The following is a 223,598-nucleotide window of genomic DNA, read 5'->3' as shown; positions in this document are numbered from 1 at the left end:
AGGACGCCGAGCAGAAATCCGGTCACAGTACGTTCTCCTCGCTGTGTCGTTCTGCCGAAATACTGCTGCCAGGCTGGGGGCTCCACGGCTTCAGCACAGATAGGGAAGCAGCTCCCGCACTACGAACGCCGCGTTGTGAGCGGCGAGTTCGTGATGCTCATGCCCCTTTTCCTGGTCGGCATTGTCAGAGACTCCCCGGACAACGAGCCAGCCGAATTCGGAGGCGTCATTCGCGGAGCTCTCCTGCCAGAATTGACTCAGCCCACCCGACTCCATGTCAACAGCCAGGACCTTGTCATTGTAATGACTCAAATAGCGGCGGATTCCGCTGTCGCGGTCAGCGATCACTGCCTCACCCGATCCGATGAGCCCGGGAAATACCTGGTAGGCGTGGGATTCCCGGCCCGCGAGTTGGCCCTTGATTCGAGCTGGATCTCCGTGCTCGGTGAAATATGTGTTCACCGCGTGCACTACGCGGGCCGGCGCTTCCCGCTCCTCGCCCCGGCGCTGCACGTTGCCCAATGGGTTGATCTTGCGCTGTTCGTAGTAGACGACCCGGGTGGAGACGATGACATTGCCGATCCTGGCATACTCATCGTGGATACCGCCTCCCACACCCACCAGCACCCACAGACGCGGGCTGAAGTGGCGTCGCAGATGGCCCAGCGAAGCCATTACCGAGCGTTGCCCCTGACTGTGCGTACGCGTGGCGACCACTCGGACCCTGCGGCCGGGGATCGCCACCTCACCGGTGTAGAAGTGCAAGCCATCGATCTTTTCACCCCGGTGGAGCCCAAGTTTCTCGATCACTGCCCGCATCTCCTCGGAGAGGATGGTCACCAAGCCGACCTGCCAGGCGTCTTCGGCGAGGCCGGCTGCTCGGTGTTCCTCGACCTCGCGCTCAAGAGAGGAAAAGGTGACACTCGCGCCGTCACCGACTGCGCTGTTGCGGAACTGATTGTTGCTGCCGATGCTGAAACCGCCGGTTGTCATGACTGTTCTCCACTTCCCGAGACTGGCTGACTATCCTGGTGCGCGCCAATGTTATTGGCGTTGGCACCGTTGCCCACAGCACTGTTGCTGAAATTGTTGTTGTTCCCGAGATTGAAACTGTTATTGATGATCTTGCTGGCGTACTTCTCGAACTCCGCAGTGGAGACATTGTGAGCCCGAAGGAATTCGCTGCACGACACAAGGAGTCGCTGCTCGACGCTTTTGACCTGGCGCAGGATGTCGGTCTTGTCAAGCTGGACCTTGCCCCACTCCTGCGCCTGTTTCTCTCGGATACTGACGCGCGTTCCGATGTGGACATTTCTTCGGGGGCGCAGGGTGCGGTCATGCCCGGCCAGAAGGGCCTTGCCTAAGGTCTGTCCCGTAACTGCTGGGCGCGGGTGAGATGATCTTGCCGTGTCTGGTGTGATCACGGCGTCGGAGCCCTCCTGGATAGCCCCGTTCACCGGGCTGAGCCCGCGCCAGTTCGGCAGGCTGATCACCGCGCTCCGGCGGGAAGGTGCGGATCCGGTGCGCAAGGGCCGGCCTTGGAGCCTGCCCCTGGAGGACCGCGTGCTCCTGGTCGCCGCCTACTGGCGGACCAACCTCACCCTGCGCCAACTGGCCCCGCTGTTCGGGGTGTCCAAGTCGGCGGCCGACCGCATCATTGACCACCTCGGACCCGCGCTCGCCCTCCAGCAGCGCAAGCGGTTCCGCAAGGACACCGTGCTGATCGTGGACGGCACTCTCGTTCCCACCCGCGACCACACCGTCGCCGAGCAATCGAAGAACTACCGGTACTCCACCAGCCACCAGGTCGTCATCGACGCCGACACCCGGCTCGTCGTCGCCGTCGGCCGACCGGTCGCAGGCAACCGCAACGACTGCAAGGCGTGGGAGCTGTCCGGCGCGAAGGACGCCGTCGGCAAAGCCACGGTCATCGCGGACGGCGGCTACCGGGGTACCGGCCTGGTCATCCCGCACCGCCGCGAAGCAGGCCAGACCGAGCTCCCGGACTGGAAGGAGGAACACAACGCCTCCCACCGGAAGGTCCGTGCTCGTGTAGAGCACGTCTTCGCGCGGATGAAGGGCTGGAAGATCCTTCGCGACTGCCGACTGAAAGGTGACGGCGTCCACCACGCCATGCTCGGCATCGCCCGCCTGTACAACCTCGTCCTCGCTGGGTGACGCAGAAACCAGCAGACCACCAACACGTCGAAGATCATTTACGGGACAGACCTTAGAGCATATACGTATGGCGCGACCTTCCAGAACGTGGCGATTTGCTTCGGCAGGCCGACCAACTCCTCCAACGCCGACCATACGACAGCACCGCTGCCATGCCACCCGAACTCGTTGACCCGCTGAAAGCTTCGAGGTGTTCGTGTCAAAGCGCAAGCGGCAAAGGAAAGGCTGAGCGTACGCCCTTGCACGCGGACTTGGAGGAGAACAGTGGCTACAAGTTCCCCGCCAATCGTCGGCACACTCACCTCAAGAAAATGGTGCTTCTTAGGGTCCTGTCCGTTGATGATCCCCTGCATGTGCGTCGGCGCAATACACTTCTCGCCGAGGAGGTCGCGCTCGACCGAGACATCATTCTCGGCAATGTAGACTCGATCACGGACATGCGCAGGCAGGCGAATCGCGACTTCATCGTCCCTCAGTTGCTCAACGGCCCGGCGCAGATGGTCAACGAGTTCGTGCGTCTGGAAAGGCGGGACCGCGTACTCCCGCTCATGCAGAGGCTCGTCCTCGATCTCATCCCTGAGCAGCTGGATATTCATGGGCGGGTTCCACTGGTGAATGAGTTCCCCGGCCCCGACGAAAGGGGATTCATTGCCGAAAAGCGTGAGATTGATGGTCTCGTCGTCCTCTTCATCATCCGCAGAGTGATCACGGCGCGGGAAAACCACGCAATCGTGCTCCTGCTGTCGCGCCACCGCCGCTTCCCGCTTGGAGAGGCGCCTCGGACGTAACTCTTCCGACACGAGGATGCGGTTGAGGCGGATTTGCCGCACGGCCCCCACCACGAGGGAAATAAGCGCGATCACCGTACCCGCACAGAGGGCGAACAGCCCCTGAGAAGGCGAGCTGACTGCGAGAAGTGTTGATAAGCCAAAAATCAAGGCCACATACCTACCGCGGCGCTTGAGCACTGATACCGCCTCACGCCGTTCGGCGTCGTACAACGAGGCGGATCGCAACAACAGCGAGAAGCGCCGGCGTGCCGTATCGATCTTTCTCGGCGCCGCCTTGTCCTCCTCGCGTCGGATGATCAACTTCAGCAGCTCAAAAAGCCCTGGGATCATCCAGACGAAAGTCAGGCCCAACACAATCAGCATCGCAGCCATCACGTACCCCAACCCGAACGGGATCAGCACAGCCGCTACAACCACCGCCCGGAGGAGCGCACCCAGGTGAGCCGCGCACCAAGCGTGGCGCATGACCGGGACAAGGTCGAACCCGTAGGAGGGTGCGACACGTCGAGAGGGCGAGGTGCACACCTCTCTCAGGACGAGGTCGCGGAACCTCTCGTTGACATAGACGCCAGTACACAGATGGCGGGTGGCTCCGTTGAGAGAGTCGGCAACTTCGTGGACACGTGGGGCCCGGAGTGCGTGCATGCGAGCTCCTGAGGTGAGGCCAGCCCATGTTAAGGTCACTCAGACCATAAGTGCGCAGCACCTTTAAGTCAAGTCGACCTTTACCGGGGGTGTGTGATGGATGACTGGTTGAAGACCTCCACAGAGGTGCGGCCGTCGTGGGTGACAGTGGACCTGGCGATCTTCACCATCAGGGGCGGCAATCTCAGAGTCCTGCTGGTCAGACGCGGTGTGGAGCCGTTCCTCCACCGCCCTGCCCTTCCCGGCGGATACGTACAGGACAGCGAGACCCTCGACGACGGCGCCCGGCGGGAACTCCTGGAGGAGACCGGTATCGACGGCCGCCGACTCCACCTGGAGCAGTTGGGGGCCTACGGCGATCCCGGCCGAGACCCGCGAGGGCGAGTCGTGACGGTGGCGTACATCGCCCTGGGATCGGACTTGCCTGTGCCCGCTGGTGGAACCGACGCCGAGTCCGCCTACTGGGAGTCAGTCCCGCAACTTCTCGGTCGGCCTCAGGAACTGGCGTTTGATCACTTCAAGATCCTTACGGACGCCCTGGAGCGCATTCGCAGACAGCTCGAGTACACCACCGTCGCTACCGCGTTCTGCCCCGACACGTTCACGCTCGGAGAGTTGCGCAACGTGTACGAGTTGGTGTGGTGCCGTCCTCTCGATCCGAGCAACTTCCGCCGCAAGGTCACCAAGATGCAAGGATTTCTGGAACCCACTGGCGACCACCGCGCTCAGGGGATGGGGCGCCCCGCTGCCCTCTATCGCAGAGGGTCGGCGACCCTCCTCAGCGCTCCGCTGTTGCGTACCGCGACCATGACCTGATCGGCCCATCGGTCCTTGGGCGGTCGCACGCGATCGCCCTGCTCCGGTACCGAGCCGCTCCCGCGCCGTTCTGGGCGAGATCAACTGCCGCTGCTCCTACCGGTATCGGGCGTCCGCCGCATGAGCCCGCCCAGCAGTTCCCGCATGCTCTCCCCGTGTCCGGAATCCTGCGACCGGGCGTGGGCCCGCGGCCGGCTCCAACCACCTCGCAGCCTCCTGCGCCCCTCCGTTCTGCATGTGAGCCTTTCGACGGGTGCGCTCACTTCCGCCTGCCGAGCGGTCACCGGTCTGCCGCCTGGAACCGAGGCCAGGGTTGTCAAGCCGGCCAGCAGCACACGCCCGGAGCCCGACGGATCATTTCCGAACGGGGACCGCCCAGCGCGGGACGGCGGACGCCCCACAGCAGTCCGAGCCCCCCGGGCCCACCGCTGCTGTGACGTGCTCCGCCCGGTCTACTGACCGCCCCAGGCCATGTTGATGACGGCCACGGACAGCACGAAGATCACTCCCACGGCCTGCACGGCTTTGCTCCAGCCAGGCGTAGGCTCTCCCCGTCCACAGCTCGGTGACGTCCGGCCCATCTTCCGCGCGTGCTCCGGGACCCCTCCCGACAGCGCATGCGGCACGAGGGGCGACGCCCTGCCGCCATGCAGAGACGAGCACGCGCCCCGATGCCCGGTCGGCCGACTGTGCGGCTCGGGTGCCGAGGTGGGCGCCGGGGTCAGGTATCGCTCGTTGGAGGCGCGCTGTACTGGTGGACATGCATGTCACCATCGGTGACCGCGTAGACGGTTCCACGGTCGCGAGCGGTGTTGGTCTGGGACGCGGGCGCCCGTGTGCCGCCGTCCGCCGAGGACTGTGGCGCCGGAACATGATGGGACTCCACGTGATTCCCGTGCCCCACCACCACGGAGCCGGTGAGGTCGCCGCCGATATGGACGCTGTAATGGTCGCCCTGTGTGGTTGTCATGGGCTGGCTCTCCCTCTTCATCGCTGTTGGCGGGTCAGGGTGTAGTCACAGTTGATCTCGCACGGCGGCTGCCCTTCCGGGGCCACTTGGTGAACGTCGACACTCTGCCCATCCGCCGCCAGTTCGAAGGTCACCTCGCCCATGCCGAGGTGTTCACAGGTGGAGAGGTCGTTCCACGGCTGCTCACCCCGGAAGCTGCCGTCCTCACCGGTGACGTCCACGCTCACTTGGCCGCAGCCGAAGTCCGGACCCGTCAGCCGATAGGCGTCGCCACCGCTCTCCGCCACCGTGAAAGTGTTCCCCCACTCGTCGTTCCACGTGCCGGCGAAACCGGTGGGGACCGGCTCCGACCCACCGCCGTCGCTGTCGCTGTCGCTGAGCGTGATGGCGACGATCGCTCCGCCGAGCGCAAGGGCCAGTGCGCCGCCGACGATCAAGGAGGTCAGTGAGCCGCCCACCCCCAGAGAACCTGGGGTGGCCGCCGCCGCACCGGCGTGAGCACCAACTGTTCCCGCTGCCGTCGTACCGGCATGGGCGCCGGCCGTTCCCGCTCCCTGCCCTGCGGCGCCCGCGGCTGCCTGGCCGATGCCGCCGTCGCCGAACCCGGCGGCCCAGCCGCCCCCTCCGTCGGCTCCCCCGGCCAAGTGGCCGGAGCCAGCGCCGGACACAGGGTCGTGAAGGGGCACTTGCTGCGGCACTGCGGGCGGGGAGGGCAGGTTCTGCGCCATGTGCCCCGCTGTGTCGAAGTCGCCGGGCGGTGGCCCCAAAGTCGCTCCCCCACCGTAGTCGGGTCCGGTCGCGGCACCGCCCTCTCCCGACGGCTGCGGAAAGAGCTGCGTGTCCCGCGTCGCCTCCGCGGAGTACGTGCCTCCGGGCCCGTCGGCCGGCCCCGTCGCGGCACCGGCCGAGGGGTCCTGCCCGGCCCCTTCGGGAGCGACCGGACTCACCCCGTCGGCGGGGTGGTCGCCGCCGGGAACGGGGCCCGTCGCGGCGTCAGGAGCGGCCGTTCCCGCATCCTGCATGTAAGGATGCGGCACGCCGCCCTCCGGGGCCTGGCCGATCGCGCCGTCTCCCTGCCCGCCCGCCTCGGGGACCGGGCCGGCGGCGGCCCCGTCCTCCTTTGTCAGCTCTCGTGCCAGCCAGGCTGCTTCGGCCAGCAACGCGGCCGAGACCACGTGCTTGCCGATGAGCAGCGCCCGCACGCCCTCCTCGTGGGTGAAGAACGCCTCGGCCCGCCGGTCCCCCGCGGCGCGAGCGGCCAGCCAACCGCGTCCGAGCAGTCGGCCCCACGCACCGAAGCGCAGCGAGCGGGCCATCGCCGATGAGGCGGCTCTGGTCAGTCGCACCGCCAGGTCCGGGCGGCCGGCCTGTTCGGCCAGCGCGGCGACCACGTCCAACGCCGCGCCGTGCGCGGCCACTTCCTCCGGCGTGGTGGCCGGACGACCGGCCCACTCGGTGAGGTACGCGCACAGCCGCTCCAACGGGAAGGCGGTGGGGAAGCGCGGTCGCAGCGGGAGGCGGACGTCCGCCGCGCAGCGGTAGCCGTGTTCCCCGGCGATCAGCACCCCGAGCGCCACCAGGTGTTCGCATACCGCTTCCGGCTCGCCGAGGCCGGTCAGCGCCCCGATGTGCGCCGGTGCGAGCTCCGCCTCGTCGAGCGTGACCAGCAGATGCAGCACACCCATAGCCGCCCGGTCGCCCGCCAGCCTGTCGAGCAGGAGCGGAAGCAGCTCCGACACTTCGCCCGGCCGGGGTAACGTTCCGTCGCCGTCCGGGGTGAGACCGGCGAGCGCCGCCGCACGCAGCAGCGGCAGGGGCAGCCCCGAGGCCGCCGCCCACAACGTGGAGGCAGCCGCCCGCTGCGCGGCCGGCACGGGGCGACCCAGTTCTCGCTCCAGAAGCGCACGTGCCGCGTCCTCCTGAAGTCCCGCCAGGCGGAAGGTGGTTCCGTCGCTCCACAGTGAACGCCCGGAGCTGGCGAAGACGAAGGTCGCGTCGGGCGCCGCGTCCATCACCTCAAGCAACTGCTCGGTGGTCAGGTCGGCGTTGTCGACATAGACGGTGACGCGGACGCCCGCCATGAGCCGACGCAGTTCCGTACGGGCCGGGATGTAACCCGCCGCGTCGAAACACGCCTGGAACAGCTCCTGTGCGATGTCGCCGGGCTCGTGCCCCCGCGCGCTGACGAACACCACCCCGTCGGGTCCGGGCCGTAGCTGCCTGGCCGCGTGCCGGAGCAGCGTGGTCTTGCCGACGCCGGAGTCGCCCCACAGCTGCACCGGCCCACCGGCGTCGACCGCTTGGGCGAGCAGGGCCAGTTCGGATTCCCGCCCGATCGGGACCGGCTGCCGCCGCGGCAGCAGTTCGACGGTAGGGCGCCGCACCGGGCGGGGGCGCTGTCCCGCCATCAGCACGGTGACCTGCGATCCGTGCTGCGCATCGACCACCACGTTGTGGTTGCCGGCCACCACGGGCCCTCGCGCGTCGCCGCCGACATCCACCCGATAGGTCCCTGCCGTCTGTCGTTCGGCGTCGTGGGTCGACGCCCCAGCACCTGGCGGTCGCTGGTCCCAGTCGTTCATGACTCCCCCTCCTCCGAACTGTCCCGCCCCGTGCGGACCGATCCGGTCACGTTAGCGACGCGGCGTCGGGGGAAAACCGTCTTTTCACTGATTCCGCCACATCGGCTCCCGGTCGTGGTGGCGCGCGGCCCCTGGTCACGCGAAGGCGATCTCGCTCAGCCGTGCGGGGCTCTCCACCCGGATCGATCGGTAGCCCGTGGACACTACGCCGGACCTGCGCAGTTCGCGCAGGGCCTTGTGGACGGTCGGCTCGGCGGCACCCGTGAGGGACGCCAACTCCGGTTGGGTCAGCGGCCAACGGATCACCACACCCTCCCCGGCCCGCTCGCCGTAGGTCATCGCTATGTGGTGGAGAACGCGTGCGAGCCGGGTGGGGACGTCGCAGCCGGCGAAGTCGACACGGTGCGCGTTGGCGACGCGCAGCTTGGCGACGATGGACTCGTTGACGGCCTGTCCGATGACGGCGTCACGCCGCAGGCAGTCCAGGAAGTCGGCGCGCCGCACCACCCGGGCGAGAAGCGGGCCGCACGTGGTCACGGTCGCGGAGCGGGGACGGCCGTCCACGGCGGCGAGTTCGCCGACCAAGTCGCCGCCCATCCGGACGGCCAGCAGCACGTCCCTTTCGTCGTGGGTGCGCCCGGTGGCCTTCACCACCCCATCGAGCAGGACGAGGACGAAGGTGGTCTCCTCCCCCTCCCGCATCAGTCTGCGGCCGGCGGGGTAGCGGACCGCCGTGCCCAGTGCGAGCAGGCGCTCGCGCGGGCCCGGGCCGAGTCCGCCGACAAGGCTGGACTGCGGCCAGTCCCACACCTCGCGGGGCCGGCGCTCGCGTCCGCCGCCGTCCGGCTCGGTCTGTGCCATCGAAACCCACTTCCCGGCCCCGGCTCAGTCGTTCGGGCGCCCGGGGCGCGCCGGCCGGCGGACCGGCCTTTCGCCGACGCGACCAGTGTGCGCCTCACCGCGGCCGGTGGCACGGCCTTCGCCGCACACCGCCGGCCCGGCCGGTCGGCGCCCTCACCCGCTGCCCCACGGCGCAAAGTTGCGGAGATCCCGTATTGCCACGGGATCTCCGATGCTCCGGCCTGGCAGTCTGGCTTCTTGAAGCGCCACGCGAGTGGCGGAGGCAGGCGGGTGAGGGAACCGGATGAGCGGGGTGGACAGCGTGACGGCCGAGTTGGCGTATCGAGCGGTGCTCGCGGTGGACATCGAACGGTCGGCGGGACGGGGCAACACCGCTTTCTTCGCCGCTCGCGGGGCGCTCGTCGCCGCGCTGCGCGGGGCGTTCGAGGAAACCGGCATCGCGTGGGAGGCATGCCTGCATGACGATCTGGGTGACGGATTCCGGGTGACGACACCGGCCGGTACGCCGAAGGCGAGGCTGCTCCATCCGCTGGTTCCCGAGTTGTCCGCGCGGCTGCGTGCCCACAATCGCGGAGCCGCCCCGGGGGCCCGTGTCCGGGTCCGGGTCGCGCTGCACGCGGGGGACGTGCGGCTCGGTAGAGGCGGGACAGCAACCGGACGGCCGATGGAGGTGCTGGCCAGGCTGCTGGACGCGGAGCCCGCACGGGCCGCGCTGGCGCAGGCGCCGCCCTCGGTGGTCGCCGCGGTGCTGGTCTCGGGGCACTTCCACGACGAGACGGTGTGCCACGGCTACCCGGGCATCGAGCCCGAGTTGTTCCAGCGGATTGTCTTCACGGCCAAGGAATTCGCGGCGGAGTCCTGGCTTCACCTCGCGGGCCATCCGGCGCCGCCCCCCTGGCCCGGCACGGGGGCGCACACACAACCGCAGCCGCCCGACGAGCGCGGTGCTTCGAGCGGCCCCACTCGGCCGACGGACTCCGGACCGGACGCCGGCCGGGCGGGGGGCGCCGTCTCCCGCATGAGCAATACGGCGAAGGGGCATGGCGTCGTGTTCGCGACACAGAACGGCTCCCAGCACATCCACCAGCACAACGGCGGTTCCTGAAGGGGGGACGTGTGGACGAAGAACTGGCCGCACTCGCGGCTGCGGGTGCCGCGACGCTCGTGGCCGCGATGGCCACCGACCTGTGGCAGAGCACAAGGGAGGCGGTGGTGGGTCTTTTCCGTCGCGCGGGGCGTGGCCGACGAGCGACCGTGGCAGCACAACTGGACAACAACGCCGCGCTCGTCGGGTCCTGCGGCACACCGGACGAGGTGCGGCAGGCGCTGCTGGACTTCTGGACCGTAGAACTGCGTGAGCTGTTGCGGTCCGAACCGTCGTGCCGCTCCTCGCTGGCGCGGCTGGTCGAGGAGGCCGGTACGCCCGGGCCCGGCGGTGGCGGCGCAATCCGTTCCACGACTCGGCCACGCCTTGAGCAACGGAACTCCGCCAGTGACGGGGGCACGGTGTTCGCCGTGCAGGGTGGCGACCAGCCGCACTACTCGCCCCCGCCCGGCAGCTGATGCCCAGCCGGGGTCGCCCTCCTGCTGGGAGGACAGCACCGCCCGAGGGTGCCGGCCCGTGAGGCGAGGACGGGCAGCCGGTGCGCGAGCGAGCACGACGGCCGCGACGGGGGTCGTTCCCCCGGCGGTCGCGGGCAGCGCGGAGGCCGGGCGCCCGGTGGGGGCCCGGCCTCCGCGCCGGTGCGGTCAGGGGGTGGTCAGGAGGGAGGCGAGGGCGGTCGCCGTGGCCGGGTGGGCGGCCAGGAGGGCCGCGCCCGCCGGGGCGGGGGCGTCCCACGTGCCGTCGCAGCCGAGCGCGGCGGCCACCGCGTCGCACGTCGCCGGGTGGGCGGCGAGCAGCGGCAGGCCGCGGGCGGCGCGTGGGCGCCGGGCCGGGCGGGCGGCCTCCGGCCGGCCCCGCCAGGGCGGGACCCAGGTGTCCAGCGCGTCGAGCCGGGCGGGGAAGATGCGGCCGGCCTCGCGGATCAGCAGCGGGGCGAGGCCCGCGCCGCCGGCGCGCAGGGTGCTGATCAGGGTGGGCAGCCACGGCAGCAGCACCGGGTCCGGCAGCCGGCCGAACGCGCCGGAGACCGCCGCCACGACGAAGTCGGCCAGCTGCGGCACCGGTTCGAGCGCGTGCACGAACCCGCTGAGGTAGCGCGGATAGGCGGAGACCGTCAGGGGGTTGCCGAGGATGGCGTCGCAGCGTTCACGCAGGTGGTCGCGCGTCAGCCGGCCCAGGTGGAGTTCCGCGGCCCACAGCAGCGCCGTTTTCGCCGGCTCCCGCGGATGCGACTGGGCCACCGCCAGCTCCAGTTGGGTCCTGTCGCAGCCGAGTGAGAGTGCCAGGCCCTCCATGCCGAAGAGGAAGCCCAGCATCGCGGCGACCTGCTCGACGTGGGCGTCCTCGTCGGTGAACGCCGTCGGCAGCAGGGTGCAGTAGTGCGCGTACCCGGTGGTGACGAAGGACTCGATCCACGGCGGAAGCACGGGCTCGCTGGTGCGGTAGTGGGCGAGCAGCCGGCGCACGCGGCGCAGCACCTCGGGCGCGCCGTCGACGGTGCGTTCCGTGGACAGGACGGCCAGGGCGTGTGCGCCGAGTTCCCCCGCGAGGCGGGGACTGTCCAGGTAGAGGGTGGCGTCCTCGACGGCCGCGAGCACGGTCGCCGCCGTGGCCGTGGGTGCGTACGCGGCGCGGCGCAGGCGCTGTTCCATGACCTGCTCGACGCTCACGCCCTCGTAGCCGAGCTCGATCAGCGCGCGCTGGTGGGTGCCGAGCGACAGGTCCCAGGACTCCTGGATCGGGCGTTCACCCAGCCGCCGTTCGCCCATGATCGGCCGGGCGGCGCCCTGCGGCAGCAGCCGGCGCAGGATCCACAGGAGGTCGGAGCAGGCTTCGAGCTCCGGCCGGGCGGCGATGTCGAGCAGGGCGCGGTGCACGCCGCGCCGTTGAAGGGGCAGGCCCAGCGGCGCGAGGCGGTCGTGCACGTCGCGGGCCAGGGGTGGCAGGGCGTCGTAGCCGACCTGCCCGATCCGGTCGCCGCCCATCAGGATCTCCACCAGGCGGCGCACGTCGCGCCGTCCTGGCACGGAGTCCTTCTCGATGCAGGTGACGGCCGCGTCCTGGAAGTCGTACGGCGTGGGCCTGGCGCGGTCGCGCAGTCCCGCCAGGAGGATCGACGTCTCGAACACCGCGATGGCGTCGGCGGTCGAGGCCAGGTAGCCGTTGCGGCGCGCCGCCCGCACGATGTCCACGGACCAGCCGAGCAGTTCCTCCTCGTCCAGGCGGTCGAGGACCGGCGGCTGCCGCAGGAAGCCGCTGAGCCGGTCGGGGGACGGTGCGGCCGGGGCGGGAACGGGGGCCGGCGCCGCCTTTCGGGTCTTCTTCGTGCCTGCCTGGCCGGCCAGGCGGTAGGGCTTCACGCGGGTGCGCCGCACGTTCTTCGCCCAGACCGTGGCGGCGATGGAGACCGAGCCGGGGGCGAGGCCGAACTGCGCCTCGATCGCCGCGTGGCTCGACGGGATCAGTCCGTGCTGCCAGACGGTGGCCGTGCGCGGGGTGATCCGGTAGGTGCCGGCGCCCTGGATGCCGAACTCCGCGACGCGGCTGGCCGCGTGGAAGGCGCCGCAGACGTAGAGGCAGTCCGCGGGGTCGGTGCCGGTCGCGGCCAGGTGCTCGCGGATCCGCGTCCACATGTGCCGTTCGCGCTCCTCGTCCACGCGCAGCCGGCTGTCGTCGGCCGGCGCGAGGCGGCGGAAGAGGCTGCCGATGAGCAGCATGACCTGCCGGTAGGTGTCGTGGTCGCTGTCGCCGAGCGGCAGTTCGACGTACTGGTGCCACCATTCCGACCAGTGCCGAACGCGGCCGTGGCGCAGCAGGTGGGTCTCCAGTTCGGCGAAGCGCGGCCGCAGGTCGCCGATCTCCACGCCGACCGCGTCGCCGTGCAGCGCGGCCTCCTCCTCGGCGGGCCGCGGGTCGGCGCCGGCCGGGGCGCGGCCCTCGGTCTGCCACTGGAAGACGTGGTCGGACGAGCGGTCGACCAGGACCAGTTCGACGCCGGGGGTGTCGAGCGCGTAGGCGATGGCCTGGTATTCGGCGGACGCCTCGGTGATGGGGGCGACGACCGAGAGCGGGGACCACTCGGCCGGGATGCCGTCGACCTCGGTCGCGAACGCCTGGAGCGCGACCGGGAGCTTGCAGTTGCGCAGCTCGGTCAGCAGCGGTGCCATGTCCTCGCACAGCTCCAGGTAGACGACCTTCGGCTGCTTCTCGCGCAGGCGCCGTGCCATCGCGATGGCCGAGGCGGGCGAGTGGTGGCAGACCGGGAAGATCTCCAGCGGCTCGCGCACGGCGCGGTCGATGTCGTCGACGAGGCCGAGCAGCAGGTGTTCGAGGGTGCCGGGGCCTTCGGCGAACGCCGCCGCGGCCTCGCGCAGTTGCGCGCGCAGCGCGTCGAAGGTCCCCTCGACCGCGGTCGTCATGACAGGGTGGCGATCGCGTCGCGCCCGCCTTCGAGGAACTCGGGCCATGCCCCGCCCTGTTCCTTGCTGCGCGGCTCGACGACGCCGTGCAGGTACTTGTTGAGGATGGCCAGGTCCTCGGGCTCGCGCCGGGCCAGCGATCCGACGAGCGAGGCGGCCAGGGTGCGGGCGGTGAGGGCGCGCGCGCCGAAGAAGTTGCTGTGGAGGATGGCGTCTTCGAGCACGCCGATCTGCTCGGCGGTGGACAGCGCGGATTCCAGCTTCTCGTCGTCGCTGCCGGCCGAGGCGGCCGAGGCCCGCAGGTCCGCGAAGCTCTGGAGGAGCACGTCGAGCAGGTTCGGCGGCACGTCGAGGTCGATGTGGTGGCGGCGCAGGAGCTCACCGGTGCGGAAGCGGACGATCTCCGCCTCGCTGCTCTTGTTCGTCACGACGGGTATGCGGACGAAGTTGAAGCGGCGCTTGAGGGCCGAGGACAGGTCGTTGACGCCCCGGTCGCGGCTGTTGGCGGTCGCGATGACGGAGAAGCCGGGCTTGGCGAAGACGATGTTGTCGCTGTCGAGTTCGGGTACCGAGATGTACTTCTCCGACAGGATGGAGATCAGGGCGTCCTGCACGTCGCTCGTGGAGCGGGTCAGCTCCTCGAAGCGGCCGATCGCGCCGGCCTCCATGGCGGTCATGATCGGTGAGGGGATCATCGACGCGCGGGACTGGCCCTTGGCGATCACCATGGACACGTTCCAGCTGTACTTGATGTGGTCCTCCGTGGTCCCCGCGGTGCCCTGCACGACCAGGGTGGAGTTCCGGCTGATGGCCGCGGCGAGCAGCTCGGCCAGCCAGCTCTTTCCCGTGCCGGGGTCGCCGATGAGCAGCAGGCCGCGGTCGGAGGCCAGCGTGACGATCGACCGTTCGACGAGGGAGCGGTCGCCGAACCACTTCTGGGAGACCTCACGGTCGAGGCCGTCGGCGGGCGTGGCGCCCAGGATGAACAGGCGGACCATCTTCGGGGACAGGCGCCAGGCGAACGGCTTGGGCCCGTCGTCGACGGATTCGAGCCAGTCCAGCTCCTCGGCGTACTTGATCTCGGCGGGGGCGCGCAGAAGGTCTGACATGTCGGTGCTTCCTAGGTGAGGAACGTCTTGAGTTCGTGGACGAGCTTGCGGATGTGGCCGGAGATCACCGGCGTGCCGAGGTCTTTGAAGCGCTCCCGGAACCATGGGTTGACGCTGCCGCGGCCGGAGCTGGTCACCGAGCCGACGGGGATGAACTTGGCTCCAGAGCGGTGCACCGCGACCATGCTCGCGAACAGCTGCTCGGTGCGCCATTCGTAGAAGTCGGAGATCCATACGACGACCGTGTCGCGCGGTTCCGCGATCTTCGGCCGGGCCAGCGCCATCGCGACCGTGCCGTCGGTGCCGCCGCCGAGCCTGGTGCGCAGCAGGGTCTCGAACGGGTCGTGCGCCCACGGGGTGAGGTCGAGGGCCTGCGTGTCGTAGGCGATCAGGTGGACGTCGACCTTGGGCAGCCCGGCGAAGATCGAGGCCAGGATCGTGCAGTTGACCATGGAGTCGACCATCGAGCCCGACTGGTCCACGACGACGATGAGCCGCTGGGGGGTCGTCTTGCGCGCGGTGTGCCGGTAGTAGAGGCGGTCGACGTACAGCCGCTCCTCCTCCGGGCTCCAGTTGGTCAGGTTCTTCCAGATGGTGCGGTCGAGGTCGAGGTTGCGGAACACGCGTTTGGGCGGGACCGAACGGTCGAGGTCGCCCACCGTGGTCTTCTCCACCTGGGTGCGCAGCACCGCGGCGACCTCGTCGACGAACCGGCGGATGAGGTCCTTGGCGTTGGCCAGGGCCACACCGGAGAGGTTGTCCTTGTCCCGGAGCAGCTGGTCGATCAGCGACATGCTCGGCGTCAGCCGGGCGGCCAGGTGCGGGTCGGCCAGCACTTCCCGCAGCCGCATCCGTTTGACGAGGTCGGCCTCGATGGCGCCGAGCTGCGGCCCGATCTCCGGTATCAGCCGGCTCAGGTCGGGCATCGCGCCGGGTCCGCCGGTGCCGGTCGGGCCGACGCCGGCGCCGGCGGGCGGACGGCCGCCGCGCAGTTCGCCCGGCCGGCAGCCGAGTGCGCGTTCCAGCCAGCCGGCGTCGGACTGCCAGCGGGACAGCGCCTCCGCGGTGACGGTGCCGGAGCCGGTCGCGAAGACGTTGAGCAGCACCTTGGAGACCAGTGCGGCCCGGCGGACCTCGGCGGCCCGGTCGCGCTCGCCGTCCTCGGGCCCCGGCACCATGAGGGCGTCGAACTCCGCGGCCAGCTCGGGGTGGCGCTGCACGACGGAGTCCACGGACGCGTGGGGGTCGAGGAGCGCGGGGGGCAGGCCGATGTCCTCGACGACGGCGAGGCTCGCGGACTCCAGCGTGGCCTGCTCCTCGGAGTCGAACAGGTGGGCGAGGAGTCGCCAGTACAGGGCCTGGCGGCGGTTGTCGTGGCGGTCGGCGCCGCCGGGCGGGGCGGCGGGTCCTGTCGTGTGGTCCGTCATGACCGCAGCAGCCTTCCGGCGCGTTCCCGCAGGGCGGTCACCGCGTCGGTCGCGGCCTTCTCCGCCCGCAGCCCCGCCTTGTCGGTCGTGCCGCCGGCCCAGCCGCCGGCGTGGACGGCGGCCTGCTTCCTGCGGACGGTGCTCTCGACCGCGAGGGGCTGCACGGAGAACGCCCCGTCGTCCCAGCGGAGCAGGCCGATGCAGGCCGCCGACCTCTCGACGGCCTGGGGCGTGAGCGGTCCGGCGGCCGGTATCCGGTCGGTGTCGACGGCCAGCGGGTGCCCGGCGACGGTGAACGTGAGGCGGTCGTCGCGCTCGGGGTCCCGGTGCGCGGCGTAGCCCTCGATGAAGACCGGTACGGCGATGCCCGCCGGATGGCGGTCCAGCGGAGCGGTCGCCGCGTCGGTGGCGGTGGGCAGGACCACGCGGGCGGTGGCGAACGGGTCGGCCGGATCCCCGGGACGGGCGTGCTCCTCGTTCCAGAGCAGGTCGCCCTCGGGGGTGAGCGGCATGCCGGTCAGCTCCATCGAACGCCCCTCGCCGGCGGCGGCGAGCAGCGACAGGTGCGGCCTGAGCAGCTGCCAGACGCCGGCGCCCACGACGGAGTCCGGCTTCGGTACCGACACACTGGCGCGCACCAGGCGGGGCCCGCTCCCGTCGGCGGGCTCGAACACCGCGTGCACCTGGGCCTGGGCGGCGGTCGCGTGCTCCTGGAGGTCGACGCCGAGCGGCAGCAGGCGCCCAGTGGCGGGAACGGCCTGGGGTGCGTCGGCCACCGCTCCTGGCAGCGTCAGCAGCATCGCGCGGGCCCACAGGTCGCCCCAGCGGCGCGCGGGGAACTCGGCCATGGCCGCCCCGGGGCAGGACGCGGCCAGTTCGGCCGAGAGGCCGTCGAGGAGCAGCGCCAGGCGCCGCAGGGACGGCTCCGTGAGCAGCGCGGAGACGATCCGCGCCGCCCCCGAGACCAGGTCGTGGTCCAGGCCCTGCCAGCCGGCGCGCGCCACGTCGGCCAGCCAGGTCCTGGCGGCGGCAGGCAGGTTCGCCGCGGGCGCGCCGCCGGGCTCCCGGACCGGCGCCCGCGCCCGGTCGCGGCCGGTGGCGTCGTCGACGCGGGCCAGCAGGGCGTCGTGCACGGCGCCCAGGAGCGCGGTCCTGGCGGCGGCCAGGGCCGTGAAGTCCTCCTCGCCACCGGCGCCCGCGGCCACCTTCTCGGCCGCCTCGGCCACCCGGTCGGCCAGCGGTGTCCCGGCGACGGCATCGGCCGTCTCCCGCAGTGCGTCCGCCTGTTCGGCGCGTGGCCGGACCAGGCCCGTGACGAGCGCACCGTCGAGGGCGTCGACGGCGGCGAGCGCCTCGTCGAGTCCCGCGACGCCCTCGGCCAGCGCGGCGGCGCGCATCACGCCACCGTCCTGGTCGGCGGGAACCACTGCATCTCGGGCACCGGTACGGTGACGGGCGCGGGCTCCAGGTAGGCGAGGTGGCGCAGGAACCGGCTGAAGACGGGCGCGGCGGCCTCCGGCGCGGCGTGCGGCGGTCTTGAGTGCATGGCGGCCACGAGGGACCGGGCGTCCACCTCCTCCCCGTCCCCCGGCTCGACCCGCAGGTAGCGGGCGACGCGCGGGGCGCCGTACTGGAGGACCGCCTCGCCGAGCATCGCGAGGATGTGCTTGCAGAACCCGCCCCTGGCCATCGTGCAGGGCCGGTTGTTGTTGGTGCTGCACGCGAACGCGTGGGTACCTGCCTCGATCAGCGAGACGTACACCCGCGCGATGTCGGAACCGCTGGACACCACGCCCTGCACACGTCCGTCGGCCAGCTCGACGAACGGGACCTTGGCGAGCTTGCGGGGCCGCGCGGGTGGCAGCACCCGCACCGTGCTCGACCTTACGAAAAACGACAACGCACCATCCTCCGGGGCAGCATGAGGGAACGTCCGCGCCATCTCGGCGGAACGTGACTCAACCTACGCGCGACCTCTGACAACGGCGCAGGCGAGACGGCGTGCCGCGGCCAAGCGGACGCCGCCCGGGACCGCGGGAGCGGTCCTGGGCGGCGGAGGTGAGGGAGGGGCGGCGGGTGCGCGGGCGGGGTGCGGTCAGTGCGCGGCGATACGGAAGACGCCGATGTCGTCCCCGAGGCGCCCCTCGGCGGGAACGGTCTGGTTCAGCGACGCCTCGACGCCGACCCAGCCGTGGAAGGCCCCGTCGTCGTCGATGATCTGGATCATGGGCTTGACGTGCGAGTTGCCCGTGTAGCAGTGCTCGCCGCGGCCGTCGGCGAGCGCCGTGCGCCAGTGCCACAGCGTGTCCCTGCGGTGCCCGGTGGCGGTGTTGGCCGGTGTCACGTAGTAGTCGGTGCTGCTGGCCGTGCGGCCCGCCAGGCACCGGCCGCCGCCGCACGCGGTCCAGTCGCGCATCCAGAAGGGGTTGCCGGCACCGCTGTCGATGTGCGGCCGGTCGTTCTCCGCGCTCACCTTCCACAGGAAGTAGTCGTGGTCGAAGGCGTCGTGGTCGGCCGCCGCGACGGTGGCGGTGGAGGCACGGGCGCTCCAGGCCGCGTTGCTCCCGTACCCGAAGCCGTGGGTGGCGCCGAAGCCGGAGCGGCGGAACGCCAGGGTGGCGAGCGCGCCGTCGGCGGCGGTCGCGACGTTCCACTCCTCCCAGCCCTGCCCGTTGTCCCAGGTGATCCGCAGGATGCCCGCGTCGACGGTCCAGTCGCCCGTCAGGGACTGCGGGGCCGCGCTCGACTGGTAGCCGTGAGCGGTGCGGACGGTGCAGGAGCGGGTGGGGCAGCCGGTGGCCTGGACGCCGGTGGACGAGCGGGCCTCACGGCGCCGCTGCGTCCAGTGCCAGTGCTGCTCGGTGACGGTGCCGTCGGTGGCGAACGTGTACTGGCCGAGCCTGACCCAGTTGGTGGTGGAGCCGGCCGCGAGTCCGCCGACGGCGACGGCGAACCGGGTCTTCCCGGCCGGGAGTTCGGCGGCCGATGCGGTCGGGGGCGCGCCGAGGAGGCAGGCCAGGACGAGCGAGAGGAGCACGAGGGCCGGGCGCGCCGGCCGAGGACGTGGGGTGTCACGGGGCATGGCGGCCTCCGGAATCGTCGTCGCGGCGGCGCGGCCCTCCGGGCGGCCGGGGCGCCAAGAGCGCGTTGCCGGCGGGGAGTTCACGGGACGCGCCGCCTTCCTTCCGGCGACATCTTCCGCCGCGTGCGGCGTGCATGTCAAAGCTTTCCGCCGGTGCGGGACGAGGGCGGGAGCGCCGGGTCAGCGGGCGGGGTCGGCCTTCGGCGCGGCGGCGATGACCTCGTCGAGCACGGCGCGCGAGGCGCTCAACTCCGCGATGACGCCGGACAGGCGCTCGCGCGCCTCGTTCAGGTCGTCCAGCATCTCGGCGCAGGTCGGCACCAGCCGTTCCCCGTCGTCCCGCATGCACGGCAGCACCTCGCCGATCAGGGCCGTGGGCAGCCCCGCGGACAGGAGGGTCCGGATGCGGCGCACCGTCTCCACGTCCCCCTCCCGGTACTCGCGGTAGCCGCTGGGGCGCCGCTCCGGGTGCAGAAGCCCCTGCTGCTCGTAGTACCGCAGCAGGCGTTCGCTGACTCCCGTGCGGCGGGACAGCTCCCCGATACGCACCGCGACCCCCTTACGCGTCGGGCACTTGACTCTGACATCGATGTCAGACCCTAGCCTGCCGGGCAGCGCGGTGACAGACGACGGCCGTGTCGCCGTTCCGCCCCCCGCATGCCGCCGACCGCCCCGAGGAGACACTTGTGACCGCCGGAGACAGCGCCGCCCCGCCACGCGCCGGGCGGCGGGAGTGGGTCGGGCTCGGCGTCCTGGCCCTGCCCACCGTGGTTCTGGCCATGGACATGACGGTCCTGCATCTGGCCGCGCCCACGATCAGCTCGGAACTCTCGCCGAGCGGCGGCCAGTTGCTGTGGATACTCGACATCTACGGCTTCCTCATCGCCGGGTTCCTGATGACGATGGGAACGCTCGGCGACCGCATCGGGCGCCGCAGACTGCTGCTCATCGGCGCCGCCGCGTTCGCCCTGGCCTCCGTCCTCGCGGCGTACGCGAGCAGCGCCGAGATGCTGATCATGGCCCGTGCGCTGCTCGGCGTGGCGGGGGCGACGCTGATGCCCTCGACGCTCGCCCTCGTCTCGACGATGTTCGCCGTGCCCGCGCAACGCACCTTCGCCGTCGCCGTGTGGATGACGTGCTTCATCAGCGGCGAGGCGATCGGCCCGCTGGTGGGCGGGCTGTTGCTCGAACACTACTGGTGGGGCTCGGTGTTCCTGATCGCCGTCCCCGTGATGACGCTGCTGCTCGTCGCCGGCCCCCGGCTGCTGCCCGAGCACCGCGAGGGGGCCGCCGGCCGCTTCGACCTGACCAGCGCGGCCCTCTCGCTGGTGGCCGTGCTCTCGCTGGTCTACGCGGTGAAGCAGCTCTCGGAGTCGGGTCCCGGCCTCACCCCGCCGGCCTGGGGCGTGCTCGGCCTCGTCGTCGGCGCCGTCTTCCTGCGCAGGCAGCGCAGGCTCGCCGAACCCCTCGTGGACCTCGGGCTGTTCCGTATCCCCGCGTTCAGCGCGGCGCTCAGCACGCAGACGCTCGCGGTGTGCGCCATGGCCGGCTCCCAGCTGCTGCTCATGCAGTACCTCCAGTCCGTCCTCGGGCTCTCGCCGCTTCAGGCCGGCCTGTGGACCCTGCCCGCGGTCTCCATCGGCATCGCCGGCACGCTCCTCGCGCCCCGGCTGGTGACCCGGGTGCGGCCGGCCACGGTCGTCGCGACCTGTCTCGGCATCGCCGCCGTCGGGGCCCTGATGATCGTGCCGGCCGGCCCCGAGGACGGTCTGGCCTGGGCGATCACCGGGTTCACCGTGCTCTACAGCGGCATCACCCCCATCCTGGCCCTGACCACCGACCTCGTCGTCGGCTCCGCGCCCTCGGAACGCGCCGGGTCGGCCTCCGCGATCTCCGAGAGCGGCGCGGAACTCGGCCTGTCCCTGGGCATGGCCCTGCTCGGCAGCCTCGGTCTCGCCGTCTACCGGCGGCAGTTGGGCGAGCAGGCCCCGCAGGGCCTGGACGACGAGACGCTGCACGAGGCGCAGGACACCATCGGCGGCGCCGTCACCACGGCGGAGGACCTGCCGGAGCCACTCTCCGGCGCCCTGCTCGACGCGGCCCGCGACGCCTTCACGACCGGGCTGCACAGCACCGCGCTCCTCACCTCGGTGGCCCTGCTCGCGACCGCGGTCCTGGCCGCCGTCACGTTGCGCCGCGCGCCCACGACCGGCGGACAGGACGCCGCCGCGGACCAGGAGCCGGCGGCCCCGGTGGCCGGGGACGGCCGCGACCGTTCGCTTTGAACGGCGGACGCGGACGGCGGCCGGTCAGGGCAGGCCGAACCCGGCGTCCGCCAGCGCGGCGCGGGCCGTATCCGAGCCCAGCCAGGCGACGAAGTCGCGTGCCTCGTCGGGGTGCTGACTTCCGGTCAGCGCCGCCGCCGGGTACGTGGCGACGATGTTGTGCTCCTCGGGGAGCGGCACGGTCCGCACGTCGTCGCCCGCCGCGACGGCGTCGGTGGCGTACACCAGGCCGGCGTCCGCCTCGCCCAGCCTGACCTTGCTCAGCACGGCGCGCACGCTGGGCTCCTGGGAGTCGGCGGCAGCCTCGATACCCGCCGCGTCGAGCACCCGCTGCCCGTACCGGCCCGCCGGCACCTCGGGGGCGGCGAGCACCAGGCGCAGCCCGGGATCGGCCAGGTCGGCGAGCCCGCGCACCCCGCCCGGGTCGTCGGGCGGGGTGACCAGGGCCAGCTCGTTGCGGGCGATCACGACGGGCTCCTCCGTGCGGCCGGCCAGCCCGTCCATGGTCTCGGTGTCGGCCGTGACCAGGACGTCGGCGGGAACGCCCTGGGTCACCTGCGCGGCCAGTTCCTGCGAGCCCGCGAAGGAGAAGGTGAGGTCCGCGCCCGGTCGTTCCCGCTCGTACCGCTCCCCGAGCACTTCGAACGCGTCGGTCAGCGAGGCCGCGGCGAGCACGGTCAGCGAGGCGCCCTCGCCGCCCGCCGCGTCGTCCCCGCCGCCGGTGCCGCAGGCGGTGAGGGCGAGGAGGAGTGCCGCGCACGCCGCGGCGGCGCGGCCGGGCAGCCGGCGGCCGGAACCCCACACGAACGTCCCCTGTCGCAGATGCGAGTGATCTGCCACGAGCATATGGCATCTGCGAGCGCCAGGGGGCGCGCGGGTTGGTATCCGCGCCCGACCGGCCGGTCAGCCGCCGGGCCGGACGCTGCCCATGACGCGGGTGACGGTGATCTCGATGGCGACCCGCCGCGGGTTGACCCGGGGGCGCCGGTACCGCTCGGTGTAGCGGCGTTCTGCCTCGGCGACCGCCTCGGGCGCCGAGGTGACGGTGGCCGTGCCTTCGAGCGTGGACCAGCGGGCGCCGTCCACCTGGCACACCGAGACCCGCGCCCGTTCGCCGGCCGCGGCGAGGTGCCGCACCTTGTGGCTGGCCCCCGAGGTGATGACGCGGGCCAGCCGGCGTTCGTGGTCGTAGGTGACGCCCACGGGCGCCAGGTGGATGCCGCCCGCGGCCCGCGGGATCGCCAGCACACCGAGGTGGCGTTCACGCCAGAACGCGAGAAAGTCCTGGTCGGGGTCGGGCTGCGGTGCGGTCATGGGCGGGCTCCTCGGCGTGTGTGCCGCGAAGCCTACCCGCGCCCGAGGGGGCGCGTTCCCGTGCCTCCGCGCCCCCCGCGGGGGGCGCGGAGGCGGCTGGGCGTCAGAAACGCAGCGCCCAGGCGTCGATGAATCCGCTGTCCTCAAGGGCCGGGTCCCGCACGGCGAGCTGCCAGGTGCCGTTGGGGTCGAAGCCGGGCCGCTCCCAGGTCCAGGTGCGGGCGATCTCGTACCACGCGCAGCTCAGTTGCGAGCTGCACAGGAGGCGGGCGGTGCCGTCGGGCGCGATCACCTGGACGTTGAGGTTGATCGCGCGCTCGTGCTTGATGTCGATGTCCATGTACACCGGCCCGCTGAGCGGGGCCATGCCGGATACCTCGATCTCGGAGACCACGGTCTCCCGGTCGATGGTGGGGACATCCGTGTCGTTGGCGAACGTGGGCTGCTGCGGCACGTCCACGTGGCCGCCCTCGTCGCCGGTGTGGAGCAGGACGTTCGGCGTGCCGTACGGCAGGGCCCTGAGGGCCCCGGTGACCGCGGTGGCCCGCAGGGCCTCGCTCACCTGCTGCGGCGTGGCCGCCGGGTGCTCGGCCAGGTACAGGGCTGCGGCCCCGGTGACGTGCGGGGCGGCCATGGAGGTGCCGTTGAGCGTACGGGTGGCGGTGTCGTTCGTGGCGTCGGCCGAGGTGATCTGGACGCCGGGGGCGAAGAAGTCCACGGCGGGCCCGCGGTTGGAGCTGGCGGCCATCGTGTCCGTGCTGTCCGCGGAGCCGACGGTGATGGCCTCGGGCACCCCGGCCGGTGATTTGGTGGTGGCCGCGGTGCCGTCGTTGCCCGCGGAGACCACGTAGGTGATCCCGGAGGCGATGGAGGCGGAGACCGCGGCGTCGAGCACCGGGTCGTCCGGGATGCCCAGGCTCATGTTGACCACCGAGGGGCCCGAGGCGTTGCCCGTCACCCAGTCGACTCCGGCCACGATCGTCTCCGAGGTCGCGTAGCCGCTGGAGTCGATGACGCGCACGGAGACGATGTCGGTGTTCTTGGCCATGCCGTGGAGGGCGCCGGCGACCGTGGCCGCGACGTGCGTGCCGTGGTTGCGGCCGTCGACGCCGCCCTCGTCGAAGAAGTCGAAGCCGCTGGTCGCCCGGCCCTCGAACTCCTCGTGCGTGATGCGGACCCCGGTGTCAACGATGTAGGCGGTGACGCCCTCGCCGCCGTGCGAGGGGTAGGTGTAGGACGCGTCGAGCGGGAGTTCCACCTGATCGACGCGGTCGAGGCCCCAGGAGGGCGGGTCGGTCTGGACCTCGTCGGCGGCACGGTGGCGCTGGTTCTGGGCGACCTGGAGCACGTCGGGGTCGGCGGCCACGGCCAGGGCCTGGGCCTCCGTCATGTCGACGGCGAAGCCGTTCACGGTGTGCCGGAAAACGCTGGTGATCTCCCCGCCGCGGTCCTCGACCAGCGCGCGGCCGGCGGCGGAGGCCGCGGGCACCTCCTCGGCCAGGGTGACGAGGTAGCTGCCCGATATGGTGCCGGGCTCACCGGCGTTGGCTATGCGGCCGGGGGCGGTGGTGGGACCCGTGTCCTCGCCGCCCGGGGCCGCGGCGGCGAGTCCCGGGGTGGCGGCGAGCGCGAGCACGGCGAGGGTGACGAGGGCGCGGCGGGCTGGAGGATGTCCGTTCATGAAGCGGTCGTTGTCCTCTCATCGGCGTTTCGTCACGAACAAGCCGCCCGCACGGTCTGCACCGCGTGGGCGACTTCTTCGTGATCAACCCTTCGAACGTACGTAACTCCCTTACGCCCCACAAGAGTCACGTGCCCCTGGCAAAATCGCCGAACATCTGCTCAGGGACCGCCGGGCGCCCGGTGTACCGCGCCGGGTCACGCACCGACCCGGCCGCGTTGACCGCATGTTCATGTCCATGCCGGACAACGGGGTACGACGTCGTGCCATCCGCTCCGTCGCCGCACCCGAAGGAGTCGACATGTCTCTCCGTACACCCCGCCCGGCCGCCGGGACCGCGCGTTCCCGCCCCCGGGCCGGCGCCGCACGCCGCGCCGCCCTGCCCGTCGCCACCGCCGCGCTGCTCGCCGGTCTCGCGGCGGCTCCCGTCCAGGCCGCGGGCGACGGCGCCGCTCCGGCCGCGGAGGGCGCGTTCGAACGCGTCGTGCTGTCCCCCACCGCGACGCCGGGCACCTCGCAGACCATCACCTGGCGTACGCCCGAACCCGCCGACGCCGTCGCCGAGTTCGGCCCGGCCTCGGGCGGCGCGACGACCGCGGTCGCGGGCACGGGCACCGGCGAGGCCGGCGGCGGCATCCACCACCGGGTGACGCTCGACGGGCTGACGCCCGGCACCGAGTACCGCTACCGCGTCGGGGACGGCGCGCGGTGGGGCGCCTGGACGACGTTCCGCACGGCGGGTGCGGCCGGCGAGCCGTTCTCGTTCGTCTACCTCGGGGACATCCAGAACGACATCACCTCGGGTGCCGCGCCGCTGGTCCGCGCCGCCTACGCGGACGGTGCCGACGCGGCGCTCTCCGTGCACGCGGGCGACCTGGTCAACAACCCGAACGCGGACGACGAGTGGGCCGAGTGGTTCTCGGCCGTCGGTGCCGGCACCACCTCGACCACCAACCAGATCACCACGCCCGGCAACCACGAGTACGACGGCTGGGAGCTGTCGGGCCACTGGACGCGGCAGTTCCCCGGGGCCGGCAACGGCCCGGACGACGAGGACCTGGACGGCACCGCCTACTACACGGACTACCAGGGCGTGCGTTTCATCTCGTTGAACAGCAACTACACCAACGCGCCCTGGTTCGACGTGCGGGACTGGCTTGAGGACCAGGAGGTCTGGCTGGACCGGGTGCTGCGCGACAACCCCAACCGGTGGACCGTGGTCACGTTCCACCAGCCGGTCATGTCCAACAGCGAGGGCCGCACCGGGGCGCTGGTCCGCGCGGCGTGGCTCGACGTCCTTGAGGAGCACGACGTCGACCTCGTCCTCCAGGGGCACGACCACTCCTACGGTCGCGGGAACCTCGTGGCGAACCGCACCGCCGACCCGTCGGTCACGACCGGTCCCGTGTACGTCGTGTCCGTGGCCGGGCCCAAGATGTACGAACCGTCCACGCTCGACTGGCGCCTGGCGGGCGCCGAGGTGCGCACCCAGCTCGGCGACACGCAGACGTACCAGATCGTGGACGTGACCGAGAACTCCCTGACCTACCGGGCCAAGACGCAGGACGGCACCGTGGTGGACGCGTTCACCATCGTCGAGGACGGCGCGGGCAAGCGCGTCGTGGAGAACTGAGCCGCGGGAAACGGCGACGGCGCCGCTCCCGGGGACCGGGGGCGGCGCCGTGGCGTTCTCACGCGGGCGCGCGGCGGCCGTGGCCGGCCGCCGGGTCACAGGTCAGGAGTCGACCCAGCCGTGCGAGTGGGCGACCTGGATGAGCCGCTGCCTGATCTGGAGGATCTGTTCCGAGGTCGCGCCGGGCGCGGCCTGGAGCAGGGCCTCGGTGATCTCCTCGACGAACTCGCGGACGGACAGCACGTCGCACAGCTCCTCGCCCGCCGAGACGCCCGAGGAGCCGCGCGGCGCCGCCGGGCGGTCGCCGCCTTCCTGGAGCTGGACGTTGCTGGCCTTGAGGCCGCGGTCCCCCTCCTCCACATCGAACCGGACCACCATGCCAGGCCCCAGCAGACGCTTGTCGAATTCCAGGTCGTTGACGTGGATGAACACATCCTCGCCCCCGGTGTCCGGCGCCACGAACCCATAGCCCTTGAGCTCGTCGAACCGCACGACCTTTCCCGTAACCATCAACACCCCACAAATCACATGTAGCGGCCCGCCGGGACCCGTTCCCGGCGGGCGGGCGGACGGACGCCCGCTCCGTGCACCGGTGCGGCAGGCCGTGGCACCGCCACACCGGTCCCTGCAACATACCCGGCGGGGCCGCCCCGCGGAAAGGACAGGGTCCGCGGCGGGCGCTCGCGGCTCGCCGCGAGGGGACCGGGCCGCGCGGGCTTTCGCTGGTGGGGCCGCACGTGCGCAGCGCGCGCCGGGCGCGCGTTCGGACTCCTGTCCGGATACGCCGCCGCACGTGCGTCCGCTTCCGGGGCGGTCGCGCGCCGGGGACGCCCGGCGCGGCTCAGGAGGCGGCGGGCGGCGCGGCCACGACGCGGCCCCTGACCTCTCCGAGACCGACGCGGGTGCCCGCGGGGCCGGGCGCGCTCGCGCCGATGACCACCTCGTCGCCGTCCTTCAGGAACGCCCTCGTGCTGCCGTCGGGCAGGGTCAGCGGTCGGCTGCCGTCCGCGGTCAGCTCGATCAGGGAGCCGCGCTCGTCGGCGCCCGGGCCGCTGACCGTGCCCGAGGCCAGCAGGTCGCCGGTGCGCAGGGACGCGCCGTTGACCGTGAGGTGGGCGAGCTGCTGGGCCGCGGTCCAGTACATGGCCGCGAACGGGGGGCGCGCGAGGCGGTGGCCGTTGAGCCGCACGTCGAGCGTGAGGTCGAAGCCCCACGGTTCGGCGGCCGGCACGGAGTCGTCGAGGTAGGGCAGGGGCCGTGGGTCGCGGGGCGGCGGCGCGGTGCGGGCGTGTTCGAGTGCGGCGAGCGGGACGATCCAGTGCGAGACCGAGGTGGCGAAGGACTTGCCGAGGAACGGCCCGAGCGGCACGTACTCCCACGCCTGGATGTCGCGCGCCGACCAGTCGTTGACCAGGCAGACGCCGAACAGGTGCCGCCCGGCTTCCGCGAGCGGCACGGGGCGGCCCGGCTCGGAGGGGACGCCGACGACGAAGCCGACCTCGGCCTCGAAGTCCAGCCGGGTGGCGGGGCCGAACCGGATCTCGCCGCCCGGGTCGCGGCGCTGGCCGGCCGGGCGCGGCACCGGCGTGCCCGAGGGCACGACCGTGCCGGCGCGGCCGTGGTAGCCGATGGGCAGATGCTTCCAGTTGGGCGTGAGCGGGTCGCCGTCGGGGCGGAACATGCGGCCCAGTGCGGTGGCGTGGTGCTCGCTGGCGTAGAAGTCGACGTAGTCGGCCACGGTGAACGGCAGGTGCGAGGTCACGGACGCGGCGGGCACGAGCAGCGGCTCGATCGCGGCGCGGTGCCGCGGGTCGGTGAGCCACCCGGTGACGGCGGCGCGCACGCGGTCCCAGACGGGCCGCCCGGCGCCGAGGAACGGGTCGAGGTGCCCCGCCGCGAACAGCGGGGCGTCCGTCGGCAGCAGGGCCGCGGAGGCGGCGGTGAGGTCGAGCACGAGGTCGCCGATGGCCACGCCGGCGCGGCGGGCGCCGGAGTCCGGAGCGGTGTAGCTGCCGTAGGGCAGGGTGTGGACGCCGAAGGGGTGGTCCGGGTCGAGGCCGAGCCAGGTGGCGCGGTGGTCGGCGACGGTCATGAACGGCCTTCCGGTCGGGGGCGGGGTCGGGGCGGCGCCGGGGCCGCGCCGCGCCCGCCCGTTCCGGTGGCGGTCGGGCGGGCGGGCGCGGCGGGGGCGCGGGTCAGAAGTTGCCGCGCCTGGCCTGCTCGCGCTCGATGGCCTCGAACAGCGCCTTGAAGTTGCCCTTGCCGAAGCCGAGTGAACCGTGGCGCTCGATGAACTCGAAGAAGACCGTGGGCCGGTCGCCGATGGGCTTGGTGAAGATCTGGAGCAGGTAGCCGTCCTCGTCGCGGTCGACGAGGATGCCGCGCGAGCGCAGCTCCTCGATCGGCACGCGGACTTCGCCGATGCGGGCGCGCAGCGCGGGGTCGGAGTAGTAGGAGTCGGGGGTGTCGAGGAACTCCACGCCCTTGGCGCGCAGCGCGTCGACGGTGGCGAGGATGTCCCCGGTGGCCAGCGCGAGGTGCTGGGGGCCCGGGCCGCCGTAGAACTCAAGGAACTCGTCGATCTGTGACCGCTTCTTGCCGGGGGCCGGCTCGTTCAGCGGGAACTTGACCCGGTGGTTGCCGTTGGCGACCACCTTGCTCATCAGCGCGGAGTACTCGGTGGCGATGTCCTCCCCCACGAACTCCGCCATGTTGGTGAAGCCCATGACCCGGTTGTAGAACGCGACCCACTCGTCCATGCGGCCGAGTTCGACGTTGCCGACGACGTGGTCCAGCGCCTGGAAGAGCCGGCGCGGCTCACCGGCCGGCTTGACGTAGCCCGACCGGCGTTCGACGTATCCGGGCAGGTAGGGCCCGTCGTAGCGGGAGCGGTCGACCAGGCTGTGCCGGGTGTCGCCGTAGGCCGCGATGGCCGCGACGCGGACGGTCCCGTGCTCGTCGGTGAGGTCGTGCGGCTCCTGGAGCACCGTGGCGCCCTGGGCGCGCGCGTGGTCGACGCAGCGGTCGACGTCCGGCACTTCGAGGGCGATGTCGACGACGCCGTCGCCGTGGCGCCTGTGGTGGTCGAGCAGCGGGCCGGCGGGGTCGGTGCCGCCCTTGAGGACGAACCGCACCGCGCCCGAGCGCAGCACGTAGGCGTGGTGGTCGCGGTTGCCGGTCTCGGGTCCGGAGTAGGCGACCAGCTCCATGCCGAAGACCACCTGGTAGAACAGCGCGGCCTGGGTGGCGTTGCCGACCGACCACACGACGGCGTCCCAGCCGGAGACGGGGAACGGGTCGGCGGCCGGGTCGTGGGCCACGAGGCCGACGAGCCGGTGGAGCTGCTCCGGGTCGAGGTCGGCCAGCCGCTCCTGGCCGGTGAGGGTCACTTCAGAGTCCACGATCGGCTTCCTCGCTTCCGTGACGGCGACGCTGACGCACAACGGTGCTGTGCAACCAGGACACCGGAGAAGGGATGACCTGCGCAAGTGGACCAGTCAACGCTGACCTTACTGCCCATCATCGCGCGACTTCCGCGCGCTCGACTGGACACAGTGACCACCCTGGCACGGGAGCGGCGGCCCGCCCGGTGACCGGAAAGCGCGCTTGGCAGGACCGCGGACGCCCGGAAGACTCCCCGGCATCGGATCTGTCAGGCGCATGCCATAAATGAGGCGGAGCACACCGTGATCAGACACCTCTTCTCCCTTCTCCGAACCGGCGCGGGCCGCGGCGGCCGGGCCGGCGCCCTCGTGGCCGGCCTGCTCGCGTCGGTCGGCCTGCTGGCGCCCGCGGCCACCGGGGCGGAGCCGCGTGCCGCGTTCTCCGCCGCCGAGCTGGCCGCGGCCCACGACGCGGTGCGCGCGGCCGGCGTGCCGGGGACCGCCTGGGGCCTGGACCCGGCCGCCGGCACCGTACGGGTCACGGCCGACGCGACGGTCACCGGCAGCGAACTCGACCACGTGCTGCGGACCGCGGGCCCGCTCGCCGGAGCGCTGGACATCGAACGCGTGCCCGGCCGCTTCCGGCCGCACCTCCAGGGCGGTGACCCCGTGTACGCCCCCGGCGGGCAGCGCTGCGCCGCCGGGTTCAACGTCACCTCGGGCTCGGCCGACTTCTTCGTCACCGCGGGGCACTGCACCGAGGGCAACCCGACCTGGTACACGGACCCGGGGCTGACGGTGCCCGTCGGCACGACCGCGGGCACCAGCTTCCCCGGCAACGACTACGGCGTCGTCCGGTACACCAACCCGGCCGTGCCCAGGCCTGGCACCGTGAACTGCGACGGCACGAGCGTCGACATCACGGGGCCGGCCGACGGGACCATCGGCAGCCGGGTCCAGGTCGCCGCCCCGAGCGGCTGCCGCTCGGGGGCGGTCCTCGCGCTCAACCAGAGCGTCAACTACGGCGGCAACATCGTCAGCGGTCTCGGACGCGTCAACGTCTGCACCCAGCCCGGTGACAGCGGAGCGCCGGTCTTCGTCGGCTCCAGGGCCCTCGGGACCGTCTCGGGCGGCATCGGCGACTGCGCGGCCGGCGGCATCACGTTCTACCAGCCCATCGGCGAGGTCCTCGGAGCCTACGGACTCACCCTGCTGTGAGTCTCCCGCGCGGCCTCCCGGACGCCTGTGCGGCCCCGCGTGCGGCCCGCGCCCGGCGCCCGGGAGGACAGCACGGAGCGTAGGCGGACGGCACGGAGCGCCACCCCCGGCCCGCGCCCCCTGCGCTTCCCAGGGGCGCGGGCCGGAGTTGATTTGCCTCGGCGCGCGCCGAGCGCGACGCTGGCACCACACGCACCATCGGCACCACTGCACCGCCTGCACCACCTGCACCCGCCTGCACCACTGCACGACCGAGCGAGGAGCGCGCGTTGTCCGACCGTCCCACCCGCAAGCCCCCCACACAGCACCGCGCGCTGGTCCTGCGCACCGAACGCCTCACGCCGCACACCATCCGGGTCGTGTTCGGCGGCGAGACGCTGCGTTCCTTCGCCACCGGCCCGTACACCGACAGCTACGTGAAGCTGCTGTTCCCCGCGCCGGGGGTCGCCTACCCCGAGCCGTTCGACGTGGCGGCCATCCGCCGCGACCTGCCGCGCGAGCAGTGGCCGAGGACCAGGACGTACACGGTGCGCGACTGGGACCCGCGCACGCCCGAGCTGACGATCGACTTCGTGCACCACGGGGACACCGGCCTCGCCGGGCCCTGGGCGGCGTCCGCGCGGCCGGGGGACGAGATCTTCTTCCTCGGCCCCGGCGGCGCCTACGCGCCCGACCCGTCCGCCGACTGGCACCTGCTGGCGGGCGACGAGAGCGCGCTGCCCGCGATCTCCACCGCCCTCGCCGCGATGCCCGCCGGGGCGCGGGCCCGGGTGTTCGTCGAGGTGGCCGGGCCCGAGGAGGAGCAGAAGCTCGACACCCCGGGCGACGCCGAGGTCGTGTGGCTGCACCGGGGCGAGGGCCCGGTGGGCCGGGCGCTGGTGGCGGCGGTGACCGCGGCCGAGTTCCCGCCGGGCGCCGTTCAGGCGTTCGTGCACGGCGAGGCGCACTTCGTGAAGGAGCTGCGCCGGTACCTGCGGGTGGACCACGGGGTGCCGCGCGAGCGGTTGTCGATCTCCGGCTACTGGCGGCGCGGCCACGACGAGGACGGCTGGCAGGCGGGCAAGGCCGAGTGGAACCGGCAGGTCGAGCAGGAGCAGGAGAGCGCCGGCGCCCCGGAGTGAGCCGGCGCGCCCGGCCGGGTCGGCGCGCGCCGGTGGCCGCGCCGGGGCGCAGCGGGCAGCATGGTGCGGCATGAGGAGCAGCGGGGCAGCGGCCCGCGACAGCCTGCACGGACTCGCCCTCGGGGACGCGTTCGGCGAGCGGTGGTTCCCCCTGGCCCGCGTGCCGGGAGCGGCCCGAGCGGCCATCCGGGCCCGCCGCACGCCGCCGGACCTGACCTGGCCGTGGACCGACGACACCGCGATGGCGCTCGGCGTGTTCCGTGCGCTGCGGGTGGACGGTGAGATCCGGCAGGACCGGCTGGCCCGGGTCTTCGCGGAGGGGTACGCGGCCGATCCGGGACGCGGCTACGGGCTCGGCATGCGGGAACTGCTGCCCCGGCTCGCGCGCGAGCCCGCGGCGTGGCGCACCGAGGCGCGCGGTCTCTTCGGCGGCGAGGGCAGCCTGGGCAACGGCGCCGCGATGCGCGTGGCGCCGCTCGGCGCGTGGTTCCGCCACGATCTCGAACGCGTGGTCACGCAGGCGGCGTTGACGGCCGGGATCACGCACTGCCACCCCGAGGGAGTGGCCGGCGCCGTGGCGGTCGCGGTCGCGGCGGCGCGGGCCGCGGCGACCGCGGCGGCGCCGGGGCCCGCACCGGCCTTCCTGCACGCGGTGGCCGGGCACACGCCGCCGGGCGCGGTGCGCGACGGCCTCACGCACGCCGCCGAGCTGCCCGCGGGCACCGCGCCGCGGGCGGCGGCCGAGGCACTCGGCAGCGGCCGGCGCGCGCGGGCGGCGGACACGGTGCCGTTCGCCCTGTGGTCGGCGGCCCGGCACCAGGACAGCCTGGTGGACGCGCTGTGGTGCACCGCGGAAGGGCTCGGGGACGTGGACACGACGTGCGCGATCACCGGCGGTGTCGTCGGGGCGCGGACGGGGCTCGCGGGCGTTCCGGCGACGTGGCTGGCGCGCCGCGAGCCGCTGCCCGCGTGGGTGGACGGCGTCAGCCCTGACCGAGGCCGCTCGGCACCGGGGTGACCGAGGTGACGGGCGAGACGCCGGCGAGCCGGCAGACCGCGATGTAGAGCAGGATCGGGTGGGTGTAGGGGCCCGCGTCCTCGGGCCAGTGGATCAGCTGCGGCGCGGTGCGGGCGCGGCTCGCGGCGTGCTCCCTGCCCGCGGGCGCGGGCAGGCAGGCGCCCGCCCAGTAGCGCGCGGTGTCGGGCCAGTTGAGGCCGATCTGCGACTCGGACGGCACGACCCACCACCAGCGGTGGCCCGTGGCGAAGACGGCGCCCGCGCGCGGCAGGCTGGCCATGATCCGGCGCCCGTGCTCCTCGGAGACGCCGACGGCGTCACTGGCGAGGCCGTCGGGCGTGGTGACCGGCAGGTAGAGGTGGGCGGGGCGGGCGGCGGACTGGATCGCGCCCGGAGCGCTGCGGCAGGCGTTGCCGCGTGGCCGGTTCACGGGCCGGGTCCCGGCTAGCCGCGCCGGGGCCGCTCGGCCCCGCGTCCGCCGTGGCCGGCTCCCCGGGGCTCGGCCGAGTCCCAGAGCGTGCTGAGCGCGCGGCCCCGCGCGCGCACGCCGTCCGGATCGCAGGGAATCGTCGGCGCCGCTCCCCTCCTGCCCTCGGCGGGAGCGTGACGTGCCGTCACCTCCCGCCGGGCGCACACGTGCGCGGCGCCGACGATTCCCGCGTTCGCGGGCAGCCGGACGGTCTTACCTGGCTGCCCGCTCGGAGGCCGCCGCGCCGCGGCGTGCTGCCCGGGGACCGCGGGCGCCGCGGCGCCCCCCGGACGTCGCGGCTGGACGGTCCCCCGGTAAGGCGCGGTGGCGGAAAGAGCCATGCTGTCGCCTTTCGTCTGCCGATGTCCTGCGCGTCCCTGTTCATCCAGGTGCGGCGCGTCCACTTCACTATGGCACTGCCAAGTTCAGGTCGCAATAGGTAACTTGAAAATTGCAGATCGCCAGATGCGGAGTGGTCGTGTGCGCTGGCGCACGCAGTGTGGACGCGCTCCCACATCACTCGAACCGACTACCGTACGTGTGCATATTCCGGACGCGCCGTGTACTGGTCGCATGCACGAGATTCCTGAGGCGGTGCCCCCGATGCTGGCCGTCGAGGGCGAACTGCCCACCGGCCCCTGGGCGTACGAGTACAAGTGGGACGGCTACCGCTGCTGCCTGCGGGCCGCGCCGGACGGAACCACCCGCCTCACCAGCCGGAACGGCAACGAGCTCACGGCCGCCTACCCGGAGCTGACCGGTCTGCCGCCGGCCGCGTTCGGCGGCCTGGCCACCGTGCTCGACGGCGAGGTCGTGGCGCTCGACCCCGCGGGCCGCCCCGACTTCGGGCTGCTCCAGCGCCGCGGGCGGCAGCGCCCCGCCGGCGGGCGGGCGGCTCCCGGCGTCACCTACTTCGCGTTCGACCTGCTCCGCTCGGGCGGCACCGACTACCTGCGCGCCCCCTACACCGAACGCCGGTCGGCGCTCCTGCGCCTGGCCGCCGCGGCGGAACCGGCCGCCGAGGGCCGGATCGCGGTGCCGCCGCACTACACCGCGGACGCCATCGCCCCCCTCGACCTCCTCGGCATCGCGCGGCGGCACGGCCTGGAAGGACTGATGGCCAAGCGCCTCGACTCGCCCTACCTGCCGGGCCGCAGGTCGAGGTCGTGGGTCAAACGGCCGCTCGTGCGGACCCAGGAGGTCGTGATCGGCGGCTGGCAGCCCGGCGCCGGACGGCGTTCCGGCACGATCGGCTCGCTGCTGCTCGGCGCCCACGACGCGGCCGGGGACCTGCGCTACATCGGGCACGTCGGCAGCGGCTTCACCGAAGCCGCGCTCGCCGACCTGCTGCGGCGGCTCACCCCGCTGGCCCGCGGCACCAGCCCGTTCGCCGGTCCTGTGCCGCCCGTCCACGCCAGGACCGCCCGCTGGTGCCGGCCGCGCCTGGTCGGCGAGGTCGCCTTCCGGGCCTGGACGCGGGACGGCAGGCTGCGGCAGCCCTCGTGGCGCGGCCTGCGCCAGGACACGTCGCCGGCGCAGGCCGTCCTGCCGCCGCCTCCCGGCTGACACGGGGCTGCCGTAGGGTGGCGCCCCATGGATCTCGACGCGCTGACCGCGGACGCCCGCGGCCTGCGGCGGGCCGGACGGCGTTCCGTGCTCGGCCTCGCGGGGCCGCCGGGCGCGGGCAAGTCCACGCTCGCCCGCGCCCTGGCCGGCGCCCTGGGCGATGAGGCGGCCTACGTACCGCTCGACGGCTTCCACCTCTCCAACGCGCAGCTCGACCGGCTCGGGCTGCGGTCCCGCAAGGGCTCGGAACCGAGCTTCGACGTCCGGGGATACGTCGCCCTGCTGCGGCGGCTCACCTCGGCGGGCGATGGCGCCGCCGCGACCGGGGTCTACGTGCCCGACTTCGACCGCGACCTCGACGAGCCGGTCGCCGCGCGGCACCTGGTGCCGCCCGGGGCCTGGCTGATCGTCACCGAGGGGAACTACCTCGCCTGCGATCTGCCCGGCTGGCGCGAGGCGCACGCCCTGATGGACGAGGTGTGGTACGTGGACGCGGGCGAGGAGGTGCGCGACGCCCGGCTGATGCTCCGCCACACCGGCCACGGCCGCACCCGGGAGGCCGCGCGCGCCTGGATCGACGGCAACGACGTGCCGAACGCCGGGCTGGTCGCCGCCTCACGGGCGCGCTGCTCGCGCGTCGTGCGGTCCGGCGGCTGAGCACGGACCGACGGGGCGGGAACACGGCGGCAGGCAGCGGGAGGCAGGGGGCGGACGGCGGGACCGCGCACAGGTGAGGGGTGGGTAGGGGGTGGGGCGCGCGGGTGGGCGCGCGCGGGGCGCGGGAGCGGCTGCGCGGCCCGTCCGACCTGCGTCTCGGCGCGGCGGCGGGACGTCGAGCGGTACCGGGAGAACCGCGCGCCCGCGCCCGTGGAGTTGACAGAGAGACCGACGACTCCTGCGGGTGTCCTTCCCTTCTGCCACCATGACGGGCATGAGTGATGAGGAACTCCTCCTGGCCGCAGAGTTCCCCGCGGTGACGCGCGAACAGTGGCAGGACCTGGTGGCGGGCGTGCTCCGCAAGGCCGGGCGGGGCGACCTCGCCGGGCCGGACGCCGAGCGGAAGCTGGCGACCCGGCTCGGCGACGGGCTCGTCACGCGCCCGCTGTACACGGCGGAGGACGGCGGGGCCGAGGCCGCATACCCGGGATATCCGGGCTTCGCGCCGTTCGTGCGCGGCGGCCGGGCGCGGGGGACCGCGGTCACCGGCTGGGACGTGCGCCCGTGGCACAACGACCCGGATCCCGCCCGCGCCAACGAGGCCGCCCTCACCGACCTGGAGAACGGCGCCACGTCGCTGTGGCTGGCCGTCGGCGCGGCCGGGCTGCCGGTGAGCGGCATGGAGAAGGCGCTGGCCGGCGTCCACCTCGACCTCGCGCCCGTGGTGCTCGACGCGGGTCCCGAGACCGGCCCCGCCGCGCGCGAGCTGCTGCGGCTCCTCGCGGACCGCGGCGTGGCGCCGGGCGACGCGCTCGGCCACCTCGGCGCCGACCCGCTGGCCGTCGTGGCCCGCACGGGGGACGCCACCGGGCTGGCCGCGGCCTCGGCCGAGGCCGCGGAGCTCGCGGAGCTGTGCCACCGCGCGTACCCGAAGCTGACGGCCGTCGGCGTGGACGCGCTGCCCTACCACGAGGCGGGCGGCTCCGCCGCCCAGGAGCTGGGCTGCTCGCTGGCCACGGCGGTGGCGTACCTGCACGACCTCACCGAGGCCGGCCTGCCGCTCGACGCGGCGGCCCGCCAGCTGGAGTTCCGGTACGCGGCCACCGCCGACCAGTTCCTCACCATCGCCAAGTTCAGGGCCGCCAGGCGCCTGTGGGCGCGGGTCGCCGAGGTGTGCGGCGTCGCGCCGCACGCGCGCGCGCAGCGCCAGCACGCGGTGACCTCGCCGGTGATGATGACGCGGCGCGACCCGTGGGTGAACATGCTGCGCACCACCGTGGCCTGCCTGGCCGCGGGCACGGGCGGCGCGGACGCGGTGACGGTGCTGCCGTTCGACCACGAACTCGGGCTGCCCGACGCGTTCTCCCGGCGCATCGCGCGCAACACCTCGACCGTGCTCATGGCCGAGTCGCACCTGGCGCGGGTCATCGACCCCGCGGGCGGCTCGTGGTACGTGGAGGAGCTGACGGCCGACCTCGCGGAAGCCGGGTGGGCCTTCTTCCAGGAGCTGATGGGCGCCGGCGGGCAGGCCGAGGCGCTCGCCTCCGGCCTGGTCGGGGAACGGCTCGCCGCCACGTGGCGGGAGAGGTCGGCGCGGCTCGCCACGCGCCGGGAGCCGGTGACGGGCGTGAGCGAGTTCCCCTCGCTCGTGGAGCGCGAGGTGCGGCGGGCCGCGGCCCCCGAGCCGCTGAGCGGCGGCCTGCCCCGGGTGCGGCGGGACGAGGCGTTCGAGGTGCTGCGGGCGCGCAGCGACGCGCACCTGGCCGCGACGGGCGCCAAGCCCCGGGTGCTGCTCGCGGCGCTCGGCACGCCCGCCGCGCACACGGCGCGGGCGACGTTCGCGGCCAACCTGTTCCAGGCGGCCGGCATCGAGCCGGTGCACGAACCGGAGTCGGTTGACAAGGACTCGGCCGGCGCGGCCCTGCGGGCCGCGGGCACCGAGGTGGCGTGCCTGTGCTCGAGTGACGCGATGTACGCCGAGCGGGCGGCCGGCGTGGCCGCGGCGCTCAAGGGGGCGGGGGCGCGCCGGGTGTTCCTCGCCGGGCGGCCCGGCGAGCACGGGGACTCCTGGGAGCGGGCGGGCGTGGACGACTACGTGTTCGTGGGCTGTGACGCGGTCGCCGTCCTGTCCTCGGTTCTCGACCTCATGGGAGTGGCGTGATGGAGATCCCCGACTTCACCCGGATCGGCCTCGGCCCGGGCACGGGCGGCGGCACCGCGGCGGCGTGGCGGCAGCGGGTCGAGGAGGAGGCCGGGCAGGGCGCCGACGACCTGGTGTGGGAGACGCCCGAGGGCATCGCGGTCAAGCCGCTGTACACGGCCGAGGACCTGGAGGGCGTCGACTTCCTCGGCACCTACCCGGGCGTGGCGCCCTACCTGCGCGGCCCCTACCCGACGATGTACGTGAACCAGCCGTGGACGGTGCGGCAGTACGCGGGGTTCTCGACGGCCGAGGAGTCGAACGCCTTCTACCGGCGGAACCTGGCGGCCGGTCAGAAGGGCCTGTCGGTCGCGTTCGACCTGCCGACGCACCGCGGCTACGACAGCGACCACCCGCGGGTGACGGGCGACGTCGGCATGGCGGGCGTGGCGATCGACTCGATCTACGACATGCGCCAGCTGTTCGACGGCATCCCGCTCGACCGGATGAGCGTGTCGATGACGATGAACGGCGCGGTGCTGCCCGTGCTCGCGCTGTACATCGTGGCGGCCGAGGAGCAGGGGGTGGCGCCGGACAAGCTCGCGGGGACGATCCAGAACGACATCCTCAAGGAGTTCATGGTCCGCAACACCTACATCTACCCGCCGCAGCCGTCGATGCGGATCATCTCCGACATCTTCGCGTTCACCTCGCGGCGGATGCCGCGGTACAACTCCATCTCGATCTCCGGCTACCACATCCAGGAGGCCGGTGCGACGGCCGACCTCGAACTGGCCTACACGCTGGCCGACGGCGTGGAGTACCTGCGGGCCGGGCTGGCCGCGGGGCTCGACGTGGACGCGTTCGCGCCCCGGCTGTCGTTCTTCTGGGCGATCGGCATGAACTACTTCATGGAGATCGCCAAGCTGCGCGCGGCGCGGCTGCTGTGGGCGAAGCTGGTGCGGCGGTTCGAGCCGAAGAACCCCAAGTCGATGTCGCTGCGGACGCATTCGCAGACCTCGGGCTGGTCGCTGACGGCGCAGGACGTGTTCAACAACGTCACCAGGACCTGCGTGGAGGCGATGGCGGCGGCGCAGGGGCAGACCCAGTCGCTGCACACGAACGCGCTGGACGAGGCGCTGGCCCTGCCGACCGACTTCTCGGCGCGCATCGCCCGCAACACGCAGATCCTGCTCCAGCAGGAGTCGGGGACGTGCCGGGTGATCGACCCGTGGGGCGGCAGCGCGTACGTGGAACGGCTCACGCACGACCTGGCGCGGCGGGCCTGGCAGCACATCGAGGAGGTGGAGGCGGCCGGCGGGATGGCCAAGGCGATCGACGCGGGGCTGCCGAAGCTGCGGGTGGAGGAGGCGGCGGCCAGGACGCAGGCGCGCATCGACTCGGGCCGCCAGCCGGTCATCGGCGTGAACATGTACCGGGTCGACACCGACGAGCGGATCGACGTGCGGGCCGTGGACAACTCGGCGGTGCGCGCACGGCAGGTGGACAAGCTGCGGCGGCTGCGCGAGGAGCGGGACGAGGAGCGCTGCCTGGCCGCGCTCGACGCCCTGACGGCCGCGGCGGGCGCGTCCGGCTCCAAGACCGGTCTCGAAGGCAACCTGCTGACGCTCGCGGTGGACGCGGCCCGGGCGAAGGCGACGGTCGGGGAGATCTCGGACGCGTTGGAGAAGGTGTTCGGGCGGCACTCGGCGCAGATCCGTACCATCTCCGGTGTGTACCGGCAGGAAGCGCAGGGCTCGCCCGGGGTCGGCCGCACCCGGGAGCTGGTGGCGCGGTTCGAGGAGGCCGAGGGCCGGCGCCCGCGCATCCTGGTGGCCAAGATGGGCCAGGACGGGCACGACCGCGGCCAGAAGGTGATCGCCTCGGCGTTCGCCGACCTCGGCTTCGACGTGGACGTGGGCCCGCTGTTCCAGACGCCGGCCGAGGTGGCGCGGCAGGCCGTGGAGGCGGACGTGCACATCGTGGGCGTCTCCTCGCTCGCCGCCGGGCACCTGACGCTGGTGCCCGCGCTGCGCGCGGAGCTGGCGCGGGAGGGCCGGGAGGACATCACCATCGTGGTGGGCGGCGTGATCCCGCCGCAGGACGTGGCGGCGCTGCACGAGGCGGGCGCGGCGGCGGTGTTCCCGCCCGGCACGGTGATCCCGGACGCGGCCTTCGACCTGCTGACGACCGTTGCCGCCGGGCTCGGCCACGACGACCTGTAGAGACCGGGGACATGCCACGCACCATCGACATCGAGGCGTACGCCAAGGGCGTGCTGGCCGGCTCAAGGTCCCATGTGGCGCGCGCCATCACGCTGGTGGAGTCGACGCGTCCCGACCACCAGGAGCTGGCGCAGCGGCTGCTGCTCGACCTGCTGCCGCACGCGGGGCGCTCGCGCCGGGTGGGCGTCAGCGGGGTGCCCGGAGTCGGCAAGTCGACGTTCATCGACGCGTTCGGCAGCATGCTGACGGCGCGCGGGCACCGGGTCGCGGTCCTCGCGGTCGACCCGTCCTCGACGCGGACCGGCGGGTCGATCCTGGGCGACAAGACGCGGATGGAACGGCTGTCCGTCGACCCGGCGGCGTTCGTGCGGCCCTCGCCGAGCGCGGGGACGCTCGGCGGGGTCGCGAAGGCCACCAGGGAGAGCATCGTCGTCATGGAGGCGGCCGGCTACGACGTGGTGCTGGTGGAGACCGTCGGGGTGGGCCAGTCGGAGACGACGGTGGCCGGGATGGTCGACTCGTTCCTGCTGCTGAGCCTGGCCCGCACCGGCGACCAGCTCCAGGGCATCAAGAAGGGCGTGCTCGAACTGGCCGACGTCATCGCGGTGAACAAGGCCGACGGGCCGCACGAGCGCGAGGCGCGGGCCGCGGCCAGGGAGCTGGCGGGGGCGCTGCGGATGCTGCACCCCGCGGAGGAGGGCTGGACGCCTCCGGTGCTCACGTGCAGCGCGCTGGAGCGGGCCGGTCTGGAAACCGTGTGGGAGCGGCTTGAGCGGCACCGGGAGACGCTGGAGGCGACCGGCAGGCTGGCGGCGAAGCGGCGCGACCAGCAGGTGGACTGGGTCTGGTCGATGGTCCGCGACCACCTGCTCAACGGGCTGCGCCGGCATCCCACGGTGCAAGACCTGGCGCCGCGCGTGGAGGAGCAGGTCAGGCGCGGCACCCTGACGGCGACGCTGGCGGCCGAGCGGCTGGTGGCGGCGTTCCGGGAGTCGGAGGGGCCCGCCGGCGGGCAGGGCGAGGCCGGCCGCTGAGCCGGCCGCGGGCCGGCTGAACGGCCGGCCGCGCGGGCCGGCCCGGGCCGCCGCGGCCGGCCGTTCAGCCGCCGAGCCCCACCGCCCCGCCGCTTCCGGCCCGCACCCACGCGGGGAACTGGTCGGGGGCGCACCGCACCTCGCGCCAGCCCGGGCCGGTGAGCGGCGGGGCGCCGAGCAGCGGCTCCCACTCCCCCGGCGGCGCCCACAGCGCGCGCCGCCCGCCGGGTTCGAGCACGGGCGCGACCAGCACGTCGGGCCCCAGCAGGTACTGGAGGCCGGCGTCGCGGGCCGCGCGGTCCCCGGGGAACGCCAGCGGCATCGGCCGCATCAGCGGCAGGTCGCTGTCCGCGGACCGCGCGAGGTAGGGGCGCATCCGCCGGCGCAGCCGGCAGGCCGCGATGACGGCCGAGCGCACCGGCTCGGGGTAGGCGGTCGGCTCGCGGCGGCCCACGCCGTGGAAGCGGGTGAGCGGCGAGAACACGGCCCATTGCGCCCACCGGCCGTACAGTTCCGGATCGACGTCGACGGGCGCGGCGCCCGGTGTCATCGTGGCGCGCTGCTCCTGCGCGGCGCGGTAGGAGGCGGGGGTCCAGTAGCCGCCCGCGTCGTGGGTGACCAGGGACACGCCGCTGAGCGACAGGGACAGCAGGGCGCGCAGCGTGGAGACCAGTCCGCTCCAGGTGGACGGCAGGTCGCCGGCCCAGTGCGCGGGGTCGCGCTGCGAGCCCGCGGTGCCCGAGCGCGCGATGGCCGCGAAGTCGCCCGCCCTGGCCGCGAGGCCGGTCTCGCGGACCGCGTCCTGGTAGATGAGCCCGTAGCTGTTGCGGCGCTCCTCGCCCGTGGTGCCGTCGGCGAAGACGGCCGTCACGGGGACCTCCTCGCCGAAGTCGGCCAGCACGGCCGCGTTGCCCTCCTCCTCGATGGTGTGGCTCAGGCGCGCCGACCACCAGGCCCTGGCCTCGGCGTGCGTGAAGTCGACGACGAGGCAGTCGGGGTTGTTCTCGACGGGCACCGGGCGGCCGGCGGCGTCCCCGACCAGGTAGCCGAGGTCCTCAAGACGTGCGGCGAGCGGGCTGCCGCGCCTGATGTACGGGTTGATCCACAGGCTGGCCCGCACGCCGCGTTCGCGCAGCGCGGAGGTCCAGCCGGCGGGGAAGCGGGCCCGGTCGGGCCCTGAGCTCCAGGCGGCGTCGTACAGCACGGCCTCCTCAAGCCACTCGTCGACGTGGATGACGTCGACGGGGCAGTCGGCGGCCCGGAGTTCGTCGACCGTGTCGACCACTTCCCCGGCCGTGAAGTAGGAGGAACGGCTCATCCACACGCCGAAGGCCCATTCGGGCAGGGTGCGGGAGCGGCCGGTGAGCGCCTGGTAGCGGCGCAGGATGGTGGGGGCGTCGCCGGAGATGAGGAACAGGTCAGGGCTTTCGCCTGCGATCCGCACGGCGGCGGCCTCGGAGTGGGTGGCGCCCAGGTCGGCCTCGACGGTGCCGCCGGTGTGCGCGTACAGCCCCCAGCCGGCGTCCGACCACAGGAACGGGACGTTGAGATAGGCGGTGTCGCGGCCCGCGGCCCGGTTCTCCTCGGTGTTGCGCAGCCTGCGGTGCCGGCCGCGCAGGTCGATGCCCTGGTAGCTCTCGCCGCCGCCGTAGACGGCCGCGTCCGGGGCCAGGTGGACGGTCTCCACCCAGCGGCCGGCGGGGTGCTCCCGGGTGGGCTCCTCGCGTCCTGCCAGGAACGGCACGGTGTCGGCCTCGGGGTCGGCGAACCGCCGGTAGGCGCCGAACGCCAGGCCCTGCCCGCCGCGCCACACCGCGTCGACGCCCGGCCCGGTGATGCGGGCGCCGCCGGGTTCGCCCGTCACGCGGGCCGGTGGGTCCGGCAGGTCGCGCAGCAGCGGGGTCCCGTACTCCGGCGCGCCGCTGCGGCCGGCCTCGCGCAGCCGCAGCACGCCCTCGACGGGCACGGTGCAGGCGAGGGTGAGCGTGCGGCCGGAGCCCAGGGTGACGCGCAGGTGCCGGCCGTCGGGCGTCGGCTCGGCCGCCGCGTACGGGTCGGTCTCCGCCATGGCCACCTCCGTCGCGTCGTGAACGCCGCGCGCCGTGCGCGGGGCGCGTGCCGGGTACCCGGCACCGCGTCCGGGATAACGCGCCCCTGGGGGACGGAGCGCCCCGCGTCCGGTATGCGCACGGCGCTTCGCCGCGGGCCCCAGCGCGTGACGGGCGGGTCACGCGGGGGCGCGCCACCGCATACGCGGCTCGCGCCGCGCGCGCCCGGGCGCTCGGGGTGGCGTGTGACCTGCGGAAACGGAGCACGCCCCGGCCGGGTGGCGCGGGCGGCCCTGGCGCCCGCGAGCCGGGCGGCTCGGCCGCGCATGCCTCGGGACACCGTCGGGTACACGGTCGGCGTCATCCGTTATGCGGACACGCCGAGAGAACGGGAGGACACGATGGCGAAGGCCAATCCCATCGAGGTGCAGAAGGCCCTGAAGAACACCAGCTACCCGGCGGACAAGCCGGACCTGGTCGAGACGGCGAAGCGCAACGGCGCCGACAAGCGGCTGGTCAAGAAGATCGCCGCGATGCCGGGCGACCGCTTCGACGGCCCGAACGACGTCGAGAAGGCGATGTTCGAGTGACAGCGTCGCGCGCCCAGCACCCCGCCCCCGTCGCCCTGGTGACGGGGGCGGAGTCCGGTATCGGCCGGGCGAGCGCCGTCCGGCTGGCGGGGGACGGCATGGACATCGGAGTCGTCTGGTACCGCGACGAGGCCGCGGCGGAGCGGACGGCGCGCGAGGTGCGGGCCGCGGGCCGCCGGGCGGAGACCGCGTGGGCGGACCTGGCTGACCTGCCGGGTGCGGCGGACGTGGTGGACACGCTCGCCGAACGCCTCGGCCGGCTCGACGTGCTGGTCAACAACGCGGGCACGGGCAGTCCGCCCGTTCCGTTCACCGACGTGGACCTGCCGGCGGTGCGGCACGTGCTCGACGTGAACCTGACCGCGCCGCTGCTGCTGTCCCAGCGGGCGGCCCGCCGGATGATCGCCCAGGGCGGCGGGGGCCGCATCGTCAACGTGACCAGCGTCCACGAGCACCAGCCCCGGGTGGGCGCGGCCCCGTACTGCGCGGCGAAGGGCGGGCTCGGCCTGCTGACGCAGGTGATGGCGCTCGAACTGGCCGAGCACGGCATCCGCGTGAACGCGGTCGCGCCGGGGGAGATCGCGACCCCCATGACGGGCCAGGAGGACGCGGACGTCACGACGCTGGAGCGGCCCGGCGTGCCGCTTGGGCGGCCGGGCGACGCGCGGGAGGTCGCCGAGGTGATCGCGTTCCTGGCCGGCGAACGGTCCGGGTACGTCACGGGCGCCTCGTGGGCCGTGGACGGCGGGATGCTGCGGATGGGCCCGATGGGCGGGTCCCACCTGCGGGAACACGACTGGCGCAGCCCCGGCTGACCCCGCGGGCGCGGGGGCGCGCGGGCGGGGGCGCGCGAATCGGATCGCGCGGGCGGGGCGCGCGTTCAGGCCGTCGGCACCAGCTCCGCCTCCGCGGCCGGCCGCGTGGCCGCGGGAACGGGCACGGGGGCCGGCCGCGGGTCCCGCGCCGGGGAGGCGCGCCGCAGCAGCAGGGGCCGCAGGGCGAGGCCCGCGGTCGCGGCTCCGGCGATCACCACGCCGCCGATCACGAGGGCCGCCCTGGGCCCGGCCAGTTCCATGAGGAGCCCGATGAGCGGCGGGCCGGCCAGGCCCCAGCCGGTGCTCAGGCTGCGCCACACGCCCAGGACGCGCCCGCGCAGGTGCGGCGGCGGCTCCGTCTGGAGCACGGTCGCGCCCGCGGTGTCGGACACGGATTCGACCATGGCCATGGGCACGACCAGCAGGACGAGCAGCGCGAGGCCGGGCGTGACCCCGGCCGCGACCTGGAGCAGCGCGCCGGCGCCTGCCATGGCCGCGACGAGCCGGACCGAGGGCCGCTGGAGCAGGCCGGCGAGCACGGCGCCCACCATGCCGCCGACGGCCAGGGCCGTGGAGACGGTGCCGAAGGCACCGGCGCCGGCCGCGAGCGGCCCGGTGACCAGGACGGCCAGGGTCAGGCCGTAGTTGCGGCCGAAGACGGCGGCGAGCCCGGTGATGGCGGCGAGCGCGACCAGCCTCGGCCGGCCGAAGAAGAAGCGCAGCCCCTGGCGCGCCTCGGCGGCGGCCGTTCCGCGCGGCTGCTGGGCGCCCAGGTCGTCGGCGTCCGGGTCCGTCGACCGGTCGATCAGTCTCAGGAACGGGATGACCGCGGCGACGCACAGGAACGACAGGCCGTTGGCCACGAAGGCCGTCGCGGTGCCGAACAGCGCCACGGCGCCGCCCGCGAGCGCGGCGCCCGCGAGGCGGCCGACGCTGTGCACGGCCGAGCCGAGGGCGATGGCCGAGGGCACGTCGCGCGTGCGCACCAGGTCGTTGCCGAGCAGCGCGCAGGCCGGCCCGTCGACGGTGGCGATGATGCCGGTGACGGCGGCGAGGGTGAGCAGCAGCGGCACGTTGAGCAGGTCGAACGCGACGAGCGCCGCCGTGCAGAAGGCGATGGCGCCGAGCAGCGCCTGGCTGACGGCGGCCGTCAGCTTGCGCGGCCACGCGTCGACGGCCGCGCCGCCGAGCAGTCCGAGCAGCAGCCCGGGGCCCGCCTGGACGGCGAGGGACACGCCCGCCATGGCGGCGGACCCGGTGACGTCGAGGACGAGGAGGCTCTGGACGGTCAGCTGCATCCAGGTGCCGGCGTTGGAGACCAGGTTGGCGGCCGACCACCAGCGCATGCTGGGGTAGCGCAGGCAGCGCCACGGGCCGCGCCGGGCGGCCCGCGGACCGCCGGTGGTCCGCGCGGCGGGCGCGGAGGGGGAAGAGGGCATGAGGCGGCGAGGGTCGGGGGAGGTGGGGAGGAGGGCCGGGTCGGCGCCCGGTCCGCCGACCACCATGGCAAACGCGCCCCCCGCCGGGAAGACCAAGATCGGCCCGGCGCGGTGCCCGCGGGCCGCCGCCCCTTGCGGCGCACGGCCCGCGCCCCCCGGGTGCCGTTGCTCACACCGTCAGGACGATCTTGCCGGTCTCCTTGCGCTGGAACATGGCGTAGGCGTCGGGCGCCTGGTCGAGGGGCAGGTGGTGGGTGGCGAAGTCCTCGACGCCGAGTTGGTCGTCGCCGGCCAGCAGCGGCAGGACGTCGGGCAGCCAGCGCCTGACGTTGGCCTGCCCCATGCGCAGCTGGATCTGCTTGTCGAACAGCGTGAGCATGGGCATGGGGTCCGCCATGCCGCCGTAGACACCGCTGAGGGAGATCGTGCCGCCGCGCCTGACCAGGTCGATCGCCAGGTAGAGCGCGGACAGCCGGTCGACGCCCGCCTTGCCCGCGACCTTCTCGGCGGCCTTGCCAGGCAGCAGGCCGCCGAGGTCCTGGAGCAGCTTGCCCGCGGTGCTGCCGTGCGCCTCCATCCCGACGGCGTCGACGACCGAGTCGGCCCCTCTGCCGTCCGTGAGGTCGCGCACGGTCTCCACGATGTCGTCCTCGCCGGTCAGGTCGAGGGTGGTGACGCCGCGGGCGCGGGCCCTGGCCAGCCGTTCCGGCACCAAATCCACGCCGATGACCTGCCGGGCGCCCTGGAGCAGCGCGAGGCGGCAGCACATGTCGCCGATCGGGCCGAGGCCGAGGACGAGCAGGGTGCCGTCCTTGGGCACGTCCGCGTAGGCCACGGCCTGGTAGGCCGTGGGCAGCACGTCGGACAGGTACAGGTACCGGTCGTCGCTGACGTCGGGCGGGACGACGACAGGACCGTAGTGCGCCTGCGGCACCCGCAGGTACTCGGCCTGACCGCCCGGCACGGAGCCGTACAGCTTGGTGTAGCCGAAGAGGGCCGCGCCCGAGCCCTGCTCGCGCACCTGCGTGGTCTCGCACTGGGTCTGGAGTCCGCGCTCGCACATGAAGCAGGAGCCGCAGGCGATCTGGAACGGGACGACGACGCGGTCCCCCGGCCTGAGGCCGGTCACGGCGGAGCCGACCTCGGTCACGACGCCCATCGGCTCGTGCCCGAGGATGTCCCCCGGGGTCATGAACGGCGAAAGCACCTCGTACAGGTGCAGGTCGGAGCCGCACAGGCCGGTGGAGGTGATCCGGATCACCGCGTCCGTCGGCTGCTCGATCCCGGGGTCCGGCACCTCCTCCACCCGAACGTCCCGCTTGCCGTGCCACACGACTGCCTTCATCGTTCGCTTCCTCCTTCGTGACGCGTCCGGCGCTCCGGCCCGGCCGCCGCGGGCCGAAATGCCGGGCGAGTACCCGTCCGGGGCCTGGCCAGTCCCCGCGGGCCCGCACGCGCCGGGGGGTTTCAGGCCGCGAGGGCCGTCAGCGTCAGGCCCGCGGCGAGGGCCGTCACGAGCAGCACGGCGCACACGGCGGCGCACAGCACGCGCTGCCGCAGGTGCCGGTAGCGGGCGCTGTACTCCGCGCGCAGGCCGTGGCAGCGGTCGGCGACGGCGGTGAGCACGCGCCGCGACAGCGCGATGCGTTCCTCCGCGTACCGGTGCGCGACATCGGCGCGCTGCTCGTCGGTGAGTCCTGGGACGCTCGCCGCGAACAGGTCCGCCTCGGCGCGGGCTCCCGCGAGTTCGGACTGCCACAGCAGGTAGCCCTCAAGCTGCGCGATCCCCGAGGCCGCCTCGCGCTCGGGTCCCGTGGCGCGCACTCAGGACTCCTCGGGGTCGGGCCCGGGCGCGTGGCCGCCGGCCTCCGCGACGTCGCGGCGCCCGCTGTGGCGGGCCTGGTCGATGGCGACCACGTGCGGGTGGTGCAGGTCGAAGGCGGGCGACTCGGAGCGGATGCGGGGCAGGGTCGTGAAGTTGTGCCGCGGCGGCGGGCAGGACGTGGCCCATTCGAGGGAGCGGCCGTAGCCCCACGGGTCGTCCTCGGTGACCTTCGGCGCGTACTTGGCGGTGCGCCAGACGTTGTAGAGGAACGGCAGCGTCGACATGCCGAGCAGGAACGCGCCGATGCTGGAGATCATGTTGAGCCCCGTGAAGCCGTCGGCCGCCAGGTAGTCGGCGTAGCGGCGGGGCATGCCCTCGGCGCCGAGCCAGTGGTGGACGAGGAAGGTGCCGTGGAATCCGATGAACAGCGTCCAGAAGTGGATCTTGCCGAGCCGTTCGTCGAGGCGGGTGCCGAAGAACTTGGGCCACCAGAAGTGGAACCCGGCGAACATCGCGAACACGACCGTGCCGAACACCACGTAGTGGAAGTGGGCGACGACGAAGTAGCTGTCGGTCACGTGGAAGTCGAGCGGCGGCGAGGCCAGCAGGACCCCCGTGAGCCCGCCGAACAGGAACGTGACGAGGAAGCCGATGGACCACAGCATCGGCGTCTCGAAGGACAGGGAGCCGCGCCACATCGTGCCGATCCAGTTGAAGAACTTCACCCCGGTGGGCACGGCGATCAGGAACGACAGCAGCGAGAAGAACGGCAGCAGCACCGCGCCGGTGGCGAACATGTGGTGGGCCCACACCGTCACGGAGAGGCCGGTGATGGCGATGGTGGCCCCGACCAGGCCGATGTAGCCGAAGATCGGCTTGCGGCTGAAGACGGGGATGATCTCGGTGACGATGCCGAAGAACGGCAGCGCGATGATGTACACCTCGGGATGGCCGAAGAACCAGAACAGGTGCTGCCACAGCAGCGCACCGCCGTTGCGCGCGTCGAAGACGTGCGACCCGAACACCCGGTCGCTGGCCAGACCGAACAGGGCGGCGGCCAGCACGGGGAACGCCAGGAGCACCAGCACGCTGGTGAGGAGGATGTTCCAGGTGAAGATCGGCATCCGGAACATCGTCATGCCGGGGGCGCGCATGCACAGGATGGTCGTCACGAAGTTGACGGCGCCGAAGATGGTGCCGAAGCCCGAGAGGGCCAGGCCCATGACCCACATGTGGGGCCCGAGTCCCGGTGAGTAGATCTCGTCGTTGAGCGGGCTGTAGGCGAACCAGCCGAAGCTGGCCGCGCCCCGCGGGGTGAGGAACGAGGCGAGGACGAGGAGTCCGCCGAAGAGGTACAGCCAGTACGCGAGGCCGTTGAGGCGTGGGAACGCCACGTCGGGGGCGCCGATCTGGAGCGGCACGATCCAGTTGGCGAAGCCGGCGAAGAGCGGGGTGGCGAACAGCAGCATCATGATCGTGCCGTGCACGGTGAACGCCTGGTTGTACTGCTCGTTGGTCAGCAGCTGGGTACCGGGGCGGGCGAGTTCGGCCCGCATCACCAGGGCGAGCGCGCCGCCGACCATGAAGAAGAGGAAGGAGGTGACGAGGTAGAGGGTGCCGATCTTCTTGTGGTCGGTCGTGGTCAGCCACGACACCACGGCCTGCCCGGGGCTCCTGGGCTTCTTCTTCGGCCCCGGGCCGGGAGCTTCGGGCCGCGCCTGGGTGACGGTCGCCATGTAAGGGGTCCTTTCGGGGGAGGTCGCGGCCCGTTCTATCGCCGCGAGCCGCGACCGCCCCGGTTTGACCCTTTCGTGGGCCCGGGCACGCGCGGGACGACGCGCCTCGCCGGTGACCGGCGCGCCCGCGCGCGCCCCTGTCAGCCGTCCTTGCCCATGGCCTTCCGCACGGCGTCCCTGGTGCGGTCCATGAGCGCGGCGACCGGGCCGGCCGCCAGGTTGGCCGCGGCGCCCTGGACCGCGGGGTGGGGCCGGGTCGGCGCGGTGGCCTCGGCCGCGCGCACGGCCTTGGCCAGGGTCACGAGCCGTTCGGGGTCCGCGCGGCGGCGCAACTGGAGGAACTCGTAGCGCTCCTCGGCGCGGGCGTGCTCCATCACGTCCATGCGCAGGGCCCGGAGCCCGGCGAGGAACTCGGGCGACTCCGGGTCCATGCCGTCCAGCCGGGCCAGGGTCTCCTTGGCCTCCTTCTCCTCCGCCAGCCGGTCGGCGACGACGCCGTCGCCGCCGTCGAACAGGCCCCGCGCGTACGGGTGCACGACCTCCTGCTCGGCCGTCTCGTGCACGGCCAGCATCCGCACCAGGCGGCGGAACGCGTCACGGCGGTCGTCGCCCCGCGCGCGTTCGACCTCGTCGAACAGGTTGCGGATCTCGCCGTGCTGGTGCGTCAGCAGTGCCACGACGTCCTCGTCACGCGTCTCGTCGGCGTGTGCCACGGTGTGTTCCCTCCTCAGCGGCGGTGCGAGGCAACGGGGTGCTCGCCCTCGGTCTCGACCCGGTAGTCGCCGCCGAACATCTCGCGGTGACGGCTCAGCACCTCGTCGCTCGGCGCCGGCCCGTCGCCGTTGAGCTGCTGCTGCATGCGTTCGAAGCGCTCGTGCGCGTCGCGGACGTAGCCGGTGCCCAGGGTGGTCAGGTCCAGCTGGTCGGCGATCAGCTCCCGCAGGTACTGCTTGTTCGGCTCGAAGGTCAGCACGTTCGGCAGCTGCGGGGCCAGCACCTCGGCCGGGTCCCGGCCGTCGTGGCGGCGCATCAGGTCGCAGGCGATGCGCAGGTGCTCAAGCTCCATGTTGAGGTGCAGCTCCCAGATGGCCTTCACCCGCCGGTCGCTCTCCTGCTCCATGAACGAGTGGTACAGGTAGCACTCGTTGTACTCGTGGTGCACCAGCTGCTCCCACCACGTCTCCCCCGGGTCGACCAGCGACTCGTAGTGGGTGACGTGCTCCTCCTCGATCAGCCCGATCTCCTGGTACAGCTTGCGGGCGATCGGCTCCATGTACGTCGGGCCGACGTTCATGTAGAAGTTCATGGTCTGCTGCTCGGCCGACATGACCGTCAGCGCGTGCAGCTTGGAGAGCGGGTCGGCGCGCTGCCGGTCGTAGGGCTCGCGCACGTTGTCCACCGGGTGCCGGTGGTGCATCGGCGTGGGGCGGCCCGGCATGACCTCGGTGAGCTGGTCGACGATCTCCTCCGCCTTGCGGTGCTCGATCATCTCGTACAGGTTCGCGTAGCGGTACAGGTGGTCGAAGTCCTCAAGCACGCCGAACTGGTACGCCTGCTTCAGGTACGGGTCGGGCTCGGCCCGCGCCACCCACGCGGTGAGGTCGACCGCCACCTGCTCGTAGGAGATCGTCGTCTCCAGCACCGAGGACACCCCCGGGAGCAGCCAGTTGACGGCCTTCTGCTGCTGCGCCTCGATGTAGCGCACCTCGGCCAGCTGCCGCTTGACCTCCAGGTCAGGGCAGTGCCGGGCGAACTGGTGGCTGAAGAGGATCGCCTCCACCTCGATCCCGTTCATCGTGATGATCCGGCACCGCGTGTACGGGTCGCTGCGGTCGGGGTCGACCGGCTCGACGGCCAGCTCCCGCCAGTTGCGCACCTGCCGGTCGAGCGGGATGCCCCGCTGCTCCAACGGATCGAACGTCATGCGTCGTCCTCCAGGGTGGGTGGGAAGGCCAGTGCTATCCGGCCCGCCGCCCGGCCCCGGAACGCCGCGCCGGGGTCAGCCGTCGGATGGAGCAGCTTCCGCGTCCGATTCGACGACGTGCGCGAGTCGCTGCACCATGCGGCGGTTGCGCAGGTGCAGCAGGGTGTCGGCGAGGGTGTTGTGCAGCCGGCCGCCCGGGCCGGTGAGCGGGTGCTCGTCGATGGTCACCAGGGTGTGCTCCTCGCCCCAGGGCCGCAGCTCGATGCCGATGCGGGCGGTGCCCACCAGGCGGCTCTGCGCTTCGAGTTCGAGCAGGCGGACCGGTTCGCAGGCGCGCACGACCGTGCGCCCGTGCAGCACCTTGGGCCCGATCCGCACGGCGTACTGGAGGGCCGAGCCGACCTCGGGCCAGGCGCCGCTGAGCGGGCGGGAGCCGGCCGTGCCGACGACCCACTCCGCGTATCGGTCGCCGTCGGCGAGTACCGCCCACACGGCGGGCGGGGGGCGTTTGATCAGGACCGGCCGGACGGCCATGGGCTGTTCCTTCCTCCTCGGTCGCGCCCGGCCCTCCACCGGGCGGCGTGCAGTGCGGCGCGGGCGGCGTTGGCCCCGCAGGCCCCGTGCACCCCGCCGCCCGGGTGGGCCGAGGACGAGGCCAGGTAGAGGCCGGCGACCGGTGTGCCGGGGCGTCCGGTACCGGGCACGGGGCGGAAGACGAGCTGCTGGTGGGGGGCCGCGGTGCCGCCGCCGAGCGTGCCGTGCTCCAGGCTGGGGTTGCGCGCCTGGAGGTCCGCGGGGGTCAGGACGCGGCGCGCCGCGACCGTGTCGCGGAAGCCGGGCGCGAACCGTTCCACGGCGGCTTCGAGCCGGTCGGCCAGCTCCTCCGGGGTCGCGCGGTGGGCGGCGCGCGGCAGGTGCGTGTAGGCCCAGGCGGACTCCGTTCCCGCGGGCGAGCGGCCGGGGTCCGCGGTGGTCATCTGGCCGAGGATGACGAACGGGTCGGCCGGGACGCGTCCTTGGGCCAGGTCGGCGGCGTAGCGGGTCAGGTGGTCGCGGTCGGGGGCGAGGTGGACGGTGCCGCCCGCGGCGGCCTCGGGCGCGGCCCACGGGATGGGCCTGGTCAGCGCCCAGTCGACCTTGAACGTCGGGTCGTCCCACTCGAACCTGCGCACGTCCTCGCGCAGCCGGGCGGGCAGGTGGGCCCAGTCGACCAGGCCGCCGTACAGGGCCGGGGCCGGCGCGTCGGCCAGGACCGCGCGGCGCGCGGGGACGCGTTCGCCGCCGGCCAGGCGGACGCCGGTGCACCGGCCGTCGCGGACGTCGATCCGGGTGACGGGCGCGCCGCAGCGCACTTCGCCACCCAGCGCGGTGAACCGGCGCGTCAGCGCGTCCGTGAGCCGGCCGGCGCCGCCGGCGGGCACGGGCCAGCCGTGGCGCTGCCCGAGCATGGTCAGCAGCCAGCCGAACGCGCCGCTGCCCGCGGACTCCGGGGTCAGGTCGGCGTGCAGGGCGCTGCCGGCGAGCAGCAGCGGGCCGCCAGGGCCCGTGAACTCCTCGTCCCCGAGCCGCCGGGCCGGGAGCGCCAGGCTGCGCAGCAGCCGCAGGCCCTCGGCGGGCGGCAGCAGGCGGCGCAGCAGCGCGGCGCCGCGGCGCACGGGCGGGAACGGGCCGAGCAGGGCGCCGACGAGGTCGGGGGCGAGCCGGTCCCACCGGGCGACGAGACGCAGCCACGCCTCGCCGTCGCCGGGGGCGAGCGCGTCCAGCGAGGCGGCGGTGCGTTCGGCGTCGCGGTGCAGGACGGCGCAGCGGCCGTCGGGCAGCGGGTGGGCGAGCACGGCGGGCGCGTGGCTCCACGTGAGGCCCCAGCGGTCCAGGCGCAGGCGGCGCAGCACAGGGGAGGCGACGGCCAGCGGGTAGAAGGAGCTGAACAAGTCGTTGACGTAGTCGGGGTGCACGCCGCGGTCGCTGCGCACGGCGCCGCCGGGTTCCGGCGCGGCCTCGACGACGAGGACGCGCCAGCCGGCGTCGGCGAGCAGGTTGGCGGCGACGAGCCCGTTGGGGCCCGCGCCGACGACGACGGCGTCGTGGGCCGCCCGGCCCGCCGCGGCCGTCACGCCCGCTCCCCCGCTCCGGTGGCGGCCTCCCTGAGCCGGCCGCCGCCCGGCAGGCGCCGGCGCAGGGGCGGCGTCCGGCCGCCGCCGTGCCGCAGCCCGTGCAGGAAGCGGGCGGCGGCGTCGGCCGCCGAGTGGCGTGGCCGCCAGCCGAGTTCGCGCCGGGCGCGTGCGGTGTCCATCAGCGGGAACGCGAGGACCGCGTCGAGCATGGGCGCCGAGGTGGGCACCAGGCGCAGGTGCCAGGCCGCGTCGACGGCCGCGCGCACCGGGCGGTGCGGCAGCGGGACGCACCGGGCGCCGCACAGGTCGGCGAGCAGCCGGGCGTCGATGACGGGTTCCGCGGCGATGTTGAACGCGCCGCGGGCGTCGCCGAGCGCGGCGCGGCAGAACGCGTCGGCCGCGTCGTCGGCGTGCAGGGCCTGGAAGCGCAGGCGGGGCAGGTCGGGAACGATCCGCAGCGGGCGCGGGGGGCGCCGGGTGGGGAAGAAGGGCCCGGCGAACAGCCGGCGTTGCTGGGGCGCGGTGTCGGCACCGAGCACGATGCCGGGGCGCAGGCGCACCACGCGCGGTCCCGGGTGGCGGTGCTCGAAGGCGTCGAGGAGGCGTTCCGCGTAGGCCTTTTCGCGCGGGTAGGGCGCGGTGGGCCAGCCGTGGGTGGGCCAGGACTCGGGCACGCGGCGCTCCCTCGGGCCGGGGGCGTAGGCGACGACGGAGGAGGCGTGGACGAGGGCGGGCACGCCGGCGCGCGCGACGGCGGCGAAGACCCGTTCTGTGCCGAGGACGTTGGTGCGCCAGGTGACCTCGGGGCGGTGCGCCGGCTGGAAGAGGCACGCCAGGTGGATGACGGCGTCCGCCCCCGAGAACAGCCGGTCGAGCCGCGCCGTCGCGGTGATGTCGGCAGCCGCCCAGGCGGCCCCGGGCGGCAGCGGCCCGGGCGGGCGCCGGGACAGGCCGAGGACGGACCCCACGCGGGGGTCCCCGGCCAGCCGGCGCACCACGCCCGTGCCGATGGTGCCGGTGGCGCCCACGACGACGACGCGGGCGCCGCCGTCCGCGGTGCTCAGGACAGCTCCGCGTAGCCGAAGAGGTCGGCGTAGCCCGAGGGCAGCTGGCTGAGCACCTTGTTCATCTCCCCGCCCGCGACGCGTTCCGAGATGACGGAGAACACCACGCGCGTATCCGTCTCCGCGGTCTCCTCGTCCTCGTCGGCACGTTCCGCGACCTGGGCGATGAATTCCTGAACTCCCCAGCTCCTTCCGGCCCCTCCCGAGCTCTCCAGGATATCGGCGAGCGGCATGGGAAGTTGATCGGCGAGATGCACGGCCGATGCCGCGGGCAGCCGGTCGCTCAGCGTCCCGACCACCGTCGAGACAATTTTCTCCGCCTCGTCGAGCGGATATTCGCCGCGGTCGCGGACGGTGGAAAGGAATTCGTCGTAGGACATGGTGTCGCCTTCCGGTGGTTCTTTACTCGCTCGGCCGGGCCGCGGAGACGTCCGCGAGGCCGGACTCGGGATCGAGCTCGATGGCGAGGTCGCCGAGGCTGAGGACGCCGAGCAGCTTGCCGTCGTCGACGACGGGGAGCCGCCGCACGGCCTTGCCGCGCATGGCCTCCGCCGCTTCCGCGAGGGTGGCGGACGGGGCGACCGTCGCCAGCTCCTCCCGGCTCGACACCTCCTGGACCGGCGTGTCGGCGGCGCGCCCCTCGGCGAGCACGCGGACCGCGAGGTCCCGGTCGGTGACGATGCCGACCACCCGGCCGCCGTCCTCGACGACCGCGACGTTGCCGCTGTCGTGCTCCTTCATGAGCCGTGCCGCGTCGGCGACGGTGTCGCCGCCGCGGACCGTGGCGGGCTCGCGGGTCATCAGTTCGGCCACCGTGCGTGCCATGATCGTTTCCCCTTTCGTGGGCGGTCTCCGGGCTTGCCCCGGCGGGTGACGGCTTTCGGTTTGCGCGAGGCCGTGGTAGGTGCGGGTAACCGGGTGCGCACCCGGAAAACCTCTCTCCCGGCGTCGTTCCACGGCTCAAGATGTGCGGGTCCGCAATTGCGGGCAGACTTGTCGGGAACGGCCTCTTCCCGTGGCGAGCAGCGCGGAATCGCACGCCCACCCTCACCAGGGAGAGCAGAATGAATACACCCGCACATCCCCGTAAGAAGCGACATCCGCACGACGACGCACCGGACACCAGCCGGCAATTCGAGCGCATCGCCGAGTTGCCGCCGTGTCCCGAGCGCGAGGCTTTGTGCCGCGACGTGATATGCGCCTGGATTCCGATGGCGGACCGCTTGGCGCGCACGTTCCGCGACCGGGGCGAGGCGCTTGAGGACCTGGAGCAGGTCGCCGCGCTCGGCCTGGTCAAGGCCGTCCACCGGTTCGACCCGAGCCGCGGCCGGCCGTTCGAGAGCTACGCGGTGCCGACGATCGTCGGCGAGGTCAAGCGCCACTTCCGGGACCACATGTGGGGACTGCACGTGCCGCGCCGGACGCAGGAGCTGCGCAACCGGGTGCGCGCCTCGGCCCGGCAGCTGAGCTTCCGGCTGGACGAGCGGGGGCCGAGCGTCGCGCAGATCGCGGAGCACAGCGGCCTGAGCGAGGACGAGGTGCGGACGGGCATGGAGGCGCTGGAGAGCTTCAGCACCCTGTCCCTGAACGCGGAACTCCCGGGCGCCGACGGCGACTACTCGCTGCTCGACACCCTCGGCACGCTCGAACCGGGTTTCGACCGCGTCGTGGACCGCGAGTCCGTGAAGAGCCCGCTCCAGGCCCTGCCGGAACGCGAACGGCACATCCTGTACCTGCGGTTCTTCCACGGCATGACGCAGAGCCGCATCGCCTCGCAGCTCGGCATCTCGCAGATGCACGTGTCGCGCCTGCTCAGCCGGGCCTGCGCGCGCATCAGGGCGGAGGTCGAGGGCGCCGGGAGCGCCGAGGACGTCGAGGCCGCGTGCGAGGGCGGGGACACGGCGGGCGGCAGGGGCGCGGGCTCCGCCGGACGGGTGAACGGCACCGCGCCGCAGCCGGCCGCCCGCGGCGGGAAGGCGGCCTGAGATGCGACTCGGCCCGTTGCGCCGCCCCTTGACCGCCCTGTGGGCGCTGCGCACGGTGTGGCGCTTCGTCCAGCGCCACCGCGCCCGCCGCGCGGCCCGCCGCCCTCCCCCGGGCGGCGGTCCTGCGGCCTGACCGGCCCCGGCGCGTCGCGCGCGCCCTGACCCCGGCCCCGCGTCGCGGCCCGGCCCCGCGTCGCGGCCGGGGTCAGGGCAGCGGCGCGCCACCGGTCGCGTTCATGATCTCGGCGGTGATGAAGCCCGCGTCCTCCGAGGCGAGGAACACGTACGCCGGCGCCATCTCACCGGGCTGGGCCGGGCGGCCGAGCCCGGACTGCGCGCCGAACTCGCTGGTGTCCGGCAGCGTCGAGGGGATCAGCGGCGTCCACACCGGCCCGGGGGCGACCGCGTTGACGCGGATGCCCCGGGGCGCGAGCTGCGCCGCGAGCCCCTGCGTGAAGGTGACGATGCCGCCCTTGGTCATGGCGTAGTCGAGCAGCGACGGGCTGGGGTTGTACGCCTGCACCGAGGTGGTGTTGATGATGCTGCCGCCGGCCGGGATGTGCGGGAGCACCATGCGGCACAGCCAGAACATGCCGTACAGGTTCGTGTGCACGACCCGGTCGAACTGCTCCGTGGTGATCTTCTCGATGCCGTCGGGCTGCCCCATCTGGTAGGCGGCGTTGTTGACCAGGATGTCGACGCGGCCGAACTCGGCCACCGCGCGGTCGGTCAGCCGCCGGCACTCGTCCTCGGAGCGGATGTCGCACGGCACGGCGACGGCGCGCCGGCCGGCCTCGGTGACCAGGCGGCAGGTCTCCTCCGCCTCGTCCGCCTCCTCCGGCAGATGCGTGAACAGCACGTCGGCGCCCTCCCTGGCGAAGGCGAGCGCCACGGCGCGGCCGATGCCCGAGTCGCCGCCGGTGATCACCGCGCGGCGGTCGCGCAGCCGGTCGCAGCCGCGGTAGGTCCGCTCACCGTGGTCGGGCCGCGGGCTCATCTCACCGGTGTCGCCCGGCGGTTGCTGCGACTGCTGGGGGAACTCGGGGCTCGGGTGGCGTTCCGTGGGGTCCGGGTGCTCCGGCTTGCCTGCTGTCATGTTCCGCGCCTTTCTCCGGTCGGTATCGGCTCTCCCGCCGCCGCCGGCCCCGGGCCTTCCGGCCGGGCCGTGCGCGCGGCGGGCGGGAGTTCAGTCCTTGCTCTGGTCACCGCCCGTCAGGTACTGCTGGAGCTTCGACTTCAGCCCCTTCCTGACCACGTCGCCCCGCTCGGGGTCGCCCTTGAGCAGGGCCTTGGCCGTGGACTCGATCTGCTCCCACGTCGCGGACGGCGGGATCGGCGGCACCGAGGGGTCCGTGAGGAACTCGACGACCGCGGGTCCCGGCGCGGCCAGCGCCTCCCGCCAGCCGGCCTCGACGTCCTCCGGCTTCTCCACGCGCACCCCGGTCAGCCCGAGGGAGCGCGCGAACGCCGCGGAGGACACGTCGGGCAGCTCCTGCGAGGGCCGGAACTGCGGCGCGCCGGCCATGGCCCGCATCTCCCACGTCACCTGGTTGAGGTCCTGGTTGTTCCACACGCCGATCACCAGGTGCGGGTTGTCCCACGCGTGCTGGTACTTGGCCGCGGTGATCAGCTCGCTCATGCCGTTCATCTGCATGGCGCCGTCGCCGACGAGCGCCACGGCGGGCCGGTCCGGGTGGGCGAACTTGGCGCCGATCGCGTACGGGACGGCGCAGCCCATGGTGGCCAGCGTGCCGGACAGGGAGCCGCGCATGGTGCCGCGCATCGTGATGTGCCGGGCGTACCAGTTCGTCACCGAGGCGGAGTCGACGGCCAGGATCGCGTCGTCGGGCAGCAGCGGGTCGAGGCGGTGCGCAACGAGCTGCGGGTTGATGGGGTCGGCGGCCACCAGTTCCGCCTGCCGCGCGAGCGCCTGGCGCCACCGCTCGCCGCGCGCCGCGAGGTCGCGGTGCCGCCGCTGCGCGCCGTCCTTGCGGCGCAGCAGCGGGAGCAGCTTGCGCAGCGTGGCGCGCGCGTCGCCCACCAGGTTGACCTCGTAGGGGTAGCGCATGCCGATGAAGGAGGGGTCGGTGTCGATCTGCACGCCCCTGGCCTGCCCGTACTCGGGGAGGAACTGGCTGTAGGGGAAGCTGCTGCCGATGGTCAGCAGCGTGTCGCACTCCTTGATCAGCTCGTGCGAGGGCCGGGTGCCGAGCAGGCCGATGGCGCCCGTGACGTACGGCAGCGTGTCCGGCAGCACGTCCTTGCCGAGCAGGGCCTTGGCGACGCCGGCGCCGAGCAGTTCCGCCAGCTCCTCGACCTCGGCCCGCGCCTTCCGCGCGCCCTGGCCCACCAGGACGGCGACCTTCTCGCCCGCGTTGAGCACCTCGGCCGCGCGGGCCACGGCGTCGTCGGCGGGTTCCGTCGTCCACGCGGCGAGGTCGCGGCTGGAGGGCACCATCTTGAACGCGTGCTCCGGCGCGCTGTAGTCGAGCGTCTGCACGTCGGCGGGCAGGACGACCACCGCGGGGGCGCGGCGGCCGTAGGCGGTGCGGAACGCGCGGTCGAGCACGTTCGGCAGCTGCTCGGGGACGTTGACCGTCTCCAGGTAGGCCGCGACGTCCTTGAACAGCGCGTGCAGGTCGACCTCCTGCTGGTACGAGCCGCCCATCGCGGTGCGGCTGGTCTGCCCGACGACGGCGACCACCGGCACGTGGTCGAGCGCCGCGTCGTACAGGCCGTTCAGCAGGTGGATCGCGCCGGGACCCGAGGTGGCGACGCACACGCCGGCCCGGCCGCCGAACTTGGCGTACCCGACGGCCTGGAACGCCGCCATCTCCTCGTGTCGCGCCTGCACGAAGCGGGGCGCGTCCTCCGCGCGGCCCCAGGCCGCGAGCAGGCCGTTGATGCCGTCGCCCGGGTAGCCGAACACGACGTCGACGTCCCACTGCCGGAGCCGGGACAGGACGTGGTCGGCGACTTTCTGGCTCATCACTCACCTTTCGGTGCCGGGAGCGCGCGGCTCTCAGCGGGGAAGCCGGGGCAGGACCTCGGTGCGGTAGAAGTCGAAGAAGCCCTCCATGTCGGGGCCGATCTGGCTCAGGTACACGTGGTCGAACCCGGCCTCCGCGCACGCGGTCAGCGCGCGGACGTGCTCCTCCGGGTCGTCGCCGAGCGGGACCTGGCCGCTGTCGCGGACGTGGTCCTCGGTGACCAGGCGCACGGCCTGCTCGAAGTGGCGCGGCTCGGGCAGCTGGGCGGCGAGTTCGCCGGGCAGGAAGAGGTTGGGCCAGCGTTCGAGCACGGTGCGGGCGGCGCGGTCGCGGTCGGTGTCGTAGCACACCTTGATGCCGCACGCGGTCGGCCTGGCGCCGCCGCCCCCCTCGCGGTACCGGCGCAGCAGGTCGCCCTCGGGGCCCATGGTGACGAAGCCGTCGCCGATGCGGGCGGCCAGGTCGGTGGCGGCGGGCCCGTAGCCGGAGATGTCGATCGGCACGGGCTCGTCCGGCAGCGTGTACAGGCGGGCGTTCTCCACCGTGTAGTGCGTTCCGCGGTGGCTGACGCGTTCGCCGGTGAGGAGCCGGCGGATGATGCCGACGGCCTCCTCCAGCATCTCAAGGCGGACTTCGGCGCGCGGCCACGGCGTGCCGAGGATGTGCTCGTTGAGCGCCTCGCCGCTGCCGAGCCCGAGCCGGAACCTGCCCTCGTGCAGGGCGGCGCTGGTGGCCGCGGCCTGGGCGATCACCGCCGGGTGGGTGCGGACCGTCGGGCAGGTGACGGCCGTTTCCACGGGCAGCGTCGTGGCCCGGGCGAGGGCGCCGATGACCGACCACACGAACGGACTGTGGCCCTGCGCGTCGATCCACGGGTGGTAGTGGTCGGAGATCCACAGTCCGTCGAACCCGGATTGTTCCGCCCGTACGGCCTGCTCGACCAGTGCGCGCGGACCGTGGTCCTCGCTGGCCAGAAAGTAGCCGAACGACGTCATGAAGGGGCCCCTCTCGCTGTGCGGCTTCGGCGTCCCGGCCACGGGTAACCAGGCCGCGGCGGCGGAAACCCGGCGCGCCGGGAACCGGGCGGACTCCCGGTCCCCCGCGTCCGGTCGGCCTCCGGCGGGTCAGGGGCGTTCGCCGACCCCCGTGGCCAGCTCGTCCAGCCGGCCGCGCGGCAGCCGCGACCGCAGCGGCGGCGTCGGCAGGCCGGCGCCCTCGCGCATGCCCTCGACGAGGTCGAGCAGCGCGTCCCGCGCGGTGTGCCGCGGCTGCCAGCCCAGCTCGTCCGCGGCCCGCGAGCAGTCCATGAGCGGCAGCCGCAGGAACGCGTCGAACAGCGGCGGCGGGGCCGGCACGAGCCTGGCCCGCCAGGCCGTGGCGAGCGCGGCGCGCAGCAGGGGCCTGGGCACGCGCACCGGGCGGGCCCCGAACAGGTCGCCCAGCAGGGCGGGGTCGGCGACGGGCCCGGTGGCGATGTTGAACGCGCCGTGCACCGGCCGGTGCACGGCCAGCCGGTACGCCTCGGCGACGTCGGTGGCGTGCACGACCTGGAAACGCAGCCCCGGGACGTCGGGCACCGCCGGCAGCAGGTCAGGCCTGACCAGTCGGCGCGGCAGGAACGGTCCCACGAACAGGCGGCGCTGCTCGGTGGCCGCCGCGCGTCCGAAGACGAAGCCGGGCCGCAGCCGGACGACGCGCGTGCCCGGCCGCTCGTGCTCGAAGGCGTCGAGCAAGCGCTCGACGTACGCCTTCTCGCGCGTGTAGGAGGCGGCCGGCCAGCCGTGCGTCGGCCAGGACTCGTCGACCGGCCGGTCCTGCGGGCCCGGCGCGTAGGCGCCGACCGAGGAGGCGTACACGAGCACGGGGACGCGGGCCGCCGCGACGGCGCGCAGGACGTGCGCGGTGCCGAGCACGTTGGTGCGCCAGGTCATCAGCGGGTCCCTGGCCGGCTGGATCAGCCACGCCAGGTGGATGACGGCGTCGGCGTCGCGCAGGTGCCGGGCGAGCGCGGCCGGGGCGGAGCGCGGATCGCGCAGGTCGACCGCGGCCCACGCGGTGCGGGGCACCTCCCAGTCGGGGACGCGGCGGGCGATGCCGAGGACGGAGGCGACGCCGGGGTCGGCGGCGAGGGCGCGCACCACGGCGGTCCCGACGTTCCCCGTCGCTCCCAGGACCACGACGCGCTTGCCGTCGGCGGTAGTCATCGGTGGCCGTTCCTCTCCCGGGTGCGGACCGCCCGCGCCCCGCGCTGTGTGTGCCGGGCGGGCCGGGTACCCGTGCCACCGCCCGGCACACACCCGTTTTGTCCCATTTCGCCGGGGTACTTGGGTGCGGTCGCGGAGAAGTAGCGGTCGCGGAAGAGTGAGGAGTCGACATGCGCTTCCGACACGCGGTCGTCACGGGCGGTGCCGGTTTCCTCGGCTCGCACCTGTGCGCCGCCCTGCTGGCCGAGGGAACGGCCGTCACCTGCATCGACGACATGTGCACGGCGGACCCGGCCAACGTCGCCGGGCTGCTCGACCAGCCGGGGTTCACACTCAGGCACGCCGACGTGTGCGAGCCGTTCGACGTCTCGCGCCCGGCCGACCTGGTGCTGCACTTCGCGTCCCCGGCGTCCCCGGCCGACTACCTCAGGCTGCCCCTGCACACCCTGGAGACCGGCAGCCTCGGCACCCGCAACGCGCTGGCGCTGGCCCGCGCGCACGGCGCGCGCATGGTGCTCGCCTCCACGTCCGAGGTGTACGGGGACCCGCAGCAGCACCCGCAGAGCGAGACGTACTGGGGGCACGTCAACCCCGTGGGGCCGCGCAGCGTCTACGACGAGGCGAAGCGCTTCGCCGAGGCGCTGACCACGGCGGAGGCCGGCGTGCACGGCACCGACACCGGCATCGTCCGGCTGTTCAACACCTACGGGCCGCGCATGCGCGACCACGACGGCCGGGCGGTGCCGACGTTCATCAGGCAGGCGCTGGCCGGCGAGCCGCTGACCGTGACAGGCGACGGGCGGCAGACCCGTTCCCTCACCTACGTCGACGACACGGTCCGCGGCGTGCTCGCCCTGGCCGCGTCCGATCTGCGGGGCCCGGTGAACATCGGCAACCCGCGCGAGATGACGATGCTCGAACTGGCCGACCTGGTGATCCGGTTGACCGGCTCGGAATCCGGCATCCGGCTGGTGGAACGCCCCACGGACGACCCGACCGTGCGCTGCCCCGACATCACCCTGGCCCGCGGCAAGCTCCAGTGGGAGCCGCGGACCCCGGCCGAGGAGGGCCTGGCGAGCACCATCGCCTGGTACCGCGAGCCGGTGGCCGCCTGAGCGGCCCCACGTCACGCCCACGAGGCCGGAGGACTTCATGCGTGTGCTCGGAATCAACGCCCTCTTCCACGATCCGGCGGCGGCCCTGGTGATCGACGGCCGCACCGTGGCCGCCGCGGAGGAGGAACGTTTCTCACGCCGCAAGCACGGCAAGCGCCCGGTGCCGTTCGCCGCGTGGGAGCTGCCGGAGCGCGCGGCGGCCTGGTGCCTGGGGCAGGCGGGCCTGCGCCCCGAGGACCTGGACGCCGTCACCTACTCGTTCGACCCGGTGCTGGCCCGCCCGGCCGAGACGATGGGCCTGCACGACCCGTGGGACCACCTGCGGCTGACGTACGCGCGCGAGGCGCCCGCGTTCCTCGCCGAGGCGCTGCCGGGACTCGACCCCGAGCGCGTGCGGTTCGTCCCGCACCACATGGCGCACGCCGCGTCCTCGGCGTTCGCCGCGCCGGACGCGGAGAACTGCTCGGTGCTCGTGCTCGACGGCCGCGGCGAGTCCGCCTCGCACCTCGCGGCGCGGCGCACGGGGAACGCCCTCGAACCGCTGACCGCGCAGGAGCTGCCGCACTCGCTCGGCCTGGTCTACGAGGAACTGACCGAGCACCTGGGCTTCCTGCGGTCGAGCGACGAGTACAAGGTGATGGCCCTCGCCTCCTACGGAACGCCGCGCTTCCTGCCCGAGCTGCGGCGCCACGTGCACCCCACGGGCGACGGCGGCTTCCGCGCGGCGGGCGTGCCGTGGGAGGAGTTCGCGCCGCGCCGCCGCCCCGACCGGGCCTGGACCAGGGAGCACGCCGACCTGGCGGCCAGCGCGCAGGCGTGCCTTGAGGAGACGCTGCTCGACCTGGTGCGCTGGCTGCACGGGCAGACCAACGACGACGTGCTGACGATGGCGGGCGGCGTCGCGCTGAACTGCGTGGCCAACGCGCGCATCGCGCGCGAGGGCCCGTTCTCCCGCGTGTGGGTCCAGCCCGCCGCCGGGGACGCGGGGACCGCGCTGGGCGGCGCGCTGATGCACACGGCCGTCGCCGACGCGGCGCCGGTCCAGCCGCCGCCGGGCGCCGCGCTGGGGCGCGGCTGGTCGGAGGCCGAGATCGAGGCGTGGCTGAAGACCGCGGCCGTGCCGTTCGAACGGCCGCCCGACGTGGCGGACGCGGTCGCACAGGCGCTGGCGGAGAACGCCGTGGTGGCCTGGTTCCAGGGCCGCTCGGAGTTCGGGCCGCGGGCGCTCGGCCACCGCTCGCTGCTCGCGCACCCCGGCAGGTCGGGCAACCTGGAGCGGCTGAACGACATCAAGGGCCGCGAGCAGTTCAGGCCGGTGGCGCCGATGGTGCTCGCGGAACGCGCGGCCGAGGTGTTCGACGGGCCGCTGCCCAGCCCGTACATGCTGTTCGTGCACGACGTGCGCCCCGGCTGGCGCGAGCGCATCCCGGCCGTGGTGCACGTGGACGGCACGGCGCGCATCCAGACCGTGGACGCGGCCGACGAGCCGCTGGTCGCCCGGATGCTGGCGCGTTTCGAGGAACGCACCGGGCTGCCCGTCGTCGTCAACACCAGCCTGAACACCGCGGGCCGGCCCATGGTCGACGACCCGAGGGACGCGCTGGAGTGCTTCGGTTCCTCGCCCGTCGACCTGCTGGCGATCGGTCCCTTCGTGGTGCGGCGGCGCGCGCTGTTCGACGGCGGGGACCGGTGAGCGGCGGCGGGCCGGGCGCGCCGCCCTACGCCGTGGTGATCCCGACGCTCGGGCGGCCGAGCCTGGGCCGGGTGCTGGCCGCGCTCGCGGCCGGCGAGGGCCCGCGCCCGGCCCGGATCGTGCTGGTGGACGACCGGCCGCCGCACGACCCCGACCCGCTGCCGGTCGCGGTGCCGACCGCGCTGCGCGACCTGGTGGAGATCGTGCCGGGGTGCGGGGCGGGGCCGGCCGCCGCGCGCAACCGGGGCTGGCACGGGGCGCCCGAGCCGTGGATCGCGTTCCTCGACGACGACGTCGTGCCCGGCGAGACGTGGGCGGCCGACCTCGCCGCCGACCTCGCGGCGGCCGACCCCGACGTCGCCGGAGTGCAGGGCAGGATCGCGGTGCCGATGCCCACCGGGCGGCGTCCGACCGACTGGGAGCGCGGCACGGCGGGTCTTGCCACGGCCCGCTGGATCACCGCCGACATGGCCTACCGGCGGATCGCGCTCGCGGCGGTCGGCGGCTTCGACGAACGCTTCCCGCGCGCGTTCCGCGAGGACGCGGACCTGGCCCTGCGGATGCTCGGCGCCGGCTGGGCGCTCGCCGTGGGCGAGCGCCGCACGCTGCACCCGGTGCGCCCGGCCGACCGGTGGGTGTCGGTGCGCGCCCAGGCGGGGAACGCCGACGACGTGCTCATGGGGCGCCTGCACGGCCCCGGCTGGTGGGCGCGCGCCCAGGCGCCGCGCGGGCGGCTGCGCCGCCACGCGGCGGTGACGGCGGCGGGGGCGGCGGCGCTCGGCGCGCTCGCCGCGCGCCGGTGGCGCGGGGCCGCCGCGTTCTCCGCGCTGTGGCTGGCGGGGACGGCCGAGTTCGCGGCGGCCCGGGTGCGGCCGGGACCCAGGACCGCGTCCGAGACCGGGCGCATGGTGGTGACCAGCGCGGTCATCCCCGCCGCCGCGGTCGCGCACTGGCTGGCCGGGCAGGTGCGGCACCGCGCCGCCGGGCCGTGGCCGTGCCCGGCGGGGGCCGCGGGGCCTCCGCCGGGGCCGGCGAATCCGGGCGGCGCGCCGGACCCCTCGTTTGATTCGGACATAACGGGCAACTCAGTCGTTCATGACTGAGGCCACGACTCCGACGCTCAGCGGCCCGCGCACGGACGGCCCCTGGCTGTTCCCGCCCGCCGCGCCCGACGGGCCGGCGGCGGCCCGGCGGGCCGGTCCAGGACCGGCCGCGGTGCTCTTCGACCGGGACGGCACCCTGATCGAGGACGTGCCCTACAACGCCGACCCGGCGCTGGTCACGCCCAGGCCCCACGCCCGCGCGGCCCTCGGCCTGCTGCGCGCGCACGGCGTGCCCGTCGGCGTGGTCAGCAACCAGTCGGGCGTGGCGCGCGGCCGGTTCGGGCGGACGGGGGTCGAGGCGGTGCGGCGGCGCGTGGAGGAACTGCTCGGCCCCTTCTCCGTGTGGGCCGTCTGCCCGCACGCCGCCGAGCACGGCTGCGGCTGCCGCAAGCCCGCGCCCGGCCTCGTGCGGGCCGCGTGCGCCCGGCTCGGCGTCCCGCCCGGCCTGGTCGCCGTCGTCGGGGACATCGGCACCGACATGGCGGCGGCCCGCGCGGCCGGCGCGCGCGGCGTCCTGGTACCGACCCCGGTCACCCGGCGGGCCGAGACCGCCGCGGCGCCCGAGTCGGCGCCCGACCTGCTGGCCGCGGCACGGCTGCTGCTGCGCGCCCCCGGCGGCGGGGGGACGGCATGAGCGGCGCGCCCCGCACCCTCGTGGTCAGGCTCGACAGCGCGGGCGACGTGCTGCTCGCGGGTCCCGCCATCCGCGCCGTCGCCGCCGGCTCCTCCCGCACCACGCTGCTGTGCGGCCCCGGCGGCGAGGCCGCGGGCCGGCTGCTGCCGGGAGTCGACGACGTCGTGGTGTTCGACGCGCCCTGGGTCAGCCTCGCCCCCGGTCCACTGGAGCGGGAGCGCGTGGACGCCCTGGTGGACCGGCTCGCGGCGGGCCGCTTCGACCGCGCCCTGGTCCTCGCGTCCCACCACCAGAGCCCGCTGCCCGCCGCGCTGCTGCTCAAGCTCGCCGGGGTGCCGTGGATCGGCGCGGACAGCGAGCACTACCCGGGCGCCCTGCTCCAGCTGCGGCACCGCAGGGCCCCCTACCGGCACGAGGCCGCCGCGGCGCTCGAACTGGCCGAGGCCGCCGGCTTCGTCCTGCCGCCCGAGGACGACGGCGCGCTGCGCGTCACCGCACCCCCCGACACCGCGTGGCTGACCGGGCGGGAGCCGTACGTCGTGGTCCACCCGGGCGCCGCGGTCCCCGCGCGCGCCTGGTCGCCCGCGCGGGCGGAACGCGCCGTCGCGGCGCTGGCCGCCGCGGGCCACCGGGTGGTGGTGACCGGAAGCCGCGGCGAGGAGGCGCTGACCCGGCGGGTCGCCGGGCGGGCAGGACAGGACCTCGGCGGCCGTACCTCGTTGCCGGAACTGGCCGGGGTGCTCGCCGGCGCGCGCGTCGTCGTCGCGGGCAACACCGGGCCCGCGCACCTGGCCGCGGCCGTGCGCACGCCCGTGGTCAGCCTGTTCTCGCCGGTCGTCAGCGCCGACCGGTGGCTGCCCTACCGGGTGCCGCACCTGCTGCTGGGGCGGCAGGACAGCCCCTGCGCGAACACCAGGGCGCGGGTGTGCCCGGTGGCCGGCCACCCGTGCCTGGACTCCGTCAGCGACGAGGAAGTGATCGGCGCGGTGGCGGCCCTCACGGTGAGCGGCCCGCGGCCCGAGGGCGCCGCGGGGAAGGCGGCGGCATGAACATCCTCATCTGGCACGTGCACGGCTCGTGGACGACCTCGTTCGTGCAGGGCTCCCACACCTACCTGGTGCCCGTCCTGCCCGACCGCGGACCCGACGGCCTCGGCCGCGCGCGCACCTACCACTGGCCCGAGTCCGTCGTCGAGGTGCCGCCGGAGGAACTGGCCGACGCACACGTCGACCTGGTGGTGCTCCAGCGCCCGCACGAGGCCGCGCTCGCCGAGCGCTGGCTCGGCGGGCGCCGCCCCGGCCGCGACGTGCCCGCCGTCTACGTGGAGCACAACGCGCCGGACGGCGACGTGCCCCGCACCCGCCACCCGTTCGCCGACCGCGACGACCTGCTGCTGGTCCACGTGACGCACTTCAACCGGCTGTTCTGGGACAGCGGCACGACCAGGACCGCCGTCGTCGAGCACGGTGTGGTCGACCCGGGCCACCGGTGGACCGGGGACCTGGCGCGGGCGGCCGTCGTCGTCAACGAACCGCTGCGGCGCGACCGCGTCACCGGCACCGACCTGCTGCCCGGCCTGGCCGAAGCGGTGCCGCTGGACGTGTTCGGCATGGGCACGGCCGACCTGGCCGGGCGGCTCGGCCTCTCCTGGGACCGGTGCCGCGGCTACGAACTCCCGCAGGCGCGCCTGCACGACGAGATGGCCAGGCGCCGCCTCTACCTGCACCCGGTGCGCTGGACCTCCCTCGGCCTCTCCCTGATCGAGGCCATGCACCTGGGGATGCCGGTCGTGGCGCTCGCCACCACGGAGGTCGTGGAGGCGGTGCCCGAGGAGGCCGGGGTGCTCAGCACGCGGCCCGAGGTGCTGGCCAGGGCCGCCGCCCGCTACCTGGCCGACCACGACGCCGCCAGGGCCGCCGGGCAGGCGGCGCGGCACGCGGCACTCGAACGGTACGGGCTCAAACGCTTCCTCGACGACTGGGACCTGCTGATGGAGGAGGTGATGCGCTGATGAGGCGAGCCAAACCGCCCTCCGGGCTGACCATCGCCCTCGTCTCCGAGCACGCCAGCCCGCTCGCCGCGCTGGGCGGCGAGGACGCGGGCGGGCAGAACGTGCACGTCGCGCAGCTGGCCGGCGAACTCGCCGACCGCGGCCACACGGTCACGGTCTACACGCGCCGCGACTGCGCGTCGCTGCCCGGCACCGTGCGGCTGCGCCCCGGCGTCTCGGTGCGGCACGTGCCCGCGGGGCCGGCGACGGCCGTTCCCAAGGACCGGCTGCTGCCGTTCATGCCGCAGTTCGGGGCCTTCCTCGAACGGGAGTGGGCGAGCGCGCCGCCCGACGTGGCGCACTCCCACTTCTGGATGTCGGGCATCGCCGCCCTCCAGGCGGCCAAGCCGCTGGGCATCCCCCTCGCGCACACCTTCCACGCGCTCGGCACCGTCAAGCGGCGCCACCAGGGCCCCGCCGACACCAGCCCCGCCGACCGGATCGGCTGGGAGCGCCACGTCGGCCTCGGCTGCGACCACACCGTGGCCACCTGCCGCGACGAGGTCGAGGAGCTGACGGCGCTCGGCGTGCCGCCCGAGCGGGTCAGCGTCGTGCCCTGCGGCGTCGACCCCGACCTGTTCACGCCCGAGGGGCCGGCGGCGCCGCGCGGCGCCCTGCCGCACCGGCTGCTCCAGCTGGGCCGCCTCGTGCCGCGCAAGGGCGCCGAGGTGTCCCTGGCCGCCCTGGCCCGGCTGCCCGACGCGGAACTCGTCATCGCCGGAGGGCCCAGGGGCGGCCGGGTGGACGCCGACCCGGACGTGCGGCGGCTGCGGGAGGCGGCGCGTTCCCTCGGCGTGGCCGACCGGGTCCGCTTCACCGGCGGCCTGGCGCGCACCGAGGTGCCGCCGCTGCTGCGCAGCGCGGACGTGGTGCTCTGCCCGGCCGACTACGAACCGTTCGGCATCGTCCCGCTCGAAGCCATGGCCTGCGGCGTCCCCGTCGTCGCGAGCGCCGTCGGCGGCCAGCGGGACACCGTGGCCGACCCGGCCACGGGACGCCTGGTGCCGCCGGGCGACCCGGCGGCCCTGGCCGCGGCGGCCGGGCACCTGCTGGCCTGCCCGGCGGAACGCGCCGCGTGCGGCGCCGCGGGCCGGCGGCGGGTCCTCACCCGCTTCCGCTGGGCCGCGGTGGCCGCCGCGACAGAAGAGGTCTACCGAGACATCGGCAGCCGCCGGCCCGCGCCCGTCAGCGGCGCCTGACCCGGCGCACCACACCACGGAGGGCTTCGACCATGGACGCTCCCACACCCGCATCGCGCACCGCGCACGAGCACTGCCTGCTGCTCCAGGACGCGCTGCGCCGGTTCCGCACCGACGGCCTCGCGCGGGCCGTCGCGTGGGGCAGGACCCTGGCCGGCGTGCTGCCCGCCGGCGGACGGCTGCTGTGCGCGGGCAACGGCGGCAGCGCCGCCCAGGCCCAGCACCTGACGGCCGAACTGGTCGGGCGCTACGACGGCGACCGCGCGCCGTTCTCCGCGCTCTCCCTGCACGCCGAGACATCGAGCGTGACGGCCATCGGCAACGACTACGGATTCGACGAGATCTACGCGCGCCAGGTCGCGGCGCACGGCAGGCCGGGCGACGTCCTGCTGCTGATGTCCACCTCGGGCCGCAGCGACAACCTGCTCGGCGCGGCCACCGCGGGCCGCGCGGCCGGGCTGCGGGTGTGGGCGATGACGGGCCCCGCCCCCAACCCGCTCGCCGCGCAGGCCGACGAGGTGCTCGCCATCGACGCGCCGGGCACCGCGACCGTTCAGGAGGCGCACCTGGTGGCGCTGCACGTGGTGTGCGAGGCGTTCGACGAGGAGCTGCCAGGACCCGGGCCCGTCCCGGCCAGACAGCCCGCCGTTCTCGCGCGACGGGAGGCATGACGATGAGCACGAACAAGAACCGGTCGGCCGGCCAGCCGCTCGTCGTGGTCGGCGACGTGCTGCTCGACGAGGACGTGGCCGGGGAGGCCACGCGGCTGGCGCCCGACGCACCGGTGCCGGTGGTCGAGGTCGCGGGCGAACGCAGCCGCCCCGGCGGCGCAGGACTGGCCGCCGCGCTCGCCGCGCGGGACGGCCGCGAGGTCGTCCTGGTCACCGCGCTTGGCACCGACCCGGCGAGCGAGACGGTGCGCGCGATGCTGCCGCCGGAGGTGCGGCTGGTGGAACTGCCGCTCGACGGCAGCCTGCCGGTGAAGTCCCGGGTGCTCGCCGACGGCAGGCCCCTGGTGCGCGTCGACCGCGGCGGCGGCGTTCCCGGACCGCCCGGCCCCGCCGTGCTGCGGGTGCTCGACGAGGCCCGCGCGGTGCTCGTGGCCGACTACGGGCAGGGCACGGCCGCCGCGATGCGGCAGCCGCTGGCCGAGGCGGCCCGGCGCGTTCCCGTCGTGTGGGACCCGCACCCGCGCGGGCGCCCGCCGGTGGGCGGGGCGCGCCTGGTGACGCCGAACGAGCGGGAGGCCCGGTGGTTCTGCGGCGAGCGGGACCGCGAGGGCGACGACACGCTGCGCGCGCACAGCAGGCGCGGCGCGCTGCTCGCGGAACGCTGGGAGGCGCTGTCCGTGGCCGTCACCCTCGGCTGCCGGGGCGCGGTCCTGGCCCGCGCGCACTGCGACGACCCGCTGTACGTGCCCGTCGCCCAATCGCTCGACGGCGACCCGTGCGGCGCGGGCGACTGCTTCGCCGCGACCGCGGCGGTCGTGCTGGCCGACGGCGGCCTGCCGACCGAGGCGGTCGGCCTGGCCACCGAGGCGGCCTCGGGGTTCATCGCGGCGGGCGGCCTGGCCGCGCTCGCCGCGGGCACCGCGGCCGGCGCCCCGGCGCGCCCCGCGCCCGCCGCGTCCCCGGCCGGGGACGCGGCGGCGCTCATCGCGTCGGTGCGCGGCTCGGGCGGGACGGTCGTGGCCGCGGGCGGCTGCTTCGACCTGCTGCACGCCGGGCACGTGCAGTTCCTCCAGAACGCGCGACGCACCGGCGACTGCCTGATCGTGTGCGTCAACTCCGACGCCTCCGTGCGCCGCCTGAAGGGACCCGGTCGGCCGTTCAACCCGGCGGCCGACCGCATCCGGGTGCTCGCGGGCCTTGGCTGCGTGGACGCGGTCGTCGCGTTCGACGAGGACACGCCCGAGGCGCTGCTGCGGCGGCTGCGCCCCGACGTGTGGGTCAAGGGCGGCGACTACAGCGTCCGGGACCTGCCCGAGGCCGCGGCGCTGCGCGAGTGGGGCGGCCAGACCCTGGTACTCCCCTACCTGGACGGGCACTCGACGACGGAACTGGCGCGCCGCGCCGCGTGCGCGGCGCCGTGACCGGCGCGGTGCCGGGCGCCGTGCCGCGGCTTGTGGTGCTGCGGGCCCTGGGGCTCGGCGACCTGCTGACGGCCGTTCCCGCGCTGCGCGGGCTGCGCCGCGCCTTCCCCGGGCACCGGCTGGTGCTCGCGGCGCCCGCGTGGCTGGCCGAGGCCGCCGCCGCGACCGGCGCGGTCGACCGCCTCGTGCCCGCGACCGCGCCGGGCCGGGCGGTGCCCGGCCACATCCCGTGGGCCGGGCCGCGCCCGGAACACGCCGTCGACCTGCACGGCAACGGCCCCGAGAGCCTGCGCGCCCTGCGCGCGCTGCGCCCGGGACGGCTGTACGGGTACGCGCTGCCCAGGGGCCCGGCGTGGCGGGCGGGTGAGCACGAACGCGACCGCTGGTGCCGCCTGTTGGCCTGGCACGGCGTCCCGGCCGACCCCGCCGACCTGCGGCTTCCCGCCCCCGACCAGCCGTCGCCCGCGCCCGGCGCGGTGCTGCTGCACCCGGGGGCCGACGCCGCGGCGCGGCGCTGGCCGGCGGAGCGGTTCGCCGCGCTGGGCCGGGCGCTGCGCGCGGACGGGCACCGGGTCGTGGTGACCGCGGGGCCGGGCGAGGGCGCGCTGGCCCGCGAGGTGGCGGAGCCCGGCGGCCTGGAGCGCGCCGAGGGGCTGCCGTTCTCCCGGCTGGCCGCGCTCGTCGCCGGCGCGCGCGCCGTCGTGGTGGGGGACACGGGCCTCGCCCACCTCGCGACGGCGCTCGGCACGCCGTCCGTCGTCCTCTTCGGGCCCGTCTCTCCCCAGCTGTGGGGCCCGCCGCGCTCCCCCAGGCACCGCGTGCTGTGGCACCCGGACGACCCGCGCGACCAGCGGCCCGGCGACCCGCACGGACCGGTCACCGACCCCAGGCTGCTGCGCATCGGCGTCGCGGAGGTCAGGGCGGCCCTGGACTCCCTCCCCACCCCGGCCCCGGCCGCACCAGCCGCAACCGGGGACGTGAGGCGGGGCAACGGCCGCCAGGGTCGCGCCCATGGATGATCACGCTCCGCCGCACGGTCCGGTGCGGCTCGGCCCCTGGGACGCCATCCCGTTCTCCGCCGCCGAGGCCCAACTGGCCGCCCTCGCCCGCCGCGTGGCCGACTCCCGCTACGGACGTAGCGTTCCGTGCGTGACACCAAGGCCCGTTCCATCCCCGCCGCTCGTGTCTCACCTGCGGCGTGGTCCGCGTTCATCGGCGCAGCGAAGTCAGGAGCATTCGAATAGTCGGCAGGCGGCTGATTGGACGCATCAGACCGAGGAGGGCCCGCAGTCTGGGCCCTCCTCGTTTTCTCACCTTCTGCCCACCGGCGTTTCCGCTCGGGAAGGCTAGGATTCCCCGCCGACCTGGTTGATCGAGAACAGGGTCTGCTCGGCTCGGGCAACATACCGGTCTACGAGTCGGCCGGAGCATGACTTGCGGAGAGGACACCACCTGATCGACGAGCAGCACGCCCTGGGTTCGGTCACGTACCTCATGGAGATGGGGACTCTGAAGCGCAGCAAGCGCAGCGGGTGGTGGATCGCGGGGGTGAAAGATCCGGAGACGATCGCCGAGCACAGCTTTCGCACGGCGGTCATCGGGTCCGTGCTGGCGATGCTCGAAGGCGCCGATCCCGCGCGGGTCGCTCTGCTGTGCACCTTCCACGACACCCAGGAGACGCGCGTCGGTGACATTCCGTGGATCGGGCGCCGCTACGCGACGCCGACAAGCTGGAATGCATGCTCCAAGGATTGGAGTATCTGGAGCAGGGCTACCGCAATGCCCAGGAGTGGGTGGACAGTACGCGCGCCAAGCTCAGGACTCAGTCGGCCATCTCCCTGGCCGACGCTGCCCAGAACATGTCCTCCGCCGAATGGCAGCGCACCTACCTGCGATAACCTTTAGGCCACGTAGCAGCGGGCGGTTGAGGTGCGTTGGACGCTTTCTCTCGTCGCGACGACTTCGCTAGGGTCACGCACATGAACGATCATGCACCGCTGCACGGTCTGGTGCGGCTCGGCCCCTGGGACGCCATTCCGTTCTCGGCGGCCGGTGAGCAGTTGGCCGTCCTCGCCCAGCGCGTGGCCGACTCCCGTGAGGAGATCGCGCTGACCGACGAAGACGGCAACATCGTCGCCATCGTCATCAGCCTTCGAAATTGGAGGACTTGGAGGACGACCTTGCCATCGCGCGCAACGAGATCGCCCGGCGAGACGGCAAGCAGCCGACTTCGCATAAGGACTTCATGAACGAGCTGAAGGCCAACGAATGAGTGTGCGGTGGGAAGACACCGCCAAACGTTCGTTCGCCCGTCTCCGGAAAGAGGACAGGAAAGCAGCCGACGCGTTGCTCGACAGCATCAACCTCCTGCTCAAGAATCCGCGCCCTTCCGGGGCGCACCCGTATGGGCCTGACCAGTTCCGCTTGCGTGTCGGCTTCTACCGAGTGCTCTACCGTGTCGTCAGCCAGCAGCCGGTGATCGTCTCGATCGAGCACGTGGGCTGAAGCCGAACTCCCTGAGAACGGGGGTGCCGTACCTCGTCGACCGGTTGACACATCTTCCAGGGCGGGGGCAGCGATTGGCGGGTGCCGCTGCGCCCGCAGCACTCGACATGTGCATCGAAATCGCGACCGCGCCGTCTCTCCTGGCGACCGCCGCATTCGCTCCCGCTCCCGACCCGCGCGCCTGCCTCGCCGAACGGGCCTCGTGTGGGCGGGTGTTGAGCCGTCAGCCCACGTAGCGGCGGGCGGTTGAGGTGCGTTGGGCGGTTTCCAGTGTGCGCAGGCGGCGGTCGACCTCGGGGGGCACCGGGCGGCGTTCCCTGGCCACCCAGGGGGCACCGGCCGCCGCGCGCAGGAGCGCGGCGGCCGTGGTGCGGTCGCGCGGCACGGTGCGCAGCAGGTGGGCCGTGCGGCGCAGGGCCGGGCGCACCGGGCGGCGCAGCCAGGTGTACCAGAGCGTGTTGCGGATGCCGTCCGCGCGACGGCGCGAGGGGTCGCGCGCCTCGGAGGGCGCGTGGTGGATGGTCAGGCTCTCGTCGAACATCAGCCACCAGCCGTCGGCCATCAGGTCGGCGGCCAGCAGTTCCTCCTCTCCCCCGAGCCACAGCCGGGGGTGGAAGCCGCCGGCCGCGCGGAACGCGCTGGTGCGCAGCACGGTCGCGGCGGCGAGGAACGAGCCGAGCGCGGGCCCCGGCAGCCAGCCGGGGCGCGGCAGCGGGGAGGAGCGCAGCTCCTCGACGATCGGGTCCTCGGTGCCGCCGGGCTCGACCAGGATGCGGGCGGTGACGGCGGCCACGGCGGGGTGGGTGTCGAGCAGGTCGGCCGCCCCGGCCAGGGAGCCCGGCTCCCACCACGTGTCGTCGTCGCAGAACGCGAGGTAGGGCGTGGTGACGTGGCGCGCGGCGAGGTTGCGGCCGATCGCGCCCAGGTTCTCGCCCGGGGTGAGCACCCGGACCGCCGGGTGGTGCCTGGCCACGGCGTCGGCCGTGCCGTCGGTGCTGCCGTTGTCGGTGATCAGCACGGGCGGACGTTCGGGCAGTTCGGCCAGGCGGTCGAGGGTGTGCAGCAGCTCGGCGCGGCGGTCGCGCGTGATGATCACCACGGAGGTGCGGTCGTCAGGGGGCATCGGCCGGCTCCAGACGGCGGACGTGCGCCTCCACGCCGGCGGGCAGCGGGCGCCGGCCGCGCACGGCGGCCGGCAGCCTCGGCAGCAGTTGGCCGAGCGCCTGCCGGGCGGCGGGCTCGCGCCTGGCGGCGCCGGCCAGGCGCCAGGTGCTGCGCAGCGCCACGGGGAGCGGGCGGCGCAGCCAGGCGGTCAGTACCTCGTTGCGCCGCATGAGCGCGTCGCGCCCCGGGCGCGGCCCTGCGGCCGGGCGGTGCACGGCCGTGACCTGCGGCGCGTAGCGGACGTGCCAGCCGGCGGCCGTCAGGTCGTAGGCGAGCAGGGTCTCCTCGCCGCCGATGAACAGCAGCGGGTGGTATCCGCCGACGGAGAGGAACGCGCTGCGGCGCACGACGGCGGCGCAGCCGAGGAACCCGAGCACCGGGGGGCCGGGCTGCCCGTCGCCGGCCGCGGGGGCCGACGGGTCGTCGCCTGCGGCGGGCGGGGAGGCCGCGAGCACGTCGTTGAGTGGGTCGGGCGCGCGTTCCTCGCCCACGAGGGTTCTGGCCGCGACGAGCCCGAGCCGCGGGTCGCGCTCCATGAGTCCGACCGCCTCGGCCAGCGCGCCCGGCTCCCACCAGGAGTCGTCGTCACTGAACGCGATGTAGCGCGCGGGGAGGGCCAGCACGCCCTTGTTGCGGGCCGACGCCCCGAGGTTGGCGGGCAGCGCGAGCACCCGGACGGCCGGGAAGCGGCTCGCGAGCAGCGCCCTGGTGCCGTCGTCGGAGGCGTTGTCGACGACGGTGATCGGCGGGCGTTCCGGCAGGGCCGTGAGCCGGTCGAGCGTCGCGAGCAGGCCGGTGGCGCGGTTCCGGGTGGCGATGACCACTCCGATGGTGGCGGCTGACACCCGGCCCGGGTGCCCGCCCGCGACCCGGTCAAACCCTGACCAATCGCCTCAAAACGCGCCAACGTCGCGGGGGCCTGCCCCGCGCGCACCGGCCGGTCGCGGTGGCCCACCGTTTCGGCTCCGTCGCGCAGGGCACTCGGCGCGCGTGAGATGCGGGGTGACGGATGGCGAGTGACGAGGGACGCACGTTGCTCACCGGCTGGTTCAGCTTCGTCAACGGCGAGGCGACGGCCGGTGACGTGCTGGCGCTCGACCGGGTCAGGCAGGTGCTCGACGCGGCGGGCGTGCCCTACGACGTGGCGTGGAGTCCGGGCTTCCGGCCGGACGGGCTGTCCCTGGAGCGGGCGAGGCCGGAGGACTACACGCGGCTGGTGTTCATCTGCGGTCCTGTGCACGGGCCGCAGCCGGCCGGGCTGCACGAACGCTTCGCCCACTGCCGCCGGATCGCGGTGGGCACGTCCGTGGTGGACCCGGAGGATCCGGCCGTGACCGGCTTCCACGTGGTCCTGGCGCGGGACGGCGCGGGACGGGAGCCGATGGCCGACCTGTCGCTGCGCGCGCCGCGCCGCACGCCGGTGCCGGTGGTGGGGGTGCTGCTGACGCGGGGGCAGCACGAGTACGGGGAACGCCGGCTGCACGGCGCGGTCGCGGAGACCGTGACGCGGTGGCTGGCCGGCTCGCGCTGCGCGCCGGTGGTGCTGGAGAGCCGCCTGGACCGGTCGGACGGGTTGCTGTGCGGAACACCCGACCAGTTCCTCGCCGTGCTGGGGCGGCTCGACGCCCTGGTCACCGACCGGCTGCACGGGCTGGTGCTCGGCCTGCGCGCGGGCGTGCCGCCCATCGCGGTGGACCCGGTGGCGGGCGGCGCGAAGGTGGCGGCGCAGGCCCGGGCGTGCCGGTGGCCTGCCGTCGTCCCGGCCGAGCGGCTGGACGAACGGCGCCTTGAGGTGTGGCTGACCTGGTGCCTCGAACGCGGCCGGCAGGTCGCGCGGCGGCGCGCGGTGGAACTGGCGGCGGCGCCCGACCCGGCGGACGCGCTGCTCGGCGCGTTGCGCGCCGGAGGCCCCGGCGATGTTTGCGACGCGGTGAACCGGTAACCGGTGATGCACTTCAGGCCCCGATCCCCCGCAGCGAAGGAGCGCTCATGCCGACCGACGAGGCGCGCGGCAAACAGGAACAACTCGATCCGTCGCGGGCCAGGCCCGACGACGGACCGCTGACGACGAATTTCGGTACGCGCGTCGACGACACCGACAATTCCCTGAAGGTGGGTGAGCGCGGACCCACTCTGCTGGAGGACTTCCACTTCCGGGAGAAGGTCACCCATTTCGACCACGAGCGGATTCCGGAGCGCGTGGTGCATGCCAGGGGCGCGGGCGCCTACGGTGTCTTCCGGCCCTACGAGTCGCTGGCCGAGTACACGAAGGCGGACTTCCTCCAGGGCCCTGACCGGGAGACTCCGGTCTTCGTGCGGTTCTCCACGGTGGCCGGGTCGCGGGGCTCGGCCGACACGGTGCGCGACGTGCGGGGGTTCGCGACCAAGTTCTACACGCGCGAGGGGAACTACGACCTGGTCGGGAACAATTTCCCGGTCTTCTTCATCCAGGACGCCATCAAGTTCCCCGACTTCGTGCACGCCGTGAAACCGGAGCCGGACAACGAGATACCGCAGGCCCAGTCGGCGCACGACACGTTCTGGGATTTCGTCTCGCTCCAGCCGGAATCGATGCACATGGTGCTGTGGCTGATGTCCGACCGGTCGATTCCGCGCAGCTACCGGATGATGCAGGGGTTCGGCGTCCACACGTTCCGTTTCGTGAACGCCGAGGGCCGGGGCACGTTCGTCAAGTTCCACTGGCGGCCGGTGCTCGGGACCCACTCGCTGGTCTGGGAGGAGGCGCAGGTCGTGGCGGGCAAGGACCCGGACTACAACCGGCGCGACCTGTGGGAGGCGATCGAGCGCGGGGACTACCCGGAGTTCGAGCTGGCCGTGCAGCTGGTGCCCGAGGAGGACGAGTTCCGGTTCGACTTCGACCTGCTGGACCCGACGAAGATCATCCCCGAGGAGACGGTGCCGCTGCGGCCCATCGGCAAGATGGTCCTCGACAAGAACCCGGACAACTTCTTCGCCGAGACCGAGCAGGTCGCGTTCCACACCGCGCACGTGGTGCCCGGCATCGACTTCACCAACGACCCGCTGCTCCAGGGCCGCAACCACTCCTACCTGGACACGCAGCTGATCCGGCTGGGCGGCCCGAACTTCGAGCAGCTGCCCGTCAACCGGCCCGTCGCGCAGGTCACCAACAACCAGCGGGACGGCTACGGCCAGCAGCGCGTGCACACCGGCCGCACCTCCTACACGCCGAACTCGATCTCCGGCGGCTGCCCGGTGCTCGCCTCGCCGGACGCCGGCGCGTACGTGCACCACCAGGAGCGCGTGGACGGCGTGAAGATCCGCAAGCGCAGTGAGAGCTTCTCCGACCACTACAGCCAGGCGACGCTGTTCTGGAACAGCATGGCGGACTGGGAGAAGGAGCACATCGTCGCCGCCTACCGGTTCGAGCTCGGCAAGGTGACGCACACCGAGATCAGGGAACGCACCGTCGAACGGCTCAACCACATCGACCACGCCCTGGCGACCGCGGTGGCCGAGGGCCTCGGGGTCGCTCCCCCGGCCGAGCCGGCCGGACGCAACCACGGGCGCACCTCGCCCGCGCTCAGCCAGGCGAACAGCCCGATGGACACGATCGCCACCCGGCGCGTCGCGATCCTGGCCGCCGACGGCGTCTCCGCCGCCCAGGTGGCGGTGCTGCGCGAGAAGCTGTCCGGCGGCGGGGCCATGCCCGAGGTGCTGGCGCCGCACGCCGGCGAGGTGCGGAGCGCCGAGGGCGGCACGGTTCCCGTGGACCGCGCGCTGAGCACCATGGCCTCGGTGCTGTACGACGCGGTGTGCGTGCCGGGCGGCGCCCAGAGCGCCGCGGCGCTCGGCGCGGACGGCCTGGCCAGGCACTACGTGGCGGAGGCGTTCAAGCACGGCAAGGCGCTCGCGGCGCTCGGCGAGGGCGTCGAGGTGCTGCGCGGCCTGGCGCTGCCCGGCCTCAGGCTGGCGGGCGGGGGCGACGCGGTGGTCGAGGACCAGGGCGTGGTGAGCAGCACCGGCGGCGGGGCGGCCGAGGCCGAGGATGTGGTGGGCGCGTTCGCCGACCTCATCGCCCGGCACCGGCACTGGGGCCGGGACAGCGACAGCACGGTCGCGTAGCCCGGGCCCCGCGCCGCCCCGGCGGGGAGCCGGGGCGGCGCGGACGGGCGGGGTTGTCAGGGGAGCGGCGCCGAACGGCGGCGGGAGCCCCGCCGGGCGCGCGGCGGGAACGCGGGAAAACCGCGGGAGAAAACGCGGGAACGACGCGGGAACATTGCGGGAACGACGCGAGAAAGGGGGCGGTCGGTCATGGCCCGGTCGGGCGCGGCCCGGTTGGTCCGGGACGTCATGACGCCGGTGACGGCCACGCTGCGGCCGGACGCCTCCCTGGTGGAGGCCGCGCAGCTGATGCGCGCCCAGGACACCGGTGACGTCCTGGTGGTGCGGGACGGCGTGCTGCACGGCGTGCTGACCGACCGGGACATCACGCTGCGGGCCGTCGCCGAGGGCATGGACCCGGTGGCGGTCAGCTGCCAGGCGGTGTGCACGGCCGACCCCGTGTACGTCGGTCCCGACACCGGCGTGGACACGGCGGCGCGGCTGATGAACGAGCACGCGGTGCGGCGGCTGCCCGTCGTGGACCGCTCGGGGGTGGTCGGGTGGGTGCGGGCCGGGGACATCGGCCCCGGCGCCGGTGCGGCGGACTGCTGACGGGCGGTCCCGCCCGGGGACATCGCGGTGCCGCGAGAACACGCGGACGCCCTGTCGCCCGGACGTGGCCGACCGTGCACCTGAGCTTGCCGAAGCACCCGCCTGGGCGGCACCGACCTCCGCCGTCTTCGGGTCGGACCGTATCGGGCCACATACGAGATCGACGGCCGCACGATCGGCATCAAGGTGTTGACGGTCGGCAGCACGCCGCTCACCTGACCGCCAGGCCCGGCTGCTCCAGGGCCGGGTCAGTCGGGCGGGGTGCGGGCCAGTTCGGGGGAGGCCGTGTCGAGCGGCACGGAGCCGGACCTGACCATGCCGAGCTGAACGGCCTGCCGGGGCAGCGCCGCTTCGAGCAGCCAGTCGGCCGCGACCCGGATGCGGTTGCCCGGCATCGAGAACAGGTGGTAGCCGCGCGTGACCGCGCCGGCGAGCGGACCGGAGAGCGGCACGTGGAACGGGTTGGCCGCGGCCTGCACGCCGCCGAGGTCCACGGCGAACCCGCGGTCGTGGTGCTCGTAGGCGCGGCGTTCGCCGCAGCCGTAGTAGGCGCCGACGTTGTGCCCGGCGACCTTGCCCTGCCGCCACGCGTGCTGCGCGGTCATCGGCGTGAACTCGCCCGGCCTGGTCAGGTCGGGCACGGCCGCGGCGTCGCCGCACGCGAAGACCTCGGGGTGGTCCGGCACGTTCAGGTACTGGTCCACCACCAGCCGCCCGCGTTCCGTGGGCAGCCCCATGTCGGCCACGAGCGGGTCGGGCCGGACGCCGACGCACCAGATGAGGCTGCGCGTGTCGACCGACTCGCCGTTGTCGAGGAGCACGCCGCCGCGCCTCGCCTCCTTCACCGAGGTGCCCGGCCTGACGTCGACGCCGCGGGCGCGCAGCACGCGGTCGGCCGTGCGCGACAGGCGTTCGTCCAGCTCGGGCAGCACCCGGGGCGCGATGTCGAGCAGCATCCAGCGCGGCGTGACGCGGCGGCCCCGGGTGCGGCGCGTGACCGCGTCCGCGAACATCACGCCCTGCGCCGCCACCTCCGTGCCGGTGTAGCCGGCGCCGACCACGACGAACGTGGCGCGGGCGCGCCGCTCGTCCTCGTCGTCGGTGTGCGCGGCGAGTTCGAGCTGCCGCACGATGTGGTCGCGCAGGTAGAGCGCCTCGGGCAGGCCGCGGAAGCCGCGCGCGTGCTCGGCGATGCCCGGGATGGGCAGCAGGCGGCTGACGCTGCCGACGGAGAGGACCAGGGTGTCGTAGCCGAGCTCGCCCGCGTTCCCCTCCGGGTCGGTGTAGTGCACGCGCCCCGCGTCGAGATCGACGGAACCCGCCTCGCCGAGGACGAGCCGGGCGTGCGGCAGCGTCCCGGTGAGCGAGACGGTGACCCGGCGGGGCTCCAGGATCCCGGCGGCGACCTGGGGAAGCAGCGGCAGGTACAGGAAGTAGTCGGTGGGGTTGAGCAGGACGACCTCGCTGTTCCTGCGCACCGTTCTCGGCAGGGACCTGGCCGCCTGGTACCCGGCGAACCCCGCCCCCACGATCACGATCCGGGACCGGCTCATGCGCTCCTCCTTCGCAACGGGCGTCTCGACGCGCTGAGTGCCGCGAGTACCCGCGTGCCGCCGACTGATGCGCCGGCGGCGCGGGCGCGTCAGCGGCCGGGCAGGAGCCGGGCGAGCGCCGCCTCCATGCCGCGGCCCTTGGTGCGCACGACCTCGCGGGCGAGGTCGGCGAGCCGGCTGTTGGTGCGCTGCGACTGGCGGCGCAGCAACTGGAACGCGGTGTCCGCGTCGCAGCCGAGCACGTGCATGAGGATGCCGCACGCCTGGTCGATGACGGGCCGCGAGCGCAGCGCCGTGTCGAGCTGGTCGACCTCCGTCAGCACGCGCTCGTAGGCGCGGTCGCGGGCGAGGGTGCGGGTGGCGAGGCCGCCGATGAGCGTGGCCAGGGTGTGGGTCCGCGCGTCCATGAGGCCGGGCCTGAAGCCGCAGACGGTGACGGTCACGGTCAGCTCGTCGTGGCGGAACGGCAGGGTCGTGCTCGACCTGAGGCCGGCGTCGAGCGCGGCGGCCCTGAACGCGGGCCAGCGGCGTTCCGCAAGCAGGTCGTCCGCCGCGACCGGCTCGCCGGTGCGCACGGCGGCCGGGATCGGCCCGTCGCCCGCCTCGAACTGCACCGCGACCAGCGGGGACAGGTCGGGGTGCGTGACGGCGGCGGGCCCTTCAGGTCCGCCGTCCACGCCCGCGGTCGCCGCGGCGCCGCAGGCGCCGGGAGCGCACAGGACCGCTTCTTCCGCGAGCCGGGTCAGCGCGCGGGCGGAGACGTCCGCTGACTGTTCCGGCCGGTCCCGCGCGGCGGGCTCGGGTGACGCCGGGGGAGCTTGGGGCGCCGGTGGCGCGGGGGACGCCGATGACAGGGACATAGCCGTCGCCTGCCCCGGGGCCTACCCAGGAAACGAGAATGATTCGATTATCAGACCGAAACCCGGTTAGTGTGCCGCCATGGCCGAAGCCGAGGATTACGGCGTGGAGCTCACCGACTTCCGCAAGCGGGTCGCCGAGCTGCGCGCGACCCGCGCCCATCCCGACGGCGCGCCACCGGCCACCACCCTGGACGCCGCCCTCTTCGAGCTGCAATACGCGTCCGACGTTTTGTGGCCGCGCCTTGAGCAACTGGCGGCCGACCAGCGGAAGAACAGCAGGTCGGCCGACCCGAAGGAGCAGCAATTGCTGCGCGCGGTCTTCCAGCGGCTGCCGCTCCCCGTTCTGCTGCTCGACGGGGAGAGTGTCGTGAACAGGCTGAACTTTGCCGCGAGTCAACTGTTCGGTTTGCGGGCCGGATATGCCGCCGGCCGTTCGATCACCGCGTCCTTCGCGCACGCGAGTCGCGCGGTGTTCCGCGGGCAGGTCGCCGCCGTGGCGCGCAACGAGGGCAGCCGCAGCCTGTCCGTCGAACTGATGCGCGGACTCGCCGACGAGTCCGCGCGCCCCGGCCGCCTGTGGGTGACGCTGACGGCCGTCCGCCCGCCGGGGCACCGGCGGACGGCGGTGCTCGCCGTGTTCCAGCACACGGCCCGGCTGCCGGGACCGCGTCCCGCGGGGGGCGCGCCCGCCGGGCGGCCCGACCCGGCGGGGATCAGCGGCCACGTCGTGCTCATGGACCTGCTCGACGACATGACCGCCGCCCTGCTCGACGCGCCCGGCCGCCGCGGCGAGTCCCCGCTCGAACGCGCCGCCCGGGTGCTGCACGGCCGGTTCGCGGACTGGGTGATCGCCGACCGCGCCGGCCCGGGCGGCGGGCCGCTGCGCCGGGTCGCGGTGCTCGCGCCCGCCGACCGGGCCGGGAGCGACCGCGCCGCGGCCGTGGCCGCCCAGGACCCGGCGGGCGCGCCGTTGATCCGTGAGGCCGCGGGGGCCGGCGCCTCGGCGCTCCAGATCAGGCCGGAGGACCCGTTCGTGCTCGGTGAGAGCGCCGAGGGGGTGCCGGTGCTGGCGTTGACGGAGGCGGCCTCGCTGCTGTGCGTGCCGCTGCGGCTCCCCTCGGGCGCCGTCGTCGGGGTGCTCACCCTGCTGCGGGAGGGTGGTCGCCAGGCGTTCGAGCTCGCCGAGGCGAGTGCGATGGAGCGGATGTCGCGTCATGTCGCGCTGGCGTGCCGTTCCTCCTGATCCGGTGGGGCAGTACGCCCCACAGGGACACGCACAGCAGCAGCGCCCCGCCCGCGACCGCGCAGCCGGCCACCCGGTTCACCACCACGTCCACGACCAGGAGCAGCGCCCCGGCGAGCGTGACCGCGAGCACGCCGAGGCCCGCGGTGACCAGGCGTGAGGACGTCTCGACGACCTGGCGCTTGGCGCCGCGCCGGAACAGCCTGCGGTGCAGCGCGGCGGGAGAGGTGAACAGGACCGTGGAGGTCATCGCCAGGAGCAGCGTCGTGACGTAGGTGCCGCGCTGGAAGTCGTCGAGGTCCTCGAACCGTTCGGTGAAGGCCAGGGTCAGCAGGAACGCGAAGAGGATCTGCACGCCCGTCTGGGTGACGCGCAGTTCCTGGAGCAGTTCCTGGAAGTTGCGGTCGTCGCGCTCGGCGTGCGTCTCGTTCCGCTTCCTGGCTGTGGGCATGGAGTCATCCTGCAACGCCCGACTCCACCTCCTCGCGCAGGCGCGTGCACGTCCTGCTGAGCAGGCGGGAGACGTGCATCTGCGAGATGCCGACCTGCTCCGCGATGCAGCTCTGGGTCATGCCGCGGAAGAACCGCAGGTAGAGGATCTGCCGCTCGCGCTCCGGCAGGGCGCGCAGCCGGCCGCGCAGCGACTCGCGCTCGACGACGCGGTCGTAGGCGGGCTCGGGGCGGCCCAGGGTGTCCATCAGCGAGTAGCCGCCCTCGGGCGCGCCGGACAGTTCGGCGTCCAGGGACAGGACGGTGAAGCTGTGCAGCGCTTCGAGGCCCGCCTTGGCCTCCTCCGTGGTCATGTTGGCGTGCTCGGCGATCTCCGCGGTGTCGGGGTGGCGGCCGTCGAGGGTGTGGCTCAGCTCGTTGCTCGCGGTCCGCACCCGGTTGCGCAGCTCCTGGACGCGGCGCGGCACGTGCATGCCCCACAGGTGGTCGCGGAAGTGCCGCTTGATCTCGCCGACGATGGTGGGCACCGCGTAGCTCTCGAACGCGGTGCCGAGCGAGGGGTCGTACCGCCGGACGGCCTTGACCAGGCCGAGCCTGGCGACCTGCTCCAGGTCCTCCAGGTGCTCGCCGCGGTTGCGGTACTGGCGGGCGAGGCGGGCGGCCATCGGCAGCCAGGCGCGGACGATCTCGTCGCGCAGGGCCTCGCGTTCCGGTCCTTCGTCCAGTTCGGCGAGCCGGCGGAACGCCGCCGCGGTGTCGGGTGCGTCGTGGTGCGGATGCCGGCGGCGGGTCCGGGTCGGAACGTGCGTGGTGGGCATCGGTCTCGCTCCCTCCTCGGTGGTTTCCGGGTCACCGCGGGAGCGGGCGGACAGAAGGGCCGCACACGCGAAGCGGCGGTGAAGCCGCTCCCGCGGACGTGCCTGCTGTCCGAAGCACAAAGGTCGCATGCCCGGGCGCCGGGCGCGCAAACGGGGCGTTCCGCACCGGGGTCGCGCCGTGCGCGCCCGGGCGCGGCGGACGGCACACGCGTCCCACACACAACTTCTCGCGCACGACCCCTGTACGGGAGGGGCGTCGGGGGCACAGGTTGTGCACGAGGCGCCGCGACGAGGCGGACGCCCTCCGACCTCGGGAGGTGGATCGGTGGCCAGAACCGATGTGGAGAAGGCACTGCTGGGGCACGCGACGTACCGCAGCCTCGGGGAGCAGCGCCTGACCCCCGCTGAGGAGAGATTCGAACGGGCCAGGAGAACCTCGGGGTTGTGGCTCGCCCCGCTCGTCGCCGCGGTGTTCCTCGCGCTGCCGCTCGACATGGCCCCCAGCCAGCAGACGCTCGCCGGCATCCTGCTCGGCGTCGTCGTGCTGTGGGTGACCGAGCCGGTGCCGATCCCGGTGGGCGGCCTGATCGGCGTGGGCACCATCGTGCTGTTCGGCGTGGTGCCCGCCGACGACGCGCTGTCCCCGTTCGGGTCGACGACCATCTTCACGTTCATCGGCGCGTTCATCCTCGCGCAGGCGATGCTCAAGCACGGCCTCGCGCGGCGGTTCGCGTTCCGCATCCTCGCGCTGCCCGGCGTGGGCAAGTCGACGTTCGGCGTGGTGATCGCGTTCGGCGCCATCACGTGCCTGCTGTCCGCGTTCGTGTCGAACACCGCGACGGTGGCCATGCTGCTGCCCACCGCGCTCGGCATCCTGACCGTCATCGCGAAGCTGCTCCAGGACCGCGGCCTGGTCGCCGAGGACTTCGACCCCACCCGGCTGCGGGTCGGCGCGGCGCTGGTGCTGATGCTGGCGTACGGGGCGTCAGTCGGCGGGCTGCTCACGCCCGTCGGCTCGCCGCCGAACCTGATCGGCCGGGGCCTGATCGAGGAGGCGACCGGCGAACGGATCTCGTTCGCGCAGTGGATGGGCGCGGCGCTGCCGATCTGCGCGCTGATGTTCGTGGTGCTCGCGGTGGTCCTGCTGCTGCTGAACCGGCCGGAGATCCGGCGCATCGACGGCGTCGCCGAGTACGTGGCGGAGCAGCGCCGCGAACTCGGGCCGCTGTCGCGCGCGGAGTGGAACACGCTGATCGCGTTCGGCATCACCGTCGTGCTGTGGATCACGCCGGGCGTGGTGGCGCTGGTCGCCGGCACCGACTCCTCGGTGTACGAGACGGTGGGCGACCGCCTCGACGAGGGCATCGTCGCGGTGCTCGGCGCGGCCCTGCTGTTCCTGCTGCCGACGAACTGGGCGCGCCGCGAGACGACGCTGAACTGGAGCGACGCGGCCAAGATCGACTGGGGCACGATCCTGCTGTTCGGCACCGGCATCATCTTCGGCTCCCTGCTGGCCTCCACGGGGCTCGCCGAGACGATCGGCACCGAGGCGAACGACTGGCTCGGGCTGTCCAGCGCGTTCGCCATCACGGCGTTCGCGGTGGTGCTCGCCATCGTGGTCTCGGAGACCACGAGCAACACGGCCGCCGCCGCGGTCGTGGTGCCGATCGTGCTGCCCATCGCGGTGGCGGCCGAGGTCGACCCGTTCGTGCCGGCGCTCGCGGCGACGTTCGCGGCCTCCTTCGGCTTCATGCTGCCGGTGTCGACGCCGCAGAACGCCATCGCGTACGGCTCCGGCGTGGTCCCGATCACCACGATGATCAGGTCGGGCTTCGGGTTCGACATCCTGGGCGGCCTGCTCATCATCGTGACGGTGCCGCTGATGGTCGAGCTGATCGGCATCGGGTAGCGGGCCGGGCGCGCGGGCCGGGCGGCCCGCGCGCTCAGCCCTCGGCGCCCGGGGGCTGGCCGCCGCAGGACTCGCGGACCGCGAGGGCCGGCCACAGCTGCACGCGGTGCACGGCGCGCTCCCCGGTGTCCGCGCAACGGGCCAGGGCCAGTTCGGCGGCCAGCGCGCCCAGCCGGTGCTTCTGGGGGCGCACCGCGGTCAGGGGCGGGTCGGACGCGGCGGCGACCTCGTCGTCGTAGGAGACGACGGCGAGTTCGTCCGGCACGGCGAGGCCGAGGTCGCGGGCGCGTTCGACCATGCCGATGGCCTCGCGGTCGGAGTGCACCAGCAGCGCCCGCACCCCGCGGCGCCGGCAGTCGAGCAGCACGTCGTCGTAGGCCGCGCCCCAGCCGGGGGTGCCGTAGCTGGGCACGTCGATCTCCAGATCGCGGTGGGGCGCGAGGCCGAGCGAGTCGACGGTCTCGCGCCAGCCGACGCGCAGCGCCCGGCTCGTCGGGCTCGTCCGCGAGGTGACCAGGGCGATCAGCCGGTGGCCGAGGGTCACCAGGTGGCGCACGGCGAGTCCGGCGCCCAGCGCGTGCGCGGTGGTGGCGGCGTCGAGGGCCAGTGTCGGCAGTTCCGGCGGCGGCAGGCGTTCGACGAGCACCACGGGCACCGGCAGCCCGCCGAGCCAGCGCAGCAGGTCCAGGCCGGCGGGCCCGTCCGTCGTGGGGGCGACGAGGAGGGTCTGCACGCCGCGTTCGAGCAGCGTGGCGATCTGCCGGCGGTCCTCGGCCGGGTGGTAGCTGGAGGCGCGCATCACCAGGCGTCCGCCGGCCGCGGTGACGGCGGCCTGCGCGCCCTGCACGACGTGCGGCCAGTAGTAGTCGACGGAGGGCACGACCATGCCCACCAGCGTGCGGGTGGCCGTGGGCCCGAACGCCGAGCGGTGCGGCGCGGCCTCGGGCTCGCCGCCGAGGCCGCGGTAGGGCAGCGTGATGCCGCCGTGCACGCGCCGCACCAGCCCGCGGTCGGCGAGCGCGGTGACGTCGCGGCGTACGGTCACCGCGGACACCCCGAGCCGTCGCACGAGGTCGGCGAGCCGAACGGTGCCGTGCCGCCGCACCGCGGCGAGGATCTGCTCCTGCCGTTCCCAGGCCAAGGTCATCGGTTTCACTCCTGATCGACTTTGATCGAATTGTTTCCGAATGATTGACCTCGAACTCTTGCACAGGCTGGAGTGGCCCGCACCACCGTCCAGGGCCGGACCTCGGACACGGACGACAACCACGGACAGAGGGGAATCGACGCAATGGCGCTTCACCCCGGCTGGTCCCGCCGCGCCTTCCTGCGCGCCTCGGCCGGCACCGCCGCGCTGGCCGGCGCCGCCGGCGCGCTGACCGGCTGCTCATCGGGCACCACCGCATCCGGCGCGACCCGGGTCCAGGTCTGGTCCTGGATGACCGGCATGGACCAGTACGTCGCCGCGTTCAACGCGGCCCAGCGCGAGGTCCACGTCGACCTGAGCGTCATCGCGGCCGGCCTGTCCGGCGGCTACGCCCAGCAGACCAACGCCATCAAGGCGCACAACGCGCCCGACATCCTGCACGTCGAGTACCAGGGCCTCATCCAGGTCCTGGCCACCGGCGGCCTGCGGGACCTGACCGACGACGTGGCCGACCTGGGCGACGGCTACTCCCCCGCCGCCTGGCAGGGCGTCCGCCCCGGCGGGCGGACCTGGGCCGTGCCGATGGACCTGGCCCCGATGGCGTTCTACTACCGCAAGGACCTCTTCGACGAGCACGGCATCGACGTCCCCACCACGTGGGAGGAGTTCCGCGACGCAGCCGCCGCCGTGCGCGAGGCCGACCCGGGGGCCCGCATCACCACGTTCCCGCTCAACGACGGCTCGTTCTTCGCCGGCATGTCCTGGCAGGCGGGCGACCCGTGGTGGCGCATCGAGGGCGACACGTGGGTCGTCGGCGTGGACGGGCCGGGCACCATGCGCACCGCCGAGTACTGGCAGGACCTCATCGCCGCCGACCTCGTGCGCGGCGGCCCCACCGGCAACCAGGAGTGGATCGCCTCGGTGCACAGCGGCCGGCTGTGGGGCCTGCTCGGCGCCGCCTGGAGCGTCGGCACCCTGAAGAAGTCCATCCCCGACGACACCGGCCGGTGGGCCGTCGCCACGATGCCCACCTGGGACGGCGAACCGGCCAACGGCATCCAGGGCGGCACCGCGTTCGGCGTCTCCCGCGAGAGCAGGTCGCCGGAAGCGGCGCTCACCTTCCTGCGCTGGCTGAGCACCGACCCGGAAGTCCCGCGCATCGGAGCCTCGTTCACCTCGCCGTTCCCCGCCTACCTGCCGAACCGCGACGTGGCGCGCACCGCCGTCGCGGACGACTACTTCGTCGGCCCGCCGGTCTACGACGTGCTCGACGAGGCCGCCGCCCGCGTCCCCGACTGGACCTGGGGGCCCAACGCGCTCGGCCTGTTCTCCACCATCACCGACACCTTCGGCGGCGTCTCCACCGGCAGGACCACCCTGCCCGACGCCGTCCGCCGGGTGCAGTCCGCCGCCGTGAGCGACATGCGCGACCGCGGCCTGTCCGTCCGCGAAGGGAGCCGGGCATGACCGTCGTCCCACCGCGCGAGGCGCCGCGGGCCACCGGGCGCCGCCGCCCCTCGGCGCTGGCCTCCTGGGCCCTGGCCGCGCCGTTCGCGCTGCTGCTCCTGGGCACCGTCCTGGTGCCCATCGGATACGCGCTCTACCTGAGCCTGTTCACCGAACGCCTCTCGGGACTCGGCTTCGACGGGCCGCGCGACGTGTTCGTGTGGCTGGAGAACTACGCCACCGTCCTCACCGACGCCGCCTTCCACGAAGGCGTCGGCAACGTCGCCCGCTACGCCCTGATCCACGTGCCGCTCATGCTCGGCGGCGCCCTGCTGCTGGCCCTGCTGCTCGACGCCGCCATGGTGCGGCTGCGGCAGGTGTGGCTGCTGTCCGTCTTCCTGCCCTACGCCGTGCCCGGCGTGATCGGCGGCCTGATCTGGGCCTACCTGTACAGCCCCAACATCGGCCCGCTCAACGACCTCCTGCCCTGGGACCCCCTGGGCAGCGGCGGCATCATGCCCTCCATCGTCACCATCGCCACCTGGCAGTGGCTCGGCTACAACGTGATCATCTTCTGGACCGCGCTGCGGACCGTCCCGCGCGACGTGCTCGAAGCGGCCCGCGTCGACGGCGCGGGACCGATCCGCACCGCCCTGTCCATCAAGGTGCCCGCGATCCGCCCGACCGTGTTCGTCGCCCTGGTGTTCACCGTCATCGGCTCGCTCCAGCTGTTCACCGAGCCGCTGGTGCTGCGCACGTTCACCGGCTCCGTCACCAGCACCTGGACCCCGAGCCTGTACGTGTACGAGTCGGCGTTCATCAGCAACGACTACGGCCGCGCCGCCGCCGCCTCGATCCTGCTCGCCCTCGCCTGCGCCCTGCTCTCCGCGCTCGTCATGCGCCTGTCCGCCCGGAGGTCGCGATGACCCGGCCCACCGCCGCACCCGGCCGCACCTCCCGCTGGACCTCGCGCGGCGCGGTGTACGCGGTGCTCGTCATCGCGGCCCTCTACAGCGTGCTGCCGCTGGTCTGGCTGCTGACCTCGGCCACCAAGTCCCTCGGCGACTTCTCCACCACCAGCGCCTTCGAGTTCGCCGACTGGAACCTGTGGTCCAACATCGGGGACCTGTTCGCCGCGGAGGACGGCGTCTTCCTCTCCTGGGTGCGCAACTCGCTGCTCTACGCGGGCCTCGGCGCCGTGCTCGGCGCGCTGATCTGCGCCGCGTGCGGCTACGCCATCGCCAAGCTGGACTTCCCCGGCCGCCGCGTCCTGTTCGCCGTCACCCTCACCGGTGTCCTGGTGCCCACCACCGCGCTGGCCCTGCCGCTGTACCTGCTGGCCTCGGAACTGCGCGTCGTCGACACGTTCTGGGCGGTCTTCATCCCGCTGCTGACCAACCCGTTCGGCGTCTACCTCGCCCGCGCCTACGCCGAGGCGGCCGTTCCCGACGAGGTGATCGAGGCCGCGCGCGTGGACGGCGCGGGCGAGCTGCGCATCTTCTTCCGCGTCGCCCTGCCGATGATGCTGCCCGGCGTGGTGACCGTGCTGCTGTTCCAGTTCGTCGGCATCTGGAACAACTTCTTCCTGCCGCTCGTCATGCTCACCGACCCCGAGCTGTTCCCGATGACGCTCGGCCTGTACCAGTGGAGTACGCGCGTGTCCCAGTTCCCGGACTACAACCCGTTGGTGATCACGGGTTCCCTGCTGGCGGTCGTCCCGCTCGTGATCGCCTTCATCGTGCTCCAGCGCCAGTGGCGCTCGGGCCTGGCCTCCGGGAGCGTCAAGTGACGGCGGTGCGGCGGCCCGAGACGCTGCTGGTGATGTCGGGGGACTGGGCCGGCGAGCAGTTCGGCCCGGCCGAACTCGCCAGACTCCGCACCCTCGCCACGCTCGGCGACCCCGTCGTCACGCAGGAGCTCGACTCCCCCGCCGTCCGCCGCAGGCTCGCCGAGACCGAGGTGCTGATCACCTCGTGGGGCTGCCCCGTGCTCGACGAGGACGTGCTGGCGGCGGCGCCGCGGCTGCGCGCCGTGCTGCACGCCGCGGGCACCGTGCGGGCGCACGTGCCCGACGCCGTCTTCGAACGCGGCATCCTCGTCACCACGGCGGCGGACGCCAACGCGGAACCCGTCGCGCAGTACGCCCTGGCCGCCGTGCTGTGGGCGCTCAAGAAGGTGCCCTTCCTCGCCGCGGACGCCAGGCGGCACCGCGCCGACTGGGACTACCGGCACCGGCACGGCGAACTCTCCGCACACGACCGCACCGTCGTCCTCGTCGGCCACTCCAGGATCGGCCGCCGCGTGGCGCGCCTGCTCGGCGCCCTGGGCACCGGCCGCGTCCTGGTGGTCGACCCGGTCGCGGACCCCGCCGAGATCACCGCGACGGGCGCTGAGCACGTCACCCTCGCCGAGGCGCTGCCGCAGGCCGACGTGCTCAGCCTGCACGCGCCCGACCTGCCCGAGACCCGCCACCTGATGGGCGCCGCCGAACTGGCCGCCCTCCCGGACGGGGCCGTCCTCGTCAACACCGCGCGCGGCGCCCTCGTCGACACCGCGGCGCTTGAGGCCGCGTGCGCCTCCGGCCGCCTGTACGCGATCCTCGACGTCACGGAACCCGAGCCGCTGCCCGCCGGCTCCCCGCTGTACGACCTGCCGAACGTGCTGATCACCCCGCACGTCGCCGGCTCGCTCGGCTCGGAGACCAGGCGCCTTGCCGCCACGGCGCTCGACGAGCTGGAACGCTACGCCGCCGGCCTGCCGCCGCTCGACGCCGTCACCCGCGACACCCTGGGAGTCCAGGCATGACGCACCCGGAGGACCGCGCGCTCTCCCCGCACACCGGCTGGACCCGCGCGCACTGGACGGCGCTCGCCGACCACATGCTCGACGCGCTGGCGCCCTTCCGCAGCCCGCGCGGCGCGCGGTACGCGCTGCCAGGCCCCGACAGCCGCAACGGCCGCGCCAGCGACGAACTGGAGGGCTTCGCCCGCTCGTTCCTCCTGGCCGGGTTCCGCATCGCGGGCGAACGCGGCACGGGGCCCGTGGCGTCCGCGCTGCTCGAACGCTACGCCGAGGGCATCGCCGCCGGTACCGACCCGGCCTCGCCCGAGTTCTGGCCGCGCCCCGACGAGACCGGGCAGGCGAAGGTCGAGGCGGCGTCCATCGCCCTGATCCTCCAGCTGACCAAGCCCTGGCTGTGGGACCGCCTGGACGACGCGGTCCGCGACCGCACCGTCGCCTGGCTCGCCACCGTCATCGGGCAGCCCTACCCGCCGATCAACTGGGTGTGGTTCCGCGTCACCGTCGAATCGTTCCTCCGCGAGGCGGGCGGCCCCTGGTCGCGCGAGGACATCGAGGCGGACCTCGCGGTCCACGCCGGGCTGCGGCGGCCCGACGGCTGGCTCACCGACCACGCGGACCTCCGCGCCTACGACCACTACACCGGCTGGGCCCTGCACCTCTACCCGCTGCTGTGGACGCACGCGTTCGACGTGACGGGCAGCCTGTGCCCGCCCGTGCTGCGCGACACCTGGGCCGCGGACCTGGCCCGCTACCTCGACGACGCGGTGCGCCTCATCGGCGCGGACGGCTCCCCGCTGATGCAGGGCCGCAGCCTCGTCTACCGCTTCGCCGCCGCCGCGCCGCTGTGGACGGGCGCCCTGACCGGCGCGGGCGGGCTGCCCCCCGGCCTCACCCGGCGCGCGGCCAGCGGCATCGTGCGGCACTTCGCCGACCGCGGCGCGCCGGACGGCAACGGGCTGCTGACCCTCGGCTGGCACCACGCGTGGCCCGGCATGCGGCAGAGCTACTCGGGCCCTGCCTCCCCCTACTGGGCCGCCAAGGGCATGCTCGGCCTGGCCATCCCGGCGGAGCACCCCGTGTGGACGGCGACGGAGGAGCCCCTGCCCGTGGAGAGCGGCGACGTCGCCCGCGTCGTGCGCGCCCCCGGCTGGCTGGTCACCGCGCGCCGCGACGACGGCTTCGTCAAGGTCGTCAACCACGGCACCGACCACGACCGGGCCGGCTCGGAGCACAGCGACTCCCCGCTCTACGCGCGCCTCGGCTACTCGACGGCCACCCTGCCGCCGCTCACCGGGCCCACCGTGGCCGACCCGTTCGACAACACCGTCGCCGTGCTCGACGACCAGGGCCGCGCCACCCACCGCGCCGGTTTCACCCCGCTGCGGACCGGGACCGCGCCGGGCGGCGTGCTGCTCGCGGTGTCCGCGGGGCGTGCGCACTGGGTCGACAGCTCGGACGACGACACCGCCGACCACGGCTCGGGGCGCTTCGGCGCCGTCACGCCGGGCCCGTGGCTGACGATCGCGTCCGTGGTGCGGGACGGCACCGAGATCCGGCTGGTCCGGGTCGACGCGCCGCGCGCGGAGCCCGGGTGGCGGGCCCTGCGGGTGGGCGGCTGGCCGCTGGCCGCCGAGGACGCGCCCGCCCTCGGTCCCGGCGCCACGGCGGCCGGGAACGGCCTGCGTTCCGCGCTGCGCGACCTGCGCGGGCTGCCCGTGCACGGCGTGCACACCGAACGCGGCACCTCGCCGCTCGCCGCCCTCACCGCCGTGCCCTGGCTGGCCACCGATGGACCGCCGCCGCTGGGCGAACTCCTGGCCGCCGCCGTCGACCTCGACCGCCTCCCGCGCCCCGCGGGGCCGGACCCGTCCGTGGTTCCCGAGGCGTCGGGCGCCGTCGTGCACTGGCCCGACGGCCTCACCACCCGGGTCCCGCTGCCGCCCCCGCCCACCACCTGAGCCACCGCTCCTGCCCGCGAACGCCCGCGCCCGGCCCGGGCGTTCGCGGGCGGTGGGTGCGGGCGGGCGCGGGCGACGGGCGCGGGCGGGCGCGGGCGCGGGCGCGGGCGGGCGCGGGCGCGGGCACATGAGCGTGGCCCTAACGGCGTCCTCCCGGCGAGTCCTGCCGCGACCGACGCCCGTGGGGCAGTTCCACCGGGGTGCAGCGGGTGAGTTCGACCACCAGCTGGGAGGCCAGGAACCAGGGGGTTGCCGGGTGGCCATAGGGGAGATGGTCGTCGGTCGGGCACGCGGCGAGTCCTCCGTTCATGGCAGGGAAGAAGAGACCGCCGAAAACTCCCCAGACGCGCGGCTTGCGGACCCGTACGGCGAAGGGCTCCGTCAGGCGCGGGCAGTGGCGCATGGCCAGCGCAGCACAGGGCTCGCAGAGCGGTGGCTTCGTGCTCAGCGCGCCCTCGGGCCAGTTCACCTCGTCCGCTTTCCTGGGGGACGGCAGGAGGAACAGCCAGCCCCGGGCCGTACGGTCGGCCGGGCTTCCGCAGACCTGGCACAACATGCCGAACATCGCCAGCCGCTGGCGACGGGAATGCAGCGAACCGAAGTCGGGCGTCCCGACCCCGGGGGCCTCGGTGAGCCGAGCCCACAGCACACCGTGCCGGTCACGATCGCCGGGAGTCTCGTCCCGGTAGGCGAGGCCCCCGCCGTCCGCGCGGACGGTCAACGCAGCCGCACCGGTGAAAGTCTCCGTGCTCCACGCGGCAGCGTACGGGACGGGCAGGCCGCTCCGCCCCCACCGGATGTGCCTCGGTGACGCGACGGGAAAAGCAGGCATCCTCGCAATCCTTTGCGTGTCGGGGGCCGAGAGCGGTCGCCGCTTTTCTCCGCTCCGGTGAATACCACAGACTCGCGGTGGTCGCGGGCCTCGTCGCCCTCCACCGCCCGGACCGGATGACCGGGCCGGGAGTCGTTCAGGACCGGCATCTTCTGAGCGCGGGCAGCCCGTTGTTGGTATATCTGAGGTGCTTCGTGAAGTGAGTGAGGCGATCATGGTCGTCTCCCGCATCCGTAGGGGCCGGAGTGCGCCCGACGACGCGTCCTGAGGCGGCGGACGCGACCGCAGCGCGCTTACGGATCAGTCAACGACGGGCGAAGGGGCGCGCGCAGGGGCTGACCCCGGCGGACCCGTTTCTCGTGTTTATGCCGACCGGGCCACGAGTTGGCCAGGGCGGAAAGCCGGTACAGGAGCCTGGATGAAAGACCCGAGTGGTCGTCACCGTTCACCCAACACCCTGCTCAGGGCACTGATCAGGGACGCCGACGTGACCTATGAGGCACTCGCCCACTCGGTACGCGCGGTCGCGGCCGAAGCAGGGGAGAGACTGCGCACGAACCGTTCGGCCATCGCGCACTGGGTGGCAGGCGCAGAGCCCCAGGCCATGACGGCCGTATACCTCACGGAGGCGCTGTCCCGGCATCTGCGCCGCCCGGTCGGTCCGGAAGAGATCGGTCTGCTCCCGCCATTCCAAGGACACGGCGTGGACTGGCATACGGATACGCTGAGAGCGTTGCACGAGCTGGGGAGACTCGACTTGGACATGGGGCGCAGGCGTGCTCTGACGGCCGCCGCATATTCCGTCACCGCGCTCGCGGTTCCCGACTCCGACTGGTGGTCGCACCGCGCCGCACAAGCGGCCGATCGCCCGGCCGCGAGTCGCCTAAAGGTCGGCAGGCGCGACCTGCACGCGGTGCGCGACATGGTCAAACCGTTCTCCCGCGCCGACCAGCGCCACGGCGGCGGTCACGCGCGCACCGCCGTGGTCCAGTACCTCACATCGGACGTCGCCCCTCGCCTCGGCGGCACGTTCACCGATGACCACGTGCGGCAGGACATGTTCTCGGCGGCGAGCGAGCTGGCCTACCTGTCCGGCTGGATGGCCTTCGACAACGCCGAACATGCCGCCGCCCAGCGTTACTTCACGCTCTCCCTGAGCCTCGCGGCGGAAGCTGACGATGCGCCCATGGCGGGACATGTCCTGCGCGCCATGGCCCATCAGGCCGTGGAACTCGGCCACCCGGGGCATGCCGTGCGCCTGGCTCGGGCTTCCGTGGACGGGCAGCGATACACCCGGGCAGCACCCCGGGAACGTGCTCTGCTCGGCGTCGTGCATGCCCGAGCGCTCGCCTCGGCGGGGCAACCCCGGGCTGCCGCTGGCGCGTTGCTCCGCGCGGAGGACGACTTGGCCATGGCGAAGCCGGGCGACGACGAGCCCGGACGCGTGTTCTTCTTCGGCGAGGCCAGTCTCGCCCACGAGACGGCCTGCGTCCTGCGGGACACCGGTGACCTCGCCGGTGCCCAGCGCGAGTTCCGGCGCAGCGTCCGCACCCGCAAGGCGAGCAGCTTCACCCGTACCCACGCGGTGACCCTCGGGTACCTCGGCTCCGTGCAGGCCCGGCAGGGCGCGATCGAGGAAGCCTGCGCCACCTGGGCTCGTGCCCTGGACGCCATGGACGGGATCCGCTCAGCCCGTGCCCGGCAGACCGTCACGGAGATGCGCCGGGCTCTGTCGCCGGTTCGGGGGCGCGGGATCCCCATCGTGACCGAGCTGGATGCCCGTGCCGCCGTTCACTTGACCGAGTCGGCCTGACCACAGAAGCACCTGTTCAAGGAGATCAACTCATGGCAGAGGCATTCACGGTCGTTCCCGTGGCCCACGTGGTCGGCGGGCGGGTCGAGCCGACCGATGACCACTGGGGCGGCAGCCGTTGCGTCATCCGCGTCGACGCGGGGATGTTCGGGGAGGACGCGTTGCTCGGCCTCGCGGATTTCTCCCACATCGAGGTGGTTTTCCGCTTCCACCTCACCGATCCGGCCGACCTGCATCCCGAGCCGCGCCACCCGAGGAACAACCCGGCCTGGCCGGCGGGCGGCATCTTCGCCCACCGCAACATGCGGCGGCTGAACTGGCTGGGTGTCTCCCGCTGCCGCCTGCTCGACGTGGACGGCCACGACCTGCACGTGGAGGAGCTGGACGCCGTGGACGGCACGCCCGTCCTCGACATCAAGCCCTGGTTCACCGAGATGGGGCCGCGCGGCGACGTCCGCCAGCCGTCGTGGCCCACGGAAATGCTCACCGACTACTGGGCCGCCCCGGTCGACCGGGCTCCCTGACCGCGGTTTTCCGGCCCGCGGTCAGGTCGCGAAGAACAGGCGCCCCGGGTCCGCCGCGTGCCCGCCCCCGCCGTCCCCGTAGCGCACCTGCTTGACCCGGGTGAACGTCACGGGCGCCACAGGACCTGCGTCGTACGGGTGCACGTTGACGCCGACGCGGTCGGCGCGCAGCTCCCCGGCCGCGCGCCGGGCGCGGCCGAGGTCCCGCGTCCACACGGAGGCTGCCGTCGCCTCCGGCACGGCGTTGGCCAGCCGCACCGCCTCCTCGTCGGTGTCGAACGGCAGCACGGCCAGCACCGGGCCGGGCACCGCCGCGCGGACGATCTCGCTGTCCGCGTCGGCGCCGGTCACCAGGGTGGGCCGGTAGTAGGCGCCCGCCGCGAGCGAACGGCCGGGCGCGCAGCCGCCGGTGACGACGCCCGCGTAGCGGCGGGCCCGCTCCACCAGCGCTGCCACCCGGTGCCTGCGGCTGAAGGACGCCAACGGCCCCAGCTGCGTGCCCTCGTCCTGCGGCGGCCCGACCCGGACGGCGGCGAAACGCTCGGCCGCGCCGTCGACGAAGTCCGCGAGCAGGGAACGGTGCACCACGGCGCGCGCGCCGGCAGCCGCGTCCTGCCCGCCGTGCAGCAGCGCGGCGGCGACGACGCCCGGCACCGCCACCGCCAGGTCGGCGTCCCGGTGCACGACGAACGGCCCCCGGCGCCCGCTGTCGAGCGTGAGCCGTTTCCGCCCGCCCGCGCTCGCCGCGACCTCGCGCGCGCCGGCGGGCGAGCCGGTGAACGACACCTGCGCCACCTCCGGGTGCCGCACGAGGTGCGCCCCGGCGACCGGTCCCGTGCCGGTGAGCACGTTGAGCGCGCCGGCGGGCAGCCCGGCCTCGGTCAGCAGCCGGGCCAGCATCACCGCGGTCAGCGGCGCCGCCACGGCCGGCTTGAGCACGACCGCGCACCCCGCGGCGAGGGCCGCGAACACCGAGTCGGCCGCCGCGCGCAGCGGCCGGGTACGGGGGACGAGGACGGCGACGACGCCGGCCGGCTCATGGCGTTCCTCCTCCCCGCGGCCCGGCGGCCCGGCCGCGGCGGCGCCGAGGGCCGCGGCGACGGCCGCCGGCACGTCGCCGGCGCGGGCGAGCCGGACCGGCATGCCCGTCTGGCGGGCCTCCGCCCGCGCGAACGCTTCGGCGCGTTCGTCGAGCAGCGCGCCGGCGCGCGCGAGCACACGGGCCCGTTCCGCGCGCCCGGCGCGCGACCAGTCGCCGAGGGCCGCGGTCGCCGCCGCCACGGCGGCGTCCGTCTCCTCGGGGCCCGCGGGCGCCACGGTGTGCACGTTCTCTCCGGTCGACGGGTCGACGACGGCCGCGGTCCGCGCCGCGGTGCCCGTGGCGAGTGCGCCGCCGATGTACTGATGCATGGGAGGCCGATCGTTGGTGGTGGGGGGCATGACTTGGTCGTGGGGGGCATGACTTGGTCGTGGGGGGCATGACACCGTTGGGGGGCTGTGGGAGCCGTGGGGGCGGTGGGGGTCGTGGGGCGGGCGGCGGCCCGGCCCCAGGGGGCTGTCGCGGGGTACGGACGGAACGGTAAGGGCTGCGGGCCCCGTCCCGGAAGCCGGGGGAGGCCGAGCGCCCGCACCCGCCGGGCGGTACACCTGGTGCAGGGGCACGGCATCGGCCGACGCGCGGCGACTGCGGGCGCGCGGGACGTTCCGGCCCGTCACCGAGTGGAGGAAGTCCCATGGACGCCCGGCAACTTGAGTATTTCCTCGCGGTCGTCGAGCACGGCGGGTTCGGCCGCGCGGCGGCGGCCCTGCACATCGCGCAGCCCTCGCTGTCCCAGGCCATCGCCCACCTGGAGGCGGACCTCGGCGTGCCGCTGTTCCACCGCGTCGGCCGCGGCGTGGTGCTCAGCGAGGCAGGCGCGGAACTGCTCGGCCCCAGCCGCCAGGTGCTGCGCGACCTCGCGGCCGTGCGCGACACCGCTGCCGCCCTGACCGGTCTTGCCCGGGGCGCGGTCGAGGTCGCCTGCATGCCGTCGCCCGGGGTCGAGCCGCTGGCGACGCTCATCCGGCGGTGCGCGCGGCGGTACCCCGAGCTGACGGTGGTCGCCCGCGCCGCGTTCACGCCGGACGAGGTGGTGCGGATGGTGCGCACCGGCGCGAGCGAACTGGGCCTCCTCGGCTCGGACGCGCCGGTCGACGCCCCCGGGCTCGACGTACTGCCCCTGGAGGAGCAGCCGTTCGTGGTGGTGGCCGCGCCGGGGGGCGCGTTCCGGGACGGCGTGCCGGTGGCGCCGGGCGACCTGGCGGGGCAGCGGCTCGTCGTCTCGCGCCCCGGCAGTCTGATGCGGCGCATCGTCGACGACATCGTGGACGGCCGGGGCGCGCGGATCGCCGCGGTCGTCGATCACCGGACCTCGCTGCTGCCGCTGGTGCTCTCCGGCACCGGGATCGCCGTGCTGCCCTCGGCGTGGGCACCGCTCGCGCGGCGGTGCGGCGCCGTCGCCGCGCCCGTCACCCCCACCGCGCTGCTGCGGGTCGCGCTGGTCGGCCGCCGGGCGCACCTCACTCCGGCGGCGCGCGCGTTCCGGCGCATCGCCGAGGAGCACGCGGCCGGGTCCGGTGCCGAAACGGACTGAACGCCCGGTGGCGGCAGCGGTGCGGCGCGGAGGCGACCCGCGCCGCTCCGGGGAGAACACGGCGCGGGCCCCGGGCGTGCCCCGCAGGCCGCCCACTTCCACGGTTACCCGCACGGCGCCGACCAAGTCCGCCGCGCGGGCGCGCACTTCGCGCGACGGGACGCTTCCGCGCCTCAGTCGGGCGGTACCAGGCGGAAGGCGAGGCACACCAGCGGGGTGTCGTCGTCGACCGGGGTGCCGATGCCCTCCCAGAAGCGCCGGTGACCGGCCCGCCACTCCTCCAGGGAGGTGTCGCCCTCGCCCTCGGCGGCGGCGTGCTCCCACGGCACCTCGGCGAAGGTCCGCACCGTGACTGCGGTGATCTCGACGGTGGCGACGGCCTGGCCGTCGTCGTCGAGCAGGGCCAGCCGCTCGCCCACGAACTCAAGTCCCTCGGTCTCCTCGGCGTACTCCGCGAGCAGCCCCGTCGTGGCGGTCTTCCGGCCCGCCAGGACAAGGGCGTTCAGCCGCGCCCGCACACCGTTCGGGGTCCCGAGTTCCAGCGCGCGCATGCCGCCGACACGTGGCCACACCATCTTCTTCACCTCGCTCGACGACCGGCCGGGGCACGGAAACGCGCAGGCCGGTCGCCATTATGTGCGACAACGCGACATGTGCGGCAACGCGGTCGGCGCTCCCGGCCGCCCCGCCGGTCCCGCGCCCGGTGGCACCGCGTGCGGGACCGCGGCGCCCGCCCGCCTCAGCCCGAGCCGAGCGAGGACGCGTAGGGGTCCCAGCCGGAGGGCAGCGGCTCGGGCGCGGCCACGGCCGTTCCGTCGGGCGCCCGCGCGTCCAGCCGCCGGACGTCCGCGTGCTCGGCGGCGTCCGTGATCGCGGCCATGACGTCGAGCACGTGGAACGCGAGCGCGCCCGACGCGCGGTGGGCCCCGCCCGTGCGCAGCGCCCGCGCCATCTCCAGCACGCCGAGGCCGCGTCCCGCGGTCGCGCCGTCCACGGGGAGTTCGCGCCACTCGTCCGCGCCGTTGGCCAGCAGCCGCAGCGGGCCCTGGAAGGTGTTCGGGTCGGGGACGGCGAGGGTGCCCTCGCTGCCGGTGATCTCGAACCGGATGCGGTGGTGGGAGGAGTCGAAGCTGAACACGGAGGCCGCCGCGGGCCCGGACGCGAAGTCGAGGAGCGCGTTGACGTGCGTCGGCACGTCGACGGGGAACGTCTCACCGGCCTTGGGGCCCGAGCCCGTGCTGCGGCGCAGCCGGCCCCTGCCCGCGGTCGCGGCCACTCGGGTCACCGGGCCGAACAGCGCCACAAGCGCCGTGAGGTAGTAGGGCCCGATGTCGAACAGCGGTCCCCCGCCGGGCTGGTAGAAGAACGCCGGGTCGGGGTGCCACGCCTCGGGCCCCAGGCTCTGGGTCGCGGTCGCGGCGGCGACCGGCGTGCCGATGGCGCCCGCGCGCACGGCCCGCACCGCGCTCTGGAGCCCGGCGCCGAGGAACGTGTCGGGCGCGTTGCCGACGAGCAGCCCGCGTTCCGCCGCCTCGGTGAGGATCGCCCTGGCCGCGGCCGGGGAGGTCGCGAGCGGCTTCTCGCCGTAGACGTGCTTGCCGGCCCGCAGCGCGGCGGTGGCGACCTCGGCGTGGGCGGCGGGCACGGTGAGGTTGACGACGATCTCGGCCTCGGGCAGGGCCAGGACCGTGCCGAGGTCGCCGGCGACGGGCACGCCGTGCTCGCGCGCCACCGCGGCGGCGCGGCCGGTGTCCAGGTCGGCCACGCCCAGGACGCGCACGTCGGGGAACGCGCCGAGGGTCCTGAGGTATTCACCGCTGATGACGCCCGCGCCGACGACGGCGATGCCGACCGGTCCCGCGTTCACACCGCCTCCAGGGCGGCCAGGTGACGGCGGCTGTCCGCGAGCGCGTCGAAGAAGTCCCCCGCGCAGGTGTCGAGTTCGACGATGCGGAGCGCGCCGGGCGCCGCGTCGAGGATCTCCCGCACCGGCATGGCGCCGGCGCCGACGGCCACGTGCGGCCGGTCGCGGTCGATGGGGCCGTCCTTGACGTGCAGGGCGGCCACGCGGTCGCCGAGCCTGCGCAGCAGCGCCGGCGCGTCCGCGCCGCCGACCGCGGCCCAGTAGGTGTCCACTTCGAGTACGACGCCGGGCGCGAGCCGGTCCGCGAGCAGTTCGATCGCGTGCCGGCCGTCGAACACCGGCTCCAGTTCCCACCAGTGGTTGTGGTAGCCGAGCCGGATGCCGTGCCCGGCCGCGCGCTCGGCGAGGCCGTTGAGCAGGTCGGCCGTGCGGGCCAGTCCGTCGCGGGTGGTGAACTCCTCGGCGGGGATCCCGGCGGGCACGATCGCGAAGTCGGTGCCGAGCGTCGCGAGGGCGTCGAACACCGGCTCCGGGTCGCCCGTGACCAGCTGCACGGCGTGGCTGGCGACGACGCGCAGGCCGAGGTCGTCGGCCACGCGCCGGAAGCCCTCGGGGTCGGCGGTCGGGTCGTAGGTCTCCACGGCGGTGAACCCGATGTCCGCGATGCGGGCCAGGGCGGCGTCCCTGTCGGCGGCCAGCGCGTCCCGGACGGTGTAGAGCTGGACGCCCAATGGTGGTGCCATGCTTGTGCTGCCTTCCGGAGAAGTCCTGTCGTGCGGCCACAGCGAAGATAGATCGCTCCATCAGGGCTGACAACAACCCCGTCAGGGCCTTCCCTCACGCCCTGAACTTCAAGCCCTGGGCAGGCCGCGTCCCGGTGCGATCCGTTGGCCCGCCCCACCGCCCCGATAATTATCGGAACGCCGCACGCGCCCATTCGGCTCGCGCTTCAGCCGATTTCCCAGGTCAGCGTCTGCCGTCCGCGTGTGCGCACGCGCCGAAAGCACTTCCGCCCTCCTCAAACCTCAGTCTCCTACCGGTAAAAGATCCACATCTTCCGCCGTCGAACCATGCACCCCGGGCGCCTCCCCACGGATTTCCCACGTAACGACGCAGGTCACTTGACCGTACTCGCCCACCACAACGTCCGTAACCCCTCCGGAAATTACCGGAAGAAATCGTTGACGGCGCGTCAGTCGCGGCGCATACTCCCAGCGATCGTTGCCGACTGCCGGGTCCGTCACGGGCCCTGGAGCCGCGGCAGGTCATCACCCACCGGACGGCGCAGCCGCCCGTCCGGTCCCTGTGAGAAGGGAACGCAATGATCGACGCTTCCATCCGCGGGCGCGCACGCCCGCGCTGGCGCGGGCGCGTGCGGCGGGCAGCCGCCGCGTGCGCCGTCGGGATCATGGCAGCCGCCGGCCTGGTGGCATTACCGGGCACCGCCCACGCCGCGAGCACCCTGGGGGACGCAGCCGCCGAGCGGGGCCGCTACTTCGGAACGGCCGTGGCCGCGAACCGGCTCGGCGAATCGGACTACACCGCCACGCTCAACCGCGAGTTCAACAGCGTCACCGCGGAGAACGAGATGAAGTGGGACGCCCTGGAGCCGTCCAGGGGTTCGTTCACCTACGGCAACGCGGACCGCATCGTGAACCACGCGCGCGCCCAGGGCATGGACGTCCGCGGCCACACCCTCGTCTGGCACTCCCAGCTGCCCGGCTGGGTGAGCGGTCTCGGCGCCAACGACCTGCGCTCGGCCATGAACCACCACATCACCCAGGTCATGCAGCACTGGCGGGGGCAGATCCACTCCTGGGACGTCGTCAACGAGGCGTTCCAGGACGGCAACAGCGGCGCCAGGCGGCCCTCCCCGTTCCAGGACCGGCTGGGCAACGGCTTCATCGAGGAGGCGTTCCGCACCGCCCGGGCGGCCGACCCGAACGCCAAACTCTGCTACAACGACTACAACACCGACGCCATCAACGCCAAGAGCAACGCCGTTTACGCCATGGTGCGCGACTTCAAGCAGCGCGGCGTGCCGATCGACTGCGTCGGCTTCCAGTCGCATTTCAACAGCGGCAATCCGGTGCCGGGTGACTTCCGGCAGAATCTCCAGCGTTTCGCCGACCTCGGCGTCGACGTCCAGATCACCGAGTTGGACATCGAGGGATCGGGCACCACGCAGGCCAATCACTACCGCACGGTGGTCGAAGCCTGCCTCGCCGTCTCCCGCTGCACCGGCATCACCGTGTGGGGCGTGACGGACAAGTACTCCTGGCGCTCGGGCGGGACTCCGCTGCTGTTCGACGGCAATTACAACAAGAAGCCGGCGTACGACGCGGTGCTCACGGCCCTCGGCGGCACGGGCGGCGGGGACCCGGGTCCTGGCCCGGGGCCCGGCCCGGGCGCCTGCTCGGTGACCTACGAGCAGACCGATCGCTGGGGCGACCGCTTCAACGGCAGGGTGACGGTGCGGGCGGGCAGTACGGCCATCAGCGGCTGGCGGGTGGACGTCACCGTGCGCCCCCCGCAGAAGATCTCCGCCACCTGGAACGGCAGCCCGACCTGGGACAGCAGCGGGAACGTCATGACCATGCGGCCCAACGGCAACGGCAGCCTGCAACCGGGCGCGAGCACCAGCTTCGGGTTCACCGTCATGGCGAACGGCGAGTGGTCGGCCCCGGCACTGGGGACCTGCACCACCTCGTGAGCCACGACCGCAAGGCGGTGCCCCGGCGTGCCGGGGCACCGCCGCGCCGGGGCACGGCGGAAACAACACGACGCCGGGGCGCGAAAAGGAGGATTGGCCGCGGGGGCGCGCGGAAAGAGATTCAGCGCCGGGGCTGCCGGGGCATTGCCGGGCGCCGTTCCGTTCCCTGTCACTCTTCATCGACAGCCGACGCGCCCACCCTTCTCCGCTCTTTTCCGCACATATCGCCACAGCATTCATTAGTCGTACGACCGCATAATTAACTCTTCTGGGGTATTTTCGATGCGCCTCACCTAAGCGGAAATCCTGTGGGTATAACCGAGTCGCGTATCCAGTAAGGCGTGGCCGTTTTCGCGACGCAACCTGGGAAGAAACGCGACGGACGGCTCCGCCATCGCCCCTCCGAGTGCCCAATTCGGAAGGCATCATGGCCACACCGACGGACTCACCCACCTCACTCCTCGCCTTTTTCGGAGAGCCGCTCAGCCCCGGAGTCAGGACCAGGATTTTCGTTTACTGGCCCGCCGGCAACCGCGAGCAGACCTCGGAATTCCGCTGCGCCGCCTGCCCCGGCGGGGAGGAACAGAGCTATCCCCTGACCCCGGTGGACGACCGCTTCTGGTCAGGAGAGCTCGAAATCCGGCCGGACGCGCCGGTCGGCGACACCGCGTTCACCGTGACCGCGCAGCTCGGCTCGCGGGAGACAAGCGAGTCGCTGACCATCGGTATCAAACCGCCGCACTGCTGCCCGCCCGCGCCTCCCGGCCTCCCGGGGCCGCCGGGACCGTGCGGACCGCCGGGACCACCGGGACCCTGCGGGCCGTGCGGACCGCCGGGACCCTGCGGCCCGCCGGGGCCGCCGGGACCGTGCGGACCGCAGGGAGCACCCGGCGCCCGCGGGCCGTGCGGGCCGCCGGGACCGCCGGGACCGTGCGGCCCCCAGGGACCCGAAGGCCCCCAGGGGCCGAAAGGGCCGTGCGGGCCACCGGGACCCGAGGGCCAGCGCGGCCCCCAGGGCCCCCGCGGCGTCCAGGGCGAGACGGGTCCTACCGGACCGCGCGGCCCCGAAGGGCCGGAGGGCGCGGAAGGACCCGAGGGACCCGAAGGCCCGGCGGGACGCGACGGCCAGGACGGCAGGGACGGCACCGACGGCCAGGACGGCAGGGACGGGATCGACGGCCGCGACGGCCAGGACGGCCAGCCGGGTCAGGACGGCCGGCCCGGCCCCGCCGGGCCCACGGGTCCGCGCGGCCCCCAGGGGGTCAAGGGCGACCTGGGTCCGCAGGGCCCGCGCGGCCCCCGGGGCCCGCAGGGCGACCCGGGCGACCCGCCCGACCGGGACTGCCTGCGCGCTCTCATCCTCCAGATCCTGCGGGAGTTCGGCTTCTGCGCCATCCCGGACTGACGCCCGCTCGCGTTCTCCGGGGACCCCCGCACCGTCCGCCGGCCGGCCCACCCCCCGGCCGGCGGACGCTCCGTACGGACAACGCCGCGCCCCCGCTCACGCCCCTCGCGCCCCGCTTCGCGCTGCCGCCCGGTCGCACCGGAAGGTGACGCCGCGTGAACCGGTATGTCCGCAGGACGAACGCGACTCCGGGCGGGCCGCGCGCCCTTGACCCCTCGCGCGGGCGTTCGCTACGTTCACGCCATGCCCAGCCCCCCGCGGCTCACCCGGCGACGCGCCGTCGACCTCATGCGCGTGACCACGGCGATCTGTCGCTGACGGCCCCCGCCCCCTGACGGGCGCGCCCTTCTTCACGCGTGCCGAACGGCGCATTCTCCGCGCGTTCCCGGCCACCGCGCAAAGCCCGCGTCCGGACGCGCACCGCCCGCGCTCAGCCCCGCGGCGAGCCGCGCCAGGTCCGGCGCCGACCGCGCCCGGCCGTTCCCCGATGCCCGCCCGCGCGCCGCGCCCCCGACTTCGACGAGAGGTGAGCCGATGTCCCGGGAGGACGTCCCCCTGTCCGTTCTCGACCTGGTACCGGTCAGCTCCGGCGGCAGCGCCGCGGGGGCGCTGCGCAACACGCTCGATCTGGCCCGCCGCGCCGAGGAGTTCGGTTACCGGCGCTACTGGGTCGCCGAGCACCACGCGGCGCCCGGCGTCGCCGGATCGGCGCCCGCGCTCGTCCTGTCCATGATCGCCGGTGTCACCGGCCGCATCAGGATCGGCTCCGGCGCGGTCCAACTCGGCCATCACACGCCGTTGTCCGTGGTCGAGCAGTTCGGCATGATCGACGCGCTGCACCCCGGGCGCGTCGATCTCGGTCTCGGCCGCTCGGGGGGCGGAAGCGGCCCGCCCGGCGGCGGCCCGGCGGCGCGGCCCGCGCCGCGCTCCGACCGGTACGTGGACGGGCTGCTCGTGCCGGCGCCCTATCCGCTGGAACGTTACGCCGCCTCGCCGCGCTTCGCCGCCCAGTCGCGCCTGCTGAACCCGTCGGGCGCCGCACCGCAGGACTACGGCCGGGCCGTGGACGACATCGCCGCGCTCATCGCCGGTACCTACGTGTCACCCGAGGGCGTCGACGTGCACGCGGTGCCGGGCGAGGGCGCGGCGCTCCAGGTGTGGGTGTTCGGCAGCAGCGCCGGCGAGAGCGCCCGGGTGGCGGGCGCGCGCGGCCTGCGTTTCGCCGCCAACTACCACGCGAGCCCCGGCACCGTGCTGGACGCGGTGGGCGCCTACCTGGCCGCGTTCCGGCCCTCGGCCGAACTGGCGAGGCCGCACGTCCTGGTGTCGGCCGACGTCCTGGTCGCGCAGGACGACGCCACGGCGCGGCGGCTGGCCGACGGCTTCGAGCCGTGGGTCCGCAGCATCCGCGCGGACGGCGCCGCGATGCGCTACCCGGCGCCGGGGCAGGCCGCGGGGCAGCCGTGGACGGACGAGGACCGCGCGCTGGTCGCGGACCGTGTGCGGACCCGGTTCACGGGGTCGCCGAAGCGGGTCGTGGACGGGCTGCGCGCGTTGCGGCGGGCCACGGGGGCCGACGAACTGCTGATCACCACCCTCGCCCACGACCACGCCGACCGGGTCCGCTCCTACGAACTGCTCGCGCGGGCCTGGGAGTCGGAACGCGCCTGACGGCGGGACGCCGCGGCGGCGCGGGCGCCTCCCCGAGGGCGCGCCCGCGCGCCGACGCCACCGGCGCGGCCCGGTCAGCCCGGCGTCGGCAACAACTCGGCGCGGCCGAGGGCCGCGGAGAACTGGTCGAGGACCACGCGCAGGGGCCCCGCCGCCGCCGGGTCGACGGTCACGGAACCGTCCGCTGCGACCGTGATGTGGCGGTCGAGCACGAACCACCCCTGGGTGATGTGCGAGGCCCCCATCGAGGACAGCACGGGGCGCAGGGCGTAATCGATCGCGAGAACGTGTGCCGGGGTGCCTCCGGTCGCGAGCGGCAGCACCGTTTTCCCGGCGAGCGCGAACTGCGGCAGCAGGTCGAGCAGCGACTTCAGCAAACCGGAATAGGCCGCCTTGTACACGGGCGTGCCGATGACGAGGCCGTCGACCCGAGCGAACTGCTCGGCCACCTCGACAATCGCCGGATGAGAGGTATCGGCTCCGGTGAGCGCCTCGGGCGGCAGCGACCGGACGTCGAGCGGAACCACTTCGTGCCCGTGGAGGGCGAGCGCGGCGTCCAGGTGCCGCAGCAGGCGGGCGGTGCGCGAACCGGGCGACGGGCTTCCGGATACGGAGAGGACAAGGGCCATGGGACACCTCGGGAATCGTGGCGCAGGGCGCTGGGCGGGCCGACGGCCCGGTGCGGAAGAACCCGGCCGCGACGACGGGCACGGAGCAGTGGCCGCCGGAATTCACTTCCCGGCGCGACAGCTGGCACTGGAGACACGCGCGAGATCGACATGAAGCCGCCGCGTAAGCTCCCGCCACTCAATCATGTGGTCGATTACATCAGCCGCGAAAATGCCGGTCAAGGGTGCGTGGAATTGCCCGACAGCACGGTCGGGAAGGCGGTCGGCCACCGGCCGGTGACGTCCCGTCGGCAGAACCGACGGGACCGGCGGAAGGGCAAACGGGCCTCTGTCACCCCGCCCCTCCTGCCGCCGCCCGCGCCGACGGCCGTCAGCTGTCGGAGCGGAACGCGCCGTGGACCCTCATGTTGCCCTGGATCGCCACCTGGTCGTCGTTCACGTGCATGAGCCAGTCGGTGCCGTTCCTGACCGACAAGCGCCCGTTGGCGTTCACTTTCCCGATGAACAGCGAGTCCCCCTGCACGCGCAGGCCGCCGTTGACCGATATCAGGTCGTCGTTGGTGTGCAGGATCCAGGCACCTCCGTTGCGGACGGACAGGTGCCCGTTGGCGTTGACCTTTCCTGCGAACGCCGACTCGCCGCTGACGTCGAGGTCACCACCGACGACGGCCTTGCCCGCGGCGCGCAGTTCGCCTCCGGCGTCCACCGCGCCGTTGACCGTGAGGTCGTCACCGACAACGGTCTTCCCCGCGGACAGCAGCCCTCCCAGGATGTCCGCCCTGCCGTTGACGGAGAGGTCACCGCCGACGGCGGCCTTCCGGAAGACGAGCAGCTCGTCGAGTTCCAGCTTGCCCTTGACCGTGAGGTTGCCCCCGATCGCGGCGTCCCGGGCGACACTCAGCTCACCCCGCGCTTCGACCTTGCCGCCGACGGCGAACGCACCATCAACCGCGGCGTCCCCCGCCACGTGCACCTCACTCCGCGCTTCGACCTTGCCGCCGACAGTCAGAGCACCATCAACCGCAGCCCCCCGCACCACGTGCAACTCATCCTGCGCGTCCACCCTGCCCTTCACCACCAACGCACCATCAACCGCAGCCCCCCGCGCCACGTACAACTCATCCAGCTCCGCCTTGTGGGTTTCGACGGTGCCCGGGGCGCCGGCGCCGACGCTGAACTTCGCACCGCGCGCGGTGAAGGAGATCCGCCCCTTCTGCGTCGTGCCCTGCACCCACGGGGTTTCCACTCCTTCGGTCGCGGTGACCTGCTTGTACTCGGGGCTGCTCAGCTGGACCGCGGTGGTGAGGTAGTACAGCGGCTGCTGCGTGCCGGGCAGGCGCGCGATCAGGGTGTAGGTCGCGGCATGCTTCGGCGCCTTGCTCGCCGGAGGCGACCAGGTCCAGGTCGACCCCCTTCTCCCGGGGACGCGCACCTCGTTGCCGTCCGGGTGCTGGATGCTGTACTCCAGCGTGTCGGGACCGTCCCACAGCAGGGTGACCTTCCCGCCCGTGTCGATGAGCGACTTCTCCGGGCGGAAGTTGCGCGGCCCGATGGGAGCACGCTTCAGCAGACTCAACGTGGTGTTCGAGTCCGTAGCACCCGAGAGGTCCTCCGTCACCTTGATCAGGACCGCACCCGGCGTGCTGGAGACCGGAAAGCGGTCCAGGACCAGGACCATGGAACCGCCCGGCTTGAAGACCGCCAGCTGCCCGCACGTCACCGTGACGACGCCCGACCTGTTGTCCCAGGTGGCTGCGGGCACCAGTCCCGGATCCGTCGCGTCGTGTTCCTCGACCTGCGCGACACCCGCCCCAGCGGAGGTCGTCAGGGCGGTACTCCCGCGCCCGAAGGGCACCGCGAAGGTGATGGAGTACCAGTGCACCCGGTTCGGCGTCGGATTGGAGATGACGATGTGCACCGACCCCATGATCGCCCCGCCACTCGGCGAAACCTCAAGCGGAGCCGGGTCGGTGAGGACGTTGTAGGTAAGGGAAGACAACGCGGAACCCCCTGCTTTCGTCTTGCGGGCGCTCGCCCCCGCGGGCGCAGTCCCCGACGCCACACCGCTGTCCCACCGGACACCTCAGAAATCATGCCGCGCCACAAGCGGCCTGAACCGGACCCGCGCTGGCTGATACGCACGGTCAGTGACGATTCAGGCATACGCTTCCCAAGGCGACACCGGCCGCGGGCATCAGCGACCGGGTCAGCGGCCGGGCACGGCCCCGTCGAGGTGGCCGGAGCCCACCGGCCGGCCGAACTGCGCGGCCTGGATGCCGTACAGCTCGCGGAAGCGTCCGCCGCGCCGGGCCAGCAGCTCCTGCGGGGAGCCCGACTCGGTCAGGCGGCCCTGGTGCAGCACATGCACGAGGTCGGCGTGCCGGACCGAGGCCATGCGGTGGGTGATGAGGACGACGGTCTGCCCCGCGTCCGCCAGATCACGGATCTGGTCGAACACCCGCTGCTCCTCCTTGGCGTCCAGGGCCGCTGTCGGCTCGTCGACGATCAACACGGGGGCGTCGCGGTAGTGGGCGCGTGCGATGCCCAGGCGCTGCCACTGCCCGCCGCTGAGCTGGCAGCCGTTCTGGTAGCCACGGGCCAGCAGCGTGTCCCAGCCGCGCGGCAGGCTCTCGATCACGGAGTCCGCGCCCGCGTCGCGTGCCGCGGCGCGCAACCGCTCGTCGTCGACGGGGATCCCGGGCGCGCCGATCGCGATGTTGACCCGGGCGGTGAACCGCCACCGGTTGAAGTCCTGGGCGACCATGGCGATACGGTCGAAGATCTGGCGCCGGTCGGCGCACGAGGTCGGCACGCCGTCCCAGCAGACCCGGCCGGACTCGGGCAGGTAGAGCCCCGCGAGCAGCTTGACCAGCGTGCTCTTGCCCGAGCCGTTCTCCCCGACCAGGGCCGTGACCCGGCCGACCGGAATGGTCAAGGAGACTCCGGACAGCGCGGGTTCCGCCTCGGTGCCCGGGTAGCGGAACGTCACGTCCTCGAAGGTGATGCGTCCGGGTCGCGCGGGCACCGGTGCGCCGCCCTCCGGGATCGCCCACTGCGCGGCCCGGACGCACAGCTGGTCGAGGTCGGCGACGAACAGGCTCTCGTCGTACAGGTTGTTGACGGACTGGACCATGCCGCCGAGGCTGGCGGAGCCGGTCCTGATGGCGAGAACCGCGGTGCCCGCGACGGACATCGCCATCACACCGGTCCAGGCGAGCGCGCCGAGCGTCAGGTAGGTCGCCGCGCCGGCCAGGCCGGTCCACGCGGACGCCCACAGTCCGGTGCGCGCGTCGAGCCGGGCGAGCCGCGTCTGCTCCGCCTCCGCGCTCGCCGACATGGCCCTGAAGTGTTTGAGCAGGAAAGGGCCGACCTGGTGGACCCGAATCTCTGCCGCCGTCTCCGTGGCGGTCAGTTCGCTGCTGAGGACGCGCCCGGCCCGCGCGTGCTGCACCCAGGTGCGGAACGAGCAGTAGCGGCGGCGCGTGGTGATCAGCGTGCTCCACATGCTCGGCACCGTCATCAGCGCGAGCAGCGGCAGGAGCACGGGGTGCAGCACGGTCAGCACGCCGGCCGCCGCGATCAGCGAAAGCAGCGCGTTGACCACGCGGATGCAGTAGTCGATCATGCGCCGTGCCGAGGCCGCGCCGTACTGCGCCGTGTCGAGCAGCCGGTGGAACTGGTCGTCCTCGATGGCCGCCAGCTCCACGCGCGAGGCGCGCGCGAGATAGCGTTCCGTGGCGACGCGCTCGACCTTGGGCTCAAGGCGCCCGGACCCGTACGTCGAGGCGGCGGTGAGCAGCGCGGCGACCAGGGCGGTCACCGCGACCACGGCCAGGGCGGGCAGCGCCTCCCGCAGCCGACCGGCCGGCTCGCCCCCGGCCAGCAGGGCGGCCAGCACGGTGTTGACGGCGACCAGACCCACGGCCTGCGCGGCGCCGCGCCCGATCTCGGCGGCGGCCACCAGGCGCAACGCCCCTCGGTCCGCCTCCGCCGCCAGCCGTACGGTGGTGCGGATCAGCCGGGGCAGCGTCGCCACCATCGACCACAGCCCGAGCCGCGTGAACGCGCCGTCGTGGCTGCTCCACCCGGTGTCGTAGAGCAGCGGACCGCCGAACAGCAGCTGTTCCGACGCGGACATGCTCTGTGCCGGCTGCCCGGCCCGCGCTCCGGTGTCCTCCACGGTGTGCCTCGCCTCCCTGGTCCCCCGCACCCGCGCCCATCACACCGCGCCCATCCGGCTACGTACAGTCACCATCGCCGGTTTTCGGACGTTCCTCCCCGCGGAGGTTTGGCGGCGCTTCCGCGCGGTGGCGCAGGCGTTCGAGGCCACGCAGCCGGAGGGCCGCGCCGGCGAACCCGGACCGGTCGGCCCGCGCGGGGCCGGGAAACGTCCGGGAACCTGTCCGGAACGCGCCTCGAAGAAACGATGTTTCGCGCCGCCCGCCCGCTCGTTCGAGTGAGGGCCGGGAACCTGCGGTTGACTCGGACCCCGAGCCGCCCCGCCGCCGACCCGAGCCGCCGGGCCCGCGCCTCCCGGACTCCGCGACCACGGGCCTGAGGCCACGCCACGGGCCGCGCGCCCCGCGTCACGCCGACCCGGCGGGCGTTCGCGTTCGCCATGTCGAACGGCGCCGCCCGCCCCGGCGCCTGCCCGCTCTCCGGACCGCGCTGTTCTCCGGCGGTGCTTTCGTATTACCGTCGGCGCATGCTGACAACGGGCGAGCCCGCACAGAACTGGGCAGGGAACATCATTTTCGGCGCGGCCCGGGTGCACCGCCCGACGTCGCTCGACGCGCTGCGCCGGATCGTTTCCGCAGCGGCGCACGTGCGGGTTCTGGGATCGGGCCACTCGTTCAACCGCATCGCGGACACCCCGGGCGACCTGATCCGGACCGACGGCATGCCGCGGCGCGTGGAGGTCGACCCCGCGGGCCGGACCGTGACCGTCAGTGGCGGGCTCACGTATGGAGAACTCGCGGCCGAGCTGCACACCCATGGCTTTGCCCTGGCGAACCTCGCGTCCCTGCCGCACATCTCCGTCGCCGGCTCGGTCGCGACCGGCACGCACGGCTCGGGCGACGGGCAGCGGGGCCTGGCCTCGGCGGTCTCCCGCGTCGAGCTGGTGGGGCCAGGCGGCGAACCGGCGGTCCTCGACCGGGCGGCCGACCCCGACCGGTTCCCCGGCGCCGCGGTGTCGCTCGGCGCGCTCGGGGTGGTCACGGCCCTGACCCTCGCCATCGAGCCGGCCTTCGAGGTGGCGCAGTGGCTCCACGTGGACGTGCCGCTCGACGCGGTGGCGGACCGGTTCGACGAGATCACCGGCGCCGCCTACAGCGTCAGCACCTTCACCGACTGGCACAGCGGCAGGGCCACGGTGTGGCGCAAGCAGCGCGCCGACCGCGAGGGCCCGGCCGACCGGCCCGCCGACTGGCTCGGCGGCCGGCCCGCCGACGCGCCCTGGCACCCGATCCCCGGCATGCCGGCCGAGTTCTGCACGCCGCAGCTCGGCGTGCCGGGCCCCTGGCACGAGCGACTGCCGCACTTCCGCGCCGAGTTCACCCCGAGCCGCGGTGAGGAGCTCCAGTCCGAGCTGTTCCTGCCGCGGTCGGCGGCCACCGCCGCGTTCGCCGTGCTCCGCGAGCTTGCCGCCGAACTGGCGCCGGTCCTCCAGGTCTCGGAGATCCGCACCGTGGCGGGCGACGACCTGTGGCTGAGCCCGGCGCAGGGACGCGACAGCGTGGCCCTGCACTTCACCTGGGTCAAGGACACCGCCCGGGTGCTCCCCGCGCTCGGGGCCATGGAGGAGCGGCTGCTGCCGCTCGGGGCCCGTCCGCACTGGGGCAAGCTGACCACGGCGTCGCCCGCGGACATCGCCGCGTGCTTCCCGCACCTGCCCGACTTCCGCCGCGTGGTCCTCGACCACGACCCGGCCGGGCAGTTCCGCAACGACTGGGTGACCGGCCTGCTGTCGGCGGCCGAGCCGCCGGCGGCAGGCCGGTGACACGCGGTCCCGGCCGTCGGCCTCACATCGCCGGGACCACGCGCCGCGCACCGGCCCCGGCCGCTGGGCCGGCCGGTGTGCGGCCGGTCAGGCCAGGGCGCAGACCCCGCCGCCGAGCCTGAACTCGGCGGGCGCCGTGTTCGACGCGCCCTTGCTCGCGATGAACCCGAGCGTCACCGAGCCGCCCGCCGGGATCGACGCGGTGTAGGAGGCCGGCGAGACGCTGACCGCTCCGCCGCTCTGCGTCGCCGTGCCGCCCCACATGTTGCTGATCCGCTGCCCGTCAGCGAACGAGAAGGCGAGCGTCCAGTCCGTGATGGCCGTGGTGCCGGTGTTGCCGATGGTGATCTCGCCCTGGAAGCCGCCCGACCACTCCCCCACGACGCGGTAGCCGACCGAGCAGCCGACGGGCGTCGACCCGCCGGCCTCCGTGGTCACCGAGACCGTGGCGGAACGGGCCGAGCGGTTGCCCGCCGCGTCCGCCGCGTACACGGCGAACGTGTACGCCGTCTCCGCGGTCAGCCCGGTCACCGTCGCCGCGTTGGTCCCGGTGCTCACCACGGCGGTCTCCCCCGAACCGGCCACGCGGACCACGTCGTAGCGGGTGACGCCGACGTTGTCGGTGGCCGCCGGCCAGGACAGCCGGACCGACCGGTCGGTGACGTCCGAGGCCACCGGGCGGCCGGGCGCGGTCGGCGCCTCCTCGTCGTCCCCGCCCGATCCGCCGTAGACCGCGGCCTCGCGCGAGGTCGCCGCGATGCCGTTGGCGCCGTTGAAGATCCGCTGGCCCCAGGAGGTCAGCTGCGCCGGGTCGAAGCCGGTCACCATGTCCAGGTACTCCACGCCCCCGCCGTTGCCGCTCCACGACCAGCCCAGGTACCCGAGCCCGAGCTGCTGCGTGGTGGCGAGAATGGTGTCCTCGTCCGGGTTGCCGTCCGAGTGGTTGTGGCCGAACTCCCCGACCAGAATGGGCAGTCCGGCGGAGACGAACGCGTTCAGGTAGTCCCGGATCTCGGCCGCGGTGTCGTACACGCCGTACATGTGGACCGAGAAGATGACGTTGCGGTCGGGGTCGGAGTCGAAGACCGAACGCGCGTTGGCGCGCATCGTCCCTGACCAGTCCTGGCCCCAGTTGGGGGCGTCCACCATGATCGTGTGGTCGAACCCGGCGGCGCGCAGCTTCTGGATCGCGGCCCTGGTGTCGGCCGTCCAGCCCGAGGTGTTGCTGTTGCCGTAGGGCTCGTTGCCGATGTTGAGGATGACGTACTGCTCCTGGCCCGCGAGGGCGCCCTGCACGTCGATCCAGTAGTCCGCGGCCTGGTCCAGGCTGGCGGCGCCGCTCTGCTCGCCGTAGCCGGTGGTGTCGTGGACTTCGAGCACGCAGATGAGCCGGTTGCGCTTGCAGTTGTCGATCACGGCCGACACGTCGGCCTCGTCGTTGCGCTCCCAGCGCTGGCCGCTGCTGAGCACGACGCGCACGGTGTTGGCGCCGAGCGCCTTGATGTGGCCGAGCGCGTCGGTCTCGTTGCGGAACCAGGTGTGCGCGTGGTTGACGCCGCGCATGACGAAGTCGTTGCCGTTGGCCTCGATCAGCCGGCCGTCCTCGATCCGGAACCCGGTCGCGGCCGGTGCGACCGGATCGGCCTGCGCCGGCTGCCCGAGGCCGAGCAGGACCGCGAGCGCACTCAGCAGCGCGCCGACCGCGAGGCCGGCCCGGCGCCCGAGTCCGCCCGGGGTGCGGGTTTCTCTCATAGCGGCTCCATGTGTGGAGAGAAGGGGTGAGTTCAGGACAGATATGGGAGCGCTCCCATGAACGGGTCCATGAACGCACCTTGATGGGGACTCGTCAAGACATGCGACACGCGGGGTCGCGGGGGTACCGGCCCTCAGGAGGCGTCGACGACGCGGACGCCCTCGGGCGCGAAGGCCGCCACGGCGGCCAGCAGGCGGGCGCGGTCGAGCCGCCAGCCCTGGATGGCGCGGCCGAGGACGGCGCCGTCGCGCGGCGGGCCGGCGGGCAGGTCCGCCCGCGCTGGCGGCGCGGCGGCGACGCGGGACGGCACGCGCGCGGCGGGGGCCGCGGCCCGCGGGGGCCAGGCCGGCGCCTCCGCGGCGGCGCGCACCCGCACGCCGACGTACCGGGGCCCCGCGCCGGCGGGCGCCGCGGGCCCCCACAGCAGGACGGCCTCCACCTCGGGCCACGGCACGTGGGTGGGGTGGACCCGCCCGAACGGCAGCGGGCCGCCGCCGAGAGTGACGCCCTCGGGGCCCACGCGCAGGGCCACGCCCCTGCCGCGGGCCGCGCCCGCGAACACGACGAAGACCACCGCGCCCACCGCGCCGATCAGCAGGGCGAGCCACAGCACGAGCCCGCCCAGGCACGCGAAGACGACGACCGCCAGGCCGCAGGCGGCGAGAGACGAGGACGCCACATGCCAGCCGAAACGGGCCAAGTAGACGTCGGATTCGGATAAGGATGCCACGGGGCACATCATGACACCGGGGGCAGCGCGCCTCGTAGACGGTGGCCCGTCGGCAGCCGCGACCGGCCCAGGACCCTCACGCGGCCATCGAAAACCCACCGAATGGCCGCGTACCGCGACCGGGACTAATCTGACTCAATGGGCGAAAAGGACATCCTGGCTCGCGTCGGCGAGCTGGTGGCCGAGGAGCGGGCCCTGCGGGAGCGGGCCGTCGGCCACGGGCTCCAGGAGGCCGAGGAGGCACGGCTCGGCGATGTCGAGGTCCGCCTCGACCAGTGCTGGGACCTGCTGCGCCAGCGGCGCGCGCGCACCGAGTTCGGCCGGGACCCCGACGGGGCGGTGCTGCGGCCGGGCCCCGAGGTCGAGGGCTACGAGAGCTGAACGCCCGGGCGGGGCGTCCGCCCGGCAGGGGCCCGGGGCCGGCGGACGCCCCGGGGGCGTGAGGTAGCCTGCTGCTCGCCGCGCGGGTGGTCCCGGCGGTGTGGTGTGCGCCCCGTGGGCACGGGGCCTGGCGGGTTGTCGAGTCGGGAGAGAGTCCGGGTGGCGCTTCAGCGGATTTCGGCGCGCAATGCCCGGTTCCAGCAGTGGCAGGCGCACCTGACGAACCGCACCAAGCGCCAGCGCGCGGGCGAGTTCCTCGTGCAGGGGGTCCGGCCGATCTCCCAGGCGGTCGAACGCGGCTGGCCGATCCGCACGCTGATCTTCGACGACGGCCGGCAACCGACCCGTTGGGCCGCGCACATCCTGCGCGAGGTGCGGGCCGAGAAGGTCGCCATGACGCCGGAGCTGATGGCGGAGCTCGGCGGCAAGGACGACGGCGTGCCGGAGCTGATCGTGGTGGCGGAGCTGCCGCCGGACGATCTGGCGCGGATTCCGGTCGGCCCGCGCTTCCTCGGCGTGGCCTTCGACCGGCCGACCAGCCCGGGCAACATCGGCACCATCGTGCGTTCCGCCGACTCCTTCGGCGCGGACGGCCTGGTGGTGACGGGGCACGCGGCCGACGCGTACGACCCCAAGTCGGTGCGGGCCAGCACCGGTTCGCTGTTCGCGGTGCCGGTGGTGCGCGCGCCGGGGCACCGCGAGGTGGCCGCCTGGCTGGCGGGGGCGCGGGAGGCGGGGCACCCGGTGACGGTGGTGGGCACGGACGAGGCCGGCACGGCGGACGTCGCGGACTTCGACCTGACCGGCCCGGTGCTCCTCGCGATCGGCAACGAGACGTCGGGGCTCAGCGCGGGCTGGCGCGAGACGTGCGACGCGCTGGTGCGGATTCCGATGGGCGGCACGGCGAGTTCGCTGAACGCGGCCAGCGCCGCCAGCATCGTGCTGTACGAGGCGGCCAGGCAACGGGCCGCCGCCGGTTCCCCCGGGGCCGCGTCCGAAGCCTGACGCGCGGCGCCCCGGCGGCGTGCGCCCGGTCGGCGCAGGTCAGCCGCGCCTGCCGGATCAGCCGTGTCAGCCGGGCCAGGAGGCCAGGGCCCGGTCGACCACCCGGTGCAGTTCCTCCGCGCCGCAGCCGTCGGAGGCGTGCACGGACAGGCCGTAGGACACCGAGGCGATGTAGCGGGCCAGGTCGGCCGCGTCCTCCTCCGGGTCGAGGTCCCCGTCGGCCTGCGCCTGTTCGAAGCGGCGGCGCAGGGCCGCCGCGGCGGCCCTGCGGCCGTCGGCGAGCCGGGAGCGCGCGGCGGCGCCCTGGTCGCCGGTGGACAGCGCGCCCTGGACGAGCAGGCAGCCGCCCTGCGGATTGCGCGCCGAGGTGACGACCTCGACGGAACCGCGCAGCAGGTGCTCGGCCACCGCGCGCGCCGTGGGCTCGCGGAGCGCGGCGCGCAGGTGGCGGGCCGGGCCCTCCAGATAGCGGTCGACGACCTTGCCGAACAGCGCCTCCTTGTTGCCGTAGGCGGCGTACAGGCTCGGCCGGTTGATCCCCATGGCCTCGGTCAGGTCGGACAGCGCGGTGCCCTCGTACCCCTGCCGCCAGAAGACGTCGAGGGCCAGGTCGAGCCGTTCCTCCAGATCGAAGGCCCGTGGGCGTCCCGTCGCCATGGCAGCACCTCCTCACTTCCGTATCGATAGGTATAGTACGCTGCTGACTTGAGTACCGAGCGATACAAAACTAGGAGCGGACACATGGGAACGACACTGGCGGGGCGCACCGCGCTGGTCACCGGCGGCTCGCGCGGCATAGGCGCGGCCATCGCCCGCGGGCTGGCCGATGAGGGCGCGAACGTGGTGGTCGGCTACGGCAGCGCGCGGGAACGGGCGGAGGAGGTCGTCCGCGACCTCACGGCCCTGGGGGTCCGCGCGGCGGCGCACCGGGCGGACCAGGGGGACGCGGCGGCCGTCGAAGGGCTGGTCGAGCGGGTGGCCGCGGACTTCGGCGGCCTCGACATCCTGGTGAACAACGCGGGCGTCTCCGTCCAGGGCCCGGTCGACCCGGGCGAGCGCGCGGCGTTCGACCACCAGATCGCGGTGAACCTCGGCGGGGTGCTCGCGGCCGTGCGCGCCGCCAGCCGGGTCATGGGCGAGGGCGGCAGGATCATCACCGTCGGCTCGACCCTCGGCTCCCGCGCGGGCTTCACCTCCGTGGCGGAGTACGCGGCGACCAAGGCCGCGGTCGCCGGCTACAGCCGGGGCGCGGCGCGGGACCTGGCGCCGCGCGGCATCACCGTGAACGTCGTGGAGCCGGGCGCGGTCGACACCGACATGAACCCGCACGACGGCGAGACCGCCGACGCGCAGCGCGCGGCGAACGCGATGGGCCGCTACGGCAGGCCGGAGGAGGTCGCCGCCGGGGTCGTGTTCCTGGCGAGCCCGGCGGCCTCGTTCGTCACCGGCACCACGCTCACGATCGACGGCGGCTACCTGGCCTGAGCCCCGAAGCGCGCCGGGGCCGGCGGGGCGGGAGGTTCCCGCCCTGCCGGCCCCCGCCCGCCGTCAGACCGCGGCGGTGTCCTCGCCCGGCCGCTGCCTGACCTCGTCCACCACGCCCAGTCCGAGCAGCGCGTACTCGTCCCAGACCGTTCCCGCCTCGACGCCGTCCCGCTCCTCGACCTGGACCTCCTGGTACCCGAGGTACTCGTAGGTGTCGGGGGCGAAGAGGTAGGCGGACCGCACCCCCGTCTCGGCGCCGGTGCGGGCCACGCCGAGCGCGGGCCGGCCGGCGGCGTCCTCGGCGTCCTCAAGCAGTTCGATGCCGGGCACCCGGCCCAGGGCCTCGTAGACGCCGTCCTCAAGGCCGGGCGGCAGGAGGTCGGCGAACGCCAGGTCCCCCAGGCCCTCGAACACCCGCTGCTCCAGCGCCTCCCCGGTCAGCCCGTCGGACTCGCCGAACTCCCCGTACACCCGGTCGAGCAGCCCGTCCGCGTCGGTGGGCAGGGTGGCGAGGAAGTCGTAGGTCGGCGCCTCCAGATAGGGCTCCCACGGCTCGGTGTCGAGTGACCGCCCCTCCCCCGGAACGCCGTCCTCAAGGTCGTGCGTCCACCCCCGGGTGCCGTCCGGGGAGATCCAGCGCTCCGACTCGCGTTCTGCGGGCACGGGTACCAGCTGGTCCGACTCGATGACTTCGACATAGGCCTGTCCGCCCGACGCCGACGGGCCGACCTCCCCCTCTCCCGGCACGGCGTCCTCGCCGCCGACCGCGGTCGGGTCGATGTAGGCGCCGGGCTCGGGCCACTCGACGGTGCGCAGGACCCGCGAGTAGATGAACTGGTCGGCGTCGGGCACCGGAACGTCCTCCCGGCCCGCCACGGACGCCACGCGGTCGAGCAGCTGCCCCGCCGTGGCCGGCGCGGCCACCGGCCCGGCCGGGTCCGACGCGCCGCCGTCCCTGGCGGCCACCGCGTACGCCACCGCGCCGGCCGTCAGCGCCAGTGCCGCCGGGACGGCCACCCACGCGGGCCGCCGCCACCGGGGGCGGGCCGCGGCCGGCACGGCGGCGTCCCCGCCGGACGTCCGGGCCGCCGCGTTCATATTGTGCAGTTCCTTCATCACGAGCTCCTCGATCTCCCGAGCGCCGTCCTCGGTGAGGGCCAGCACCTCGGGGGCCGGAAGGAGCCGCGCCAGATCCTCGCGGCGAGGCGTTCCTTCTTCACGCTTCACGGGCTTTTCCTTCCTCGGACCGGACCGCCGTCAGCCGGTGGTCGCCCCTTTCATGTCCGCCGGGTGCCGGGCGTTCGAGGGCACTTCGGTGGGGCCGCTCCCGGGCCAGCTCCTCCTCGGTGAACGCGCGCAGCCGCTCCCTGGCCCGGAACAGCCGCGTGCGGACCGTCCCTTCCCGCACGTCCAGCGCGGCGGCGGCCTCGGCGTGGGACAGTCCCGACCACACGCAGAGCATGAAGACCTCGCGGTCCCGGGGGCGCAGCCGGTCCAGGCCGCGCCGGGCCGCCGCGACGCGGGCCGCGTCCGTGAGGCGCCCGACGACCTCGTCGGCGATGTCGGGCACGGTCTCCGCGGTGGGCAACCGGGCCAGCGCGTGCTGGTAGCGGCGGCGGGCCCGCGTGCTGTTGCGCAGGGTGTTGACGGCGATCCTCATCAGCCAGGGCCGCACGCCCGACCCGTCGTCCCGCAGCCGGTCGCGGAGTCGCCACGCCTCAAGGAAGGTGAGGGAGACCACGTCGTCGGCCAGCGTCCTGTCCCCTGTCGCCCGCAGTACGTAGCCGTGGATCAGCCGGGCATGGGCCCGGAACAGCTCCCGGAACGCCTCCGGATCACCGGACCGCACGCGGGCGTGCATCGTTGGTTCCACGCCGCGTAATGTCCGCGCGCACCCGGGCGTTACGCACGCGTGCGTCCCGGTGCGGTACCGGTGGGGGCTCGTGTGGTCTTCCGAGGCGCACCGGCTCATTGTCCCGCCGACCCGCCACCCGGCCCCGGCGGGCGGTCCGCCGGGACCACCCCTAATATCGAACAGGTGAACGACATGCCGTCCGACCTGCCCCGCCTGCGCGCGCTCGCCACCTGGCTCGAAGCGCAGCTGCGCGCGGTGCGGACGGCCATCGAGGAGGCGGAGGAACGGGCCGGGCCCCGGTGGTGGGTGCAGTGGATGCGGACAGCGGCCGGGGAACCGCGCCGGGGCGTGCTGCACCGGGCGGGCTGCTGGTGCCCGGGCGCGCCCGACCTCCACCTGGCGGACGCGCGGCGGCTGGTCGCACGGCACGGCAGCCGGATCGAGACCTGCCTGGTGTGCCGGGCGGACGTCCGGGACGAGGGCCGCGAGGGCCGGGGTCCGGCCTCGGCGTGACCCCGGCGCCCCCCGGGGCGCCGGGACACCGGCCCGGGAGCGCTCGCGCGGCTCCCGGGCTGGTCCGCCTGAAGGCCGTCAGGAGGCGATCTGCTCGCTCACGTCGGCGGCGTAGGTGGCCAGTTCGGTGTAGACGCCGTAGTAGCCGGGGCGGGCGCAGCCATTGCCCCAGGCGACGACGCCGATCAGCACGCCGTCGACGACCAGGGGGCCGCCGCTGTCGCGCTGGCAGGCGTCCACGCCGCCCTCGGGGTAGCCGGCGCACACCATGGTCTCGCCGTCGACCTGCGTGGTGTAGGAGGAGTACGCCTCCTCGCAGTCCGCGTCCGAGACGACCGGGACCTCGGCCATCAGCAGCTGGTCGGGAACGTTCCCCGTCTCCCCGGTCCGGCCCCAGCCGAGGACCTCGGCCATGACGCCGGGGGCGTACAGGTGGGTGTCCTCCGGACCGGCGAACGGGATGTGCTCGTAGGGCATCGGCTCGGAGAGGGTGAGCACGGCGATGTCGGCGACCTTGGTCGTCGAGTCCCACTCCGGGTGCATCCAGATGTCGCTCACCCCGATCATGACGCCGCTGTCGCCCTGCCGCTCGGTGCGGCCCCCCACGGCGTTCAGGTCCTCGGCGGCCCTGTTGTTGACGCAGTGGGCGGCGGTGACGACCTTCGTCGGGGCGACGAGGGTGCCGCCGCAGAACGGCACGATGCCGGTGAAGGTGACGTGCATGACGTACGGGTAGTCCTCGGTGGTGACGGGCGTGCCACCGACGATGCGGGTGGACGGCTCCGAGGAGGCGGCGGCGGGGCTCGTGGGGGCGGAGGCGGCGGAGGCGGGCGCGGTGGCGGCCAGGGCGGCGACGGCCGCGGCGGCCAGGGCGATACCCGCCTTGACCCGGTGGCGGAAGCGGAAAGTCATGCTCTCCCTTTACGTTGTTCTGTGCAACGCCACGGCCATCAATTCCCCACAGACACACATGACAACCCGTCAATCACCAAGCGCGCCATGTGATCTGCGGCATCTCGCAACAGAACGCGCCCCATCCGCACACCCCGCCGCGTCCGCCCCGGGGGCCGCCGGGAGGGGGCGCGCGCCCCGGGCGGCGGGTGGCGGGGGCCGAAATCCCCTACCGCCGCGGCGGGAAAGGGCGGAGACTCCTCGCATGGTCGGCATGGAGGCGTTCCGGGACGCGGTCACCGCATGGGCGGCCGGCGGCCCGGGCGAGCCCGCGCGCGAGCTGGCCGCGCGGCTGCCCGTGCGGACGGTGGTCCTGCTCGAAGGGCCGAGCGACGCCGCGGCACTCGACGCGCTGGCCGCCGGGCGCGGCCGGGACCTGGCCGCCGAGGGCGTGTGCGTCCTGCCGATGGGCGGCGCGATGAGCATCGGGCGCTTCGCCGGCCTCCTCGGGCCGCACGGCCTCGGCCTGGGCCTGACGGGGCTGTGCGACGAGGCAGAACGCCACCACTACGCCCGCGGCCTTGAGCGGGCGGGCGCGGCGCGGCAGGAGTTCTTCGTCTGCGCGGCGGATCTGGAGGACGAGTTGATCCGCGCGCTCGGCGTGGCCCGCGTGACGGAACTGGTCGGGGCCGAGGGCGACCTGCGCGCCTGGCGCGCCTTCCTGCGCCAGCCCGCGCAGCGGGACCGCGCCGCGCCGCAGCAGCTGCGGCGTTTCCTCGGCACGAAGAAGGGACGCAAGATCCACTACGGACGCGTCCTCGTCGAGGCCCTCGCCCCCGACCGGGTACCCGCCCCGCTCGACGGCCTGCTCAGCAGCCTGTGACCGCGCCCGCCACCGGCCCCCGGCGGCGGGCCCGCGCGCTCAGCGGATCTGGCGGCCCGAGATGGCGCGCGCGATCACCAGCCGCTGGATCTCGCTCGTCCCCTCGAAGATCGTATAAATCTTCGCGTCGCGGTACATGCGCTCCACCGGGTGCTCCCTGCTGTACCCGGCGCCGCCGAGGATCTGGACGGCCTTCTCGGTCGCCGCGACGGCGAGTTCGCCGGCCCTGAGTTTCGCCATGGACCCCTCGCCCGCCGTGAACGCGCGCTCGTTGCGCGCCATCCACGCCGCGCGCCAGATCAGCAGGCGGACGGCGTCGATCTCCGTGCGCAGGTCGGCGAGGGCGAACGCGATCGACTGGTTCTCCACGACGGGACGCCCGAAGGCCACGCGTTCCCCCGCGTAGTCGAGGGCGTACTCGTAGGCGGCGCGGGCGATGCCGAGGGCCTGCGCGCCGACGGTGGGCCGCGAGACCTCGAACGTGGCCATGGCCGCCTGGCTCCTCGCCCCGTCAGTCCGCCCGCCCGCGCCGCCGCCACTGCCCTGCGCGGCGGCCTCGCGGGCCCTGGCCAGCCTGCGGTCGAGGCGTTCTTTGCCGCCGAGGAGGCAGTGCCCAGGGACGCGCACGTCGTCGAGGAAGACGTCCGCCGTGTGCGAGGCGCGCAGCCCGAGCTTCTTGATCTTGCGGTTGCCCGCCAGGCCCGGCGTGCCCGGCGGCACGACGAACGCGGCCTGGCCGCGCGCGCCCAGCTCCGGCTCGACGGAGGCGACGACGACGTGGACGGCGGCGATCCCGCCGTTGGTGATCCACGCCTTCTGCCCGCCCAGCACCCACTCGTCCCTGGCCTCGTCGTAACGGGCGCGGGTCCGCATCGCCGAGACGTCCGAGCCCGCCTCGGGCTCGGAGACGCAGAACGCGGCCACCCGCGGGTCGTCGGCGTCGCCGAAGCACTGCGGCACCCATTCCGCGAGCTGTTCCGGCGTGCCGGCGGCGAAGATGCCCGCGACGGCGAGCGAGGTGCCGAACAGGGCCATGCCGATGCCCGCGTCGCCCCAGAACAGCTCCTCGTTGGCGATCTGGAGCGTGAGTCCCGAGGGGTCCCCGAACATCTCGGCCAGCGACTCGAAGCCGTACAGGCCGATCCTCGCCGCCTCCTTGATGACGGGCCAGGGCGTTTCCTCGCGTTCGTCCCACTCGGCGGCGGCCGGCCTGACCACGTCGGCGGCGAAGCCGTGCACCCAGTCCCTGACGTCGCGCTGGTCCTCGGTGAGGTCGAGGGAGAAGCCGCTCATCGCGGGGATCACTCAGCCTTTCGGAAGGTCGAACAGCCGGGTCAGGCCGGAGGCGAGCCCGATGTCGCCCGCGACCTTCAGCTTGCGGGTCATGAACATCGCCACCGGGCTTCCGTTGCCCGAGACCAGTCTCAGGAACTCGGCGTCCCCCATGGTCAGCGTCACCCGCGGATCAAGGGCCGAACGGCCCTGGCGCACGGTGCACGTTCCGTCGACGATGGCCGTCTCGTAGACCACGTCGGGGTCGCCGGTGACCTCCCAGCGGATGACGGCGTCCAGCGAGCCGGCGTGGTCGGGGCGGAACTGGCGTTCCATGCGGCCGAACACCTCGGCGAGCACGCGCTCGCGCAGCTCACCGCGCATCAGGTCCGCGATCTCCCGCGCGGAGAGCTGGCGGACCAGCGCGGCGAATTCCTCAGGTGTGACGGTACCGAAGTCGAGCGCCGCCGGATCGAAGGCCGGTTCTGCCATCGAAAGTGTCCTTACCCCGAAGTAGACTTACTAGAGAGTAAGATTAGGCACGGCGTAGGTAGGCTGACAAGAGTGACCGAAAGACGAAGACGGCGACTGCCCAGGGACGTACGTGAGCAGGAGATCATCGACGCGGCCGTCGGAGTCTTCTCCAAACGCGGCTACCGCGCCGCCGTCGTCGACGAGATCGCGGACCTCGCCGGCATCTCCAAGCCGATGGTGTACCTGTACCTCGGCTCCAAGGAGGGCCTGTTCATCGCGTGCGTGCGCCGCGAGTCGCAGCGGCTGGCCGCCGCGTTCCGCGAGGCAGCGCAGGCCGGCGACTCGCCGGAGCAGCGGCTGTGGGCGGGGCTCGGCGCGTTCTTCGCCTTCGTGGCCGAACACCGCGACAGCTGGACGGTGCTGCACCGGCAGGCACCGGAGCAGAGCGAGACCATCGCCGGTGAACTGGCCACGGCCCGCCGTTCCGTGATGGCCGAGGTGAACTCCCTGGTCAGGGACGGCATCTCGGCGGGCGGCGAGGCCGACCGCCTCGGCGAGCAGGAGGCCGACTTCGTCGCGCACGCGCTGGTGGGCGCGGCCGACGCGCTGACCGACTGGATGGACCGGCACCCGGGGGAGCCGCCCGAGCGGGTGACGGTCCGGTTGATGAACGTGATGTGGGTGGGCATGCGGAACGTGCTCGCCGGAGAGGTCTGGGTCCCGCCGGAGCATGGCCCCTGACGCCGCGCGAGGTGCGGCCGGCTCACAGCGCCTCGATCCGGCCGCGCAGGTGGCGGCGCGGCTCGTGGCCGCCGGCGCCGGCGGCGCGCAGTCCGAAGGCGAGTTCCGTGCCGCGGCGGACGGCCGTGAACTCCACGTCGGACGGCAGCGCGACGGGGCCGCGGAACGCCGTCCGCACGGTGAACGCGCCGGGCAGCCCGCCGGGCAGCGCCCTCTCGGCCGCGGCCAGGCAGCGCGCCTTGGTCCACATGCCGTGGGCGATGGCGCCGCGGAACCCGAACAGCCGCGCGGCCAGCGGGTGCAGGTGGATCGGGTTCCGGTCGCCCGACACGGCCGCGTAGCGGCGGCCGGTCCCGGCCGGCACGTGCCACCGCTCACGGTGCTCCGGCTCCTCCCCCGGGTCCGCCGCGCCGCCGGCCGCGGGCCCGGCCGCCCCGCGCGGCGCGGCCCCTCCTCCGGGTCCCCCCGGCCCGCGGCGCAGGTAGGTGGCGGCGGAACGCCACACGACGGCCCCCGAGCCGTCCCGCGCCTCGGTCAGCAGGTCGAACGCGGTGCCCCTCGGATGCGCGGCGGGCCCGGTGGCCTCCACGGCGAAGTCGAGGCGTTCCGCCGGGTCGAGGGGCCGCAACTGCTCGACGCGGTTGGCCACGTGCACCAGCCCCGGCAGCCGGAACGGGAAGTCGCGGCGCGTCATCAGGTCGAGTGCCAGCGGGAACGCCAGCACCTGCGGGTAGGTGGCGGGCAGCGGCCCGGTGCGGCGGAAGCCGCAGACCTCCGCGTAGCGGGCCAGCCGGTCCGGCTCCGGCGCGGCGGCGCGTTCGAGCCGCCGCCGCGGCATGCCGCCGCCGCGCCCTGGCAGCAGCAGGGCGCGGGCGTAACGGGCGAGCACGGCCGGTCACGCTCCCATCAGGGCCTGGCCGCACACCCGCAGCACCTGACCGGTGACGGCCCCGGTGCCGGGCGAGGCGAACCAGGCGACGGCCTCGGCGACGTCCACGGGACGGCCGCCCTGGCCGAGGCTGTTCAGCCGGCGCCCCGCCTGCCGGACGAGCGGCGGCACGGCCGCGGTCATGCGGGTCTCGATGAAACCGGGCGCGACCGCGTTGACGGTGATCCCGCGGTCCGCGACGGCCGGGGCGAGCGCTTCGACCAGGCCGATCAGACCGGCCTTGCTCGTCGCGTAGTTGGTCTGCCCGGCGTTGCCCGCCAGGCCGCTGATGGAGGAGGTGGCGACGATCCGGCCGCCGTCGCGCAGCACGGGCAGCAGGCCCTCGGTCAGCCGCTCGACCGCCGTGAGGTTGACGGCGAGCACCGCATCCCAGCGGTCGGCGTCCATGCGGCCGAGCGTCCGGTCGCGGGTGATGCCGGCGTTGTGCACGAGGATGTCGAGGCCGCCGCCCGCCTCGGCGCCGAGGTGGGCGGCGACGCGCGGCGCCGCGTCCTCGGCGGTGATGTCGAGGGCGAGCGGGCTGCCGCCGACGCGCGCGGCCAGCTCCTCAAGCTCCGCCGACCGCGCGGGCACATCCAGGCACACGACGCGGGCCCCGTCGCGGCCCAGCACCCGGGCCACCTCGGCGCCGATGCCCCGGGCCGCGCCGGTGACCAGCGCGGTGCGCCCGGCCAGCGGGCGGTCCCAGTCGGCCGGGACCTCGACCGGCCCGGTCGCGGCCAGCCGCAGCGACTGGCCGGAGACGTAGGCGGAACGCGCGGACAGCACGAACCTGACCGTCGATTCCAGCGCCTCCTCGGCCCCCGGCTCGACCTGGAGCAGGTGCGCGGTCGAGCCGCCGCGCAGCTCCTTGCCGACGGACCGGACGAACCCGTCGAGCGCCCGCTGCGCCGCCGCGCCGCCGGGCGTACCGGCCGCACCGGGCGGGGTGCCGAGGACGAGCACCCGGCCGCACGGCTGGAGCGAGCGGACGCGGGGCTGGAAGAACGCGCGCAGCTCGGCCAGTTGGTCCGTCGCGGTCACCCCGGTGGCGTCGAGGACGAGCGCGGCCGGGCGTTCGGCGTGCTCCTCGACCGGGGCGCCGCACGCCTCAAGAACGGTCCGCACCGCCTTCGTCGCGCGCGGCCGGCCGGCGTGGCCGAGCACGACGGGACCGCGCGCGGCGGCCTGGCCGGCCGCGTGCCGCCGGAGCGGGACCGGCGCGGGCAGGCCGAGCCGCCGGACGAGGCGGGCCCCGATCCGGCCGGTCGCGAACGCGAGGTACCTGTCGGCCATTGATTTCCCCCTTACTCGAAGGTAAGTCTACTGAGAAGTTAAGTGAGTCGGCCGGCCCGCTACAAGCCGGCACCGGAAGAGAGCGAGTGAGCCCATGGCAGCGGACGGGCGCCGGGTGGCGATCCTCGGCGGCAACCGCATCCCCTTCGCCCGCGCGGACGGGCCGTACGCCACCGCGTCGAACCAGGACATGCTGGCCGCCGCGCTGGCCGGCCTCGTCCGGCGGTTCGGCCTCGAAGGCCGGGCGATGGGCGAGTTCGTGGCCGGCGCGGTGCTCAAGCACAGCAGGGACTTCAACCTCGCCAGGGAGACCGTCCTCGGCAGCGCCCTCGACCGCCGCACCCCCGCCTACGACATCCAGCAGGCGTGCGGCACCGGCCTGACCGCCGTCCTCCTCGTCGCCAACAAGATCGCCCTCGGGCAGATCGACTGCGGCATCGCCGGCGGCGTCGACACCGCGAGCGACGCGCCCCTCGCCCTGAACGACGACCTGCGCCGCGTCCTGCTGCGCGCCCGCAGGGCGCGGTCCCTGCCGAGCCGCCTGCGGGCGCTCGCGGCGCTGCGCCCCCGGCACGCCGTGCCGGACATCCCCCGCAACGCCGAGCCGCGCACGGGCCTTTCCATGGGGGAGCACGCGGCGCGCACCGCCGCCGCGTGGGGTGTCTCGCGCGCGGACCAGGACCTGCTGGCCGCCACCAGCCACCGGCGGCTGGCAGCGGCCTGGGACCGCGGCTTCTTCGACGACCTGGTGACGCCGTTCCGCGGCCTGGACCGCGACCACAACCTCAGGCCGGACAGCAGCCCGGAGCGGCTGGCGCGCCTGCGCCCGGTGTTCGGCACCGCGGGCCACGCGCCGACCATGACCGCGGGCAACTCCACGGCGCTCACCGACGGCGCCGCCACCGTCCTGCTGGCGAGCGAGGAGTGGGCGGCCGACCACGGGTGGCCGGTCCTCGCGTACCTGACCCACTCGCGCACCGCGGCCGTCGACTTCACCGGGGGGCCCGACGGGCTGCTGACGGCCCCCGTGCACGCCGTCCCCCGGCTGCTCGCCGACGCCGGGCTCACCGCGGGCGACATCGACCTGTTCGAGATCCACGAGGCGTTCGCCTCCCAGGTCCTCGCCACCCTCGCCGCGTGGGAGGACCCCGCGTTCTGCGCCCGCCGCCTCGGCCTCGACGCGCCGCTCGGCCCCCTGGACACCGCGCGCGTCAACGCGGCCGGCTCCTCCCTCGCCACCGGCCACCCCTTCGCGGCCACCGGCGGCCGGATCGTCGCCACCCTCGCGAAGCTGCTGCACGAACGCGCCACCGCGCGCGGCGACGGCCGTCCCGTGCGCGGGCTGGTGTCCGTGTGCGCCGCAGGCGGCCTCGGCGTGACCGCCCTTCTCGAAAGCCGGCAAAGGAGCTGACCCATGGGAGCACAACGGGACCTCAGGCGCGCCCGGCGGCGCGGCGACCTGGCGCGCCGCGCCGCGCCGGAACTGACCCGCGAGGCGGGCGTGGTCCGCGAGGCGCGCGTGCCGGCGCTGGTCGCGCCGCCCGGCGCGGGCAGCACCGCCGACATACCGTTCACGAACGCCGCGCAGGCCCCCGGCGACGTCGTGATCCTGCGCAAGCGGGGCGACCGCTGGACGCCGGTCACCGCCGCCGCGTTCGCCGCGGCCGTGGAGTCGACCGCGAAGGGCCTGATCGCCGCCGGTCTCGCGCCGGGCGACCGCATCGCGCTCATGGCCCGCACCTCCTACGAGTGGGCGGTGCTCGACTTCGCCGTCTGGGCCGCCGGCGGCGTGAGCGTTCCCGTCTACGCCACGTCGTCGGCCGCGCAGATCGAGTGGATCCTGCGCGACTCGGGCGCCGCCTGGTGCGTCGTGGAGACCGCGGAGCACGCCGCCGCCGCCCGCGCGGCGATCGGGGCGCTCGGCGACGGCGCCGCGCCACCGCTGTGGGTGCTCGACGAGGGCGCGCTCGACGACCTGGCCGCCTCGGGCCGCGACGTTCCTGACGGCGAGACGGGCGCACGGCGCGCCGCGCTCGGCCAGGACAGCGTCGCCACCATCGTCTACACCTCGGGCACCACGGGCCGCCCGCGCGGCTGCGTCCTCACGCACGGCAACCTGCACGCGGAGTCGGCCAACCTGGTGGAACTGCTCAAGCCCGTCTTCGAGGAGGTCACCGGGCAGACCCCGGCGACCCTGGTGTTCCTGCCGCTGGCCCACATCCTGGGCCGCACCATCCAGATCGCCTGCCTGTCGGCCCGCATCAGGATCGGGCACTGCCCCAGCGTCAAGCCGGACGAGCTGCGGCCCGAACTCGCCTCGTTCCGGCCGACGTTCCTCGTCGGCGTCCCCTATCTCTTCGAGAAGATCCACGACACCGGGCGGGCCACGGCGGAACGCGTGGGCCGCGGCGCCTCGTTCGAACGGGCCGACCGCGTCGCCGTGGCCTGGGCGGAGGCGGCCCTGGCCGCCTACCACGGCACGGGCCCGGGGCCGCGGCCCTGGCTGCGGCTGGCCAGGGGCTTGTACGACCTGCTGGTGTACCGCCGCGTCCGCAAGGCCCTGGGCGGCCGGGTCCGCTACGCCATCAGCGGCGGCTCGCCCCTGGACCGGCGGCTCAACCTCTTCTTCTTCGGCTGCGGCATCGTGGTGTACGAGGGCTACGGGCTCACCGAGACGACCTCGGCCGCGACCATCGTGCCGCCGCTCGATCCCAGGCCCGGCACCGTGGGCCGCCCCCTGCCCGGCACGTCGGTGCGCATCGCCGACGACGGCGAGGTGCTGGTCCGCGGCGGCGTCGTGGCCCGCGCGTACTGGAAGGACCCGACCGCCACGCGGGCGGCGCGGCGCGGCGAGTGGTTCGCCACGGGCGACCTCGGCGGCCTGGACGAGGACGGCTACCTGACCATCACCGGCCGCAAGAAGGACATCATCGTCACCAGCGGCGGCAAGAACGTCTCCCCCAGCGTGCTGGAGGACCGGCTCCGCAGCCGCCCGCCGGTCGGGCAGTGCATGGTCGTCGGCGAGGGGCGCCCGTTCGTCGCCGCCCTCGTCACCCTCGAACCGGCGGCGCTCGCGCACTGGCTGACCGTCCGCAAGCGCCCCCTGGACACCCCGGTCGAGGAACTGCGCGAGGACCCCGCCCTGCGGGCCGACGTGCAGCGCGCCGTCGACTACGCCAACGAGGCCGTCTCGCGGGCCGAGGCCATCCGCGCGTTCACCATCGTGCCCGGCGAGTTCACCGAGGAGAACGGACTGCTGACGCCGTCCCTCAAGGTCAAGCGCCCGGCCGTGGCGGACGCCTACGCCGAGGAGGTGGCGCGGCTGTACGGCGACTGAGCCCGCCGCGTACTCCCGTGGATTCCTCTCATTCGAACGCCGCGGCGGCGCGGGCGAGGGTGCGGGCCAGCTCCGCCGGGTCGTAGGGGGCACGCGGGCCCGGGGTGTAGGTGACGGAGGCGAGCGTGCCGGAGTAGCGGAACGTCCCGTGCCGTTCGAACACGGGCCAGGACACGGGCGACTTGCGGTCGATGCCGACGCTGATGCCCTGGAAGGGGGCCATGCCGATCAGCTGGCGGACGGAATCCAGGCCGCCGGCGGGGGCGCCGTCGACCGTGATCGCGAACGACCACCGGATGCCGGGCAGCGCGGTGGCGGCGACCTCGATCACCGGCGAGCCCGCGGGCAGCGGCCCGGCGTCCGCGTCGAGCAGCCGGCCGTACTCGTTGTAGGCGAACCGCAGCCTGCCGTCCGCCGCGTAGAGGCTGTAGCCGCCGCCCTGGTCGCCGTGGGAGACCAGCACGCCCGCGTCGTCCGCGCGGTGCGCCGCGATCCGGACCGTGACGGTGAAGGACCGGAAGGCCACGAGGCGCGAGGAGCGGTAGCGTTCCAGCTCTGGCGTGCCGGGCAGCAGGGTCAGCGGGCGGCTCCAGCGCTCCTCGTCGGGGTTGCGCAGGGCGAGCGCGCCGCTGGCGTCGGGCAGGGGGAACACGCCGTTGCGCCAGGCCGCGGCCTCCCAGGCGGCGGACAGCTCCTTGACCACCTCGGGGTGGTCGGCGGCGACGTCGGTGGTCTCGGTGGGGTCGGCGCGGACGTCGAACAGCGCCCATTCCTCGTCGTCGTAGTCCGCGCCCGGCCGGTGCAGCGTCACCAGCTTCCAGCCGTCGCGGTAGTAGCTGCGGTTGCCGCTCATCTCGCAGTGCTGCTCGACGTGCGGCGACTCGGCGTCCGGGTCGGCGAGCACGGGCACGAGGCTGACGCCGTCGAGGTCCTGCACGGGGGCGCCGTGCCGCTCGGCCGGCCTGGGTATGCCGGCGAGTTCGAGCAGCGTGGGGGTGATGTCGGTGACGTAGCCGTACTGGGCGCGGGTGCCGGCGCCGAGGCCGGCCGGCCAGGACAGGAGGAGCGGCACGCGCACGCCGCCCGCGTGGGTGTGGCCCTTGTAGAGCCGGAAGGGGGTGTTGGAGGCCATGCCCCAGCCGCGCGGGTAGTGCACCAGGCCGCGGGGGCCGCCGATGAGGTCGGGGTCGCGGTCCACGTCGGGGTCCCAGTCGTCGGGCAGGCCCGGGTGGCGGACGAAGCGGCTGAAGTAGCTGCGGGTGCCCTCCTGGCCGCCCTCGCCGGTGCCGCCGTTGTCCGAGGTGAACAGGACGATGGTGTTGTCGAGGTCGCCCAGCGCGTCGAGGGTGCCGAGCAGGCGGCCGAGGTTCTGGTCGATGTTGTCGACCATGGCCGCGTACACCTCCATGTAGCGGGCGTAGCGCCGCCGTTCCGCCTCGGTCAGCTCCGCCCAGGGGCGCACCTCGTGGCCGGCCTCGTGGTTGCGCGGCGGCAGCCGGGTGCCCTCGGGGAAGATCCCCTCGGCGACCTGGCGCGCGAAGCGGTCCTCGCGCAGCCGGTCCCAGCCCGCGTCGTAGCGGCCCCGGTGGCGGGCGATGTCCTCGGGCTTCGCCTGGAGGGGCCCGTGCACGGCGTTGTGCGCCAGGTACAGCAGGAACGGTTTGTCGGCGTCGTGGGCGCGCAGCGACGTCACCATGGCGATGGCCTGGTCGGTGATGTCGTCGGTGTAGTAGTAGCCGGCCGGGTAGGAGTCGATGTCCAGCGGGCTGTTGTCGCGCACCAGTTGGTGCGGGTGGAAGAGGCTGGTGAGCCCTTCGAGCACGCCGTAGTAGCGGTCGAAGCCCTTCTGGAGCGGCCAGGAGCGGCGGTCGTCGGCGGCGCCCGAGGCGGAGTCGCGGGTGAGGTGCCACTTGCCGACGGCGTAGGTGGCGTATCCGGCGTCGTGCAGGGTCTGGGCCAGCGTCGGGATGTCGTCGGCGATCTCCATGGCGTAGCCGGGGAAACCGGGGTCGGCGTTGGCGACGAACGAGTACCCGACGCGGTGCGGGTTCAGGCCGGTGAGCAGCGCGGCGCGGGCGGGCGAGCACAGCGGCATCGTGTGGTAGTTGGTGAGCCTGAGGCCGCGCTCGGCGAGCCGGTCGAGGGTGGGCGTGGGGATCTCGGAGCCGAACGGGCCGATGTCGCTGTAGCCCATGTCGTCGACGAGGACGACGACGATGTTGGGCGCGGCGTGCGCGGGCCTGCGCGGCTCCGGCCAGGCCGCCTCGGACTCGGCGAAGGTGCGGCCGACGAAACCCGCGAAGTCGTCGTAGGGGGTGCGGCGTTCGATGCTGTGCGGCGTCATCGTCGTCCTGTCCTCTCGGCGGCGGGAACGCCGCGCGTGGCGGCGGATGCGGGGAAGAGGCGGGCGAGTTCGTGCGCGAGGTCCCGCAGCCGCGCGCGGTCGGGTTCGCCCGTGACGGCGGCCAGTTGCAGCAGGGAGCCGCCGCCGCGCACGGTGAGCAGTTCGGAGTCGAGCAGTCCTGGCAGGTGGCGGCGCACGGCGTCGGCGGCTGCCGGGTGCGCGAGGAGTTCGGGCAGCGGGGTGCGCAGGTTCACGGCGCCCTCGGGGAAGTCGTCGACGCGGGCGGCCCGTTCGCGCGCCGCGGCGGCCGTCTGGCGCTGGGCCGCGATCAGCAGGTGCTTCTCCGCCACCTCGTCCGGGTGCCGGGGGACGCCGAGCCGTTCGTACTGGCTGTCGGGCGCGTCGTTCTCCCGCAGCGCCTCGACCAGGAGCCGGATCATGCGCAGTTCCGTGGCGTCGTCGGTCAGGGGGTGCTCCTGCTCCGGGTCGGTGGCCAGGTCGAACAGGAGCGTTCCGAACCGGGCCGGGCCGAGGAACGGCGCGGTGCGGGCCGGTACGCGCAGGGTCTTGACGCCCTTGGTGAAGGAGAACGGCGGGGCGAGTTCGGCCTCGGCCAACTCCTCGGGAGTGAAGCGCCCCCGGATGCGGGTGGGCATGAGGGTGTGCTCGTACAGCGGCTGGTTGCCGTCGTCGGCGCACGCGCGCATGTAGACCCAGCGCCCGTCGGTGACGTTGACGTGGCCGCCGAAGATGCCGAAGATCGCCGCCTCGCGGGGCCGTGCCTGGGCCGCCGGGCGCCCGGGGTCCTCGGCTTCGTCCGGGGCGGCCACCGCCTCGGCGAGCGGGCGGCCCCGCATGTCGGGGGTGCGGGGGGCGCCGAAGTGGTCGAGCAGGGTGGGCGCGATGTCGATCGTCTGCACCAGGCCCTCGTGGCGGCTGCCCGCGAGCCAGGGCCGGCGCGGGTCGTGCACGAACAGCGGGGTGTGCACGAGTTCGTTGAACCAGGGCTGGACGACCTTGGCCCACCAGCCCTTCTCGCCGAGCAGGAAGCCGTGGTCGGTGCACACGATCAGCAGCGTGTCGTCCCACAGCCCGTAGGCGTCGAGCGCGTCGAGCACGCGCCCGAGCGAGTGGTCGCACATCGACAGCAGCGCGGCGTACTCGTAGCGGACGTGGGCGACCTGGTCCTCGCTCTCGGTGACGCGGGTGTAGTCGGGCCAGTCGAAGTGCGGGCCCTGGTAGTCGTGCGGGTAGAGGTCCTTCCAGCGCTGGTGCGTGAAGAACGGCTCGTGCGGGTCGAACGTCTCGATCTGCACGAACCAGTTGTCCTCGGCGCGGTTGTCGCGCAGGAACTCCAGGCCGGCGTCAAACGTCAGCGTCTGCGGCTGCTTCTCCTCGGTGTCCAGGTAGGAGCGGTTGACCCAGTCCTGCCGCCACACCTCGCCGCGCGTGGCGCGCAGGTCGGCGGGCGGTCGCGGGTCGGCGACCCGGCCCTTCCACGGGTCGCCCTCCTGCCCGCGGAAGAACTCCCAGCTGTCGTAGCGGGTGTGGTACGTCGCGCCGCCGTCCTCCCAGTAGTGCTGGTGGTCGCTCACGAGGTGCGTGTACACGCCGTGCCGGCTGAGGAGTTCCGGCATGGAGTCGTCGAACGGCTCAAGCGGCCCCCAGCCCCGGTGCAGGAAGTTGTGCCGGCCGGTGTGGAGTTCCCTGCGGGCCGGCATACAGGGCATCGACCCGGCGTAGCAGTTGTCGAACGTCACCGTGCGCGCGGCCAGGCGCGTGAAGTTCGGGGCGTGCGTCCAGTCGGCGCCGTAGGGCGGCAGCAGGTGCCGGTTGAGACTGTCGAACATGACCATGACGGCCTTCACGGGCGGGGTCCTTTCTCGGGGCGGTTCGGTCCTGGGTCGGCCGGCGGCCCTGCGGGCACGTCCCTGACGCAGCGGAAGCCGCCGTGTCCTGTCGAGGAGTCGGGGGTGTTGGAGGAGCGCGCGGCGACGCGGTAGCGGTTGCAGTAGGAGGCGTGGCACAGGTAGGAGCCGCCGCGGATGGCCCGTTGGCCCGGCGCGAACCAGTCGGCGCACCATTCCCAGACGTTGCCTGAGGTGTTGTACAGGCCGAACCCGTTCGGCTCGTAGGCGTCGGCCGGTACGGTGCCGGGGCGCCCCGTTCCGCGCCAGCGGTGGGGGAAGTCGCCCCGCCAGATGTTGCACATCTCCCGCCCGCCGGGGCGCAGTTCGTCGCCCCAGGGGTAGCGCCGCCCCTCGGCGCCGCCGCGCGCGGCGTACTCCCACTCGGCCTCGGTGGGCAGCCGGGCGCCGGCCCACGCGCAGTAGGCCAGGGCGTCGGCGTGGGAGATGTGCACGACGGGGTGCCCTGCCCGGTCGTCGATGCCGGAGCCCGGGCCCTCGGGGGCGCGCCAGTGGGCGCCCGCGACGCCGAGCCACCAGGGGGCCTGCGGCACCCGGCCGAGCACGTGCGGCCGGGCGGCGGGCGCGAGCAGCAGGTGGAACACGTAGGAGTCGCCGTGGCGTTCGGCGTCCGTGACGTACCCGGTGGCGTCGGTGAAGGCGGCGAACGCCTCGTTCGTGACGGCCGTGGCGTCGATCGCGAACGGCGCCACCTCGACCTCGCGCACGGGGCCTTCCGCGTCGGCGTGGTAGCCCTCGGCGAAGTGGTCGCCCATGCGGAACGTGCCGCCGGGCAGCGTCACCCGCGCGGGACCGGGCCGCTCGGCACCGGACGGCCCGAGGTCGGTCGCGGGCCGGGGGGCGGCGAGGGGCCGGGCGCCGCTCCTGGCCGGGCCGCAGCAGGCGCTCACGGGGCGACCGCCTCGGCCGTGGCGGGGGCGAGCACGGGCGCGGCGGCCAGCAGGGCCCGCGTGTAGGGCTCGCGCGGCCGGTCGCAGATGTCGTCCGCGGTCCCGGTCTCGACGATCCGGCCGCGGTGCATGACCGCGATGCGGTGGCTGACCTGGCGGACGACGGCGAGGTCGTGGGCGATGAACAGCATGGCGAGGCCGAGGCGTCGCTGGAGGTCGGTGAGCAGGTTGACGACCTGGGCCTGCACCGAGACGTCGAGGGCGGAGACCGGCTCGTCGCAGATCAGCACGGACGGCTCCGGGGCCAGCGCGCGGGCGATGCCGATGCGCTGGCGCTGCCCGCCGGAGAAGTCGCGGGGGTGGCGGTCGGCGGCCGAGGGGTCGAGGCCCACCTGGGCCAGGAGGGCGGCGACGCGCGCCTCCCGGTCGCCGAGTCCGTGCGCGACCAGCGGCTCCGCGATGATCCGGCCCACGGTCATGCGGGGGTTGAGCGAGGCGTAGGGGTCCTGGAAGACCATCTGCACCTCGCGGCGGAACGCCTTGAGCGCGGCGCCCGAGGCGGTGGTGACGTCCCGGCCGCGGAACGTGACGCTGCCCGAGGTCGCCGGGTGCACCCGGACGATGGTGCGGGCCAGCGTGGACTTGCCCGAGCCCGACTCGCCCACGATGCCGAGGGTCTCCCCCGGCGCGAGCGCCAGGTCGACGCCGTCGAGGGCGAGCAGCCCGCGCCGCCCCGGGCCGCGCCCGCGCCGCGGGAACGTCTTGCGCAGCCCGGTCACCCGCAGCAGCGCGGTGTCTCCCGCCTCTTCCCCCGCCGCGGGCGGCGCGCCGGGCGCGGACCCCGGCGCGGCCGGCGCGCCCCCGGGTCCGGCGGGCCGGGCGGCGGGCGTCTGCGCGCCCGCGCGGACGAGGTCGAGGTCGAGCACGGGCCGCCGGGCGGCCCCCGCGGTGACCCAGCAGGCGGTGGCGACGCCGGTGTCCTCGTCGAGGGTCAGGGGCGGCGCCGCGTCGAGGCACCGGGGTTCGGCCAGCGGGCAGCGCGCCGCGAACGAGCACCCCGCGGGCGGGCGGGAGAGGTCGGGCGGGCTGCCCGGGATGCTGTGCAGGCGGCTGCCCGCGGGGGCGTCGAGCCGGGGCACGGCGGCGAGCAGCCCGGCCGTGTAGGGGTGCCGCGGGGCGGCGAGCACCCGTTCCGTCGGCCCCGATTCCACGACCTGGCCGCCGTACATGACGAGCAGGCGGCGGCAGGCGCGGGCCACGACGCCCATGTTGTGGGTGATGAGCACCAGGGCGGTGCCCGTTTCGCGGCCGACCCGGTCCAGGAGGGTGAGGATCTGGTCCTGGACGGTGGCGTCGAGTGCGGTGGTCGGCTCGTCGGCGAGCAGCACGCCGGGTTCGTTGGCCAGGGCCAGGGCGATCATGACGCGCTGGCGCATGCCGCCGGAGAACTGGTGCGGGTGGTCGCCGATGCGGCGGGCGGGTTCCGGTATGCCGACGAGGTCGAGGAGTTCGAGGGCGCGCCCGGCCCGGTCGGTGCGGCCGTGGGCGCGCATCGCCTCGTCGAGGTGCCGGCCGATGGTCAGCACGGGGTTCAGGGCCGTCATGGGGTCCTGGAAGATCATGGCCAGGCGCGCGCCGCGGATGCGCCGCAGCGCGTCCTCGTCGGCGGTGACCAGGTCCTGCCCGTCCAGGCGTATCGACCCGCCGGTGATGCGGCCGGCCGGGGGCAGCATCCGCATGAGGGCGAGCGCGGTGGTGGACTTGCCCGAGCCGGACTCGCCGACGACGCCGAGCGTTTCGCCCGGCGCGAGCGTGAGGTCGACGCCGCGCACGGCGCGCACACGCCGGGTTCCGTCGGTGAAGTCGACCCGCAGGTCGCGGACATCGAGCACGGGGGGCGCGTTCAACGGCGTACTCCCTTGTTCAGGGCTTCGGCGATGAGCGTGAAGCCGAGGACGAGGCCGGTGACCGTGAGCAACGGCGCGGCGGCGTAGTACGGGTGGTCGGCGAGGTAGGGCATCGACTGGCTGAGGATGCTGCCGAGGGTCGGTTCCGGGGGCCGCACGCCGACGCCGAGGAAGCTCATGGCGCCTTCGATGAAGACGGCCACGGGCAGCGAGACGGCCAGTTGCACGACGAGCGGGTCGACGGCGTTGGGCAGCACGTGCCGCACCAGCACGCGGGTCCGGCTCGCCCCGCCGACGCGGGCGGCGACGGCGTACTCGCGGGCCTGCTGGGCGAGGATGCCGGTGCGCAGCACGCGGCCGAACCCGGGGGCCTCGGCGAGCGCGATGACGAGGACCACGGGCAGCGCGCCCGGCCCCATGACGGCGGTGATGGCGAGGGCGAGCACGAGGCCGGGGAACGCCAGGACCAGGTCGAACGCGCGCTGGACGGCGGCGTCGGCCGCCCGGGAGGCGGTGGCGAGGAGCGCGAGCAGGCTGCCGGCGAGTGCGGCGGCCGGCACGGCGACGAGGATGATGGCCAGGTCCGTGCGGATGCCGTACAGGACGCGGCTGAACAGGTCGCGGCCGACCTCGTCGGTGCCGAACGGGTGCCCGCCGCCCGGCCCGTGCAGCGCCAGGTCGCTCTGCGCGGTGGGCGCGAGGTCGGTGAGCAGCGGGGCGAGCAGGCCGGCGAGCGCGATGGCGCCGACCAGGGCGAGGCCGACGAGGCCGCGCGGGGACAGCAGCCCGTCGAGGTAGGCGCTGCGGGCCCGCAGGCGCCGCACGGCTCCGGGGCGCGCGGCAGCCTGCTCCCCCGGGTGCGCGGCGGGGTGTCGGGTGGTCTGGGACATGGGGTCACCCGATCCTGACGCGGGGGTCGAGCCAGGCGTGCACGAGGTCGGTGAGGACCTGCGTGAGCACGAACAGCGCGACCAGGAGCAGCAGCAGGGCCTGCACGACGGGGTAGTCGCGCAGCAGCACGCCCTGCTGGGCCAGCTGGCCGAGTCCCGGCCAGGCGAAGACGGCCTCGACGAGGATCGCGCCGCCGAGCAGGTGCCCGGTCTGCATGCCGAGCACGGTCACGGCGGGCGGCAGGGCGTTGGGCAGCGCGTGCCGCCACACGATGCGGCGGCGCGAGACGCCGAGCGCGGTCGCGGTGCGCACGTAGTCCTCCGCGAGGGCCCGTTCGAGGCCGTCCTTGAGGTAGCGGCCGAGCACGGCGGCGCTCGGCAGGGCGAGGCACAGCGAGGGCAGCAGCAGGTACTGGACGCCGAGGTCGGGGGCTTCGAGCACGGAGAGGTGCCCGCCCGAGGGCAGCCAGCGGAGGGCGACGGCGAAGACCAGCACGAGGAGGACGCCGGTGACGAACGGCGGCACGGACAGCGCGCCCGTGGTCAGGACGCGGACGGCGGCGCGGACGGGGCGGCGGCGCGCGGTCGCGCCGAGGATGCCCAGGGTGAGCCCGAGCGCGACGACGAGCAGCAGGGCGCCGAGGGCGAGTTCGACGGTGGCGCCGAACCCGTTGCCGATGAGTTCGGCGACGTCGCCGCCGATGGTGTAGGAGGGTCCGAGGTCTCCGCGCAGGACGTCGCCGAGCCAGTTCAGGTACTGGCTGAACACCGGTTCCGAGAGGCCGAGTTCGGCGCGGATGGCCTCGACGGTCCCGGGGGGTGCGTCGGGCCCGGCCAGGGTGGTGGCGGGGTCGCCGGGGATGAGCCTGAGGATGAGGAAGACGGCGAAGGACGCGAGGAGGAGGACGAGCAGGGCGGACGGGGCGCGGCGCAGCAGGTGAGCGGTCATGGTTCAGGCCAGGTAGGCGTCGTCGAGGTTGAGGTAGCCGAACTTGTTGAGCGTCACCCCGTGCACGCCGGTGCGAGCGACCTGGAGGGACGCGAGCACGGCGATGTCGATGATGAACGCCTCGTCGAGCAGCAGGTCCGAGATCTCCCGGTAGCGCTCCATGGCCTCGTCGTCGAGCGGGTCGGCGCGGCGCCAGGCGTCCTGCACCAGTTCGGTGTAGGCGTCGGAGCGGAAGCGGGAGGTGTTGCGCGCCTCGTTGAACGGGTAGGCGCTCACGGCGAGCGTGGAGGGCGTGACCTGGGCGAATCCGTGGTTCATCGTCCACAGGGCCGGCATCTCCTGGGAGATGAGGCGGCGCTGGGCGTTCGCCGGGTCGTAGGGCTGGAGTTCGACGCGGATGCCGACCTGCTCCAGGTCGTACTGGACCATTTCTGCGATGACGGTGCTGCCGGGCGTGGTGGAGTAGCCGAGCGGGAGGCTGATGTGCTCCGCGCCCGCCTCGCGCAGCAGGGCCCTGGCCCGGTCCGGGTCGTGCCGGTAGTGGGTGCGGCCCTCCTCGCTGTACGCGGGTGACGAGCGCGGCCAGGGCGCGGCGCTCGGCAGGCCGTAGCCCCCGTACACCTGCTCGACGACGCGTTCGCGGTCGAGCGCCCAGGCGATGGCCTGCCGCACGGTCTTGTCGTCAGTGGGGCGCACGGCGGTGTTGGCCCCGACGTAGGAGGCGCCCGAGCCGGTGTCGTAGGTGCTGATGGCGAACTGGGCGTCGCGCTCAAGCGTGGCGGCGTCGCGGCCGACGACGCTGAACGACAGCTGGGACTGGCCGGTGCGCAGGGAGGACAGGAGCGCGTCGGACTGCGTGATGACGCGGACGTCGACGGCGTCGAGCCAGGGGCGTTCGGGCTGCCAGTAGGCGTCGTTGCGGGAGAACCGCAGCCGGGAGCCGGGGCGCCACTCGTCGAACCTGAACGGGCCCGTGCCGTTGAGCACGTCGCCGGTGACGGCCCGCTCGACGCTGTGCCGGTCGGTGATGATCATGAACTCGAAGAGGTCGAAGAGGTTGCCGACGGGGTGCGCGAGGGTGAGGCGCACCTCGTGGTCGCCGCGCTTTTCGAGGCCGGTGACGGCCTCGGCCGTCGATCTGAGCTGGGCGGCGCGTTCCGGTGCGCGCAGGTTCTCCAGGGCGAAGGCGACGTCGTCGGCCGTGAACGGGCGGCCGTCGTGGTAGGTGACGCCGCGCCGCAGGCGGAGGGTGACGGAGGTGCCGTCCGGTGAGATGTCCCAGGATTCGGCCAGTTCCGGCCGCGGTCTGAGGTCGTCGTCGTACCGGGTGAGGGTGTTGAACACCAGTCGGTGCGGCAGGTTCATGGAGCTCTGCGAGAACAGCAGGCCGGGTATGAAGTCGACGCCGTGGGCGATGGTCAGGGTGCCGCCGCGGCGCGGGGCCGTGGCGGCGCCGCCCGCGCGCGCGTTCTCGGCGTGGCTCACGGCCGACCGGCAGGCGGCCAGCGTCAGCAGCGCGGAGCCCGCGCCCGCGGCGCGCAGCAGGCCGCGCCGGGAGGGGCCGGGGAGGTTCTGGGAGGTCAGCTGTGTCATGGATGCCTACCGATGGCGATGGGGCGGAGGGGTCCGGGGGCGCGGACCAAGCGCCATTGATTGTTTGCCGAGTGAAATCAATTGCGGTCCCGGGCGTCCCGCCCGCGGTCGCGGAACGGGGCCCGGCGGGTCGGCGCCGCGGCTCCCGCGCCGGGCGCGGCGGCGAGGCCGCCGGGAGCGGGCGGGCGCGGAGCCGCGACGCGCCGGGCGACCGGGGCGCGAGGCCGGACGTCGAGGAGGAACACGGGGGCCGTCACCGCGACCGCGCGTCACGCGGGAGCGAGCCGTGCGGGCGGGTCGGGCGGGCGGGGCGCCGTCAGGCGGCGGTGCCGCGGCTCAGCAGCCGGGCACGCAGGGCCGCGCGGCACAGATCGCGCTGGCCTGTCGACGGAGGTCGACGTGCCGGCGCGACACCAGGCGCAGGTTCCTGTTCACGACAGCAGGGTGGCAGCAAGAGTCAGGCCCGGTCAACACACGTCCGGATCTGACGGCCCGTCATCACCGGTCATACGGCGGCCCCCGCGGGCGCGGCGCCCGTGCTCCGCAACGGGCTCCGGTACAGCGCCGCGAGGGCCGGCGCGCCCCCGGCCACCGGCAGGACGGCGGGTCCCGCGTGCGGGCCCACCAGGCGCGCCGGGTCGTCGCACACGTGGGAGCGCTCCGCCAGTTCCGCGCCCATGACCTCCAGGTATTCGGGGTTCAGGAGGCTGGAGGTCTCGGTGACGAGCACCACGTCCGGGTTGAGCACGTCGGTCAGCAGCGCCGCGGCCCTGCCGACGTGCTGGGCGCGCTGCCGCAGGAGCCGGTCGGCGCGCGGGTCCCCGGCCGCCGCCGCGTCCACGAGCAGTGACACGTCCGGGTCCGGGACGACGCCCTCGGCCACGGCGCGTTCCGCGAGCGCGAGGTCGGACGCGGTCGCCTGGAGGCAGCCGGTGCGCCCGCAGGGGCAGCGGGCGCCGCGCGCGCCGACCGGCAGGTGCGCGATGTCGCCCGCGGCGGACCTGGGCCCCTGGTGGACCACGCCCGCCACGCCGACGGCCGCGTCCACGACGTTGCCGATGAACAGGTGGACGACGCCGCGCCGCGCCTCGGGGCGGCCGAACAGGATCTCCGCCCGCGCGATGGCCCGGGCGTGGTTGTCCACGTGCACGGGCACGCCGAGGGCGCGTTCGAGCGGCGCGCGCAGCGGCAGTTCCCGCAGGCCGAGGGCCGCGTGCCGGACGACGGCGCCGGCCTCGGGGTCCACCCAGCCGCCGGTCACCGCGCCGAAGCCGAGCACCGGCCGCCCGCCGGCCCGTTCGGCGAGGAACGCGGGCAGCCGGTCGAGCACGGGATCGAGCACGGCGCCCCCGGTGCGGCCGGCGTGCGTCGCCCCGCCGCGCGCGACCACGTTGGCGCGCAGGTCGAGCAGGCAGTACATGGAGTGGGACAGGCCGATGTGCAGCCCGCCGACGAGGGGCCCCGCGGTGTCGATGTCCACCGGCACCTGCGGGCGGCCCACATGGCCGCCCACGGCCAGCTCGGGACGCTCCCTGACCAGGCCGAGCCGCGCGAGGCCGAGGAACTGCCGGGAGACGGCGGCCGGACTCAGCCCCGACATCCGGGCGATGGCGCTCCTGGCCGTAGGACCGTGGTCGAGAACGGCGCGGAAGACGGCGGCGGCGTTGGCCTCGCGCCGCCCGTCTCCCGCGGGATCGGCCCGGACATCGGCCGGGGACAGGCTCATGGTGACGTGGTTCCTTCCGGGGAACGTCGGCGGACGCGGCGCGGGCGGAGCACCGCGCCGCCGCCCTTCTTTGCGTCGCGTGTGCGCCGCGTGTGCGCCGCATTGAGGTCGTATGAACTTTTCCGGCCCGCCCCCGCCGTGCCGCTGCTCCGGGTCCCTGCCCCGCGCCGCGCGGGAAAGCCGCAGCTCAGCGCACACGGACCGGCGGCGACGGCCGGATCCCGCAGGCGCCGATTCAACCACCTCGGGGCACCGGAGTGCGGCGCGGCGGCGGTTGACGCCCGGCGACGGGCTCGTTTTATTTCTCTGCGAGATCAACGAACCAACCCCCTCCCCGGTTCCACGACGCAGAAAGAAAGGCCGCGGCCATGACGACCACGCCCACCGCACCCACCACGCGCACCCCCGCCGCCTCCGAAGGACCCGCGCTCCGCGTCACCCGGATCGGCGGCCGTGTCGGTGCCGTCGTCGAGGGGGTCCGCCTCGGCGGGGACCTGCCCCAGGAGACGGTCGACGCCGTACGCGCCGCCGTCCTCGCCCACAAGGTGGTCTTCTTCCGCGGCCAGGACCACCTCGACGAGGCGGGCCACGAGGCGTTCGGCCGGCTGCTCGGCACGCCCGTGGCCCACCCCACGGTGCCGTCGGCCGACGGCAGGTACGCGTTCCCCGTGGACAACGAGCACGGCGGACGCGCCAACCAGTGGCACAGCGACGTCACGTTCGTGCCCGCCTACCCGGCGTTCTCGATCCTGCGCGCGATCACGGTCCCGCCCTACGGCGGGAACACGCTGTGGTCCAACACCGCCGCCGCCTACGCCTCGCTGCCCGAGCCGCTGCGCGCGCTCGCGGACTCCCTGCGGGCCGTCCACTCCAACGCGTACGACTACGCCGCGGCCCACCCGGACGCGAACCATGAGCAGCTCATCCGCTACCGCGAGGTGTTCACCTCGACGAAGTTCCGCACCGAGCACCCGGTGGTCCGGGTGCACCCGGAGACCGGTGAACGCGTGCTGCTGCTCGGCAACTTCGTGCAGCGCATCGCCGGAGTGCCCGCGAAGGACTCGCGCCTGCTGCTCGAACTGTTCCAGAGCCACGTCGAACGCCCCGAGAACACCGTCCGCTGGCAGTGGCGCGCCGGGGACGTGGCGCTGTGGGACAACCGCGCCACCCAGCACTACGGGGTCGACGACTCCGACGACCACCGCCGCACGCTGCGCCGCGTCACCATCGACGGCGACGTGCCCGTCGGCACCGACGGCCGGACCAGCACGCTGATCGAGCCCGAGAGCGTGCCGGCCCCGGCCTTCGGCCCCGCCTCGGGCGCCTCGACGGCCGCCGCCTGACGCCCGCGCCGCCCGGGGAACGCGCCACCGCCCGGTGGGGCGGGCCGATGGGCGGCGCCGCCCGCGGTCAGCCGTGCTGCCGCGCCGGGGCGGCCAGGGGGGCGGTCCAGTCGATGATCGGCGCCGCCGCCCCCGCGGCCTCAAGGCCCCGGCAGTGCGCGTGGTGGCGGCGTTCGATGTCGGCGACGCGCAGCAGTCCGCCGAACTCCCGCTCGCCGAGCAGCCGCCGGACGTAGGCCCACACGCCGGGGTGCTCGGCGATCCGGTGCACGGCCTCCGCGTCCAGATGCCAGCGGTGCACGGTGTCCAGCTCGACCAGCGTCACCCACAGGTGGACGTCCGCGGCCGTGAGCGTGTCCCCCAGGACGAAAGGACCGCCGCGCGCCAGCCGTTCCTCGATCGCGGCCAGGGCCGCGAGCAGCGTGCCGAGCGCCCGGGCCCGCCCGGGCGCGGGACCGGCCTCGCCCGCCCGCTGCGCGGCCTCGGTGATGTCCTGGTCGCACAGCCGCGCCAGGGCGGCGATGTCCGCCTCGGCGCCGTGGGGGCGCAGCCCGGCCCGCCCGCCGGCGAAGCGGACGGCGAGGTCGTGCGCGATGTCGGGGGCGTGGTTGCTGACGATCCGCCCGGTCCAGCGGTCGGCGAGCACGGGCGCCACCGCGGGCCCCGGGTGGTGGTGCGCGGTGCGCGCGTAGAGGTCGCGCAGGGCGGCGTAGCCGCCGTCGGCGTCGGGGACGGCGGGCAGCAGGGTGACGGGCATGTCCTCGTCCAGCCGCAGCAGGCGGTGGGTGATGGCGACGCGCAGCGAGCCGGGACAGGAGAGGGACAGGTAGAGCCGGTAGCGGAGCGGGGCGGGATGGAACCCGTGGTCGGCGTCGGGACCGACGCGGCCGCGGAAGGCGGCGGGGTGGCCGGCGGGCGGCTGCGCGGAGTGCGGCGTGTGCATGACTCTCCCTCTCGGGCGGGGGTGGGCGCGGATGGCAGGAGAGGAGAGGCGGCCGGCGCGCACACCGGCGCGGGAGTGCCCCGGCCGCCTCGAAGGAGGCGGCCGGGTGGATGACCCGTGGCCGCCTCAGGGGAGGCGACTCGCGGCGCTTGAGACGCGCAGCAGGTCGATGTGTCGGCGTGAGGTCAGCAGGCGCGGGCGCGGCCGGGCCGTGCGGTGCGCGGCTGCCCGGAGGAACGGGAGCGGGCGGAGCGGTCCGGCAGGGCAGGACGGCGCCGGACAGCCGGCCTCACGTCCCGCGTCAGCCATGGGGTGTCCCCGTCCGTTCGCCCGGGGCCCGTCGTGCGGGCTCCCGGGCGATTGTCGGCGGGCGCGGGGGCCAGGTCAAGAGGCGCGGACCTGTTTGGCCGCCAACTCCGCGTCGCGCTTGGCGACTTCCTCGCGCACGATGGGGATCACGTGGCGGCCGAAGTCGATGGCGTCGTTCAGAAGGTCGTAGCCCCGGGCCGAGAGGATGTCCACGCCGAGGTCGTAGTAGTCGAGCAGGGCCTGCGCGACGGTCTCCGGCGTGCCGACGAGAGCGGTGGAGTTGCCCGCTCCCCCGGTGGCCGCGGCGGTGGGGGTCCACAGGGCGCGGTCGAAGCGTTCGCCGCGTTCCGCGAGGGCGAGCAGGCGCTGGGAGCCGGCGTTCTCCGGTGCCGCGTCCGCGCCGCGCGGCCGGCGCGCGCGGAGCGCGCCGAGTGTGCGGTGCGCCTTCTCCCAGGAGTTCCTCGGTCGGCGCGATGATGGGCCGGAACGCGACCTGGATGCGCGGGACCTCGCGGCGGCCGGCCGCCGCGGCGGCGGCGCGGACGGCCTCGATCTGCTCCGCGGTCTGGGCCAGCGGCTCGCCCCACAGGCAGTAGATGTCGGCCTCGGCCCCGCCGGCCGCGTAGGCGGCCGGCGACGAGCCGCCGAAGGACACGCCCGGCCTGGGCCGCTGGACCGGGAAGACATCGCTGACGAAGTCGCGGAGGGAGTAGAACTCGCCTTCGTGGTCGAAGGGTTCGCGGGTGGTCCAGATCTTCTTGACGAGGCCGATGTACTCGCGGGTGCGGGCGTAGCGCCGGTCCTTGGGCAGGGTGTCGCCCTCGCGCCGCTGCTCGTGGTCGTTCCCTCCGGTGATGAAGTGGACGGTGAGGCGGCCGTCGCTGATGTGGTCGAGGGTCGCGAACGCGCGGGCGGCGAAGGTGGGGACCGAGACGTTGGGCCGGTGCGCCAGGAGGATCTGGATCCGCGGCACGCGCGCGGCGAGGTACGCGGCGGCCGTCGCCGGGTCGGGCGACTGCGAGGAGTAGGCGAACAGCACCCGGTCCCAGCCGTGGTCCTCGTGGGCGCGGGCGAGCCGGACGGTGTAGTCGAGGTCGAGGGCGGCTCCGGAGCGCGGGGTGGTCTCCGAGCCGTTGCTGGTCGCGGCGATACCGAGGAACTCGACAGGCATGGCGGGGCCTTTCGGCGTGCTTGGCTGCGGCGGGGGGCGGGCGCGGCGGGGGCCCGCGCACGGAACGCGGGCCCCCGCCGGGCCGGGAGAGGGGAGGCGCCGGGCGGGGCGGGCGCGGTCGGCGGAAACGCGGGCGGCCGGGAGGAGCGCGGGCGGCCCGGGCGACAGCACGAGAAACGCGGGGAACGCGAGTCGGCGCGGCGAAGCGCGCGGGAGCGCGGGCGCCGTCAGGCGCGGCTACACGCGGCCGACCACACGCGGCCGAAGTCGATGTGGCCGCGGATGACCAGGCGGCGCTCGAACCTCATGCCGTCCAGTGGACCAGTGGCCGGGCCGGGCGTCAACAGGTGCCCGCGGGCCGCGACCGGGGCCGGAAAACTTTCATGAGCCGCCCCCGGGCGGACTGCCCAGGTCACCGAACACCCGCGTGGTGAAGGGGACATCGGCCGTTGCCCAGGGTATTGACCCGGGACCGGTCCGTCATTACTTTCTTCCGGAATCTTCCGAAAATTATCGGCCACCTCTTCTTCCGGGCGGAGAATGACCATGACGAGCCGCCGTGCCTTCCTCAGCATGCTCCCCCTCACCGTCGCCGCCACCACCGTGCCCACCACCACCGCCACCGCCGCCGCCCCCGCGCGGACCGGCGCCCCGGCCGGCCGCGGCACGTTCGTCTCCGGCTCCTGGCAGCCCGGCAGCCTCGCGCTCGTCGCGCGCGGCGCCGCCGCCCCCGTCCTGGTCGACCCGGACGACCACCCCGGCGTGCTCCGGGTCGCCGACGACCTGGCGGCCGACATCGAACGGGTCACCGGGGTCGCGCCCGACGTCGTGCGCGACGCGTTCCGCGGCCGGCGCGAACCCCCGCGCGAGGTCGTGATCGTCGGCACCCTCGGCCGCAGCCCGCTCGTGGACCGGCTGGCCAGGACGGGCAAACTCGACGTCGACGGCATCGCGGGCCGCTGGGAGACCGCGAGGCAGCAGATCGTCCACAACCCGCTGCCCGGCGTCCGCCGCGCCTTCGTCATCGCGGGCAGCGACCAGCGCGGCACCATCTACGGCGTCTACGAGGCCTCCCGCCAGATGGGCGTCTCCCCCTGGTACTGGTGGGACGACGTGCCCGCCCGCACCCAGCCGGAGCTGTACGCCCTGCCGGGCCGGCACACCCAGGGCACCCCGGCCGTGAAGTACCGGGGCTTCTTCATCAACGACGAGAACCCGGCGCTCGGCACCTGGGCCCCCGCGTTCTTCGGCCGCGGGCACGCGCCCGGCTTCCCCAACGGCTTCAACAGCGAGTTCTTCGCCAAGGTCTTCGAGGTCATGCTGCGCCTGAAGGCCAACTACCTGTGGCCCGCGGTGTGGGGGCGCGCGTTCGCCGAGGACGACCCGCGCAACCACGCCACCGCCAAGGCCTACGGGATCGTCATGGGCACCTCGCACGAGGCGCCCATGATGCGCGGCATCGAGGAGTGGAACCGGCACGCGGTGCCCGCCGTGCGCGACGGGAACGGCGCGATCGTCACCCCCGGGTCCGACCCGTACGGCGGCACCGGCGAGTGGAGCTTCCGGCGCAACGGCGAGGCCATCAAGCGCTATTGGGCCGACGGCATCCGCCGCATGACGGAGGAGGACTTCGAGGGCGTCGTCACCCTCGGCATGCGCGGCAACGGCGACGTCAGCCTGCCCGACGGCGACGGCATCGACCTCATGCGGTCCATCCTGGACAGCCAGCGCGAGATCCTGGCCGAGGTCACCGGGGCCGAGGACCTGTCGGCGATCCCGCAGGTGCAGACCCTCTACAAGGAGGTGCAGCGCTACTGGGACCAGGGCCTGCGCCCGCCGGACGACGTCACCGTCATCTTCTGCGACGACAACTGGGGCAACATGCGCAAGGTGCCCGACGCGCGCCTGCCCGAACGTTCCGGCGGCTACGGCATCTACTACCACTTCGACTACGTGGGCGGCGGGCGCAACTACAAGTGGGTCGACACCATCAACCTGGCCAGCACGTGGGAGCAGCTGCACCTGTCCTACCGCTCCGGCATCGACCGCCTCTGGGTCGTCAACGCCGGTGACATGAAGGCCGAGGAGATGCCGCTCCAGTTCTTCCTCGACTACGCCTGGGACCCCGAGCGCTGGGACATCGACCGGCTTCCCGAATGGGAACGGCACTACGCCGAGCAGAACTTCGGGCCGCGGTACGCCGAGGCGATCGCCGAGGTGCTGCACACCTACGGCGTCCTCCAGGCCCGCCGCAAACCCGAACTGCTCAACCGCCGCATCACCCTCGACCCGGCCAAGGACCCCGCCACCGACTCCTCGGCCGTGGTGTACGACGACCGGGCGACGCCGTTCAGCATCGAGAACTACCGCGAACTCGACCGCGTCACCCAGGAGTGGGAGCGGCTCGACGCCGAGGCCCAGCGCATCGGCGACGCGCTCGACCCCGCCCGGCACGACGCCTACTACCAGCTGGTGCAGTACCAGGTGGAGGCCACCGCGAACCTGTACGCGCTGCGGCACGCGCAGTTCACGAACCTGCACCACGCCGCGCAGGGGCGGGCCTCGGCCAACGAGCTGGCGGACGCCACCGACGCCAGGTTCGCCGACGACCAGGCCATGTCGGACTACTTCAACACCGAGCTGGCCGACGGGAAGTGGGCCGGGTTCCAGACCCAGCCCAAGATCGGCTACGGCGACGTCGAGCGCTACGGCCCCGACGCGCCCTGGCAGCAGCCGCAGACCCCCGACCACGTGGCGCTGCCCGACGCGGTGTTCCCGCCCGTGCGCCGCGTCGACCTGCCCGAGGGCCCGGACATGGGCGTCGCGATCGACGGCTCGACGCTGTGGTGGCCGCACGCGAACACCCCGGCGGAGCTGCCCGCGTTCAGCCCCTACCAGAGCGCGCCGCGCCAGTGGATCGAGGTGTTCAACCGCGGGTCCGCGCCGTTCGCCTACCGCATCGAGCCCGGCGTGCCGTGGATCACCGTCACCGAAGGCTCGGGCACCGTGGACACCGAGATCCGCTCGGAGGTCTCCGTCGACTTCTCCGCCGCGCCGCGCGGCACCACCCGGGTGCCGATCACCGTGACGGGCCCCGACGGGGCGAGCGTCGAGGTGACGGCCGTGGTCGAGAACCCGGCCGTGCCGCGGCGGCGGCTCGCCGGCTTCATCGAGGCGGGCGGCTACGTGTCGATCGAGGCGGCCCACCACACGCGCGCGGTCAACACCACGGGCGTGCACTGGCGGCGCATCCCCGACATCGGCCGGACGGGCGACGGCATGACGCCGTTCCCCGTGACCGCCGGCCGCCGCACCCCCGGCGGCCGGAGCCCGCGCCTTGAGTACGAGCTGACGCTGTTCACCGCGGGAGAGGTCCGGGTGCACGCCTACCTGTCGCCGCGCAACAACGTCCTGCCGACCGACGGCCTGTGCTACGCCGTGTCGTTCGACGACCAGGAGCCGCGGGTCGTGAACGTCACCGCCGTCACCGGCGCGAACGACACGTCGATGAACAAGCAGTGGGAGCGCAACACCTCCGACAACGTCAACCTCACCGTGACCACCCACAGCATCGCGGAGCCCGGCCGCCACGTGCTGAAGTTCTGGATGGTCGACCCGACGGTCGTGCTCCAGAAGCTCGTCGTCGACACCGGGGGGCTGCGGCCCAGCTACCTGGGACCGCCGGAGAGCACCAGGGCCCGCGACTGAGCGGCGCGGCGCCCCGGGCCCGCCGCGCCGGGGTGGCGCGGCGGGCCCGGCACTGCCCGCCGCCCGCGCGGGGCATGATGGCGGTATGGGACGGATCACCGAGCGCCGCCGCGTACTGCGGATCAAGGACGGGCGCGCCACCGAGCGTGCGGACACGCTGGTCGGCGAGGAGCCGTTGGAGATCCGCGTCGCCGGCCGGGCCGTCGCGGTCACCATGCGGACGCCGGGTGACGACTTCGCGCTCGCCGCCGGGTTCCTCGTCAGCGAGGGCGTCCTCACCCGGGCGGACGAGGTGGCCCGCATCGCGTACTGCACGGGCACGGCGCCCGACGGCAGCAACAACTACAACGTGGTCGACGTGCGGCCGGCCGCCGGCGTCCCGCTGCCCGACATCACGCTGGAGCGGCTGGAGCGCAACGTGTACACCACGTCCTCCTGCGGGCTGTGCGGCAAGGCCAGCCTGGACGCGGTGCGGACCACGGCCCCCTGGCCGCTGCCGCTGACCGGCGGGCCGCGCCTGACGCCCGCCCTGCTGGCCGCGCTGCCGGAACGGCTGCGGGCCGCGCAGCGCGTGTTCCGCAGCACCGGCGGGCTGCACGCGGCGGCGCTGTTCACCGGGGCGGGCGACCTCGTCGACGTCAGGGAGGACGTGGGTCGGCACAACGCGGTCGACAAGGTCGTGGGCCGGGCCCTGACCCGGGGCGAGCTGCCGCTGTCCGACACAGTGCTGATGGTGTCCGGGCGCGCCTCGTTCGAGCTGGTGCAGAAGGCCGTAATGGCGGGCATCCCCGTGCTCGCCGCCGTCTCCGCGCCCTCCTCGCTGGCCGTGGACCTCGCGGCCGAGTCGGGCCTGACGCTCGTGGGCTTCCTGCGCGGGACGTCGATGAACGTCTACGCGGGCACCGAACGCCTTCAGCTGCCCGCCGATCCGCCGGGCGGCGAGGGCGGGGCCCCCGGGCCCGCGGCGGCCACCGGGGCGTCCGGGTCGGCGGGCCAGCGCCTGGCGAGGTAGGCGCACACGATCAGCTGCGTCTGGTGGAACATCATCAGGGGCAGCACCGCCAGCGCGGCCTGCCCCCCGAATATCACGCTCGCCATGGGCAGCCCGGCGGCCAGCGACTTCTGCGACCCCGCGAGCACCAGCACCACGCGGTCCGCCCGGGAGAACCGCAACCGGCGCGCCGTCCACCAGGTCAGCAGCAGCATCGCCGCGAGCATCAGCGCCTCGACGCAGAACAGGGCGAGCAGCCGCCGCCAGCTCGCCTCCTGCCACACCCCCGCGGTCATGCCCGCGCTGAAAGCGGCGTAGACCACGACGAGGATCGACCCGCGGTCCACCAGCGACAGCACGCGCCGGTGCCGCCGGACGAAGTCCCCGATCCAGCGGCGCAGCACCTGGCCGAGGAGGAACGGCGCCAGCAGCTGGCCCCCGATGCCGAGCAGCGAGTCGGCCGAGAAGCCGCCGCTGCCGCCGATGAGGGCCGCGGCGAGCAGCGGCGTCAGCAGCACGCCGAGCACGCTGGAGAACGACCCGGCGGCGATGGCCGCGGGCACGTTGCCCCGCGCCAGGGAGGTGAGGGCGATCGAGGACTGCACGGTCGAGGGCACCAGGCACAGGAACAGCAGCCCGTCGTAGAGCTCGTCGGTGACCAGCCACGGCACCAGGCCGCGCGCGGCGAGCCCGAGCAGCGGGAACGCCGCGAACGTGGCCGCGAGCACCGCCAGGTGCAGCCGCCACTGGCGCAGGCCCTCAAGCGCCTCGCGCGTGGAGAGCCGGGCGCCGTAGAGGAAGAACAGCAGCCCGATGAGGCCGGTGGCCGCGCCGTCCACCGCCGTGGCCGCGCCGCCGGTCGCGGGCAGCAGGGCGGCGAGCCCGACCGTGCCGAGGAGCAGCACGATGTAGGGGTCGAGGAAACGGGTCAGTGCGCGCACGACGGACATCATCCCCCAGCGCCCCGCGCCGCCCGCCGCGAGCGGCCCGGGGGCGGATCATGGACGATGGGCCGAGCGGACCCCTTCGGCCCCGCACGTCGCCCGACGTGCGACCATCCGTTCGACCGTCCGTCCGATCAGCAATCGACAAGGACTGATGCACTCGTGAGCAGCGTCCCCCATGTGACCCTCAACAACGGTGTGAAGATGCCGCAGCTCGGCTTCGGGGTGTGGCAGGTACCGGACGCGGAGGCCGAGGTCGCGGTCACCCAGGCGCTCGACGCCGGGTACCGCAGCATCGACACCGCCGCGATCTACGGGAACGAGGAGGGCACCGGCCGGGCACTCGTCGCCTCCGGGCTGCCCCGCGAGGAGTTGTTCGTCACCACGAAACTGTGGAACAGCGCCACCGAGACCTGGACCAGGGACGGGGTGCTCCGGGAGTTCGACGCCTCGCTCGGCAGGCTGGGCCTGGACTACGTGGACCTGTACCTGATCCACTGGCCGCGGCCCATGCGCGACGACTACCTGACGATCCTGCGGGCCTTCGACGAGATCCACCGCTCCGGCCGGGCGCGCGCCGTCGGCGTCTCCAACTTCAAGCCCGCGCACCTGCGGCGGGCCGTGGCGGAGACGGGCCTGGTGCCCTCGGTGAACCAGATCGAGCTGCACCCCTACCTCCAGCAGGCCGAGACCGCCGCCCTCGACGCCGAACTCGGCACCGTCACCGAGGCCTGGTCCCCGCTCGGCTCCGGCAAGGGGCTGCTCCAGGACGAGGCGCTGGCGCCGATCGCCGCGAAGCACGGGAAGACCCCCGCGCAGGTGGTGCTGCGCTGGCACCTCCAGAGCGGGTTCGTGGCGATCCCCAAGTCGGTGACGCCCTCCCGGATCGCGGAGAACTTCGACGTCTTCGACTTCGCCCTCGACGACGAGGACATGGCCGCCATCGCGGCCATGGACTCGGGGACCAGGACGGGCTCGGACCCGGACACGTTCGACTGGAACTGACCGGCGGCCGGTCCCGACCGGCCCGGCGCGCGGCGCGAGCGGTCAGCTCGCGCCGTGCGCCGGGGCCATCTCCTCGACGCGGCGGGCGAGCCGCACGTCGAGCTCGGTGACCTTGCCGCCCACGCTGTGCGTGTTCACGGCGACGCCCAGCCGGTTGTAGGTCAGGGTCAGGTCGGCGTGGTGGTCCATTTCCTCCTGCACGGTCGCGATGTGCACGAGCAGCGCGACGGCCGCCAGGTGCCCCGGCAGCGCGTACTCCCGCACCAGCCGGCCGTCCTCGTGCGCCCAGCCGGGCAGCCCGGCCAGCGCCTCCTCGATCTCCTGCCCGGTCAACGGCTTCGGCGCCATGGCTGCTTCCCCTCTTTCTCGCGGGCCCGGGTCCGGGCCCGCCCGGTGAGTCGTGTCCTCGGCACCCGACTGTACGGGCACGGCACGGGCCCGGAGCAGACCCGCGTCCATGGCAGCGATCAGCTCCCTCGGTTCCCTGTTCCGGCCAGTTCGAGCAGGCGGGTGAGCAGCGGGTTGCTCCTCTTGTGCCTGGAGTCCACGACTCGCAGGACTTCCTGCGCCATCGGGTGAATGCGCACCAGTTGGGGGGCGATGTCCCAGGCGCGCGCCAGGCTCTCCAGCGCCCCGTCGTTGTCGTTGAGGGACACCCGGGCGCGGGCCTGGTTGATGAAGCTCGGCGCCCGGCGGGTGGCGGGCAGTCCGCTCAGCGGGACGGCGATATCGTCCGCGAGCGCGAGAGCCGAGCGGGACTCCCCGAGATCGATGAGGGTCGCGAAGCGGTGCGTGAAGGTGTTCTTGCGCCCGAACGACAGCCCGTGCACCTTGAATTCCCGCGAAAAGCGCGAAGCCGCGCGCTCGGCATACTGCATGTGCCGATGTGCCTCCCGGCGCGCCTCCCTGTGGTCCGGCAGGCGCCCGGCGAGCGTCATTCCCCGGAGATTGAGCAGGCCGACCGCGATGTCACGACGGTCACCGGAAAGCCGACTCTCGGCATCGGAGATCGCGCGCTCGACGACGACCAGGCCGTTTTCACAGTCCCCGAAGTTCAGATAGGTTCCCGCCCGGTCGCGCGCCGCTACCGCGCTGAACAACGGATTGTCCATCTGCTCCGCCGCCCACGTCTCGCGGGCGACGGCCACCTCCGCCATATCGAGCCAACGATGCCGCGCCGCCAACCAGTACACGACGCTGTACACCTCACCGAGCAGCGCCCACGACTCCGATGTGTTCGAGCGGTGGGCGTGGCTGGTCGCATCGCGCAGAAGGCCGGGCAACAGGGGCATCAGGCGCGCCAGGTCGACGGCGTTCCTCAGTTCTTCCGTCTGCCGCAGCCGCTGACGCACCTCCTGACCGGACACCTCCCGCTTGCGCGGGAGATCGTAGTCGCGCATGGCCGCCCGGAGATCGTCCACCACTGATTCCTGCGCCGGTGTCGGCGGGGTGAGTCCCTGCACATCGGCCATGGAGAGCCCCATGGCCTTTCCCAGGGCGGCGGCGGTGGCCGGGGTCAGGGGGCGGTCACCGACTTCGATTTTGCTCAGCAGGGATTTCGAGATCGCCGCAGCGGCGGCCAGCTGATCCTGAGTCAGGTGACGTTCTTTCCGCAACTGGGCGAGCCGGGCTCCGGGGGCCGGACGTGCGGCGCTCGACATCGGTTCGTCTCCCCATGGGTGTTTCGGTCGCCTTCCAGGGTCGCACGCACAGGGGGCGAGGCCGCCCATCTGTGCAACTTATGTGCAACTCAAAGATCGACGAGGCCAGTTAACTAAGCGTAGGCGCGAGGCTACGGCAGGATCGGGCCTCGGTCGGACAGTTGCAGTCGAGCGCCCCCGGTGGCCGGGCAGGGCCCCGGGGGCGACCAGCCCGGCAGAAAGGGAGTGACAGGCCAGCATGCGCAACACTAAAGGACAATCGACCCATTCTGGTGATCACAGGGAGGTCGGTAGCCCTGACGAGATCAACTGGCCGCCGGACGCCTTGGCGGCGTGGAAGAAGCCCGTGCCCGAGGTGCGGCGTTGCGACGCCTGCGGAGCGGGCGTTCTGACTCCCGGGCATCTGTGCGCCAAGGCCGACGACTGACATGAACGTTCGCGCGAACCGCGTGCGGCGATGGGCACGTGGAATGTTCAAGGACGAAGACGCCGATCCTCGATTCGTGGCGGAACAGCTCACCGAGGCGTTGGCTGTGGCGCTGAGCGTCGCCGCTTTGCGGGGCGAGCGGCTTGGGTGATCCGGCAACGGTGCGGCGCGCCATCGCGAACCACGTGGTCGGCTGCTCGACCTGCCGCCACGGGCGGGATTGCCGGGTCGCCAATCACCTGCTCAGCGCCTTCAAAGAAGCCGCACGGCGCCAGGAGCCGCTGCGAAGCGCGACCGACGCCGACCCCCCGAAGGAGAACTGATGTCCCCCGCCCAGCGCGGCAGCCACAGTGCGGGCACGGTCGAGACAGCGGTGGAGATCACCGTCTCGACCGTGCGTATCAACGACCGGGTCATGATCGGCGGCATGCTGTACTCCGTGCGCGACATGAGAACGCTCGCCGGTGGCCGCAAGCAACTGCTCTTCCACTCGGGCGAGACGTTCACCATGGTCCGCGACACCGTCATGTGGGCCGCTCGCCGCATCGACCCGCGCATCAGAAGCCCCCACGTGGTCCGGCCCGCCCGCCGCGCCGTGCCGTAACCGGGCCCGGCCCCGGGCGGCGGACGCGACCGCCCGGGGCCGTCACCGTGCGGCTCGGGACGCGGGGACCGCGTCGGCGCCCGGGCCCGGGCGGGTCTCGTGCTGCCACCGGCGCAGCACGCGGTGCACGGCCTCCGCCCCGGACAGGTCGCCCTCGGGCGCGGACAGGACGCGCGGCGACATCAGGAACGCGCGGCTCTGCTCGCCCCCGAGGCCGCCGTGGCAGCCGATCTGGTCCTCGAACGCGTGCACCTCGCCGGTGTCGGGATCGACCGAGGAGTTGACCATGATGTCGGCGGCGTGCGGGAAGCCGGCCGCGCGCCGCACGACGGCCGGGGCGCGCGGCCCGAACGGGGCCAGCGGGTCCTCGCCCACGATCTCGCCGGTGGCCAGCCGGTGTTCGGAGCCGCCCGCGCCGAGGACGACGGGCCCGTGGCGCGCGTCGTGCACCAGCAGGAAGCCGATGCCGGGGTGCTCCGCGAGCGTGCGCAGGAGCGCGGGGCAGTGGCGTTCGATGGTCTGCCGGTCCGCCCGGCCGGGGAGTTCCGGCAGCGAGATGAGGCCGAGGTTGCCCGAGGCCAGGACGACCGGGGGGCGGTCGCGGCCGGTGCGCTCGGGCGCGACGGCCGGGGGCTGCGCGGGGCGTTCCGGCCGGTGGAGCGCGGCGCGGGCGGCGCCGCGGGCCTCGGCGCCCGTCTCATGGCGCCGGTGCGCGCGGGGCACGGGCCGCCCGCAGCCGATGCGGACCAGCTCCTCCAGCGTGTGCCCGTACGCCGACTCGAACGTCTCGCCGTGGCTCTGCCCGTGGTCGGAGAGCAGCACGAGGTGGTAGGGGCGCGGGGCGTGCGCGATGGCCTGCGCGATCAGCGCGACGCAGCGGTCGAGGCGCGCCAGGACCTGCCGCGTGTCGCGGCTGTCGGGGCCCGAGTGGTGGGCGACCTCGTCGTAGGCGACGAGGTCGGCGTAGACGGAGGTGCGGCCGTTGAGCACGTCGCCGATGACGGCGGCGGTGACGACGTCGCGCTGGACGACGGTGGCGAACGCCCGGATCAGCGGGTAGAGCCCGCCGCGGCTGACGCGCGGCCCGGCCTTGGCCAGCCGCGCGCGCACGGCCTGCCCGACCTCGCGGACCAGTTCGGCGAGGAAGGAGGCGGCCGTGCGCGCGGCGTGGGCGGGGTCGGAGAAGTAGGCGAAGTACCCGGCCCGGGAACGCTGGCCGCGACCGCGCCTGGCGGCGATGGACAGCACGAGCGCGGCCTGCCCCGCGCCGCCGGTGAACAGGTTGCCGCGGCTCGCGCCGTCCTGGGCGAGCAGGCCGGGGCTGCCGCTGCGGCCGACGGCGCGGCGCTGGAGCTCGGCCGCGCTCGACGGGCGGTTGCTGACGATGACCTCGTCCGTCTCCTTCTCGTACCAGCGGAACGCGGGCACGTCCTCGTTGCTGCCGTGCAGGATGGCCAGCTGGGCGGCGCCCGTCTGGCTCGACCAGTCGGTGTACCAGGGCGTGAGCCGGTGCGTGGTCGCGCACAGGGCGGCCACGGTGGGCATCTCGGGGCGTTCGCCCTCGATCGCGTCGACGAGCCGCCGGTAGCCGATGCCGTCGAGTTGGAGGAACACGAGGCCGGGCACCCCGGACTGCCTGGCGGGCCCGGAACGCGCGGCACGCCGGCCCGCCATCCGGCGCAGGCGGCGGCCCTGCGCGCCGGGGTCGCGCACGGCGAGGAAGGTGCTGGTCGCGGAGGAGGCGACGGACATGAACGCCGCGACCACGACGGCCGTCGTCGGGCCCGCCGAGCCGCGTCCGTCGGGGATGGCGCTGAGCGCGAGCCACAGCAGGGAGCCGTTGAGCAGGAAGACCAGGGAGCCGAGGGCGAGCGCGGGGACCAGCAGCAGGGCGCGGACGAGCCACGGCCAGACCAGGGCGTTGAGCAGCCCGAACGCGCCCGCGCCGAGGGCGGCGGTGGCCCCGATGCGGGTGAGGCTGTCGCCGTCGGCCGACTGGAGGCGGAAGTCGGGCAGCACGAGCGAGAGCAGCACCATCGTGGCGGTGCCGGCCGCCCACACGATGAGCACCCGCAGGAGTGCCGCGCCGCCGCTGCGCCATCTGGTCACCGGTACCGACCTGCCCTTCCTTCCGGTCTGCCATTGTCCCCAATCGGCGCCTGGCATCCTGGACGTGCCGGGGGCGACGGGCGCAGGGGCCGGAGCGGAAGGAGTTCCACGTGCCGGTGGACATCACGTGGTGGGGACACGCCACCGCGACCGTACTCGACTCGGGGACCTCCGTACTGACGGATCCGCTCTTCACCCGCAGATGCGCGCATCTGCGGCGGCGCCGCGGTACCCTGCCGCCGGCCGCGGCGCGGCGCGCCGACGTGGTGCTCGTCTCGCACCTGCACGCCGATCACCTGCACCTGAGGTCGCTGGCGCGGCTGGCGGCGGGCACGCCGCTGCTGCTGCCGCGCGGCGCGCTGCGGGCGGTGCCGGGGCTGCGGCGGCTCGCGGCGCGCCTTGAGGTGTGCGAGGTGACGCCGGGCGACCGGGTGCCGGTGGGCGGTCTGACGGTGCGGGCGGTGCCGGCGGCGCACGACGGGCGGCGCCTGCCGATCGGGCCCCGGCGGGTGTCGGCGCTGGGATACGTGGTGGAGGGCGAGGCGCGCACGTACTACGCGGGCGACACGGATCTGTTCGACGCGATGGCCAGGGAGGCGGGCCCGGTGGACCTGGCCCTGCTGCCGGTCGGCGGCTGGGGTCCGCGCCTGGGGCACGGGCACCTGAACGCGGAGCGCGCGGCGCAGGCCCTCGTCCGGCTGCGCCCGCGGGGCGCGATCCCGGTGCACTACGGGACGTACTGGCCGTTCGGCATGGCGGGGGTGCGCCCGCACGAGTTCCACTCGCCGGGTGACGAGTTCGTGCGGCACGCGGCGCGTCTGGCGCCGACGGTGGCCGTGCACCGGCTGCGGCACGGCGAGAGCGTGCGGCTGGTGGCGGCGGAGTGACGGCGGCGGGGGCGGAGTGCGCGCTCGCCGCGACGCGGGCCGTGCCGCCGGACGCGACGCAGCAGGCGGTCGGCTACCCGTCGCTGTTCCTGCTGGTGCTGCTGGGGGCGCTGGTCCCGCTGGTGCCGACGGGCGCGGTGGTGAGTTCGGCGGCGGCCGTGGCGTTCCACCACAGCAACGCGGCGGCGTTCTCGTTCGGGGTGTTCGTGGTCGCGGCGGCGGCGGCGTTCCTCGGCGACGGGGTCCTGTACTGGCTGGGCGGGCGCGGGGTGCGTTCGCGGAACGGCTCGCGCTGGCTGGACCGGATCCGGGAGCAGGCCGCGGCCGAGCCGCTGGCACGGGCGCGGGAACGGCTGGACAGACGCGGCAGCGCGGTCCTGCTGGTGTCGCGGCTGGTGCCGGCCGGGCGGATACCCGTGATGCTGGCGTGCCTGCTGGCGCGGATGCCGCTGCACGTGTACCTGCGCGGCAACCTGCCCGCGGTGCTCGGCTGGGCGGCGACCTACCAGTTGATCGGGATGCTGGGGGGCGCGCTGTTCCCGCGCCCGTGGCAGGGGGTGGTGGCGGCCGTGGCGCTCACGCTGCTGATCGCGGCGGTCCCGGCCGGGTGGCGCCGGCTGCGGCCCGGCGCCCGGGGGCCGTCCCCGGGGCGGGGGCCGGGGAAGCGGCGCCGGTGGCGTTCGCGTGGGCTTCGCGGGCCAGGAGGATCTCGGGCAGCCGGGCCTCGATGACGTCGATCGTGCCGCGCAACGTCTCGGCCAGTTCGCGGCCGACCGGGGTGAGCCCGTAGCTGACGCGCACCGGGACCAGCGGCTGGACCTCGCGGGCGACGAGGCCGTCGGCCGTGAGCAGCCGCAGGTTCTGCGACAGCATCTTCTCGCTGATGCCGCCGACGCGGTCGCGCACCTCGCAGAACCGCAGGGGCCGCTCGCGCAGCGCCACGAGGATCAGGACGCCCCACCGGTTCGTGACGTGGTCGAGCACGGTGCGCGCCGGGCAGTCGCCGGCGAAGACGCCACCCGCCCGGGTACCACCGGGTTCCCGCATGTCCGCGCTCATGCCCCGAACGTACCAAAGGGACGGCACTTACCAGCAGTAAGCCGCATGCTCTATGGTGAGCGCATGAGTGAGATGACCGTCGAGATCTGGTCCGACCTCGTCTGCCCCTGGTGCCAGATCGGCAAGGGCCGCTTCGAGGCGGCGCTCGCCCGGTTCGACGCGCGCGAGGACGTCACCGTGGTGTGGCGCAGCTACCAGCTGGACCCGCAGGCGCCCACCGACGCCGCCATGACGCTCCCCGAGGACCTGACCAGCAGGCACGGCCTGTCCGCCGAGCAGGTCGCGGGAATGATCGGCCAGGTCGGCAAGGCCGCCGCCGGGGACGGGATCACGTTCCGCCTTGAGGAGGCCAGGCCGACCAACACCTTCGACGCCCACCGCCTGGCGCACCACGCGGCGACGCTCGGCCTCTCCTCGCCCGTGCAGGAACGGCTCATGTCCGCCTACACCCAGCAGAGCGAGTCCCTCGCCGACCACGACACGCTGGTGCGGCTGGCCGAGGAGGCGGGCTGCGACCCCGAGGGGGCGCGCCGCGCGCTCGCGGACGGCGCGCACGCGGACGCCGTGCGCGAGGACATCGCGACCGCCAGGCAGCTCGGCCTCAGCGGGGTGCCCGCGTTCGTCTTCGACCGCGCGTTCCTCGTCTCGGGCGCCCAGCCGGTCGAGACGTTCACACGCGCTCTGACCGAGCTGCGCGCGCGCAGCCGCGCGTAGGCCGGGCCGCCCCTTTCACCCTGTTCAACCTCGTTCGACCCCGTTCACCCGGTTCCTGTCACGGCGGGCCGCTCGGGCGGGGCCGTTCGGGCAGCACCCCGGAGCCGCCCACCGGCAGGTCCCACAGGTCGGCGTCCCGGCGGCCGGCCGCCCGCCACGCGGCGCGCACCCGGACCAGCGGCTCGGCGGGCGGCTCGGGCGTGAGCAGGAACGTCGCCCAGTGCATCGGCGCCATCCTGGCCGCCCCCACGTCGCCGCAGGCCCGCACCGCCTCCTCGGGGTCGGTGTGCACCGGGCGCTGGAGCCGGGGCGGCGCGTAGGCACCGATGGGCAGCAGCGCCAGCTCGATGCCGGGGCAGCGGGCGCCGATCTCGGTGAACCAGTGCCCGTACCCGGTGTCCCCCGCGAAGTACAGCCGCCGCCCGGCCGCGTCGGTGAGCACCCAGCCGCCCCACAGGGAGCGGCAGGTGTCGGTGAGGGTGCGCTTGGACCAGTGGTGCGCCGGCACGAAGTCGAAGCGCACCGGGCCCGCGGGCGCGGGCAGTTCCGCCGCCTCCCACCAGTCGAGTTCCGTGACGCGGGAGAACCCTCGGCGGCGGCACCAGCGGCCGAGTCCGGCCGGCACGAACAGGGGCGTGCGGCGCGGCAGCCGCCTGAGGGTGGGCGCGTCGAGGTGGTCGTAGTGGTTGTGCGAGATGACGACGGCGTCCACCGGCGGCAGGTCCGCCCACGGCACGCCGACCGGCGTGACGCGGGCCGGGGTGCCCAGGATGCGCCGCGACCACACCGGGTCGGTGAGCACGGTCAGGCCGCCGATGGCGACCACCCAGCTCGCGTGCCCCACCCAGGTGACGGCCGGCCGGCGCGGGTCGGCGGGCGGCAGCGGACCCGGCGCGAACGGCAGCCCCGCGCCGCCCTCGGCCGCGCGCGGCCGTCGGCGCGGCGGTCTCGCGCGGGCCAGGGTGAGCAGCCCGGGCAGCGGTGTGGTGAGGCGGTCGGCGAAGCTGCGGGGCCACGCCCTGCGCTCGCCCGGCGGGCGCGGCGCGGCGGGCGGCGGGGGCCAGGCGGGGCCTGGCCCGCGCGGGGGCCCGCCTGGCCGCGCGTGCTCCGCCGGCTCCGCCATCGCGGCCTCCTTCCGGCCCGCCCCGCCGGCCGCGCCCGCTCCCGCGGCCGGGCCGGGACCGGCCCTCCCCCAGCTCAGCACGGGCGGCCCCGGGGGCCGCGCCGACCGGGGGCCGCGTTGCGCCGATGCGGTGACCGCGCCCGCATAGTGAACGCTTATTGCTCACCATGCGAGACGCGAGCAGGATGTCCCGCATGGGAAAGACGGGTTACGTCCATGGCCATCACGAAGCGGTGCTGCGCTCCCACCGGTGGCGCACCGCCACCAACTCCGCGGCCTACCTGCTGCCCGAGCTGCGGCCGGGGCAGGCGCTGCTCGACATCGGCTGCGGTCCCGGAACGCTGACCGCCGACCTGGCGGCGCGCGTGGCCCCCGGCCGGGTGACGGCCGTCGACCGGGCCCCCGGGGTCCTGGCCGAGGCGCGCGCCGAGGCGGCCCGCCGCGGGCAGGAGGCGATCACATTCGCCACGGCCGACGCGCACGCCCTGGAGTTCGACGACGACTCCTTCGACGTGGTGCACGCCCACCAGGTGCTCCAGCACCTGCCCGACCCGGTGCGGGCGTTGCGCGAGATGCGCCGCGTATGCCGCCCGGGCGGCGTGGTCGCGGTCAGGGACGCCGACTACGCGGCGATGACCTGGTACCCGCGGGTGCCTGGCCTGTCGGAGTGGCTGTCGCTGTACCGGCGGCTGGCCCGGGCGAACGGCGGCGAGCCGGACGCGGGCCGCCGGCTGGCCGCGTGGGGGCGGGCGGCCGGGTTCGCTGAGGTGACCGCCACGGCGTCGACGTGGTGCTTCGCGGCCCCGGCGGAACGCGCCTGGTGGTCGGCCTCCTGGGCGGACCGCGTCACCGAATCCGAGCTGGCGCGGCAGGCGCTGGACCGGGGTCTCGCGACCGCGGACGACCTGGGACGGCTCGCGGACGCCTGGCACGCCTGGGGCGCGCGGGAGGACGCGTGGTTCGCCGTGCTGCACGGCGAGGCCGTGTGCCGGGTGCCCCGCGCGGACTGAGGCGCGGGGCACCCGGCGCGGCCCCGGCCGGGTCCTGCCGCCCCGGTGTCACACGAGGAAGGGAGTCGAGACCGGTGGACTCGCATGGCGATGTGCCGCGTATGCGTGGACGCCATCGGCTGACCGTGACGGTGTGTCAGTGCTCCGCGGCATGATGATCGCCGTGAACACCGAGATACTCATCGACGTCTGGCAGCGCCTTCTCACCGACCCTCGCAAGTCCTGGGTGCTGTTCGAACGCGGCACCTGTGTCGTACTGACCACCCCCGATGGTGACCTCGCGGAGCAGGCGACCGAAATGCTCAGGGAGTTCGGCCCGGTCCAAGCGGGTTCTCCGGCGGGGGACTTCGGGGTGATCGACGTCAAGGACGCCGACGGCTGGGTGGTCACCGGTCACCACCAGGACGTCCTCACCTACGTCGCGCCACAAGAGCCCGACGGCGAGGACAACTTCGCCATCGGGCTGTGCGGACGTGCCAAGCGTCATCAGGACGGCACCGAACTGCGTGTCGTCCATGTCGAGGACAAACGCGGCTCCGCGGGCCCCTCGTAAGGAGGCGGATGGGCCAACCTCAATGATCCCCCGGGGGTGATGGCTGCCGAGGGCCGGGCCGCGTCCTGCTACCGGCCGATCTTGTCCAACTCCGCGAGTGCCTCGTCGGGGAGCGGGAGTCCCGCGCCGGCGACGTTCTCACGCAGGTGTGCCACCGACGAAGTACCGGGAATGAGCAGGATGTTGGGCGACCGCCGCAGCAGCCAGGCCAGGGCGACCGACATCGGCGTCGCGTCCAGCCGGGCGGCCACGGCGGAAAGCGCCGTGGACTGCAAGGGGGTGAAGCCGCCGAGCGGGAAGAAGGGCACGTAGGCGATGCCCTCGCCGGCGAGTTCGTCGATCAGCTCGTCGTCCTGGCGGTGGGCGAGGTTGTACATGTTCTGCACGCACACGATCGGCGCGATCGCCTGCGCCTCGGCGACCTGTTCTGCCGTCGCGTTGCTCACTCCCAGGTGCCGGATCAGCCCCTGCCGCTGGAGTTCGACGAGGGTTTCGAAGGGCTCGGCGAGCGAGCCGGGCCGGGGGCCCTGGGCGTCGCCGAGCCGGAGGTTGACCACGTCGAGCGCGTCGAGGCCGAGGTCCTCAAGGTTCTCGCGGACGGCGCGGCGCAGCTCCTCGGGCCGCCGGGCCGGAGGCCAGCCGCCCTGCTGATCGCGGACCGCGCCGACCTTGGTCACGATGTGCAACGACGCGGGATAGGGGTGCAGCGCCTCACGGATGAGCTGGTTGGTGACGCGCGGTCCGTAGACGCCCGCGGTGTCGATGTGGGTGATCCCGAGGGCGGCGGCCTCGCGCAGGACAGCGAGCGCGCCGTCGCGGTCGGCGGGCGGGCCCATGACCCCGGGGCCGGCGAGCTGCATGGCGCCGTAGCCCACGCGGGTGACGGGCAGATCGCCCAGGGTCCAGGTGCCACCGGCCGGCGGAGCGGAGAGGGTGTTCGTGGTTTCGCTCATGCCGTCGATGCTCGCCCGCGGACCAGCGGCGCGGCCAATACCGATACAGCGCCCCGTCATACCCGGCGGGTATCACAGCGGTACGCTGCGGCCATGGACACCTTGGAGACCCGCGAGCTGAGGTACTTCATGGCCGTCGCGGAGGAACTGCACTTCGGTCGTGCCGCCGAGCGCCTCGGCATGGCCCAGCCACCGTTGTCCCGGGCGATCCAGCAGCTCGAACGGCGCCTCGGTGTCCGTCTGCTGAAGCGCAACCGCCGCGGTGTCTCCCTGACCGACGCCGGCGAGGTGCTGCTGCACGAGGGCCGCGCGGCCCTCGACGCGACCACCGCCGCCGCTCGCCGCACCCGTCGCGCCGGTGGCGCCGACACTCCGGGCGGCCCCTGTAGCCGCCTGGTGCTGGCGGTGAAGGCCGGCGCGTCCCACGAGCTGCTGCACAAGCTCCTCGACGCCTACGCGGCCGAGCCCGACGCCGCCGAGGTCGAGGTGCTGCCGAGCGGGACCTGTGAGCAGGAGGAGATGCTGCGCGACGGCCGCGCCGATGTGGCCCTCATGCACAAGCCGTTCAACTCCCTCGCCGGGTTCGACAGCGAGGAACTGATGACCGAGGGGCAGATCGCCGTCCTGCCCGCCGGCCACCCCCTCGCCGCGCGGAAGAGCCTGACCCTGGCCGAGGTCGGCGACATCCCCGATCTTCCGCTCGCCCGCTGGTCCCGCCACGGCGTCTACCCGCCCGGCCCTGGCCCCGAGATCCACGACCAGACGCAGCTGGCCCAGCTGATCGCCCTCGGACGTACCGTGGCCGTCTTCCCCGACTCGGCCCGCGCCTGGCTGTGGGCCGAGCACGCCGCCGTCCCCCTGGCCGACGCACCTCCTGTCGTGACCCACATCGCCTGGCCCGCGCACAGCCGCTCCCTCGCCCTCGCCGGGCTGATCCGCACGGCCACCCGGCTATGACCGGCCCTCGCCTTCCGGCGGCCCAGGTTGTTCGTTCGGATCACCATGCGGACCGGACGAGGATGCGTGCGGGGTGGAGGGTGCGGGCGCCCGTAGGAAACCGGATGCCATCCGGCGTTGTCGGATGAGAGATTTCCGTGCATGCCTGGACTCGACAGTGTCCGCATGCGCCTGTGCGCGCAGTTGCTGACCGCCGACCCGCCGGCTGCCGCGGAACGTGAGCGCCTGGCCGACACGCTGGGGGACGACAGCACCTGGCCCGACATCGACTACGACGCCCCCGACGGCGTGGAGTGGGAGGCGATCGGCCACCTGGACCGCGCCCGCTGCCTGGCCCGCTCGACGGCTCACCACGGCCAAGCGCTGCGCGCGCTGGAGGGCTGGCGGCGCCTCGGAATCCACGCCGCGAACTGGTGGTACAACGAGATCGGCGTCCCGCAGAACGTCGGTGATTCCCTCCTTCTGCTGCACGACCGGCTCGGCGCGGAAGAACGCGAGCAGTGGGGCGACTGGCTCGGCGACTCCGCCGGCCCGGTGGAGATGACGGGGCAGAACATCATCTGGCGCCAGGGGGTCGAGCTGAGACGCGCCGTCCTCGTCGGAGACGCCGACCTGCTGGCCGCGGCGGTCGGCCGCATGGCGACCGTGCTGCGCCCGTCCGACAGCGAGGGCATCCAGGACGACCTGAGCTTCCATCACCACGGGCCGCTGCCCTACGCCGGCGGCTACGGTGCCTCCCTCGTCACCACCATCGTCCCGTGGGTCCACGCCGTACACGACACGCCGTGGGCGTTCGACGAGGAGCAGGTACAGCTGCTGGTCGACTACCTCCTCGACGGCCAGCAGTGGGCCCTCCACGGCGACGGCTACGACTTCACGCTCATGGGCCGTGAGGTCACCCGCGAAACCGCGCACCGGGCCGGCGCCGCCCTCCGGGAGTCCCTGCGGCGGCTCCTGGCGACCGGGCCGCCCAGAGCCCGAGAACTGACGGCCTTCGCGCGGCGCCTGGAACAGCTCGGAGCCGGCGACGCGGACGGTGCGGGGCCGGGCGGTCCGGTCGGCTGCCGGTACTACCCCCGCTCCGACTATCTGGCACACCGCCGGCCCGGCTGGTCGCTCTCCGTACGGATGTCCTCGACCCGGACCATCCCGACGGAGAGCCTCGCCGGCGAGAATCTGCGGGGCCGCCACCTGGCCGACGGAGTCGCGGCGATCCGCGTGGGCGACACCCCCGAGGACGGCTACCGCGCCGTCCTCCCGGTATGGGACTGGGCACGCCTCCCCGGCATCACCGCCGAACAGCCCTCCGATCCCGCGGCGCTTCTTCCCCGCCCCAACGAGCGGCGCGGAGCCGGCGACGACGTCGCTGGATGGACCGACGGCCGCCTCGGCATCGCCCTCATGCGGCTCGCCGGTACCGACCGCATCGCGGACGGCTGGAAGGCCTGGTTCTGCTTCGGCGACATGGTGATCGCCCTGGGCACGCACATCAGCGCCCCCTCGGCCGAGCACCCGGTGATCACCACCATCGACCAGCGGCTGGCGACCGGGCCCGTGACGATCGGGCCGGGCCCGACCGGCCAGGACTGGGTACATCAGGGTCGCATCGGGTACATCCCCCTGGTCGAGCACTCCGAGGTACTCGCCGGTACCCATCCCCGATCCGGCAGCTGGTCCGACATCACGGAGAACGGAAGAGCAACACCGCAGACGGCGAACGTCTTCCACGTCGGCGTCGACCACGGCCACAGACCTGAAGGCGCCTTCTATGCCTGGCTCATCCTGCCCGACGCCGACGCGGAGACAACCCGAGAGCGCGCCGCGCGGCCCGGCGTCGCCGTGCTCGCCAACACCGCCGCCCTGCAAGCCGTCCACTGCCGCGGCACCGGCGTCACGCTCACCGCACGGCACGACACCACCGGCATCGCCCTCGGCTCCGGCATCGCCGACTGACGCCTCGCGGTCGAAGGCGCGGCGCACCCGCCCTGACGATCGGACGATCCGGACCGAACGCCCTAGCGACGGTTCTCGTTCCGGTGTTCCTCCATGCCCGGGAAACGCACGCCCACCAGCCGCTCCGACAGCTCCCAGATCCGCCGGCCGTCCTCCGCGCTTCGCAGCGGGGCGTACATCTTCTGCTCGGCCGGTGCGCCGCCGAGGTGGAAGGGTCCGCTCGGGCCGTACAGGTGGCCGCCCTCGGCCTCCGGGCTTGTCGCCGCGTACACAGCGGTCAGCGCGGCCGACTCGGGGGTGCCGGCCAGGATGCCGCGGCGGGAGAGCCCGCGGATCACCCGCACCGCCGTGGTGTCCCGCGGGCGCCCCATCCCCGGCTGCGCGGCCAGCAGGTTGGTGGGCGAGATGCCGGGGTGCGACAGGTTGCTCCTGATCCCCCAGTCCTCCGCGGTGGCGCGGCGGTGCAGCTCAAGCCCGAACAGGCCGGTCGCGATCTTCGAGGAGGCGTACGACTTCTGCGCGTGGTAGCGCTGCTCCCAGGCGAGGTCGTCCCAGTGGACGGCGTTCCTGGCCGCCGCGACGCTCACCTGCGTCGTCACGCGCGCCGCGCCGGCCCGCAGCAGCGGCAGCAGCCGGGCGGTGAGGGCGAAGTGCCCGAGGTGGTTGGTGGCGAACTGGAGCTCGAACCCGTCCTCGGTGACCTGGCGGGTGGGCGGCGTCATGACGCCGGCGTTGTTGATGTGGATGTGCAGCGGGCGCCCCTCGCGCAGCAGCTCGTCGGCGAAGGCGGCGACCGACGCGAGCGAGGCCAGGTCGAGCGTGCGGACGTCGAGCCGGGCGTCGGGCACGCGCTCGCGGATGCGCCGCGCGGCGGCCTCCCCCTTGGCCGGGTCGCGCACCGGCATGAGGACCTCGGCGCCGGCCCGCGCGAGCCGCGCGGCGATGTTCAGCCCGATCCCGTCGCTCGCGCCCGTGACGAGGGCGAGCCGGCCGGCGAGGTCGGGTACGGGGATGTCGATGGCCTTCGGCATGAGAGGTCTCCTGGGATCAGCGGGCGCCGCCCGCGCGATCGGCGTGATCACCCTCATACTCGCCGGATCGGGCCCGGATGTTCAGGACCCCTTGAGCCGCGGATCGCCAGTCCCTGGCTGAGCCGGCCGCGGCCCCCGCCGGGCCGCGCGAGCGCCGCGCGGACGGCCGCGCCCCCGCACGTGAACGGCGCCGGTGGCCGCCCGTCCGGCCGCCGGCGCCCACGACCGCGCGAGCCTACGGCGTGACCACGATCTTCCTGCCGATGCCGGCCGCGAACCGGTCGAGCGCCTCGGGGTACTCGTCGAGCGGCAGCCGGTCGCTGATGAACACCGACGGGTCCAGCAGCCCCGCCGCGAACAGGTCGGCGGCGCGTTCGTAGCTGTGCAGCACGGCCATCGAGCCGGTGATGGTGATCTCCTGGTTGTAGATCTTGTAGGGCTCGATGGTGGCGCGGGCCGCGTAGTCGGACACCCCGAACTGGAGGAACGTGCCGGCCTTCGCGACCCGGCCGAGGCCGTCCTGGATGGCGGCGGCGTTGCCCGTGGCGTCGATGACGAACTCCCAGCCCTCGGGCCGGTCGAACTCGTCGGCGCCGGCCGCCGTCCTTGAGCAGCCGAGCCGCTCGGCGGTGGCCAGCCGCTCCGGGTTCACGTCCACGACGTCGACGCCGCTCGCGCCGGTCCGCTTGGCCAGTTCGAGCATCATCAGGCCCATCGTGCCCGAGCCGTAGATCAGCACCCGGGCGCCCAGCGTGGAGCGGATGACGTCGTAGCCGCGGATCGCGCAGGACAGCGGCTCGATCAGCGCCGCGTCCTGCGTGGAGACGTGCTCGGGCAGTTTCACGCAGTTCGCCGCGGGCGCCACCGCGAACTCGGCGGCGCCGCCCGCCACCGTCACGCCGATCGCCGCCCAGCGCTCGCACAGGTTGGCGTGCCCCGTGCGGCAGTAGCGGCACTCGTGGCAGTACAGGGAGGGGTCGACCGCGACCCGGTCGCCCTCGGCGAGCGTGGTGACCTCCCGCCCGGTGGCCACCACCTCGCCCGCGAACTCGTGGCCGGGCACCACCGGCAGCCGGGGCGCGAACTCGCCCTCCCTGATGTGCAGGTCGGTGCCGCACAGGCCGCACGCGGCGACCTTGACCACGACCTCGCGCGGCCCCGGGGTCGGATCGGGGACCGTGGTGACCTTGACCTTTCCGACGGATTCGATGAGGGCGGCTTTCACTTGACAGCTCCTAGCGACAGACCCTGGACCAGCTTGTCCTGGGCGGCGAACCCCGCGGCGAGCACCGGCAGGGAGATGGCGATCGAGGCGGCGGCCAGCTGGGCGAGGAACAGGCCCTGGCTCGTGATGAAGCTGGTCAGGAACACCGGGGCCGTCTCGGCCCTGACGCCGGTGAGGACCCGCGCGAAGAGCAGTTCGTTCCAGCTGAAGATGAAGCAGATCAGCGCCGTGGCGGCGATGCCGGGCAGCACGATGGGCGCCACCACGCGCCCCAGCACCACCGGCAGTCTCGCGCCGTCCAGCTGGGCCGCCTCGATGACGGATGAGGGAACCTCGGCGAGGAAGGACTGGAGCATCCACACAGCGATGGGCAGGTTCATCGAGGTGTAGAGGATGACCAGGAGCCAGACGTGGTCGAGGAAGCCGATGTTCCGCGCGAACAGGTAGACCGGCAGCAGCCCGGCCACGACCGGCAGCATCTTGGTGGACAGGAAGAAGAACAGCGTGTCGCGCCACGCCTTCACCGGCCTGATGGTCAGCGCGTAGGCGGCCGGCAGCGCGAGGAGCAGCACCAGGGCGGTCGAGGCCAGGGACGCGGTGGCCGAGTTGATCAGCGGCGGCCAGGGCCCCTCCCAGATCGAGGTGCCGAAGAACTCGCGATAGTTGTCGAGCGTCAGCGGGGCCATGACCGCGGGCGGGTTGCTCGCCGCGTCGGACTCCGAGTGCAGTGACGTCAGCACCAGCCACGCAACGGGCAGGAAGAACAGCAGTCCGGCCACCCACGCGCCGAGCGTGAGCGCCGCCGAGCGCCACCGGCCGCCGCCGGGCGGGCGGGGGGCGGCGCGGCCGGCGGCCTGCCGCGCGGGGCGGGCGGTCGTGGTCTTCAGGTCGGCGGTCGTCATGACCGGCTCCCCTCCTCCCGGAACAGCGAGGACACCACGCGCAGCGCGAACGTGGCGATGAGCAGCGAGCCGAGGACGACGAGCACCCCGGCCGCGGAGGCCACGCCGTAGTCCTGCGCCTGGTAGAACTCCTGGTAGACGACGTAGGGCAGGTTGGCGGTGTCGAGACCGCCGGCGGTGATGGTGAACACCGCGTCGAAGTGCTGGACGATGTAGATCGAGCCGAGCAGGCCGCCGAGTTCGATGTAGCGGCGCAGGTGCGGCAGCGTCAGGTGGGCGAAGATCTGCCAGTTGTTCGCGCCGTCGATGCGGGCCGCCTCGGTGAGTTCGAGCGGGCGGCTCTGGAGGCCGGCCAGCAGGATCAGCATCATGAACGGCGTCCACTGCCAGATCAGCGCCGCCTCCACCGCGAGCAGCGGCATCTCGGAGATCCAGTCCGGCTGCGGCGCGGTGAACCCGAACAGGTCGCCGAACGCGGCGAGCAGGCCGTTGAGCAGCCCGTACTCGGGGTTGAACAGCAGGTGCTTCCACATCAGCGCGGCGGCCACCGGCACGAGCAGGAACGGCGTGATGGCCATGGTGCGCACCACGCCGCGCCCGCGGAAGCGGCGGTCGAGGAGCAGCGCGAGCGCGAGCCCGAGCACGAGACTGACCAGCACGACCGTGGCGGTCAGCAGCGCCGTGGTGAGGACGGCGCCGCGCAGGTCGGAATCGCCCAGCACCGTGCCGTAGTTGCCGAATCCGGTGAACGCGCGGTCGTCCGGGTAGAGGGCGTTCCAGTCCCACAGCGAGATCACCAGGGTGGCGGCGAACGGCAGCTGCGTGACGACGACGAGGAAGATCAGGGCCGGGAGGAGCGGTGCCCTGCGGGCCCAGGACGAGACCCGGCTCGGCCGCGGCGGCCGGGCGGCTCCCGCCGCGGGGCGGGCGGGGGGCGCGGGGGTGCGGGTGGTCGTGGTGTTCATCGGTTCCGGTGCTCCTCCGCGATCTCCTCGGCCATGTCCTGGGAGGTCTCCAGCGCGTCCCGGACGCTCTGCCGCCCGGCGATGGCCGCGCTGATCTCCTGCGACACGCGGGTCCCGAGGTCGGCGAACTCGGGGATGGTGACGAACTGCACTCCCGGGACCGGCCGTTCCTGCACGCCCGGGTCGAACGGGTCGGCCTCGGCGATGGCGTCCCGCGTCACCTCCCAGAACGCGCCGGCCGCCTGCTGGTAGCGCGGGTCGTCGTAGGTGGACGCCCGTTTGCCGGCCGGGACGTTCTCCCAGCCGAGGGTCTCGCCGACGAGTTCCTCGTACTCCGTGCCGGAGGCCCAGGAGATGAACTCCCAGGCGGCGTCCGGGTTGGCCGAGGCCCGCTGCACGCCCCAGGCCCACGTGTAGAGCCAGCCCGAGCTCTCGGTCTCCACGACCGGCGCGGGCACGTAGCCGATGGTGCCGCGCACCGGGGAGTCGGCCGCCTCAAGCGAGCCGGCGCCCGCGGTGGCGTCGTACCACATGGCGGTGTTGCCCTGGACCATGTTGTTCAGGCACTCGGCGTAGCCGGACTGGGCGGCACCCGCCTCGCCGTGCTCGCGCACGAGGTCCACGTAGAACTCGGTGGCCTCGACGAACTCGGGCTCGGTGAGCGCGGCTTCCCAGTCGGCGGTGAACCACGTGCCGCCGAACGTGTTGACCAGCGTGGTCAGCGGCGCGATGACCTCGCCCCAGCCGGGCAGGCCGCGCAGGCAGATGCCCTTCATGTCCTCCTCGGCCGCGTCGACCTCGGCGGCGAGGTCGGCCACCTCCTGCCAGGTGGGCCTCTCCGGCATGGTGAGGCCGTGCTCTTCGAACACGTCGGTGCGGTACATCAGGAACGAGGACTCGCCGTAGAACGGCTGCGCGTAGATGTGGCCGTCCTCGCCGGTCAGCGAGCGCTGGATGGGCGGGAGGATGTCGGCGGCGTCGTAGTCGCTGTCGGAGGAGAGGTATTCGTCGAGCGGCTGGAGCCAGCCGTTGCCCGAGTAGATCGGCGTCTCGTAGTTGCTGATCGTGGCCACGTCGTACTGGCCGGACTGGTTGGCGAAGTCCTGACTGATCTTGTCCCTGACCTCGTTCTCCGGGAGCACCGTGAAGTGGACCTCGATCCCGGTCTCCTCGGTGAAGTGCTCCTGGGTGAGCTCCCTGAGCTGGACCATCTGCGGGTTGTTGACCATGAGGACGTTGATGCTGTCGCCGCCGGAGCCGTGGCCTCCGGCTCCGGCGCAGGCGGCGAGCAGCGTACAGGCCGCCGCGCTGGCGACCAGGGCACGCGTGGTGCTTCGGCTCTTGCTGCGCATGGTCGAGACTCCTGGTTTCCGGGCGTGCGAGGCCGCACCGCCCGCGGGGGGGTGTCGTGGATGTGTGGGATCGGGCGAGCCGGTCAGACGCGGATGACCTGCGGCCCCTGGAGGGAGTAGCGGTGTGCCTCCGCGGTGCTGAGACTCGTGCTCGTCACGATCACGTCGAGGTCGGGCACGTCCGCGAAGCGGCAGAAGCTCGCCGCGCCGAACTTGGTGTGGATGCCGGTGAACACCCGGCGCCTTGAGGCCAGCACGGCCTGCCGCTTGACCTCGCTCACCGCGGGGTCGGGCGTGGTGAGGCCGTGCTCGCGGGAGATGCCGTTGGCGCCGATGAAGGCGAGGTCGATGACGAAGCCGGCGAGCATCTTCGCCGTCCAGTGGTCGACCGTTGCCATCGTGGAGCCGCGGACCCGGCCGCCGAGCAGCAGCACCGTCCAGTCGTCGACCGGGGCCAGGGCCGACGCCACGGTCAGCGACGCGGTGACCACGGTCAACGCCCGGTCCCTCGGCAGCGACTCGGCGATGAGCTGGGGGGTGAAGCCCTCGTCGATGAACACCGTCTCGGCGTCGCCCACCAGTTCGGCGGCGGCCGCGGCGATGCGCCGCTTCTCCGGCACGTGCCGCGTGGCGCGCAGCGCGAGCGTCGTCTCGAACCCGGCGCTCTCCACGGGGTACGCGCCGCCGTGGGTGCGGCGGAGCAGGCCGTGCGCCTCCAGCACGCGCAGATCCCTGCGCACGGTCTCCTTGGCCACGCCGAGATCCCGCGCCAGTTGGGTGACCTGCACCGCGCCGGAGCGCCTGGCGACTCCGACGATGGCGCGCTGCCGCTCCTCCGCGGTCATGCGGTGCCTCCTCGCAGCGGTTCCGATTCCGTGCTTTCCCTGCCTGATTGGGCCCGTGTGCAGAGTTCTACCGCTCAACGCCCGCCCCTGCCCAGGCATTCAGTGCGGAAGATCACGCCCGATAATGCCCGTCCGGTGGGGCGACGACCGGGCGGCGGCCCACGCCCGCCGCCCGGACGGGCAATGCGGGCGCCCGTTTCGCGCCCGTTCGGTCGCCGCGTGTCCGAGCGGTCGGCCGCATCCGGTCACCGGGCGGGCACCGGGCCCTGCCCGGCGCCCGGTCCACCACCGGCCGCGGGGGCCGCCCGGGTCAGGACGGGCGCATCCGGAACTCGTACCGCTCGGGCAGCGGATCCTCGGTCAGCTCCGCCCAGGTGTCGCTCAGGATCTCGTCGCCCTCGCGCAGGTCCGCCACCTCGAACCCGGCGTCGAAGACGGTCCGCGCGGCGCGCCGGTCGCCCTGGGCGATGAGCACGCGCGCGTGCAGCAGCCGGAACCTGCCCGTCCCGCGCACGCGGTCCGGCAGCCGCTCCAGGAGCCGCCCGGCCTCGGCGGCCCGGCCCGCGGCCAGCAGCAGCGGCACCGCCTCGCGGCCGAGCGCCGCCAGGGCGGGCAGCGGCACGCCCGGCGTGTCGAGGGCGAGGCCGGCCGCCGCGGCGGCGTACTCGGCCGCCTCCTGCCGGTGCCCGGCGGCGGCCCGGGCCACGGCGAGGCAGCGCAGCACCCAGGGGGTCGGTCCGGCGGCGAGCGCGCGTTCCCAGCTGCGCCCGGCCTGCGACCGGTCGCCCGCGTGCCACTGGGCCACCCCGAGGTGGTAGTCGGTGACCGGCCCGCCCGGCGCGCACTCAAGGCGCTCGCGCCAGGGGGCGGAGACCGGTCCTGGCCCTGGCGGCCTGGCCGGGTCCGCGGCCTCGTCCGGGAGCCGTCCTGTGTCGAGCAGCCGCAGCCACGGGCGCTGCTCCGCGCCGATCGTGCCGGAGTCGAACGGCGTGCCAGGCAACGCGTAGCCGCCGCGCGCGACGTCGAGCGCGCCCCAGCCGCTCCCCGTGTGCAGCGCCTCCTCGGGGGCGAGGTCCGCGCAGGGCAGCCAGGCCGCGTACGCCGCCGCCACGCGTTCCGCCGGCAGCGTGTCCGCCAGCCGCAGCGCGAGGTGTTCGCGGGCCGCGCGCCAGTCGGAGCCGTGCACGGCGGCCGGGTCGCAGTCGACCGGCCCGTAGGTCTCCAGCCAGCTGACCTCGGCCCCGGCCGCGAGCGGCACGTGCTCCAGCTGGGTGCGGGCCAGCCCGGCCTGGATCTCGGCGTACCCGGGCGTGCCCTCCTCGGTCAGCCAGCGCTGCCAGCGGCGCCCGCCCGGGCCCGCGCCCCACACGAACAGCTTCCGGCCGCTCAGCCGGGCCGTGGAGGTCTGCACCAGGCCGGACCCGTGCCGGTCCACCGCGGCGATCCACTTCCTGGCGGACGCGGGCACCTCGTAGAAGTAGTCGGCCGGGTGGTCGCCGTGCAGCGGGTAGCTGCGGTCCGCGCCGTCCCACTCGGGCACGGGGATGCGCCGCAGGGTCCTGGCGTAGCCGAAGTGCCACGCCTCGTCGGCGGGCGCGAGGACGCGGGTGCCGGGGCCCTCGGGCACGGCGGTGTTCGACCACCAGTAGAGGGGCACGGCCGTCTCGTGCGGGTTGCGGACGCGCACCCCGACGAACAGGTGGTCCGAGCCCTCGGGCAGCCACAGGTCGACCTGGAACGGCGTGTCCCGCAGCCGTTCCCACTCCCACAGCCGCAGCATCCGGCCGCCGTCGGGAGCCGTCACGACGGCCGCGTGCACGGGCGCGCAGGAGAGCGTCGTGTGTCCGGTCGCGCCGATGTTCCATTCGATGCCGCCGGAGAACCACGCGCCGTTCAGCGCGAAGTCGGCGGGCTGGAGCACGGGGTTGGTGTACAGCAGGTCACGCCCCGACGGCTTGTGGTACAGCGAGTGGACGCGGCCGCCGAAACCGGGCAGCACGGTGGCGCGCAGCCGGTCGTTCTCGATGACCAGGGTCTCCAGCTCGGTACGGCGGCGGGTCCTGCCGTACCCGTCGAGGAGCCGGGTGGGCAGCACCGTGCGCAGCGGCGCGTACCCGATCTGGCGGGCCATGTCGGGCGGCAGCGCGGCCCGCTCCCGTTCGCCGACGTGGTGCGCCTCGTCGCGGGGCAGCAGCGGCGGCAGCGGGTTCTCGGGGCCCAGGGGCGCCACGGGCAGGATGAGCGTGCTGCGGCGGACGGTCGTCGTGGTGCGGGCCATGTTCCCCTCCGGTGGCCGGTGCGTGACGACCATCGAACACGGCGGGGACAGGCCGGACAACAGGGCCGGGACCGCCGGGACACCGCACGCGACGCCGCGGGCGCGCCCCGTCGCCGCGCGGGCTGGCAGGGCGCGGCGGCCGGGCGGCGGGGCCGCTTGTGGCACCAACTGGACCGTTGTCTTCCGCACCGTTCAGCACGGGTTAACCCCTGTGCGCCCGCGTCCACACCTGTCCTCCCGACGCTGACAGCCCCACCCCCCTGTGTCGAAGGACGTTCCACCATGCCCAGCACGACCCGCGTCCCCCGGCTGGCGGCGCGCGCCGCCCTGGTCCCGCTCGCGCTCACCGCCTGCGGTTCCAGCGCCGCGTCCGGCGGCGGCGACTCCGGTGAGGGCCGCGACCCGGACACCCTGGTCCTCGCGGCGATCCCGTCCGAGGAGTCCACCTCGCCCGCCCAGCGCTACGAGCCGATCATCGAGCTGCTTGAGGACGAGACCGGCAAGGAGGTGACCTTCCAGAAGGCCACCAGCTACACCGCCGTGATCGAGGCCCAGCGAGCGGGCAGGCCGACGTCGCCCGGGGACGCGTGAGGCCGCCGGCCGGGGCGTCCCCCGGCCGGCGCGCCGGCCGCCGGCCTCACCTGCGGCGCGCGAGGTAGAGCCCGCACAGGGCGCCGATGACGCCGGGCGCGAGCAGCGCCAGCCACAGCGGCATCGTCACCTCGGGGATCAGCAGCCTGATCCGGGTCTGCCGGGTGTTCTCGAAGATGAAGATCAGCGTGAGGACGGCGACGGCCGCGAGGGTGATCCGGCCCGGGGTCCAGAATTCGGCGGAGCGCCCGCTCCTCGGGCGCCTGGCACTTGAGGTCATGGCACCAGGATGCGAGCGGGCGGCGCCCGCCGCCCGGCGAACCGCGCCGGGGTCCGCGCCGCGAACGGCACGGACCCCGGTGGGCGGTCGGCCGTTCAGGCGTAGACCTGGGAGACGAAGTCGGCGATCTGGTCGTCGGTGAGCACCTGGGCGAGGTCGGACTCGCTGATCATGCCGACCAGGCGCTTGTCCTCGTCGATCACCGGCAGCCGGCGGATCTGGTGGGTGCCCATGGTGGACAGCACCTCGGAGACGTCCGCGTCGTCGTTGATCCAGCGGGGTGTGCCCTGGCACAGCTCGCTCGCCGTCACCTGGGCCGGGTCGTGGCCCGCGGCGACGCACTTCACGACGATGTCACGGTCGGTGATGATGCCGCACAGCCGCTCCTCGGGGTCGCTGACCGGCAGGGCGCCCACGCCCAGCTCGCGCATCAGCTGCGCGGCCCGGTCGAGCGTTTCCGTCTCCGGGATCCACTGGGCGCCCGGGTTCATGATCTCCGCGGCGGTGGTCATGGCGTCCCTCCTCGGGGGCTTCGGTGTCTTCCTCCTCACTCCATCGTCACCCCGCTCCCCGGTCTGCGCCATTCGGGTGAGCCGCCGGGCCGGCGGCTCAGTGCCCCCGGTCCCGGGCACGGGCCGCGGTGCCGGGGAACGTCGCCAGGTAGAGGGCGAGTTCGGCTTCGAGCGCGGTGCGGACGGTGTCGGCGCGGCGGAAGCCGTGGCCCTCGCCCGGGAACGTCAGGTACGTGTGCGGAACGTCGCGGCCCGCCACGGCCGCGACCAGCGCCTCGGCCTGCGCGGGCGGGCAGATGGGGTCGTCGAGCCCCTGGAGCAGCAGGAACGGCGCGGTGATGCCGTGCGCGCGGTGCACAGGGGAACGCTCCCGGTAGCGGTCGCCCACCGCGTCGCGCGGCCCGATCAGCGTCTCCGGGTAGCGGGACTCGAAGTCGTGGGTCGTGCCGGGGCCCCACGCGGCGAGGTCGAGGACGGGGTAGGAGATGGCGGCGCAGGCGTAGAGGCCGGAGGTCGCCGGGTCCGCGAGGGACGCGGCGGCGGTCCAGCCGCCCGCGCTGCCGCCCCGGATGGCCAGGGCCGCCGGGTCGGCGCTGCCCTCGGCCGCCAGCGCGCGGGCCACGGCGGCGCAGTCCTCGACATCGACGACGCCCCACCGCTCCCGCAGCCGGTCGCGGTAGGCGCGGCCGTACCCCGTGGAGCCGCCGTAGTCGACGCGGGCGACGCCGATGCCGCGCGAGGTGAAGAAGGAGACCTCAAGATCGAGCGCCTCGCTCCAGCGGGAGGTCGGACCGCCGTGCGCCCAGATGACGAACGGCGGCGCCGCGCCCTCGGGCCCGGTGACCTCCGGGTGGTGCGGCGCGTGGATCAGCGCGTGCACCTCCCGGCCGCCCGGTCCCTCGAACACCCGGCGCAGCGGCGGGGCGTGGTAGGCCGGGTCGACCGGGTCGCGGTAGTGGGCGGCGACGGCCTGGCAGTGGCCCGTCGCGGTGTCGAGGCGGACGATCTCGTGGCCCCGGTCAGGACCCGCCGCGATGCCGGTGACCCGGGTGCCCCGCACGGCCAGGCACGGCTGCCACTCGGTCCACGGGCCCGGGGCGTCGGCCAGGTGCCCCGTGGCCGGGTCGAGGACGCCGAGCCGGGCGGAGCCGCGGCCGTGGGTGACGGCGATGGTCCCGTCATCGAGCGGCGCGAACCAGCGGCTGCCGACGCGCCACAGGGCGTCGGCGAACTCCTCGGGCCTCGGGCACAGGTTCACCGCGTGCCCGGTGCCGGGGTCGACGCGGTGCACGTTCCACCAGCCGGTGCGGTCGCTCGCGACGAGCAGGCTCCCGTCGGGGGCCCACTCGGCCTGTGCCACGGACTCGTCGGGGCCCCCCGCCAGGGTGCGCACGTCCGTGAACACGGGCTCGGGCCCCGGCGCGACCTCGGCGATCTTCACCTCCGTGCCGTCCCACGGCATCCGCGGGTGGTCCCAGGCCAGCCACACCGCGCGCCGGCCGTCGGGCGAGGGGCGCGGCCCGGTGACGAAGCGGTGGCGCGGCCCGTCGAGCGCGCGCACCGCGGCGCGGTCACCGGCCGCGCCGCCGTCGAGGGGCACGGCCACGGGCAGCCGCCTGACGTCCTCGGGGTCGGCCGGGTGGCCGGCGCCGAGCTCTTCGAGCACGCACCAGACCTCGCCCGCCTCGGCCCGGATCACCGGATCGCACCAGCGCAGCCGGTCCGGGCCGCCCGCGTCCGGCGTCAGCGGGCGCGGGCGCGGCCCGCCGGGGGCGTCGGGCTCGACGGCGTACAGGCGCTGGTCGGCGAAGTCCACGAAGACGACCAGCGGGCCGCCCGCGTCGCGCGCGATCCCGGCCCACGGCAGGCCGCCGTATTCGAGGACGCGGCTGCGCACGTTCCACGGCGGGGGCAGGACGGACTCCGGCTTTTCGGCGCCCGGCCGCAGGCGCAGCAGGGCGCGGCGGCCCGCCTCGGCCGGGCGCGGCGCCGTCCACCACAGCTCCTCGCCGACCGCGCCGAGGTATTCGGGGCGCCCGTCGTGCGCGGCCACCATGGCCGCGTCGACCGGGGACGGCCACGTGCCGTGCGGTAGGCGTCGGCCCACGGGTTCCTCCCTGTGCTCGTCCTCGTGCCTGCCGGGTCCGGCCCCGGCGCCCCGCGTCACAGGGCGCGCAGCGCGCGGTCGAGCACGCGCGTGCCGAAGTGGAGGGCGTCGACGGGTACGCGCTCGTCGACGCCGTGGAACATCGCCTGGTAGTCGAAGCCGGGCGGCAGCCGCAGCGGCATGAAGCCGTAGCCGGTCACCCCGAGCCGGGAGAACTGCTTGGCGTCGGTGCCGCCCGACATGCAGTAGGGGATCACGTGCGCGCCGGGGTCGAAGTGCAGCAGCGCCTCCCGCATGACGGCGAACGCCGGCCCGTCCACGGGGGCCTGGAGCGGGATCTCGTGGTGCAGGTGCTCCCAGTCGACGCCTGGCCCCGTGAGCCGGTCGAGGGTGTCGGTGAACTCCTGCTCGCCGCCGGGCAGGACCCGCCCGTCGACGTGCGCGCGGGCGCGCCCCGGGATGACGTTCACCTTGTAGCCGGCGTCCAGCATGGTGGGGTTGGCGCTGTTGCGCACGGTGGGCGCGATCAGCGCGGCGGCCGGGCCGATGCGCGCGAGCAGGTCGTCCACGCCTGCGGCGAGCGCGGCGGGGTCGTCGGCGTCGAGGTCGGGCAGCGGAACGCCGTACAGGCCGGCGAGTTCGGTCAGCGCGGCGCGGACGACGGGGGTCAGCCGGACCGGCCAGGTGTGCTCGCCGATGCGGGTGACGGCGGCGGACAGGCGCGTGACGGCGTTCTCGCGGTTGATCTTCGAGCCGTGGCCCGCCCGGCCGCCGGCGGTGAGGGTGAGCCACGCGGTGCCGCGTTCGCCCGCCGCCACCGGGTAGATGCGGCGGCCGTCGCCGGGGTGGAAGGTGAACGCGCCGGACTCGCCGATCGCCTCGGTGCAGCCCTCGAACAGTTCGGGCCGGTGCGCGACGAGGAAACCAGAGCCGTACTGGGCGGTGTCCTCCTCGTCGGCCGTGAAGGCCAGCACGATGTCCCGCGCCGGGCGCACGCCGGCGCGGGCCCAGGCGCGGACGACGGCCAGGACCATGGCGTCGGAGTCCTTCATGTCGACCGCGCCGCGCCCCCAGACGACGCCGTCGCGGATCTCGCCGGAGAAGGGGTGCACCTGCCACTCCCCCGGGTCGGCGGGCACGACGTCGAGGTGGCCGTGGACGAGGAGCGCGGGGGCGGCCGGGTCGGCGCCCGGCACACGCGCCACGACGTTCGTGCGCCCCGGGGCCTTCTCCAGCAGGAGCGGTTCGATCCCCGCCTCGGCCAGGCGGGCCGCGACGTACTCGGCCGCTTCGCGTTCCGTGCCGTCTCCGCCGCCCCGGTTGGTGGTGTCGAGGCGGATCAGGTCGGACGTGAACCTGACGGCCTCGTCGAGCGCCGTGGCGTCGATGTGCGGTGCCCCGCCGCCGGGTGCCGTGCCGTCGTGGGCGCCGTTGTCCTGCTCAGCCATACCATTCCTCCACCGCCGCGGATACCAGCGTTGTGACCGCCTTGAAACAGCGGATACCCTCGTACATCGACTCCGCCGTGAACGCCACGCGCAGCGGCTCCGTCCGCTCGACACCCGGCACGATGGCCGCCGCCCCGGCCAGGTGCTCCGCGTCGAACTCGACCTCGATCCGGCGCGCGACCCGCTCGGCCGGCGGGCGGCGCACGGCGTGCGCGACCGCGTCCGCCGCGGCGGCGCGGATGTCGGCGGCGGTCCGCGCGGGCGTGCGGCAGACGGCCGCGTAGCGCGACACGTAGTCCTTGACCGCGACGGCCGGCACGCCGGGCGCGTAGCCACCGGCGTCCAGGCACGTGCGGTCGTCGCCGGTGACCAGGACCACGGGGGTGCCGTACTCGGCGGCGACCAGCGCGTTCAGCAGGCCCTCGCTGGCGCGGACGCCGTCGACGAAGACGCCGGTGACCGAGTTCCCCAGGTAGGTGTGCGCGAGCACGCCCTCGTCGCCCGCGCCCGTGTGGTAGCCGATGAACGCCAGGCCGTCCACGTCGCCGCGCTGGACGCCCTCGACCATGCTGAGGTCCTTGTGGCGGCCGGTCAGCAACTCCGCGCGGTCGTCCAGCTGTTCGAGCAGCAGGTTGCGCATCGTCATGTGCGCCTCGTTGACCAGCACCTCGGTGGCGCCGCCGTCGAAGAAGCCCGCGATGGCGGCGTTGACGTCGGAGGTGAGCATGGGCCGGCAGCGCTGCCACTCCGGGGTGCCGGGGAGGCAGTCGGCGGGCCAGGTGACGCCGGTGGCCCCTTCCATGTCGGCCGAAACGAGAATCCGGGTCATGGGCCGTCACGTTACCCGCGGCGACCGACGACCAGCCAGTTCGACGGCAGGGTGACGGCCGTGCCGTCGGTGCCGCGCTCGGTGGTGGCCAGCGGCAGCGAACCGGCGGCGAGCACCGCGAGGCCGGCCGCGCGGAACAGGTCGGGCAGCCGCCCCTCGGTGAGGCCGGCCGGCGCGATGCCGTGCTCGAAGACGGCGGCCAGGGTGGGCGGCGGGCCGCCGGAACGCCGCAGCAGGCCGGCCAGGGCGGCCTTCGCCGCCTCGGAGGGCTCGACGACGAAGCCGCGCCCGCGCGCGCCGAGGAGCGCGGCGACGCCCGCGGCCAGCGCGGCCTGCCCGGCCGGCGGCGCCTGGTGCAGCACGCCGCGCAGGTAGACGTGGCTGTCGCCCAGCTCGCGGTGCAGCGCGCGCACGGCGTCCGCGTCGGCGGCGTCCAGCGTCCTGAACGCGGCCGGGCCCGCGCCCGCCGCGCGGCGGGCGCGGGCCACCGCCTCGGCCGACAGGTCGACACCGAGCACGGGCCCCGCGTGCCGCTCGGCCAGGAACACGGTCTGGGTCCCGTTGCCGCAGCCCACGTCGACCAGCGGCAGCGGCTGCGCCAGATGGGGGGCGAAGTGCGGCAGGTGCGCCGCCGCGACCTCGGCGGGCGCGGCGTCCCAGAACACGGTGTTGGGGCCGGGGGGCGCGGCGCGCCAGAAGCCGTCCCAGGCGCCGGCCGCCGCGGCGCCGGTCACGCGGCACCCCGCCCCCGGGCGCCGGGGCCCGGCCTGGTCAGGCTCTGCTCGAACCACACCGTCTTGCCCGGTCCGCCCGCGTGGCTGCCCCAGGCGCGGGCCAGCCGGCCGACGACGTTGAGGCCGCGGCCCGCGGCGTCGGACCCGCGGGCCTCGCGCAGCACCGGAAGCGCGGGCGAGCCGTCGGTGACCTCGCACAGCAGCGCGTCGGCGCGCACCAGGCGCAGCCCGATCGGCCCGGGGCCCGCGTGCCGCACGGCGTTGGTCACCAGCTCGCTGGCGAGCAGTTCCGCGGTGTCCGCGGCGAAGGACAGCCCCCAGTCGCTCAGCCGGTCGCGGACCAGCCGCCGCGCGCGGGACACCTCGGCGGGGTGGGTGTCCAACTGCCAGTGGGCGACATCGCCCGGCGGGATGCCGGCCAGCCGGGCCATCAGCAGCGCCACGTCGTCCTTGCGGTCCTCGGGCGCGGTCGCGGCGGCCAGGGCCCTGATGACGGCGTCGCAGGCGTCGTCCATGGCGGCGGCCGGGTGGGCGGCGGACTCGCACAGCGCGGCGAGCCCGACGCCGATGTCCTGGCCGCGGACCTCGACCAGGCCGTCGGTGCACATCACGAGCCGGTCGCCTGGCTCGACGGGCACCTCGACGGTGGTGAACGGGACCCGGCCGACCCCGATGGGCGCGCCCGTCGGCAGGTCGAGCAGGCGTCCCGTGCCGTCGGCCGCGGCGACGAGCACGGGCGGGATGTGCCCGGCGTTGGCGAGCCGCAGCACCGAGCGCACCGGGTCGTAGACGGCGTACAGGCAGGTGGCCAGGTAGTGGTCGCCGAGCCGCTGGGCGAGGTCGTCCAGGCCGCGCAGGAGCTGCGCCGGCTCGGTGCCGAGCGCGGCCATGGTCTGCACGGCCGTCCGCAACTGGCCCATCATGGCGGCCGAGTTGAGCCCGTGGCCCATGACGTCCCCGACGACCAGCGCGGTGCGGCAGCCGGGGAGCCTGATGGTGTCGAACCAGTCGCCGCCGACCCGGCCGAGGCTGGTGCCCGGCAGGTAGCGGGTGGCGACGTCGCAGCCGGCCATGCGGGGCTGGACGCGCGGCAGCATGCTGTCCTGGAGGGTGTCGGCGACGTTCTCCTGGAGCGTGTACATGCGGGCGTTGTCGAGCACGAGCCCGGCGCGCGCCGCGAGTTCCGCGCCGGTCACGCGGTCCATGTCGTTGAACTCCGGCCGCTCGGCGTGCCGCAGCAGGATCATGAAGCCGAGGACGACCTGCCGTGCCTTCAGCGGCACGATGAGCATGGAGCGGTGGGTGATCAGCGGCCGGATGTCGCGCTTCTCGAACTGCGCGGCGATGGCGTGGCCCATCTCCTCCGATACGCGCGGTACCAGGACCGGCTGACCGCTGGACATGCACTGGAAGAACGGGGTGTGTTCGGGAAACGGCATCGATTCCCCGATCGGGATCACGTCGTCCCAGCGCCCCGGTTCGTCGTTGTGCTCGACGGCGACGCGGTGCCACAGGGTGCGGGCGTCGGGCGGGCCGTCGGGGAAGCCCTCGCCCGCGACGACCTGTTCGCGCAGGTAGGTGCCGGCGACATCGGTGAAGCGGGGCACGACCGCGGCGCTGACCTCGCGGATGGTGCGGGCGAGGTCGAGCGAGGAACCGATGCGCCCGCTCACCTCGTTGAGGAATTCGAGGCGTTCGCGGACCGCCGCGTACTCCAGGTCGGACGCCAGCTCCGCCTCGGCCGCCGCCGCGGTCTCCTCGTCGTGCGCCGCCCTGGCCCGCTCCACCGCGCGGCGCAGCGCGTCGCGTCGGCGCACCCGCAGGGGCACGCCCCAGTCGGGGCTGACGGGCAGCCGGGCGTGGTGGCTGATGTCGAGGACGGGATAGCCGAGTTCGAGCACGCGGGCGGCGATGCGGGCGCTGTCGCGCGTGCTCATGCCGGGCAGGATGTCGGGCAGTTCGGCGGCGAGCCGGTCCGCCTCCGCGAACTCGGTGTGCGGGGCGAAGCCGGGGACGAGGCGCTCCTTGCGGCCCGGGCCCGCCGCCTCGACCCTGCTGCCGTCCGCGGCGAGCACCAGGACGCGGGCCGCCCCCGGACCGTGCAGCGGGTAGATCCACCACAGCACGTCGCGGGCGGCGCCGCCCGGCTCGGGGTCCCTGGTCCAGAAGCGGCCCGCCGTCGGCTGGGTCAGCTCGGTGGTCTCCGCGCCGAAGATGATCTCGACGCGCGTGTCGGGGTCGAGGGGCCCGCCGCCGTCCGGGGCGCCGGGCCACGGGTCGGCGGGAACGGCGTCGGGCCCGGGGTCGCGGTCGACGATGCCGGACACCGGCATGATCTCGGCGGCCGGCCGCCCCACCGCCTGTTCCCTTGCCGGGCCGAAGAGGCGGCGGGCGCCCGTGCTCCAGTGGGTGACGAGGCCGGCGCCGTCGACGACGACCACGGCGAGCGGTATCCGCCCCACAGCCTCCGGGGGCGGGGGATCCTCCTGCTGCGGGCGTTCGGGATCGGCGGTCACCGTCTCTCCTTCCGGGCCGGGAGCGACTCCACGTTACGCGGTCGGCAGGCCGGGGCGGGAGCGTACGGGTAAGGAGGTCGTGCGCCGGCGCGCTCAGAGGCCCGCGGCCACCCGCGCGCCGTCGGCACGCGCCGCCAACTCCCGGAGCGCCGCGCCCGCCGCGCTCCCCTCGGCCGCGCTGTACACGTACATCTGCTCGGCGGGGCCGCCGTCGGGCGCCGGCACGTGCAGCGTCTGGTAGTCGAGCGTCAGGCCGCCGACCGCCGGGTGGTGGAAGCGGCGCGTGCCGCCGCCGCAGACCAGCACGTCACCTGCCTTCCACCGATCCCTGAACTCCTCGCTGTCCCGCCCGAGTTCGGCCACGAGCCCGGCCAGTCGCCGGTCCTGCGGGTGGCGGCCCATGGCGTGCCTGAGCACCGCGGCGGTCTCCGAGGCGCGCTCGGCCCAGTCGGGGAAGAAGACGCGGGCGGCGGGATCGAGGAACGTGTACCGCGCGTGGTTGCGCCAGGGCGCGTCCCGCTGCGCGACCCGGCCGAACAGCTCGGAGCCCAGCCGGTTCCACGCCACGATGTCGAGCCGGTGGTTGGTGACGATGGCGGGCAGCCCCCGCAGGCCGTCCAGCACGCGCTGCACGGGCGCGCCGCGCTCCCCGGTTCGCGCCGGGCCGGCCGCGGCGCGCCGCGGGCGCGTGACGGCGAGCGTCCTCAAGTGCTCGCGCTCCGTGGCGTCGAGCTCAAGCGCCCGGGCCAGCGCGTCGAGCACGTCCGCCGAGGGCGCGGTGGACCGGCCCTGTTCGAGCCGCACGTAGTAGTCGACGCTGATGCCGGCGCGCTGCGCCAGCTCCTCCCTGCGCAGGCCGCGCACCCGGCGGCGGCCTCCGCCGGGAATCCCGATGCTCTCCGGCGTGACGCGGGCGCGGCGCGCCCGCAGGAAGGCGCCGAGCTGGTGGCCGTTGTCGTCCATGCGTTCCAGTATGCGCGCCGCCCGTTCCCTGGTAACGGCGTTACCAGGAACCGGCGGACCTGGCCCGGCCCCGCCCGGTGTGACACAACGGAGGGCATGGACTCCATCGAACCGACCCCCCTGGGCACCGGCGCACCGCGCCCCCCGGAAGGCGCGCCCGCGTCGGGACGCAACGTGCTGATCGTCACCGCGCATCCGGAGCCGCGCTCGCTGAACGCCTCGCTCGCCGGGTTCGCCGCCGCGGAACTCCGCGCGGCCGGCCACGAGGTCCGCGTGTCCGACCTGTACGCGATGAAGTGGAAGGCGGGCGTCGACGCGGACGACTTCCCCGCCCACGATCCGGCGGAACGGCTCGACGTGATGGCCGTCTCGGGGCGCGCGACGCGGGAGGGGCGCCTGGCGGCCGACATCGCGGCCGAGCAGGAGAAGCTGCTGTGGGCGGACGCCGTCATCCTCCAGTTCCCCCTGTGGTGGTTCTCGGTGCCCGCCGTGCTGAAGGGGTGGATCGACCGCGTGTTCACGTACGACTTCGGCTACGGCGGCAAGGACATGCCGCGCTACGGGGACGGCACGCTGGCCGGCCGCCGGGCGATGCTGTCCCTGACGGTCGGCGCGCGCGAGGACGCGTTCTCCGAGCGCGGCATCCACGGCCCCCTGAACGACGTCCTCTTCCCGTTGCAGCACGGGCTGCTGCACTACACCGGCATGGAGGTGCTCCAGCCGTTCGCCGTGTGGCACGCGATCGGGCTCGGGGACGAGGAGTACCGGGCGGCGCGGCAGGCGTACCGGGAGCGGCTGCGGACGCTGTTCACGGCGCCGCCGATCCCGTTCCGCCCGCTGCACGGCGGCGACTACACGCGGTCCCTGCGGCTGCGCCCGGGGCGTGAGGAGCCGGGCACCGGCGGATTCGCGCTGCACCTGCGCCCGGCACGGTGAGCGGCGTCAGCGCCCCATCTCGGCGGCCAGGTTGTCCAGCACGCGTTCGTAGATGCGGCTGAGCGCGCGGGGCGCGAAGATCTTCTCGAACACGCCCCCGATGCCGCCCGCGCCCTCCCAGGCGGTGTGGACGGTGACGAGCGTCCCGCCGCCCGACTCGGCCACCGTCCAGGTGGTGACGAGGGTGGAGTTGCGGTCGGCCTCGACCAGCTTGTGGTCCTCGGGCTCGGTCACATCGAGCAGGCATTCACGCACCCGCTTGGCGGAGGCGTGCAGCCGGAAGAAGACCACGGTTCCCTCGCCGTCGCCGCCCTCGCGGACCTCGTAGTCGGTGAACTGCTCGGGGAGCAGCCGCGGATGGACCTCCCGGTAGTCGGCGACGGCGTCCAGCACATCGTCCGGTGCCGCCTTGATCTCCCGCCGTGCGAGGACCTCGACCAGCGCCATGCGAACCCTCTCCTGCCTGTTGTCGGTCTCCGGCCGCCCAGTGTGTCAGTGCGCGGGCCGTCCCGCGGCCCCGAGGGCGGCACCCGCGGCCGGGGCGCGGGCGCGGGTGCGCCGGACGCGATGCTGGGCAGGCGTACCGGTATGAGATTCCTTCTGATCTGCGCGGTCCTGATCCTCGGCATCTACCTCCTCACCCGGTTGCGCCGCGGTCGCTGACCCGGCGCGCGGGGGCGGTCCGCGCCGATCAGCGGGCCGGTCCCGCCTTCGGGCCGGGATCTCGGCCGGCCGCACCGGCGCCTTCCTCCGCCCGCGCTCGTTCCGCCGCGACGCGCCCCCCGCCAGCGGTGGGCGCTGCGGTCCGTGGGCCTGCCGCCGTCGGGGCGGGCGTGGTGGTGCCGTGGCGGCGAAGGTAGGCAAGGACGGCGCGGACGCGGCGGTGGCCGCTGTCGCCGACCGACAGGCCGAGTTTGAGGAAGACGTTGCCGATGTGCTTGTGGACGGCGTTGTCGGTGATGACGAGCCATTGGGCGATGCCCGCGTTGTCGTGGCCTTCGGCCATGAGTGCGAGGACCTCGCGCTCGCGTGCCGTCAGGGCATCGACGGGGTCGCCGCGTGCGGCGAGGAGCTGGGCGATGACACACCGCCCCGACTTTGCACCCGGCACCGGGTGGAGCTATTCCAACACCGGCTACGTCCTGCTCGACCTGGTCATCGAGGAGGTCACAGGCCGCCCATGGCACCAGGAGGTCGAGGAGCGCATCCTGGAACCGCTCGGCATGGACCGGACCTACCTGCCGGGCAGCACCCCCGCCCTCCGTCGCCCCCATGCCAACGGCTACCAGGTCTTCCCCTCCGGCGAACGGGTCGACGTCTCCGAAGTGATCCTCCCCGACCCCGGCAGCTACGTCTCCACCACCGCGGACGTCAACCGCTTCTTCCAGGCCCTGCTCGGCGGCGAGCTGCTGCCCGGCGCACGGCTGGCCGAGATGCGGGAGACCGTTCCCGTGCCCGAGGAGATGCAGGTGTTCTGGCCGGGCGGCCGATACGGCCTCGGCCTGGTCGACCGGCCCCTCTCCTGCGGCGGGAGCTACTGGAGCCACGAGGGAGGTGACGGCGGCTACATCACCCTGAACGGCGCGACCGCCGACGGCAGCCGCACCGTCACCGTTTCCATGTCGACCGCCCTGGGCGACTCGCCCGACACCATGCTCGCCCAGGAGCGGGCCGCCAGTGCCCTCGTCGACCACGCGCTGTGCGACACCCCCGGCACCGGGCAGGACACGTAACGCCCTCCCGCACCCGGGCAGGTCGATGGCGTCGGCGGTCACCGGGCGCGGGCGTGTGACCGGTACGCCCCGAGGGCGGCGCGGCGGCCCGCTTGACACCCGGCATTCGAACATGTGTCCTATTCGGTGAGAACGGCACCGAGGAGGGCCCATGCGCTGGAACAACCTGAGCGACGACAGCAGGGCCGCCGCCCCGGCGCTCTTCGGCACCGATGTCGTCACCCGGACGTTCGACACGCCCGAGTTCCGCGGCATCACCTTCCACGAGGTGCGGGCGCGCTCGATCCTCAACCGCGTGCCCGGCGCCTCCCGGATGCCGTTCGACTGGACGCTGAACGCCTACCGCGGGTGCAGCCACGCGTGCGTGTACTGCTTCGCGCGCAAGACGCACAGCTACCTCGACCTGGACACAGGGGCCGATTTCGACTCCCAGATCGTCGTCAAGGTGAACGCCCCCGACCTGCTGCGCCGCGAACTGGGCGCGCCGCGCTGGCGCGGCGAGCACATCGCCATGGGCACGAACGTCGATTGCTACCAAAGGGCGGAGGGACGATATCGGTTGATGCCCGGCATCATCGAGGCGCTGCGCGACTACGCGAACCCGTTCTCCATCCTCACCAAGGGCACCCTGATCCTGCGCGACCTACCGCTGCTGCGGCAGGCCGCCGAGGTCACCGACGTCGGGATCTCGGTCTCCGTCGGCTTCGTCGACACCGCGCTGTGGCGCACGGTGGAGCCGGGCACGCCCGCGCCGGAACGCCGGCTCGACGTGGTGCGCGCCCTGGCCGCGCAGGGCATCGCGTGCGGCGTACTGATGGCCCCGGTCATCCCGTACCTGTCGGACTCCCCCGCCGCGCTCCGGGAGACGGTCAGGGCCATCGCCGCCTCGGGCGCCACCTCCGTGACCCCGCTCGCGCTGCACCTGCGGCCCGGCGCCAGGGAGTGGTTCATGCGCTGGCTCGCCGAGCACCACCCGCACCTGGTGCGCCGCTACCAGGTGCTCTACGCCGACGGCGCCTACGCGCCCACCTGGTACCAGCGGCGCATCACCGGGCAGGTGCACGAGCTGGCGGCCGAGTACGGCATGGGCCCCGCCAGGCCCGGGGCGCACCGCACCCCCGAGCCCGGCCCCGCGGCGGAAACGGCGCGGGAACGGTCCGCCGCCGCACCGCGCGGCACCCAGCTCACCCTGCTGTGACCGTGCCGATGTTCGCGGTGACGCCTCAGACCTTGCGGCCGACGGCCCCGAACTGGGCGACGGCGGGCGCGGGTTCACCGGTCGGCCGCCAGTGCGTGCACGGCACGAGGCCGGGCGGCAGCAGGTCGAGCCGCCGCAGCAGCCGCGCGAGGGCGGCGCGAGGGCGCGCGGTGATCGGGGGCGTGGCGTGGGCGTTCCAGAAGCCCATGGCCGCCTCGTTCGCCTCGCCGCCGAGTTCGAGCGTGGGATGGCTGAGGGCGAGGTAACTGCCCGGCGGCAGGCCGTCCACCAGGCGGTCGACGACGTCCGCGGCCTCGTCGTCGTCGAGCACGAAGTTCAGTATCCCCAGCAGCAGGACGGCCACCGGCCGGTCGAAGTCCAGCGTCCTGGCCGCGCCCCGCAGTATCGCCTCCGGCTCGCGGAGATCCGCGTCGAGATAGGCCGTCGCCCCCGCGGGGACCCCGACGAGCAGCGCCCTGGCGTGCGCGAGCACCAGCGGATCGTTGTCGACGTACACCACGCGCGCGTCCGGCGCGGCCCGCAGGGCGACCTCGTGCGTGTTCTGCGCGGTCGGCAGCCCCGTGCCGATGTCGATGAACTGCGCGACGTTCGCCGTCGTCGCGAGGTACCGCACCACGCGGGCCAGGAACTCCCGGTCGGCGCGCGCGACCTGGGCGATCTGCGGGTACAGCGCGCGCACCCGGTCGCCGACCTCCCGGTCGGCCAGGAAGTGGTCCCGGCCGCCCAGCCAGTAGTCCCAGACGCGTGCGGTGTGTGCCGGCTCGGCGTTGACGCTCATCCGCAGGATGATGGCACGCCCCGCGCGGCGCGGCCCCGGCCGGGAAGCCCACCGGCATCGGCGGGGCCGGCCGGGGCAGCCGATAGGGGGAGCACCGCCGTCGACGACGAGGAGAGACGATGCCGGACGAACTGCCGATCAGCTCAGCCGCGGACGAGTTCGAGCGACTCCTCGGCGAGGAGTCACCGGGCGCGGCGCTCACGCTCGCGCCGGTCCTCGACGCGTTCGCGCGCTTCGCCGGGGTCGCGTTCGACGTGCCGGACGCGCCGGACGCGGACGGGTGCGTCCTGACGCACGGGGTCACCGAGGGCCTTGAGGGGAAGACGTTCACGGTGCGCGTCAGCCGCGGGCTGCGTTCCCCCGGCGGCACGGAACCCGACCAGGTGCGGGTGTTCTGCGAGTTGGCCTACGAGGCGGCCGAGCCGTACGACGAGCTGGGCAGCCGGGCCGAGTCGTGGTTCCGCGGCTCGAACCCCGAGGACTTCGCGACCTGGTGGCGGGCCGTGACCGGCCCGCTGCGGGCCTCGGGACTCGACGACGCCTCGCCGAGCTCCGTGGAGATCGGGGCGGACGACGGCTCGGCGCCGGCCGGCTGACCGCCGCAGGCCCGCCCTCCCGGTACCGGGCCGCGGGCGCCGGGACCCACGGGCCGCACAGCGGCCGGCCGCGGGTGTCACGCGACGGCCGGCCGCGGGTGTCAGCGGTCGGCCGCCACCAGTTCCCGCATCAGCGCGGCGGCCGAGACGGCCGCGTCGGCGCAGCAGTTGTTGAACAGCACGTGCACGGCTCCGGCCTCCTCGGCGAGCCGCCGCACCCGCCCCACCCAGGGCTCCAGTTCCGCGCGCGTGTAGTGGTGCCTGAACCGGTCCTCCTTGCTGCCCGTGCCCCACGCCCGGCTGCGCCCGTGGAACCTGACCACCGCGCGCCTGCGGTTCGTCACCTCGGTCACGGGCGGCAGGGAGTTCGGCAGGCCCTGCGCGGTGTCCACGGCAGCCAGCGCCATGCCGTGCTCGCGCAGCAGCGCGAGGGTGTCGTCGAGGCAGGGGTCGCTCAGCCATTCGCGGTGCCGGAACTCGACGGTGAGCGGCAGATCGCCGGCGAGTTCACTCGCCCGCGCGAGCCGTTCCCGCGCCCCGCGCCCGGGTGTGAACCACGGCGGGTACTGGAGCAGAACGCTCCCGAGCCGGTCCGCGCGGCGCAGCGGCTCGACCCCGGCGATGAACGCGTCCCACACCTCCCGCACGGCGGCAGGGCCGAGGTCGGCGCCGCGCACGGACCGGCCGGGCGGCCCCGGCGGGCGCAGCCCGGGCGGCAGCGTCCCGGCGCGCGTGGGGTGCCCGGTGAGCAGCGAGTACGCCTTCACGTCGAACGTGAAACCGCGCGGCGTCCGTTCGGCCCACAGCCGGCTGCGCCGCGCGGTCGGCAGCGCGTAGTAGGTGGCGTCCACCTCCACCACGGGGAACCGTTCCGCGTAGTACCGCAGCCGCCCCTCGGGGTCCCGCGAGCCCGGCGGGTACCAGCCGCCGGTCACCAGGGCCCGGTCCGTCCACGAGCAGGTGCCGATGAGAATGTCGCCCATGCCCCCACGGGTGCCCCGCGCGACGCGGTCAAACGGCACCCCGCGCACCCCGTTTGACCTTCGAGCAGCTCGAACGCGGGCGGAACCGTCGGGCGACGCGCCGTTCCCGGATCGCGGACTCCGACCGCGGGTCGCCTCGGCAGGCCGGTGGCAACGCCACGATCGGCACAGCCGGAGCGTCCCGCGAAACCCCGTCATGCCTGGGCCGCCGGCCAGTAGGGTCCGTTGTCCGCGTCGCGGCACCACACGTGCTGACGGTCGGGCTCGACGGTCATGCCGAAGTCGTACAGCTCCGGTTCCCCATGTGGTCACGGCCACGGGGCACGGCGGACGACCGGACGCGCCTCCTCACCGCCCTGGGCACGGTCCACGCCTCCCGGCGACTGCCGCCGGAGGAGCAGCGACTTCTGGGCGAGGCCATCGGCGCGCTGTCGGAGACCATCGGCACACCCGGCGCGCCCCCCGCGCCCCCGGGCGGGTGAGAGGCGCGCCCGGCGTCCGGGCCCGCCGGGTCAGGCGCCGAGAACGGGGCCGGTCCGCAGCCGGGCGAGGGCGGGTGCGGGGCCGTCCTCGCCGGTGAGGACCAGGGTGTTGTCGCCCGCGACGAGGACGAGGGGAACGGCCAGCGTCCAGACGTTGTGCCGGGAGTGCGTGTTGCGGAACATCACGCGCCGCGCCGCTCCCCCGTTGACCCGCAGGAGAGCGGTCGCCGAGATGACGTCCGCGTTGTACGCGTGCCCGGTGTCGGCCCGCGCGTCGTTGGCGTACTCGACGAACAGCAGGTGCGGCCCGCCGCGTTCGGCCCGCACGCGCCACGTGGCCGACGCGCCGGCGCCGAGCCCGTCGAGCACGTGGCCCTCAGGGGCGTGCCCGTCCGGCAGGACGGTCGCGCCGTCGGCCCGGCGGGCCTCGGTGACCGGGAGACCGGCGAGGCCGTCGCCGTCGCCCGCGCCCCGCACGTCGAGGGAGGTGAGCGCGGCGGGTCCGGTGACGGTGATCCGGTTGTTGCCCGCGGCCAGCAGCAGGCGCGGCTCCTGCCCGGCGGCGGCCAGGACCAGCGCCCCGTGCGCCGCGAGCGCCACCGGCCCGTCGGCGCGCGGCGCGACCCGGTAGTAGCCGTCGCGCGGCGCGTACACGTCGAACACGGCGGCGTCGCCCGCGCCGAGCAGCAGCGCCCCGGTGCCCAGGCCGCTCGCGTCGGCGTACCGGCGTTCCGGCCGGCCGGTGGTGTCGGCCAGGGTGGCCTCGTAGCGGGTGAGCGGCTCGCCGGACCCTGCGGTGAGGTCGATGCGGTCCAGCGTGACCGCGCCGCGGTCGTGCGCGAGCGTCAGCGTGTGCGTGCCGGCGGGCAGGCGGACCGGCACGGTCAGGCGCGAGCGGTGGGCGTCGTTGAGCGTGCAGGGGTAGGTGACGCGGGCCGGCGGCCCGCCGTCGACCGTGAGCCGCTGCCGGGCCGGCTCCCCCGTCGCATTGGCGTACAGGATGTCGAGGTCGTAGGCGCCCGCTTCCGGCACGGTCACGGTGAACGCGACGGCGCTGCCCGGCCGGTCGAGCCCTTCGACGTCCCGCGCGTTCGAGGCCGCGTAGCCGTTCGCGTCGGCCACCGTGCCGAGGACCCGCACGCGACCGCCGGTGAGCGCGGCGTCCTCCGCCTCGTGGGAGGCACGCCACGGCACGCGCGCGGGGTCCGGTGTGCCGTCGCCCGCGGGGAGGAGGAGGACGCGGTAGGCCGACATGCGGTCCATGCCGCGCAGTGGAACGGTGACCGTGCCGTCGGGCGCCACGGGCGTGACCGCGCGCAGCAGGGTGCGCGGTGCCGCGTGCGCGCCCTCGTAGCCGCTCCAGGCGGCCTCCTGCACGAGGGCCACCACGGCGGCGCCGAACACGTCCGCCGGCACGTGCGCGAAGACCACGTCCGCGTCCCCCGCCGCGCCGCCGACCACGGCGTGCGCCTGCCGCGTCCGCTCGTCGAGGCTCGCCAGGCCCTGGAGGGTGTCGATGGTGTCGGGGCGCGGCGGGTCGACGCGGACCGTGTCGCCCGGCATCGCCGCGTACCAGCGGAAGAACCACCAGCCGCCGTTGGGGATGTTGGTCTGCGCGACGTTGCCGTCGAGGTTGCCGGCCACGTCCCAGTACGCCTGGTTGGCGTGCACCGCTGCACGTTCGAACATGCCGGTCCACTGGACGAGTTGGCCCGGCACGGACAGGTCCCGGCGGTTGCCGTACTCGGTGACGCACACGGGCAGGGGGCCGATGCCGAGGTCGCGCTCCACGGCCCGCAGGTGGTCGTGGTGGCCGGGGAAGTCGCGCAGCGAGGCCGCGTCGAGCTCGTGCCACGTGAGGATGTCGGGCAGTACGCCGTGGTCCCGGGCGAACGCGAGGAACCTGGGCAGGAAGCGGTGGTCGTAACGGGTCTCGTTCGGCCCGGCGACGCGCAGTTCCGGCGCGATGGACCGGACGCGCGCGTGGGCGGTGCGCCAGTGGTCGAGGAAGCGGTCCGCATTGCGTGCGAAATCCTCGGCGCCGGGCGCGTTCAGGCCGTACCAGATCGCGTCCGGTTCGTTGAACGGCACGAGCACGAAGTCGGCGCGCCGTGGGTGCGCGGCCACCCGGCGCGCGACCGCGTCGAGCTTCGCCAGGTAGTCGTCGAATCCCAGGTCCTCGTACGGCCACGTCCGGTACATGTCCTGCACGAGTACGAGCACGTCGCCGCCGCCCGCGCGGAAGTGGGCCTCCGCGACGGTCAGCGCGTCGCCGTTGGGGTGCTGGAGGCCGCCCTCGGGCTTCTGCGATATCGAGGTCAGGCGCAGGGGCGCGAGGACCGCGTCGCCCGGTACGCCGTCGTCGCTCAGGCCGTACAACGCTCCGTTCGCGCCGCGCAGCACCGGGCCGCCGCGGTCCGCGAGGTCGACGCGGAGCCGGTCGGGCGCGGCGGCCGGGCCGGCGGCGGTATGGGGCGGGAGGTCGTTCATGGGGCCCTCGGTTCTCGGTGCTGCGGTCGGTTCCCCGGAACGCGCGCGGCGCACGGTGCGGGCGGGGCGCGCCGACGGGTGCGGCCCGGCGGGGAGTGTCACCGGTCGCGACGCCCGGGTCAAGAGGCGGGTGCGACGGCGCCGACCACGGCGTCCCAGGCCGCCATCGCGCCTTCGGCGATGCGGGTGAGGTCGGCGTGCGAAGCGCCGTCGCGGGCCTGCACGGACATGCCCTGGAGGACGGCCGTGTAGAAGGCCGCGACCGCGTCGGGGTCGGCGCCCGGCGGCACGTCGCCCTCGCGCATCCCGCGCGCCACGCGGCGGGCGAGGTCGTCGGTCCCGTCCCGGCGCCAGCCGGCGAGGTACTCCCGCACGGACGCGTGCGCGCGCGAGCAGTTCGTCGCCGCGAGCACGATCATGCAGCCGCTCGGCCGGTCGGGGGCGGAGTAGGCCGCGGCGTTGACCCGCAGCACGCCGGCCACGGCGGCGCGGGCCGTGGGGCCTTCCGCGAGCGCGCGGGCCACCGGCTCCCCCTCGGTCGCGTCGTAGAGTGCGACGGCCTCCCGGAACAGCTGCTCCTTGGACCCGAACGCGGCATACAGGCTGGGCGAGTTGATGCCCATGGCGGCCGTCAGGTCCGTCATGGACACCGCCTCGTAGCCGCGCTCCCAGAACACCCGCATCGCCCGTTCGAGCGCCACCGCGCGGTCGAAGCCGCGCGGCCGTCCCCTGCCCGCCATGACCGGCCCCCTTCACTCGGACTTCACTCGAAGCATGCCGCCGCGATTTTTGTGCCGCCCGGCAAATATATGCCTTGACGTGCCGAGAAGCGCCGTGTGAGGGTGAGCCGCAGCAATTCTGTGCCGATCGACACAGAAAAGGAACGACACCGGTCGGGAGCGGGCACATGGGTGAACTACGGGGCAGGGCGGCCCTGGTGACGGGCGGCAGCCGGGGCATCGGCGCGGCGGTCGCCAGGAGACTGGCGCGCGAGGGCGCCGACGTGGCGATCACCCATGTCAGCCCGCTCGGCCTGGAGCGCTCGCGGGACGTGGCGGCCCAGATCGAGGCCGCGGGCCGGCGCGCCGAGGTGATCGAGGCGGACGCGGCGGACGCCGGGGCGGTCACGGCCTCGGTGGAACGGGCCGCCGCCGCGTTCGGCCGCCTCGACATCCTCGTGAACAACGCGGGGATCTTCCCCGCCGGCCCGTTCGAGGACGTCACCGCGGAGGAACTGGACCGGGCACTGGCCGTGCACGTCCGCGCGGCGTTCCTCGCCGCCCAGGCGGCGCTCCCCCACCTGCCGGACGGCGGCCGGATCATCACCGTCGGCAGCAACCTGGCCGACCGCGCGCCCTACCCCGGCGTGGCGCTCTACGCCATGACCAAGGCCGCGCTCGGCGGGCTCACGCGCGGCCTGGCCCGCGACCTGGGACCGCGGGGCATCACGGTCAACGTCGTGCACCCGGGCTCGACCCGCACGGACATGAACCCGGACGAGGGGCCGGACGCCGACGCGCAGCGCGCGCTGACCGCCCTGGGCCGGTACCTCGAACCGGACGACATCGCGGCCACCGTCGCCCACCTGGCCGGGCCCGCGGGCCGCAACATCACCGGCACGGCGATCACCGTCGACGCCGGGGCGAACGCGTGAGGGCCGCGCCGATGGCGGCCTGGGGCCTGCTGCTCGTCGCCGCGCTGCTCGAAGCGGTGTGGGCGGTGGCGCTCAAGCAGTCGGAGGGCTTCACCCGGCTGTGGCCCGGCGTGGTGGGCGTGGGGGTGGCGCTGCTCAGCTTCGTGCTCCTGACCTTCGCGCTCACCGGTCTTCCGGTGGGCAGCGCGTACGCGATCTGGGTGGGCATCGGGGCGGCGGGCGTGTTCGTCACCGGCGTGCTCGCCCTGGGCGAGCCCTTCTCCGCCGCCAGGGCCGGGTGCGTCGCCCTGATCCTCGCGGGAGTGGCCGGGCTGCGGCTCCTGGAGGGCTGACCCCGGACCCGCGACCGGCGGCGGGAACGGCGGGCGGCGGGCGGCGGGCGGCGGGAACACCGGTCGGCCCGCGACCGGCGGCCCCGGGCACCGGGCGGCCTCGGGGGCCGGGGCCGGGGGCCGGACGTCAGGGGTCGGCGGCGATGCCGCGCACCAGGCACCAGCAGAACGCGCAGCCGGCGGCGAAATATCCGCCCGCCATCGCGGCGGCGACGAGCAGCGCGGCGCTCACCCGGCCCGTCCCCCCGTCCGGCCCCGGCCCGCAGCGGAGCCGTCCGGTGGCGCGCCGCGCCGCCGGACGCGCCCGCACGGGCGGTCCTCGGCCTGGCCCGGCGCCCGTAGCACGCCGGGGGCGCGCCCGTTGAGTCCGGGGCGGGCGTCAGACATTGCGCGCCCTGGAACGCGGCAGGACCTTCTCCAGCGCCGCCCGCAGGTCGGCCGGTGCGGTCAGGCACGTCCCGGCCGGCCGGATCAGCCACCGGGGCGTGGCGCCCCCGGCCCACGGGCCGCCGGTCCAGTCGGCGGGCGGCACGGCCAGGTCGTCGCCGGCGCGCAGCACCGCGATGCCCGGCGTCCGCTCCCGCCACCCGTCGGCGGCGGCGACCGGCACGAGCCAGGTCATGGAGACGTCCACCTGGTCCTCGATGATCGGTCCCGACCGGTCGCGCAGCCGGTCGACGACCCGCATGCCGACGAACGACGGCACGCGCACCCCGTCCCACCACCGGCCGCACGGCAACGACCGCACCGCCGTCCCCGGCATCCACTCGGGCAGTGCGTCGGCTCTCGTCATCGTCGGGCTCCCAGCGCTCGGTGATCCGTCGATGACTGACCGTAGACGCCCGGCGGGCCCGGTGCAGGCCGATGGCCGCATCGGCTCCCGCTCCGGCCCCCGCGTCGCGGCGGCGTGCACCGGCCGCAGCGCCCTGCCGCCGGCTCCCGCCGCGCTGCACCGCGACCGCTACGCCTCCCGCCGCCCGCCGGCCGGGCCACCGGTCGGGCCCGGCCGCCGGGTCGGCCGGAGGGACAGGCCGCACGTGGCGCACACGCCCCCGCGGTTCGGCGAGTGGGCCGCCACGGGGAGGCCGAGCATGTCCGTACAGGGCTCGTCCCCCGCCTCAGGGCCGGTGCCCGAGGCGTCGTCACGGGGCTCGGATCGCTGATCACGTCTGCTGAAGGAGGCTGTCCCTTTTCGTTCTTGAGCTGGACAGCCCTGATATGTCCGCGGTCGGCGACGCGTTGCACGTCGCGCGGCGTGCAACAGTGTGCGCGGCGGCGCTCCGAACGTGCGGGCGGTGGCGTAACGGGCGCACGCCGGCGGAACGCGACCGCGGCGCCCCGCGGCCCGCCCGCCGCGCCGGCCACGGGCGCCCCGGCGGGTCCGCCCGTGCCTAACCCGCCGGGGCGCCCTCGCGTCAGGAACCCGCCCGCGGCCCGTCGGGGAGTCGTTCGCGCTGGTCGAGCACCGCGCGGGCCGCCTCGGCCGCCTCGTCGTCCGGCAGCGTGCGGCAACCGTCCTCGGTGATGAGCATGATCAGCGGCCACATGCCGCGGGCCGGGTCGGGCCCGCCGGTCGCGGTGTCCTCGTCGGCGGCGTCGTACAGCGCCTGGACGACGGCCAGGACGAGGTCGGGGGCGGTCATCCCCCGCCGGTACAGCTTCTTGAGCGCGCCGCGGGCGAAGACGGAACCGGAGCCGGTGGCGGCGAAGTCCCGCTCCTCGCTGTGGCCGCCGGTGATGTCGTACGAGAAGATGCGACCGCGGCCCGCGGCGAGGTCGTAGCCGGCGAGGAGCGGCACCACCGCGAGCCCCTGCATGGCCATCCCGAGGTTGCCGCGCACCATGGAGGTCAGCCGGTTGGCCTTGCCGACCATGGACAGCGGAACGCCCTCCACCTTCTCGTAGTGCTGGAGCTCCAGTTGGAAGAGGCGGACCATCTCCACCGCGAGTCCGACGGTGCCGGAGATGCCGAGGGCGGAGTGCTCGTCGGCGGGGAACACCTTCTCCGCGCCCCGGTGGGCGATCATGTTGCCCTGGGTGATGCGCCGGTCGCCGGCGATCAGCACGCCGTCGGCGTAGGTGGCCGCCACGATGGTGGTGCCGTGCGGTATCTCCCCGGCGGCCCCGGCGCCCGCGCCGGGGAACGCGCCGGCCCCCGGCAGGACGTCGGGCGCGTGGCGGGCGAGGAAGTCGAGGAACGAGGGCGGGCCCGGCGCGAGGAATCCCGCGGGCAGCCCGCTCCGGTCATGGTCATCGGCAGACATGGCTCTTCCCTTCCCCTCGCCCATCCGGCTCATCCCGCCCGCGGGGAACGGCCTCGGACGGCACTTCCCGCATTTCCCCCGGATCTCCCGGGATTCCCCGAACGCCCCGCCCCGCACCGCCCGTCAGCCCGGCAGCCGGAAGTCGGCGACGCGCAGCGGGGACGGCGTCGTGCCCGTGGAGCGCTCCTGGTAGAGGAACGACAGCACGCCGTCCTGCCTGACGCGGGTGTGGTCGACGACGACCTCGCCGAACGCGCCGAGGTGCTCGCTCCCGTCCCACACCAGGGCCCAGTCGGCCCAGCCGCCGGCCGCCGAGGCGGCGGCGATGCGGCCGTACGGCAGCACCGCGTAGGCGTTGTCGTACGCGTCGAGGACCAGTTGGGACCGCTGGCTCGACCGGAGCGGCACCGGGATCTCGGTCTTGCGCCAGCCGCCGGACGCGGCGCGCCTGAGGTGGAACGCCCGCGCGCGGGCGGTGCGTTCGGCCACGTAGCCGGTGGCGCACGGGCCGAACCGGTCCGGCACGTGGGAGATCAGCGCGTGCGGCAGGCCGCGGGAGTCGACGGCCTGGGACTCCTGGTTCATCAGGGCGTGGTCGGGTCCCAGCGGGTCGACGACGAGCCCCGGGGCGCCGACGCCCACCTCGGTCGAGCCGGTGCGCGCCACGCGGGTACCGGCGGCGTTGTACCAGGTGCGGCCGTCGTCGGGGCTGCTGACGTAGACGGTGTCGTGGTTGGTGAGGTCCGCGCCGCAGGTGACGGCACGGCTCTGCTCGCGCCAGGTGCCGAAGACGTGCAGGGTGCCGTCGGGGCCGTAGTCGAGGCCGTGCAGGTAGAGGTTGCGGAAGCCGCTGGCGCCGCGCGCGGTGGCGTAGGTGCCGGTGGCGTCGCTCCAGCAGCCGAGGTCGGTCCACCGGCCTGCGTCGTACTCGGCGAGCGCGGCCCTGCCGTTGCCCGAGATCCCGGTGCGGTAGCTCAGGAGCAGCCGCCCGCCCGGTGTGGGCAGGAACTGCGGGTAGGTGAACGCCGAGGTCAGCCGGAGACCGCCGAGGCTGTCCCGCGCGGGCCCGAACGCGTCGGCGCGCCAGGCGTGCGCGCCGGGGTCGTCCATCAGTCCCGGCACCGACGCGACGTAGCGGTAGTCGCTGCTGTGCGCGTCCATCACCAGGTGCAGGCGCCCGTCCGCGGGCGAGACGCCGGCGCAGATGACGTTGTGCGAGTCGTCGGCGCCGAGGCGGTGGCCCAGCCGCACGGTCCGCCAGTCGTCGCCGCCCGCGGTCCTGCGGGCGACGACGGCGGTGCGGTCGGCGGTGTACCAGACGGCGTACTGGTGCCCGGCGTGGGTGAGCAGGCCGTTCTTCTGGAAGGCGTTGTTGTTGACGAGCCCGTCGTAGGAGACGAAGTAGAGGGCGGCCGGGTCGAGCAGCGTGCTGCCCAGCGGGGTGACGGAAGGACCCGGCGCGCGGGAGGCGTCGTGGCGGGGGCGGGCGTCATCGGGGCGGGGGTCGGACGTGCGGGGCATCCTCGGCTCCTCGGTCGGCCGGTTGCCCGTCGGTGGCGCCCAGGGCCCGGCTGAAAGGATTCAAACGCTGGTCCGGCAGGACGCTAGATCGTGCGGACGCCGAGGTCAAGGGGCATTCGGGAGGCACCGGGCGCGTGCGCGCGGCCACCGCGGCTCCCCCCGCGGCGCGCGGCGCGACGGCATCGCCCGCCCGGCGACGGGCCCGCCCGCCGCACGCGCTTATGCCCGCGCGTCCCGTGTGACGCATGCAGTACGTTCGGTCCATGGCCCAGCCCGTGAAGACCGCACGTCCGCACGCTCCGTCCCAGCGCCTGAAAGTACGGCGCCAGTTGGCGGCCGCCGCGATGGAGCTGTTCGCGACGAAGGGGTACGAGGCCACGACGGTGGACGAGATCGCCGCCGCCGCGGGGGTGGCGCGGCGCACGTTCTTCCGGCACTTCAGGTCCAAGGAGGAGGCGATCTTCCCCGACCACGACGACACGCTTGAGCGCGCCGAGGCCGTGCTTGAGGCCGCGCCCGCGCGGGAGAACCCCATCGACACCGTGTGCCGCGGCATCAAGGAGGTCATGCGGATGTACGCCGCGTCCCCCGCCGTGTCGGTGCAGCGCTACCGGCTGACCCGGGAGGTGCCGGCGCTGCGGGAACGGGAGATCGCGTCCGTGGCCCGCTACGAACGCCTGTTCACGCGTTACCTGCTGGGCCAGTTCGACGAGAGCTCCCACAACGGCGACGAGCCGCTGCTCGCGGAGGTCGCCGCCGCCGCGGTGGTCACGGCGCACAACCACGTGCTGCGGCGCTGGCTGCGGCGGGACGGCCAGGGGGACGTCGAGAGTGAACTCGACCACGCGTTCGCCATCGTGCGCCGGACGTTCGCGGCGCTGCCCGCCATCGACGAGCCCGCCGCGGCGCCGGTGGTGCCCGCCGCCTCCGTGTCGGCCCAGGGAGAGGTGCTCGTGACCGTCGCCAGGACCGACGCGCCGCTCGCGGAGGTCATGCGCACCATCGAGGAGGCGCTGCGCGGGCGTTCCTGACGCGGCGCTCCAGACGCGGGTGCGGCGTTCCCTCAACTCCGGCGGGCCGGGCCGCAGCCGGAACGGCCCCGCACCGCCCGGCCTCCCGGCAGGCGGCGGAGCACCGGCCGTATCGTCGACGGGGCCGAACGGCCCGCCGACCGCGCCCCCGCTGGAGGTCCCCATGAACACCGAGCAGCCGCGCCCCCGTCGCTCCTGCCTCGCCGTGCCCGGCAGCAACCCGCGTTTCCTGGAGAAGGCCCAACACCTGCCCGCCGACCAGGTGTTCCTCGATCTGGAGGACGCCTGCGCCCCGCTGGTGAAGGAGAGCGCGCGGCACGCGGTGGTCGAGGCGCTCAACGAGGGCGACTGGGGCGCGAGGACGCGCGTGGTGCGGGTCAACGACTGGACCACCCACTGGACCTACCGGGACGTGATCACCGTGGTCGAGGGCGCGGGAGCGCACCTGGACTGCCTGATGCTGCCCAAGGTGCGGGACGCGCGGCAGATCGAGGCGCTCGACCTGCTGCTCACCCAGATCGAGAAGACGATGGGCCTGCCCGTAGGCCGGATCGGGATCGAGGCGCAGATCGAGGACGCGCGCGGGCTGCTGAACGTGGACGCCATCGCCGCCGCGTCACCGCGCATGGAGACGATCGTCTTCGGCCCGGCCGACTTCATGGCCTCCATCGCCATGAAGACGCTGGTCGTCGGGGAGCAGCCGCCCGGCTACCCGGCCGACGCCTACCACTACGTCCTCATGCGCATCCTCATGGCGGCCCGCGCGCACGGCCTCCAGGCCATCGACGGCCCCTACCTCCAGATCCGCAATCCCGAGGGCTTCCGGGAGACCGCGACGCGGTCGGCCGCGCTCGGCTTCGACGGCAAATGGGTCCTGCACCCGGACCAGATCGAGGCCGCCAACGAGGTCTTCTCGCCCGGCCAGGAGGACTACGACCGCGCGGAACTGATCCTGGACGCCTACGCGCACGCCACGTCGCGCGAGGGCGGCGCCAAGGGGGCCGCGATGCTCGGCGACGAGATGATCGACGAGGCCAGCCGGAAGATGGCACTCGTCGTCGCGGGCAAGGGCCGGGCCGCCGGGCTGCGCCGCACCACCGCGTACGTCCCGCCCGCCGACTGAGCCGGGCGGGGCTCCCGCGCGCCCCCTCACGCGCATCAAAAGCGGCATATGCGGCCATACGCCCGCCAAACGCGGCGGCGCCGCCGCGGCGCGACCGCGAGTTCCGGCCAACCGCGCGCCCGCCCGCGCCCCCGCCCGCGGGCCCCGCGCCCGCCGCGGGCGGCGACGCGGCCGAGCGCCGCGCGGCACGTGCGCGCCGGCGCCCCCGCCCGGGCGCCGGGCGCGCGGACACCGGCCCGCCGTCGCGTCCGCACAGCACCGGCGGCACGTCGGCAAACGCCGCGCGGGAGGCCGGGCGGCCGTCGTTCCGGGGCCGGGACGACGGCAGCCCGGCCGCGGCGAGCGCCGTCCTGCTTCGCGGTCGCGACGCCGCGCCCGGAGTGCGCGGCACCGCGCGCGCACCGCGCGGGACCCCGGTGCCGCCCATGGACGACGGAAGGGCCGAAACACTAAAAATGATCATGGTCCGGCCGTCGTCCGCCGGCTCCAGGACGGCGCCGCGGGCCCGCGCGCCGCGGGCCGGTGAACGGCCTGGCGGGACCGGGTTTCCGGCCGTGCCAGGCCCGCTGGCTTGCCGAGTTGCCGCGGGAAACCTATAGCATCGAGGTAGTCGCGTCGCTTCGCACAGGTGCGACTTCCCACGCTACGAAGGTCTTCCATGCCTTACCGCTCATCTCCCCCATCCGGCGGCCGGGTACGTCTGGCCCGCGGTGCCTCCCCCTGGCTGATTCCGACCGTGGCCACCGCCGCCGTGAGTCTCGCCAAGGCCCGCCGCTCCGGCCGTTGGGCCGCGGCGGCCGTCCCCGCCACCGCGCTGGCCGCGAGCATGCTGTGGTTCTTCCGCGACCCCGAGCGGGAGATCGGCCAGGGCCGCGTCATCTCCCCCGCGGACGGCGTGGTGCAGAGCATCACCCCGTGGCCGGACGGCAGGATCCGGGTGGCCATCTTCATGAGCCCGCTCAACGTCCACGTCAACCGCGCCCCCGTGGCCGGCACCGTGGCCTCCGTCGAGCACATCCCGGGCACCTACGTGCCGGCGTTCGACAAGGAGAGCGAGAACAATGAGCGCGTCGTGTGGCGTTTCGCCTCGGAGCTCGGGGACATCGAGATGGTGCAGATCGCGGGCGCGGTGGCGCGCCGCATCGTGCCCTACGTCCCCCAGGGCTGCAAGATCGAGCAGGGCGACCGGATCGGCCTGATCCGTTTCGGCTCGCGCGTGGATGTTTATTTGCCCGAAGGGATCGAGCCGGCCGTCGAGGTCGGCGAGCGCACGACAGCGGGAGTGACGCGTCTTGACCGCGATTGACCGCAAGTCACAGGGCTCCTGGACCGACGTCGCCGAGGAGGACGAGGGCGACGACGACGGGATGCCGCTGTCCATGCGGCTGTCGATAGCGGACACGCTCACCCTGTCGAACGCCACCTGCGGCTTCCTCGCCGTCTACTTCACCACCACCGGCATCCTGATCCCCCACCTCACGAACAGCGGCGACGCGGGGGTCGTCCGCAACAACGCGGCCACCGCCGTGCTGCTGATGCTGCTGGCCTCCGTCTTCGACCTCTTCGACGGCCTCGTCGCCAGGAAACTCCGCGCCTCCCCCATGGGCGCCGAGCTGGACAACCTCTCCGACCTGATCAGCTTCGGTCTCGCGCCCGCCTACTTCGTCCTCGTGTGGGGCATGGTCGTGGGCGATGTGCACGAACCGCTGTCGGCCCTGGCCGCCATCGTGGTCCTGCTCGCCGTGGTGCTGCGGCTGGCCAGATTCTCCTGCGTGACCATGCCCGACGGCGTCTTCCAGGGCATGCCGAGCCCCTTCGGCGCGCTCACGGTCGTCTCCATCGTGCTGCTCGAACTGCCCTTCACGCCGACGCTCCTGGCCATCGTGGGCGTCGCCTGGCTGATGGTGAGCCGCGTGGAGTACCCCAAGCCGCGCGGGCCGCTGGCCGTCGCGATGCTGGCGTGGATCGTGCTGAGCATGACCCTGCTGACCGCCTGGGCGTTCGACGCGCCCGGCGGCCTGCTGATGCTCCAGACCGGCTGCTCGCTCCAGCTCGTGCTCGGCGCCGTCATCCCGCTCTTCGCCATGGTGCGACGGGTCTACGCGTTCCGCGACAACCGCCGCGAGGCCCGCGCGGGCGCCGAGTCCTGAGCGCGCGCCCCGGCCGCTACGCGCCGTGGGCCCGGCCCCTCGCGGGCCGGGCCCACGGCGCGTAGCACAATGGCCCGCATGCAGCTCACCAAGAAGGGCCACGCCTGCGTCCGGCTCACCCGCGAGGGCCGCACCCTCGTCATCGATCCGGGCGGGTTCAGCGAGGAGGACGCCGCCGCCGGGGCGGACGCGGTGCTGGTCACCCACGAGCACCCCGACCACTTCGACGAGGGCCGGCTGCGGGCCGCCCTCGACGCCGACCCCGCGGTCACCGTGTGGACGCTGCCCGCGGTCGCCGAACGCCTGGCGGCGGCCCACCCGGGCCGGGTGCGCACGGTGGGCCACGGCGACACCTTCGAGGCGGCCGGCTTCGAGGTCGAGGTGCACGGCGAACTGCACGCGGTGATCCACCCCGACCTGCCCAGGGTGGGGAACGTCGGGTTCCTCGTCGACGGCGAGGTCTTCCACCCCGGCGACGCGTTCACGGTGCCCGACCGCCCGGTGCGCACGCTGATGCTGCCGTTGCACGCCCCGTGGAACAAGTTCTCCGAGGTCCTCGACTACGCGCGCGAGGTCGGTGCCGAGCGCGCGTACGCGGTGCACGACGGGCTGCTCGCCGACGCCGGCCTGGCCGTCTACGGGCGCAACCTCGGCCCGCAGGGCCCCGGCACCGGCCGCACCGCCTACGCCCGGCTCGCGCCGGGCGAGACCGTCACCGTCTGAGGGGAACCCCCATGCGCATCGCCACGTGGAACGTCAACTCCGTCACCGTCCGCATCGACCGGCTGCTCGCCTGGCTGGAGCGCAGCGGCACCGACGTGCTGTGCCTCCAGGAGCTGAAGTGCGAGGCCGCGGCGTTCCCCGCGGACCGGCTGCGCGACGCGGGCTACGAGGCCGCCGTGCACGCCGACGGCCGGTGGAACGGCGTGGCCGTGCTCTCCCGCGTGGGCCTCGCGGACACCGAGTCGGGGCTGCGCGCCGGTCCCGAGTTCGACGGGCGCGCGGAGCCCCGCGCCGTCGCCGCCACCTGCGGCGGCGTCCGGGTCTGGTCGGTGTACGTGCCCAACGGCCGCGAGGTGGGGCACCCGCACTTCGCCTACAAGCTCCGCTGGCTCCAGGCGCTGCGCGAGACCGTGACCGCCGACGCGGCGGGCGAGCGGCCGTTCGCGGTGCTCGGTGACTTCAACGTGGCACCGGCCGACGAGGACGTGTACGACCTCGCCGCGTTCGAGGGGGCCACGCACGTCACGGACGAGGAACGGGCCGCCCTCGCGGCCCTGCGGGACACCGGGCTGTCCGATGTCGTGCCGCGTCCGTTGAAGTATGACAAGCCGTTCACGTACTGGGACTACCGCCAGCTGTGCTTCCCCAAGAACCGCGGCATGCGCATCGATCTCGTCTACGGCAACCGGGCGTTCGCCGCCGCGGTCACCGACGCCTACGTGGACCGGGAGGAGCGCAAGGGCAAGGGCGCCTCCGACCACGCGCCGGTCGTCGTCGACCTCGACGTGCGCTGACCCGCCCGGGCGGGGCCGAAGCGCCCGGCCCGGTCCGGGACTTGCCGCCCGCCCCGGCCCGGCGCGGGCCGCCCGGTCCGCGCCGCGCCCCGTCCGACATGGGCGCCCCCGGGCGCGCGGATCGGGACGCGCCGGACGCGCGCGCCGTGTGGTGCCCGGCCGCCCCGGATGCGACCCTGGGCGGCATGAATATCCCGTTCTTGGACAACTGGCGCAAGCGGCCCGTCGAGACGGCGAACGGTCCCTGGTCCGATCCCGACGGGGTGGCCCAACTGCTGTCCGAGTGCGACCTGTTGCGCGACAGGGCCGCGCGCGCCGGCGTCGCCCTCGGGGACACCCCGCTGTCGCTCGAAGCGCTCGACCAGCTCCTCCCGCAGTGGCGCGGCGACCCGGAGGAACTGCCGTGGCTGGCCAACGACGTCGGCCTCTACCTGGGCACCGTGATCATCCGCACCGTGCCGGGCGCGTACTGGGCGCCGGGCCCCGAGGGCAGGCCGGTCGTCGTCATGGCGTCCGGGCGCGAGGTGGACGTCGTCACCACAGGGCAGGAGTGGGCCGACACCGGAGCGCCGGAGCTGTCGCAGGTCTACGCCGAGGTCGCCGAGCCCTGACCGGCCGCGGCGGCCGTCCCGCCCCGGCCCGCCGCGGGCCCCCGGCCCGCCCCGGTCAACTGCCGAAGGTGATCGCGTACTCCAGCCGCCAGCGGTCACCGAGCAGCACCGTGTCCGAGGTCTCGACCGGCCGGTCCCGCGCGTCGTAGTGGGTGCGTTCCACGACCGTGACGCACTGCCCCGGCACGCAGCCGAGCGCGTCCGCCTCCGGCGTCGTCGACGGCCGGGAGCCGACGACCTCGCGGGCCTGCACGACCTGGATGCCGATCGCGGCGAACCGCCCGCGCACGCCGCGCCGCGCGTACGGGCCGCGTTCGGGGAACACCACGTCGGTGCCCTCGGTCAGGCTCAACGGCTCCCAGCTGGTCGCGAGTTGCAGCGGACGCCGGTCGGCCAGGTACTCGTACTGGGTGCACATGACGCGGTCACCCGGCAGGATGCCGAGGCGTTCCGCGATGCCCGGCGGCGCCACCGTGCCGGTCGAGACCGCCTCCCACACCAGGTCGGGCTGCGCGCCGACGGCCGAGCCGCCCGGCACGCTGAGCCTGGCGGCCAGCGGGCTGTCCACGGCGTCCGTGGTCCGCACCAGCGCGCCGATGGGCGCCCGGTCGCTCACGAACACCCCGCGCCCGAACTGGCCGATCGCGTACCCCGCGGCCTTCAGCACCCGCACCGCCCGGTCCACGGTCTGATCGCTCGCCTTGTAGGCGCGCTTCAGCTCGGCCCGGGACGGAATCCGCGCCCCCACCGCGAGCCCCCCCTCGTCGATCTGCCGCCGCAGATCGTCGGCGATCCGCTGGTACATCGGCCGCGCGTCGCCCATCCCCGTCTCCCTTCCGCAGGCCGTGTCGCCCTACGTGCCCCGGGCTCAGGCTACGTCACGCGGCGTCAGAGTTCCTTACTGGTGGTGAGCTGGGAACGCGCCGACGCGCGGACCGCCGCCGCGGCCGGGGCGCGGCGGCCCGCGCGCACCGCCCCCTTGCCACGGAACGTGACGGCTCCTAGCGTTCTGGTGCCGGCGCGGACGACGGGGTGCGCGGCGGCGGACACCGAGGAGGCACGGGTGGTGCGGGACACGGGCATCGGGCCGCGCGGCGGGGACGACGAGCTGCGGGCGCGGCACCGCGCGGTGCTGCCCGACTGGATGCCGCTGTACTACGAGCGCCCGCTGGAGCTGACGCACGGCGAGGGCCGCCACGTGTGGGACGCCGAGGGGAACCGCTACCTGGACTTCTTCGGCGGCATCCTCACCACGATGACGGCACACGCGCTGCCCGAGGTGACACGGGCGGTCGCCGAGCAGGCGGGCCGGCTGGTGCACGGGTCGACCCTGTACCTGAACCGGCCGATGGTGGAGCTGGCGGAGCGGATCGCGGAGCTCTCCGGCATCCCGGACGCGCGGGTCTTCTTCACCGCATCGGGCACGGAGGCCGTCGACACGGCGCTGCTGCTCGCCACCGCCCACCGGCGGTCCAACCAGGTGCTCGCGATGCGCAACGCCTACCACGGCCGGTCGTTCTCCGCGGTGGGGGTCACGGGCAACAGGGGCTGGTCGCCGACCAGTCTGTCCCCGCTGCACACCCTGTACGTGCACGGCGGCGTGCGCACGCGGGGGCCGTTCGCCGGGCTGGGCGACGCGGAGTTCATCGACGCCTGCGTGGCCGACCTGCGGGACCTGCTGGCCCAGACGCGCGGCGGGGTCGCGGCCCTGATCGCCGAACCGGTGCAGGGCGTCGGGGGGTTCACCTCGGGCCCGGACGGCCTGTTCGCGGCGTTCCGCGACGTGCTGGCCGAGGAGGGCATCCTGTGGATCAGCGACGAGGTGCAGACGGGCTGGGGCCGCACGGGCGACCACTTCTGGGGCTGGCAGGCGCACGCGGCGAACGGGCCGCCGGATCTGGTGACGTTCGCCAAGGGCATCGGCAACGGGATGTCCATCGGCGGGGTGGTGGGGCGCGCCGAGGTGATGAACTGCCTGGACGCGCACTCGCTTTCGACGTTCGGCGGCAGCCAGGTCACGATGGCCGCGGGGCTGGCCAACCTCGACCACCTGCTCGCCCATGACCTGCCGGGCAACGCGCGGCGCGTGGGCGCGGCGCTGATCGAGCGGCTGCGGGCCGCGACGGCGGACACCGGCCTGGTGCGCGAGGTGCGCGGGCGCGGTCTGATGATCGGGGTCGACCTGGTGCGTCCCGGCACGGACCAGCCGTTTCCGCGCGCGGCCACGCTGGCCCTCGAAGCGGCCAGGGAACGGGGCGTGCTGGTCGGCAGGGGCGGCGCGCCAGGCGGCAACGTGCTGCGGATCGCGCCGCCGCTCAGCCTGACGGCGGCGGAGGCCGAGGAGGGCGCGGCGGCGCTCGTTTCGGCCCTGCGCGCGGTGGCCGCCGACCCCGCGCTCCTGCCGCCCGCCGCCGGCCGTTGACCGCGCGGTGGCCCGGCCCCCGGGGGGCGAGGCGCCCAAGTGCGCGCCGCCGGGCCGTTCAGCGCGCCGCCGCGCCGCGTGCCGGGCCGAGCGCGGTCCCGTCGGCGACGACCCGCAGCACCGGGGGGCTGCGCAGCAGCGAGTCGACGGTCGCCGGGGCCTCGCCCATCGCGGTGGCCACGTCGGACGGCCCGTAGCCGAGCACGTGGTGCAGCGCGTAGGCGTCGTACTGGGCCGGGCTGAGCGCGGCGCAGCGCCGGGTGACGCGGTCGCGGGTGCGGTGGGTCAGCAGGTGCCACGCGTAGGAGGCGGGGTTGGCGCCGCTGAGGACGCGGCGCCAGCGCATGAACAGGTGGTCGAACACGGCCGCGACCGTGTCGTCGGCGACGGGCCCCGGCAGGTGGAGCCGGGCGTAGCGCAGGTAGCGGACGCGGTGCAGCGCGAGGAACGCCTCGCAGTCGGGCGGCAGCCGGCGCGCGGTGAGTCCCCCGGCGCCGCGGGCGGGCGGCCGGTCCTGTGGCGGGGCGGGCGGCCGGGCGGTGGGCGCGAACGGGCTCGGGAGGGCGGCGATGCGCATGGTCGTGGTCTCCGGGTCGATGGGGCTATCCGAAGGCGTCCGCGGGGTAGCGCGCCGTGCCGGCGATCGCGGGCCCCGGCGAGGCGAGAGACGTCACGCGGGCGGCGTGCCACAGCGGCAGGTAGGTCTCGGGACGCCCGCCCAGCGCGTGCACGAAACGGTCCACGGTGGGCCAGGCGGGCAGGCGGCGGCCGTCGAGGACACCGGTGATCTCCTCGGCCGTGAGCAGGTCGCGGCTGGCGCGGCGGATGGCGGCGGGCTCGGGCCGCCGCGCGGCCAGGTGCAGGCCGCGCAGCGCCTCGCGCAGGGTGCCGGGCGTGGCGGGGGCGGCGATCGGCGGGGCGGTGAGGCCGTTCGCCGCGCGCCACAGCGGCAGCACGTCGGCCGGGTCCCCCTGGCATGCCTCGGCCAGGCGCCGGGTCAGCGTCCAGGACGGTCTGCGCTTCCCGGCGAGCACCCGGGAGACGGAGGAGGCCGAGACGCCGGTCCCGCGGGCGAGGTCGCGCAGCGAGCGTCCGCTGGCCCGGTGCAGGGTGGCGAGCGCGCGGGTGAGCGGCACGGCCCGCGCCTCGGGGTCCTGGCCCGGCGGGGCGCCGGGGCCCCCGGGGCCGCCCGCGGTGTCCTCGCGCCGGCGCGGGGCGCACGGCAGCCGCGCGCCCAGCGGCGGCGCCAGGGGGCCCTCGCCGTCGTGGCCGCCGAGGGTGAAGCGGCGGTGCATGCGGCGTTCGATGGCGGGCGGCGACCACTGGCTGCGCAGCCTGTCGGTCGTGATGGCCATGGCCTCGGCGATGGCGGAGGGCCGCACCTTGCGGGCCCGCGCGAGCTGAACGGCCGCGGCGCGCAGGTCCCGGAGGCCGCGGTCGACCTCGTCGGCGAGCCGCAGCACGTGGAGGGGCGTTCCGCCGGCGCGGTCGTCGGTGTGCGCGGCCCGCAGCAGGGCGTCGGTGCGGCGGGCCAGGTCCTCGGCCATGCGGCAGGTGTAGTGGGCGTAGCGTTCGGCCTCCGGTGCGGCGGCGGCCCGGCCGGCCCGGTAGGCCGCGTCCCGGCAGCGTTTGCCGCAGTGCTGCTTCGGGCGTCCCGACCGGTTCTGCACCAGCGGTTCCCGGCATTTGGGGTTCTTGCAGCGGGTCATCCTGCCTCGGCTTCGATTCGTCGTGGGGCGGCACGGGATGAGGTCCGGCGCGGGGGCGAAACCCCGGCCGGGCCCGACCGGTGGCGCGCCGACAGCCGCGTCGCGCGCCACCGGTGCGCGCCGGGACGGCGGCGTGCCGTCCCGGCCGTCGGTGCGGGTGTCAGCCGAGGCGGGTGCGCGGGCACCGGGGGCGCGGGCGCCCGCCGGCCCCGCGCGGTGGGGCGGGGAAGGCCGCCGGGGCGCCCGCCGCGGTGCCGGGGAGCGGCGGCGCGGCGAGCACGAGGACGGCGAGGAAGGGCGGCGGAACGGTGTTGCCCGCGATGGCACAGCGGCAGGTGGTTTGAACCACCGCGCAGCGCGGGATGCTACCGTCACGCGAGGACGGTGGCCCGTATCGCAACGGGCAGTACCGGCTCGACGGCATACGGCTGGGAGGCATGGGCCCTCCTGGGTTGTGTGTTCAGTGGATGTCGAAGGGGCCCGGCCTCATGGTTGCCAGACCCGGCCGGGCTCCTTCGTCTGCGGGGACGCTACACGTCAACCCAGCGGGACGCCAGCATTACGAGATGTAATCGGGATGATGGGGCGACGCCTGCGGCGAATCCCCTCAACGTCGCACATCTCTCCGTCATATCCGGTCAGCGATGGGCCAACTACGGTCATCCGCAAGGGCCTCAACGACTCACCCGGGCAACTCCCGCCGCTCACGCACGCCGCCCCCCGCTCGCGCGGCCCGGGAGGGCGCGCGGGAGAAGGGGGCGGGGACGGCCGGCGGGCGCCGAAACGGTTACTCGCCGGGAGCGGGCTTGCGGGCGATGCCGCCCACCATCAGCAGGCCGCTGTGGTCCAGCGGCTCCCGCACCGGCTCGTCGGGCCGCCACAGCGGCAGCGGAACGATCCCCGGCTCGATCAGGTCCATGCCGTCGAAGAACGTCGCTATGCGCTCCTTGCTGCGCAGCTGCCCGCGGCCGAGCGAGGCGATGAGGACGTCGTTCAGCTCCCTGGCCTCGGGGAAGGAGTTGCAGAAGTGCGTGATGAACAGGTAGCTGCCCGGGGCGAGGCGCGCCTTGTACGCGTCGACGACGCCGCCCGGGTCCTCCTCGTCGAGCAGGTGGTGGATGACCGCGACCATCATCAGGCCGAGCGGCTTGGAGAAGTCGATGAAGCCCTGCACGCCCGGGTGGTTCAGCACGTGCTCCACGTCGAGCATGTCGGCGGTGATCACCCGCGTGCGCTCGTCCTGGGCGAGCAGCGCGCGCCCGTGGGCGAGCACGATCGGGTCGTTGTCGACGTAGACGACCCGGGCCTCGGGGTTGACCGCCTGGGCCACCTGGTGGGTGTTCTGCGCCGAGGGCAGCCCGGAGCCGAGGTCGAGGAACTGGTCGATCCCCTGCTCGGCGAGGTGGCGGACCCCGCGGATCAGGATGTCCCGGTTGACGCGGGCGCTGGCCACGCCCGCGGCCGACACCTTGCGGCCGGCCTCGACGACCGCGGCGTCCACCTCGTAGTGGTCCTTGCCGCCGATCGCCGCGTCGTAGACCCGCGCGATGCTGGGCTTGGTGGTGTCGATCTCCACCGGCTCGTAGTCCGGCACCGCACCGCTCCAGCTCAGGCTGTAGTCGCGGGCCGCGGCGCCCGGGTCCGCGCCGCCTCTGTCTCTTCGGTCCGCCATCGCGCTGCTCCACTCCTCGGCCTGCCGTGACGTTCGCACAGCAGTTTCGCACGGGGGCGCCAACGGTTGGTGCCCCACCGGTATTTGGCGACGCGCACGGCTGCCCGGCCCGGCCGCGGCGGCCCGTCGGACGCCGGGCACCCGGCCCCGGAGCCGGTGGTCGAGGGGCCCGGCACGGATGATCAAGGGGCCCGGCACGGATGATCAAGGCCGGGCGGGGAACCCGGGGGCGCATGTCGTACTGGATGGAGACCGCGCCCGCAGCCCCCCGCCCCCGCCTCGACGCCGACACCGCGACCGACGTGGCCGTCGTGGGGGCCGGCATCGCCGGCCTGGCCACGGCCTGGGAGCTGGCCAGGGCGGGACGCGAGGTCGTCGTGCTCGAAGCCGACCGGGTGGCCGCCGGGGTCAGCGGGCACACCACCGCCAAGCTCAGCGCCCTGCACACCCTGGTCTACGACCGGCTGCGCCGCACCCGCGGCCCCGAGGGCGCCATGCTGTACGCGCAGTCCCAGCAGGACGCCGTCGAGCACGTGGCGGACGTCGCCGCCGAGCTGGGCGTCGACTGCGAACTCGAAGGCCGCCCCGCGTTCACCTGGGCCGACGACCCGAAGGGCGTCGACGCGCTGCGCGCCGAGGCGCTGGCCGCGGAGGAGGCCGGGCTCGACGCGTCGTTCGTGACCACGACGGGGCTGCCGTTCCCGGTGGCGGGGGCCGTGCGCGTCGAAGGGCAGGCGCAGTTCCATCCCCGCAAGTACCTGCTGGCGCTGGCCGCCGACCTGACCGCGCACGGCGGGCGCGTCTTCGAGCACACGCGCGTCACCGAGCTGGACGAGGGCGACACCTGCCGGCTCACCGCGGAGAACGGCCGGGTGGTGACGGCGCGGCACGTCGTCGTCGCCACCCACTACCCCGTCTTCGACCGGGCCCTGGCCTTCGCCCGGCTCGCCGTCCACAGGGAGCTCGTCGTCGCGGCGCCGGTGGGGGCCGCCGACGACCCCGGCGGCATGTTCATCACGCCGGAGGGCAGCAAGCGTTCGGTGCGGACCGCGCCCCTGCCGGACGGGCGGCGCCTGCTGATCGTGACCGGCGAGAGCCACACCCCGGGCACGGGGGACGTGCCCGCGGCCTACGAGCGGCTTGAGGGCTGGACGCGCGAGCACTTCCCCGGCGCGGAGATCACCCACCGCTGGGCCGCGCAGGACGCGGACCCGCCGGACCTGGTGCCGCTGGTCGGGCACCTGCGGCCGGGCACGCGGAACGTGTGGGTGGCCACCGGCTTCGGCGGCTGGGGCATGAGCGGCGGCGTCATGGCCGGCCGCCTGCTCGCCGCGCGCATCACCGGGGAGGAACTGCCCTGGCAGGACCTGTACGCCCCGGTGCCCGGCGTGCGCGAGGCACCGGCCCTGCTGAAGAACCAGGCCAACGCCGCCCGGCACTTCGTCGGTGACCGGCTGCGCTCGGGGCGGGAACGGGACGTGGCGGACCTGGCGCCTGGCACGGGCGCGGTGCTCCGCCTCGACGGCCACCCGTGCGCCGTGCACCGGGCCGCGGACGGCACGGTGCGGGCGGTGTCGGCCCGCTGCACCCACCTGGGCTGCCTGGTGGCGTTCAACGAAGCGGAGCAGACCTGGGAATGCCCCTGCCACGGCTCGCGCTTCTCCCCCGACGGCTCGGTCCTCCAGGGCCCAGCGACCGAGCCGCTGGCCCCCAGGGAGCCGTCGCCCCCGTCGCCTGACCCGGTGGACGGGGCCTCCGAGGGGTGAGGCGCGGCCCCCTGGCGGCGGGGGTCAGGGCTTGCGGGCCAGCAGCCCCCACTGGTAGGTGAACTCGCCCGGGGTCTCGGTGCGCCACTCGTTCAACGGCACGACGCCGGGCGGCAGGATCTCCAGGCCCTCGGCGGTGGCCGCGAGCTGCTCCTCGGTGCGGCAGTGGTAGGGCACCGCGCCCGAGGCCGCGTAGTCCTCGTTGAGCTTGATCATCTCGGGGGCCGCGATGGAGTCGCAGGTGGCGAGGAAGCTGCCCGAGGGCAGGCGCTTGGTGTACTCCCGCACCAGCAGCGCGGCCTCGTCGGGCACGATGTGACCGAGCATCGACAACAGCATCAGGGCGACCGGGCGGTCGAAGTCCAGGGTCCTGGCCGCCTGTTCGAGCACGGTGTCCGGGTCGCGCACGTCGGCCTCGACGTAGTCGGTCGCGCCCTCGGGGTGGGTGGTGAGCAGCGCCCTGGCGTGCACGAGCACCAGCGGGTCGTTGTCCACGTAGACGATGCGGCTGTCGGGAGCGACGCGCTGCGCGACCTCGTGCGTGTTGTCGGCGGTGGGCAGCCCGGTGCCGATGTCGAGGAACTGCCGCACGCCCTGTTCCGCGGCGAGGTGCGTGACCACGGCGCGCAGGAAGGTGCGGGAGGCGCGGGCGACGTTGATGGCCTGCGGGTAGTGGCGCTCCAGGTGCTGGCCCAGCCGCTCGTCGGCCTCGAAGTGGTCCTTGCCGCCCAGCGCCCAGTTCCACACGCGGGCGGAGTGCGGGACGCTGCTGTCTATCCTGGGGGCCGGGTTCTCTGGTGCGGTCATCGCTCGCCTCCGCGGGTGAGTGGGCTTGGTATGGCAGTCGTGGGCCTCGGGGCCGCCAGGCAGGCGGAGTCCATCGCGCGGTTGAAGGCGCGCACGGCGTCGATGTCGTCGGTGATGGTGGCGGCCGACTGGTGCAGGCCCCGGACGACGAGCCGGTCGGCGAGGTACCTGTGGTCGAACCGCACGATCTCCACGGCGCCGCTGGCCAGCATGGGGTGCGGCTGCGTGGTCAGCGGCATGACCTGCACCTTGATGTGCGAGGCGGCGTCGGCGGCGATGGCGTTGAGGTGGTCGAGCTGGCCGCGCATCACCTCGGGGCCGCCCACCACGCGGTGCAGCGCGGCGTGCTCGATCAGGCACCAGTAGCGCAGCGGGCGTTCCCGGTCGAACGCCTCCCGCTTGCGCCGGTCGGCCAGCTCCGCGCGGCGGCCGAGGCGGTCCCGGTCCTCGCCCGGGTACTGCGCGGCGAGCAGGGCGCGGGTGTAGTCGCCGGTCTGGAGCAGGTCGGGCACGAGCCCCGGGGCGTATCCGCGGATGAGCGAGGCGGACGACTCGAAGTCGAGGCGCTCCGCCTGCTCCGCGGTGAGCAGGTCGCGGTACTCGTGCCACCAGCCCGGGGTGTTGGCGTCCGCGAGCCGGGCGAGTACGTCCTCCACCTCGGGCTCCGCCGCGCCGTAGACGCGCAGCAGGTGCGCCACGGTGGCCGGTTTGAAGGTGTGCTTCGCCGCTTCGAGCCGGCGGATCGTCGTGGGGTGCACGTCCAGCTTCTCGGCGGCGACGGCGATCGACACTCCCGAGGCCACGCGGCGCGCGCGCAGATCGGCGGCGAGCAGCCGCAGGGCGGACGTGGCACCGGAACGGGCTCGGGACATGCCCCTCCTGCCGAGGACGTGCGGGTCGAACTGCTCTGCCATTAAACCACTTTGTGCGCGTTGCAGAGTGCTTCGCGCAGAGTCGGGCGACCGAGGGATGTGCCGGGCGTTCCGGTGTCGTCCGAAAGTCTCGGCCCGCGCCGGCCGGCACCACCCCGGCAGCACGCCGTTCTAGATTCGGAGGCATGCGCCGCGTGCTGAGGAACCTGCTGGTCGACGTCCTCTTCTTCCTGTTCGCGATCGTCTTCTCGGTGCTGATCGCGGACTCGGTGCTGCCCGACGACCTGTCGCCGGCCGCCGAGGCCACCGAGAACACGGTGTGGCTGGTGGCGTGCCTTGCCGTGTTCGCGCGCCGCCGGTGGCCCGTGCCGCTCGCGGCGGCGCTGATCGTCGCCGGGGCGTGGCTGCACCTGCTGACCGGCCCCACCCTCGTGGCGCTCTTCACCGTGGCCGCGCACCGCCCGCCCCGGGTCACGGCGTGGGTGACCGCCCTCGCGATGGCCCCCGCGCCGCTCGCCGTGGCCCAGCACCTGCTCGACCCCGAGCCGGACCGCTTCGTCCGCGGCATCGTCTACTTCCTCCTGATCCTCGGCGCGGTCGGCTGGGGGCTGTACACGCGTTCACGCCGCCAGCTCATCGCGTCCCTGCGGGAGCGCGCCGAGCGCGCCGCGATCGACGCCAGGCGGCAGGCCAGGGAGGACATGGCCCGCGAGATGCACGACGTGCTCGCGCACCGGCTCTCGCTGCTGAGCGTGCACGCCGGGGCGCTTGAGTTCAACCCGGGCGCCCCGCCCGCCGAGGTGCGGCGGGCCGCGGCGGTGATCCGGGAGAGCGCGCACCAGGCACTCGACGACCTGCGCGACGTCATCGGCGTGCTGCGGTCCGCCGGGGACACCGGCCGGCCGCAGCCGGTGCTCGCGGATCTGGAACGGCTGGCCGAGGAATCGCGGACGGCCGGCACGCGCGTGGTCCTCGACCAGCGGGTGGCGGACCCGGGCGCGGCGCCGGGCGCCGCCGGGCGGACCGCCTACCGCATCGTCCAGGAGGCCCTGACCAACGCGCGCAAGCACGCGGCCGGCGCGCCCGTGACCGTGACGGTGCGCGGCGGACCCGGCACCGGGCTGACCGTCGAGGTGGGCAACCCGGTCCGGGGCGGCGGCGCCTCCGACGCCATCCCCGGGGCCGGCCAGGGGCTCATCGGCCTGGCGGAACGGGCCTCGCTCGCCGGCGGCCGTCTTGAGCACCACAGGTCGGCGGACCGTTTCACGCTGACCGCGTGGCTGCCCTGGCCGGCCGCGGGCGGCGGGCCGTGACGGCCGGGCTCACGGCACGCGGCGGCCCCAGCGGGGCGCCGCCTCGGCCCACGCCCGTTCCCACGCCGCCGCCCTGCGGGCGTCGAGGCGACCGCGCGCCGCGTTCCTCGCCCCCACCGCGGCCACCCCGACGCAGGCCGCGACGCCCGCGCCGGCCAGGCCCGCGCCCAGCCACGCCTCGGACCTGGTCGCGGGCGCGCCCGTCAGCCGCCCCCTGTCGTCGGTCCAGACCGTGACCCGACTGCCGGGCTCTGCGCCGGCGTCCACCCGCGTGTGGGCGACGCGGACGACGCCGTCCCGCCCGGTCCAGCGCACTTCGGCGTGCGCCCGGCTGGCCGCGCCGGCCACGACGGGCACGGCTGCCCGTCCGATCACCTCCGCGCGCCGCGGCTGCGCCGTGTCCCGCTCCGCGAGCAGCGCGTCGCCCACCGCGAGCGCCGTGCCGACGCCCGCGGCGGGCGCGCCGGCCACGAGCACGAGCCCGGCGGCGAGTCCGAGCCAGGCCTCCGCCACGTCCGTCCGGCGGCGCAGCGGGTTGCGCCGCCATCGCCACAACCTCACCGTTCCGGTCATCGTCCCGTCCCTTCAGTGCGTCCGGGGAAATCGCTCCGTCCTCCCGGCTACCCAGGGAACGGCCCCGTTTCCCCCGGATGTCGGCCCGGTTGCCGTCGTGTGCCCGCCGCGCGCGCCGACGGCCTCGGCCAGCAGCGGCAGGGACCGGGCGAACTCGCGCTCCCAGTAGCCGTAGTGGTGCCGCCCCGGGCCGAGGGAGGCGGTCACGTCGAGGCCGTGCGCCCTGGCGGCGGCCACGTAGGCGGCGGCCATCTCGCCGAACTGCGCCTCAAGCGCGTCGTGCGGCGCGTCGTGCGGGTCGAGCGGCCCGGGCTCGCCGTTGCCCGATGACACGTAGACGGGGTAGCCGGGCGGCAGGTCGGCCACCAGCGCGCTCGGGTCGTGCGCCGCCCAGACGTCGGCCTGCGCCTCCGGGTCGCCCCACAGGGCCAGCGGGTCGTGGCCGAAGTCCTCAAGCCGCGCCATCACGGCAGGCGCGTCGACGCGGGTGTCGAGCCGGCCGCTGTAGGCGGCGGCGGCCCGGAAGAAGCCCGGATGGCGCCCGGCGTAGGCCAGCGCACCCGTGCCGCCCATGGAGGCGCCCGCCACGGCGCGCAGGTCGCCGGCGCCCACCTCGCGGGCCAGCACCGCGGGCAGTTCGGTCAGGTGGAACGTCTCCCACGCGGGCGGGCCGCCCCGCCCGCCGTTCCACCAGTCGGAGTAGTAGCCGACGGGCCCGCCCTCCGGCATGACGATCAACGCCTCGGTGCGCGCGGTGATCGCGGCCACGTCGGTGGAGTCCGTCCAGTCGTCGTGGCCGCCCGAGGCGTCGCAGCAGCCGTGGAGCAGGTAGATCGCGGGCCAGGTCCGCCCGGGGTCGCGGTCGTGCCCCGGCGGCAGCAGCACGCGGGTCCGCACGGTCGTGCCGAGCGCGGGGGACTCGATCGTGAGGTCGAGCGTGCGCTCCCCGCTGCGCTCGCGCTCCACGACGACGGCGCCCCGCGCGGCACCGTGGTCGTCCGCTCTGGCGAGGGCTCCCCCGGTGGCCGGCCCTGACACGGCCGCGAGGGCGAGGGCGAGGGCGGCGCACCACAGGCGCCTGGCGTGACTGCGCGTCGGTTGCATGGACCGGATTCCTCCACCTCGGTGTGCTGGGGCGCGTGGAATTCCCACCGCCTTCCCCGGAAGGGACCGGGGATTCCCGCGTTTTCCCGTGGAATGCGCGCGGGCGGGCACGGCCGCCGCGGAAATCACCTCTGCCCGTCGTCGCGCCGTGCCGTGATTGTGTGCGGCGCGCGCCGCCTGCCGCGGGACCCGCGGGGGCGCCGGGCGCGCACGTCGCCCGCGCGGCCGAACGCCCGCGGCCCGCGGTGCCGCGTTCCGCGCGCGGTCGCGGGCGCACGACCACGTCCGACACCACGCGGGAACGCCGGGAACCGGGGCTCGGGAACGGACGCGGCCGGGGTGCGGGCGGGCCGCATCCCCCGTGCCCGCGTAGGTTTTCTCCAGTGCCACCGAGACGCCGTGCCGGGTTTTTTCTCGCGGCGCTAGCCTGAGGATCCATCTCGGACGCAGGAATCGGAGCGGGTCATCATGTCTTCACCGGAGCCGAATGCACTCACGCTCGCGGATTTGTACGACGGAGTCGCGGAATTGTACGACGAGTGCAGCGCCGCGTTGGATTCGGCCCAGGCACCGTTCGGCGCGTGGATGGCCGACAACCTGCCGCGCGGCAAGCGCGCGCTCGACGTCGGCTGCGGGGCGGGGCGGCACACCACGACGCTGGCCGAACTGTTCGACGAGGTCGTGGGCACCGACCCGGCTCCCACCATGATCGAGATCGCCCGGCGCGACCGCGCCAGGCCGAACGTGGCCTACGAGGTGCGCGGCGCCCTCGACATGACGCCAGAGCGGGACGGACTCTTCGACCTGGTGTTCGCGTTCAGTTGCGTGTTCCTCATGGGCGAGACGCGGCAGGTGCTGCCCCACCTCGCGTCGCTCGTCGCGCCGGGCGGCACGCTGGTGATCTCCGACCCGGAGAACATGGTGGACCCCGACCGGCCCGACGCCCAGGCCGATCTCGCCTTCCGGTTCGCGCGGGTCGCGTGGGACGTGACCGGCCGGCTGGAGAACTCCATCAAGGCGCTGAACCTGTTCATGCACGAGAACTGGGGCCGGATCAGCGAGCTGAGCACCAAGCTCACGCGCGAGCAGTTCCGGCGCGAGTACGCGGCGGCGCTGCCCGGTGTGGAGTTCATCGACGACGTATGGCCCGGCATGCAGACCGCGCGCTGGCACAAGCCGGCCGCCTGACCCGCGCGGACCCGCCGCGCCCGGGGGAACGGTGCCCCGCGAGGATGGGAACCGCACACCCGTCGTGCCCCGTGCGCGTCAGGGCGCGCACGGGGCACGACGGAAGGAACCCCTCACATGGCCACGACCCACACGGTGCTCGATTCGCCGCTCGGCGCGCTGACGGTGGTCGCCGCGGACGGCGCGCTCACGGGGCTCTACTTCGAGGGGCACCTGCGCATGCCGCCGGCGGGCTCGCTCGGCGAGCGCGACGAGCGCGGGTTCGAGGACGCCCGCGTCCAGCTCGCGGAGTACTTCGCGGGGCGGCGGACACGGTTCGACCTGCCGCTCGCGCCCCGGGGGAACGCCTTCCAGCAGCGCGTGTGGGAGCTGCTGCGCGGCATCCCGTACGGCGAGACCCGTTCCTACGGCGCGCTGGCCCGGGAGCTGGGCGACCCGGGGCTCGCGCAGGCGGTCGGCGCGGCCAACGGGCGCAACCCGGTGTCGATCGTCGTGCCCTGCCACCGCGTGGTCGGGGCGGACGGGTCGCTGACCGGGTACGCGGGCGGCCTCGACCGCAAGCGGTTCCTGCTGGCCCTTGAGGAGCCCGCGCACGCCAAGGCGGCCCGCCTGTTCTGAACGGCCGCGTCCCCCGGCCCGCGCGGCCGGGGGACGCGCGGCTCAGGGCACGAGCGCGGGCACGTCGCACACCGTGCCGACCTCGATCCGCCGCCCCTCGGCCGCCGACTCCATGAGCGCCTGCATGGTGTCGAGGACGTGCAGGGCCAGTTCCCCCGAGGCGCGGTGCGCGGCTCCGGTGCGCAGCGCCTGGGCCATGTCGGCGAGGCCGGTGCCGCGCCCTGCTCCCAGGTAGCCGTGGGTGTGCGGCAGTTCCTGCCAGCGGCCCGAGCCGGCGGCGTGCAGCGCGACCGGCCCGTCGAAGCCGTTCGGGTCGGGCACCGACAGGCTCCCGCCGGTGCCGTGGACCTCGATCCTGGGCAGGTGGGCGGCGTGCGTGTCGAAGCTCATCAGCAGCGTGGTCAGCGCGCCGGACGCATGCGTGAGGACGCCGGTGACGTGGGTGTCCACCTCGACAGGGAACGTCGCGCCCGCCCGCGGCCCCGAGCCGATGGTGCGGCGTTCCGCCGGCCGCGAGGCGGCCCCGATGACGGCGGTGACCGGGCCGAGGAGGTGGACGAGCGCCGTCAGGTAGTAGGGGCCCATGTCGAACAGCGGGCCGCCGCCCGGCCGGTAGTAGAACTCGGGCTCCGCGTGCCACGCCTCGTGGCCCGGCGTGGTGAAGAACGCGGTGGCGGCGACGGGCCGCCCGACGCGGCCCTGGGCCACGGCGGCGCGCGCGGTCTGCACGCCCCGGCCGAGCACCGTGTCGGGCGCGCAGCCGACACGGACCCCGGCGGCGCGCGCCGCGGCCAGGATGCCGGCGCCGGTCGCGCGGTCGAGGGCGAGCGGCTTCTCGTTGTACACGTGCTTGCCCGCGGCGACGGCCGCGTGCGCGACGTCCGCGTGGGCGGCGGGGATCGTGAGGTTGAGCACGACGTCGACGTCGTCGGCCGCGTACAGCTCGGCCGGGGTGCGGGCGCGCACGCCCGGCCGGCCGGCCGCGGCCTTCGCGGCGCGCGCGGGGTCGAGGTCGGCGACGGCCGTCAGGGCCAGGCCCGCGTCCCGGCCGTGTTCGTCGAGGTGGTCGAGGTAGGCCCCGCTGATGACGCCGGCCCCGACGACGCCGACGCGCAGCGGGGTCACCGGGCGGCCCACAGCAGTCCGCGCCGGGTGAGTTCGCGCACGGCGGGGTCCTCCAGGTCCTCGATCTTGTGGCCGATGGCGCTGACGAACACCCGGCCGAGGCCCCAGGTGCGGGTCCACACCGCAGCCGAGGTCACGCCGCGGGCCGACTCCGGGATGCCGTCCGCGTCGGCGAAGGTGGTGGTCGCGAGCACGTCGGCCTCCGGGCCGGTGTGCACCAGGTACTGCTCGGTGTGCAGGGGGATGGCGGCG

The 223,598-nt window shown here is 74.4% G+C and carries 201 protein-coding genes and 4 pseudogenes (2 of these 205 only partly in view); 90 read left to right on the top strand and 115 right to left on the bottom strand.

Annotated elements, in window-relative coordinates:
• Together LC193_RS26835 and LC193_RS26830 are read right to left on the bottom strand one after the other, a co-directional pair.
• Positions 1-26, bottom strand: partial view of a hypothetical protein gene (locus tag LC193_RS26835; RefSeq protein WP_226077956.1) — the 5' end (the start) only. Its footprint begins 628 nt before the window's first position; the window shows 26 of its 654 coding nt (coding positions 1-26); the start codon lies at positions 24-26; the stop codon falls past the left edge of the window.
• 64 nt (positions 27-90) lie between these two features.
• On the bottom strand, positions 91-993 hold the full coding sequence (locus LC193_RS26830) for a 5'-methylthioadenosine/S-adenosylhomocysteine nucleosidase family protein (RefSeq protein ID WP_226077955.1): 903 nt from the start codon (positions 991-993) through the stop codon (positions 91-93).
• Between the two features lie 38 nt (positions 994-1,031).
• Here LC193_RS26830 and LC193_RS26825 point away from each other — a divergent pair, with 38 nt between their 5' ends.
• Complete coding sequence (locus LC193_RS26825) at positions 1,032-1,364, top strand: hypothetical protein (protein ID WP_226077954.1); 333 nt, start codon at positions 1,032-1,034, stop codon at positions 1,362-1,364.
• A 43-nt stretch (positions 1,365-1,407) separates the two neighbouring features.
• Positions 1,408-2,178, top strand: coding sequence for a transposase (locus LC193_RS26820; RefSeq protein ID WP_226073171.1), 771 nt, complete (start codon positions 1,408-1,410; stop codon positions 2,176-2,178).
• A gap of 38 nt (positions 2,179-2,216) precedes the next feature.
• Here LC193_RS26820 and LC193_RS26815 read toward each other — a convergent pair whose 3' ends face one another.
• Complete coding sequence (locus LC193_RS26815; protein ID WP_226077953.1) at positions 2,217-3,371, bottom strand: hypothetical protein; 1,155 nt, start codon at positions 3,369-3,371, stop codon at positions 2,217-2,219.
• Between the two features lie 339 nt (positions 3,372-3,710).
• Between LC193_RS26815 and LC193_RS26810 the strand changes: the two genes are divergently transcribed.
• Positions 3,711-4,430, top strand: a complete 720-nt coding sequence (locus LC193_RS26810; protein ID WP_226077952.1) for an NUDIX hydrolase — start codon at positions 3,711-3,713, stop codon at positions 4,428-4,430.
• 721 nt (positions 4,431-5,151) lie between these two features.
• On the opposite strand, the gene LC193_RS26805 is transcribed toward LC193_RS26810, so the two are convergent.
• The 3 genes from LC193_RS26805 to LC193_RS26795 all read right to left on the bottom strand — a co-directional run bounded on the left by LC193_RS26805 (position 5,152) and on the right by LC193_RS26795 (position 8,843).
• Positions 5,152-5,400 (bottom strand): hypothetical protein, encoded by a 249-nt coding sequence (locus LC193_RS26805; RefSeq protein WP_226077951.1) that lies wholly within the window; start codon positions 5,398-5,400, stop codon positions 5,152-5,154.
• A 17-nt stretch (positions 5,401-5,417) separates the two neighbouring features.
• Positions 5,418-7,982: an AAA family ATPase gene (locus tag LC193_RS26800; RefSeq protein ID WP_226077950.1), complete on the bottom strand. Its 2,565-nt coding sequence runs from the start codon at positions 7,980-7,982 to the stop codon at positions 5,418-5,420.
• Positions 7,983-8,117: 135 nt separating this feature from the next.
• On the bottom strand, positions 8,118-8,843 hold the full coding sequence (locus LC193_RS26795; RefSeq protein WP_226077949.1) for a Crp/Fnr family transcriptional regulator: 726 nt from the start codon (positions 8,841-8,843) through the stop codon (positions 8,118-8,120).
• A 283-nt stretch (positions 8,844-9,126) separates the two neighbouring features.
• Between LC193_RS26795 and LC193_RS26790 the strand changes: the two genes are divergently transcribed.
• Both LC193_RS26790 and LC193_RS26785 read left to right on the top strand, forming a co-directional pair.
• Complete coding sequence (locus tag LC193_RS26790) at positions 9,127-9,948, top strand: nucleotidyl cyclase domain-containing protein (protein ID WP_226077948.1); 822 nt, start codon at positions 9,127-9,129, stop codon at positions 9,946-9,948.
• Between the two features lie 11 nt (positions 9,949-9,959).
• Positions 9,960-10,406 (top strand): hypothetical protein, encoded by a 447-nt coding sequence (locus tag LC193_RS26785; protein WP_226077947.1) that lies wholly within the window; start codon positions 9,960-9,962, stop codon positions 10,404-10,406.
• Between the two features lie 186 nt (positions 10,407-10,592).
• Here the strand turns inward: LC193_RS26785 and LC193_RS26780 are convergent, their stop codons facing one another.
• From LC193_RS26780 to LC193_RS26750, 7 genes are all read right to left on the bottom strand, one after another.
• Positions 10,593-13,367 (bottom strand): DUF5682 family protein, encoded by a 2,775-nt coding sequence (locus LC193_RS26780; protein ID WP_226077946.1) that lies wholly within the window; start codon positions 13,365-13,367, stop codon positions 10,593-10,595.
• Entirely contained in the window at positions 13,364-14,476 is a 1,113-nt protein-coding gene (locus LC193_RS26775; protein ID WP_226077945.1) for an ATP-binding protein, read from the bottom strand. The genes LC193_RS26780 and LC193_RS26775 overlap by 4 nt, the downstream gene beginning before the upstream one ends.
• Before the next feature lie 11 nt (positions 14,477-14,487).
• The gene (locus tag LC193_RS26770; protein WP_226077944.1) at positions 14,488-15,903 is read right to left on the bottom strand and encodes a vWA domain-containing protein; all 1,416 of its coding nucleotides are present in this window, start codon (positions 15,901-15,903) and stop codon (positions 14,488-14,490) included.
• Positions 15,900-17,300 carry a hypothetical protein gene (locus LC193_RS26765; protein ID WP_226077943.1) on the bottom strand — a complete coding sequence of 467 codons (1,401 nt, stop codon included), beginning with the start codon at positions 17,298-17,300 and terminating at the stop codon, positions 15,900-15,902. The genes LC193_RS26770 and LC193_RS26765 overlap by 4 nt, the downstream gene beginning before the upstream one ends.
• The gene (locus LC193_RS26760; protein ID WP_404819495.1) at positions 17,300-17,845 is read right to left on the bottom strand and encodes a hypothetical protein; all 546 of its coding nucleotides are present in this window, start codon (positions 17,843-17,845) and stop codon (positions 17,300-17,302) included. Before LC193_RS26760 ends, LC193_RS26765 begins: the two co-directional genes overlap by 1 nt.
• Before the next feature lie 153 nt (positions 17,846-17,998).
• Entirely contained in the window at positions 17,999-18,985 is a 987-nt protein-coding gene (locus LC193_RS26755) for a hypothetical protein (protein ID WP_226077941.1), read from the bottom strand.
• Between the two features lie 180 nt (positions 18,986-19,165).
• Positions 19,166-19,534 (bottom strand): MerR family transcriptional regulator, encoded by a 369-nt coding sequence (locus LC193_RS26750; RefSeq protein WP_226077940.1) that lies wholly within the window; start codon positions 19,532-19,534, stop codon positions 19,166-19,168.
• Between the two features lie 137 nt (positions 19,535-19,671).
• Here LC193_RS26750 and LC193_RS26745 point away from each other — a divergent pair, with 137 nt between their 5' ends.
• Positions 19,672-21,270: an MFS transporter gene (locus LC193_RS26745; RefSeq protein ID WP_226077939.1), complete on the top strand. Its 1,599-nt coding sequence runs from the start codon at positions 19,672-19,674 to the stop codon at positions 21,268-21,270.
• Between the two features lie 24 nt (positions 21,271-21,294).
• Here the strand turns inward: LC193_RS26745 and modA are convergent, their stop codons facing one another.
• The 3 genes from modA to LC193_RS26730 form a co-directional block, all read right to left on the bottom strand.
• Positions 21,295-22,110 (bottom strand): molybdate ABC transporter substrate-binding protein, encoded by an 816-nt coding sequence (gene modA / locus LC193_RS26740; RefSeq protein WP_226077938.1) that lies wholly within the window; start codon positions 22,108-22,110, stop codon positions 21,295-21,297.
• 63 nt (positions 22,111-22,173) lie between these two features.
• Entirely contained in the window at positions 22,174-22,584 is a 411-nt protein-coding gene (locus tag LC193_RS26735) for a pyridoxamine 5'-phosphate oxidase family protein (RefSeq protein WP_226077937.1), read from the bottom strand.
• 103 nt (positions 22,585-22,687) lie between these two features.
• Positions 22,688-24,265: a S8 family peptidase gene (locus LC193_RS26730; RefSeq protein ID WP_226077936.1), complete on the bottom strand. Its 1,578-nt coding sequence runs from the start codon at positions 24,263-24,265 to the stop codon at positions 22,688-22,690.
• A 301-nt stretch (positions 24,266-24,566) separates the two neighbouring features.
• On the opposite strand from LC193_RS26730, the gene LC193_RS26725 reads away from it, so the two are divergent.
• Positions 24,567-25,898, top strand: coding sequence for a purple acid phosphatase family protein (locus LC193_RS26725; RefSeq protein ID WP_226077935.1), 1,332 nt, complete (start codon positions 24,567-24,569; stop codon positions 25,896-25,898).
• Between the two features lie 102 nt (positions 25,899-26,000).
• Here the strand turns inward: LC193_RS26725 and LC193_RS26720 are convergent, their stop codons facing one another.
• From LC193_RS26720 to hppD, 3 genes are all read right to left on the bottom strand, one after another.
• The gene (locus tag LC193_RS26720; RefSeq protein WP_226077934.1) at positions 26,001-26,408 is read right to left on the bottom strand and encodes a cold-shock protein; all 408 of its coding nucleotides are present in this window, start codon (positions 26,406-26,408) and stop codon (positions 26,001-26,003) included.
• A gap of 331 nt (positions 26,409-26,739) precedes the next feature.
• The gene (fahA, locus tag LC193_RS26715) at positions 26,740-27,990 is read right to left on the bottom strand and encodes a fumarylacetoacetase (protein WP_226077933.1); all 1,251 of its coding nucleotides are present in this window, start codon (positions 27,988-27,990) and stop codon (positions 26,740-26,742) included.
• A 103-nt stretch (positions 27,991-28,093) separates the two neighbouring features.
• Positions 28,094-29,218 carry a 4-hydroxyphenylpyruvate dioxygenase gene (gene hppD, locus LC193_RS26710; protein WP_226078893.1) on the bottom strand — a complete coding sequence of 375 codons (1,125 nt, stop codon included), beginning with the start codon at positions 29,216-29,218 and terminating at the stop codon, positions 28,094-28,096.
• A gap of 369 nt (positions 29,219-29,587) precedes the next feature.
• On the opposite strand from hppD, the gene LC193_RS26705 reads away from it, so the two are divergent.
• From LC193_RS26705 to LC193_RS26695, 3 genes are all read left to right on the top strand, one after another.
• Positions 29,588-30,499: a S1 family peptidase gene (locus tag LC193_RS26705; protein ID WP_226078892.1), complete on the top strand. Its 912-nt coding sequence runs from the start codon at positions 29,588-29,590 to the stop codon at positions 30,497-30,499.
• Positions 30,500-30,768: 269 nt separating this feature from the next.
• Complete coding sequence (locus tag LC193_RS26700) at positions 30,769-31,620, top strand: siderophore-interacting protein (RefSeq protein ID WP_226077932.1); 852 nt, start codon at positions 30,769-30,771, stop codon at positions 31,618-31,620.
• A 70-nt stretch (positions 31,621-31,690) separates the two neighbouring features.
• Entirely contained in the window at positions 31,691-32,638 is a 948-nt protein-coding gene (locus LC193_RS26695; RefSeq protein ID WP_226077931.1) for an ADP-ribosylglycohydrolase family protein, read from the top strand.
• On the opposite strand, the gene LC193_RS26690 is transcribed toward LC193_RS26695, so the two are convergent.
• The gene (locus LC193_RS26690; protein WP_226077930.1) at positions 32,604-33,068 is read right to left on the bottom strand and encodes a hypothetical protein; all 465 of its coding nucleotides are present in this window, start codon (positions 33,066-33,068) and stop codon (positions 32,604-32,606) included. The genes LC193_RS26695 and LC193_RS26690 overlap by 35 nt on opposite strands.
• A 612-nt stretch (positions 33,069-33,680) precedes the next feature.
• Between LC193_RS26690 and ligD the strand changes: the two genes are divergently transcribed.
• The 5 genes from ligD (at position 33,681) to meaB (ending at position 40,729) form a co-directional block, all read left to right on the top strand.
• Complete coding sequence (ligD, locus tag LC193_RS26685; protein WP_226077929.1) at positions 33,681-34,673, top strand: non-homologous end-joining DNA ligase; 993 nt, start codon at positions 33,681-33,683, stop codon at positions 34,671-34,673.
• Between the two features lie 27 nt (positions 34,674-34,700).
• Positions 34,701-35,330 carry a nucleoside/nucleotide kinase family protein gene (locus tag LC193_RS26680; protein ID WP_226077928.1) on the top strand — a complete coding sequence of 210 codons (630 nt, stop codon included), beginning with the start codon at positions 34,701-34,703 and terminating at the stop codon, positions 35,328-35,330.
• Between the two features lie 265 nt (positions 35,331-35,595).
• Positions 35,596-37,491, top strand: a complete 1,896-nt coding sequence (locus LC193_RS26675; protein ID WP_226077927.1) for a methylmalonyl-CoA mutase family protein — start codon at positions 35,596-35,598, stop codon at positions 37,489-37,491.
• Positions 37,491-39,695, top strand: coding sequence for a methylmalonyl-CoA mutase (scpA, locus tag LC193_RS26670; RefSeq protein ID WP_226077926.1), 2,205 nt, complete (start codon positions 37,491-37,493; stop codon positions 39,693-39,695). Before LC193_RS26675 ends, scpA begins: the two co-directional genes overlap by 1 nt.
• 11 nt (positions 39,696-39,706) lie before the next feature.
• Positions 39,707-40,729 carry a methylmalonyl Co-A mutase-associated GTPase MeaB gene (gene meaB, locus LC193_RS26665; RefSeq protein ID WP_226077925.1) on the top strand — a complete coding sequence of 341 codons (1,023 nt, stop codon included), beginning with the start codon at positions 39,707-39,709 and terminating at the stop codon, positions 40,727-40,729.
• Positions 40,730-40,793: 64 nt separating this feature from the next.
• Here meaB and LC193_RS26660 read toward each other — a convergent pair whose 3' ends face one another.
• On the bottom strand, positions 40,794-42,797 hold the full coding sequence (locus tag LC193_RS26660; protein ID WP_226077924.1) for a glycoside hydrolase family 31 protein: 2,004 nt from the start codon (positions 42,795-42,797) through the stop codon (positions 40,794-40,796).
• Between the two features lie 306 nt (positions 42,798-43,103).
• On the opposite strand from LC193_RS26660, the gene LC193_RS26655 reads away from it, so the two are divergent.
• Together LC193_RS26655 and LC193_RS26650 are read left to right on the top strand one after the other, a co-directional pair.
• A complete protein-coding gene (locus LC193_RS26655; protein ID WP_318842190.1) occupies positions 43,104-43,367 on the top strand; it encodes a DUF2795 domain-containing protein in 264 nt (87 codons plus the stop codon).
• A complete protein-coding gene (locus tag LC193_RS26650; RefSeq protein WP_226077923.1) occupies positions 43,364-44,182 on the top strand; it encodes an SDR family oxidoreductase in 819 nt (272 codons plus the stop codon). The genes LC193_RS26655 and LC193_RS26650 overlap by 4 nt, the downstream gene beginning before the upstream one ends.
• Before the next feature lie 65 nt (positions 44,183-44,247).
• Here the strand turns inward: LC193_RS26650 and LC193_RS26645 are convergent, their stop codons facing one another.
• The 11 genes from LC193_RS26645 to LC193_RS26595 form a co-directional block, all read right to left on the bottom strand.
• Positions 44,248-45,621, bottom strand: coding sequence for an MFS transporter (locus LC193_RS26645; protein WP_226077922.1), 1,374 nt, complete (start codon positions 45,619-45,621; stop codon positions 44,248-44,250).
• Positions 45,622-45,790: 169 nt separating this feature from the next.
• Positions 45,791-46,966 (bottom strand): zinc-dependent alcohol dehydrogenase, encoded by a 1,176-nt coding sequence (locus tag LC193_RS26640; protein ID WP_226077921.1) that lies wholly within the window; start codon positions 46,964-46,966, stop codon positions 45,791-45,793.
• Between the two features lie 122 nt (positions 46,967-47,088).
• Positions 47,089-47,445, bottom strand: a complete 357-nt coding sequence (locus LC193_RS26635; protein ID WP_226077920.1) for a hypothetical protein — start codon at positions 47,443-47,445, stop codon at positions 47,089-47,091.
• A complete protein-coding gene (gene ctaD / locus LC193_RS26630; RefSeq protein ID WP_226077919.1) occupies positions 47,446-49,182 on the bottom strand; it encodes an aa3-type cytochrome oxidase subunit I in 1,737 nt (578 codons plus the stop codon).
• Between the two features lie 140 nt (positions 49,183-49,322).
• Entirely contained in the window at positions 49,323-49,895 is a 573-nt protein-coding gene (locus LC193_RS26625; RefSeq protein WP_226077918.1) for a hemerythrin domain-containing protein, read from the bottom strand.
• 14 nt (positions 49,896-49,909) lie between these two features.
• On the bottom strand, positions 49,910-51,106 hold the full coding sequence (locus tag LC193_RS26620; RefSeq protein ID WP_226077917.1) for a hypothetical protein: 1,197 nt from the start codon (positions 51,104-51,106) through the stop codon (positions 49,910-49,912).
• Positions 51,107-51,181: 75 nt separating this feature from the next.
• Positions 51,182-51,640: an SRPBCC family protein gene (locus LC193_RS26615; RefSeq protein WP_226077916.1), complete on the bottom strand. Its 459-nt coding sequence runs from the start codon at positions 51,638-51,640 to the stop codon at positions 51,182-51,184.
• Positions 51,619-53,220: a phytoene desaturase family protein gene (locus LC193_RS26610; protein ID WP_226077915.1), complete on the bottom strand. Its 1,602-nt coding sequence runs from the start codon at positions 53,218-53,220 to the stop codon at positions 51,619-51,621. The genes LC193_RS26615 and LC193_RS26610 overlap by 22 nt, the downstream gene beginning before the upstream one ends.
• Positions 53,217-54,248: an NAD-dependent epimerase/dehydratase family protein gene (locus tag LC193_RS26605; RefSeq protein WP_264086284.1), complete on the bottom strand. Its 1,032-nt coding sequence runs from the start codon at positions 54,246-54,248 to the stop codon at positions 53,217-53,219. The genes LC193_RS26610 and LC193_RS26605 overlap by 4 nt, the downstream gene beginning before the upstream one ends.
• Positions 54,249-54,280: 32 nt before the next feature.
• Positions 54,281-54,664, bottom strand: coding sequence for a DUF2267 domain-containing protein (locus LC193_RS26600; protein ID WP_226077914.1), 384 nt, complete (start codon positions 54,662-54,664; stop codon positions 54,281-54,283).
• Positions 54,665-54,686: 22 nt separating this feature from the next.
• Positions 54,687-55,109, bottom strand: a complete 423-nt coding sequence (locus LC193_RS26595) for a CBS domain-containing protein (protein WP_226077913.1) — start codon at positions 55,107-55,109, stop codon at positions 54,687-54,689.
• A 239-nt stretch (positions 55,110-55,348) separates the two neighbouring features.
• Between LC193_RS26595 and LC193_RS26590 the strand changes: the two genes are divergently transcribed.
• The gene (locus LC193_RS26590; RefSeq protein WP_226077912.1) at positions 55,349-56,269 is read left to right on the top strand and encodes a SigB/SigF/SigG family RNA polymerase sigma factor; all 921 of its coding nucleotides are present in this window, start codon (positions 55,349-55,351) and stop codon (positions 56,267-56,269) included.
• A 205-nt stretch (positions 56,270-56,474) separates the two neighbouring features.
• On the opposite strand, the gene LC193_RS26585 is transcribed toward LC193_RS26590, so the two are convergent.
• The 4 genes from LC193_RS26585 to LC193_RS26570 form a co-directional block, all read right to left on the bottom strand.
• Positions 56,475-57,365: an SDR family oxidoreductase gene (locus LC193_RS26585; RefSeq protein ID WP_226077911.1), complete on the bottom strand. Its 891-nt coding sequence runs from the start codon at positions 57,363-57,365 to the stop codon at positions 56,475-56,477.
• 90 nt (positions 57,366-57,455) lie between these two features.
• The gene (locus tag LC193_RS26580; RefSeq protein WP_226077910.1) at positions 57,456-59,258 is read right to left on the bottom strand and encodes a thiamine pyrophosphate-requiring protein; all 1,803 of its coding nucleotides are present in this window, start codon (positions 59,256-59,258) and stop codon (positions 57,456-57,458) included.
• 33 nt (positions 59,259-59,291) lie between these two features.
• Positions 59,292-60,254, bottom strand: coding sequence for a TIGR03557 family F420-dependent LLM class oxidoreductase (locus LC193_RS26575; protein WP_226077909.1), 963 nt, complete (start codon positions 60,252-60,254; stop codon positions 59,292-59,294).
• 129 nt (positions 60,255-60,383) lie between these two features.
• Positions 60,384-61,463: an NAD-dependent epimerase/dehydratase family protein gene (locus LC193_RS26570; RefSeq protein ID WP_226077908.1), complete on the bottom strand. Its 1,080-nt coding sequence runs from the start codon at positions 61,461-61,463 to the stop codon at positions 60,384-60,386.
• A 170-nt stretch (positions 61,464-61,633) separates the two neighbouring features.
• Between LC193_RS26570 and LC193_RS26565 the strand changes: the two genes are divergently transcribed.
• The 14 genes and pseudogenes from LC193_RS26565 (at position 61,634) to LC193_RS26500 (ending at position 73,854) form a co-directional block, all read left to right on the top strand.
• On the top strand, positions 61,634-62,578 hold the full coding sequence (locus tag LC193_RS26565; RefSeq protein WP_226077907.1) for an NAD-dependent epimerase/dehydratase family protein: 945 nt from the start codon (positions 61,634-61,636) through the stop codon (positions 62,576-62,578).
• A gap of 37 nt (positions 62,579-62,615) precedes the next feature.
• On the top strand, positions 62,616-64,271 hold the full coding sequence (locus tag LC193_RS26560) for a carbamoyltransferase family protein (RefSeq protein ID WP_226077906.1): 1,656 nt from the start codon (positions 62,616-62,618) through the stop codon (positions 64,269-64,271).
• Positions 64,268-65,374, top strand: a complete 1,107-nt coding sequence (locus LC193_RS26555; RefSeq protein ID WP_226077905.1) for a glycosyltransferase family 2 protein — start codon at positions 64,268-64,270, stop codon at positions 65,372-65,374. Before LC193_RS26560 ends, LC193_RS26555 begins: the two co-directional genes overlap by 4 nt.
• Positions 65,367-66,008 (top strand): D-glycero-alpha-D-manno-heptose-1,7-bisphosphate 7-phosphatase, encoded by a 642-nt coding sequence (locus LC193_RS26550; RefSeq protein ID WP_226077904.1) that lies wholly within the window; start codon positions 65,367-65,369, stop codon positions 66,006-66,008. The genes LC193_RS26555 and LC193_RS26550 overlap by 8 nt, the downstream gene beginning before the upstream one ends.
• Positions 66,005-67,057, top strand: a complete 1,053-nt coding sequence (locus LC193_RS26545; protein ID WP_226077903.1) for a glycosyltransferase family 9 protein — start codon at positions 66,005-66,007, stop codon at positions 67,055-67,057. Before LC193_RS26550 ends, LC193_RS26545 begins: the two co-directional genes overlap by 4 nt.
• A complete protein-coding gene (locus LC193_RS26540; protein WP_226077902.1) occupies positions 67,054-68,019 on the top strand; it encodes a glycosyltransferase in 966 nt (321 codons plus the stop codon). The genes LC193_RS26545 and LC193_RS26540 overlap by 4 nt, the downstream gene beginning before the upstream one ends.
• The gene (locus LC193_RS26535) at positions 68,019-69,257 is read left to right on the top strand and encodes a glycosyltransferase (RefSeq protein ID WP_226077901.1); all 1,239 of its coding nucleotides are present in this window, start codon (positions 68,019-68,021) and stop codon (positions 69,255-69,257) included. Before LC193_RS26540 ends, LC193_RS26535 begins: the two co-directional genes overlap by 1 nt.
• A 32-nt stretch (positions 69,258-69,289) precedes the next feature.
• Complete coding sequence (locus LC193_RS26530) at positions 69,290-69,928, top strand: D-sedoheptulose-7-phosphate isomerase (protein WP_226077900.1); 639 nt, start codon at positions 69,290-69,292, stop codon at positions 69,926-69,928.
• A 2-nt stretch (positions 69,929-69,930) separates the two neighbouring features.
• Entirely contained in the window at positions 69,931-71,349 is a 1,419-nt protein-coding gene (rfaE2, locus tag LC193_RS26525) for a D-glycero-beta-D-manno-heptose 1-phosphate adenylyltransferase (protein ID WP_226077899.1), read from the top strand.
• A gap of 20 nt (positions 71,350-71,369) precedes the next feature.
• Complete coding sequence (locus LC193_RS26520) at positions 71,370-72,368, top strand: glycosyltransferase family 9 protein (protein WP_404819494.1); 999 nt, start codon at positions 71,370-71,372, stop codon at positions 72,366-72,368.
• A gap of 126 nt (positions 72,369-72,494) precedes the next feature.
• Positions 72,495-72,593, top strand: a complete 99-nt coding sequence (locus LC193_RS29255; protein ID WP_226077897.1) for a DUF397 domain-containing protein — start codon at positions 72,495-72,497, stop codon at positions 72,591-72,593.
• Positions 72,594-72,843: 250 nt separating this feature from the next.
• Positions 72,844-73,247, top strand: a pseudogene (locus LC193_RS26510) (HD domain-containing protein).
• An 81-nt stretch (positions 73,248-73,328) separates the two neighbouring features.
• Positions 73,329-73,598: a hypothetical protein gene (locus LC193_RS26505; protein WP_226077896.1), complete on the top strand. Its 270-nt coding sequence runs from the start codon at positions 73,329-73,331 to the stop codon at positions 73,596-73,598.
• 25 nt (positions 73,599-73,623) lie between these two features.
• On the top strand, positions 73,624-73,854 hold the full coding sequence (locus LC193_RS26500; RefSeq protein WP_226077895.1) for a type II toxin-antitoxin system RelE family toxin: 231 nt from the start codon (positions 73,624-73,626) through the stop codon (positions 73,852-73,854).
• Between the two features lie 223 nt (positions 73,855-74,077).
• Here LC193_RS26500 and LC193_RS26495 read toward each other — a convergent pair whose 3' ends face one another.
• Both LC193_RS26495 and LC193_RS26490 read right to left on the bottom strand, forming a co-directional pair.
• The gene (locus LC193_RS26495) at positions 74,078-74,977 is read right to left on the bottom strand and encodes a glycosyltransferase family 2 protein (RefSeq protein ID WP_086157325.1); all 900 of its coding nucleotides are present in this window, start codon (positions 74,975-74,977) and stop codon (positions 74,078-74,080) included.
• A complete protein-coding gene (locus tag LC193_RS26490) occupies positions 74,967-75,863 on the bottom strand; it encodes a glycosyltransferase family 2 protein (RefSeq protein ID WP_226077894.1) in 897 nt (298 codons plus the stop codon). Before LC193_RS26490 ends, LC193_RS26495 begins: the two co-directional genes overlap by 11 nt.
• Before the next feature lie 164 nt (positions 75,864-76,027).
• On the opposite strand from LC193_RS26490, the gene LC193_RS26485 reads away from it, so the two are divergent.
• The 3 genes from LC193_RS26485 to LC193_RS26475 all read left to right on the top strand — a co-directional run bounded on the left by LC193_RS26485 (position 76,028) and on the right by LC193_RS26475 (position 79,713).
• Positions 76,028-76,960, top strand: a complete 933-nt coding sequence (locus tag LC193_RS26485; protein ID WP_226077893.1) for a polysaccharide pyruvyl transferase family protein — start codon at positions 76,028-76,030, stop codon at positions 76,958-76,960.
• Between the two features lie 47 nt (positions 76,961-77,007).
• Positions 77,008-79,122, top strand: a complete 2,115-nt coding sequence (locus LC193_RS26480; RefSeq protein ID WP_226077892.1) for a catalase — start codon at positions 77,008-77,010, stop codon at positions 79,120-79,122.
• 189 nt (positions 79,123-79,311) lie between these two features.
• Complete coding sequence (locus tag LC193_RS26475; protein ID WP_226077891.1) at positions 79,312-79,713, top strand: CBS domain-containing protein; 402 nt, start codon at positions 79,312-79,314, stop codon at positions 79,711-79,713.
• A gap of 248 nt (positions 79,714-79,961) precedes the next feature.
• Here the strand turns inward: LC193_RS26475 and LC193_RS26470 are convergent, their stop codons facing one another.
• Together LC193_RS26470 and LC193_RS26465 are read right to left on the bottom strand one after the other, a co-directional pair.
• Positions 79,962-81,266: an NAD(P)/FAD-dependent oxidoreductase gene (locus LC193_RS26470; protein WP_226077890.1), complete on the bottom strand. Its 1,305-nt coding sequence runs from the start codon at positions 81,264-81,266 to the stop codon at positions 79,962-79,964.
• Between the two features lie 89 nt (positions 81,267-81,355).
• Entirely contained in the window at positions 81,356-82,126 is a 771-nt protein-coding gene (locus LC193_RS26465; protein WP_226077889.1) for an ANTAR domain-containing response regulator, read from the bottom strand.
• 79 nt (positions 82,127-82,205) lie between these two features.
• Between LC193_RS26465 and LC193_RS26460 the strand changes: the two genes are divergently transcribed.
• Complete coding sequence (locus tag LC193_RS26460) at positions 82,206-83,369, top strand: PAS domain-containing protein (RefSeq protein WP_226077888.1); 1,164 nt, start codon at positions 82,206-82,208, stop codon at positions 83,367-83,369.
• Here LC193_RS26460 and LC193_RS26455 read toward each other — a convergent pair.
• A complete protein-coding gene (locus LC193_RS26455) occupies positions 83,266-83,820 on the bottom strand; it encodes a DUF6328 family protein (protein WP_226077887.1) in 555 nt (184 codons plus the stop codon). The two genes, LC193_RS26460 and LC193_RS26455, sit on opposite strands and share 104 nt — an antisense overlap.
• A gap of 4 nt (positions 83,821-83,824) precedes the next feature.
• Positions 83,825-84,637 (bottom strand): SigB/SigF/SigG family RNA polymerase sigma factor, encoded by an 813-nt coding sequence (locus LC193_RS26450; protein WP_226077886.1) that lies wholly within the window; start codon positions 84,635-84,637, stop codon positions 83,825-83,827.
• 325 nt (positions 84,638-84,962) lie between these two features.
• Here LC193_RS26450 and LC193_RS26445 point away from each other — a divergent pair, with 325 nt between their 5' ends.
• Entirely contained in the window at positions 84,963-86,546 is a 1,584-nt protein-coding gene (locus LC193_RS26445) for an SLC13 family permease (RefSeq protein WP_226077885.1), read from the top strand.
• A gap of 34 nt (positions 86,547-86,580) precedes the next feature.
• Here LC193_RS26445 and LC193_RS26440 read toward each other — a convergent pair whose 3' ends face one another.
• A complete protein-coding gene (locus LC193_RS26440) occupies positions 86,581-87,693 on the bottom strand; it encodes a substrate-binding domain-containing protein (protein ID WP_226077884.1) in 1,113 nt (370 codons plus the stop codon).
• A 144-nt stretch (positions 87,694-87,837) separates the two neighbouring features.
• On the opposite strand from LC193_RS26440, the gene LC193_RS26435 reads away from it, so the two are divergent.
• The 5 genes from LC193_RS26435 to LC193_RS26415 are packed head-to-tail and all read left to right on the top strand — an operon-like array spanning position 87,838 to position 93,899.
• Positions 87,838-89,160 carry an ABC transporter substrate-binding protein gene (locus LC193_RS26435; RefSeq protein ID WP_226077883.1) on the top strand — a complete coding sequence of 441 codons (1,323 nt, stop codon included), beginning with the start codon at positions 87,838-87,840 and terminating at the stop codon, positions 89,158-89,160.
• Complete coding sequence (locus LC193_RS26430) at positions 89,157-90,065, top strand: carbohydrate ABC transporter permease (RefSeq protein ID WP_226077882.1); 909 nt, start codon at positions 89,157-89,159, stop codon at positions 90,063-90,065. The genes LC193_RS26435 and LC193_RS26430 overlap by 4 nt, the downstream gene beginning before the upstream one ends.
• Complete coding sequence (locus LC193_RS26425) at positions 90,062-90,928, top strand: carbohydrate ABC transporter permease (protein ID WP_226077881.1); 867 nt, start codon at positions 90,062-90,064, stop codon at positions 90,926-90,928. The genes LC193_RS26430 and LC193_RS26425 overlap by 4 nt, the downstream gene beginning before the upstream one ends.
• A gap of 32 nt (positions 90,929-90,960) precedes the next feature.
• Positions 90,961-91,944 carry a hydroxyacid dehydrogenase gene (locus tag LC193_RS26420; RefSeq protein ID WP_404819563.1) on the top strand — a complete coding sequence of 328 codons (984 nt, stop codon included), beginning with the start codon at positions 90,961-90,963 and terminating at the stop codon, positions 91,942-91,944.
• Complete coding sequence (locus LC193_RS26415) at positions 91,941-93,899, top strand: DUF2264 domain-containing protein (RefSeq protein WP_226077879.1); 1,959 nt, start codon at positions 91,941-91,943, stop codon at positions 93,897-93,899. The genes LC193_RS26420 and LC193_RS26415 overlap by 4 nt, the downstream gene beginning before the upstream one ends.
• A 139-nt stretch (positions 93,900-94,038) precedes the next feature.
• Here the strand turns inward: LC193_RS26415 and LC193_RS26410 are convergent, their stop codons facing one another.
• Positions 94,039-94,731, bottom strand: a complete 693-nt coding sequence (locus LC193_RS26410) for a hypothetical protein (RefSeq protein ID WP_226077878.1) — start codon at positions 94,729-94,731, stop codon at positions 94,039-94,041.
• Positions 94,732-95,149: 418 nt separating this feature from the next.
• Between LC193_RS26410 and LC193_RS26405 the strand changes: the two genes are divergently transcribed.
• Both LC193_RS26405 and LC193_RS26400 read left to right on the top strand, forming a co-directional pair.
• Positions 95,150-96,544 carry a Tat pathway signal protein gene (locus LC193_RS26405; RefSeq protein ID WP_226077877.1) on the top strand — a complete coding sequence of 465 codons (1,395 nt, stop codon included), beginning with the start codon at positions 95,150-95,152 and terminating at the stop codon, positions 96,542-96,544.
• 32 nt (positions 96,545-96,576) lie between these two features.
• Complete coding sequence (locus LC193_RS26400; protein WP_226077876.1) at positions 96,577-97,068, top strand: SAM-dependent methyltransferase; 492 nt, start codon at positions 96,577-96,579, stop codon at positions 97,066-97,068.
• Positions 97,069-97,089: 21 nt separating this feature from the next.
• Here the strand turns inward: LC193_RS26400 and LC193_RS26395 are convergent, their stop codons facing one another.
• Positions 97,090-98,478, bottom strand: coding sequence for an aldehyde dehydrogenase family protein (locus LC193_RS26395; RefSeq protein ID WP_226077875.1), 1,389 nt, complete (start codon positions 98,476-98,478; stop codon positions 97,090-97,092).
• Positions 98,479-98,801: 323 nt separating this feature from the next.
• Between LC193_RS26395 and LC193_RS26390 the strand changes: the two genes are divergently transcribed.
• Positions 98,802-99,701, top strand: a complete 900-nt coding sequence (locus LC193_RS26390; protein WP_226077874.1) for a LysR family transcriptional regulator — start codon at positions 98,802-98,804, stop codon at positions 99,699-99,701.
• Positions 99,702-99,874: 173 nt separating this feature from the next.
• On the opposite strand, the gene LC193_RS26385 is transcribed toward LC193_RS26390, so the two are convergent.
• The 3 genes from LC193_RS26385 to LC193_RS26375 form a co-directional block, all read right to left on the bottom strand.
• Positions 99,875-100,276: an ASCH domain-containing protein gene (locus LC193_RS26385; RefSeq protein ID WP_226077873.1), complete on the bottom strand. Its 402-nt coding sequence runs from the start codon at positions 100,274-100,276 to the stop codon at positions 99,875-99,877.
• A 164-nt stretch (positions 100,277-100,440) separates the two neighbouring features.
• Positions 100,441-101,568 carry a Gfo/Idh/MocA family protein gene (locus LC193_RS26380; RefSeq protein WP_226077872.1) on the bottom strand — a complete coding sequence of 376 codons (1,128 nt, stop codon included), beginning with the start codon at positions 101,566-101,568 and terminating at the stop codon, positions 100,441-100,443.
• A complete protein-coding gene (locus LC193_RS26375; RefSeq protein WP_226077871.1) occupies positions 101,565-102,308 on the bottom strand; it encodes a sugar phosphate isomerase/epimerase family protein in 744 nt (247 codons plus the stop codon). The genes LC193_RS26380 and LC193_RS26375 overlap by 4 nt, the downstream gene beginning before the upstream one ends.
• Before the next feature lie 578 nt (positions 102,309-102,886).
• Between LC193_RS26375 and LC193_RS26370 the strand changes: the two genes are divergently transcribed.
• The 4 genes from LC193_RS26370 (at position 102,887) to LC193_RS26360 (ending at position 107,354) form a co-directional block, all read left to right on the top strand.
• Positions 102,887-104,278, top strand: coding sequence for an endo-1,4-beta-xylanase (locus LC193_RS26370; RefSeq protein ID WP_226077870.1), 1,392 nt, complete (start codon positions 102,887-102,889; stop codon positions 104,276-104,278).
• A 427-nt stretch (positions 104,279-104,705) separates the two neighbouring features.
• Positions 104,706-105,683: a collagen-like domain-containing protein gene (locus LC193_RS29135; RefSeq protein ID WP_318842189.1), complete on the top strand. Its 978-nt coding sequence runs from the start codon at positions 104,706-104,708 to the stop codon at positions 105,681-105,683.
• A 165-nt stretch (positions 105,684-105,848) separates the two neighbouring features.
• Positions 105,849-106,001: a putative leader peptide gene (locus LC193_RS29250; protein WP_404819493.1), complete on the top strand. Its 153-nt coding sequence runs from the start codon at positions 105,849-105,851 to the stop codon at positions 105,999-106,001.
• A 216-nt stretch (positions 106,002-106,217) separates the two neighbouring features.
• Entirely contained in the window at positions 106,218-107,354 is a 1,137-nt protein-coding gene (locus LC193_RS26360; protein WP_226077869.1) for an LLM class flavin-dependent oxidoreductase, read from the top strand.
• A gap of 74 nt (positions 107,355-107,428) precedes the next feature.
• Here the strand turns inward: LC193_RS26360 and ssuE are convergent, their stop codons facing one another.
• The 3 genes from ssuE to LC193_RS26345 all read right to left on the bottom strand — a co-directional run bounded on the left by ssuE (position 107,429) and on the right by LC193_RS26345 (position 112,121).
• A complete protein-coding gene (gene ssuE, locus LC193_RS26355; RefSeq protein WP_226077868.1) occupies positions 107,429-107,983 on the bottom strand; it encodes an NADPH-dependent FMN reductase in 555 nt (184 codons plus the stop codon).
• A 370-nt stretch (positions 107,984-108,353) separates the two neighbouring features.
• The gene (locus LC193_RS26350) at positions 108,354-109,901 is read right to left on the bottom strand and encodes a hypothetical protein (RefSeq protein WP_226077867.1); all 1,548 of its coding nucleotides are present in this window, start codon (positions 109,899-109,901) and stop codon (positions 108,354-108,356) included.
• Positions 109,902-110,189: 288 nt separating this feature from the next.
• Positions 110,190-112,121 (bottom strand): ABC transporter ATP-binding protein, encoded by a 1,932-nt coding sequence (locus LC193_RS26345; RefSeq protein ID WP_226078890.1) that lies wholly within the window; start codon positions 112,119-112,121, stop codon positions 110,190-110,192.
• Positions 112,122-112,688: 567 nt separating this feature from the next.
• On the opposite strand from LC193_RS26345, the gene LC193_RS26340 reads away from it, so the two are divergent.
• Positions 112,689-113,984: an FAD-binding protein gene (locus tag LC193_RS26340; protein WP_226077866.1), complete on the top strand. Its 1,296-nt coding sequence runs from the start codon at positions 112,689-112,691 to the stop codon at positions 113,982-113,984.
• Positions 113,985-114,071: 87 nt separating this feature from the next.
• Here the strand turns inward: LC193_RS26340 and LC193_RS26335 are convergent, their stop codons facing one another.
• Positions 114,072-115,736 (bottom strand): cellulase family glycosylhydrolase, encoded by a 1,665-nt coding sequence (locus LC193_RS26335; RefSeq protein ID WP_226077865.1) that lies wholly within the window; start codon positions 115,734-115,736, stop codon positions 114,072-114,074.
• A gap of 134 nt (positions 115,737-115,870) precedes the next feature.
• Positions 115,871-116,467 (bottom strand): hypothetical protein, encoded by a 597-nt coding sequence (locus LC193_RS26330; protein ID WP_226077864.1) that lies wholly within the window; start codon positions 116,465-116,467, stop codon positions 115,871-115,873.
• Positions 116,468-116,605: 138 nt separating this feature from the next.
• Here LC193_RS26330 and LC193_RS26325 point away from each other — a divergent pair, with 138 nt between their 5' ends.
• On the top strand, positions 116,606-116,848 hold the full coding sequence (locus LC193_RS26325) for a DUF2630 family protein (protein WP_226077863.1): 243 nt from the start codon (positions 116,606-116,608) through the stop codon (positions 116,846-116,848).
• A 159-nt stretch (positions 116,849-117,007) separates the two neighbouring features.
• Positions 117,008-117,853 (top strand): TrmH family RNA methyltransferase, encoded by an 846-nt coding sequence (locus LC193_RS26320; protein ID WP_226077862.1) that lies wholly within the window; start codon positions 117,008-117,010, stop codon positions 117,851-117,853.
• A 66-nt stretch (positions 117,854-117,919) separates the two neighbouring features.
• On the opposite strand, the gene LC193_RS26315 is transcribed toward LC193_RS26320, so the two are convergent.
• Entirely contained in the window at positions 117,920-118,510 is a 591-nt protein-coding gene (locus tag LC193_RS26315; protein WP_226077861.1) for a TetR/AcrR family transcriptional regulator, read from the bottom strand.
• An 84-nt stretch (positions 118,511-118,594) separates the two neighbouring features.
• Here LC193_RS26315 and LC193_RS26310 point away from each other — a divergent pair, with 84 nt between their 5' ends.
• A complete protein-coding gene (locus LC193_RS26310; RefSeq protein WP_226077860.1) occupies positions 118,595-119,338 on the top strand; it encodes an SDR family NAD(P)-dependent oxidoreductase in 744 nt (247 codons plus the stop codon).
• 63 nt (positions 119,339-119,401) lie between these two features.
• On the opposite strand, the gene LC193_RS26305 is transcribed toward LC193_RS26310, so the two are convergent.
• Positions 119,402-120,565 carry a CU044_5270 family protein gene (locus tag LC193_RS26305; protein WP_226077859.1) on the bottom strand — a complete coding sequence of 388 codons (1,164 nt, stop codon included), beginning with the start codon at positions 120,563-120,565 and terminating at the stop codon, positions 119,402-119,404.
• Positions 120,555-121,211: an RNA polymerase sigma factor gene (locus LC193_RS26300; RefSeq protein ID WP_226077858.1), complete on the bottom strand. Its 657-nt coding sequence runs from the start codon at positions 121,209-121,211 to the stop codon at positions 120,555-120,557. Before LC193_RS26300 ends, LC193_RS26305 begins: the two co-directional genes overlap by 11 nt.
• Before the next feature lie 165 nt (positions 121,212-121,376).
• On the opposite strand from LC193_RS26300, the gene LC193_RS26295 reads away from it, so the two are divergent.
• Positions 121,377-121,706 carry a hypothetical protein gene (locus LC193_RS26295; protein ID WP_404819492.1) on the top strand — a complete coding sequence of 110 codons (330 nt, stop codon included), beginning with the start codon at positions 121,377-121,379 and terminating at the stop codon, positions 121,704-121,706.
• A 78-nt stretch (positions 121,707-121,784) separates the two neighbouring features.
• Here LC193_RS26295 and LC193_RS26290 read toward each other — a convergent pair whose 3' ends face one another.
• The gene (locus tag LC193_RS26290) at positions 121,785-122,618 is read right to left on the bottom strand and encodes a S1 family peptidase (protein ID WP_226077857.1); all 834 of its coding nucleotides are present in this window, start codon (positions 122,616-122,618) and stop codon (positions 121,785-121,787) included.
• Positions 122,619-122,862: 244 nt separating this feature from the next.
• On the opposite strand from LC193_RS26290, the gene LC193_RS26285 reads away from it, so the two are divergent.
• Complete coding sequence (locus LC193_RS26285) at positions 122,863-123,480, top strand: TOPRIM nucleotidyl transferase/hydrolase domain-containing protein (RefSeq protein ID WP_226077856.1); 618 nt, start codon at positions 122,863-122,865, stop codon at positions 123,478-123,480.
• Positions 123,481-123,519: 39 nt separating this feature from the next.
• Here LC193_RS26285 and LC193_RS26280 read toward each other — a convergent pair whose 3' ends face one another.
• Both LC193_RS26280 and LC193_RS26275 read right to left on the bottom strand, forming a co-directional pair.
• Positions 123,520-124,773: an acyl-CoA dehydrogenase family protein gene (locus LC193_RS26280; RefSeq protein ID WP_226077855.1), complete on the bottom strand. Its 1,254-nt coding sequence runs from the start codon at positions 124,771-124,773 to the stop codon at positions 123,520-123,522.
• Between the two features lie 12 nt (positions 124,774-124,785).
• A complete protein-coding gene (locus LC193_RS26275) occupies positions 124,786-125,244 on the bottom strand; it encodes an SCP2 sterol-binding domain-containing protein (RefSeq protein ID WP_226077854.1) in 459 nt (152 codons plus the stop codon).
• A 72-nt stretch (positions 125,245-125,316) separates the two neighbouring features.
• Here LC193_RS26275 and LC193_RS26270 point away from each other — a divergent pair, with 72 nt between their 5' ends.
• Positions 125,317-125,967 carry a TetR/AcrR family transcriptional regulator gene (locus LC193_RS26270; protein WP_226077853.1) on the top strand — a complete coding sequence of 217 codons (651 nt, stop codon included), beginning with the start codon at positions 125,317-125,319 and terminating at the stop codon, positions 125,965-125,967.
• A 22-nt stretch (positions 125,968-125,989) separates the two neighbouring features.
• On the opposite strand, the gene LC193_RS26265 is transcribed toward LC193_RS26270, so the two are convergent.
• Both LC193_RS26265 and LC193_RS26260 read right to left on the bottom strand, forming a co-directional pair.
• Positions 125,990-126,856 carry a MaoC family dehydratase gene (locus tag LC193_RS26265; protein ID WP_318842188.1) on the bottom strand — a complete coding sequence of 289 codons (867 nt, stop codon included), beginning with the start codon at positions 126,854-126,856 and terminating at the stop codon, positions 125,990-125,992.
• 6 nt (positions 126,857-126,862) lie between these two features.
• Positions 126,863-128,191: a 3-oxoacyl-ACP reductase gene (locus LC193_RS26260; protein WP_226077852.1), complete on the bottom strand. Its 1,329-nt coding sequence runs from the start codon at positions 128,189-128,191 to the stop codon at positions 126,863-126,865.
• Between the two features lie 94 nt (positions 128,192-128,285).
• Between LC193_RS26260 and LC193_RS26255 the strand changes: the two genes are divergently transcribed.
• On the top strand, positions 128,286-129,602 hold the full coding sequence (locus LC193_RS26255; protein ID WP_226077851.1) for an acetyl-CoA C-acetyltransferase: 1,317 nt from the start codon (positions 128,286-128,288) through the stop codon (positions 129,600-129,602).
• 3 nt (positions 129,603-129,605) lie between these two features.
• Positions 129,606-131,528 carry an AMP-dependent synthetase/ligase gene (locus LC193_RS26250; RefSeq protein ID WP_226077850.1) on the top strand — a complete coding sequence of 641 codons (1,923 nt, stop codon included), beginning with the start codon at positions 129,606-129,608 and terminating at the stop codon, positions 131,526-131,528.
• Between the two features lie 28 nt (positions 131,529-131,556).
• Here LC193_RS26250 and LC193_RS26245 read toward each other — a convergent pair whose 3' ends face one another.
• From LC193_RS26245 to LC193_RS26210, 9 genes are all read right to left on the bottom strand, one after another.
• Positions 131,557-133,872, bottom strand: coding sequence for an arylsulfatase (locus LC193_RS26245; protein ID WP_226077849.1), 2,316 nt, complete (start codon positions 133,870-133,872; stop codon positions 131,557-131,559).
• Positions 133,869-135,740, bottom strand: coding sequence for a sulfatase (locus tag LC193_RS26240; protein WP_226077848.1), 1,872 nt, complete (start codon positions 135,738-135,740; stop codon positions 133,869-133,871). Before LC193_RS26240 ends, LC193_RS26245 begins: the two co-directional genes overlap by 4 nt.
• Positions 135,737-136,690 carry a formylglycine-generating enzyme family protein gene (locus tag LC193_RS26235; protein ID WP_226077847.1) on the bottom strand — a complete coding sequence of 318 codons (954 nt, stop codon included), beginning with the start codon at positions 136,688-136,690 and terminating at the stop codon, positions 135,737-135,739. The genes LC193_RS26240 and LC193_RS26235 overlap by 4 nt, the downstream gene beginning before the upstream one ends.
• Positions 136,687-138,597 (bottom strand): ABC transporter ATP-binding protein, encoded by a 1,911-nt coding sequence (locus tag LC193_RS26230; RefSeq protein ID WP_226077846.1) that lies wholly within the window; start codon positions 138,595-138,597, stop codon positions 136,687-136,689. Before LC193_RS26230 ends, LC193_RS26235 begins: the two co-directional genes overlap by 4 nt.
• Positions 138,594-139,487 (bottom strand): ABC transporter permease, encoded by an 894-nt coding sequence (locus LC193_RS26225; protein WP_226077845.1) that lies wholly within the window; start codon positions 139,485-139,487, stop codon positions 138,594-138,596. Before LC193_RS26225 ends, LC193_RS26230 begins: the two co-directional genes overlap by 4 nt.
• A 4-nt stretch (positions 139,488-139,491) precedes the next feature.
• The gene (locus tag LC193_RS26220) at positions 139,492-140,436 is read right to left on the bottom strand and encodes an ABC transporter permease (protein WP_226077844.1); all 945 of its coding nucleotides are present in this window, start codon (positions 140,434-140,436) and stop codon (positions 139,492-139,494) included.
• A 3-nt stretch (positions 140,437-140,439) separates the two neighbouring features.
• Positions 140,440-142,029, bottom strand: a complete 1,590-nt coding sequence (locus LC193_RS26215) for an ABC transporter substrate-binding protein (RefSeq protein WP_404819491.1) — start codon at positions 142,027-142,029, stop codon at positions 140,440-140,442.
• Positions 142,030-142,365: 336 nt separating this feature from the next.
• Positions 142,366-142,464: a putative leader peptide gene (locus LC193_RS29245; protein WP_404819490.1), complete on the bottom strand. Its 99-nt coding sequence runs from the start codon at positions 142,462-142,464 to the stop codon at positions 142,366-142,368.
• A gap of 70 nt (positions 142,465-142,534) precedes the next feature.
• Positions 142,535-143,755 carry an ROK family transcriptional regulator gene (locus tag LC193_RS26210; RefSeq protein WP_226077843.1) on the bottom strand — a complete coding sequence of 407 codons (1,221 nt, stop codon included), beginning with the start codon at positions 143,753-143,755 and terminating at the stop codon, positions 142,535-142,537.
• Between the two features lie 368 nt (positions 143,756-144,123).
• Here LC193_RS26210 and LC193_RS26205 point away from each other — a divergent pair, with 368 nt between their 5' ends.
• Entirely contained in the window at positions 144,124-145,098 is a 975-nt protein-coding gene (locus tag LC193_RS26205; protein WP_226077842.1) for a TauD/TfdA dioxygenase family protein, read from the top strand.
• A gap of 67 nt (positions 145,099-145,165) precedes the next feature.
• Here the strand turns inward: LC193_RS26205 and LC193_RS26200 are convergent, their stop codons facing one another.
• From LC193_RS26200 to LC193_RS26195, 3 genes and pseudogenes are all read right to left on the bottom strand, one after another.
• Entirely contained in the window at positions 145,166-146,041 is an 876-nt protein-coding gene (locus tag LC193_RS26200) for a glutathione S-transferase C-terminal domain-containing protein (protein WP_226077841.1), read from the bottom strand.
• 126 nt (positions 146,042-146,167) lie between these two features.
• Positions 146,168-146,350 carry a putative leader peptide gene (locus LC193_RS29130; RefSeq protein WP_318842187.1) on the bottom strand — a complete coding sequence of 61 codons (183 nt, stop codon included), beginning with the start codon at positions 146,348-146,350 and terminating at the stop codon, positions 146,168-146,170.
• Between the two features lie 75 nt (positions 146,351-146,425).
• Positions 146,426-147,521 (bottom strand): annotated as a pseudogene (locus tag LC193_RS26195) (LLM class flavin-dependent oxidoreductase).
• 546 nt (positions 147,522-148,067) lie between these two features.
• Here LC193_RS26195 and LC193_RS26190 point away from each other — a divergent pair.
• Positions 148,068-151,229, top strand: a complete 3,162-nt coding sequence (locus LC193_RS26190; protein ID WP_226077840.1) for a glycosyl hydrolase 115 family protein — start codon at positions 148,068-148,070, stop codon at positions 151,227-151,229.
• 85 nt (positions 151,230-151,314) lie between these two features.
• Positions 151,315-152,241 carry a formate dehydrogenase accessory sulfurtransferase FdhD gene (gene fdhD, locus LC193_RS26185; protein ID WP_226077839.1) on the top strand — a complete coding sequence of 309 codons (927 nt, stop codon included), beginning with the start codon at positions 151,315-151,317 and terminating at the stop codon, positions 152,239-152,241.
• Here fdhD and LC193_RS26180 read toward each other — a convergent pair.
• Positions 152,142-153,170, bottom strand: coding sequence for a bile acid:sodium symporter family protein (locus LC193_RS26180; RefSeq protein ID WP_226078887.1), 1,029 nt, complete (start codon positions 153,168-153,170; stop codon positions 152,142-152,144). The two genes, fdhD and LC193_RS26180, sit on opposite strands and share 100 nt — an antisense overlap.
• Before the next feature lie 156 nt (positions 153,171-153,326).
• On the opposite strand from LC193_RS26180, the gene LC193_RS26175 reads away from it, so the two are divergent.
• Entirely contained in the window at positions 153,327-154,169 is an 843-nt protein-coding gene (locus LC193_RS26175) for an aldo/keto reductase (RefSeq protein ID WP_086157376.1), read from the top strand.
• A 42-nt stretch (positions 154,170-154,211) separates the two neighbouring features.
• On the opposite strand, the gene LC193_RS26170 is transcribed toward LC193_RS26175, so the two are convergent.
• Complete coding sequence (locus LC193_RS26170) at positions 154,212-154,517, bottom strand: 4a-hydroxytetrahydrobiopterin dehydratase (RefSeq protein WP_086157377.1); 306 nt, start codon at positions 154,515-154,517, stop codon at positions 154,212-154,214.
• Between the two features lie 119 nt (positions 154,518-154,636).
• Complete coding sequence (locus LC193_RS26165) at positions 154,637-155,830, bottom strand: helix-turn-helix domain-containing protein (protein ID WP_226077838.1); 1,194 nt, start codon at positions 155,828-155,830, stop codon at positions 154,637-154,639.
• A gap of 749 nt (positions 155,831-156,579) precedes the next feature.
• On the opposite strand from LC193_RS26165, the gene LC193_RS26160 reads away from it, so the two are divergent.
• The gene (locus tag LC193_RS26160; RefSeq protein WP_226077837.1) at positions 156,580-156,861 is read left to right on the top strand and encodes a hypothetical protein; all 282 of its coding nucleotides are present in this window, start codon (positions 156,580-156,582) and stop codon (positions 156,859-156,861) included.
• Positions 156,862-156,903: 42 nt separating this feature from the next.
• On the opposite strand, the gene LC193_RS26155 is transcribed toward LC193_RS26160, so the two are convergent.
• A complete protein-coding gene (locus tag LC193_RS26155) occupies positions 156,904-158,970 on the bottom strand; it encodes a phage holin family protein (protein WP_226077836.1) in 2,067 nt (688 codons plus the stop codon).
• Between the two features lie 110 nt (positions 158,971-159,080).
• On the opposite strand from LC193_RS26155, the gene LC193_RS26150 reads away from it, so the two are divergent.
• On the top strand, positions 159,081-159,857 hold the full coding sequence (locus LC193_RS26150; RefSeq protein ID WP_226077835.1) for an MBL fold metallo-hydrolase: 777 nt from the start codon (positions 159,081-159,083) through the stop codon (positions 159,855-159,857).
• Positions 159,854-160,588 carry a DedA family protein gene (locus tag LC193_RS26145; RefSeq protein ID WP_226077834.1) on the top strand — a complete coding sequence of 245 codons (735 nt, stop codon included), beginning with the start codon at positions 159,854-159,856 and terminating at the stop codon, positions 160,586-160,588. Before LC193_RS26150 ends, LC193_RS26145 begins: the two co-directional genes overlap by 4 nt.
• 58 nt (positions 160,589-160,646) lie before the next feature.
• On the opposite strand, the pseudogene LC193_RS26140 reads toward LC193_RS26145, so the two are convergent.
• Positions 160,647-160,904 (bottom strand): annotated as a pseudogene (locus LC193_RS26140) (winged helix-turn-helix transcriptional regulator); the annotation flags it as partial.
• A gap of 75 nt (positions 160,905-160,979) precedes the next feature.
• Between LC193_RS26140 and LC193_RS26135 the strand changes: the two are divergent.
• The gene (locus LC193_RS26135) at positions 160,980-161,630 is read left to right on the top strand and encodes a DsbA family oxidoreductase (protein WP_226077833.1); all 651 of its coding nucleotides are present in this window, start codon (positions 160,980-160,982) and stop codon (positions 161,628-161,630) included.
• 58 nt (positions 161,631-161,688) lie between these two features.
• Here LC193_RS26135 and LC193_RS26130 read toward each other — a convergent pair whose 3' ends face one another.
• Positions 161,689-162,753 carry an MBL fold metallo-hydrolase gene (locus tag LC193_RS26130; RefSeq protein ID WP_226077832.1) on the bottom strand — a complete coding sequence of 355 codons (1,065 nt, stop codon included), beginning with the start codon at positions 162,751-162,753 and terminating at the stop codon, positions 161,689-161,691.
• 194 nt (positions 162,754-162,947) lie between these two features.
• On the opposite strand from LC193_RS26130, the gene LC193_RS26125 reads away from it, so the two are divergent.
• Positions 162,948-163,763, top strand: a complete 816-nt coding sequence (locus LC193_RS26125; RefSeq protein ID WP_404819489.1) for a methyltransferase domain-containing protein — start codon at positions 162,948-162,950, stop codon at positions 163,761-163,763.
• A 154-nt stretch (positions 163,764-163,917) separates the two neighbouring features.
• A complete protein-coding gene (locus LC193_RS26120; RefSeq protein WP_086161946.1) occupies positions 163,918-164,316 on the top strand; it encodes a hypothetical protein in 399 nt (132 codons plus the stop codon).
• A gap of 68 nt (positions 164,317-164,384) precedes the next feature.
• Here LC193_RS26120 and LC193_RS26115 read toward each other — a convergent pair whose 3' ends face one another.
• Complete coding sequence (locus LC193_RS26115) at positions 164,385-165,269, bottom strand: aldo/keto reductase family oxidoreductase (protein WP_226077830.1); 885 nt, start codon at positions 165,267-165,269, stop codon at positions 164,385-164,387.
• Positions 165,270-165,362: 93 nt separating this feature from the next.
• Here LC193_RS26115 and LC193_RS26110 point away from each other — a divergent pair, with 93 nt between their 5' ends.
• Together LC193_RS26110 and LC193_RS26105 are read left to right on the top strand one after the other, a co-directional pair.
• On the top strand, positions 165,363-166,226 hold the full coding sequence (locus LC193_RS26110) for a LysR family transcriptional regulator (protein WP_226077829.1): 864 nt from the start codon (positions 165,363-165,365) through the stop codon (positions 166,224-166,226).
• A gap of 141 nt (positions 166,227-166,367) precedes the next feature.
• A complete protein-coding gene (locus LC193_RS26105; protein ID WP_086157390.1) occupies positions 166,368-168,179 on the top strand; it encodes a polysaccharide lyase family 8 super-sandwich domain-containing protein in 1,812 nt (603 codons plus the stop codon).
• Between the two features lie 62 nt (positions 168,180-168,241).
• Here LC193_RS26105 and LC193_RS26100 read toward each other — a convergent pair whose 3' ends face one another.
• From LC193_RS26100 to LC193_RS26070, 7 genes are all read right to left on the bottom strand, one after another.
• The gene (locus tag LC193_RS26100; protein WP_226077828.1) at positions 168,242-169,210 is read right to left on the bottom strand and encodes an SDR family oxidoreductase; all 969 of its coding nucleotides are present in this window, start codon (positions 169,208-169,210) and stop codon (positions 168,242-168,244) included.
• A 235-nt stretch (positions 169,211-169,445) separates the two neighbouring features.
• Entirely contained in the window at positions 169,446-170,435 is a 990-nt protein-coding gene (locus LC193_RS26095; RefSeq protein ID WP_226077827.1) for a zinc-dependent alcohol dehydrogenase family protein, read from the bottom strand.
• Positions 170,432-171,337 carry a carbohydrate ABC transporter permease gene (locus LC193_RS26090; protein WP_226077826.1) on the bottom strand — a complete coding sequence of 302 codons (906 nt, stop codon included), beginning with the start codon at positions 171,335-171,337 and terminating at the stop codon, positions 170,432-170,434. Before LC193_RS26090 ends, LC193_RS26095 begins: the two co-directional genes overlap by 4 nt.
• On the bottom strand, positions 171,334-172,302 hold the full coding sequence (locus LC193_RS26085; protein WP_226077825.1) for a carbohydrate ABC transporter permease: 969 nt from the start codon (positions 172,300-172,302) through the stop codon (positions 171,334-171,336). The genes LC193_RS26090 and LC193_RS26085 overlap by 4 nt, the downstream gene beginning before the upstream one ends.
• Positions 172,299-173,654 carry an ABC transporter substrate-binding protein gene (locus tag LC193_RS26080; RefSeq protein WP_226077824.1) on the bottom strand — a complete coding sequence of 452 codons (1,356 nt, stop codon included), beginning with the start codon at positions 173,652-173,654 and terminating at the stop codon, positions 172,299-172,301. The genes LC193_RS26085 and LC193_RS26080 overlap by 4 nt, the downstream gene beginning before the upstream one ends.
• Before the next feature lie 83 nt (positions 173,655-173,737).
• Positions 173,738-174,499: a DeoR/GlpR family DNA-binding transcription regulator gene (locus LC193_RS26075; protein WP_226077823.1), complete on the bottom strand. Its 762-nt coding sequence runs from the start codon at positions 174,497-174,499 to the stop codon at positions 173,738-173,740.
• Positions 174,500-174,809: 310 nt separating this feature from the next.
• Positions 174,810-176,777 (bottom strand): DUF5107 domain-containing protein, encoded by a 1,968-nt coding sequence (locus LC193_RS26070; protein ID WP_226077822.1) that lies wholly within the window; start codon positions 176,775-176,777, stop codon positions 174,810-174,812.
• A 282-nt stretch (positions 176,778-177,059) separates the two neighbouring features.
• Here LC193_RS26070 and LC193_RS26065 point away from each other — a divergent pair, with 282 nt between their 5' ends.
• On the top strand, positions 177,060-177,368 hold the full coding sequence (locus LC193_RS26065) for a PhnD/SsuA/transferrin family substrate-binding protein (RefSeq protein ID WP_226077821.1): 309 nt from the start codon (positions 177,060-177,062) through the stop codon (positions 177,366-177,368).
• A gap of 46 nt (positions 177,369-177,414) precedes the next feature.
• Here LC193_RS26065 and LC193_RS26060 read toward each other — a convergent pair whose 3' ends face one another.
• The 8 genes from LC193_RS26060 to LC193_RS26025 all read right to left on the bottom strand — a co-directional run bounded on the left by LC193_RS26060 (position 177,415) and on the right by LC193_RS26025 (position 186,757).
• Positions 177,415-177,648, bottom strand: coding sequence for a LapA family protein (locus LC193_RS26060; protein WP_226077820.1), 234 nt, complete (start codon positions 177,646-177,648; stop codon positions 177,415-177,417).
• 95 nt (positions 177,649-177,743) lie between these two features.
• On the bottom strand, positions 177,744-178,160 hold the full coding sequence (locus tag LC193_RS26055; RefSeq protein ID WP_226077819.1) for a CBS domain-containing protein: 417 nt from the start codon (positions 178,158-178,160) through the stop codon (positions 177,744-177,746).
• A gap of 97 nt (positions 178,161-178,257) precedes the next feature.
• A complete protein-coding gene (locus LC193_RS26050; protein WP_226078886.1) occupies positions 178,258-180,216 on the bottom strand; it encodes a prolyl oligopeptidase family serine peptidase in 1,959 nt (652 codons plus the stop codon).
• Between the two features lie 107 nt (positions 180,217-180,323).
• Entirely contained in the window at positions 180,324-181,715 is a 1,392-nt protein-coding gene (locus LC193_RS26045) for a M20/M25/M40 family metallo-hydrolase (protein ID WP_226077818.1), read from the bottom strand.
• Entirely contained in the window at positions 181,708-182,544 is an 837-nt protein-coding gene (locus tag LC193_RS26040; protein ID WP_226077817.1) for a M55 family metallopeptidase, read from the bottom strand. The genes LC193_RS26045 and LC193_RS26040 overlap by 8 nt, the downstream gene beginning before the upstream one ends.
• A gap of 11 nt (positions 182,545-182,555) precedes the next feature.
• Complete coding sequence (locus LC193_RS26035; RefSeq protein ID WP_226077816.1) at positions 182,556-183,278, bottom strand: class I SAM-dependent methyltransferase; 723 nt, start codon at positions 183,276-183,278, stop codon at positions 182,556-182,558.
• Entirely contained in the window at positions 183,275-185,794 is a 2,520-nt protein-coding gene (locus LC193_RS26030; RefSeq protein ID WP_226077815.1) for a SpoIIE family protein phosphatase, read from the bottom strand. The genes LC193_RS26035 and LC193_RS26030 overlap by 4 nt, the downstream gene beginning before the upstream one ends.
• 93 nt (positions 185,795-185,887) lie before the next feature.
• Complete coding sequence (locus tag LC193_RS26025; protein ID WP_226077814.1) at positions 185,888-186,757, bottom strand: helix-turn-helix domain-containing protein; 870 nt, start codon at positions 186,755-186,757, stop codon at positions 185,888-185,890.
• A 96-nt stretch (positions 186,758-186,853) separates the two neighbouring features.
• On the opposite strand from LC193_RS26025, the gene LC193_RS26020 reads away from it, so the two are divergent.
• Entirely contained in the window at positions 186,854-187,693 is an 840-nt protein-coding gene (locus LC193_RS26020; RefSeq protein WP_226077813.1) for an NAD(P)H-dependent oxidoreductase, read from the top strand.
• A 6-nt stretch (positions 187,694-187,699) separates the two neighbouring features.
• Here the strand turns inward: LC193_RS26020 and LC193_RS26015 are convergent, their stop codons facing one another.
• Both LC193_RS26015 and LC193_RS26010 read right to left on the bottom strand, forming a co-directional pair.
• Complete coding sequence (locus LC193_RS26015; RefSeq protein ID WP_226077812.1) at positions 187,700-188,140, bottom strand: SRPBCC family protein; 441 nt, start codon at positions 188,138-188,140, stop codon at positions 187,700-187,702.
• A gap of 406 nt (positions 188,141-188,546) precedes the next feature.
• Positions 188,547-188,777: pseudogene (locus LC193_RS26010) on the bottom strand (LuxR C-terminal-related transcriptional regulator); the annotation flags it as partial.
• On the opposite strand from LC193_RS26010, the gene LC193_RS26005 reads away from it, so the two are divergent.
• Both LC193_RS26005 and LC193_RS26000 read left to right on the top strand, forming a co-directional pair.
• The gene (locus LC193_RS26005) at positions 188,671-189,426 is read left to right on the top strand and encodes a serine hydrolase domain-containing protein (protein ID WP_318842186.1); all 756 of its coding nucleotides are present in this window, start codon (positions 188,671-188,673) and stop codon (positions 189,424-189,426) included. The pseudogene LC193_RS26010 and the gene LC193_RS26005 overlap by 107 nt on opposite strands.
• Positions 189,427-189,577: 151 nt before the next feature.
• Entirely contained in the window at positions 189,578-190,624 is a 1,047-nt protein-coding gene (locus LC193_RS26000; protein ID WP_226077810.1) for an Rv2578c family radical SAM protein, read from the top strand.
• Between the two features lie 25 nt (positions 190,625-190,649).
• On the opposite strand, the gene LC193_RS25995 is transcribed toward LC193_RS26000, so the two are convergent.
• Positions 190,650-191,423 (bottom strand): SAM-dependent methyltransferase, encoded by a 774-nt coding sequence (locus LC193_RS25995; RefSeq protein ID WP_226077809.1) that lies wholly within the window; start codon positions 191,421-191,423, stop codon positions 190,650-190,652.
• 119 nt (positions 191,424-191,542) lie between these two features.
• Between LC193_RS25995 and LC193_RS25990 the strand changes: the two genes are divergently transcribed.
• Positions 191,543-192,019, top strand: a complete 477-nt coding sequence (locus tag LC193_RS25990) for a hypothetical protein (protein ID WP_226077808.1) — start codon at positions 191,543-191,545, stop codon at positions 192,017-192,019.
• A gap of 101 nt (positions 192,020-192,120) precedes the next feature.
• Here LC193_RS25990 and LC193_RS25985 read toward each other — a convergent pair whose 3' ends face one another.
• The gene (locus LC193_RS25985) at positions 192,121-193,002 is read right to left on the bottom strand and encodes a DUF72 domain-containing protein (RefSeq protein ID WP_226077807.1); all 882 of its coding nucleotides are present in this window, start codon (positions 193,000-193,002) and stop codon (positions 192,121-192,123) included.
• Positions 193,003-193,304: 302 nt separating this feature from the next.
• Between LC193_RS25985 and LC193_RS25980 the strand changes: the two genes are divergently transcribed.
• On the top strand, positions 193,305-193,484 hold the full coding sequence (locus LC193_RS25980) for a hypothetical protein (RefSeq protein ID WP_226077806.1): 180 nt from the start codon (positions 193,305-193,307) through the stop codon (positions 193,482-193,484).
• 30 nt (positions 193,485-193,514) lie between these two features.
• Here the strand turns inward: LC193_RS25980 and LC193_RS25975 are convergent, their stop codons facing one another.
• Both LC193_RS25975 and LC193_RS25970 read right to left on the bottom strand, forming a co-directional pair.
• Positions 193,515-195,974: a CBM35 domain-containing protein gene (locus LC193_RS25975; RefSeq protein WP_226077805.1), complete on the bottom strand. Its 2,460-nt coding sequence runs from the start codon at positions 195,972-195,974 to the stop codon at positions 193,515-193,517.
• A gap of 119 nt (positions 195,975-196,093) precedes the next feature.
• Entirely contained in the window at positions 196,094-196,714 is a 621-nt protein-coding gene (locus LC193_RS25970; RefSeq protein WP_226077804.1) for a TetR/AcrR family transcriptional regulator, read from the bottom strand.
• A 167-nt stretch (positions 196,715-196,881) separates the two neighbouring features.
• Between LC193_RS25970 and LC193_RS25965 the strand changes: the two genes are divergently transcribed.
• Together LC193_RS25965 and LC193_RS25960 are read left to right on the top strand one after the other, a co-directional pair.
• Positions 196,882-197,628 carry an SDR family NAD(P)-dependent oxidoreductase gene (locus tag LC193_RS25965; RefSeq protein WP_226077803.1) on the top strand — a complete coding sequence of 249 codons (747 nt, stop codon included), beginning with the start codon at positions 196,882-196,884 and terminating at the stop codon, positions 197,626-197,628.
• A gap of 11 nt (positions 197,629-197,639) precedes the next feature.
• Positions 197,640-197,960: a DMT family transporter gene (locus LC193_RS25960; protein ID WP_226078885.1), complete on the top strand. Its 321-nt coding sequence runs from the start codon at positions 197,640-197,642 to the stop codon at positions 197,958-197,960.
• Between the two features lie 379 nt (positions 197,961-198,339).
• Here the strand turns inward: LC193_RS25960 and LC193_RS25955 are convergent, their stop codons facing one another.
• The 3 genes from LC193_RS25955 to LC193_RS25945 all read right to left on the bottom strand — a co-directional run bounded on the left by LC193_RS25955 (position 198,340) and on the right by LC193_RS25945 (position 201,745).
• Positions 198,340-198,753 (bottom strand): hypothetical protein, encoded by a 414-nt coding sequence (locus tag LC193_RS25955; RefSeq protein WP_226077802.1) that lies wholly within the window; start codon positions 198,751-198,753, stop codon positions 198,340-198,342.
• Between the two features lie 622 nt (positions 198,754-199,375).
• Positions 199,376-200,224, bottom strand: coding sequence for a proteasome subunit beta (gene prcB, locus LC193_RS25950; RefSeq protein WP_226077801.1), 849 nt, complete (start codon positions 200,222-200,224; stop codon positions 199,376-199,378).
• A 123-nt stretch (positions 200,225-200,347) separates the two neighbouring features.
• Positions 200,348-201,745: a BNR repeat-containing protein gene (locus LC193_RS25945; protein WP_226077800.1), complete on the bottom strand. Its 1,398-nt coding sequence runs from the start codon at positions 201,743-201,745 to the stop codon at positions 200,348-200,350.
• Between the two features lie 245 nt (positions 201,746-201,990).
• Between LC193_RS25945 and LC193_RS25940 the strand changes: the two genes are divergently transcribed.
• The 7 genes from LC193_RS25940 (at position 201,991) to LC193_RS25910 (ending at position 208,177) form a co-directional block, all read left to right on the top strand.
• Positions 201,991-202,776, top strand: a complete 786-nt coding sequence (locus tag LC193_RS25940) for a TetR family transcriptional regulator (RefSeq protein WP_226077799.1) — start codon at positions 201,991-201,993, stop codon at positions 202,774-202,776.
• A 163-nt stretch (positions 202,777-202,939) separates the two neighbouring features.
• A complete protein-coding gene (locus tag LC193_RS25935; protein WP_226077798.1) occupies positions 202,940-203,899 on the top strand; it encodes an HpcH/HpaI aldolase/citrate lyase family protein in 960 nt (319 codons plus the stop codon).
• A 658-nt stretch (positions 203,900-204,557) separates the two neighbouring features.
• Positions 204,558-205,205 (top strand): phosphatidylserine decarboxylase, encoded by a 648-nt coding sequence (locus LC193_RS25930; RefSeq protein ID WP_226077797.1) that lies wholly within the window; start codon positions 204,558-204,560, stop codon positions 205,203-205,205.
• Positions 205,192-206,049 (top strand): CDP-diacylglycerol--serine O-phosphatidyltransferase, encoded by an 858-nt coding sequence (pssA, locus tag LC193_RS25925; RefSeq protein ID WP_404819488.1) that lies wholly within the window; start codon positions 205,192-205,194, stop codon positions 206,047-206,049. The genes LC193_RS25930 and pssA overlap by 14 nt, the downstream gene beginning before the upstream one ends.
• 78 nt (positions 206,050-206,127) lie before the next feature.
• Entirely contained in the window at positions 206,128-206,772 is a 645-nt protein-coding gene (locus LC193_RS25920; protein ID WP_226077796.1) for an MBL fold metallo-hydrolase, read from the top strand.
• Between the two features lie 11 nt (positions 206,773-206,783).
• Complete coding sequence (locus tag LC193_RS25915) at positions 206,784-207,566, top strand: exodeoxyribonuclease III (RefSeq protein WP_226077795.1); 783 nt, start codon at positions 206,784-206,786, stop codon at positions 207,564-207,566.
• A gap of 185 nt (positions 207,567-207,751) precedes the next feature.
• Positions 207,752-208,177, top strand: a complete 426-nt coding sequence (locus LC193_RS25910; RefSeq protein ID WP_226077794.1) for a DUF6278 family protein — start codon at positions 207,752-207,754, stop codon at positions 208,175-208,177.
• A 55-nt stretch (positions 208,178-208,232) separates the two neighbouring features.
• On the opposite strand, the gene LC193_RS25905 is transcribed toward LC193_RS25910, so the two are convergent.
• Positions 208,233-209,000 (bottom strand): GntR family transcriptional regulator, encoded by a 768-nt coding sequence (locus LC193_RS25905; protein ID WP_226077793.1) that lies wholly within the window; start codon positions 208,998-209,000, stop codon positions 208,233-208,235.
• A 321-nt stretch (positions 209,001-209,321) separates the two neighbouring features.
• Here LC193_RS25905 and LC193_RS25900 point away from each other — a divergent pair, with 321 nt between their 5' ends.
• Positions 209,322-210,599, top strand: a complete 1,278-nt coding sequence (locus LC193_RS25900; protein ID WP_226078884.1) for an aspartate aminotransferase family protein — start codon at positions 209,322-209,324, stop codon at positions 210,597-210,599.
• A 58-nt stretch (positions 210,600-210,657) separates the two neighbouring features.
• On the opposite strand, the gene LC193_RS25895 is transcribed toward LC193_RS25900, so the two are convergent.
• The 4 genes from LC193_RS25895 to LC193_RS25880 all read right to left on the bottom strand — a co-directional run bounded on the left by LC193_RS25895 (position 210,658) and on the right by LC193_RS25880 (position 213,980).
• Complete coding sequence (locus tag LC193_RS25895; RefSeq protein ID WP_226077792.1) at positions 210,658-211,176, bottom strand: hypothetical protein; 519 nt, start codon at positions 211,174-211,176, stop codon at positions 210,658-210,660.
• 25 nt (positions 211,177-211,201) lie between these two features.
• The gene (locus tag LC193_RS25890) at positions 211,202-212,308 is read right to left on the bottom strand and encodes a helix-turn-helix domain-containing protein (protein ID WP_226077791.1); all 1,107 of its coding nucleotides are present in this window, start codon (positions 212,306-212,308) and stop codon (positions 211,202-211,204) included.
• 160 nt (positions 212,309-212,468) lie between these two features.
• Positions 212,469-212,657 carry a hypothetical protein gene (locus tag LC193_RS25885; RefSeq protein WP_226077790.1) on the bottom strand — a complete coding sequence of 63 codons (189 nt, stop codon included), beginning with the start codon at positions 212,655-212,657 and terminating at the stop codon, positions 212,469-212,471.
• A 438-nt stretch (positions 212,658-213,095) separates the two neighbouring features.
• Positions 213,096-213,980, bottom strand: a complete 885-nt coding sequence (locus tag LC193_RS25880; protein ID WP_226077789.1) for an SAM-dependent methyltransferase — start codon at positions 213,978-213,980, stop codon at positions 213,096-213,098.
• A gap of 233 nt (positions 213,981-214,213) precedes the next feature.
• Here LC193_RS25880 and LC193_RS25875 point away from each other — a divergent pair, with 233 nt between their 5' ends.
• Positions 214,214-215,746: an FAD-dependent oxidoreductase gene (locus tag LC193_RS25875; protein ID WP_226077788.1), complete on the top strand. Its 1,533-nt coding sequence runs from the start codon at positions 214,214-214,216 to the stop codon at positions 215,744-215,746.
• Positions 215,747-215,770: 24 nt separating this feature from the next.
• On the opposite strand, the gene LC193_RS25870 is transcribed toward LC193_RS25875, so the two are convergent.
• Together LC193_RS25870 and LC193_RS25865 are read right to left on the bottom strand one after the other, a co-directional pair.
• Positions 215,771-216,553: an SAM-dependent methyltransferase gene (locus LC193_RS25870; protein ID WP_226077787.1), complete on the bottom strand. Its 783-nt coding sequence runs from the start codon at positions 216,551-216,553 to the stop codon at positions 215,771-215,773.
• On the bottom strand, positions 216,550-217,467 hold the full coding sequence (locus LC193_RS25865) for a helix-turn-helix domain-containing protein (RefSeq protein WP_226077786.1): 918 nt from the start codon (positions 217,465-217,467) through the stop codon (positions 216,550-216,552). Before LC193_RS25865 ends, LC193_RS25870 begins: the two co-directional genes overlap by 4 nt.
• 143 nt (positions 217,468-217,610) lie before the next feature.
• On the opposite strand from LC193_RS25865, the gene LC193_RS25860 reads away from it, so the two are divergent.
• Positions 217,611-218,738 carry a sensor histidine kinase gene (locus tag LC193_RS25860; protein WP_226077785.1) on the top strand — a complete coding sequence of 376 codons (1,128 nt, stop codon included), beginning with the start codon at positions 217,611-217,613 and terminating at the stop codon, positions 218,736-218,738.
• Between the two features lie 9 nt (positions 218,739-218,747).
• On the opposite strand, the gene LC193_RS25855 is transcribed toward LC193_RS25860, so the two are convergent.
• On the bottom strand, positions 218,748-219,311 hold the full coding sequence (locus tag LC193_RS25855) for an Rv1733c family protein (RefSeq protein ID WP_226077784.1): 564 nt from the start codon (positions 219,309-219,311) through the stop codon (positions 218,748-218,750).
• Between the two features lie 12 nt (positions 219,312-219,323).
• Entirely contained in the window at positions 219,324-220,415 is a 1,092-nt protein-coding gene (locus LC193_RS25850) for an alpha/beta hydrolase (protein WP_226077783.1), read from the bottom strand.
• A gap of 507 nt (positions 220,416-220,922) precedes the next feature.
• Here LC193_RS25850 and LC193_RS25845 point away from each other — a divergent pair.
• Complete coding sequence (locus LC193_RS25845; RefSeq protein ID WP_226077782.1) at positions 220,923-221,603, top strand: class I SAM-dependent methyltransferase; 681 nt, start codon at positions 220,923-220,925, stop codon at positions 221,601-221,603.
• A 117-nt stretch (positions 221,604-221,720) separates the two neighbouring features.
• Positions 221,721-222,221 (top strand): methylated-DNA--[protein]-cysteine S-methyltransferase, encoded by a 501-nt coding sequence (locus LC193_RS25840; protein ID WP_226077781.1) that lies wholly within the window; start codon positions 221,721-221,723, stop codon positions 222,219-222,221.
• A 42-nt stretch (positions 222,222-222,263) separates the two neighbouring features.
• On the opposite strand, the gene LC193_RS25835 is transcribed toward LC193_RS25840, so the two are convergent.
• Both LC193_RS25835 and LC193_RS25830 read right to left on the bottom strand, forming a co-directional pair.
• Positions 222,264-223,358: a Gfo/Idh/MocA family protein gene (locus LC193_RS25835; protein WP_226077780.1), complete on the bottom strand. Its 1,095-nt coding sequence runs from the start codon at positions 223,356-223,358 to the stop codon at positions 222,264-222,266.
• Positions 223,343-223,598 carry the 3' portion of a ThuA domain-containing protein gene (locus tag LC193_RS25830; RefSeq protein ID WP_226077779.1) on the bottom strand. The gene runs 419 nt beyond the window's last position, so 256 of the gene's 675 nt are visible here — the last part of the coding sequence; the start codon falls outside the window, past its right edge — the gene reads right to left on this strand; the stop codon is at positions 223,343-223,345. Before LC193_RS25830 ends, LC193_RS25835 begins: the two co-directional genes overlap by 16 nt.

Origin of the sequence: Streptomyces marincola (genome assembly GCF_020410765.1) — a bacterium.
Classification (GTDB): Bacteria; Actinomycetota; Actinomycetes; order Streptomycetales; family Streptomycetaceae; genus Streptomyces; species Streptomyces marincola.
This window is presented reverse-complemented; position numbering and strand designations above follow the sequence as displayed.

What these genes read in the sequence shown, in the direction of transcription:
- LC193_RS26735 (WP_226077937.1), bottom strand. Translation starts at nt 22,584, where the DNA reads ATGACCGCACCGCAGCCCGACCCCGACCAGGACTTTCTCGCGTTCTGG.
- LC193_RS26050 (WP_226078886.1), bottom strand. Translation starts at nt 180,216, where the DNA reads ATGGTGGCCGCGCACGACGGGCGCCCCGAATACCTCGGCGCGGTCGGC.
- LC193_RS26255 (WP_226077851.1), top strand. Translation starts at nt 128,286, where the DNA reads ATGGCAGCGGACGGGCGCCGGGTGGCGATCCTCGGCGGCAACCGCATC.
- LC193_RS26405 (WP_226077877.1), top strand. Translation starts at nt 95,150, where the DNA reads ATGAAAGACCCGAGTGGTCGTCACCGTTCACCCAACACCCTGCTCAGG.
- fahA (WP_226077933.1), bottom strand. Translation starts at nt 27,990, where the DNA reads ATGACCGTCGCCGACCACCGCGCCACCTGGCTCGGCCTCGACCCGGAC.
- LC193_RS26085 (WP_226077825.1), bottom strand. Translation starts at nt 172,302, where the DNA reads ATGAACACCACGACCACCCGCACCCCCGCGCCCCCCGCCCGCCCCGCG.
- LC193_RS26790 (WP_226077948.1), top strand. Translation starts at nt 9,127, where the DNA reads ATGAGCGGGGTGGACAGCGTGACGGCCGAGTTGGCGTATCGAGCGGTG.
- LC193_RS25870 (WP_226077787.1), bottom strand. Translation starts at nt 216,553, where the DNA reads ATGACCGCACCAGAGAACCCGGCCCCCAGGATAGACAGCAGCGTCCCG.
- LC193_RS26370 (WP_226077870.1), top strand. Translation starts at nt 102,887, where the DNA reads ATGATCGACGCTTCCATCCGCGGGCGCGCACGCCCGCGCTGGCGCGGG.
- LC193_RS25905 (WP_226077793.1), bottom strand. Translation starts at nt 209,000, where the DNA reads ATGGGCGACGCGCGGCCGATGTACCAGCGGATCGCCGACGATCTGCGG.
- LC193_RS26325 (WP_226077863.1), top strand. Translation starts at nt 116,606, where the DNA reads ATGGGCGAAAAGGACATCCTGGCTCGCGTCGGCGAGCTGGTGGCCGAG.
- LC193_RS26580 (WP_226077910.1), bottom strand. Translation starts at nt 59,258, where the DNA reads ATGAGCCAGAAAGTCGCCGACCACGTCCTGTCCCGGCTCCGGCAGTGG.
- LC193_RS26115 (WP_226077830.1), bottom strand. Translation starts at nt 165,269, where the DNA reads ATGAGCGAAACCACGAACACCCTCTCCGCTCCGCCGGCCGGTGGCACC.
- LC193_RS26205 (WP_226077842.1), top strand. Translation starts at nt 144,124, where the DNA reads ATGACGACCACGCCCACCGCACCCACCACGCGCACCCCCGCCGCCTCC.
- ctaD (WP_226077919.1), bottom strand. Translation starts at nt 49,182, where the DNA reads ATGGCGACCGTCACCCAGGCGCGGCCCGAAGCTCCCGGCCCGGGGCCG.
- LC193_RS26190 (WP_226077840.1), top strand. Translation starts at nt 148,068, where the DNA reads ATGACGAGCCGCCGTGCCTTCCTCAGCATGCTCCCCCTCACCGTCGCC.
- LC193_RS26015 (WP_226077812.1), bottom strand. Translation starts at nt 188,140, where the DNA reads ATGGCGCTGGTCGAGGTCCTCGCACGGCGGGAGATCAAGGCGGCACCG.
- LC193_RS26475 (WP_226077891.1), top strand. Translation starts at nt 79,312, where the DNA reads ATGGCCCGGTCGGGCGCGGCCCGGTTGGTCCGGGACGTCATGACGCCG.
- meaB (WP_226077925.1), top strand. Translation starts at nt 39,707, where the DNA reads ATGCCACGCACCATCGACATCGAGGCGTACGCCAAGGGCGTGCTGGCC.
- LC193_RS29135 (WP_318842189.1), top strand. Translation starts at nt 104,706, where the DNA reads ATGGCCACACCGACGGACTCACCCACCTCACTCCTCGCCTTTTTCGGA.
- LC193_RS25985 (WP_226077807.1), bottom strand. Translation starts at nt 193,002, where the DNA reads ATGGGCGACATTCTCATCGGCACCTGCTCGTGGACGGACCGGGCCCTG.
- LC193_RS26215 (WP_404819491.1), bottom strand. Translation starts at nt 142,029, where the DNA reads ATGACACAGCTGACCTCCCAGAACCTCCCCGGCCCCTCCCGGCGCGGC.
- LC193_RS25850 (WP_226077783.1), bottom strand. Translation starts at nt 220,415, where the DNA reads ATGCAACCGACGCGCAGTCACGCCAGGCGCCTGTGGTGCGCCGCCCTC.
- LC193_RS26250 (WP_226077850.1), top strand. Translation starts at nt 129,606, where the DNA reads ATGGGAGCACAACGGGACCTCAGGCGCGCCCGGCGGCGCGGCGACCTG.
- LC193_RS25855 (WP_226077784.1), bottom strand. Translation starts at nt 219,311, where the DNA reads ATGACCGGAACGGTGAGGTTGTGGCGATGGCGGCGCAACCCGCTGCGC.
- LC193_RS26755 (WP_226077941.1), bottom strand. Translation starts at nt 18,985, where the DNA reads ATGCCCCGTGACACCCCACGTCCTCGGCCGGCGCGCCCGGCCCTCGTG.
- LC193_RS26275 (WP_226077854.1), bottom strand. Translation starts at nt 125,244, where the DNA reads ATGGCAGAACCGGCCTTCGATCCGGCGGCGCTCGACTTCGGTACCGTC.
- LC193_RS25980 (WP_226077806.1), top strand. Translation starts at nt 193,305, where the DNA reads ATGTGGTCACGGCCACGGGGCACGGCGGACGACCGGACGCGCCTCCTC.
- LC193_RS26795 (WP_226077949.1), bottom strand. Translation starts at nt 8,843, where the DNA reads ATGGCACAGACCGAGCCGGACGGCGGCGGACGCGAGCGCCGGCCCCGC.
- LC193_RS26800 (WP_226077950.1), bottom strand. Translation starts at nt 7,982, where the DNA reads ATGAACGACTGGGACCAGCGACCGCCAGGTGCTGGGGCGTCGACCCAC.
- LC193_RS26210 (WP_226077843.1), bottom strand. Translation starts at nt 143,755, where the DNA reads ATGAGCCTGTCCCCGGCCGATGTCCGGGCCGATCCCGCGGGAGACGGG.
- LC193_RS26360 (WP_226077869.1), top strand. Translation starts at nt 106,218, where the DNA reads ATGTCCCGGGAGGACGTCCCCCTGTCCGTTCTCGACCTGGTACCGGTC.
- LC193_RS26645 (WP_226077922.1), bottom strand. Translation starts at nt 45,621, where the DNA reads ATGCCCTCTTCCCCCTCCGCGCCCGCCGCGCGGACCACCGGCGGTCCG.
- LC193_RS26400 (WP_226077876.1), top strand. Translation starts at nt 96,577, where the DNA reads ATGGCAGAGGCATTCACGGTCGTTCCCGTGGCCCACGTGGTCGGCGGG.
- LC193_RS26135 (WP_226077833.1), top strand. Translation starts at nt 160,980, where the DNA reads ATGAGTGAGATGACCGTCGAGATCTGGTCCGACCTCGTCTGCCCCTGG.
- LC193_RS26420 (WP_404819563.1), top strand. Translation starts at nt 90,961, where the DNA reads ATGTCGGGGGACTGGGCCGGCGAGCAGTTCGGCCCGGCCGAACTCGCC.
- LC193_RS26110 (WP_226077829.1), top strand. Translation starts at nt 165,363, where the DNA reads ATGGACACCTTGGAGACCCGCGAGCTGAGGTACTTCATGGCCGTCGCG.
- rfaE2 (WP_226077899.1), top strand. Translation starts at nt 69,931, where the DNA reads ATGAGCACGAACAAGAACCGGTCGGCCGGCCAGCCGCTCGTCGTGGTC.
- LC193_RS26720 (WP_226077934.1), bottom strand. Translation starts at nt 26,408, where the DNA reads ATGGTTACGGGAAAGGTCGTGCGGTTCGACGAGCTCAAGGGCTATGGG.
- scpA (WP_226077926.1), top strand. Translation starts at nt 37,491, where the DNA reads ATGGAGATCCCCGACTTCACCCGGATCGGCCTCGGCCCGGGCACGGGC.
- LC193_RS26760 (WP_404819495.1), bottom strand. Translation starts at nt 17,845, where the DNA reads ATGGCGCGGACGTTCCCTCATGCTGCCCCGGAGGATGGTGCGTTGTCG.
- LC193_RS25875 (WP_226077788.1), top strand. Translation starts at nt 214,214, where the DNA reads ATGTCGTACTGGATGGAGACCGCGCCCGCAGCCCCCCGCCCCCGCCTC.
- LC193_RS26090 (WP_226077826.1), bottom strand. Translation starts at nt 171,337, where the DNA reads ATGACGACCGCCGACCTGAAGACCACGACCGCCCGCCCCGCGCGGCAG.
- LC193_RS26130 (WP_226077832.1), bottom strand. Translation starts at nt 162,753, where the DNA reads ATGGCGGAGCCGGCGGAGCACGCGCGGCCAGGCGGGCCCCCGCGCGGG.
- LC193_RS26675 (WP_226077927.1), top strand. Translation starts at nt 35,596, where the DNA reads ATGACGGGCATGAGTGATGAGGAACTCCTCCTGGCCGCAGAGTTCCCC.
- LC193_RS26430 (WP_226077882.1), top strand. Translation starts at nt 89,157, where the DNA reads ATGACCGTCGTCCCACCGCGCGAGGCGCCGCGGGCCACCGGGCGCCGC.
- LC193_RS26595 (WP_226077913.1), bottom strand. Translation starts at nt 55,109, where the DNA reads ATGGCACGCACGGTGGCCGAACTGATGACCCGCGAGCCCGCCACGGTC.
- LC193_RS26000 (WP_226077810.1), top strand. Translation starts at nt 189,578, where the DNA reads ATGCGCTGGAACAACCTGAGCGACGACAGCAGGGCCGCCGCCCCGGCG.
- LC193_RS26585 (WP_226077911.1), bottom strand. Translation starts at nt 57,365, where the DNA reads ATGACAGCAGGCAAGCCGGAGCACCCGGACCCCACGGAACGCCACCCG.
- LC193_RS26045 (WP_226077818.1), bottom strand. Translation starts at nt 181,715, where the DNA reads ATGGCTGAGCAGGACAACGGCGCCCACGACGGCACGGCACCCGGCGGC.
- LC193_RS25890 (WP_226077791.1), bottom strand. Translation starts at nt 212,308, where the DNA reads ATGACCCGCTGCAAGAACCCCAAATGCCGGGAACCGCTGGTGCAGAAC.
- LC193_RS26730 (WP_226077936.1), bottom strand. Translation starts at nt 24,265, where the DNA reads ATGAACGGACATCCTCCAGCCCGCCGCGCCCTCGTCACCCTCGCCGTG.
- LC193_RS26170 (WP_086157377.1), bottom strand. Translation starts at nt 154,517, where the DNA reads ATGGCGCCGAAGCCGTTGACCGGGCAGGAGATCGAGGAGGCGCTGGCC.
- LC193_RS26005 (WP_318842186.1), top strand. Translation starts at nt 188,671, where the DNA reads ATGCCCGCGTTGTCGTGGCCTTCGGCCATGAGTGCGAGGACCTCGCGC.
- LC193_RS26395 (WP_226077875.1), bottom strand. Translation starts at nt 98,478, where the DNA reads ATGCATCAGTACATCGGCGGCGCACTCGCCACGGGCACCGCGGCGCGG.
- LC193_RS26025 (WP_226077814.1), bottom strand. Translation starts at nt 186,757, where the DNA reads ATGGACGACAACGGCCACCAGCTCGGCGCCTTCCTGCGGGCGCGCCGC.
- LC193_RS26020 (WP_226077813.1), top strand. Translation starts at nt 186,854, where the DNA reads ATGGACTCCATCGAACCGACCCCCCTGGGCACCGGCGCACCGCGCCCC.
- LC193_RS26640 (WP_226077921.1), bottom strand. Translation starts at nt 46,966, where the DNA reads ATGAAGGCAGTCGTGTGGCACGGCAAGCGGGACGTTCGGGTGGAGGAG.
- LC193_RS26560 (WP_226077906.1), top strand. Translation starts at nt 62,616, where the DNA reads ATGCGTGTGCTCGGAATCAACGCCCTCTTCCACGATCCGGCGGCGGCC.
- LC193_RS25990 (WP_226077808.1), top strand. Translation starts at nt 191,543, where the DNA reads ATGCCGGACGAACTGCCGATCAGCTCAGCCGCGGACGAGTTCGAGCGA.
- LC193_RS26470 (WP_226077890.1), bottom strand. Translation starts at nt 81,266, where the DNA reads ATGAGCCGGTCCCGGATCGTGATCGTGGGGGCGGGGTTCGCCGGGTAC.
- LC193_RS26495 (WP_086157325.1), bottom strand. Translation starts at nt 74,977, where the DNA reads ATGCCCCCTGACGACCGCACCTCCGTGGTGATCATCACGCGCGACCGC.
- ssuE (WP_226077868.1), bottom strand. Translation starts at nt 107,983, where the DNA reads ATGGCCCTTGTCCTCTCCGTATCCGGAAGCCCGTCGCCCGGTTCGCGC.
- LC193_RS26125 (WP_404819489.1), top strand. Translation starts at nt 162,948, where the DNA reads ATGGGAAAGACGGGTTACGTCCATGGCCATCACGAAGCGGTGCTGCGC.
- LC193_RS26505 (WP_226077896.1), top strand. Translation starts at nt 73,329, where the DNA reads ATGAACGATCATGCACCGCTGCACGGTCTGGTGCGGCTCGGCCCCTGG.
- LC193_RS26180 (WP_226078887.1), bottom strand. Translation starts at nt 153,170, where the DNA reads ATGTCCGTCGTGCGCGCACTGACCCGTTTCCTCGACCCCTACATCGTG.
- LC193_RS25945 (WP_226077800.1), bottom strand. Translation starts at nt 201,745, where the DNA reads ATGCCCCGCACGTCCGACCCCCGCCCCGATGACGCCCGCCCCCGCCAC.
- LC193_RS26590 (WP_226077912.1), top strand. Translation starts at nt 55,349, where the DNA reads ATGAATACACCCGCACATCCCCGTAAGAAGCGACATCCGCACGACGAC.
- LC193_RS26385 (WP_226077873.1), bottom strand. Translation starts at nt 100,276, where the DNA reads ATGGTGTGGCCACGTGTCGGCGGCATGCGCGCGCTGGAACTCGGGACC.
- LC193_RS25975 (WP_226077805.1), bottom strand. Translation starts at nt 195,974, where the DNA reads ATGAACGACCTCCCGCCCCATACCGCCGCCGGCCCGGCCGCCGCGCCC.
- LC193_RS26460 (WP_226077888.1), top strand. Translation starts at nt 82,206, where the DNA reads ATGGCCGAAGCCGAGGATTACGGCGTGGAGCTCACCGACTTCCGCAAG.
- LC193_RS26340 (WP_226077866.1), top strand. Translation starts at nt 112,689, where the DNA reads ATGCTGACAACGGGCGAGCCCGCACAGAACTGGGCAGGGAACATCATT.
- LC193_RS26660 (WP_226077924.1), bottom strand. Translation starts at nt 42,797, where the DNA reads ATGGCGGAGACCGACCCGTACGCGGCGGCCGAGCCGACGCCCGACGGC.
- LC193_RS25960 (WP_226078885.1), top strand. Translation starts at nt 197,640, where the DNA reads ATGGCGGCCTGGGGCCTGCTGCTCGTCGCCGCGCTGCTCGAAGCGGTG.
- LC193_RS25930 (WP_226077797.1), top strand. Translation starts at nt 204,558, where the DNA reads ATGCCTTACCGCTCATCTCCCCCATCCGGCGGCCGGGTACGTCTGGCC.
- LC193_RS26830 (WP_226077955.1), bottom strand. Translation starts at nt 993, where the DNA reads ATGACAACCGGCGGTTTCAGCATCGGCAGCAACAATCAGTTCCGCAAC.
- LC193_RS26615 (WP_226077916.1), bottom strand. Translation starts at nt 51,640, where the DNA reads ATGGCCGTCCGGCCGGTCCTGATCAAACGCCCCCCGCCCGCCGTGTGG.
- LC193_RS25995 (WP_226077809.1), bottom strand. Translation starts at nt 191,423, where the DNA reads ATGAGCGTCAACGCCGAGCCGGCACACACCGCACGCGTCTGGGACTAC.
- LC193_RS25915 (WP_226077795.1), top strand. Translation starts at nt 206,784, where the DNA reads ATGCGCATCGCCACGTGGAACGTCAACTCCGTCACCGTCCGCATCGAC.
- LC193_RS26225 (WP_226077845.1), bottom strand. Translation starts at nt 139,487, where the DNA reads ATGTCCCAGACCACCCGACACCCCGCCGCGCACCCGGGGGAGCAGGCT.
- LC193_RS26810 (WP_226077952.1), top strand. Translation starts at nt 3,711, where the DNA reads ATGGATGACTGGTTGAAGACCTCCACAGAGGTGCGGCCGTCGTGGGTG.
- LC193_RS26245 (WP_226077849.1), bottom strand. Translation starts at nt 133,872, where the DNA reads ATGACGCCGCACAGCATCGAACGCCGCACCCCCTACGACGACTTCGCG.
- LC193_RS26435 (WP_226077883.1), top strand. Translation starts at nt 87,838, where the DNA reads ATGGCGCTTCACCCCGGCTGGTCCCGCCGCGCCTTCCTGCGCGCCTCG.
- LC193_RS26725 (WP_226077935.1), top strand. Translation starts at nt 24,567, where the DNA reads ATGTCTCTCCGTACACCCCGCCCGGCCGCCGGGACCGCGCGTTCCCGC.
- LC193_RS26315 (WP_226077861.1), bottom strand. Translation starts at nt 118,510, where the DNA reads ATGGCGACGGGACGCCCACGGGCCTTCGATCTGGAGGAACGGCTCGAC.
- LC193_RS26390 (WP_226077874.1), top strand. Translation starts at nt 98,802, where the DNA reads ATGGACGCCCGGCAACTTGAGTATTTCCTCGCGGTCGTCGAGCACGGC.
- LC193_RS25955 (WP_226077802.1), bottom strand. Translation starts at nt 198,753, where the DNA reads ATGACGAGAGCCGACGCACTGCCCGAGTGGATGCCGGGGACGGCGGTG.
- LC193_RS25940 (WP_226077799.1), top strand. Translation starts at nt 201,991, where the DNA reads ATGCAGTACGTTCGGTCCATGGCCCAGCCCGTGAAGACCGCACGTCCG.
- LC193_RS25880 (WP_226077789.1), bottom strand. Translation starts at nt 213,980, where the DNA reads ATGGCGGACCGAAGAGACAGAGGCGGCGCGGACCCGGGCGCCGCGGCC.
- LC193_RS26775 (WP_226077945.1), bottom strand. Translation starts at nt 14,476, where the DNA reads ATGTCAGACCTTCTGCGCGCCCCCGCCGAGATCAAGTACGCCGAGGAG.
- LC193_RS26410 (WP_226077878.1), bottom strand. Translation starts at nt 94,731, where the DNA reads ATGCCTGCTTTTCCCGTCGCGTCACCGAGGCACATCCGGTGGGGGCGG.
- LC193_RS26260 (WP_226077852.1), bottom strand. Translation starts at nt 128,191, where the DNA reads ATGGCCGACAGGTACCTCGCGTTCGCGACCGGCCGGATCGGGGCCCGC.
- LC193_RS26335 (WP_226077865.1), bottom strand. Translation starts at nt 115,736, where the DNA reads ATGAGAGAAACCCGCACCCCGGGCGGACTCGGGCGCCGGGCCGGCCTC.
- LC193_RS26100 (WP_226077828.1), bottom strand. Translation starts at nt 169,210, where the DNA reads ATGCCGAAGGCCATCGACATCCCCGTACCCGACCTCGCCGGCCGGCTC.
- LC193_RS26540 (WP_226077902.1), top strand. Translation starts at nt 67,054, where the DNA reads ATGAACATCCTCATCTGGCACGTGCACGGCTCGTGGACGACCTCGTTC.
- LC193_RS26345 (WP_226078890.1), bottom strand. Translation starts at nt 112,121, where the DNA reads ATGTCCGCGTCGGAACAGCTGCTGTTCGGCGGTCCGCTGCTCTACGAC.
- LC193_RS26465 (WP_226077889.1), bottom strand. Translation starts at nt 82,126, where the DNA reads ATGTCCCTGTCATCGGCGTCCCCCGCGCCACCGGCGCCCCAAGCTCCC.
- LC193_RS26570 (WP_226077908.1), bottom strand. Translation starts at nt 61,463, where the DNA reads ATGACTACCGCCGACGGCAAGCGCGTCGTGGTCCTGGGAGCGACGGGG.
- LC193_RS26620 (WP_226077917.1), bottom strand. Translation starts at nt 51,106, where the DNA reads ATGACGTTCGATCCGTTGGAGCAGCGGGGCATCCCGCTCGACCGGCAG.
- LC193_RS26160 (WP_226077837.1), top strand. Translation starts at nt 156,580, where the DNA reads ATGTCCCCCGCCCAGCGCGGCAGCCACAGTGCGGGCACGGTCGAGACA.
- LC193_RS29250 (WP_404819493.1), top strand. Translation starts at nt 105,849, where the DNA reads ATGTCCGCAGGACGAACGCGACTCCGGGCGGGCCGCGCGCCCTTGACC.
- LC193_RS25920 (WP_226077796.1), top strand. Translation starts at nt 206,128, where the DNA reads ATGCAGCTCACCAAGAAGGGCCACGCCTGCGTCCGGCTCACCCGCGAG.
- ligD (WP_226077929.1), top strand. Translation starts at nt 33,681, where the DNA reads ATGCACGAGATTCCTGAGGCGGTGCCCCCGATGCTGGCCGTCGAGGGC.
- LC193_RS26450 (WP_226077886.1), bottom strand. Translation starts at nt 84,637, where the DNA reads ATGCCCACCACGCACGTTCCGACCCGGACCCGCCGCCGGCATCCGCAC.
- LC193_RS26375 (WP_226077871.1), bottom strand. Translation starts at nt 102,308, where the DNA reads ATGGCACCACCATTGGGCGTCCAGCTCTACACCGTCCGGGACGCGCTG.
- LC193_RS26285 (WP_226077856.1), top strand. Translation starts at nt 122,863, where the DNA reads ATGGTCGGCATGGAGGCGTTCCGGGACGCGGTCACCGCATGGGCGGCC.
- LC193_RS26770 (WP_226077944.1), bottom strand. Translation starts at nt 15,903, where the DNA reads ATGACGGACCACACGACAGGACCCGCCGCCCCGCCCGGCGGCGCCGAC.
- LC193_RS25840 (WP_226077781.1), top strand. Translation starts at nt 221,721, where the DNA reads ATGGCCACGACCCACACGGTGCTCGATTCGCCGCTCGGCGCGCTGACG.
- LC193_RS26060 (WP_226077820.1), bottom strand. Translation starts at nt 177,648, where the DNA reads ATGACCTCAAGTGCCAGGCGCCCGAGGAGCGGGCGCTCCGCCGAATTC.
- prcB (WP_226077801.1), bottom strand. Translation starts at nt 200,224, where the DNA reads ATGTCTGCCGATGACCATGACCGGAGCGGGCTGCCCGCGGGATTCCTC.
- LC193_RS26290 (WP_226077857.1), bottom strand. Translation starts at nt 122,618, where the DNA reads ATGACTTTCCGCTTCCGCCACCGGGTCAAGGCGGGTATCGCCCTGGCC.
- LC193_RS26530 (WP_226077900.1), top strand. Translation starts at nt 69,290, where the DNA reads ATGGACGCTCCCACACCCGCATCGCGCACCGCGCACGAGCACTGCCTG.
- LC193_RS26480 (WP_226077892.1), top strand. Translation starts at nt 77,008, where the DNA reads ATGCCGACCGACGAGGCGCGCGGCAAACAGGAACAACTCGATCCGTCG.
- LC193_RS26165 (WP_226077838.1), bottom strand. Translation starts at nt 155,830, where the DNA reads ATGTCGAGCGCCGCACGTCCGGCCCCCGGAGCCCGGCTCGCCCAGTTG.
- LC193_RS25865 (WP_226077786.1), bottom strand. Translation starts at nt 217,467, where the DNA reads ATGGCAGAGCAGTTCGACCCGCACGTCCTCGGCAGGAGGGGCATGTCC.
- LC193_RS26415 (WP_226077879.1), top strand. Translation starts at nt 91,941, where the DNA reads ATGACGCACCCGGAGGACCGCGCGCTCTCCCCGCACACCGGCTGGACC.
- LC193_RS26070 (WP_226077822.1), bottom strand. Translation starts at nt 176,777, where the DNA reads ATGGCCCGCACCACGACGACCGTCCGCCGCAGCACGCTCATCCTGCCC.
- LC193_RS26220 (WP_226077844.1), bottom strand. Translation starts at nt 140,436, where the DNA reads ATGACCGCTCACCTGCTGCGCCGCGCCCCGTCCGCCCTGCTCGTCCTC.
- LC193_RS26120 (WP_086161946.1), top strand. Translation starts at nt 163,918, where the DNA reads ATGATCGCCGTGAACACCGAGATACTCATCGACGTCTGGCAGCGCCTT.
- LC193_RS26575 (WP_226077909.1), bottom strand. Translation starts at nt 60,254, where the DNA reads ATGACGTCGTTCGGCTACTTTCTGGCCAGCGAGGACCACGGTCCGCGC.
- LC193_RS26310 (WP_226077860.1), top strand. Translation starts at nt 118,595, where the DNA reads ATGGGAACGACACTGGCGGGGCGCACCGCGCTGGTCACCGGCGGCTCG.
- LC193_RS29130 (WP_318842187.1), bottom strand. Translation starts at nt 146,350, where the DNA reads ATGGCTGACGCGGGACGTGAGGCCGGCTGTCCGGCGCCGTCCTGCCCT.
- LC193_RS26065 (WP_226077821.1), top strand. Translation starts at nt 177,060, where the DNA reads ATGCCCAGCACGACCCGCGTCCCCCGGCTGGCGGCGCGCGCCGCCCTG.
- LC193_RS25935 (WP_226077798.1), top strand. Translation starts at nt 202,940, where the DNA reads ATGAACACCGAGCAGCCGCGCCCCCGTCGCTCCTGCCTCGCCGTGCCC.
- LC193_RS26535 (WP_226077901.1), top strand. Translation starts at nt 68,019, where the DNA reads ATGAGGCGAGCCAAACCGCCCTCCGGGCTGACCATCGCCCTCGTCTCC.
- LC193_RS26075 (WP_226077823.1), bottom strand. Translation starts at nt 174,499, where the DNA reads ATGACCGCGGAGGAGCGGCAGCGCGCCATCGTCGGAGTCGCCAGGCGC.
- LC193_RS26080 (WP_226077824.1), bottom strand. Translation starts at nt 173,654, where the DNA reads ATGCGCAGCAAGAGCCGAAGCACCACGCGTGCCCTGGTCGCCAGCGCG.
- LC193_RS26200 (WP_226077841.1), bottom strand. Translation starts at nt 146,041, where the DNA reads ATGCACACGCCGCACTCCGCGCAGCCGCCCGCCGGCCACCCCGCCGCC.
- fdhD (WP_226077839.1), top strand. Translation starts at nt 151,315, where the DNA reads ATGGGACGGATCACCGAGCGCCGCCGCGTACTGCGGATCAAGGACGGG.
- LC193_RS26655 (WP_318842190.1), top strand. Translation starts at nt 43,104, where the DNA reads ATGCCTCGGGACACCGTCGGGTACACGGTCGGCGTCATCCGTTATGCG.
- LC193_RS26765 (WP_226077943.1), bottom strand. Translation starts at nt 17,300, where the DNA reads ATGCGCGCCGCCGCGCTGGCCGAGGGCGTCGCGGGACTCGACGAGGCG.
- LC193_RS25860 (WP_226077785.1), top strand. Translation starts at nt 217,611, where the DNA reads ATGCGCCGCGTGCTGAGGAACCTGCTGGTCGACGTCCTCTTCTTCCTG.
- LC193_RS26805 (WP_226077951.1), bottom strand. Translation starts at nt 5,400, where the DNA reads ATGACAACCACACAGGGCGACCATTACAGCGTCCATATCGGCGGCGAC.
- LC193_RS26545 (WP_226077903.1), top strand. Translation starts at nt 66,005, where the DNA reads ATGAGCGGCGCGCCCCGCACCCTCGTGGTCAGGCTCGACAGCGCGGGC.
- LC193_RS26455 (WP_226077887.1), bottom strand. Translation starts at nt 83,820, where the DNA reads ATGCCCACAGCCAGGAAGCGGAACGAGACGCACGCCGAGCGCGACGAC.
- LC193_RS26055 (WP_226077819.1), bottom strand. Translation starts at nt 178,160, where the DNA reads ATGACCACCGCCGCGGAGATCATGAACCCGGGCGCCCAGTGGATCCCG.
- LC193_RS26680 (WP_226077928.1), top strand. Translation starts at nt 34,701, where the DNA reads ATGGATCTCGACGCGCTGACCGCGGACGCCCGCGGCCTGCGGCGGGCC.
- LC193_RS26780 (WP_226077946.1), bottom strand. Translation starts at nt 13,367, where the DNA reads ATGACGACCGCGGTCGAGGGGACCTTCGACGCGCTGCGCGCGCAACTG.
- LC193_RS26600 (WP_226077914.1), bottom strand. Translation starts at nt 54,664, where the DNA reads ATGTCCTACGACGAATTCCTTTCCACCGTCCGCGACCGCGGCGAATAT.
- LC193_RS25910 (WP_226077794.1), top strand. Translation starts at nt 207,752, where the DNA reads ATGAATATCCCGTTCTTGGACAACTGGCGCAAGCGGCCCGTCGAGACG.
- LC193_RS25895 (WP_226077792.1), bottom strand. Translation starts at nt 211,176, where the DNA reads ATGCGCATCGCCGCCCTCCCGAGCCCGTTCGCGCCCACCGCCCGGCCG.
- LC193_RS26440 (WP_226077884.1), bottom strand. Translation starts at nt 87,693, where the DNA reads ATGACCTTGGCCTGGGAACGGCAGGAGCAGATCCTCGCCGCGGTGCGG.
- LC193_RS26040 (WP_226077817.1), bottom strand. Translation starts at nt 182,544, where the DNA reads ATGACCCGGATTCTCGTTTCGGCCGACATGGAAGGGGCCACCGGCGTC.
- LC193_RS25970 (WP_226077804.1), bottom strand. Translation starts at nt 196,714, where the DNA reads ATGGCGGGCAGGGGACGGCCGCGCGGCTTCGACCGCGCGGTGGCGCTC.
- LC193_RS26280 (WP_226077855.1), bottom strand. Translation starts at nt 124,773, where the DNA reads ATGAGCGGCTTCTCCCTCGACCTCACCGAGGACCAGCGCGACGTCAGG.
- LC193_RS26695 (WP_226077931.1), top strand. Translation starts at nt 31,691, where the DNA reads ATGAGGAGCAGCGGGGCAGCGGCCCGCGACAGCCTGCACGGACTCGCC.
- LC193_RS26425 (WP_226077881.1), top strand. Translation starts at nt 90,062, where the DNA reads ATGACCCGGCCCACCGCCGCACCCGGCCGCACCTCCCGCTGGACCTCG.
- LC193_RS26550 (WP_226077904.1), top strand. Translation starts at nt 65,367, where the DNA reads ATGACTGAGGCCACGACTCCGACGCTCAGCGGCCCGCGCACGGACGGC.
- LC193_RS25900 (WP_226078884.1), top strand. Translation starts at nt 209,322, where the DNA reads ATGCCGCTGTACTACGAGCGCCCGCTGGAGCTGACGCACGGCGAGGGC.
- LC193_RS26105 (WP_086157390.1), top strand. Translation starts at nt 166,368, where the DNA reads ATGCCTGGACTCGACAGTGTCCGCATGCGCCTGTGCGCGCAGTTGCTG.
- LC193_RS25965 (WP_226077803.1), top strand. Translation starts at nt 196,882, where the DNA reads ATGGGTGAACTACGGGGCAGGGCGGCCCTGGTGACGGGCGGCAGCCGG.
- LC193_RS26565 (WP_226077907.1), top strand. Translation starts at nt 61,634, where the DNA reads ATGCGCTTCCGACACGCGGTCGTCACGGGCGGTGCCGGTTTCCTCGGC.
- LC193_RS26485 (WP_226077893.1), top strand. Translation starts at nt 76,028, where the DNA reads ATGGCGAGTGACGAGGGACGCACGTTGCTCACCGGCTGGTTCAGCTTC.